We start from the raw sequence: 227,415 nt of genomic DNA, 5'->3' as shown, positions 1-227,415 counted from the left end.
GCGATCACTGGCTCAAGGAGTGGGGCATCGACAAGCAGCTCGGCGAGCGTGGCGGCTTGATGGCCCCGGTGATCGACGCTCCCGAGCGCCAGGTCTGGCTGCTGCAGCGCAAGGAGAGCAAGGTGGGCGACGGCCTTGGCAAGACCACCGGCTGGATCCACCGCACCGTGCTCAAGAACCGCAAGGTGGAGATGCTCTCCGGCGTGCAGTACCTGCGCATCGACGACGAGGGGCTTCACATTCAGGTGGGCGAACAGCAGCAGTGCCTGCCGGTGGATCAGGTGATCATCTGCGCCGGCCAGGAGCCGCTCAAGGAGCTGCAGGCCGGTCTGCAGGCGGCGGGCAAGCCGGTACACATCATCGGCGGCGCCGACGTGGCCGCCGAGCTGGACGCCAAGCGTGCCATCCGCCAGGGGGCCGAACTGGCGGCGGTCATCTAGGCGACGGGCCGCCACGTATTGCGACAAACCCCTGATGCTCAGGGGTTTTCTTCATCCGGTGCTGTGCTAAGGTAGCGCCATCATAGCCCCTGACAAGGAACTGCCCATGGATGCCCTCCACCTGTTACTGCATCGTCACTCCTGTGGTCGTCTGGCCGAGCCCGCCCCGAGCGGCGAGGTACTCGACAATATCCTCAAGGCCGGGCTGCGGGCGCCGGATCATGGCACCCTGACCCCCTGGCAGTTCATCCTGTTCGAAGGGGAGGGGCGCGAACGGCTCGGTACCCTGCTGGCACAGGCCGCTCGCAGCCGCGGCGAGGATGAAGAGAGCATCAAGAAGTGTCAGGAAGCCCCGCTGCGCGCCCCGCTGCTGATCGCGGTGGCAACCCGCTATCAGGAGCATCCCAAGGTGCCGCGGCTGGAGCAGGAGCTCTCCGCCGGCTGCGCCCTGATGGCGATGCAGATGGCGGCCCAGGCCCAGGGCTTCAACGGCATCTGGCGATCCGGCTGGTTCATTTTCGACGAGCAGATCAATGAAGGGTTGGGACTGACACCGGAGGATCAGCTGGTGGGCTTCCTCTACCTCGGTACCCCCATGCTGGAGGCCCGCAAGCTGCGCGAGCTGCCGGTGAGCGAATTCGTACGCCGCTTCTAGTCTGCCTCATTACCGGCAAGGCCCTGACTTGTCAGGGCTTTTTTGTTTCTGGTGACAGGCTGTACTGATATTTGGAGGATTGCCAAGAGGGAGGCAGTGGCTGGCAGGGAATTTTTTAAATAGTGAGATGCCGTTCTCAATCCTGGTTTATTACGCTATGTAAAACGTTTGCGCATCGTTAATATCCCTGTGCCAGTTTAGAAGGTGACCCCTTCTAATTTTCTGCGATGAGAGTCGCAATTCCGTAGCACCTTTTTACAGCCCAACGTCTTGATGACATTGGGCTTCATTTTTATGGGCGTTTTTCAGATGCCAATACCCTTAACCGGCAAACCCACCCTTTTACAGGCCATCATGGTCTTGATGGCGTTGGGCTTCATTTTTGTTGGCGTTTTTTCAGATGCCAATCCCCTTAGCCGGCAAACCCACCTTTTACGGGTGGTTCTCGGTTCGTGCTGCTAGCTCACCTGCGTCTTGCCTTTGACGGGCAGCACGCGGGCCGGGTTGCCCACTACCCGTGCGCCGGCCGGCACGTCTTTGGTGACCACGGCTCCGGCGCCCACGATGGCCTCCCGCCCTATGGTGACACCGGGCAGCAGGATGGCGCCGCCGCCAATCCAGACCCTGTCCTCGATGGTGACCGGCAGCGCGGTCTCGACCCCCAGGATCCGTTCATCCGCGTCCAGCGCGTGAGAGGCGGTGTAGATCTGCACGTTCGGCCCAATCATCACCTCGGCGCCGATGCGAATGGGGGCGTTGTCCAGCAGGGTGGCTCCCATGTTGATGTAGCTGCGCTCGCCAAGGTGGATGTGGCGGCCATAGGTGCAGTAGAGGGGCGGGCAGATGAAGGCCCCCTGGGCCAGCTCGCCGACGATCTGCTGCAGCAGCGCCAGCTGTTCATCCTCCTCGTCGCTGCGATTGAAGCGGCGGTACAGGCGGGCCGTCCCCCGGCGCAACAGATCCAGTTCCGGTGCCATGCAGTTGTAAGGCTGGCTGGCGATCATCTTGTCGTACTCGGTCATGGCTGCTCCTGTGGCTTGCCTTGGTGGCGCATGGGGTTCACATGTTAGCGGTCTGGCCGCCGGATAACCGTGATCAGCGGCCCGCTACGGGCAGCACCAGATTGGTCGGCCTGCCCTCGGCAAAGGCAATCAGATTGTCAAAGGCGGCCTGAAAGTAGAGCTGGTAGCTGTTGCGCTCCACATAACCGAGATGAGGGGTGGCCAGCACATTGGGCAGGCGCAGCAAAGGCTCGCTTTGTACCGTGGCAGGCTCTGCGTCGAACACATCGAGCGCTGCGCGCCGGGTGGGGTTGGTTGACTGCTCCGGTGAAGAGGCGGTCTGATCTAGTGGGCAGAAAACAGACGGGGCTCCCATGTGGGAGCCCCGTTGGCAACGGCTGTGTCGATGACTTAGCCGAGTTTGCGGCCGGAGAGGCGGCACCACTCTTCCTTGACGGCGGTCGGGTCCATCTCGAACCACTGGCCGTAGATGGTCTCCAGCTCTGGCGCCTGGCTTTCCAGTACACCGGAGAGGGCCATCAGGCTGCCCGCTTTGCCGTGGCCGGCGATAAGCGGCGCCAGTTCGCGTAGCGGGCCGGCCAGGATGTTGGCGACCACCACGTCTGCCTCGACATCTTGCGGCTGATCCGCCGGCAGATAGAGCTCGATCTGATCGGCGACGCCATTGCGCATCGCGTTGTCACGGCTGGCCTGGATGGCCTGCGGATCGATGTCGATGCCGATGACTCGGGCGGCACCCAGTTTCAGGGCAGCGATGCCGAGGATGCCGGAGCCGCAACCAAAGTCGACCACGGTTTTACCGGCCAGATCCAGCCCGTCCAGCCACTGCAGGCAGAGCGCCGTGGTGGGGTGGGTACCGGTACCGAAGGCCAGACCCGGGTCCAGCATGACGTTGACCGCATCGGGGTTTGGCACGTCGCGCCAGCTCGGGCAGATCCAGAGCCGCTCGCCGAACTGCATGGGGTGGAAGTGATCCATCCACTCGCGCACCCAGTCCTTGTCCTCCAGTTGCTCCACCTTGTAGCCCACGTCTTCACCGAAGATCTGCTGGAAGAAGGCGATGGTGGGCGCCGGATCGGTTTCGGCGTCGAACAGCCCCATTACTTCGGTCTCGCCCCACAGCGGGGTTTCGCCCGGCATGGGTTCATAGACGGGCACATCCTTGGCATCCATAAAGGTCACCGCCTGGGCACCACGCCCCAGCAGCATGTTGCTCACCTTGTCTGCGGTCTTGGCAGTGGCGTTGATTCGAATTTGTATCCAGGGCATGGCGTCGACTCTTCATAAATGTGAAACCGCGGGATTCTATCATCATGGGCGTGTGCTGTCGTGGTTTGCCCATGCAGTGTGGTGGAGGATGGGGACTTTGCCGAGTTGGCACGGTTCATGTATTCCTCATTGGGTGACGGGAAGCAACCTGTTCCCGCTGAATGCTTTGCTCTAGGAAAGTTCCGTCATCTTTTTCAGCCACCTTCGGGTGGCTTTTTTTTTGCCTGCGGATCTGCTGGGGGCTACAGACCACCGCTGGCAGGGTGCAATGTGGCAAGCAAGCGGGGAGGCGGGCGGGATTGGCACACTAGCTGCAAAGATATAGAGGTCCTGCATAAGGATATGTGTGTGATTGTTACCCCAACGTTCAGGTATTTAGGGCCATCCCGGCGGGATGGCCCCTTTTTTTGACTCTTTTTATGGTGATGCTGCGTGGTGACTGTCTGTTGCCTGATGTGAGCTGTGCTGTGATGGGGCTTGTCACTGGTGAGTTCACCCCATGATGGTGCAGTTTTTACCCATAAGGGATTAGTTGCCGAACTGACTCATGTCGATCACCAGCTTGCCCACCATGCGGCCGGCTTCCACCTCGGCATGGGCCTGAGCCAGGGTAGTCGGGGTCAGCTCGGCCACCACCTTGCTGAGGGTGGTCTTGACCACGCCCTGGTCCACCAGGGCGGCGACCAGCCCCAGCAGGTTGTGCTGCTCGATCATGTCCGGAGTCTGGAACAGGGAGCGGGTAAACATGAACTCCTGGCTGAAGGTGACGCTCTTGCTCTTGAGCAGGGAGAGGTCCCAGGGCACGCTCGATTCGGCGATGGTGCAGATATGGCCGAACGGGCTGATGAGGCTGGCCATGGCATCCCAGTGCTGCTCGGTGGCATTGGTGCAGAAGATGGCGTCCACCTGAGTGATGCCTAGGGCGGTGAGCTCCTCCTGCAACTGGTGATGGCTCACCACCAGGTGGGCCCCCATCTGCAGGCACCAGGCCCGGGTCTCGGGGCGCGAGGCGGTGGCGATCACCTCCATGCCGGTGAGCTGGCGGGCCAGCTGGATGGCGATGGAGCCGACCCCGCCGGCGCCGCCGATGATCAGCAGCTTGCCGCTGCTCTCGCGGGTGAGGCGCATGCGCTCGAACAGGGTCTCCCAGGCGGTGATGGCGGTGAGCGGCAGGGCGGCCGCTTCCAGGTCACTCAGGCTGGTGGGGGCGAGGGCGGCGATACGTTCATCCACCAGTTGCAGGGCGCTGTTGCTGCCAGGGCGGCTGATGTCGCCGGCATACCAGACCCGGTCGCCCGCCTTGAACAGGGTCACCTCAGGGCCGACGGCGATCACTTCGCCTACGGCGTCCCAGCCCAGTACCCGCGGGCTGTTCTCGACCTTGGCCTTGGGGGCACGCACCTTGGTGTCCACCGGGTTGATGGAGGTGGCCTTGACCCGCACCAGCAGGTCGCGCGGGCCCGATGTCGGGTCGGTCAGATTGGCTTCGATGAAGCAGTGGGGGTGATCGCTCGGCAGATAGTGGGTCAGGGCGATGGCTTTCATGGCAGTTCCTTTCAAATCGGTTGGATGGGGATTGCCAGCCACTCTAGTCTGGTTGATTATTCAGATTAAGATGGGTAATTGGTAAAGACTGTTTGAATATATGAACAATGTCGAACTGGAGCTGATGGGGCTGTTCGCCACCGTGGTGGAGCAGGGCAGTTTCACCGGCGCGGCCGAGCTGCTCGGCATGCCCAAATCCTCGGTCAGCCAGAAGATCTCGCGGCTTGAATCCCAGCTCGGGGTGCGCCTGTTGCAGCGCACCACCCGCCGGCTGAGCCTGACCCCGCAGGGGGAGGTCTATGTGGAGCAGTGCCGGGCGCTGCTGGCACTGGCCCGCAGCGCCAATCTGGCGATGGCGCGGCTGCGCGCGGCCCCGGCCGGCCGGGTGCGGATCACCGCGCCGGAGGCGACCGGCACTCTGCTGCTCGGCCGGATCCTGGCCGAGTTTCGGGCTCTCTACCCCGAGGTGGTGCTGGAGCTGACCCTCTGCGATGAGCAGCTCGATCTGGTGGGGGAGGGTTACGATCTGGCGCTGCGGGCGGCGCCGTTGAAAGATTCCAGCCTGATCTGCCGGCGCATCGGGCAGGTACCTCGCCATCTGGTGGCGGCCCCCGCCTATCTGGCGGCCCACGGCACGCCGCAACAGCTGAGCGAGCTGGGCCGATACGCCTGCCTGGTGCACACGTCGCTGCCGGTGTGGCCGCTGCAGGAGGGGGGCTGGCGGCCGCAGGGGGCCTGCATCAGCAACAGCCTGCTGGCGCTGCGGGAGCTGGCCATCAATGAGGGGGGAATCGCTCTGCTGCCCCATCACGTCTGCGAGGGGGATCTAGCGGCGGGGCGCTTGCAGAAGGTGCTGCCGAGTCACCCCATTCCGGCCAACCCCTTCTACCTCATCTATCCGAGCCGGGAGCACCTGGCGCCCGCCCTGCGCAGCCTGATGGACTTCGTCGCCGAGCGGTTGCCGTTTGCCTGAGACTACCAGCCGCTCTGGCCGGCGGACTCCTGATTGGGTTTGAGGCCGAGCGGCACCGACTGACGCTCCGCCAGCATGCGGATCTGCCCCTCGATCAGGCTGGCGTTGGGGCCCAGCACCAGTACCAGCTGATGGTCATTGAGCTGGATCCAGGAGAGGCAGCCCAGCCCAAGCAGGCGGGATTGATCCACCAGCGAGATATCGCGTACCCGCAGGCTGAGACGGGTGAGGCAGACGCTCATCGCCTGCAGGTTGTCCATGCCGCCCAGCACCTTGAGGTACTGGATCGCCAGCATCTGGGGGTCAGAGGGGGCGACGCTGGCCAGGCGCGGGTGCTCCGGCGCGATGGGCTTGCTCGGCAGGCTGAGGGGCGTGCGCTCCAGCAGCTGATAGAACAGCAATGTGTAGGCGACGAAGAACAGGATGCCGACCGGAATGAGCCAGAAACTGTGCTCGCCGGCGTGGTAGCTCAGCACCAGATCCAGCAGGCCGGCGGAGAAGTAGCTGCCCACCTTGATGCCGAGCGCGCTGCAGGTGGCGAGCGACAGGCCGGTCAGCAGGGCGTGGGCCAGAAACAGCCAGGGGGCGGTGAAAGCGAACAGGAACTCGATGGGTTCGGTGATGCCCACCAGCGCCGAGGTGAGCGCCAGGGTGAGCAGCAACCCCCCCTGCGGCAATCGCTGCATGCGCTGGCGGTGCAGCCAGATGGCGAAGCAGGCGCCCGGCAGGCCGAACATGATGATGGGGTAGAGCCCGGCCACATAGCCTTCGTGCAGCGGCTGGGCGCTGGCCAGCGCCTGCAGGTTGCTCTCCCCCAGCCCGATGAGACTGCCCAGCACCTGATGCAGGCCGAGCGGGATCAGCAGCCGGTTCAACACGCCGTAGCAGAAGGCGCCGAACGGGGTGGTGAGCAGTTCGGAGGCGAGCAGGGTGATGCCCTGTTCCAGCAGCGGCCAGAGCAGCGCGAGGGGGAAGGCCAGCAGCAGACAGGTGAGCGCCGAGGCGAGCAGGCTGGTGAAATCACCGTTGACCAGCCGCAGCCAGTGGGGCATGGGGTGGCGCTTGAGCCAGGGGTAGACGATGGCGGTGGTCAATCCCGCCAGCAGGCCGCAGATCATGTCGCTGTGCAGGCCGGGGGCCAGGGTGCCGAGCGCCGAGCTCAGCAGCAGAAAGTTGACCGCGCCGGCCAGCGCCTGGGTGCCTTCACCCTGGCGGCTCAGCCCGAAGGCGATGGCCACCGCATAGATGAGCGGCATTTGGCTGAACAGGGCGCGGCCGGTAAGGGAGAGCACCGCCAGATCCAGCACGTCCGGCTGGCCGAGCCGATAGAGCAGCGCGGCCAGCGGCAGGATGGAGACCGGCAGCAACAGGGCGTAACCGAGTCGCTGCAGGGCTTGGGTCAGGATCTGTCTGGCGTTCTGTACGGGCATAAGGGCACGGCATTTTGTGACATGGCGCACAGTTTACCCGTAAAACACCCATTTTGGGATAGTTTCGGAACCCTTTATTAATCCATCGATGATTGCGGCTCAAACAAGCGCCGCACATGCTGGCTCGGAGCCGGGGTGAGCAGGCTGACCAGCACGAAGGCAATCAGCCCCAGCACCAGGCTCGGCACGATGGCGTGCAGGCCGGCCGGCTTGATCTCCCACTGGCTCAGGATGGCGTAGCAGAGGATGCCGCACACCATGCTGGCCAGGGCCCCCGGGCCGTTGGCCCGCGACCAGTAGAGGCCAAGCACCAGTGGCCACAGGAACACCGCTTGCAGGCCGCCGAAGGCGAGCAGATTGAGCCAGATGATCATCTCGGGGGGCTGCAGCGCCGCCAGCAGTACCAGGGTGCCCAGGCTCAGGGTGCAGAGCAGGGAGAGGCGCGGCACCCGCACCTCCAGCTTCTCCTGGCCGGCCTTCTCCGGGCTCAGGTAGTTGAGGTAGAGATCCTTCACCAGGGTGGCGGAGGCCTGGATCAGCTGGGAGTCGATGGTGGACATGATGGCCGCCATGGGCGCCGCCAGGAAGACCCCCGCCAGCCAGGGGGGCAGCACCTCCATCATCAGGGAGGGCATGATCTTGTCCGGGCTGTCCATGCCGGGCAGGATGGCGCGGCCCAGCGCGCCGGCCAGGTGCATGCCGAACATCAGCAAGGCGCTGACGATGGTACCGATGAGGATGCCGCGATGGAGCGCCTTGCTGTCGCGATAGCCGAAACAGCGCAGCGCCGAGTGGGGCAGCCCCACCACCCCGATGCAGACCAGCACCCAGAAGCTCAGCATGAAGGGCTGGGTCAGCAGGTCGCCGGCCCCCTGCGGGCTCACCAGCTTGGGATCGATCACCTTGAGCTGGTGGATGAGATTGGGCAGGCCGTCACCGGCCACCAGAATGCCCGCCAGCAGGGCGCCGGTGCCGATCAGCATGATGATCCCCTGCAGCGCATCGGTCATCACCACGGCGCGAAAGCCGCCGATCACCGTGTAGAGCAGCACGCAGCTGGCAAACAGCAGGAGCCCCTGCTGGTAGCTGAGGCCGGTGGCGGTCTCCAGCAGACGGGCGCCACCGATGAACTGCACCACCATGGTGGCGATGAAGGCGAGGATGATGGTGACCGAGCCCAGCACCACCACCGCCTTGCTCTGGTAGCGGGCCCACAGCATGTCGTTGATGGTCACCGCATTGACCCGGCGGGCGATGATGGCGAACTTCTTGCCAAGCACCCCCAGGGTGAGCCAGACGGTGGGCAGCTGGATCATCGCCAGCAGCACCCAGCCCAGCCCGATCTTGTAGGCCGCCCCCGGCCCGCCGATGAAGGAGGAGGCAGAGGTGTAGGTGGCCACCAGGGTCATGGCCAGCACCAGCCCGCCCATGCTGCGGTTGCCGATGAAGTACTCCTGCACGAAGTCGCCGCCCACTCGGTGGCGGCTGGCCCAGAAGCCGACTCCCAGCACCAGCACCAGATAGATGATGAGCGGCAGCATCAGCTCAAGATTCATGGGAAGGCTCCTTGGCATCGAGGGGAGGGGAGTCGAGGGGGATGTCCACGAACAGACGATCCACCATCAGGCCGCACAGCACGATGAACAGCAGCGGCATCAGGATGCAGCTGAGCAGGAACCAGAGCGGCATGTCCCAGCATTCGATCTCTGCGGGGATGAAATAGGCCGTGCCATACCAGGCAAGGAAGTAGAGCAGGGTCAGCAGCAGGCAGAGGGCTGCTTCCCGGCGAGCGAGCGCGAAACGATTCACCTTGGCCTCCGACAATTTTGAGGGGCGCAAGGATAACAAAAAAGGGCCATGTCGCCATGGCCCTTTTTCAACAGAGGCTCCTTGCGGAGCCGACGTTCACCGACATGGCGGTCTTCGTCAAGGATCCTTACAGACCGAGCTTCTTGTGCAGGTAGTGGATGTTGGTCCCACCGTGCTGGAAGTTTTCGTCCTTCATGATCTCTTTTTGCAGGGAGACGTTGGTCTTGATCCCTTCCACCACCAGCTCGTCCAGCGCCTGACGCATGCGGGCGATGGCGACGTCGCGGTTTTCACCGTAACAGATCAGCTTGCCGATCATGGAGTCGTAGTAGGGCGGTACCTTGTAGCCGGCGTAGATGTGGGAATCCCAACGGACGCCCAGACCGCCCGGCGCGTGGAAGCGCTGGATCAGGCCCGGAGACGGCATGAAGGTGGCCGGGTCTTCGGCGTTGATCCGGCATTCGATGGCATGGCCACGGATGCGGATGTCCTGCTGGGTGATCGACAGGGGCTGACCGGCGGCAATGCGCAGCTGCTCCTTGATCAGATCCACGCTGGTGACCAGCTCGGTGACCGGGTGCTCAACCTGGATACGGGTGTTCATCTCGATGAAATAGAACTCGCCGTTCTCGTACAGGAACTCGAAGGTGCCCGCACCGCGGTAGCCGATCTCAATACAGGCGCGCACGCAGCGCTCACCGATGAACTTGCGCATCTCTTCGGTGATGCCGGGTGCCGGCGCCTCTTCGACCACCTTCTGGTGACGACGCTGCATGGAGCAGTCGCGCTCGCCCAGGTAGAGAGCGTTGCCCTGGCCGTCTGCCAACACCTGAATCTCGATGTGGCGCGGGTTCTCCAGGTACTTCTCCATGTAGACCATGTCGTTCTTGAAGAACTGGCCTGCTTCAGATTTGGTCAGCGCGATGGCGGCAGACAGCTCGGCTTCACTGCGCACCACGCGCATGCCGCGACCACCACCGCCGCCGGCGGCCTTGATGATCACCGGGTAGCCAATGCGCTTGGCGATGGCGGCGTTGTGCTTGGCATCGCTGTCGACCGGACCGTCGGAGCCCGGTACGCAGGGCACGCCTGCTTTCTTCATCGCCTCGATGGCGGAAACCTTGTCACCCATCAGGCGAATGGTCTCGGCGCGCGGGCCGATGAAGATGAAGCCGGATTTCTCGACCACTTCCGCGAAGTCGGCGTTCTCGGAGAGGAAACCGTAACCCGGGTGGATGGCGACGGCACCGGTCACCTCGGCGGCGGCGATGATGGCCGGCACATTGAGGTAGGAGTCGGTACTGGCCGGCTTGCCGATACAGATGGTTTCGTCGGCCAGCAGCACATGCTTGAGCTCCCGGTCGGCGGTGGAGTGAACGGCCACTGTCTTGATCCCGAGCTCTTTACAGGCGCGCAGGATCCGCAGGGCAATTTCACCGCGGTTGGCGATGACTACTTTGTCCAACATGGGTGGCGACTTCCCTTATTCGATGATGAACAGCGGCTCGTCGAATTCGACGGCCTGACCATTTTCAACCAGGATCGCTTTGATCACACCGGCCTTGTCAGACTCGATTTGGTTCATCATTTTCATGGCTTCGACGATGCACAGGGTATCGCCGACATTGACGTGTTGACCGACTTCCACGAACGGCTTGGCTTCCGGGCTGGAGGAGCGGTAGAAGGAGCCAACCATCGGGGAGCGCATCAGGTGACCGCTCGGGATGGCGTCGGCAGCCGGGGCTGCGGCAGCCGGTGCGGCGGCAGGAGCGGCAACCGGGGCGGCAGCTTGTTGCATGATCATCTGCGGAGCAGCGGTCACCTGACCGGAGAAGTTGCGGCTGATGCGAACGGACTCTTCACCTTCGGAGATCTCCAGTTCGGCGATGCCGGACTCTTCAACCAGTTCAATCAGCTTCTTGATTTTGCGGATATCCATTAGCATTCTCTTTCTTCTTTATCTGATCAGTGATTATCAAGCCGCGCGCAACTGGTGCACGGCCGCGGTTAAAGCGAATTGGTAGCCATCGGCCCCCAGCCCACAAATGACCCCCTTGGCGACATCAGACAGATAGGAGTGATGACGGAAGGGTTCCCTGGCATGGACGTTGGACAGGTGAACCTCGATAAAGGGGATGGCCACACCCAGCAGCGCATCGCGGATGGCGACGCTGGTGTGGGTGAAGGCGGCCGGGTTGATGATGATGAAATCCACCTGACCCATGGCCTGGTGGATGCGGCCGACCAACTCATGTTCGGCATTGGATTGCAGGTGTTCCAGTGTGACCCCGAGTTCGCCGGCGTTGTGCGTCAGATCGGCGACGATCTCATCGAGCGTCTTGCTGCCGTAGATGCCCGGTTCCCGTTTGCCCAGCAGGTTCAGGTTTGGCCCGTTGAGCAGGAGAATTCGGTGTTTTTGCGACATATTGAGTACATCCTCGATGATAATGCTGCTATCTGTCAGCCATCTTGTGGACTATCAGAAATCTAGTCATTTTCTGCGCAAATCGGTGTGCACTGGCACACAGATTTCGCAATTATATTGATTTCGTGAAAATTAGCAGCATTTTACTGGTCTAATCTCTACATCTGTCTATTTTTTGCACTAACTGGTGCATTGTTGAAACTCTCAGTAGCAAAGACGACAAAGCCGGCTCGAGGCCGGCTTTGGAGGCGGGAACGCAGTCAGGATCAGGCGGCTTCCGACTTCTCGCGGATCAGCTTGTCCACCACGCCCGGATCCGCCAGGGTGGAGATATCCCCCAGGCTGTCGGTCTCGCCGGTGGCAATCTTGCGCGGAAATATGGTGCGCATGATCAAGCCGCTTCTGACTTCTCGCGGATAAGCTTGTCCACGACCCCGGGATCCGCCAGGGTGGAGATATCCCCCAGGCTGTCGGTCTCGCCGGTGGCGATCTTGCGCAATATACGGCGCATGATCTTGCCGGAGCGGGTCTTGGGCAGCCCCTCGGCCCAGTGGATCACGTCCGGGGTGGCGATGGCGCCGATCTCCTTGCGGACCCACTCCTTCACCTCTTTATGCAGCTCCCGGCTCGGCTCCTCGCCGGCGATCAGGGTGACATAGGCATAGATGCCCTGACCCTTGATCTCGTGTGGCACGCCCACCACCGCCGCTTCGGCGATCTTGGGATGGGAGACCAGCGCGGATTCGATCTCGGCGGTGCCCATGCGGTGACCGGAGACGTTCAGTACATCATCCACCCGCCCGGTGATCCAGTAGTAGCCATCCTCGTCGCGACGGGCACCGTCGCCGGTGAAGTAGCGGCCGGGGAAGGTGGAGAAGTAGGTCTGCTCGAAGCGTTCGTGATCGCCGAACACGGTGCGCATCTGGCCCGGCCAGGAGTCGGTGATCACCAGGTTGCCCTCGGTGGCCCCCTCCAGCGGCTCGCCCATGTTGTCCACCAGCGCCGGCTGCACGCCGAAGAAGGGACGGGTAGCCGAGCCTGGCTTGAGATCGGTGACGCCGGGCAGCGGGCTGATGAGGATGCCGCCGGTCTCGGTCTGCCACCAGGTATCGACGATGGGGCAGCGCTCCTCGCCGATGGTGCGGTAGTACCACTCCCAGGCTTCCGGGTTGATGGGCTCGCCCACCGAGCCCATGATGCGCAGGCTCGAACGGGAGGTGCCGGCTACCGCCTCGTTGCCCTTGGCCATCAGCGCGCGGATGGCGGTAGGGGCGGTATACAGAATGCTGACCTGGTGCTTGTCCACCACCTGGCTCATGCGGTTGGTGGCCGGGTAGTTGGGCACCCCTTCGAACATGATGGTGGTGGCGCCGTTGGCAAGCGGCCCGTAGACCAGATAGGAGTGGCCGGTGACCCAACCCACGTCGGCGGTACACCAGTAGATGTCCTCTTCGTGGTAGTCGAAGATGTACTTGAAGGTGAGGGTGGCATAGACCAGATAGCCGCCGGTGGTGTGCAGCACTCCCTTGGGTTTGCCGGTGGAGCCGGAGGTGTAGAGGATGAAGAGCGGATCTTCGGCCCCCATCGCCTCGGGCGGGCAGTCGGTGCTGACGGTGGCGACGGCGTCGTGCCACCAGATGTCCCTGTGGTTGTGCCAGGCGATGTTGCCGCCGGTACGCTTGAGCACGATCACCTTGTTGACCTTGGTCTCCGGGTTGGTGAGCGCTTCATCCACGTTCTTCTTGAGCGGCACCGGGCGGCCGCCGCGCAGCCCTTCATCGGCGGTGATGACGATGGAAGAGCCGGAGTCGATGATGCGACCGGCCAGGGCTTCCGGCGAGAAACCGCCGAACACGATGCTGTGCACCGCACCGATGCGGGTACAGGCCAGCATGGCGATGGCGGCTTCCGGCACCATGGGCATGTAGAGGCAGACCACGTCGCCGCGATGCACTCCCTGCGCCTTCAAGACGTTGGCAAACTTGCACACCTCGGTGTGCAGCTCGCGGTAGGTGAGCTTGCGATCTTCGGCCGGGTTGTCCCCTTCCCAGATGATGGCGACCTTGTCGCCGCGCTGGGCCAGATGGCGGTCCAGACAGTTGGCAGAGACGTTGAGCAGGCCGTCTTCATACCATTTGATGGAGACGTGGCCCGGATCATAGGAGGTGTTCTTGACCCTGGTGTAGGGCTTCATCCAGTCGAGGATCTTGCCCTGCTCGCCCCAGAAGGCATCCGGATCCTGCACCGAGGCCCGGTACATGGCTTCATAGCCTGCCTTGTCCAGCAGGGCGCCGTTGCTGATGTGGGCTTTGACCGGGTAGACCTTGCTCTCGCTCATGTGTCACTCCTTTGAATACATTCTTGTAATGATTAGGTAACAACTTATACCTTTGGCGGGGGAGGGCAATTAGACTTTTGGATAGATGGCAACATCCGCTTACAGTCGAGTCGATGACAATTCATCGCTGATTGGGTAAAACGTCGTTTTATCGACGGAGATAGTCCCATGTTGACCCTGCTATTGTGCTCCTCCCTCTGGCAGTTCGAGGCCCCGCAGGCCGCCGATGAGGCTGCATTGGCCGCCCCCCATGCCAACGGCCTTGCGCTGACACCGGCACAGCCCGCTTCGCCATCCCTGCGGGACCACATCAGCGGTCAGTTGAGCGAGGCCTGGTTGGCGCGCAAGCCGTCGGTGTCCGTCACCCTCGAAGAGAAAAAATCCTCCTATCCGCAGGACTCGTTGCTGGAAGAGTCACGCCGGCAGCAGGACGAAGGGTGGGATGCTAGGCTGACTTTCAACTGATGAGCGTCACCTGCGCCGCTGGCGCGGTGCGGATCCCGGCGCACCGCTAGCACCAGGCGCCCTTGCGCGAGCCCAGTTGCTCCGCCAGATGGGGCTCGGCCAGCGGATGGCTGAACAGATAGCCCTGCCCCTCCTGGCAGTGCAGGGATTGCAAAAACTGGCGCTGGGCCTGGGTCTCAATCCCTTCGGCGGTGACCACCATGCCCAGGCTGTCAGCCAGATTGATGATGGTGCGGCACAGCTCCCGGCTGTGCTTGTCATCGGGTAGTGCCTGCACGAAGGTGCGGTCAATCTTGATGCGATCGATGGGCAGGCTCTTGAGCAGGCTCAGGGAGGAGAAGCCGGTACCGAAGTCGTCGATGGCGATCTGTACCCCCAGCGCTTTCAGGCGTCTGAACAGCTGCAGGCTCTGATCGACCCGCTGGATGATGCTCTCGGTGACCTCTATCTCCAGCTTCTCTGGCGGAAAGCCGGTCTCGGCCAGGATGGCGGCGACCCGCTCCACGTAACCTGCCGAGCGCATCTCCCGCACCGACACATTGATCGACAGCCTGGGGACCGCCAGCCCGGCGGCCAGCCACGCCTGTCCCTGCCGGCAGGCGGTACGCATGACCCATTCGCCGATCTGTTCGATGAGCCCGCACTCCTCGGCCACCGGGATGAAGCGGGTGGGCCCTATCATCCCCTCGCTGGGGTGCTGCCAGCGCAGCAGGGCCTCCAGCCCGCTCATGCGGTTGCTGGCGAGCTCCGTCATGGGTTGATAGAGGACGCAGAGCTGATGCTGCTCGATGGCCTTGAACAGCCCCTGCTCCATGCTCATTCGCTCCCGGGTCTGCTCGGTCATGTCCGGGGTATAGAACAGATAGCCGTTGCGGCCCCGGTTCTTGGCCTCGTACATGGCACTGTCGGCGGCGCTGACCAGGGTATCCGGACTGGTGGCGTGTTCCGGATAGAGGGCGATGCCGATGCTGGCGGAGACGGACACCCGCTCGTGATCGAGTTCGACCGGCTCGCGCAGGCAGGCCAGCAGTTGCTCGGCGAGTCGCTCCAGCTCCTGTGGCCGTTCAAAGAAGGGGATCAGCACCAGGAATTCATCGCCACCGAGCCGGGCGGCCACGTCGTTGTGGCGCAGGACGCGGCGGATCCGCTCGGCCAGCAGCTTGAGCAGCTCATCGCCGGCGCGATGGCCCAGGGTGTCGTTGATCAGCTTGAAACCGTCCAGATCGATGAACAGCAGGGCCAGTTGCTGGTGGTTGAGCTGGGCGGTCTTGAGTTCTAGCTCCAGCCGCTCCTGCAGCAGGTTGCGGTTGCCGAGCTCGGTCAGGGGATCGTGATAGGCGAGGTGGTTGAGCTGTGCTTCGGCCTTGCGAATGGCGCTGATGTCGGAGAAGGCGATGACGTAGTTGGTGGTGTTGTGGCGGCTGTCGTGCACGGCGCTGACATGCTGCCAGGAGGTAAAGTAGCCGCCATCCTTGCGCAGACACATCATCTCGCCATGCCAAGCGTGACTGCCGGGCAGCAGGGTATGCCAGGGATAATCGATGTCGGTGTGGCGGCGCGGGTGCATGATGGCCTCCGGCGACTTGCCCACGATCTCCGCCTCTTCATATTGAGTCATGCTGGAAAAGGCCGGATTGACCGAGATGATCTGGCGCTGGCCATCCATGATGATGATGCCTTCGGCGGCGGTCTCGAACACCACGTTGGCCTGGCGCAGCTTGTCCTCCTGGTTGCAGCGACTGGTGGCATCGTGGATCACCCCGGTGATGCGCCGCCCCTGATGGTCGGTGGCCGCCACGTGATCGGCGTGAATGTCGACCCAGCCCCGCAACTGATCCGGCCCGAGATAGCCGAGGGTGAGGTGAATGGGGGCCGTGCCGTTGATCGCCGCCCTGAACTGCTCGCCAGAGAGCGGATCGAAGCGCTTGATGAACTGCTCCATCCCCCCCTGAAACTGGCTGGCTGTGGTGCCGAGCAGGCGCTCGACCTGGCCGTCAAACTGCAGCCTGTCCTCCGTTACATGCCACTCCCACACCCCGATCTGGCCGGCACTCATGGCCAGTTGCAGCCGCTGCTGCGCTTCGACCTGCTCGGTGACGTCCCGCACTATGGTGAGGATGCGGTCGGGCACCCCCTGTTCGTCCAGCATGGGGCTGTAAATGGCCTGCCAGTGGCGCTGCCGACCCTGATGGGCTGCGGTATGGCCGCTCAGGTTCAGCTCGACCCGGGGAACGCCGCTGCTGATGATCTGCTGGAACAGGGGTTCCAGCACCGGAGCCAGCGTGGGGACGATTTCACGCAGGTATCTGCCGTAGTGCTCTTCTCGGGAGAGGCCGTTGAGATCGGCCAGGGTCTGGTTGACGCTGCGGCAGCGAAAGTGGCGGTCAAACACGCCTATGCCAAACGGGGCCAGTTCGAACAGCTGCTGCAGCTCGTTCATGTTCAATTGCCCCGCCAGCGGTGGATCCGGCATGGCATTGAAAGTCTCTTCGCCCATCGCGCGCTCCTGAATTGACTTCTTTGTCATTTAAGCTGCTGTCAGTATGGCATGAAGCATTCTGGAGGGAAGAGAGGGGGCGTCATTCGCCCCCTTTTTACGGTGTTACCAGCTGAAGTGATAACTCAGGGTCAGGTTGATCATCGGTTGCCAGTCGTGCTCCTTGATGAGCCACTGCTTGGCGCCGAACTCGGTGCCAAGGCGCCACTGCTGCCAGCGCCAGCTGCGTTCCAGCGTGACTCCCCAGTCCCGCAGGCCCTCGTCTGCCCCATAGGCGGCCATGTGGGCCTGACTGCCCCGGGTCAGCCAGAGGTTGAGGGAGATCTCGGCCGGCAGCGGCAGGCTGTGCTCCATGTACCAGAGCTGGCCATAACGGCCGCTGACGTCATAGAGCTGGCCCAGGGTGAGCTGGTGATCGTCGTCCAGTTGCCAGCCGAGGCGCCAGAAGGCGCTGAAGCGGTTGCGATCGACCACCTGCATGGGCGCGACGCCGACGGCGAAGAAGCTCTTTTTGTAGAGCGGCAAGGCCAGCCCGGCGCTCTGGCCATCGGCGAAGAGCAGACCGACCTGGGTTTCCCGCTCATAGGCGAGCCAGAACTGCATGCTGGCATCGGCGCGGACCCCCGCCTGATTGCTGCCGAGCTGCCACTGACCGCCCAGCTGCCACTGGTTGTCCGGCTCTTTGGCCGACAGGGGCAGGGTCAGGAACAGCAGCAGTGGCAGCCAGCACTTATTTGCCATAGAGCCGCGCCCAGTCCCGGTCCTGATGCATGCCCATCAGGTGGCAGATGATGCCGGAGCGCTGGAAGGCGTAGATGAGCAGCACGCTGGTGGCGCTGAGCGCCATGATGAGGCCGAAGTTGTTGGGCAAGATGGTGCCCTGACGGGCGGTCCACCACAGCAAGAGCGGGCCCCACAGGTGCACGAAGATGCTCTTGTGGAAGATGAAGACGGTCAGCGAGTACATGCCTATCCAGTTGAGCGGGCGCCAGCACAGCCGGATGTTGCGCTGATGCAGCCAGAGCACGGCCCCGATCACCAGAAACTCCATGCCCCAGATGCCGGCGCGGCCGACCATGTCCATCGCCAGTTCGTGTTCGTTGGCGTAGATGTCGCTGAGCTCGACCGTGCTGGTCTCGCCGAACATGAGATAGACGGCCAGCGCCACCAACGAGAGCGTCAGCACCAGGGCGTTGAGGCGATCCCGCCATTGGGGCCGCTGATGCCAGCACCAGCCATAGAGGAAGCCGAAGCAGCCGCTGGCCATGAAGAGGTCGAGGCGGGCATCCAGCTCGTAGTCGGGGTGCACGTGCAGCTTCATCCAGCCATCGATGTGACCGAGCAGATCCTGCACGCCGAGCTGATCCAGCTGCAGGCTGAGCAGGGTCAGCAGCAGCATGCCGCGAATGCCGAACCAGGCGTAGACCAGCGAGAAGAGCGCCAGCAGGCACATCCACAGCATCACCGGGTAGAACGAGATGGCCTCGCCGAAGTTGGGGGCGATCACCAGCCCTTCCACATAGAGCACCAGAATGATGCTGGCGAACAGCACCAGCTTGCCGCCCAGCTGCGGTCTGAAACTGGCCTGATCGCGGCGACTGAGATTGAAGGCGGCCAGTGCCAGGTAGATCTGGCTGACCCAGGGAATGAGCCAGGCCGAGACCTGGGCCGTGGTGTGATCCATGGGCAGCAGCTGGCCGGCCATCGCCTTGTGCGACAGATAGAAGCTGTCCCACAGGGCGTGTTCCCGGTTGAAGAAGTCGATGTACCAGTAGTTGAGGTAGCCGGTGTAGTGCTCGAAGACGGCCATGAAGATGACGAGCCCTCGCAACAGGTCGAGACCCGTGATGCGTGCATCCTGTGGAGGCATGCTGATGCTCCTGCATTGGTTGGAAAAGGAGCGGCACTATAACGGTTGTGGCGAAACTGAACGGGAGCTGAATGTAAGCGAATGTTACCAGCAATTGAGGGTCTGCCCTTGTGACAAGGGCGGATGGGCGGATCGGGCTGTCATGATTTGTAATAGTTTTGGCGGTTTATCAGCCTTTCTGGCGGCCGAAGGCCTGGATGCCGCGCACCAGCACCAGCAGGCCGAGCCCGTGAAACGGCAGCGCCAGGGCAAGCAGCAGCAGCCAGTGGGCCTCGCTGCCGCTGCTGTTGATGAAGTCGACCCAGGCGGCCAGCAGGGCCAGCATGCCCGCTATCTGGAAGCGGCGGCGCAGCACTACCTCCACCCCGAGATTGGCGAGGTAGAGGGTCAGCAGGATGCCGGCGAAACCGGTGAGCTGGGCAGTGCCGTAGAGGACGCGGTCCGGGTTGAACAGCAGGGTCACGAGGGGGGTAAGGCCCTGATCCTGCGGGATCAGGGCCAGCAGCCAGCAGGCGATCAGCAGCAGGGCCGTCTTCATGTCGAACTCAGTCGGCGGCTGGCGCCGGTTTGACCAGGCTGAGGTAGTTGGCATCCATGGTGAGGAAGACCCCCAGCAGGCGGGCGCTGGCGCCGTAGAAGCCAAACGGATCGGCGGCGCGGCAGGCGCGCTCGAAATGCGGGAACCAGGCCAGCAGATGGCCGTGCAGCAAGGCCTCCTGCTCGCCGAGCCACTGTTCGCGCAGATCGGCGCTGGCGGCTTCGGCGGCGCGAATGATGAGATTGCCCATCAGATCCAGTTCAACCCCCAGATGATCGACCGGTTGTTGGTATTTGGCGCTGACATCGATATTGAGCCGGCTCAGCCGCGCCTGCATGCGCTCTAGCGCAGCGGCGTCCTGGTGGGCGGATTCATGGGGAGAGACGGCGTCGTTGGCCAGGAACAGCTCATGGAAGTCGCCGGCCAGCGCGTTGGCCCGCTCGGGGCGCACCAGCAGGCGGGCGATGGCGTCATTGAGCTCGGCCACGGCCGGGCGCATCGGATCGAGCGTGGAGAGGCTCTTCAGGAAGCTTCGCACATCATAGCTGTCGTATTCGGCGATCTGTTCGTCGCTGAGCTGGGCGGTAAACAGGGTGGCAAACCACCAGTAAAGTTCGGCCCGACGTTCGCTAGTGGCCAGAAATTCCTGCATTTTTCCTCCGTGGATGGCAAGCGGGAAGCAGACTGAGCCCGATTCTAACGGCTTTGGCAGAAAAGTTAACCCATAGGTGACAATCCGCCGAACAAGTCGGGAAAAACGCCGCCAGAGGCGGCCTTTTCAGGGCATGTCGGCGACGGTGTCAGGCGGTGGGGCGAGTCTCGAACTGCGGCAGCTCATCGGAGATCTCGTGCCAGGGAGCCTTGGATCCGACGAAAATGTGAAAGCCGGGTCGCTGGCTCGGCGCCGTATCGAGAATGCCGAGGCGCAGATTCAGCTTGCCGCTGCTGCGCTTCTCGCTGAACAGGCTGGAGCCGCAGTGGCGGCAGAAGGCGAGGCTGGTCTCGGGGGATTTCTGGAAGCGGCTGATGGCCTCCTCTCCTCGGGTGATGGTGACGAGTGCACCATCCAGGCCGCCCACCGGGGCGTAATCGGCGCCGGAAAATTTGCGGCACTCGGAACAGTGGCAGTTGCCCAGATAGTCGAAGCGGTCGGGCAGGCTCAGGGCGACGGCGCCGCACAGGCAGCTGGCGGTCAATGATGTCATCTTGCGGATCCTTGGCTGATGGGTCAGAGCTCCTCGCGATAGAGCGTCTTCTTGCAGCGGGTGCAGATATGCTGGCGCCGGAAATCGGTCTGGTGCACCAGGCCCACATCCAGTTGTTGATGGTGGCCGCAATGAATGCAGAAGATGATGTCGCCATCGATGGCTTCCGGGTGCGCTGCCAGATACTGCTCGCGGGTGGGCAGTTGATCCCACTGCGTGACAAAGGGACTCTTGCGAGTGCCGGTATAGTAGATCCAATAGAACAGCGCGAATACCGAAATAATCAGAAACAGCATCAGGTTATCCAGCATGGCTTACTCCCGTGTGGTCTGCGGTGCAAAGAGGCAAGGGGGTGACGTGAGCAGCAGTTGACCGGATGCGATGAGAGGGCCCTTCTGTTGCCAGTCGCGTCGTTGTTGCGCATGCCGGACAACCGCTGTGCCAGCTAAAGATGTTATCTGTTAGTAAATGCTATATCCATGATCTGGCTCTGGTTTTGGCAGTTAGGCCAGTCCGGGCCAGGTCATGATGCCCGAGAGGTGACAGGGGATGGCACGGCTGGCGTGGGTGTCGGGCGATGACGGGCCAGCCGATTGGGGGCCATGGTCATTGTGAATTTCGCGACACATTTTACATTTTTTAAACAAATTTTTGGGTGGTTGGACTGTCTCTTTGATCCAGCTCACGTTACAATGCGCCTGCCCACTTCACCTATCGCGCAAACGATTTTCAGGAGAGAAACGGATGTTGAAACGTGACATGACCATTGCCGGCTATGATCCAGAGCTGTGGCAGGCCATCACAGACGAGACCCGTCGTCAGGAAGAGCATATCGAGCTGATTGCGTCCGAGAACTACACCAGCCCCCGTGTCATGGAAGCCCAGGGCTCCCAGCTGACCAACAAGTACGCCGAGGGTTACCCCTCCAAGCGTTACTACGGTGGTTGCGAGTATGTGGATGTGGTTGAAACCCTGGCTATCGAGCGCGCCAAAGAGCTGTTCGGTGCCACCTACGCCAACGTGCAGCCGCACTCCGGCTCCCAGGCCAACAGCGCTGTCTACATGGCCCTGCTGCAGCCGGGCGACACCGTGCTGGGCATGAACCTGGCCCACGGCGGTCACCTGACCCACGGCTCCCCGGTCAACTTCTCCGGCAAGCTGTACAACATCATCCCCTACGGCATCGACGAGTCCGGCAAGATCGACTACGACGACATGGAACGTCAGGCGGTCGAACACAAGCCGAAGATGATGATCGGTGGTTTCTCCGCCTACTCCGGCATCGTCGACTGGGCTCGCATGCGCGAAATCGCCGACAAGGTCGGTGCCTGGCTGTTCGTCGACATGGCTCACGTGGCAGGCCTCATCGCCGCTGGCGTCTACCCGAACCCGGTGCCCCACGCTCACGTGGTTACCTCCACTACCCACAAGACTCTGGCTGGTCCGCGCGGTGGTCTGATCCTCTCCGCCGCCGACGACGAGGAGCTCTACAAGAAGCTCAACTCCGCCGTCTTCCCGGGTGGTCAGGGTGGTCCGCTGATGCACGTCATCGCCGGTAAAGCGGTGGCTTTCAAAGAGGCGCTGGAACCCGAGTTCAAGACCTATCAGGCTCAGGTCGTGAAAAACGCCAAGGCGATGGCTGCGACCTTCATCGAGCGCGGCTACAAGATCGTCTCCGGCGGTACCGACAACCACCTGATGCTGGTTGACCTGATCGGCCGTGAGCTGACCGGCAAAGAGGCCGATGCGGCCCTTGGCAAAGCCAACATCACCGTCAACAAGAACTCCGTGCCCAACGACCCGCGCTCCCCGTTCGTCACCTCCGGTGTGCGGATCGGTACCCCGGCCATCACCCGCCGTGGTTTCAAGGAAGCCGAGTCTATCCAGCTGACCAACTGGATCTGTGACGTGCTGGACAACCACGACAACGATGCCGTGCTGGCCACCGTACGTGAACAGGTGCTGGACATCTGCCGTCGTTTCCCGGTGTATGCCTGATAAGGGCTCTCACCCGGTTTGAGACCAATGCCACCCACGGGTGGCATTGTTTTTTTGTAGCGTTTGGCAACACAGGAGGGCCTGATGACGCTGAACGGTGAAGAGCATAGCGGGCGAGGCAATCTGACCATGGCCAGCGAACAGCAAGAGCTGGCACTGGAGGCGGCGCTCAGGCAGGCGATCCGCGCCCAGTACCACTTTCGCGCCAGCGAACAGGGGCAGCTGGCCTGGGATGTGCGCCGGCTGGTGCGACTGAGCCGCGATCTGCCGGTGCTGGCGGTGGCGCTCGGCGAGATTGCCGAGCTCGATCAGGTGCACTGGTACGGCCATGACGCCGCCCGCCCCACGGTGCGCAGCGTGGTGGAGCACTGCCAGTTGATGATGGCGGCCGATCTCGCCTATCCCATCCTGCTGGACAGCGCCGGCCGGGTGATGGATGGCATGCACCGGGTGGGCAAGGCGTTGCTGCTGGGTCACAGCCATATCGAGGCGCGTCGCTTTGCTGTGGATCCTGAACCCGATTATCAGGGCTGCGACCCCGATACCCTGCCTTATGACGACTGAGCAAGGGGCCGCCTGGGTGTATGCCATTCCTTGTTTCCACGGGCTTTTACCGGCTCCGGATGGCCGTGCTACACTGGCCGGCCTAGAGCCAGCCCCCGGGGCCGGCGCCCTTTTCCGTCAACGCCGGAGGTCCGATGCATTGCCCTTTCTGTAGTGCGGTAGATACCAAGGTGATCGATTCCCGTCTGGTGGCCGAAGGCCATCAGGTGCGCCGCCGTCGCGAATGCCTGCTCTGCCACGAGCGCTTCACCACCTTCGAGATGGCCGAGCTGGTGATGCCCCGCGTCATCAAATCCAACGGCTCGCGCGAGCCATTCAACGAAGACAAGCTGCGGGCCGGCATCTTGCGGGCGCTGGAGAAGCGGCCGGTGAGCATGGAGGCCATCGAAAAGGCGGTCAACCACATCAAGTCCCGCCTGCGCGCCACCGGCGAGCGCGAAGTCGCCTCCCAGCTGGTGGGCAACCTGGTGATGGACGAGCTCAAGAGCCTGGACAAGGTGGCCTATATCCGCTTTGCCTCCGTTTATCGCAGCTTTGAAGATATTCGCGAGTTCGGCGAAGAGATCGCCAAGCTGGAGAAGTAAGTCTTTCTTCCAAACTCGGTTGCCGCGTTCGATTACGCTGCGCTAATCGAACCGACGATATTGCGTAAGCCTGGATGTGCTGTCAGAGGAGCCCAGATGTTTAGTCAAGACGATTACCAATGGATGAGCCGGGCCCTCGAACTGGCCCGCCGCGGCCGTTACACCACGGCCCCCAACCCTTGCGTCGGCGCCGTGCTGGTGAAGGCCGGCGTGGTGGTGGGAGAGGGCTGGCACCAGCGCGCGGGCGAGCCCCATGCCGAGGTCTATGCCCTGCATGCCGCCGGTGACAACGCCCGCGGCGCCACCGCCTACGTGACCCTGGAACCCTGCTCCCATCACGGTCGCACCCCGCCCTGCGCCGAGGCGCTGATCAAGGCCGGGGTGACCCGTGTGGTCGCCGCCATGGTGGATCCCAACCCTCAGGTGGGCGGACGCGGCCTGCGCATGCTCTCCGAGGCCGGCATCAAAACCGATTTCGGCCTGCTGGCAAGCGAAGCCGAGGCGCTAAACCCGGGCTTTTTCAAGCGGATGCGCACCGCGTTTCCACAGGTGACGGTCAAGCTTGGCGCCAGCCTGGATGGCCGCACCGCCATGGCGAGCGGTGAGAGCCAGTGGATCACCTCCCCGGAGGCGCGTCGCGACGTGCAGCGGCAGCGGGCTCGCCACGATGCGGTGTTCTCCAGCGCCGAGACGGTGCTGGCGGATAACGCCTCCCTTACCGTGCGCTGGGACGAGCTGCCTACCTCGGTCAAGGCCGTCTATCCCAAAGAGACCCTGCGCCAGCCGCTGCGGGTCATCGTCGATTCGCAAAACCGGCTCTCCCCGGATCTGCCGCTGTTCCAGAGCGAGGGCCCGGTGCTGCTGGCTCGCCACAAGGCATCCGGTGAGTGGCCCGCCTGGGTGCAGCAGTTGGAAGTGCCGCTGCTGGACGGCAAGCTGGATCTGGTTAGCCTGTTCATGCTGCTGGCCAAGCAGAACGTCAACTCTGTGCTGGTGGAGGCGGGGCCGCAGCTGTGCGGCGCCCTGCTGGACAAGGGGCTGGTAGACGAGCTGGTGCTCTATCAGGCGCCCAAACTGATGGGGGATGAAGGGCGCGGCCTGTTCCACCTGCCGGGGCTGACCCGGCTGTTCCAGGCGCCCAAGCTCAACATCAAGGATGTGCGCATGGTGGGGCCGGATATCCGCATTACGGCCAGACTGGCCTGATTTATCAATGTTAAAGGGGGCGGTGCCGCCCCCGTCATCAGCAAGGTGATCTGCATGTTTACCGGAATTATCGAAGCGGTGGGAACCCTGGCCGAGCTGCGCCGCCAGGGTGAGGACATGGCCCTCACCGTGCACGCACCGACCCTGGACTTTGGCGACGTCAAGCTGGGCGACTCCATCGCCACCAACGGCGTCTGCCTCACCGTGATTGCGCTGGGCGACAAGAGCTATACCGCCGACGTGTCGCTGGAGACCCTCTCCCGCACCGGTTTCGCCACCGCCAGGGTGGGCGGTCGGGTCAACCTCGAGAAGGCATTGATGCCCACCTCTCGCCTTGGCGGCCATCTGGTCTCCGGCCATGTGGACGGCATCGGCGAGGTGAAGAGCAAGTCCGCCAGCGGCCGCGCCATCGAGTACTGGATCAAGGCGCCGGGCGAGCTCTCCCGCTATATCGCCGAGAAGGGCTCGATTGCGGTGGACGGCATCAGCCTCACCGTCAACGCCGTGCAGGGGGATCTGTTCCGGCTGACCATAGTGCCCCACACAGCCCAGGAGACCACCATCGCCCAGTGGAAACCTGGCTACAGGGTCAATCTCGAGGTGGATCAGATTGCCCGCTATCTGGAGCGGCTGATGACGGGCAAGCGCGAGGAGAGCAACGCCTCCACCCTGACCCTGGAAAAGCTGGCCCAGTCCGGCTTCCTGTGATGGCCCCTCGGCGGGAAAAACGCTTTTCTGTGATCCAGCGCCGATTGAAATGGGGCCCCCTGTGCCCCATCTAGAGCACAATAGGCAGTATCAAGCCGAGCCGACTGGCTCAATCCCCGCAGCATGTTGATGGAGTAGCCCATGGCGCTAAGCACGACCCAGGAAATCATTGCCGATATCAAGGCTGGCAAGATGGTGATCCTGATGGATGACGAAGACAGGGAGAACGAAGGGGACCTCATCATGGCCGCCTCCTGTGTCCGCCCGGAAGATATCAACTTCATGGCCCGTTACGGCCGGGGGCTCATCTGTCTGACCCTGACCCGGGATCGCTGCAAGCAGCTGGCGCTGCCGCTGATGGTCGATCGCAACAATGCCCAGTTCTCCACCGCCTTTACCGTGACCATCGAAGCGGCCGAAGGGGTAACCACCGGCATCTCCGCCGCCGACCGCGCCGTCACCGTGCAGGCGGCTGTTGCACCGAACGCCAAGGCCGCCGATCTGGTGCAGCCCGGCCACATCTTCCCGCTGATGGCGCAGGACGGTGGCGTGCTGACCCGTGCCGGCCACACCGAGGCCGGTTGCGATCTGGCCCGGCTGGCCGGTTACGAGCCGGCGTCCGTCATCGTCGAGATCCTCAACGAAGATGGCACCATGGCGCGCCGCCCTGATCTGGAGCTGTTCGCCGAGCAGCACGGCATCAAGCTCGGCACCATCGCCGACCTCATCGAATACCGCAACCAGCACGAGACCACGGTCGAGAAAGTGGCCGAGTGCAAGCTGCCCACCGAGTTTGGCGAGTTCGACCTCATCACCTTCCGCGACACCATCGACAACCAGGTGCACTTCGCCCTGAAAAAGGGTGAGGTACAGGCCGAGCAGCCGACCCTGGTGCGGGTCCATCTGCACGACGTGCTGAGCGATCTGCTGTTGACCGACCGTCACAGCGCCCGCAGCTGGCCGCTGCCCAAATCCATGGCCCGCATCGCCGATGAAGGCGGGGTGCTGGTGATCCTGGGGGCGGAAGCCCATGGCGCCGAGCTGCTGGCCCGGGTCAAGGGATTCGAGGCGGCGGACAAGGGGCTGGCACCGGAAGGGGCCAAGTGGCAGGGTACCTCGCGCCGGGTCGGCGTCGGTTCCCAGATCCTCAAGGCGCTGGGTGTGGGCAAGATGCGCCTGTTGAGCTCACCGAAGAAGTACCACGCCCTCGGCGGTTTCGGCCTGGAAGTGGTGGAGTACGTCGGCGAATAAGCCTGATGCGATGAAACGGAGATGAAACAAGGGATGACCTCGGTCATCCCTTGTTGTTTTGCCTCAGCGGCGCCGGCGCAACCAGGCCAGCGGCAGCAGCAACAGGGCTGCGAATCCGGTGGCGCCACCACCGCCACTGCCACCACCATTGGAAGTGTTGGTGGTAGTCGTTGTCGGAGTCGTTGGCGTGACAGTGGTATCCGGGGTCTTGGTGGGCTCCTTGGTGAGGCTCATCAGGACGCTCTGAAAACGCTGGCTTGCGCCTTGGTCATTGGTGGCGGTGAGTTCAACGCTCTGCACGCGCAGGGTTCCGACTGTGTCGTTACCATCGGCGCGAAGCCGCAGGGTGCAGGTTTGACCCGCTTCCAGACGGCCGGGGCAGTCGTTGTTCATGGCGGGGGCATCGCTGTAGATGCCGCTCAGGGTGACCGCCTGGTTGCTGCGGTTGGCCAGCAGGTAGTCGGCCCAGCCACTGGTGCCTGAAGGCAGGATCAGGCCGCGGATTGTGGTCAGGGTGACGCCTTGCTGCTGCCCGGCGATCCAGTCACTGAAGGCAGGTGCGTAGGTATAGCCACCGGCGCTGCCGGTAGCGCAGGGGAAGGCCCCGTAGCTGGTCACGCCGACCAGTTTTCCACCATAAGTGAGCGGACCACCGCTGTCGCCTTTGCAGGTGTCCTGACCGGCCAGCTTGCCGGCGAAAATATGGGTCGTGGTCGGGTCACCGTACCAGTAATCCCGCTCACCCCGATAGGCGAGATCTACCGCCAGCAATTGTGGACTGGATTTGGTTGCGTCAGGATTGATGCCGCCATAGCCAATGGCGTGCAGCATAGTGGTATTCCATTGCCAAGTATCCTTGGTTGTTATATCGGCCATGACGATGGGAGCCTGCGTAACAGGAGTAGCCAGGTGCAGCAGAGCAACATCGGAAGAATATGGTGTCTCGCGATAACCCAGATTGCTCAACAGATTGACATAATATTCCGGGTGCATCAGCACCTGATCGACCTTGCTGCGGGTGTGAGGACGGCTGAGATCACTCACCCCGATGGCGACTTCCATGGGACCTGACTGGGCATTTGCTACGCAGTGCGCTGCGGTGAGTACCCACTGCTTGTCGATGAGGGTGCCACCGCAGAAATTGCTCCAATTGCCGTTGACGACTTCGCCGACGGCCACCATCCAGCTGGGGGCTGTGACGGCGCTGCCGCCGATGATGCGTTGGCTACCAGCATCGGCCTGAACAGCCAGCGGCAGCAGGCAGGCGAGTGCGACGCCGCTGCGTTTTAAATCCAACATACTGAACTCCTTGATGTTATTATTTTTACCCCGTGCCGGGGCGACGTATTATTAACAGGTCGGAGCAGTTAAGCAAAAGGTCAATAGAGGTCTCGTTGCCAGAATTGTGATGCATGTTTTTGTCCGATTCCCCTTTGTGCTAGAATGTGCGCACTTTTGACTCCGGCCCCTTTTGATTGCACAGAGACAGGATTTCCCATGAAGGTTATCGAAGGAAATATCGCCGCTCCTGAGGCGCGCGTTGCTATTGTCGTTGCCCGTTTCAACAGCTTCATCAACGAAAGCCTGGTGGACGGTGCGGTAGACGTACTGAAGCGTCAAGGTCAAGTCCAGGACAGCAACCTGACCCTGGTGCGAGTGCCGGGCGCAGTCGAAATCCCCCTGGCCATCAAGAAGCTGGCCAAGAGTGGTCAATATGACGCCATCGTGGCGCTGGGCACCGTCATCCGTGGCGGCACCTATCACTTCGATCTGGTAGCAAACGAGAACAGCAAGGGCATGGCCCAGGTAATGATGGAATATGAAATTCCGGTTGCCTTCGGCGTACTGACCACTGAAAACATTGAACAAGCCATCGAGCGTGCCGGTACCAAGGCGGGTAACAAGGGTGCAGAGGCAGCATTGAGCGCGCTCGAAATGATCAACGTCCTGAAACAGCTGGACGTGTAACGAGGAGAAATGCATTGAAACCGTCCGAGCGCCGCAAGGCCCGCCATTGTGCCACCCAGGCCATCTACCAGTGGCAGATGACCAAGGCCAACGTGGGCGACATCGAAGAGCAGTTCAAGATCGATCAGGACACCAAGGGTGTGGACCTGAACTACTTCCGCGATCTGCTGTTCGGGGTAGCCCTCCACTGCAACGAGCTGGACAAGGTCTTCGCACCTTTCCTCTCCCGTCCGCTGGAAGAAGTGGACATGGTGGACAAGGCGATCCTGCGTCTGGCGACCTATGAGCTGACCCGTCGTGATGATGTGCCGCCGCGCGTGGCCATCAACGAAGCGATCGAGCTGGCTAAATCCTTTGCTGCCGATGACAGCCACAAGTTTGTCAACGGTGTACTGGACAAGGTGATCAAGTCGCTGAACAAGCGTTGATCCTGCTGTCTGTCAACAGCATCTAAGAGAGGAGCCAGCTTATTGCTGGCTTTTTACTGTATGGGTGAATTCGAGCTGATTGATAAGTACTTCAAGGTCCCCCACGCCCGCAAGGACGTGGTGATGGGCCCTGGAGATGATTGTGCCCTGCTGACCCTGCCCCCCGACACCCAGCTGGCGGTGAGCACGGATACCCTGGTGAGCGGCGTCCACTTCTTTCCCGACATGGATCCGGTGGATCTCGGCTACAAGGCGCTGGCGGTCAATCTCTCCGATCTGGCCGCCATGGGCGCCGAGCCACGCTGGGTGTCGCTGGCGTTGACCCTGCCCACCATCAACGAGGCCTGGGTAGCCGGTTTTGCCGAAGGGTTCCTGGAGCTTGCCGAATACTACAACGTGGCGCTGGTGGGCGGCGACATGACCCGCGGCCCGCTCTCTATCACGGTATCGGTGAAAGGGTCGGTGCCGGCTGGACGTGCCCTGCTGCGCAGCGGCGCCAAGGCAGGGGACGGGGTCTATGTGACCGGCACCCTGGGCGATGCCGCCCTGGCGCTCTCCCATCTGCTGGCCAAGCGAACCCTCAACGAGAACCAGCTGGCGGCCGTGCTGCCGCGCCTCGACCATCCTCATCCCCGCATTCTGGCCGGACAGGCCCTGCGCGGGCTGGCCGGCAGTGCGCTGGATCTCTCCGACGGGTTGGCCTCGGATCTCGGCCATATCCTCAAGGCCTCCGGCGTGCGGGCCCAGATCGATCTGGATCTGCTGCCGCTCTCGCCGGTGCTGCAGGATGCGGTGAGCGAACAGGATGGCTGGCAGCTGGCACTGGCCGGTGGCGATGACTACGAGCTCTGCTTCACCGTGCCGGAGGAGCATCGCGGCGCGCTGGACACGGCGCTGGCCAACTGCGGCGTCAAGTTTACCCGCATCGGCCGCATTGTTGCCGGCGAACCGGGCATCGACTACCTGCGGGGTGAACAAACGGTGGCGCTGGAGCTGAAAGGGTGGGACCACTTCGCATGAGTCTGTTCGCGATAAAGCCCGAGCTGAAGCGGCTGAACTTGAAGCATCCACTGCACTTTCTGGCGGTGGGCTTTGGATCCGGCCTCTCGCCCAAAGCGCCGGGTACCATGGGGACGCTCGCCGCCATCCCCCTTTACCTGCTGGTGAGTGGTCTGTCGACGCCCTGGTTCATCGCACTGCTGATAGTGGGCTTCGTGGCGGGTATTCGCATCTGCCAGAGCGCCACCGATGCCATCGGCATGCCGGATCACGGCGCCATCGTCTGGGACGAGGTGATCGGTTTTGGGGTCACCATGATAGCGGCCCCGGCCGGCTGGGAGTGGGTGCTGGCCGGCTTCGTGCTGTTCCGGTTGTTCGACATCCTCAAGCCCTGGCCCATCTCCTGGTTTGACCGCCGCATTCATGGCGGCCTCGGCATCATGCTGGACGATCTCATCGCCGGCCTGTTCGCCCTGTTTTGTATGCAATCACTGGCATACTGGCTGGGTTGAGGGTGACAGCAAGGGGGAGCGCCATGCTGGCATCCCCCTATATATCTCTGTTTAGTTTTCATTCATCGGCATATGCTGCCGTTAAAAAATCATTTCACATAAATATTCACTACTCATTCGAAGCTTAAGACTATTGTGTCAATAGTGAATATTCCCGCCTGTTACGCCATTGTTGAAAGTAAAAGCACTAGTCAGGCATTTTATCGGTAATATAGTCTGTATATGTGATGGAAGTCATGATTTATGACTGCTGGCTTGGCTGCTAACTGAGCAAAGTATTGCGAAATTGTATAACCCGATCATTTACACTCGCCGCCAAACCGTCTAAGTTACTCGCGGGTTATTCCAAAAAAATGCAAAAAACCCGCCCGGATCGCTGGTTTCGTTGTCTCATGGATTGAGCGTTTTGCAGTCATATCAAGCACTCAAGATCACCCCAAGGCACGACCGGCATCTGCGGCCGATTTACGGACGAATTATTTGGGACGGATGTCCCCCGCAGAGGTAAACATGTCCTTGCTCGAAGTGAAAAACTTGCGGATCGAGTACCCCTCCCGCTACGGGGTGCTGGCCGCAGTGAAGGATCTCTCTTTTTCCGTGGAAAAGGGGGAGATAGTCGGTGTGGTAGGCGAGTCCGGTGCCGGCAAGTCCACCATAGGCAACGCCGTCATCGACCTGCTGAGCCCCCCTGGCCGTATCGCCCGTGGCGACATCTATCTCAATGGCGAACTCATCTCCGGCAAGAGCCAGAACGAGATGCGGGCCATTCGAGGGTCGCGCATCGGCTTCATCTTCCAGGACCCCATGACCTCCCTCAACCCGCTGTTCACCGTCGAACGGCAGCTGGTTGAAACCATTCTGGCCAATACCGACCTCACCCGTGAGGCTGCGTTTGCCAAGGCGCTTTCCCTGATGGCTGCGGTGGGCATCCCGCAGCCTGAGCTGCGCATCAAGCAGTATCCCCATCAGTTCTCCGGCGGCATGCGCCAGCGGGTGGTCATTGCCATCGCCCTCTCCGGCGACCCCGAGCTCATCATCGCCGACGAGCCGACCACGGCGCTGGACGTCTCCATTCAGGATCAGATCCTCCAGCTCATCCGCAACCTCTGTAAAGAGCGGCAGGTGGGCTGCATGCTGGTGACTCACGACATGGGTGTGGTGTCCAACGTCACCGACAAGGTGGCGGTGATGTATCGCGGCGATCTGGTGGAGTTCGGTACCACCGAACAGGTGCTGGGTCGCCCCAATCACCCCTATACCCGCAGCCTCATCTCGGCGGTGCCCCGCTCGGATGTGAAGCTGGTGCGTTTCCCGCTGGTCTCCTATATCGAGGACGCCGGTGCGGTGGATACCAGCATCGATCTCAAGACCCACTGGCTCGGCCAGAGTCAGGACGAGCGCGCCTATGAAGGGGCGTTGCTGCGGGTGGAGAACGTGGATCTGAAGTTCGTCACCAAGGATTCCCTCTTCCCGAGCCGCCGTCAGTACGTGCGGGCCTGCAACAACATCAGCTTCGAGATCTTCGAGGGTGAAACCTTCGGCCTGGTGGGGGAGTCTGGCTCCGGCAAGTCGACCATCGCCCGTGCCATCACCGGCCTCTATCCGCCCGATACCGGCAAGATCTTCTTCGAGGGGATCGATCTGACCGCGCTCAAGGGCGAGCATGAGCGCCGCCCGCTGCGTCGCCAGATGCAGATGGTGTTCCAGAACCCCTACTCCTCGATGAACCCGCGCATGAAGGTGCGTGACATCATCGCCGAGCCGATCCGCTTTCATAAGCTGGCCGGCAGCGAGAGCCAGATCGAGGGGATCGTGGGGGATCTGCTGGATCACGTCGGCCTTGGCCGTGGTGCCGGGGTCAAGTATCCCCACGAATTCTCCGGCGGCCAGCGTCAGCGCATCTCCATTGCCCGCGCCCTGGCGACCCGGCCACGCTTCCTCATCTGCGACGAGCCCACCTCGGCGCTGGATGTGTCGGTGCAGGCCCAGATCCTCAACCTGCTCAAGGATCTGCAGCAGGAGCTTGGCCTCACCATGCTGTTCATCAGTCACGATCTGCCGGTCATCCGCCAGATGTGCGATCGCATCGGGGTGATGCAGCACGGTCATCTGGTGGAAGTGGCGGAGACCGAGAAACTCTTTACCAATGCCGAGCATGAGTACAGCCGCAAGCTGATCTCCCTCATGCCGGAGTTCAAGGGAATGTCCCGCGAGGGGCTGGAAATCGCAAGCTAGGAAAGGGGCGGCCCGCCGCTCTGCTTGTCAAAAAAAGTGTCAATAAAAAGCCAAAAGCATGGAGAAAGACATGAAGAAAGGATTATCCAAGATTGCCCTGGCGCTGTTTGCCGCCGGTTTCGCTTTTAACGTTTCCGCCGTCGACATCAAGGTTGCCGTCGCCTCCGATGCCACCTCGCTGGATCCGCAGGAGCAGCTCTCCGGTCAGACCCTGGAGATGTCCCACCTGGTGTTCGACCCGCTGATGCGTTACACCCAGGACCTGAAATTCGAGCCGCGTCTGGCCGAGAAGTATGAGCGCATCGACGACAAGACCGTGCGCTTCTTCCTGCGCAAGGGCGTCAAGTTCCACTCCGGCAACGACTTCACCGCCGATGACGTGGTGTGGACCGTCAACCGTCTGAAGTCCTCCGTCGACTTCAAGGCCATCTTCGACCCCATCGCCGAAGTGAAGAAGGTCGATGAGTACACCGTCGATCTCGTCACCGCCAAGCCGTTCCCGCTGGTGCTGCAGACCGTCACCTATATCTTCCCGATGGACTCCAAGTTCTATACCGGCAAGACCGAGGCTGGCAAAGACAAGGCCGAGATCGTCAAGAACGGCGACTCCTACGCCTCCACCCACGTCTCCGGTACCGGCCCGTTCAGCGTCAAGTTCCGCGAGCAGGGCGTGAAGCTGGAGTACACCCGCAACGCCAACTACTGGGACAAGGCCTCCAAGGGCAACGTCGACAACCTGACCGTGGTGCCCATCAAGGAAGACGCCACCCGCGTGGCGGCCCTGCTGGGTGGCGACGTGGACGTGATCTACCCGGTTGCGCCGAACGATCTGGAGCGCGTGAAGAACGGCAAGGACACCCAGCTGGTGACCCTGTCCGGTACTCGCGCCATCATCATCGAGCTGAACCAGAACACCAACCCGGCGCTGAAAGACAAGCGCGTGCGTCAGGCGATCAACTACGCCATCAACCAGGTGGGCATCGTCGAGAAGATCAACAAAGGCTTCGGCACCCCTGCCGGCCAGCTGAGCCCGAAAGGCTATGCCGGTCACAACGAGGCGCTCAAGCCCCAGTATGATCTGGCCAAGGCCAAGCAGCTGATGAAGGAAGCCGGCTATGAGCAGGGCTTCAAGATGAGCTTCATCTCCCCGGCTGCCCGCTACGTCAACGACGTCAAGATTGCCCAGGCCGTCTCCGCCATGCTGGCCAAGATCAACATCAAGGTGGATCTGAAGACCATGCCGGTGGCCCAGTACTGGCCTGAGTTTGACAAGTGCGCCGCGGACATGCAGCTGATCGGCTGGCACTCCGACACCGAAGACAGTGCGAACTTCTTCGAGTTCCTGACCTTCACCAAGGATGCCAAGACCGGCATGGGCCAGTACAACTGCGCCGGTTATGCCAATGCCGAGGCTGACAAGCTGGTCGAGCAGGCCAACGCCGAGACCGATCCGGCCAAGCGTGCCGAGATGCTGAAGAAGGTCGAAGCCATGCTGATCGATGACGCTGCCTACGTGCCGCTGCACTGGGAAGATCTGGCCTACGGCGCCAAGAAGAACGCCGACATCAAGCCGGTGGTCAACGTGATGAACTTCCCTTACTTCGGCGACCTGGTGGTCGGCAAGTAAGCGAAGGTTGCAAGGAAGGACGGGGCGGGGTGGTCAGCCGGCCACCCCGCCTGCTAACAGAAGCCTGTGCCATGACACAGGCCACGTAGAAGGACAAGCATGTTTACATTCCTGCTGAAACGGTTCTATCAGGCCGTGATAGTGATGTTCGTCATCAGCCTGGTCGCCTTCTCCATCCAGGACAACCTGGGGGATCCGTTGCGCGAGCTGGTGGGACAATCGGTCTCCGAAGCCCAGCGCCACGAATTGCGCGAGAAGATGGGCCTCAACGATCCTTTCCTCGTCAAATACAGCCGCTTCTTGAAGAACGCGGTACACGGGGATCTGGGTACTTCCTACTTCTTCAAGCGACCAGCCCTCGAGGTTATCCTCGACAAGCTGGTGGCTACTCTTGAGCTGGTGTTTGGCGCTGCGCTGATCATCGTGGTGGTCTCCATTCCGCTTGGGGTCTACTCGGCGATCCGCCCGCACAGCATACCGACCAAGATCATCATGGCGGGGAGCAGCATCGGCATCTCGATCCCGGTGTTCCTGACCGCCATCATGCTGATGTACCTCTTCTCCATCCAGCTGGGCTGGCTGCCGGCCTATGGCCGCGGCGAGACCTACAACCTGCTGGGCTGGGAGTCTGGCTTCTTCACCTGGGACGGCATCAAGCATTTGATCCTGCCCTGCGTGGCGCTCTCCTCCATCATGCTGCCGCTGTTCATCCGGCTGGTGCGCTCCGAGATGCTGGAGCAGCTCTCCTCCGAGTACGTCAAGTTCGCCCGTGCCAAGGGGCTGGACAACAACAAGGTCTACTATCAGCACGCTCTGAAGAACACCATGCTGCCGGTCATTACCGTCGGCGGTGTGCAGATCGGTACCATGGTGGCCTACACCATCCTGACCGAGAGCGTGTTCCAGTGGCCGGGGACCGGCTTCCTGTTTCTCGAGGCGATCCACCGGGTCGATACGCCCCTCATCACCGCCTACGTCATCTTCGTCGGGCTCATTTTCGTGGTGACCAATACCCTGGTCGACCTGCTTTACGGGTTGATCAACCCGACCGTCAACCTGACCGCCAAGGGGTAACAGATGACTAATGCTGTAACTGCAAGCCCAAGCCGTTGGGCACGTTTTAAAAATTCCGACATCGTCTACTACTTCCTGCGGGACAAGGTAGCCATGTTCAGCTTTGCGGTGTTCGTGGTGTTCGTACTGGCGGCGCTGCTGGCACCCTGGCTGGCCCCGTACAACGTCTACGACCAGACCAGCTTCGATCTGATGGATGCCGAATTGCCGCCCTCCTGGCTGGAAGGGGGCGAAGAGCGCTTCTGGCTCGGTACCGACAACCAGGGTCGTGATATCTGGAGCACCATTCTCTATGGCGCCCGTATCTCGCTGACCATAGGTCTGTTCGCGGTGGCGCTGCAGCTGGTGCTTGGCATCGTCATCGGGCTGATGGCCGGTTACTTCGGTGGCCGCATCGACAGCCTGCTGATGCGCTTTGCCGACGTGCAGCTGTCGTTCTCCACCATGATGGTGGCGATCATCATCTCCGCCATCTTCCAGGCTACGTTTGGTTCCGAGTTCTACTCGAAGTTCGCCATCCTGATGCTGGTGGTGATCATCGGTATCGCCGAGTGGCCGCAGTACGCCCGAACCGTGCGCGCTTCTGTGCTGGCGGAGAAGAAGAAGGAGTATGTGGAAGCGGCCAAGGTGATGGGCTTTCGCGCCCCGCGCATCATGTTCCGCCACATTCTGCCCAACTGCCTGTCGCCGATCCTGGTCATCTCCACGGTGCAGGTAGCCAACGCCATCATGAGCGAGGCGGCGCTCTCCTTCCTTGGTCTGGGGATGCCGGTGGATCAGCCGTCGCTGGGCTCGCTCATCAGCGTGGGCTTCAACTACATCTTCTCCGGTTCCTGGTGGATCACCGCCTTCCCGGGCATCTGCCTGGTGGTGCTGGTGCTGGTCATCAACCTGCTGGGTGACTGGCTGCGGGATGTGTTCAATCCCAAGCTCTACAAGGGCTGATGGCCACAGATAAACAAACGAGACAAACAAAAAGGGCGCCATAACGGCGCCCTTTTACTGTGTGTGCTGAGGGGGTCAAGCCTGCAGCCACTGTTCGATGCTGCGCTGGATGCCGGCGCCATCGAGCCCCAGCAGAGCATAGATCTCCTCCTGGGTACCCTGTTCGACGAAGCGATCCGGCAGGCCGAGGTTGAGCACCGGCTTGCACTGTTTGCTGCGCATCAACAGCTCGTTCACCGCGGAGCCGGCACCGCCCATGATGGCGTTGTCCTCGAGGGTGACGAACTGATCGTGGGTCGCGGCCAGGGAGCGCACCAGCGCCTCGTCCATCGGTTTGACGAAGCGCATGTCCACCAGGGTGGCATCGAGCGCCTCGGCTGCCGCTTTGGCCTGTTGCAGCAGGGTGCCGAACGCCAGGATGGCGGTGCCCTTGCCCTGACGCACGATCCGGCCCTTGCCGAGCGCCAGCGCCTGCATCTCGCTCTCGACCTGGATGCCGGTGCCGCTGCCGCGGGGGTAGCGTACCGCCGCCGGCCCGTTGCACTGGTAGCCGGTGTAGAGCATCTGACGGCATTCGTTCTCGTCGGACGGGGTCATGATCACCATGTTGGGCACGGTGCGCAGGAAGCTGATGTCGAACGCCCCCTGATGAGTGGGGCCGTCGGCGCCCACCAGACCGGCCCGGTCGATGGCGAACAGCACCGGCAGCTCTTGCAGCGCCACATCGTGGATCAGCTGGTCGTAGGCCCGCTGCAGGAAGCTCGAGTAGATGGCGACCACCGGCTTCTGGTCGGCGATGGCGAGACCGGCGGCGAAGGTGACCGCATGCTGCTCGGCGATGGCCACGTCGAAGTAGCGATCCGGATACTGCTGGCTGAACTTCACCAGGCCGGAGCCTTCTCGCATGGCCGGGGTGATGCCGACCAGCCGCTCATCCTTGGCCGCCATGTCGCACAGCCACTGACCGAAGATGGCGGAGAAGCTCGGCTTGCCGCCGCTCGCCTTGGGCAGGGTGCACTCGTCCGGATTGAACTTGGGCACGCCGTGATAACCGATGGGGTCCTTCTCGGCGGGCTCGTAGCCCTTGCCCTTCTTGGTCTTGACGTGCAGCAGCTGCGGCCCCTTGAGGTTGCGCATGTTGCGCAGGGTCTCGACCAGGGCGTTGATGTCGTGGCCGTCGATGGGGCCGATGTAGTTGAAGCCAAACTCCTCGAACAGGGTGCCGGGCACCACCATTCCCTTGAGGTGTTCCTCGGCCCGCTTGGCCAGCTCCTTGACCGGCGGCAGACCGGCCAGCACCTTCTTGCCACCCTCGCGGATGGTGGTGTAGAGCTTGCCAGACATGATGCGGGCCAGGTGGTTGTTCAGTGCCCCGACATTTTCTGAGATGGACATCTCGTTGTCGTTGAGCACCACCAGCATGTCCTTGTGGACATCGCCGGCGTGATTGAGTGCCTCGAACGCCATGCCGGCGGTGATGGCACCGTCGCCGATCACCGCTACCACCTTGCGCCCCAGCCCCTCGCTCTCGGCAGCAACTGCCATGCCGAGCGCCGCACCGATGGAGGTGCTGGAGTGGCCGACCGAAAGCACGTCATATTCGCTCTCGCCGCGCCAGGGGAAGGGGTGCAGACCGTCTTTCTGGCGGATGCTTTGCATCCGATCACGGCGACCGGTGAGGATCTTGTGGGGATAAGCCTGGTGGCCCACGTCCCACACCAGCCGATCGAACGGGGTGTTGTAGACGTAGTGCAGCGCCACCGTCAGTTCGACGGTGCCGAGCCCGGAGGCAAGATGGCCACTGGAGCGACTCACCGAACGCAGCAGATATTCACGCAGTTCGTTGCACAGTACGGGCAGTCGCTCGAAGGGCAGGGATCGCAACTCGACCGGCGTATCCGCGAGGGCCAGGTTGGGGAAATTGCTTATATCAACGCTCATATTGTTACTGTTATCCAGCGTTTAGTGGGTTCGCTCGATGATGTAATCGGCAAACGCTTCCAGAATGTCGGTATTGTAGGGCAAAGATTGCAAGGCTGTTAAGGCTTTACCATGCAGTTCGCGAGCCAGCTCACGGGCATTGTCGAGCCCCAGCAGCGCCGGATAGGTACTCTTTTCCAGCGCCAGATCGGAACCTTGCCGCTTGCCGAGGGTGGCGGTATCGCCCGTGATGTCGAGGATGTCATCCTGCACCTGGAAGGCGAGACCGATGGCGGCGGCATAGGTTTGCAGCGCGCTCAGGGTGGCGTCATCCACGTCCGCCTTGCACAGGGCGCCAAGCGCCACGGCGCACTCAATGAGAGCCCCGGTCTTGTGGCGGTGTACCTGTTCCAGCTCGGCGAGGGAAATCTGGCGCCCTTCCGCCTGCAGGTCCAGCGCCTGACCGCCGCACATGCCGAGATAACCCGAGGCGCGGGCTAGCCGGCTAAGCATCCGTACCCGGTTGGCCAGCAGCGAGTCTGGCATCGGGTGATCGGCCAGAATGGTGAAGGCCAGGGTTTGCAGGGCGTCGCCGGCCAAAATGGCGGTGCCTTCATCGAATGCCTTGTGCACCGTCGGCTGACCGCGACGCAGATCGTCGTTGTCCATGGCGGGCAGATCGTCGTGCAGCAGGGAGTAGGCGTGGATGCACTCCACCGCGGCGGCCGGGCCATCCAGCAGTTCGTTCTTTACGCCCAGCATCTCGCCGACGGCGTAGACCAGGAAGGGGCGTACCCGTTTGCCGCCCAGCAGCAGGCCGTAACGCATGGCATCGCGCAGGCGAGGGGCCATTGCGGGCAAGGATTCAAGTTGTGCAGACAGACAGTCGTCAATACGTTGCCGGTGCAGGCGGGAAAAATCGTCCAGCGTCACTCACTCCTCTCCTTGCTCTGGCTGGAAGGGGACGGCTTGCTCGCTGCCATCGGCCTGAGTCAGCAGGATCTGGATCTTCTGCTCGGCCTGCTCCAGCTTCTGCTGGCCGGCCCGCACCAGATGAATGCCCTGCTCAAACTGCTTGAGGGCCTCTTCCAGCGGCAGGGAGCCCTGTTCCAGTTGATGAACTATGGTTTCCAGCTCTTCCAGAGTGGCATCAAAACTCAGGCGGTCGATTTTTTTACTGGCCATGTCCATCCTCGGGGATTGAAAAAAACGGCTTATCTTAACATCGACGACGGGCAGGGGGGAGGCAGAAAAATGCCGTCGGCTTAAACTCTCGGAAAAGTGGCCGATAATAAGCCATCTTCCGAACGGGGAAAATTGTGGCAAGCCTTGCCGCTGATGAGCCAATAGCAGAAAATTCAACAAACTGCAGATACAACAAATTTCAGCTGACAGGAGTAGGGATGTGGATTTAGGCAGTCTGATAGGCATAGTGCTGGGGTTCGGGGTGGTGGTGTACGGCATGCTGCTGGGTGGCCCCATGAGCATGTATGTGGATATGCCCTCGGTCTATATCACCATTTTGGGTTCTCTGTTCATCTGCATGATGAAGTTCAACCTCGGCCAGTTTCTGATGGCGTTCAAGGTGGCCGGCAAGGCCTTCATGTACAAGGGGGACAAGCTCGATGACCTGATTGCCAAGGCGGTGGAACTGGCGGACGCGGCCCGCAAGGGGGGCTTCCTGGCCCTGGAGGCGGCTGAGATCCCCAATACCTTCATGAAGAAGGGCATCGACATGCTGGTGGATGGCCATGACGCCGACGTGGTGCGGGCGGTGATGGAGAAGGACATCGAGCTGACCTCGGAGCGCCACGTCATCGCCGTCAAGGTGTTCCGCTCCCTGGGGGATCTTGGCCCCGCCATGGGGATGATAGGTACCCTGGTGGGGCTGGTGGCCATGCTGGCCAACATGAGCGATCCCAAATCCATCGGCCCGGCCATGGCGGTGGCCTTGCTCACCACCCTGTACGGCGCGATCGAGGCCAACATGATCGCCATCCCCATCGCCGACAAGCTGGAGCTGCGCAGCGGTGAGGAGCAGCTGAGCCGTACCCTGATCCTCGACGCCATCATGGGCATTCAGGACGGCCAGAACCCGCGGGTGATCCAGGCCATGCTGCAGAACTACCTGAACCAGTCCAAACGCAACAACGGGACCGAATAGGAGCGCGCATGGCAAAGTGCAAGTGCCCACCTCCCGGTCTGCCCGGCTATATGGGAACCTTCGCCGACCTGATGTCGCTGTTGATGTGCTTCTTCGTGCTGCTGCTCTCGTTTGCCGAGATGGACGTGCAGAAGTTCAAGCAGATCGCCGGCTCCATGGAGAAGGCATTCGGGGTGCAGAACATTCTCGAGGTGAAGGACATCCCCAAGGGAACCTCCGTCATCGCCCAGGAGTTCAGACCGGGTCGCCCGGAGCCGACCCCCATCGATACCATCATGCAGCAGACCATGGACATGACCCAAACCGAGCTGGATTTTCAGCCCGGCGATGCCGATCAGGCCGGCGGTCATGACAAGAGTGAAGAGAAGCTGGTGGGGGGCGACACCCAGCAGGAGGCGCAGAAACAACAGCAGCAGGAGCAGTCCAACGCACTGGCCAAGGCGCTGGCGGATCAGATGAAGGCGCAGATCCAGGATGGCGCCATCGAAGTGGAGGCGCTGGGCCAGCAGATCATCATCCGGATCCGGGAAAAAGCGGCCTTTCCGGCGGGGTCCGCCTTCCTGCAGCCCCAGTTCTGGCCGGTGGTGCGCAAGGTGGCAGCCCTGCTCAAGGATGTGCCCGGCGAGATCACCGTCTCGGGCCACACCGATGATGCAGCCACCGAGGATGAGCTGTTCCAGTCCAACTGGGAGCTATCCTCCCAGCGGGCGGTGGCGGTCGCCCACCAGATGATCAAGGTGCCGGGCTTCGATGGCGGCCGGCTGGTGGTACAGGGCATGGCCGATTCCCAGCCGCTGGTGCCCAATACCAGTCCGGAAAACCGGCGCATGAACCGGCGGGTGGAGATCTCCATCATGCAGGGAAAACCGACGGTGTCAGCCCCGATCAGCGCGCAGGAGCAGAAATAGTTCCGGCAAATTCTGATGAGAAAGCGCGATCCCGCTCGCAGGGACTGACATGGATTTTGTGCCGGCTTCATATTAAGATGCCTCATCCGAACCGACAGCTGCGGCTCTCTCTGATAGCCGCAGCTTCTCTTTTCAAGCAACCCAGGTTTCGACTATGAATCATACTCCGATGACTGTTCGCGGCGCTGAAAAGCTGCGTGAAGAGCTCGAATATCTCAAGACCGAGCTGCGTCCGCAGATTATCGAAGCGATTGCAGATGCCCGTGAACATGGTGATCTGAAAGAAAACGCCGAATACCATGCTGCCCGCGAGCAGCAAGGCTTCTGTGAAGGCCGTATCCAGGAAATCGAGAGCAAGCTCTCCAACGCCCAGGTGATCGACATCACCAAGATGACCAACAATGGCCGCGTCATCTTCGGGGCAACCGTGACTCTGCTCAAGAGCGAGACGGAAGAAGAGGTGGTCTACCGTATCGTGGGCGACGACGAGGCGGACATCAAACAGAACATGATCTCCGTGAATTCGCCCATCGCCCGTGCTCTGATCGGCAAGGAAGTGGACGATGTGGCCATCGTCAAGACGCCGGCAGGCGATGTGGAGTACGAGATCCTGGAAGTTGCCTACCTCTGAGGTAGGTGGATGCCAGAACAGGGGAGCCCCGGCTCCCCTGTTTGTATTTAGCGGGGCTGGTAAGCCTGGGTGAAGGCGTCCTGATGACGTTGAAACATCCAGTTGCGCAGCAGTTCAAGGTCCGCTTTGGCCATCTGGAAATGCAGTGCCCAGCCCTGAATGCCGTTGCGACGATGAATGTGCCTGACCAGCTCTGCGCTGAGCGGCAGGGGGGCGAGATCCTCAATGAGCAGGCTGCCCGTCAAGGTGGCACCGACGGCCAGTCCGGGCGGCAGGCCCTCGACGACCAGACCATCGAGCGACAGGCTGTGCACCAGATACTCGTGCTCACCCATCCTGAAACTGGCCTGCTCGTCCAGCCGCCAGGTGCGCGGATGGGGATAACCCAGCTCCTTGATGACGGGGGCGGCGATGCGTGGCTCGACAAAGCCATCATCTCCTTGAGTGAAGCGCAGCGGAAAACGGAGCTGATGCCCGGCAAAACGGGCTTCCAGCACCAGCTGGTCGGCGCGTTGCAGCAGGCCTAGCAGGGGAGTGGCGAGATAACCGCTCAGGGATTGACCGGCGGCCGTCTCCTGATCGCTTCCCAAGTCCCGTAGCATGGCCAGTTCATCTTCGGTGAGAATCTGATGGTGATCCATAGCGGGTATCCACGAGTATTCATCGCAGGTTAAGGGCCTGGCGACTACTTTGGCAAGCGACTTGGGAAGAAGGGAAATGAAGGAAAGAGCGATGCTCTTTCCTGTTACTTGCGGGGCAGTTGGATTTTCGGCTCGTTGGCTTGACGATAGATGGTCAGCACGTGGCCGATGCTCTGTACTTTCACCGCGCCGGTTTCACGGACGATGGCATCCATAACCAGCTGTTTCATCTCACGATCTTCAGACGCAACCTTAACCTTGATCAGCTCGTGGTGGTTGAGCGCCAGATCGATCTCGGCCAGCACACCTTCGGTCAGACCGTGTTGTCCCAGCAGGACGACCGGCTTCAGACTGTGGGCAAGGCCCTTGAGGTACTGTTTCTGTTTATTGTTGAGAATCATGGCAATTTCTTCATAAGTCAGGGTTGAAAGGGGCGTATTCTACCCCCACTTAGCCCTTAATACTAATAACCCTTGTGGTTTTTTAAAGTCGACGATCATGACCCAGAAAAAACATTCCCCCAGTTCAACCCGCTGGTTAAAAGAGCATTTTGACGATCAATACGTCAAAAAAGCCCAGAAGTTGGGACTGAGATCCCGTGCCGTGTTCAAGATCGACGAGATCCAGGGCAAGGACAAACTGCTCAAGCCGGGCATGACGGTCGTGGATCTGGGGGCGGCCCCCGGTGGCTGGTCCCAGTTTGCCATCGATCAGGTTGGTGACAAGGGCCGGGTGATCGCCTGCGATATTCTGCCGATGGATTCCATCGCCGGTGTCGATTTCCTTCAGGGCGACTTTCGGGAGGAAACTGTGCTGGGCGCTCTGCTTGAACGGGTAGGTCCGGACAAGGTTGACGTCGTCATGTCGGACATGGCACCCAACATGAGCGGTACCCAGCAGGTGGATCAGGCCCGTTCCATGTATCTGGTCGAACTGGCGCTGGACATGTGCAATCAAGTCCTGAGGGCCAACGGCAGCTTCGTGGTCAAGGTGTTCCAGGGGGAGGGGTTTGATATCTATCTCAATGAAATCCGTAAACTTTTCACTGCCGTCAAGATTCGTAAACCAGACTCGTCTCGTGCCCGTTCACGAGAAGTCTACATTGTGGCTACCGGTTTTAAACTGTAGTACCCTAACCTTCATCGTTAACTGTCAGTCTGCGAGGTTACTGATTTGAGTGACATGGCGAAAAACCTAATCCTGTGGCTGGTCATCGCCGTCGTGTTGATGTCGGTGTTCAATAGCTTCAGCCCCAGCGATACCACCAGTCGCCAGCTGGACTATTCCAGCTTCGTTAAAGAAGTGACCCAAGAGCAGATCCGTGAAGTGCGGATGGATGGCAAGGTCATTAATGGCGTCAAGCGCACCGGTGAACGCTTCACCACCATCATCCCGGCGCCGGATCCCCAGCTGCTCAACGACATGCTCAATCACAATGTCAAAGTGATGGGCGAGAAGCCGGAAGAGCCGTCTCTGCTGACGTCCATCTTCATCTCCTGGTTCCCGATGCTGTTGCTGATCGGTGTCTGGGTCTTCTTCATGCGTCAAATGCAGGGCGGTGGTGGCAAGGGTGCCATGTCGTTCGGCAAGAGCAAGGCTCGCCTGATGAGTGAAGATCAGATCAAGACCACCTTTGCCGACGTGGCTGGCTGTGACGAGGCCAAGGAAGAGGTGAAGGAGCTGGTCGACTATCTGCGCGATCCGAGCAAGTTCCAGAAACTGGGCGGCAAGATCCCGACCGGCGTGCTGCTGGTTGGTCCTCCCGGTACCGGTAAGACCCTGCTGGCCAAGGCCATTGCGGGCGAGGCCAAGGTGCCCTTCTTTACCATTTCGGGTTCTGATTTCGTCGAAATGTTCGTGGGTGTCGGTGCCTCCCGGGTACGCGACATGTTCGAGCAGGCCAAGAAGTCTTCTCCCTGCATCATCTTCATCGACGAGATCGATGCGGTCGGCCGCCAGCGTGGCGCCGGTCTGGGCGGTGGTCATGACGAGCGTGAGCAGACCCTGAACCAGATGCTGGTCGAAATGGATGGTTTTGAAGGCAATGAAGGCATCATCGTCATCGCCGCCACCAACCGTCCTGACGTACTGGACCCGGCCTTGCTGCGTCCGGGTCGTTTTGACCGCCAGGTTGTGGTCGGTCTGCCGGATGTGCGTGGTCGCGAACAGATCCTGAAAGTGCACATGCGCAAGGTGCCGCTGGCGGATGACGTCAATCCGGCGCTGATTGCCCGTGGCACCCCCGGTTTCTCCGGTGCTGACCTGGCCAACCTGGTCAACGAAGCTGCTCTGTTCTCGGCCCGCGAGAGCCGTCGCGTGGTCTCCATGGCCGAGTTTGAAAAGGCCAAGGACAAGATCATGATGGGTGCGGAACGTCGTTCCATGGTGATGAAAGAGTCCGAGAAAGAGATGACGGCCTATCACGAAGCCGGTCACGCCATCATTGGTCGTCTGGTGCCGGATCATGACCCCGTTTACAAGGTCTCCATCATTCCGCGCGGTCGTGCGCTGGGTGTGACCATGTACCTGCCGGAGCAGGATCGCTGGAGCCATTCCAAGCAGCATCTGGAGTCCATGATCTCCAGCCTGTACGGCGGCCGTCTGGCGGAAGAGCTGATCTACGGTGCCGAGAAGGTATCGACCGGTGCGTCCAACGACATCGAGCGTGCTACCGACATCGCCCGAAAGATGGTGACCCAGTGGGGCATGTCCGAGCGTCTCGGCCCCATGCTCTACGCGGAAGAAGATGGCGAGGTGTTCCTCGGTCGCAGCATGGCCAAGGCCAAGCACATGTCCGATGATACTGCGCGCGTCATCGATGCCGAGGTCAAGCAGGTCATCGATCGCAACTACGCCCGCTCCAAGCAGATCCTGCTGGACAACATGGACGTGCTGCACAGCATGAAAGATGCGCTGATGAAGTACGAGACCATCGATGCCAAGCAGATCGACGATCTGATGGCTCGCCGCGAAGTGCGTGCCCCCAGCAACTGGCATGATGAGCACGGTGATACCCCGCAAGGCGGTGCCACGGTTGCAGCAGAAGCCAAGCCGGCGGTAGCCGAGACCGAGCAGGTGGCTGATGTCGATATCGACAAGGCCAACGATCTGCCGGCCAAATAAATCGTGATGATACAAACCCCGGGCTGGCCCCGGGGTTTTTCTTTATGTCAACGGAAGTAACGATGCAGCTAACCAGCAAGGGGCTCAGCCTCTCCCTCGAACGTCCCCACGTCATGGGGATCCTCAATGTGACACCGGACTCCTTCTCCGACGGTGGTCATTTCAATCAGCTGGAGCGGGCGATGACCCATGCGCGCCAGATGGTGGCGGAGGGGGCGACCCTCATCGACATCGGTGGCGAGTCGACCCGTCCCGGTGCTCCCGATGTGAGCGAGCAGGAGGAGCTGGACCGAGTCATTCCCGTGGTGGAGCGCATGGTCGCCGAGCTGGAGGTGATGATCTCCCTGGATACCTCCAAGGCGGCGGTGATGCGGGAAGGCTGCGCGGCGGGTGCCCATCTTATCAACGACGTACGAGCCCTGCTCGAGCCGGGGGCCCTGGCCGCGGCCGCCGTTGCCGACGTTCCGGTGTGCCTGATGCACATGCAGGGGCAGCCGAGAACCATGCAGGCAGAGCCGCATTATGACGACCTGCTGGAGGAGGTGAGGGCTTTCTTCGACGAGCGGATCGCCGCCTGCCTGGCAGCGGGAATAGAGAGGGGGCAGTTGTTGCTGGACCCCGGTTACGGTTTTGGCAAGACACTCGCACACAACTATCAGCTGCTTGCGCAGCAGGAGAAGTTGCTCGATTACCAGCTTCCGCTCTTGGTCGGTATGTCGCGAAAGTCTATGATAGGCAACCTGCTTGGCTGCCCGGTTGATGAACGGCTGGCCGGCAGTCTGGCCTGTGCGCTCATCGGGATGCAGCGCGGTGCCCGCATCATTCGGGTGCACGATGTGCGAGCGACCATGGATGCCTTGCGTACCGGCTGGATGGTCATGACGGGACAAGATTTCATATCCAAATAAAAAAACGAGAACAGAAAATGGCAAGAAAGTATTTTGGCACCGACGGTGTACGCGGCAAGGTGGGTGAATACCCGATCACCCCGGATTTCGTGATGAAACTGGGCTGGGCTGCGGGCAAGGTGCTCTCCAAGAAGGGTACTCGCAAGGTGCTGATCGGCAAGGATACCCGCATCTCCGGCTACATGCTGGAGTCCGCACTGGAGGCGGGTCTGTCCGCCGCGGGTCTCAAGGCCATTCTGATGGGCCCCATGCCCACCCCGGCCGTCGCCTACCTGACCCGCACCTTCCGGGCCGAAGCCGGCATCGTCATCAGCGCTTCCCACAATCCCTATTACGACAACGGCATCAAGTTCTTCTCCGCCGACGGTACCAAGCTGCCTGACGAAGTCGAGATGGCCATCGAAGCCGAGCTGGACCACGAGCTCAAGTGCGTGGAGTCCGCCGAGCTGGGCAAGGCACTGCGCATCGACGATGCCGCCGGTCGTTACATCGAATTCTGCAAGAGCACTTTTCCTTCCAATCTGAGCCTGGAAGGGCTGAAGATGGTGGTGGACTGTGGTCATGGTGCGACCTACCACATTGCGCCTTCCGTGTTCCGCGAGCTGGGGGCTGAAGTGATCGCCATCGGCTGCAGCCCGGATGGTCTCAACATCAACGACGGTGTCGGTTCGACCGCCCCGGAAGCCCTGGCGGCCAAGGTGCTGGAGTGCAAGGCAGATCTGGGGGTGGCCTTCGATGGTGATGGCGACCGTCTGGTGATGGTGGACAACACCGGCTATATCATCGACGGCGACGAAATCCTCTACATCATTGCCCGCGATGCATTGCGCAATGGTCGCCTCAAGGGCGGCGTGGTGGGCACCCTGATGGCCAACATGGGTCTGGAACTGGCGCTGCAGACTCTCGGCATCCCGTTCGCCCGCGCCAAGGTGGGTGACCGCTACGTGCTGGAGATGATGAACGAGAAGGGCTGGCGCATCGGCGGCGAGAACTCCGGCCACATCATCTGCCTGGATCAGACCACTACCGGGGATGGCATCGTCGCCGCCCTGCAGGTACTGACCGCCATCTGCACTGCCGAGATGCCGCTGGCCAAGCTGCGCTCCGGCATGAACAAGTTCCCGCAGGTGCTGGTCAATGTACGTTTTGCCGAAGGCAAGGATCCGCTGGCGGCTGACGCCGTGCAGCAGGAAGTGGCCAAGGTGGAACAGGAGCTGGCCGGTCGTGGCCGTGTGCTGCTGCGCAAATCCGGCACCGAACCTCTGATCCGCGTGATGGTGGAAGGGGAACATGAACAGCAGGTGCGTGATATGGCCCAACGCATCGCACAACAGGTCGAATCGGCGTTTTAATGAACAAAAAGGGCGGCCTTTAAGCCGCCCTGGTTGTATCTTGTTCAAACGATTCGAAAATTTGAAAATAGCGCTTGTCAGCTGACAATCCTCTGGATATTATCAGCCCCGCTTTCGCAAGGGAGTTGCCGATGGGACATCGCAAGCCGTTTGTAGCAGCCAACTGGAAGTTACACGGTAGTAGGTCGCAGTTAGAGCAGTTTACTGGTCAATGCCTGAAGGGCATTGATGAACGAGTAGACGTGGTCTTGTGTCCATCCCATGTGCATCTCGACTTCACGGCCGCATTGCTCGGTGAGCAACGGACAATGAAGTTGGGGGCTCAGAATGTGAGCCAGCACAGACAGGGCGCTTACACGGGGGAAATCTCGTGTCAGATGCTGGTCGAGGCAGGGTGTCGATACGTACTGGTAGGGCACTCCGAGCGCAGGCGTCTCTTTGGTGAGACCAGTTTTATCGTCGCAGAGAAGTTTGCGGCAGCCAGAGCGGCAGGTCTGATTCCCATCCTCTGTTTGGGTGAATCAGGGGCGGCGAGGCAGGCGAGAAGAACCTTCGAGGTGATCGCCGAAGAGCTGGACATCGTCATAGAGAAAAATGGCGCGATGGCTTTCGATAATGCTATCATCGCCTACGAGCCGATTTGGGCTGTAGGTACAGGTAAATGCGCCACACCCGAGCAGGCACAAGAGGTTCATTCCTTTATACGTGGTCGCTTGGCGGAGGATACTCCGGTCATAGGTGAGAAAGTCAGAATCATCTATGGTGGGAGCGTGACGCCGGCCAATGCGAGAGAGTTGTTTGCCCAGCCCGACGTTGACGGCGGCCTGATTGGTGGAGCAAGTCTCGATGACCAGACGTTTTTAGGAATTGTTGAAGCGGCAAAGGGTGCAAGTTAAATGTACGAGATTCTTTTGGTCGTTTATCTGCTGGTGTCACTGGCTCTGATTGGTCTGGTGATGATTCAGCAAGGTAAAGGGGCTGACATGGGCGCCTCCTTCGGCGCAGGGGCATCGAATACCGTATTCGGCTCCGGTGGTTCAGGCAGCTTCCTGACCCGCACAACAGCGATTTTGGCTACTCTGTTCTTCTTGATTAGCTTGGTGCTTGGCTCTATGTCCAGCAACAAGGTCAAACAGGGTAGTGAATGGGAAAATCTGCAACAAACCCAACAGGTTGAGCAGAGCAAAGCGCCAGTCAAGAAAGACACTGACGTTCCCGAGTAAGAGTTTTGCCGTGGTGGTGGAATTGGTAGACACGCTATCTTGAGGGGGTAGTGCTCTAGGGTGTGCGGGTTCGAGTCCCGCCCACGGCACCAATTAAGCAGTGAGCCCGGGTAACCGGGTGTATTATAGCCAGTCAGTCTTGTGTGACGAGGGTGAAGTGGCTATAATCTCGCACGATTTCGGACGCGGGGTGGAGCAGCATGGTAGCTCGTCGGGCTCATAACCCGAAGGTCGTCGGTTCAAATCCGGCCCCCGCAACCAAATTTCACGCATTTCCTACGCTCAGGAAGGCGGTCGCTGCGAGGCGACAATCAGGGTAAAGCGCCAAGCCCCGATTTGACATCGGGGCTTTTTGTTATGTGCAATTTACTCTGAACCAATTTCTATCTGGGCTTTATGCCCTTTTTTTGTTTTTTCGGAGGGTGACTTTGGCTACGTTGGAACAACGTTTGACCGATCTGCTCGAGGCTCCTGTCGTTGCCTTGGGCTTTGAACTGTGGGGTATTGAGTTTATCCGTGCGGGTAAACACTCCACCTTGCGCGTCTATATCGACGGCGAGCATGGCGTGAGCGTCGAGAACTGTGCTGAGGTCAGCCATCAGGTTGGCGCCATCATGGATGTCGAAGATCCCATCACCGAGGAGTATTACCTCGAGGTGTCTTCCCCGGGTCTGGATCGTCCCCTGTTCAAGGTTGCCCAGTTCGAAAAATACGTTGGCCAAGAGGCGGCGGTAACGCTTCGGATGGCAACAAACAACCGCCGCAAGTTCAAAGGCGTAATCAAAGCCGTGCAGGGCGACATGATCACCCTGACGGTAGATGGTAAGGACGAAGTGTTGGCTTTCACCAATATCCAAAAAGCGAACATAGTGCCGAACTTTGGTTAACGAGGCTATCGGATATGAATAAAGAGATTTTGCTGGTCGTTGACGCAGTTTCCAACGAGAAGGCGGTACCCCGCGAGAAGATTTTCCAGGCTCTGGAAACCGCGTTGGCGACAGCGACCAAGAAAAAATACGAAGGCGAGATTGAAGTTCGGGTCGAGATCGATCGCAAGACCGGTGACTACGACACTTATCGCCGCTGGGTAGTCATTGCAGATCAAGCTGCGATGGAAAACCCCTACGCCGAGATTACCCTGGAAGCTGCCCAGATCGAGCAGCCAGAAATCCAGATCGGTGAATACGTTGAAGATCAGATCGACTCTGTCACCTTCGACCGCATCACCACCCAGACTGCCAAGCAGGTCATCGTGCAGAAAGTGCGCGAAGCCGAGCGTTCCCAGGTCGTTGACCAGTTCAAGGACAAGGAAGGCACCATCATCAGCGGCGTGGTCAAGAAGAGCAACCGCGACAACGTGATCCTGGATCTGGGCAGCAACGCCGAAGCCGTGATCTTCCGCGACGACATGCTGCCGCGCGAGACCTTCCGCCCGGGCGACCGCATCCGTGGTCTGCTCTACGCCGTGCGTCCGGAGGCCCGTGGTTCCCAGCTGTTCGTCAGCCGTTCCAGCCCGGACTTCCTGAAAGAGCTGTTCCGCATCGAAGTACCGGAAATCGGTGAAGAGATGATCGAAATCATGGGTGCAGCCCGTGACCCGGGTTCCCGCGCCAAGATCGCGGTGAAGACCAACGATCGTCGTATCGATCCGATCGGTGCCTGTATCGGCATGCGTGGCGCCCGCGTTCAGGCGGTCTCCGCCGAGCTGAGCGGCGAGCGCGCCGACATCGTCTTGTACGATGACAACCCGGCCCAGTACGTGATCAATGCCATGGCGCCTGCCGATGTGGCCTCCATCATCGTTGATGAAGACAACCACACCATGGACATCGCCGTGGAGGCCGCCAACCTGGCCCAGGCCATCGGTCGCAACGGTCAGAACGTGCGTCTGGCTTCCCAGCTGACCGGTTGGGAGCTGAACGTGATGACCGTCGAGGACATGCGTGCCAAGCACCAGGCCGAGAACGACCGCATCCTGACGCTGTTCACCAGCACTCTGGACATCGATGACGATTTCGCCAGCCTGTTGATGGAAGAGGGTTTCTCCACTCTGGAAGAGATCGCCTTCGTGCCGGTCAACGAGCTGCTGGCCATCGATGGCCTGGACGAAGACATGGTGGAAGAGCTGCGCAAACGCGCCAAGGATGCTCTGACCACCAAGGCTTTGGCCAAAGAAGAATCCTTTGAAGGTGTAGAACCTTCCGAAGAACTGCTCAATCTGAACGGCCTTGGCCGTGAAATGGCGTACGCACTGGCCGCTCGCGGCATCGGTACCCTGGAAGATTTGGCAGAGCAAGGCATCGATGACCTTGCTGATATTGAAGGGCTGACGGCAGAGAAAGCCGGTGAGCTGATTATGGCTGCTCGTAATATCTGTTGGTTCGGAGAAGAGCAGTCTGAGTAAGATCAAACGGAGGAAAATGAATGGCAGAAGTATCAGTCAAACAACTTGCCACTGACATCGACACACCGGTTGATCGTCTTCTCCAGCAGTTTGTCGATGCCGGTATCAGCAAGAGCAAGGCCGACGACATGGTCAGCGAGTCTGAGAAACAGACACTGCTGGCCCATCTGAAGAAACAGCATGGAGGTGACGAGGTCGCCGCACCTGCCCGCATGACCTTGCAGCGCAAGACCAAGAGCACCATCAGTGTTCAGGGGACTGGCGGCAAGAACAAGGAAGTGCAGGTAGAAGTGCGCAAGTCTCGCACCTATGTAAGACGTTCGGCGCTGGAAGATGAACAGCGCCAGGCGGAAGCCGAGGAAACAGCGCGTTTGGAAGCAGAAGAAAAAGCTCGTCGCGAGGCCGAAGAGAAGGCCCGTCTCGACGCTGAAGAGAAGGCTCGCCGTGAGGCTGAGCAAGCTCGTCGTGAAGCTGAGGAAAAGGCGCGGATCGAGGCACAACAAAAGGCTCGACAGGCTCAACAGCCCGCCAAAGCAGCCGGTAGCACAGCTCAGCAAGAGGCAGAAAAGATGGCCAAGCGCGAAGCAGAAGAACTGAAGCGCCAACAAGAACAAGCAGCCTTGACCAAGGCTGAGGAACTCGCCGCGAAGAAAGCCGAAGAGGCTCGTGTCATGGCGGAACAGAACGCAGCCCGCTGGGCTGAAGAAGAAGCCGCTCGCGCCAAAGAGAGCAGCGATTACCATCTGACCACCAACAAGCACGCTCAGGCGGCTGAAGATGAGTTGGATCGTAAGGAAGAGACCAGCCGCCGCACTGCCGCTGCTGCCAAGGGCCCGAAAAAGGCCGGTCGTCGTGAAGACGATCGCGATGCGCGCAACCCGCGTGCTCGCAAGGGCAAGCGTGGCAAGGTTGCCACTCCGAACGCCATGAAGCACGGCTTCAACAAGCCGGCTGCCGCGGTGAACCGCGACGTGGTGATCGGCGAGACCATCACTGTGGCCGACCTGGCCAACAAGATGGCCGTCAAGGGCGTTGAAGTCATCAAGGTGATGATGAAGATGGGGGCCATGGCCACCATCAACCAGGTGATCGACCAGGAGACCGCTCAGCTGGTCGCCGAGGAAATGGGTCACAAGGTGGTGCTGCGCCGCGAGAACGAGCTGGAAGAGGCGGTACTGTCCGATCGTGACGAGACCTCCGAAGCCAAGCCGCGCGCGCCGGTCGTGACCATCATGGGTCACGTTGACCACGGCAAGACCTCGCTGCTGGACTACATCCGTAAAGCCAAGGTTGCCGCGGGCGAAGCCGGTGGTATTACCCAGCATATCGGTGCTTACCACGTCGAAACCGACAGTGGCATGATCACCTTCCTGGATACCCCGGGTCACGCGGCGTTTACCTCCATGCGTGCTCGTGGTGCCAAGGCGACCGATATCGTGGTGCTGGTCGTTGCTGCCGATGATGGCGTGATGCCGCAAACCATCGAAGCCATCCAGCACGCCAAGGCCGCTGAAGTGCCCTTGGTGGTGGCGGTCAACAAGATCGACAAGCCGGAAGCGGATCCGGATCGCGTCAAGACCGAGCTGGCCCGTTACAACGTCATGTCCGAAGACTGGGGTGGCGATTGCCAGTTCGTCCATGTCTCCGCCAAATCCGGCCAGGGCATTGATGACCTGCTGGAAGCCATCCTGATCCAGTCCGAAGTACTGGAGCTGAAAGCCGTGGTTGACGGCATGGCCAACGGCGTCGTGATCGAGTCCTTCCTGGACAAGGGGCGTGGCCCGGTTGCTACCGTGCTGGTACAAGAAGGTACCCTGCGTCAGGGCGATATCGTGCTGTGCGGCCTGGAATATGGTCGTGTCCGTGCCATGCGTGACGAGCTGGGTCGCGAGATCAAGGAAGCGGGTCCGTCCCTGCCGGTGGAAATCCTCGGCCTGTCCGGCGTTCCCTCTGCCGGTGACGAAGCCACCGTCGTGCGTGACGAGAAGAAAGCCCGTGAAGTGGCGCTCTACCGTCAAGGCAAGTTCCGCGAAGTCAAGCTGGCTCGCCAGCAGAAGGCCAAGCTGGAAAACATGTTCGCCAACATGACCGAGGGCGAAGTGTCCGAAGTGAACGTGGTGATCAAGGCCGACGTACAGGGTTCCGTGGAAGCGATTTGCGATGCCCTGGTCAAGCTCTCCACCGACGAAGTGAAGGTGAAGATCGTGGGTTCCGGCGTGGGTGGTATCACCGAGACCGACGCTACCCTGGCTGCCGCGTCCAGCGCCATCCTGGTGGGCTTCAACGTCCGTGCCGATGCCTCTGCACGCAAGGTCATCGAGGCCGAGAGCCTGGATCTGCGTTACTACTCCGTCATCTATGACCTGATCGACGAAGTGAAGCAGGCCATGAGCGGCATGCTGGCCCCCGAGTACCGTCAGGAAATCATCGGTCTGGCCGAAGTGCGCAGCGTGTTCAAGTCACCGAAGTTTGGTGCCGTGGCCGGCTGTATGGTCACCGAGGGTGTGGTCAAGCGTTCCAACCGTATTCGCGTTCTGCGCGACAACGTGGTTATCTATGAAGGCGAGCTGGAATCCCTGCGTCGCTTCAAAGATGACGTCAACGAAGTCAAGAACGGCTACGAGTGTGGTATCGCGGTCAAGAACTACAACGACGTACGCGAAGGCGACCAGATCGAAGTTTACGAGACCGTTGAAATTCAACGGACTCTGTAAGGCTGGAGTCAGATTAAATAGGGGGCCGCGGCCCCCTTTTATCGCAGGATAGAATATGGCCAGAGAATTTAGCCGGACCCGTCGGGTCGGACAGCAGATCCAGCGTGAAATCGCGCTCATTCTGCAGCGCGAGGTCAAGGATCCGCGCATCGGCATGGTGACCGTTTCCGATGTGGAAGTGTCCCGTGACCTCAATTACGCCAAGGTGTATGTCACCTTCTTGCAGCTGGAAAATGATGCCGAGCGCATCAAGGAAGGGCTCAAGGCGCTGACGGAAGCCGCTGGCTACATCCGCAGCCTGCTGGGCAGCGCCATGCGCCTGCGCGTGGTGCCCGAGCTGCGTTTCTTCTACGACCAGACCCTGGTCGAGGGGATGCGTCTCTCCAACCTGGTGACCAACACCATCCGTGAAGACAAGCGTCGCATGGCCGAATCCGGTCGTGAAGAAGACGATGCCGCGCCGGATGAAACTACTGAGGATAACGCCTGAGATGTCTCGTAGACGTCGTTTCAAGGGCCGTGACGTGCACGGTATCCTGCTGCTGGACAAGCCGACCGGGCTGACCTCCAACGATGTGTTGCAGAAGGTCAAGCGGATCTACAACGCCGCCAAGGCCGGCCACACCGGCGCCCTGGACCCGCTGGCAACCGGCATGCTGCCGATCTGCCTCGGCGAAGCCACCAAGTTCTCCCAGTATCTGCTGGAAGCGGACAAGCGCTACGAGGTGACCGCCAAGCTGGGTGAGCGCACCAATACCAGCGACTCCGATGGCGAGGTGGTCTCCACCCGGCCGGTGAACGTGGCCGTGGGTACCCTGATCGAGTCGCTGGACCAGTTCCGCGGCCCCATCATGCAGGTGCCGTCCATGTACTCCGCCCTCAAGCACAACGGTCGCCCGCTCTACGAGTACGCCCGTGAAGGCATAGAGATCGAGCGGGAAGCCCGCCCCATCACTGTGTTCGAGCTCAAGCTCATCAGCTTTGAAGGGGACGAGGTCAAGCTGGAGGTGCACTGCAGCAAGGGCACCTACATCCGCTCCCTGGTGGACGATCTGGGGGAGGTGCTGGGCTGCGGCGCGCACGTCACCCAGTTGCGCCGTACCCAGGTGGCCAGCTACCCCTATGAGCGGATGCTGACCCTGGAACAGCTCGAGTGCATCTTCGAGCAGGCCAAGGCCGAAAGCATTCCGCCGCGCGAGCAGCTGGATCCGCTGCTGCTGCCGATGGACACCGCCGTGGCAAGCCTGCCCGAGGTGAACATGCTGGCCGCCGTAGCCGCCTATGTGAACCAGGGCCAGGCCGTGCAGGTCGCCGGAGCGCCGCAGAGCGGTCAGGTGCGCATGACGGTCGGCCCGGAGCGCGAGTTCATCGGCGTGGGCGAGATCGACGACGAGGGGCGCGTGGCGCCCAAGCGTCTGGTGCGTTATCACGACGAACACGACGAGGAGTGATCCTCAGGCGGTATCGTCGCGTGTTGGCCGTTGTGGCTCTTTCCCGTTGCGAAAAGTGACGGGGACGATTATGATACCGCCCTCATTTCACGGCTGAATTAGAGATTGGCTGTGAACCTTTAAACACTCTACTGGAGTAATACCATGTCTCTAAATGCTGAGATCAAAGCTCAAATCGTTGCTGACAACGCTCGTTGCGCCAACGACACTGGCTCCCCCGAAGTGCAAGTTGCCCTGCTGACTGCCCAGATCAACCATCTGCAAGGTCACTTCAAGGAGCACTCCAAGGATCACCACGGTCGTCGCGGTCTGCTGCGCATGGTTTCCCAGCGTCGTAAGCTGCTGGACTACCTGAAGCGTAAAGACGTTCAGCGTTACGCTGCTCTGATCGCCAAGCTGGGTCTGCGTCGTTAATCGACCATCAGATTTCGCGAAAAAGGGGAACCTCCGGGTTCCCCTTTTTTATTGCGCGTCAGGCTGTTGCCGCCCTCACAGAATTTGTGTCGCTGCTTACCTTTTGCATCGAATCAAGTATACTTGCACGCGAATTTAAAGCGCCAAATTGTAAAAAGGAAATTCACGTGAATCCTATTGTAAAGTCATTCCAGTACGGTCAACACACCGTCACTCTGGAAACCGGAGTGATGGCCCGTCAAGCCACTGCGGCCGTCATGGTCAGCATGGACGATACCTGCGTATTTGTGACCGTAGTTGGCAAGAAAGAGGCCGATCACGGCCGTGATTTCTTCCCGCTGACCGTCAACTACCAGGAGCGTACCTATGCTGCTGGTCGTATCCCGGGTGGTTTCTTCCGTCGTGAAGGCCGTCCGAGCGAAGGCGAGACCCTGATCTCCCGTCTGATCGACCGTCCTATTCGTCCGCTGTTCCCGGAAGGCTTCCTCAATGAGGTTCAGGTGGTTGCCACCGTCATGTCCGTGAACCCGGCCGTTTCTCCCGACATCGTTGCCATGATCGGTGCCTCCGCGGCGCTGGCCATCTCCGGTATCCCGTTTGGCGGCCCGATCGGTGCAGCCCGCGTGGGTTACATGAACGGTCAGTACGTGCTGAACCCGACCACTACCGAACTGCCGCAGAGCGATCTGGACCTGGTAGTTGCCGGTACCGCCAACGCCGTGCTGATGGTTGAATCCGAAGCGGCCATCCTCTCCGAAGAGGTGATGCTGGGTGCCGTGGTATTCGGTCACGAGCAGATGCAGGCCGTTATCAACGCCATCAACGAATTCGCTGCCGACGTCGGCACCAAGCCGTGGAACTGGACTGCTCCTGCCGTCAACGAAGCGCTGAAAGCCAAGGTTGCCGAGCTGGCGACAGCCGAGCTGGGTGAAGCCTACCGCATCACCGAGAAAGCCGTGCGTTACGAAACCATCGGTGCCATCAAGGCTCGCGTGGTTGAGCAGGTGATTGCTTCCGGCGTGGAAGAAGATGCCAAGAAGATCGGCGAAGAGTTCCACAGCCTGGAAAGCCGCATCGTCCGTGGCCGCGTCGTCCGTGGCGAGCCGCGCATCGATGGTCGCGATCCGGAGATGATCCGCGCCCTGTCCGTCGCCACCGGCGTACTGCCGCGTGCCCACGGCTCCGCCCTGTTCACCCGTGGTGAGACTCAGGCCATGGTCGTTGCCACCCTGGGTACCGAGCGTGACGCCCAGAACATCGACGAGCTGACCGGCAACCGCGCCGATCGCTTCATGCTGCACTACAACTTCCCGCCATACTGCGTCGGTGAGACCGGCATGATGGGTAGCCCGAAGCGTCGTGAAATCGGTCACGGTCGTTTGGCCAAGCGCGGCGTTGCTGCCGTGATGCCGAGCGCCGACGAGTTCCCGTACGTGGTACGCGTGGTGTCTGAAATCACCGAATCCAACGGCTCCTCCTCCATGGCCTCCGTCTGTGGTTCCTCCCTGGCGCTGATGGACGCCGGTGTGCCGATCAAGGCCTCCGTTGCCGGTATCGCCATGGGTCTGGTGAAGGAAGAAGAAGGTTTCGTCGTGCTGTCCGACATCCTGGGTGACGAAGATCACCTGGGCGACATGGACTTCAAGGTTGCCGGTACCACCGAAGGTGTGACCGCACTGCAGATGGACATCAAGATCGAAGGCATCACCAAAGAGATCATGGAGATTGCCCTGAAGCAAGCTCGTGGTGCTCGCCTGCACATCCTGAAAGTGATGGACGAAGCCATCCAGGCACCGCGTGCCGAGATCTCCGATTTCGCCCCGCGCATCCACACCATCAAGATCAACCCGGAGAAGATCAAGGACGTCATCGGTAAAGGTGGCTCCGTGATCCGCGCCCTGACCGAGGAGACCGGCACCAACATCGAGCTGGATGATGACGGTACCGTCCGCATCGCCGCCGTTGACGGTGATGCCGCCAAGGAAGCGATCCGCCGTATCGAGGCCATCACCGCTGAGATCGAAGTGAACCGCATCTACGAAGGCAAGGTTGTACGTCTGGCTGACTTCGGTGCCTTCGTCAACATCCTGCCGGGCAAAGATGGTCTGGTGCACATCTCCCAGATCACCGATGCACGCGTGCAGAACGTGGCCGACTATCTGAAGATCGGTGACGTGGTGAAGGTGAAGGTACTGGAAGTGGACCGTCAGGGCCGCGTGCGTCTCTCCATCAAGGAAGCGAACGCCCCGACCGAAGCCGCAGCCGAGCCGGCTGTTGCCGCCGTCGAAGAGCCGGCCGCCGAATAAGCCGCCGAGCCGTGAAAAAGCCGACCTCAGGGTCGGCTTTTTTTATATTTGCGGCTTGATGTTGTCTCTTTTGAGACCTCTTGTTATAACGAAAGGCTTCCCGCGCGACGGGTAACAAGGAGCAGTATAATGTCGTGGGCCCTCCTCAGGCAGTTTCCTCCCCTGGTCTGGACCGTGATCCTGGGCACCTTCATGGTGCGCACCAGCTATTACATGGTTTGGCCGTTTCTCTCCATCTTGCTCTATCGGGAGTATGGCCTCTCGGCGACCGCCATCGGCGCCATGCTGGGGGCGACTGCGGCCATCTCCACCCTGGTCAGCTTCTATGGCGGCTGGTTGTCCGACAAGCTGGGGCGGCGCAACATCCTGCTGGCGGGTTGTCTGGTCTCGGTGCTCTGCTACGGCCTGCTCGGCTTCTCCCATTCGGTGTTCTGGCTCGGACTCGGGGTACTCGGCAGCGGCCTCTCCTCCGGGCTCATCGATGCGCCCGGCAAGGCGCTGATGGCCGACAGCCTGGCCTCGGCCAAGGCCCGCGAGCTGGCGCTGCACCTGCGTTATTTCCTGCTCAACCTGGGGGCGGCTCTCGGTCCCCTGCTGGGGGTGACCCTCGGTATCAGTGCCCAGCAGCAGACCTTCCTGCTGCTCAGTGGCAGCTACCTGCTGCTGGGGGCTGCCTTCCTCTGGGGATTTGCGCAAAGCAGGGTAGTGGCGACCCACGGCAGCGAGTTGGGCTTGCGTGCGGCCATCAAGGTGCTGTGGCTGGACCGTGGCTTCTTGCTGCTGGTACTGGCCAACCTGCTGATGAACCTGGTCTATTCCCAGTTCCACTCACCGCTGGTGCAGTATCTGACTAGGGCCGGGACGCCAGAGGTAGCGAGCCTCATCGCCCTTCTGGTGGCCACCAACGCCCTGACCGTGGTCTTGCTGCAATTCCCGCTGCTGCATCTGCTCGCCCGCTGGCCCGGCAAGGTGCGCCTGCAGGTCGGCATCACCCTGTTTCTGGGGGCTCAGGTGCTGTTTGCGCTGGGGGATCCGCAGCAGTGGTCGCACTGGGTCGGGGCAGTACTGATGCTGAGCGTGGGGGAGACCATACTGTTTCCGCTGCTCAACGTGCTGATCGATCAGATGTCGCCCCCGCATCTGAAGGGGAGCTACTTCGGTGCCGGTGCGCTGGCCGGGCTGGGTGGTGCCCTCGGTGCTCTACTGGGGGGCTGGATCCTTGCCGTGTGGGGCGGTCAGGCGCTCTACATGCTGATGGCGGTGCTCTGCCTGTTTACCTTCCTGCTCTATGAGTGGGGCGCCCGCATTGCGCGCCCGGAACGGATTCGGGTCAGGCAGGATTGAACCTCAGTGGGTACTGTTCTGGTTGACCTGCTTCATCGCTTTCTTGGCGGCGTACATGCGCTCGTCGGCCAGCCGGATCAGGCTGTTGCCCTCGTCGAACTGGACCGGCCCGGTCTGTACCAGACCGATGCTGAGGGTGACGTCACTGATCTGCTCGGCCAGCGCGTTGGTCAGCCGCTGCAGGTAGACGTCTCTGGCCTGCTCCTCGTTGCAGTTGGGCAGGATCAGGCAGAACTCGTCCCCGCCATAACGGAAACAGCAATCCTCTGCTCGTGAGACCTTGCGAATGCAGTCGCCGACGATGCGCAGGATCTCGTCCCCGCGCTGATGGCCCTGGCTGTCGTTGATCTGCTTGAAGTCGTCGATGTCGAGATAGGCGATGACCACCGGCTCTGAGCGGCGCTGGCAGGTACGCAGAGTGCGGGTCAGGTTCTCCTGCAGATGGCGCACGCTGAGCAGGCCGGTGAGGGCATCGGTCCGGCTCATCTCCTCCAGCTGCTGGGTGCGCTCGCGCACCTTCTCCTCCAGTGACTTGGCGTAGATCTCCGATTTCTCCTTGGAGGACTCGATCTCCGACACCAGGCTGCGAATATAGGTCTCGAACACCAGGGTGATGTCGAACAGGAACAGCTTGTCGAGGGCGGTCAGCATGGTGATGCGGTCCGGCTCATGGTCTATCTGGGTGAAGATATCCTCGATGAGCAGCCCCTTGAGGGTGTTGATGGCAGCCAGATAGAGCTTGGGCTCCACTCCAATCCGCTTGTGCACCAGCCCGATCCGCAGCCGGTTGTTGACGTATTCCAGGTCGTACAGGCCGCTGAACAGGTCGAGAATGTAGCGGCGCTGGGCGGCCCGCAGCCGGGTGAGGGTGTCGGCGTCACCGATCAGCAGGGCAATTTCGGTGATCCCGGTCTGCAGGGTGTAAAACTTGTCGACCAGGGCGTCGATGTGGGGCTCGATTTTGGGACGGTAGCTGGCGAGCAGGGCGAAATCCCGTTCATCCAGCAGCAACAGCTCCTTGCGATGAGCGATTTCGAACTCGGTGATCCGCATTTGTTCCAGCAGAGTCTGTTCGGTTGGATTCATGGCAGTTCCCTGAACGAAAATGAAAGCGCGCACGTTGTTATCTAACTGACAGTGTAGACATTAACAGCTGTGAACAGGTTTTCAAATGGCGCAGGATTGTTGCAGATCAATGCCTGCGCCCGGTTCTCGCACCGCTAGAAGGTCAACACCTTGTCGGCCGCCAGTGTCCACTGGGCCAGCAGCGGCAGGGTGCCGATCTCGATCCCCTCGATGAGCGGCAGCGTCGTGATGCCACGGGCATCGGTACAGGTCTTGCAAAGGCGGATGCTGATCCCCTGAGCCAGCAGGATCTCCAGCATCTGGCGCAGATTGTAGCCCTCGGCCGGGGCCTGGCCCGCCAGTGCGGCGCTGACCGCATCTGACATCAGAAACAGTTTCAGGTTGGCACCGCCCTGTTCGCGCAGGGCGATGGCCAGGCGCAGGGCATTGAACAGGGATTCGCTGCCATAGGGGGCGCCGTTGGCGATGATGACAATCTCTTGATTCATAACAGACTCCTTGATGAAAGTAGCCATTGTAGGCCCATCGGTACCCCGTTGGCGTGATGTCGCACAAACTCTGTCGTAGCGGTTTGCCCGCGCCTTGACCCGGCCGGCCGAGTACGGTCTGATAGGCGGCCATCAAACATGACAGGGGAACGAGGTCGTTATGTGGAAGGTTATCGGAATGAGCATGCTGCTGTTGGCCGGCCAGGCCTATGGCAGTGAGGCCGTTGGCTGCAAGGCGCGCCAGCAGGCCGTCAAGGATCAGCTGGTGTTTGCCAAGGCACACGACAATGCGGATCAGGTCGCCGGGCTGGAGCGGGCCCTGCGCAATATCGAGACTCACTGCACCGACGCCGGCCTGTTCAAGGAGCAGCAGCAGCGGGTGGCCGAGCTCAAGGAGCAGGTCAACGAACGGTTGGTCGAACTGCAAAACGCCAGGGTAACGGGCAAGCCCGACAAGATCGCCAAGAAGCAGGCCAAGCTGGAAGAGGCCCAGACCAAGCTGCTGGCCGCCCAGCGCGAGCTGGATGCCCTGAGCAAGTTGATCAAACCCTGACTCATTGATGAAAAAAGAAGCCGGCGCAGTCCGGCTTCTTTTTTATCTCATGTTTCACTCCGGGCTGGCTCAGCCGCCACGCCGACCCACCATGTCGGCTGGCACCACCCAGGCATCGAACTGCTGCGCCGTCAGGTGGCCGGAGGCGATGGCCGCCTCCCGCAGGCTGAGCCCTTCATGGTGGGCCCGCTTGGCGATCTCTGCCGCCTTGTCATAGCCGATATGGGGGTTGAGCGCCGTCACCAGCATCAGGGAGCGGGCCAGCAGCTCGTCGATTCGGGGCTGGTTCGGGGTGATGCCGACGGCGCAGTGGTCGTGGAAGCTCTGCATGCCGTCCGCCAGCAGCCGCACGCTCTGCAGGAAGTTGTGGGCGATCATCGGCCTGAACACGTTGAGCTCGAAATTGCCGCTGGCACCGCCGATGTTGATGGCCACGTCGTTGCCCATCACCTGGGCGCACAGCATGGTGAGTGCCTCGCACTGGGTCGGATTGACCTTGCCGGGCATGATGGAGGAGCCTGGCTCGTTTTCCGGGATGAGCAGCTCCCCCAGCCCGCTGCGGGGGCCGCTCGCCAGCCAGCGCACGTCGTTGGCGATCTTCATGAGGGAGGCGGCCAGCGTCTTGAGGGCGCCGTGGCCATGCACCAGGGCATCGCTCGCTGCCAGCGCCTCGAACTTGTTGGGGGCGCTTATCAGCGGCAGGCCGGTCTGCTCGGCCAGGGTGGCGGCCACCGCGTCGGCGAAGCCGGGCGGGGTGTTGAGGCCGGTGCCGACGGCGGTGCCTCCCAGCGCCAGCTCACACAGATGGGGCAGGGCGGCCCGGATATGGCGCTCCCCCTGCTCGAGCTGGGCGACCCAGCCGGAGAACTCCTGCCCCAGGGTGAGCGGGGTGGCATCCTGCAGATGGGTGCGGCCTATCTTGACGATGTCGTCGAAGGCCGCCGCCTTGCCGGCCAGGGTGGTGCGCAGGGTCGCCAGGGCGGGCAGCAGGTGCTGGGTGAGGGTGGTGACTGCGGCCAGGTTCATGGCGCTCGGGAAGACGTCGTTGCTCGACTGGCTCTTGTTCACCTCGTCGTTGGGGTGCACCAGTCGCCCCTCGCCACGGGTGCCGCCGAGCAGCTCGCTGGCCCGGTTGGCCAGCACCTCGTTGAGGTTCATGTTGGTCTGGGTGCCGGAGCCGGTCTGCCATACCCGCAGCGGGAACTCCTCATCATGCTGGCCGCACAGGATCTCGTCGGCGGCGCTCATGATGGCCTGCGCCGTGCGGGCGGGCAGCAGCCCGTTGGCGTGGTTGACCCGGGCACAGGCTGACTTGATGCGGGCCAGGGCGTGGATCAGCGCCATCGGCTGGCGTTCGCCGGAGATGTCGAAGTGTTGCAGGGAGCGCTGGGTCTGGGCCCCCCACAGCCGATCGGCCGGCACGGCGATCGCGCCGAAGCTGTCGTGTTCAGTCCTGCTCTTCATCTCATCCTCCCTTCATTGCGAAAAAAGGGGCGACATCCTGCGCCCCTGTGGGTTTTCAACCGGTCAGCACCATTCAGCCGCGCGGGCGAAACGGCGTCAGCTCGGCCAGCGGTGCGGCCGTGCTGAACTCCTGGGTGGTCTCGGCGTGCTTGAAGATTTTGAAACCTTCGCCGCGGGCGCTCCAGTATTCGATGTGCTCACCACTGACCTGGAGCAGGCTTGCCTCGCGCAGGGCCACCACGTGTTCGCTCGGGTTGATGGAGCAGAACTCGGCCAGGCGCTCGTCGCGGGTCTCCCCCATGTGGCCGCTGATGCTGGCATCCAGATAGTGCGGGTTGATCTGCAGCGGGAACAGCCCCAGCGCAGGCAGCACGGCGGCGCTGCAGACCGGCATGTCGTTGGTGGTGCGGATGCTGGGGGTCGCCACGTTGCAACCTGCGCTCCAGCCCACATAGGGCACGCCCCGCTCGCGCACGGCGCGCTGGATGGGCACCACCAGGCCGTTTTCGTGCAGCAGCTGGTTGAGGCGCCAGGTGTTGCCGCCGCTGATGAAGATGGCGTCGGCATGGTTGATCGCGTCCACCGGGTCATCGAACTGATGGATGCTGATGGCCTCCACCCCCAGGCTCTCGCTGAGCTCCAGGGCGCGGGCATCCCAGTCGCTGCGGATCACCGCGTAGGGGATGAGCAGGATGCGCTTGACCTGTTTGCGGGCGAGCAGGGTCTGCACCCGATCCCGGGCCCAGCCGAGCAGGCCCGGGCATTCGGTGGCTTTGCCGTTGCTGAGAAGAAGCAGTTCCATGAAGCGTGTCCTCGATAAGTGAAAGCGCGAAGAGGTCACCGGCCCCAGGCCGGGTGACGGAAGCCCCCATTCTAGCCCGATCGCTGCTCGGGTTCTGTGATCGATGGCGCCATGTACCCTGATGAGGCCGTTTTTTGACCGCCAGATGCAACAAACCCCGGCATGCCGGGGTTTGTTGTTGCAGCGGATGGGTCAGCTGGCGCTGGCCGGAGCAATCTGGAATTCGGGCTGCTGGCGCAGCTTCCACAGCTCAATCCACTTGCGGATGGCCGACACCAGGATGACGGCGCCCAGCCCCAGCATCAGCAGCGAGATGCCGCCGTTGAGCAGGTTGTAGCCCTTGGCTTCGGGGTTGAAGTAGACGTGGCTGACCATCCAGTAACCGGCGTAGTTGACGGTGACGAACAGGTAGGCCAGCGGGATCAGGCAGGTCAGCATGTAGCGGCGCTTGCTGGCCAGTCGCAATATGATGGTGGCACCTATGATCAGGCCCACCGAGGCCATCAGCTGGTTGGAGACCCCGAACAGCGCCCACACAGATCCGATATCACCGGACATCAGCAGATACCCCCACATCACGCAGGCGAGCACGCTGGCGCCGATGGCACCCGGCATCCAGTCAATGCGCTTGAGGGGCGGGTAGAACTCGCCGAAGAAGTCCTGAATGAGGTAGCGGGAGACCCGGGTGCCGGAGTCGACGGCGGTCAGGATGAACACCGCTTCAAACATCACCACGAACTGGAAGAAGTAGGAGGCGAGGTTACTGAACCAGGGCACCTTGGTGAAGATGTAGGACATGCCCACCGCCAGGGTGACGGCGCCGCCGGTGCGACCGTTCAGATCCATGCCGATCTCCTGGGAGAGGAACGGCAAGTCCACCACCTGCATCCCCAGTTTGGCGAAGGCCTCCGGGGTGGCGTTGATGGCGAAGTAGTCCGCCGGGTGCAGGGCGGTGGCGGCGATCAGCGCCATCACGCCCACCACGCACTCGGCCAGCATGGCACCGAAGGCGACCGGCAGGATGTCGCTCCACTTGTCCACCAGTTTCGGGGTGGTGCCTGAGCCGATGAAGGCGTGGAAGCCGGAGATGGCGCCACAGGCGATGGTGATGGAGATGAAGGGCCAGACCGGGCCACCCAGTACCGGGCCGCCGCCGTGGACGAACTGGGTCATGGCGGGGAACTGGATTTCCGGGTTGATGCAGATGACGCCGATCACCAGGGCGCCAAATACGCCGATTTTCATGAAGCTGGAGATATAACCGCGCGGGGTGAGCAGCAGCCAGACCGGCAGGGCGGTGGCGAAGAAGGCGTAGATGGGCAGCGCCAGACTGATGGTCTCGGCACGCAGGGTCAGCCAGGCACCGAAGGCGCTCTCCTGCACGTAGGGGCCGAAGAAGACGCAGGCCAGCACGGCGATGAAGCCCACCCAGGAGGCGGCTTGCAGGTTGCCGGTGAGCTTGTGCCAGATCCCCACCACCATGGAGATGGGGATGGTCATGAACACAGCGAACACGCCCCAGGCGTTACGCTCCAGCGCGTGTACCACCACCATGGAGAGACCCGCCATTGTGATGGTGATGATGAACAGCATCGCCAGACCCGTGCACCAGCCGGCGATGGGGCCGAGCTCGGCCTTGGCCACCTCGGAGAGGGACTTGCCCTGATGCTTCATGGAGGCGAACAGCACGACTGTGTCGTGCACCGCGCCGCCGATGACGCAGCCGATCAGCAGCCAGAGAAAGCTCGGCAAGTAGCCGTACTGGGCGGCCAGGACCGGGCCCACCAGCGGGCCGGCGGCGGCGATGGCCGCGAAGTGCTGGCCGAAGTTGACCCACTTGTTGGTCGGCACATAGTTTTTGCCATCTTCCAGCTGGTGGGAGGGGGTGACCAGCTTGTCGTCGGCCATCAGCACCTTGCGCACAAAGAACACGCCGTAGAGGCGATAGGCGATGGCGAGGATGCAGAGGGCCGCAATGACGAAGGTGATTGCGTGTTGCATGACGGAGTTTCCTTTTCCTGCGGCCAATCCGGCCGGGCTCAGGCTGCACTTTACGCAGGCGGCAGGGAAAGGGGAGCGCAGAAAAGGTCAGTGGCCGGGTTCTGCCCGCGAGCGGTAGAAAAGCGGCCCCGAGTGGTTTGAAGGGTAAGCCGGCGGGCGTGGCAAGCGGGTGAGCGGTAGCCGGCAGAGCAGGAGCGGGGGGAGTGGCCCTCCCCTCAGGGGATCTCCAGCAGCTCCTTGAGGGGCTTGAGGTAGCGGCGGCTCACCGGCACCTTGTGGCCGCCCTGGGTCACCACTTCCGCCAGCCCGCCGTCCAGCAGCAGGATCTCGCGGATCTGGCCGGGGTTGAGCAGGTATTGGCGGTGACAGCGCACGAAGCCGGTCTTCTCCTCCAGAGTGCGCAGGGTCAGCTCGGTGGTGCCCTGCTGCTGGGCGCTCACCACCTTGTTGCCGGCCAGATCGCTGTGGACGAACTCCACCTCGCCAAGGGGCAGCAGCAGAATGCGGTTGTGGCCGCTGCAGGGGATGCTGCGCAGGGGCTGGGCGATGCGGGTCGGATCCGGCAGCAGCTGGCCTGCCAGCTCACCTTTTGGCGAAAGCAGCCGCTGGATGCGCTCCAGTGCCTTGTTCATCCGCTCTGCCGTGACCGGCTTGAGCAGGTAGTCGAGGGCGTTCTCCTCGAACGCGCGCAGGGCAAACTCGTCGTAGGCGGTGATGAAGACGATGTGGGGGCGCAAGTCCGGGTCCAGCATGCTCACCAGCTCCAGCCCGCTGATGCGCGGCATCTGGATGTCGAGAAACAGCAGGTCGGGTTTGAGGCGGTGAATGGCGGGCAGCGCCTCCATGGCATGGGCACACTCCCCCAGCAGGCGGATGTTGCCCGCCTGCTCCAGCAGCAGCCGCAGCTCCTCGCGGGCGAGGGGTTCATCGTCGACGATAAGGGCGGTCAGCATGGGTTCTCCTGCAGGGGAAGGGTGATCCTCACCCGGGTGGATTGATGGGGCTCGCAGTGAATGGTGACCCCGTACTCGGCGCCGTAACGGGCCTTGATGCGCCGGTCCACTATGTTCATGCCAAGGCCGCTCTCCTCCCGTTTGGCCTGATAGAGGCCGGCGTTGTCACAGACCTCCAGCACCAGCTGCTCGCCCTCCTGCCGCGCCGTCAGGGTGAGCCGGCCGGGCTCGAACATCTGGGAGATGCCGTGCTTGATGGCGTTCTCGACGATGGGCTGCAGGGAGAAGGTGGGCAGCCGGTACTCCAGCAGCGGATCGGGGATGTCGATCTGCACGCTCAGGTGCTCGGCGAAGCGGGCCTGCTCGATGTGCAGGTAGGCGTTCACGTGCTCCAGCTCGTCGGCCAGGGTCACCTCGTCCCCCTGGCGCTTGAGGTTCTTGCGAAAGAAGGTGGAGAGGTGATGCACCAGGGTGCGGGCATCCTCGGGGTCGCGCCGGATCACCGCCGCCAGGGTGTTGAGGGCGTTGAACAGGAAGTGCGGGTTGATCTGCGCCTGCAACAGCTTGATCTCCGACTGGGCCAGCAGCCGCTTCTGCTCGTTGTACTTGCTGGCCAGGATCTGGCCGGAGAGCAGCCGGGCGATCCCTTCCCCCAGGGTGCGGTTGATGGAGGAGAAGAACTTGCGCTTGGGCTCGTAGAGCTTGATGGTGCCCACCACCGACCCCTCTTCCCCCCGCAGCGGAATGACCAGCGAGGAGCCGAGCCGGCACTGGGGATGCAGGTTGCAGCTGTAGGGGATGAGGTTGCCGTCGGCATAGACCACCTCGTTGTGCTGGATCGCCTTGAAGGTGTGGGCCGAGTTGATGGCGGTGCCCGGCAGGTGGTGATCCTCGCCGATGCCGATGAAGGCGAGCAGTTTCTCCCGATCGGTGATGGCCACCGCGCCCACTCCGGTCTCCTCGTAGAGGATGCGCACCATCTGCTGGCACGCTTCCTGGGTGAAGCCCTTGTCCAGCACCCGCATCGCCCGCTCGGCAATCTTGAGGGCGCGGGCGGAGAAGGCGACCGAGTACTTCTCCAGCATGGCGCGGTGATCGAGGATCATCCGCATGAACATGGCGGCCCCCAGCGTATTGGCCACCAGCATGGGAGCGATGATGTTCTCGATGAGGTGGACGGCGTCGTCATACGGGCGGGCCACCAGCAAGATGATCCCCATCTGCATCAGCTCGGCGACGAGGGCCACAGATCCCACCACCCAGGGGCTGAACAGCAGGTCGAGCCGGTGGCGGGCGACGAAGTGGCGGTGCACCAGGCCGCCGAGCAGCCCCTCGGCGATGGTGGAGAAGGTGCAGGCGAGCGCGGTAAAGCCCCCCAGCGAGTAGCGATGGATGCCGCCGGTCAGCCCCACCAGCAGCCCCACCACAGGGCCACCGACGATGCCTCCCAGCACGGCGCCGATGGCGCGGGTGTTGGCGATGGAGTCCTCGACTCTCAGGCCAAAGTAGGTACCCATCACGCAGAAGCCGGAGAAGATGAGGTAGCAGAGGATCTTGTGGGGCCAGCTCAGGGTCACCTGAGTGAGCGGCATGAACAGCGGCGTCTTGGAGAGCAGCCAGGCGATCACCAGATAGACGCACAGCTGCTGGAAGAGAGATATCACGAGCGCGAATTGTTCGAAAGCCACGGCACACTATCTCGAAAGGGGATGCTCATCCAATGGACGCGGAGTATTAGCAAACCCCGATTTGCGCTGCAAGCCGCGGGCGCCGGAATAGCGCGCCTGCGCACAGATTTGCCGGCACCCTGAGCCAAAGGCATCCCCTGTGCGGCCGATGGGGGATGGCCATAGGCCCGGCAAGTGGGTCACTCTCCCGGCCCGGCTCAGGGGCCTGGATTAGTGGCTTGGCTCAGGGGGCTGAATGGACGTTTGCATAGAGCAGCATCAGCTCAGCCAGGGAATCGACCTCGAGGCGTTTCATCAGGCTGGCGCGGCACACCTCGACGGTGCGCACCGAAATGCAGAGATCCTGCGCAATCTGCTGGTTCTTGTGGCCCCGGGCGATGAGTTGCAGCAGCTGGTGCTCGCGCGGGGTGAGCCGCCGGTAGGCGGCCAGCTGGGCGAAACGGGTGGCCGCGCTCAGGGTCGCCTGCTCGGCCCGGCCGATGGCGGCGAGCAAGGGGGCCAGCTGCACCGGCTTTTGCAAGAAATCCACCGCCCCCTGCTTGAGGGACTCCACCGCCAGCGGCACCTCGCCGTGGCCGGTGAGAAACAGGATGGCGATGGGGCTCTGGGCCGCCTTCAGCCGCTGCTGTACCTCGGGGCCCGACAGTCCCGGCATGCGGCAGTCGAGGATGAGGCAGGCGGGCTGGTGCAGGTCGACCTCGGTTAGAAAGCGCTCACCATCGGCAAAGCTGAACAGCGGCCGTTCGTCGCAGCTCTCCAGCATGAAGCGCAGGGAGTCGAGCACGGCCTCGTCGTCGTCGACCAGATAGAGCGGGGGGCGGGAGGGGGACGTCATCTCAGTTCCTCGGGATGTCGGTGGATGAAGGGAGGGGTTCGGGTGGTGGCACGGGCAGGATGACCCGGGCCAGGCAGCCTTGGGGGCTCAGGTTCTCCAGGGTTAACTGGCCGCGATGGCTCTCGACCACCTCCCGGCAGATGGCCAGCCCCAGCCCCATGCCATCCGGCTTGTCGCTGTAAAACGCCTGCTGCAGTTCGGTGGCGGGGACCCTCAGGCCGGCGCCGTTGTCGCGGATCTCCAGCAGCAACCTCTGCGCCTCGAAGGCGATCAGCAGCTCGACCCGGGCAGGCGCCTGTGCCGGTGTCTGCGTAGGGGGGTGAGCAGGAGAGTGAACAGCAGCGTGGGCCCTCTTCACCGCACTCTTCGCTACACTCTGCGCCGCACTCTTCGCTGCACTCTCGGCGCCATTCTTGATGAGGTTGACCAGCAACTGCTCCATCCCGGTGCCATCCAGAGGCAGCCGGCGCGGCTGGCCCCGCCAGTGCAGGGAGAAGGCGACGTCGAGGGGCGCCAGCATCTGCTCCAGCAGGGGGCGCAACTCCGCCACCAGGGTGGGCAGATCGCAAGGATCGAAGCGGGGAGGGCGCTTTTGCAGCCTGGCCCTGAGCCGGTTGACGGTCTGGGTGATGCGCTGGACCTGGAGCCCTATCTGCTCCAGGGCCTGACGCAGGGAGGCCTGGGCGGCAGACTGGGCCGGATCCTGTGCCAATTTGTCCAGTCGCAACAAGGCCCCCTGGCTGTAGTTGGCGATGGCGCTGAGGGGCTGATTGATCTCGTGGGCCACGTTGGCGCCCAGCTCGCCCAGTTCGGCGAGCCGTCTGGCCTGTGCCAGCTGGCGTCCCTTCTGCTCGAGCTGGTGGCGGGCTTTGAGCAGCCGGTGCTGGCTGCGGTTGAACAGGTATTGCAGCAGCAGGTGGTGGCCCCCCAGCAGCAGTACCAGCGCCAGGGCGCCCCAGCCCCACTGCTGATGCTGGCGCAGCCAGTGCCAGGCCGCTTGCCACCAGGGGCCCTGCAGCGGGTGGCGATCCATCGCCTTGAGCAGGCGGTCGATGGCGAGCTCGCTGGTGGGTACGGTCCAGCCCGCCGAATCGGCGGCGATGGCCGCCTCGCTATCAGCGGGCAGACCGTACAGCGCACGGGTCACCGTCAGCGCCAGGGCGGGGGAGGCCCGCTCTGTCTTGGCGAAGGACCAGTTGGGGTAGAGCCGGGTCGAGCTCTGGCAGCCAAAGCCGGCCGGCGCCTGATCGTCCAGCACCCGATATGCCCCCCTGGGGACCTTGCCTTCCCGCTCCATGCGCTCGAGCTGACACACCGGCACGATGGCGGCGGCCACCTCACCTGCCGCCAGCCGCTCGATGAGCCGGTCCAGCGGAAAGCCGGTGAACTGCACGGTGGAGAAGAAGTGCTCCAGCCTGACCCCCTGTTCGCCCGCCTCGAAGCGATAGGCGAGGTAGCCGCCGAAGGCGTTCTCCGAAACGGCGGCGACCGCTTGCCCCTCGAGGTCACGCCAGTGTCGGTAGGGGGCTGGGGCGGGCACCACCAGCGCCGCTCCGATGGCGAGGTTGTCCCCCCCGGCCGGGCTCTTGAGGGTAGCGAGCCAAGCCAGCGGGTACTGGCGCGCCAGACTCACCGACTGGCCAGGGTTGGTGATGACGAAATCGAGGTGCTCGCGGGCGACGGCCTCGGCCAGTTCATCGAGCCCCAGCGGATGCAGCACGAAGCGATGGCCGGGCACGCGCTGTGCCAGCCAGCGCAGCAGCGGTTGCCACTGGGCTCTCGCCAAGGCCGGGCCGCGGGTGGCCAGCACGCCGATGCGTATCGGCTCGGCCAAGGCCTGCACCGGCGTGGCCTGGGATGGGGCGGATTCCTGTCGGGCCGGCGCTGGCAAAGAGGGAGTCAGGGCGGCCTGCACCCGCAGCGGCAGGGCTGACAGGGCGAGCCAGAGCAGCAGGCTGAGCAGGGGCAAGGGAACTGGGGCGTGCAGGGGGCTCTCCTCTCGGTGCAAAGGGGGCAGTCTATCACCGGGGCGCGCGCTTGCACGCGAACGGGGCCGGGAGGGGCGGCAAACGCCGCCCCGGTCACAGTTCAGCAGGGCTGGGGTATTTTTTATTGCGCTGGATCAACCCGGCTCCCGGTATGTGGAAAACCACAATAGAGGCGACTTCCTGCGTTGAGGACAATCGGCCCAACCCCTTTCAAGCCAGCTCAGCAGAAGGAAAGACGCCATGGAGCCCAGCAAGCGCCGATTGTTATCCGGGATCGCCGCCCTCACCGCAGGGGCGGCCCTGATCCCCGTCACCCAGGTTCAGGCGCAGTCCGTTCCCGCTCCCCGCAACGGGCGGGCGGCCATCCACCGGGGGGACGGGCGCAAGCGTTACGGCATGCTGATCGACCTGCGCCGCTGCGTCGGCTGTCAGGCCTGCACCGTGGCCTGTACCATCGAAAATCAGCCTCCCCTCGGCCAGTTTCGCACCACGGTGAGCCAGTACGAGGTGAGCGACGTGGCCGCCCTCGAGGCTCCCGCCTCTCTCTTGATGCTGCCGAGGCTGTGCAACCACTGCGCCGAGCCCGCCTGCCTCGATGTCTGCCCCACCGGCGCTACCTTCCAGCGCGATGACGGCATCGTGGTGGTCAACAACGACTGGTGCGTCGGCTGCGGCTACTGCGTGCAGGCCTGCCCCTACGACGCCCGCTTCATCAACCACGAGACCAACACCGCCGACAAGTGCACCTTTTGCGCCCATCGGCTGGAGGCGGGGCTCTTGCCCGCCTGCGTCGAGAGCTGTGTCGGCGAGGCGCGCATCATAGGCGATTTGAACGACCCCAAGAGCCGGGTAAGCCGCTTGCTGCGCCAACACGAGCCAGCGCTCAAGGTGCTCAAGCCGGAGGCCAATACCCAGCCGCGGGTCTTTTATCTCGGTATGGACGAGGCCTTCGTCAGCAAGGTCGACGGCAACCCGGCCCTGCGCACCCTGCTCACGGACGATGGCAAGGAGATAGCCCATGGTCATTAACGAACTGCTGGCCCCGGCTCAGCCCATCACCTGGCTGCCCTGGGCGGTGCAATATTTCTTCCTCATCGGCCTCGCCTACGGAGCCCTCTGGCTCGGCGCCTTTGAGCTGTGGCGCAAGGCGCCGGACCCGCGGCTGCAGACCCTCGCGGCGGTGCTGATGGTGGCGGCCGGTCTGGTGGCCCCCATCGCCCTGACCGCGGATCTGCACCAGCCGGCCCGGGCCTGGCACTTCTACGCCCAGACGCGCGTTGGCTCCATCATGTGGTATGGCGCCTATCTGCTGCCGCTGTTCAGCCTGCTCTCCATGCTGCTCGGTTGGCTGCTGCTAAGGCCCGCCCTGGCCCGGCGCGGTGCAGAAGGGGACAAGATAGCCCGCCTTGCCAGGCTGCTCTGTCTGGGAAACTGGTCGGGGCACGTCTGGCTGCGGCCCCTCTCTCTGCTGGCCGCCCTGAGCGGGCTCAGCATCGCCCTCTACACCGGGCTCGAGACCATGGCGGTGGCGGCGCGCCCGCTCTGGCATACCCCCTGGTTGCCCTGGCTGCTGACCCTGAGCGCCGTGCTGGGGGCCCAGAGTGCCCTGCTGTTGCTCAACCGCTTGCTGACGGGCTGGGGGGCCGAGACCGAGTCGACCCTGCTGCGCCAGGGTGGCTGGACATTAGGCCTGCTGGCCCTCTCCCTGCTGGGCTGGGCCCTGTTTGGCGGCGCCTCGGCAGCAGAGGCCGCGGCCCTCTATCGGCTCGACCCGAGCTGGCGGCTGGCGGTCCACTGGCTGTTGCTGACCCTGGGGCTGGCCAGCCTGCTGATGCTGATGCGGCGAAGGATCTCTGCCCGCCTGGCACTCTGGGGGCTGGGGCTGCTGGGGCTGCACCTGGTGTGGGGCCTGCGCTGGCTGCTGCTGATCCAGGGGCAGCTCGCGCCCAAGTACGGGGCTGGCGTCTATCTCTATGAAATTGCCTGGGGCCCGGCCGGTGTGCTCGGCATTCTCGGCACCTTCGGTCTGTTGCTGGCCCTGCTGGTGGCCCTCTCGGAGCTGGTGCGCCCCTCTGTTTCCCCCGCCATCAAGGCACCCACTCCTTTTGCACGCGAGGCACTCTGATGGATCACAGCAAACGCAAGTTTCTCAAGGGCGCCGCCATCGCCGGCGGCACCGGATTGTTCGTCGCCGGCTACAGCGACACCCTCAAGCAGGTGGCGACTGGTCTCGCCACCGGCAGCTCGGGCCAGCCAACCCGGGATCCCATCCATGGCAACTCGCTGGCCGTGGAGTACCGGGTTGATGAGCAGGGAGAGTTGCACCCCAACCCGGCCCAGCGGGTTGCCAACACCATGTGCCTCGGCTGCTGGACCCTGTGCGGAGTGCGGGCCCGCATCGACAACGAGCGCGACCAGATAGTGCGGATCCTGGGCAACCCCTATCACCCGCTCTCCGCCCGCCACCACATCGACTTCAAGACCCCGGTCAAGCAGGCGCTGCTCGCTACCAGCGGCTACCAGGAAGGGGGGCTGGACGGGCGTTCCACCGCCTGCGCCCGGGGCAACGCCATGCTGGAGCAGCTCGACAGCCCGCAGCGAGTCACCCGCTGTCTCAAGCGGGTGGGGCCCCGTGGCAGCGGCCGCTGGCAGAGCATCCCCTTCGAGCAGCTGGTGGCCGAGGTGGTGGAGGGGGGCGATCTGTTTGGCGAGGGCCAGGTTGATGGGTTGCGGGCCATTCGCAACCTCGCCGAGCCGCTCGACCCGGCCAACCCGGAGTACGGCCCCAGGGCCAACCAGCTGCTGGTGAGCAACGCCTCGGACGAGGGGCGGGATCACTTCATCAAGCGCTTCACCTTCAACAGCTTTGGCACCCGCAACTTCGCCAACCACGGTGCTTACTGTGGCCTGTCGTTCCGGGTCGGGGCCGGCGCCCTGCTGGACGATCTGGAGAAGAACGCCCACCTCAAGCCGGACTGGGACGAGAGCGACTTCCTGCTGTTCATGGGCACTTCGCCCCAGCAATCGGGCAACCCCTTCAAGCGCCAGTCCCGTCAGCTGGCGGCGAACCGGGCGCGGCCGGGCAAGCCGTTCTCCTACGTGGTGGTGGCCCCCAGCCTGCCCAACACGGTGAACATGCCGTCCGCCCCCGCCAACCGCTGGCTGCCCATCCGCCCTGCCACCGACTCGGCGCTGGCCATGGCCATGCTGCGCTGGATCATCGACAACGACCGCTACGCCGAGTCCTTCCTGACGGCACCCCATGCTGCCGCCGCCGAGCGGGCCGGCTATCGCGGTTTTTGCAACGCCAGCCATCTGGTTGTCTGTGACGAGGGGCATCCGCGCTTCGGCCAGATGCTGCGGGCCAGCGATCTTGGCTTGCCCTTTGATGGGGAAGCCTATGGGGAGGGGGACGCCATGCTGGTAGAGGAGGCGGGTAGCGGCGAGCCGAGACCCGCCGACCAGTGTGAGCGGGCCAACCTCTGGGTGGATCGCACCATTCAGGGCCCCAAGGGGGCGCTGATGGTGAAGAGCAGCTTCCAGCTGCTGGCCGAGGCGTGCCGGGAGCACACTCTCGCGCAATACAGCGCCGAGTGCGCCGTGCCAGTGAGCGATATCGAGGCGCTGGCGCGGGAATTCACCAGCCATGGTACCCGGGCGGCGGTGGTTTCCCATGGCGGCACCATGAGCGCCAACGGCTTCTACTCGGCCTGGGCCATCATGATGCTCAACGTCATGGTAGGGAACTTGAACGCAAGGGGCGGCGCCGTGGCGAGCGGCGGCAAGTTCGATCCCTTCGGGGCGGGGCCGCGCTACGATCTGGCGAGCTTCCCCGGCATGGTCAAACCCACCGGCGTCTTCCTGTCGCGATCCAAGTTCCCCTACGAGAAGACCTCTGAGTATCGGCGCAAGCGCGAAGCGGGCCAGAATCCCTATCCGGCGCAAGAGCCCTGGTTTCCGATCTCGGGCCCACTGCTCGGCGAACACCTGACTGCGGCGGTGAACGGCTACCCCTACCGGCTCAAGGCCTGGATCAACCACATGGGCAACCCTCTATACGGCCAGGCCGGGCTCGCCAAGGCCATCGGTGAGCAACTGAAAGACCCCAAGGTGCTGCCGCTCTTTATCAGCATCGACAGCTTCATCAACGAGTCGTCGGCGCTGTCGGACTACCTGGTGCCGGACACCCTGACCTACGAATCCTGGGGTTGGGCCACCGCCTGGCACGGGGTGATGACCAAGGTCTCCACCGGTCGCTGGCCCATCGTGGAGCCCCGTGTTGCCAATACTGCCGAGGGGGAGCCGGTCTGCATGGAGTCCTTCTTTATCGCGGTGGCCAAACGGCTGGGACTGCCGGGCTTTGGCGAGGGGGCGCTCAAAGGGGCGGATGGCAAGGTGCACGGCTTGAACCGGGCGGCGGACTTCTCCCTCTACGGCGCGGCCAACGTCGCCTATCTCGGCGAGCCGGTGCCTGCCATAGATCCTGAGGATCTCGCCTGGTCCGGGGTGGAGCGGATCCTGCCAGTGCTGAACGCCACCCTGAGTGCGGAGGAGGCGGGCCGCGCCGCTTATCTCTTCGCTCGCGGCGGGCGCTTCGAGCCGGCGGCCAAGGGGCGCGACGAAGCGGGTCAACCGAGCAAGCGCTGGCCAAAGCCGCTGATGGTGTGGAACCCCGAGGTGGGCAGCCGTCGTCACAGCCAGAGCGGCCAGTTCTTGAGCGGCACCCCGCGCTTCTTCCGCCCCCAGCTGGCGGACGGCACGCCGCTCAATGAGGCGTTCAAGCCGGCCCAGTGGCCGCTGCTGCTCACCAGCTACAAGTCCCACACCATGAGCTCCATGAGCATCGGCTCGGATCGCCTGCGCCAGGTGAACCCCAGCAACCGGGTGCGGCTCAATGCGCAGACGGCGGCGCAGCTGGGGATCGAGAGCGGGGACAGGGTACGGGTCAGCACCCCGGATGGCAGCGTGATCGGGGTGGCCGAGTGCGTGGCCGGGGTGCAGGCCGATGCCATCGCCATCGAACACGGCTTCGGCCACAAGGAGCTGGGGGCGCGGGAACACTGGATAGACGGTCAGAAAGTGGTTGCCAATCCGCTGCGCGGAGCCGGGGTCAACCTCAACGATCTGGCGGTGCTGGATCCCAGCCGCCATGGCCGCTACCCCCTGGTGGACTGGGCCATCGGCTCGTCGGCCCGCCAGGGGCTGCCGGCCCGGGTGGAGAAGCTGGTATGACGATCCAATGAAAACGGGGCCTGCGGGCCCCGTTGCTTATCTGCTCTGCGTCACTGTCACAGTTTGAAGTCGACCCACACCAGGCGGTGATCCGAGCTGACGCCCTTGGCGATGCCCAGCTTGGCGTCATACACCAGGTGGTAGCCCGGCTCGAAGCTGGCCGGCCAGAACACGCCGGAGGCGACCGCGTTCAGGTTGGCGGAGGGCAGCACGTGGTCGAGCTGCAGGCCGCTGCTGCTGGTGATGCGCTCCGGGGTGGGGCGGTTGTTGTTGCGCTTGCACTGATCCGGCTGGCTGGCGAGGCACTCGGGGCCGCCCTGGCTGACCGGGATCAGGGCGCCGTTGGTGACCGCCTGATTGACCAGCACATGGTTGTGCAGATCCTGAATGGCGGTGAGATCCCCATCGCCAATCTGGGGATCGGCATTGAGATCACCGGCGATGACGAACTTGGCACCCTCGGCCAAGCCACCCGCCTTGCCGGCGTCATCCACCATGTAGCTGGCGGTCTCCACGTAATCCTGCCAGAAGGCGACTTCGGCCCGGTTGTGCTTGACGTTGTGGCGCGCCGCGTTGCCGAAGATGGGCGGAGTCGGGTGGGAGATGAGGAAGTGGATCACCTCCTCCTTGTTGCCGCGCTTGATGCGCACCGGCACGTCGGCGTGGTTCTTGGACGAGAGCGGGAAGGCCTGCCAGGCGGCATCGTCATACCAGGCATCGCCGCACTGGCGGCCGGCCGGGATCGGCGCCTTGGCATTGTTGCAGTCGTCGATGACGGGGTTCACTTCGCCCGGCATGTCCTTCCACTTGAATTTCTGGAAGGTGCGGATCTGCTTGGTATCGATGGGGTACTGGGACATCACGGCGAAGGCGTACTGGCCGTGGTAGTTGCCAAAGCCCCAGGCGTCGTCCGGCCCGTTGTTGACCTTGCCGTCCAGGTTGAGGTCATGGCCGCTCATCAGACCGGTGTTGGTGGCAAAGTTCTGCAGCACCGGGTAGCTGATGGCCTTCACCTCGTCGTGCTGGGCGTGGGCCAGGTAGTTGTCGTTGAAGGCTTTGAGGTCCGTAGTGTCGGCGCCCTTGCCGTCATTGTCGAATTCGTTGAGCAGGAACACATCCGGCCGGGTGCGCTGGATGATTTCGGCGATGTTGCGGATCTGCTGCACGTCGAGGGCCTTGGTCTTCTCGGCGCCGCTCAAGGTGCCATCGGCGAGGCGGGCCAGCAGGGCATCCTGCTCGGTGCGACTGAGGGCCAGTTCACCGGCGAGCATGCCGGCGGCGGTGCGATCGAAGGAGAGGTTGAAGGTAGCGAAGCGAACCATGGGGGTCGGGGTCTCGGAGTCATTTTGGCTGTTACAGCCTGCCATCAATCCGAGGGAAATGGCAGCGGCCAGTAGGGATTTGCTGATATTTTTCATTGTAATATTCCGTAGCATCAATAAGTTATACCTTGCTCATGGGGAGCGAAGGCGTGCCCATTATAGGGATCCCGGCCGACAGTCGGGCTCTGAATGGGCCAAAGTGTGAGACCATTCACAGAGCAAAACGGGGAGGCGAGATGAGTCGGCGACAGACGGCCCTGGTGGTCGAGGGGGGCGCCATGCGCGGCATTTTCGCCGCCGGGGTGCTGGATGCGTTTCTGGCCAAAGGCCGCACGGCGTTTGATCACTGCATCGGGGTATCGGCCGGGGCGGTCAATCTGGCGGCCTTTCTGGCCGGTCAGCAGGGGCGCAACCACAACGTCATCACCGACTACTCCTGCCGTCCCGAGTTCATCAACCTGGCCAAGTTCTTGCGCGGCGGACACTGGCTTGATCTCGACTGGCTGTGGGCGATCACCATCCGCGAGTGCCGGCTCGATCTGGCACGCTTTGCCGCCAACCCGGTGCCGCTGACCGTGGTGGCCACCCGGGTAGCGGACGGCCAGGCCGCCTACCTCAAGGCCAACGCCGCCGAGCTGGAGCAGCAGATCAAGGCCTCCTGCTCGGTGCCGCTGGTCTACCGGGATTTCGTGCGCATCGACGGGGAGGCCATGACGGACGGCGGGGTGGCCGACTCCATTCCGGTGCGCCACGCCTATGAGCAGGGGGCGCGCGACATCACTGTGGTGCTCTCCCGCCCGTTGGGCTATCGCAAGCGGGCGCCGCGCCTGCCAGCCCTGCATCGCTATCTGCTGCGCGAGACGCCGGCCCTGGCTCGGGCTAGCCTGTCGCGTCATCAAAGCTACAACGATGCCATCGACTTCATCCGCCAGCCGCCGGCCGATTGCCGCATCCGGGTCATAGTGCCGCCGGCGGGTTTTCGGGTCGGCCGCATGACCACCGACCGGGGGCGGCTGGAGCAGGGTTACCAGATGGGCTGGCAGGCGGCCCTCGACTACCTAGGGAGCGCTTAGGCGCTCTTTGCACACCGTTGCGGCCCCGATCGGGGTCGCCACCATGAAAGCGCATGGCGATGGTGCAGCAGATCTGCGACGCGTCATTTCGCCCGCTCATTCCCCTTTTGCGCGGCGGTGGCTGCACTCGGTTGGTCTGCTTAATATGTAGCTGGATAATTATTTGCGATATTTACAGCGAAATGGTCAGGATTGCCGCCATGAAAAAATATCACTATTAAGTTGTGCTAAATAATCCACGAGTCAAATTGTGACCGAATAATAAAGCGGTTGGGGAACTTTTCTGATTGGTGATATTTGATACGCATCAATTTAAATAAAATCTGTTTTTATTCATATGTATAGTTCAACTTAACTTATGCGAAATAGATTATTCGCTGCGGGTTGAATCTGTTTACATCAATGGCGAATTGATAGCCTGACTTCATCTCGGCTACTGTCCCCTCTCGATTCGTTTGGGTAGCAAACGGATACAAAAATAATAACAACAGAGACTGGACGCATTGATAAAGAGTCATCTTTATTGATTTTAATCCTGCCAAAGGAGCCGGAATAATGAGTGGTTTATCTTCCCATCATATTGCCCAAAATATATTTGCCGAGCTGTTGCCTTATCGCCGCCGCTTCCCCGATCCCATTCTGGATCGGCAGCAGGAGGAAGCAGAGGTGGCCGCCATCCAGATCCCCCGTCTGCAGGCCTTCATCGAGCGGGGCGAGACCATCACCTGCGTGCTGCCCGCCTTCCCCACCAAGTCGCCCAATCCGAACAAGGTGCTGGGTACCCTGCCGGACATGGCGGAGCGGCTCTCCCTCAGCTTTCTTAACCACCTCTGCCAGCGTATCCAGCTGCACTACGCGCCCGGCATGCGGATCCTCATCTGCTCGGACGGCCACGTGTTCGGTGACCTCATCCGGGTGGCGGACCCGGCCATCGACGCCTATCAAGCCCACATCGAGCAGCTGATCCTGGAGCTGGGGGCGACCCACCTCGGGGTCTTCCACCTGGGCATGGTGGCGGGCATGGCCGAGTTTTGCGCCAGCCGCGACTTCGACACTCTGCGCGAACAGCTGGTAGAGCGCTATGCCGAGCCGCTGGCACAGATAACGGAAGAGGTAAGAAGCACCGAGGAGGGCATTCGCCTCTATCGCGCCATGACCCGCTTCCTCTATGAAGACAGCCAACTGCCGGACACCCCGCTCTCCAACACGGCGTTGCAGCGGGATGCCAAGGCGCGCACCCATGCGGTGATCCAGCGCAGCCGCGCCTGGGGCAACCTGCTGGCGGAGCGCTTCCCCGAGGCGATCCGTCTCTCCATCCACCCCCAGGCGAGCCACAGCCTCAAGATGGGCATCCACATGCTGCCGACCCGGGATGACTGGCTCACCCCCTGGCACGGGGTGGCGGCCAACCTGGATGGCCAGTTCGTGCTGATGAAGCGGCGCGACGTGCTGGCGATGGAGCATGAGCTGGTCCATATCCACGGCCGTCCGAGCCACTACCTGATCAACGGCAAGCAGGCCGCCGCCTGAGGAGTTTCCCATGACTGCATCCATCGTTACCCTCGGTGGCGAGCGCTGCCGCATCCTGCCACAGGCCCCGTTCGGCCTGCTGATTGAACCGGCCCGTAACGCCCAGCCGGTGCAGAGCCTGGCTATCGAGGCGCTGCGCGAACTGGCCCGCCGTCACGGCGTGCTGATCCTGCGCGGGTTCGAGTCCGGCTTCACCGATCCCGAGCGGCTGACCCGCTACGGCGAGGGGTGGGGCGAGATCATGATGTGGCCCTTCGGCGCCGTGCTGGACGTGAAAGAGCACGAGAACGCCACCGACCACATCTTCGACTCCAGCTATGTGCCGCTGCACTGGGACGGCATGTACAAGCCGACCCTGCCCGAGTTCCAGCTGTTTCACTGCGTGCACGCCCCGGCGGCGGACGAAGGGGGGCGCACCACCTTCATCAATACCCGTCAGCTGCTCACCGAACTCGACGGCGAGCGGCTGGCCCGCTGGGAGCGGGTGCACATCACCTATCGCATCAAGCAGGTGGTGCACTACGGCGGCCAGGTGCGCTCGCCGCTGCTGGTGCCCCACCCGGTGAGCGGCGAAACGGTACTGCGCTACAACGAGCCGCCGCGGGAGGGGGTGCGTTTTCTCAATCAGCATGCCCTCGAGATTGAGGGGGTGGCACCGGCCGAGCAGGCCGCCTTCCTGCAGGATCTGCACCAGCGGCTCTACGATCCGCGCTACTTCTATGCCCACCAGTGGCAAGGGGGAGACGTGGTGATCGCCGACAACCTCGGTCTGCTGCACGGCCGCGAGGGGTTCACCGCCCGTTCCGCTCGCCATATCCAGCGGGTCCACATCCAGGCCAGCCCGGTCTGTCTCAACCCGGCGCTGGCGCCGCAAGGGGCGGCGTGATGGCGACCATTTTGCTGGCGGCCACCGCCACCCCGGGCCACGTCAATCCCATGCTGGCGGCGGCCCGTCTGCTGGTGGAGGAAGGGCACAGGGTGCTGATGCTGTGCGGCGCCCTGTTCGAGCAGCGCATCCGTGCAGCCGGCGCCGAATTCGTGCCCTTCGCCCCCGAGGTGGACTTTGACTACCGGGCGCTGGAGCGGCATTTTCCCGAGCGGGCCAGCCTGAGCGGCGCCACCCAGATGGCGCTGGCACTCAAGCGCTTCTTCGCCGCCCCCATGGCGCAGCACGATAGCCATTTGCGGGCGCTGCTCGCGACGGAGGGGGTGGATCTGCTGCTGGTGGAGAACGGCTTCTACGGCGTGCTGCCGCTGTTGCAGCAGAGGGACGGGCGGCGCCTTCCCATCCTGATGCTGGGGGTGAACCCGGTCTCCTTCTCGAGCCCGGATGCCATCTTCTACGGCCCGCGCATTCCTCCCGAGTTGCGCCGCTCCCTTGGCGAGCTGCCCTGGCTCGATGAGCCGACCCGGCAACTGCAAAGGGAGGTACAGCAGAGCTTCGATGCCGCGCTGGCCGAGGCGGGGGCGCCGCCGCTGACGGCTCCCTTCACCGATGTGATGGTGACGGCCCCCGATGCCTTTTTGCAGCTCTCCTGCGCCGGCTTTGAATACGAGCGGCCGGAGCTGGAGGGGCTGATCCGTTATGTCGGCCCGCTGCTGCCACCCCGGATTGAGCTGACGCCACCGCCCTGGTGGGAGCGGCTCGATGAGCGGCCGCTGGTCATCGTCAGCCAGGGCACCCTGGCCAACGTGGATCTGGGGCAACTGCTGATCCCGGCCATGCAGGGGCTGGCCGGCGACGAACTGCAACTGCTGCTGACCACCGGCGGGCGGGATCCGGCGCGGCTGGGCGCCGCCGTCCCGGCCAATGCCATCGTCACCGAACACGTGCCGTTCGAGCTGGCGCTGCCCCGCGCCGCCGTGCTGGTGACCAACGGCGGTTATGGCTCGGTGCAGGCCGCGCTGGCCCATGGAGTGCCGCTGGTGGTGGCGGGCACCGGGGAGGACAAGGCGGAGGTGGCCACCCGGGTGGCGTGGAGCGGTGCCGGCATCAATCTGCACAGCAACGAGCCGACGGCGGACGCGGTGGCGGCGGCGGTGCGCAAGCTGGTGCACGAGCCGCGCTATCGGGCCAGGGCCCGGCTGCTGGCCGACGAGATGGCTGCGCTCGATGCCCGCGCCGCCATCGTCGGGACGGTAGCGGCCCTGCTCGGCGGGCAAGGGTGATCCCGTGATGAAACAGGGAGGCTCGATGGCCTCCCTGTTGTTCAGCTTGCGCTCAGTTTGTGGCTGCTAGGGTGGCCAGGGTGACAAGAGGCGGCGTCAGCGGCGCCGGATGCGCTTTTTCATGCAAAAAGAGCGATCCCGACGTTGAATTTTTGGCCGACTCAGGAAAGAATGCGCGCTCGGTAATCGACCTCGGACGCAAGGTGACTCGTCACGGGCCAGACCGAGGATGAAATGGCCGTCGGCCAACTTGGTACAGGAAACCACACAGGAATTTTATGAATCCCCTTCGCACTGCCGCTTCGGCTCTTTTATGTACTCTGGCGCTGGTCAGCCAGCAGGCCGCCGCCGTTGAATACCAGCTGCCTGCAGCCAACAGCCGTCTGATCGGTGAGAACCAGGAGTACGTGGTACCCGCGGACAATCGTCCGTTGGAGCAGATCGCCTCCGACTTCCAGTTGGGTCTGACCAACATCATGGAAGCCAACCCGGGTGTCGACCCCTACCTGCCCAAGGCGGGCAGCAAACTGGTCATCCCCCATCAGCTGATCCTGCCCAACGCTCCCCGCGAAGGGATCGTCATCAACGTGGCGGAGATGCGTCTCTACTACTACCCGAAAGGCAAGAACGTGGTGCAGGTGCTGCCCATCGGCATCGGCCAGCTGGGGGTCAACACCCCGGAGAACTGGATCACCAAGGTGGAGCGCAAGCGCGCCAACCCGACCTGGACCCCGACTGAGAACATCCGTCGCCGCTACGCCGCCCAGGGCAAGACCCTGCCTGCAGTCTGGCCGGCCGGTCCGGACAACCCCATGGGTCTGCACGCGCTCTACATCGGCAACCTGTACGCCATTCACGGCACCAACGCCACCTTCGGCATCGGTCTGCGAGTGAGCAGCGGTTGCGTGCGTCTGCGCGCCGACGACATCAAGTACCTGTTCGACAACGTGCCGGTCGGCACTCGTGTCCAGTTCGTCAACCAGCCGGTCAAGACCACGGTCGAGCCGGATGGCGGTCGCTACATGGAAGTGCACGAGCCGCTGTCACGCAACGAGGAGGAGTTCAACTCCACCGCCTCCGTGCCGCTGCCCATGACCCAGGCCACCACCCGCTTCATCGCCCACATGGACAGTGACTCCAATGTGGTCAAGCAGGTGCTGGAACAGCGTACCGGCATGCCGACCCGTCTCAACCCGCAGGTCTGATGACCGGGGAGACTGGCTAATGCACAACGGCGACCATGAGGTCGCCGTTGTTGTTTCTGGCACAGCCATCGGTTATCAGCTGGCAGGAGGGGCATAGAGGGCCAGCCAGTTGCCCTCGGTATCTTCGATGATGACCCGGGAGCCATGGCCGCTGCCGATGCTGTGCAAGGGTTCGAGCACCCGTCCGCCGATCTTGGGCACCAGCTGTTCAGCCTCCTGCAGGCGCTGGCCAAGGGCGAGGTAGATGAGGGGGCCCGTGTGCCCCGGCTGGTGGTACTTGTCCATGGGGCCGAGACAGGCCGCCGCGTTGTTGCCATCGTGGCGCAGCATGGCGAAGCGGATCTCCTCCTGTATCGGCGTGACCGGCACGTCGAGCAGGGCCGAGTAGAAGGCCATGGCGCGATCCAGATCCCGTGTCGGAATGTCGGCCCAGACCAGGGTATTGTCCATCTTGGTGATCTCCAGCATGTTCCGGCCGATGCGACCGGCGGCGCTGTTCCTTGCTGGCGGCCTCTGGCGGCAGCTCGCAGGCAGCTTCCTAGAGGTTAGGAGCGGCCCATGCGGGGCGCCAGAGCTAAAAAAGCGGCGCCTGATGGCGCCGCTTTCGGGTGGGGAACGGGAGGTTTTTTCCCTCGATATACAGTTACTTGCCGGCGATGCTCAGCCCGCCGAAGCGGACGAATGGAGAAGCATGATGCTCCTGGTCATCCATAGATGGCTACTTGCCTGCAATGCTCAGCCCGCCGAAGCGAATGAGCGGGGCATAGAAGCTCTTGCCATCGTCGTGGTGCAGCACGTTGGCGACCGCTTCCAGCTCACCCAGCAGGCGATAGAAGTTGCCCGCCACCGTGATGCCGCGCACCGGCGCCACCCGCACGCCATCCCGGCACAGGAAGCCGGAGGCGCCGAACGAGAAGTCGCCGCTCACCGCATCGGCGCCGGAGTGCAGGCCGTCCAGCTTGACCAGCTCCAGGTACTCGCCGCCTTGCGCCTCGGCCTCGCTGTGGGGGCCGAGCCCGAACACCAGGTGGCGCGGGCTGACATCCAGCGCACTGCGGGCGCTGCGCGCCGCCGAGCCGTTGCTGGCTAGGCCGAAGTGGTGGGCGGTGGCGCTGTTGTGCAGCAGGGTTTTGAGCTCCCCTTCGCCGATCAGCAGCAGATCCCGGGTGGGGGCACCCTCGCCATCGAAGGCCTTGATGTGCATGCCGCCCGGCATATAGGCCCGGCTCTCCAGGGTGAGCCAGCGGGAGGCCACCGACTGGCCCAGCTTGTCGCGCCAGGGGTTGATCCCCTGCTGGGCCCATTTGCCCGACAGCGCTGACTGGAAGCAGCCGAACAGGCTGGCCAGGGCATTGGTGTCGAAGATGGCGCTGTAGTGGCCGCTCGGCACCGCTTCTCCCGCCAGCAGGCCGTCGGCCACGGCGTGGATCTGGCGGATGAGGGTCTGGCTGTCCAGCGCATCGAAGCGGCGCTCATACTGCCCCTGGGAGAACATGGACTGACGGCCGTCGCGCTCGATGAGGGCGGAGCTGTAGCAGCCGACGCTGAACGCCTGATGCTGGCAGAGGCTGCCCTGGCTGTTGGCGAGCCACAGCCGGCCTTCTCCCTCGAAGAAGCTGTTGTAGGGGGCGCCGGTCACGTCCGGCAGCGCCAGCATGTCCGACTCGAGGCGCAGGGCCAGGGCAATCTTCTCCTCCACGGGAGTGGTGTCGGGTTGATTGATCTCGGCGCAGTCGGTGGTGAGCCGGCTCTGCTGCACGGTGATGGTCTGATCCGGGTCCACCTTGGCGAAGCGGCTGGCATCCAGCGCATCCTGCAGCATGGCGGCTAGCGCCGACTCGTCGAGGGACTCCGAATAGGCGATGCCGACCCGGCCCTCTTTTATCAGCCGAATGCCGATCTGCTGGCTGCTGGTGACCTTGTATTCGCTGAGCTCGCCCTTGTCGGCCTTGAGGGAGAAGGCCTTGTCCTGGTTGGCGATGATGTCCGCCTCGGCACCGAGATCGGCGACCTGGTCCAGCAAACGGGTCAGTAGTTGGTTCATGTCGAGTTGGCTCATCAGGCGTTCCCTCCGACCAGGATATTGTCGACCTTGAGCGGCGGCTGGCCGACGGATGCCGGGATTGAGCCGGAGACCGAGCCGCACATGCCGGCGGAGAGGGCCAGATCGCGCCCCACCATGGAGATCTCCTTGAGCACCTGCGGGCCGGTGCCAATCAGGGTGGCCGACTTGAGTGGCCGGGTGATCTTGCCCCCCTCGATGAGGTAGGCCTCCTGCACGTTGAAGTTGAACTCGCCGGTGCCGGGCTGCACCGAGCCCCCTCCCATCCGCTTGGCATAGATGCCGTGCTCCACGGTTGCCAGCATCTCGTCCAGGCTGTGATTGCCCGGCTCTATGTAGGTGTTGCGCATGCGCGAGGCCGGCGCGAACTTGTAGGATTCGCGGCGCCCGGAACCGGTACGGGCGTAGCCGGTGCGCAGGGCCCCCATCCGGTCCACCAGAAAGCCGGTGAGCACGCCATCCTTGATGAGCTGGGTGTGCTGGGTCGCCATTCCCTCGTCATCGACGTTGATGGAACCCCAGGCGTTGCCCTGCAGCCCCTCGTCCACCGCGCTGACCGCCGGATTGGCGATGAGCTGGCCCATCTTGTCGTGGAACACCGAGGCCTTCTTGGCCACCGAGGTGGTCTCCAGCAGGTGGCCGCACGCCTCGTGGAAGATGACGCCGCCAAAGCCGCTCTCCATGATGACCGGCAGCTTGCCGCTCGGGCAGGGGGCGGCGCCCAGTTTCACCAGTGCCTGGCGGGTGGCGGTGAGGGCCAGCTCGCGGGGATCCACGCCGGCGGCGTGCTCCCAGCCCATCATGGCGCCGGGGGCTTCGTAACCCACGCTCTGTTCGCTGCCAAGGGCGGCGATGGTCTGGGCCATGATGCGGTTGTAGTGACGGCGATCGCTCACCTGCACCCCTTCGCTGTTGAAGATCTCCACCTCCTGCTCCCAGCCCAGCACGTTGCCGGCAAACTGGCTCACCTTGGTGCTCTCGGCGCGGGCCGCGGCATCCATGGCGTGCAGGTAGGCGATCTTCTGTTCCAGCAGCTTGTCGGCCGACAGCGGCAAGGCCACCGGGTTGCGATCGCTCAGGCGACTGAAATCGAAGGCGGTGGCGGTCACCACGGGGTCACGCCGGTCCTTGGCCGCCAGCAGGCTGACGATGCGCAAGAGCTCATCGCGGCTGGCCAGGTTGGTGTAGCCATAGAGCACCTTGTGGCCGTAGCACAGGCGCACGCCGATGCCGAAATCGAGGCCACCGCTGATGTTTTCTATCTGGCTGGAGAGCAGGCTGAGCTGGCTGCGGCGCTTGCGCTCCACAAACAGCTCGGCGAAGTCGGCACCCAGCGCCAGCGCGTGATCGAGCACGTCGCGGGCGATGGCGGGGGCCAACAGGGAGAATGGGGTCATAGAATTTCCTTATTCTGGTCTGTCCGTTTGCTTCCGATACCCGGCTGTGATTGTTATGGGGTACCGTTTCCATTGTTGCAGACCAGCACAAAAAAGTCGCTATAGCGTCATGCGATGATACCGATTGAGAAAATCGGAGCGATTTATGCGCCCGGCAGCCCGAAACCCGGCCGCCGGTAGTCAGGGAGGCGTCGCCGTTGACGTTTGTTCAAGGGGGCCTTTCCAGGTCTTTTTCGTCATGCCATGCGGGGAGAGGGCGATGGCTGGGGGCCATCGCCAGTTGTATCAGGCAACCCTGTGTGGTTGCTGGCTCACAGCAGCTCGTGGATCTCGCTCAGGATCTGGTCAACCCACTGTTCGATGCGGGATTCGGTCTGGTCGTACTGATTGGCGTCGTCGAGCGCTAGGCCGACGAAGTGACGGCCATCGTCGATCAGCGCCTTGGAGGCATCGAACTCGTACCCCTCGTTGGGCCAGTAGCCCACCAGCTTGACTCCCTTGGGGACCAGCTGATCGTGCAGCAGGCCGAGGGCATCCTGATACCATTCGCCGTAACCCAGCTGATCACCCATGCCGAACAGGGCGATGATGCGGCCTTCCAGCTCGACATCCTGGATGTCTTCCCAGCGGGATTCCCAGTCCTCCTGCAGCTCGCCAAAGTCCCAGGTAGAGATGCCCAGGATCAGGATGTCGTACTCCTGCATGAGGGTGAGGGGCACATCCTTGATGTTGTGGAGATCGACCAGCTCGGGGCCAATGAGGGCGCGGATCTTCTCGGCGGCCATCTCGGTGTAGCAGGTGGTAGAGCCGTAAAACAAACCTATCTTCATCGCTCTTCTCTTGATCGCAGTCGGCAATGGGGGCGGGCAACCGCAGGGTGGCGCCCGGGGGAGGGCGTCAGTCTAGCAGATTGGCCGGCGCGCTTCACCGCCTGGCGGGCGATGGACAACGGCAACTTGCGGCCGCGGTGGGTCGGCACGTTACAATGGGCCATGTTTCCCCTGAGCGCGGCGCACCATGAGCAAGTCTGAATCCCATCCCCTGATCGAGCCGTTTCTGGACGCCCTCTGGCTGGAGCGGGGTCTCTCCGACAATACGGTCAGCTCCTATCGCACCGATCTGGAAAAATTCTCCCTCTGGCTCGACGAGCAGGGTGGCTCCCTGCTGCTGGCGGGGCTGGACGATATCCAGCACTATCTCGCCTGGCGGGTGGACCAGCAGTTCGCGGCCAGCAGTACGGCCCGCTTCCTGTCGGCCCTGCGCCGTTTCTATCAGTATCTCAACCGGGAGAAGCTGCGCAGCGACGACCCCACCGTGCTGCTGGAGGGGCCCAAGCTGCCCAAAAAGTTGCCATCGGATCTCAGCGAAGCCGAGGTGGAGGCGCTGCTGCAAGCGCCGCTGGTGGACGAGCCGCTGGAGCTGCGGGACAAGGCGATGCTTGAGCTGCTCTACGCCACCGGGCTGCGGGTCTCCGAGCTGGTGGGGCTGACTGCCGAGCATGTCAGCCTGCGCCAGGGGCTGGTGCGGGTGGTCGGCAAGGGTAACAAGGAGCGACTGGTGCCCATGGGAGAGGAGGCGGTGCACTGGCTGGAGCGCTACTACCGGGAGGCGCGTACCCTGCTGCTCGGCGGCACCAGCTCGGACGTGGTGTTCCCCTCCAAGCAGGCGCGCATGATGACCCGTCAGACCTTCTGGCACCGCATCAAGCTCTATGCCCAGCGCGCCGGCATCCAGGGCGAGCTCTCCCCCCACACCCTGCGCCACGCCTTCGCCACCCATCTGCTCAACCACGGCGCCGATCTGCGAGTAGTGCAGATGCTGCTGGGCCACGCGGATCTCTCCACCACCCAGATCTACACCCACGTGGCCAACGAGCGGCTCAAGGCGCTGCACGGCCAGCACCATCCGCGCGCCTAAGCGAGAGAGAGGCGGTCCTTCCCTTCCTGTTTGGCGCGATAGAGGGCGGCGTCTGCCTGGGCAAGCACCTGGGCGGGGGGCGCGTCCAGCGCCTCGGCCAGCCCGCCGCTGAAGGTGACGGTCAGGCCGGGCTCGCGCCAGTTCTGCTTGCCCATGGCGCGGCGCCACTGCTCCATCTGCTGATGGGCCTCCTTCAGCCGACCCTGTTCGAAGATGGCGACCAGCTCCTCGCCGCCAAAGCGGCAGAGAGTAGCCTTGCCATCCAGCAGCTTGCTGCCGAGGGAGGCGGTGCGCCTGAGCACGCTGTCGCCGGCGGGGTGGCCATATTGGTCGTTGATTTGCTTGAAGTTGTCGATGTCGATGATGGCCAGCACATAGGGAGTATGCTGCTGGTGCAGCTCGGCCAGCAGGGTGTCCATGTAGCGGCGGTTGTAGAGCCCGGTCAGGGCATCGCGCTGGGCTTTTTCGCTCTCGGCCAGCATCTGGTCGGAAATCATGGTGATCTCCTCTTCCAGCTCTTCGATACCCGGAATGCGAGGGATGATGAGGGGCTGGCCCGGCGGGGTTATCCGCAGCTGGCGCACCACCTGCACCAGCATGCCGATGGTGTTTTCCAGTCGCTGATGGAAGATGACGGCCACCAGTATGTACATGGTGAGCGAGAGGAGCAGCCCGACCATCATGGTGGGTAGCAACTCCTTGATGACGAAGGAGTTGCTGAACGGGTAGATGATGATGACCCGCCAGTTGGGGTTGTTGGTCAGGGTGTAGTAGGCGATCAGCTCGTCATTGTCGCTCAGCAGGGAGCCGCTGCGCCCCTTGAGTTCGGCCAGCCGCTCGTCATCAAGCGGGGCGCCGTTCTTGAGGGGATCGCTGTGGGCCACCACGCTGTGGTTTTTCATGTCGTACAGCAGATAGCTTATCTGGCGCCCTCCCTGCAGTAACCGGCCAATCCGTTGCGATATCTCCGACAGGTCGATATCGATGCCGATCACCGCCAGCAGCTCTCCCTGCCGGTTCAGTACCGCCCGTGACAGGGTGATGACGGGGACGTGCTGAATGGCGTCGAGGTAGGGGGCACTCCAGACGTTGATACCGGGGGTCTTGATCGCCGCCTGATACCAGTTGCGCCGGCTTGCATCGAACGAACCGGGAATGGGCAGATGGGCGAAGTTGACCAGCTTGTTGTCCCGCTGCACATAGTAAAGCCCCTTGAGCATGCTGCCGGTGCGGCTCAGTTGCTGCCACACCTGGTGATGGCGCTGGCTGAGCACGGAGGGCAGGATGCCGTCATTGAGCTCGAGATCCGCCGCCAGAATGTTGATCTGTGCATCGACGGAGGCCAGTGCGCCATCCCACTGCTGGGCGGAGCTGTTGCTGAAAAACTCGAACCGGTTGCGCATCGTCTCCTGCTGCTTGGTGACGAACAGATAGCCGCTGCCGGCGGTCAACAGCAGCAGGGGCAGGGCGAGCAGCAGCAGATATCGCAGGATGAAGCTGTGATGGGGCCTGGCTGTCACTGTGAGGGGGGGCATGATGGCGACTCCGGTAGCGAATGCGGTTCGGTTAGGCTCGATATTACGCCCGTTCTGTCGGGCGGGGAGGGTGGGCGGCTCATTTCGTGATGGCAGGGGCCTTCATGCGCCTTGCTGGTTGCCCTCAGTCTAACTTCTGGTATCAAAAAAACCGCCAGAAGGCGGTTTTTTTCGAATACACGACAGGAGCTGGCGCTTATTTTCCCTGCTGGGATTTGAGCAGATCGCGGATCTCGGTCAGCAGCTCCTGATCCTTGGTCGGGCCGGCCGGGGCCGCTTCCTCTTCCTGCTTGCGCTTGAGGGTGTTGATGGCTTTCAACCCCATGAAGATGGCGAAGGAGATGATCAGGAAGTCGATGATGGTCTGGATGAACTTGCCGTAGGCGATGACCACGGCCGGGGTGCTCCCCTCGGCGGCCTTCAGGGTCACGGCGAGGTCGCTGAAGTCCACGCCCCCCAGGATCAGGCCGATGGGCGGCATGATCACGTCCCCGACGAAGGAGGAGACTATCTTGCCGAAGGCGGCACCAATGATGATACCGACCGCCATGTCGATGACGTTGCCTCTGGACGCAAAGGCCTTGAACTCTTGAATCAGACTCATTTTCCCCTCCAAAAATGGGCAGGGTACGGCCAGCGCCGCACCGGTATTTGAATAATTAAAGCTTCAGGAAAACAGAGGATGACCGTCGTGTTTCCTGTCGTCCCGGTTAGCTTGCTGGGCCTTTGCCCGATTGGCAACCTGTCAGATCGGGATTTTTTTGCGGCCCTCGCTATTAATCAATCGGTAATTAAGCGGTTGAGGAGAGAATATTCACTGAGTTACCTTGTGAGTCCATTCGTTCATGCCAAGTGAGTAAAAGAGTGAAGTATTTACTGCTGGGAATGATGCTGCTGGGCTCTTTTGCCGCCAGCGCGGGGATGGATCCCCAACTGTTGAAGCAGACCATAGAGCAACGGCTCGGGGTACAGGTCTATCTGGTGGACGAGACCCCCATGCCCGGTCTCTACATGCTGGGCACCGCCCAGGGGCTGCTCTATACCGATGCCAGGGGCGACTATGTGCTGCAGGGCACCATGCTGGATCTGGCCCACGACATGAAAAACCTCACCATGCTGGGGCTGCGTCAGCAGCGGCAACTGGCTCTGGCCCAGATCGGCGAGCGGCGGGTACAGCTGCGGGCCGAGCAGGAACGCCATCGCGTCACCCTGTTTACCGATCTCGCTTGCAGCAGCTGTCGCACCACCCTGGCAGAGCTGCCGGTCCTGCAGGCGAGGGGGGTCAGCGTGCAGCTGCTGCCGGTGCTCGGCACCTTTGCCGATCTGGCCGAGGCGCAGGCGCGTTGGTGCGATCCCCGGCAGTTCGGCGCACTGGATCTCAGTGATCGTTTGCCTGAGACCGGCTGTAATGAGATCCTTGCCCATCATATCGGCCTGAGCCAGTGGCTCGGGATCAAGGCGCTGCCGAGCTGGGTCCTGCCAAATGGCGACCTGGTGCGCGGTTATCAGAGCCCTGAACAACTGCTCAAGATACTGGATCACATCAATGCCCCTGCTAATCCGTCGTCGTCCGCGAGTTGATGATTCCCATCTGCCCGCTACCCTGCACCCGCTGCTTCGTCAAATCTTCGCCAGCCGCGGGGTCGAAGATCCCGCTCTGCTGGAACGCAGCGCCAGCCAGCTGCTGCCGCCCCAGCGCCTGTTCGGCATGGCGCAGGCGGTGCCGCTGCTGGCCGAGGCACTGACGGCGCAAAAACGCATTCTCATCGTTGGTGACTTTGACTGCGACGGCGCCACCAGTTCGGCGCTGTGCGTGCTGGCGCTGCGCGCCATGGGTGGTCGCCACATCGATTTTCTGGTGCCCAACCGCTTCGAGTTCGGTTATGGCCTCACCCCCGAGATCGTCGAGCTGGCGGTGGCCCGCGGCGCCGAGTTCCTGATCACGGTGGACAACGGCATCTCCAGCATCGCCGGGGTGGCGGCGGCCAAGGCGGCTGGTATGCAGGTACTGGTTACCGATCACCATTTGCCGGGCCAGGAGCTGCCTGACGCCGATGCGATAGTGAACCCCAACCAGCATGGCTGCGACTTCCCCTCCAAGTCGCTGGCCGGGGTCGGGGTTGCCTTCTATCTGATGGCGGCCCTCAACACCCAGCTGCGCCAGAGTGGCTGGTATGAGCGCCAGGGGCTGCGCGCCCCCAACGTGGCGGATTACCTCGATCTGGTGGCGCTCGGTACGGTCGCCGACGTGGTGGCGCTCGATGGCAACAACCGCATCCTGGTCCATCAGGGCTTGCAGCGGATCCGGGCCGGCCGTTGCCGTCCCGGCATCCAGGCGCTGGTGGACGTGTCGGGTCGCGACGGTCGTCGTCTGTGCGCCGCCGATCTCGGCTTTGCGTTGGGGCCGCGCCTCAACGCGGTGGGCCGGCTCGACGACATGTCGCTTGGGGTCGCCTGCCTGCTGAGCGAGGACATCAACCTGGCGCGCCAGCTCGCATCCGAAATGGACAGCCTCAACCAGGAGCGCAAGGAGATCGAGCAGGGGATGCAGCAGGAGGCGCTCGCCACCCTGGAGCAGATCCGTTTTCGTGACGGCGAGGTGCCGTCGGGTATCGTGCTGCATCGGGACGAGTGGCATCAGGGGGTGGTGGGGCTGGTGGCCTCCAAGGTGAAGGAGAAGTACTACCGCCCGGTCATCGCCTTTGCCGAGAGCAGCGAGACCGAGCTCAAGGGCTCCGGGCGCTCCATTCCCGGGGTGCACCTGCGCGATGCGCTGGAACTGCTCGACACCCGCCACCCCGGCTTGATGGGCAAGTTTGGCGGCCACGCCATGGCGGCCGGGCTGACCTTGCCCAAGGCCAATATCGAGGCCTTCGGTCGGGCCTTTGAGGCGGTCATCGGCGAGCTGGTGACGCCTGAGCTGTTGACCGGGGTACTGCTCACCGATGGCGAGCTGCTGCCCGATGAACTGAGTCTGGAGCTGGCGGAGCTGATCCGCGCCTCAGGCCCCTGGGGCCAGGCCTTCCCCGAGCCGCTGTTTGACGGCGAATTCGTGCTGGTGCAGCAGCGGCTGGTGGGGGAGAAGCACCTCAAGATGATGCTGACCACGGATTCCGGCCACGCGGTGGATGCCATCGCCTTTGGCGTCGACTTGCAGCGCTGGCCCGATGCCTCGGTGAAGCGGGTGCGGCTGGTCTACCGGCTCGACGTCAACGAGTGGCGCGGCAACCGCAGCGTGCAGCTGCTGGTGGAGCATCTGGAGGCCGCCGGCCTCTGATCCCGTGAGTCTGTTTGACTGCCGATGACGGCCACCTCAGGGTGGCCGTTTTTTTATGGGGTGAACCCGGATTTTGCCGTTGACCCGTCTATTGCTTCACAGTTTAAGCTTCCCTGCATCGGGTCACAGACCCCTCAGCGAGTGGTTGTCATGAAAATATCCGAACTGGCCCGGCGCTGCGGCCTAGCCCGCTCCACCCTGCTCTATTACGAAAAGCTGGGGGTGATTGCGGGCACGAGGGCCGCCAACGGCTATCGCCACTACGACGATGAAGATCTGCAGCGGTTGCGGATGGTACAGGCCCTGCAGGCTGGCGGCCTTAGCCTCAAGCAGTGCCTCGCCTGTCTGGCGGGCGAGCTGGAGCAGGCGACACTGGCAGCCCGGGTCAGGGAGCTGGATGAAGAGCTGGCGCAGATGCAGCGCGCCAGGGATCTGCTGGCGGATCTCGCCGGTTTGCGTGCGCACTCCGGCGACGAGTTCAAGGGCTGGCAGCGGCAACTGCAGCATCAAGCCCCGCAGGCCTACTTTGCCTGGGTGATGAAGCAGGGATTCAGTGAAAAAGAGCGTTACCACCTGCAATGGCTCAGCAAAGACATGAACGAACATGAGCGCTACATAAGGGATTTCAAGCTGCTGCTGGATGGAATGAGTTATTGGGGGCCGGGGGATAGCCTCTTCACCCAGCAGCAGTTTGCCGCGCTGCCCAGCCAGCCTCGCCGGATCCTCGACATGGGTTGCGGGCGCGGCGCCGCCACCCTGGCGCTGGCACAGGTGACGGACGCCACCATGGTGGCCATCGATCTGGACGAGGAGGCGCTGGCCGCCGTGGCCCGCAGCGCCAGTGCGGCGGGGCTGAGTCAGGTCACCACCCTGTGCGCCAATATGGCGGACTTGCCCATGGAACTTGCCCCCGCCGATCTCATCTGGGCCGAGGGGAGCGCCTACACCATAGGGGTGGCCAACGCCTTGCAAGCATGGCGGCCGTACCTTGCCGGCCCTGCTGCCTGCCTGGTGCTGAGCGACCTGGTGTGGCTGACGGACACGCCGCCAGAGGAGGCACTGGCGTTCTGGCAGCGGGATTATCCCGCCATGCAGACGCTGGCGGGTTTGCTGAAGACGGTGCAAGAGGCGGGTTATCGCTGTCTGTCGCACACCCTGTTGCCACAAAGGGCCTGGCACAACTATCTGGATCCCATCGAGCGCAATCTGGCGCGCCATCGCGCCGAGCTGGGGGATAGCCCCGCCTGGCAGGATCTGAGTCGGGAAGTGGCCATCCACCGCCAATACCTGGGCAGCTACGGCTATGTGATCTGCTGCCTGCAGGCAGCCTGATCAGGTCATCCATTGCAAGAGAACAAACGGAGAATCCCTATGAACATCATCATTCGGCCCGAAACGGGCGCCGATCACGACGCCATTGAAGCGGTGACCGTGGGCGCGTTCCTCAATGCCCCCCATACCGATCACAACGAGCAGCTGATCGTGCGTGACCTGCGCCAGGCCGGGGCACTCAGCCTGTCGCTGGTGGCGGAGCTGGAGGGGCGGGTGGTCGGCCACCTCTGCTTCTCGCCGGTGACCATCAGCGATGGCAGCCCGCACTGGTATGGTCTTGGTCCTATTTCCGTCTCTCCCGAGCTGCAAGGCAAGGGGCTGGGTTCACGGCTGATGGACGCGGGTCTGGCACAGCTCAAGGGGATAGGAGCGGCTGGCTGCGTGGTGCTGGGGGATCCCGGCTTCTACGGTCGTTTCGGCTTCGTGTCCGAGCCGGGGTTGACGCTGCCCGGCGTGCCGGCGGAGTACTTCATGGCCCGCTCGTTCGGCGCCGCCATGCCCCGTGGCGAAGTGTGCTACCACCCGGCCTTTGTGCAGGCGTGAGGGTCACCGTGAGGGCAAAGAGGGTGCTCCTTGCGCTCATTGTGGTTTTTAATTGCCGGCTTTATTGATAACGAGGGTTTTTAGTATCAATTCGTGGGTGTTTGCAGGGTTTCAAATTCAATAAAAAGATGAATTGTGATATATTCGGCCTCGCTGAATCCTCTTTTAAAGAAGGGACTTCCCGCTTGTCACCCTCTGGCCGACGCTCGACCTGGCCGATGGCCCTCGCCATCGCCTGCCTTCTGTGGCTTGCCGCCTTCGCCGCGGCAGAGGTCGGTGCAGCCGTACGTCAGGCTGCGGTCGGCCAGGGCGCCTCGATGCAGTTGCATGAGCCAGCCGATCCCGGGCTGGTCAACAGCGTCAGCCTGCCGCCGGGCGGCCAGTGGCGGCTCAGCTTCGAGCAGGGGCGACGGCTTGAAGGGGCCGCTCAAGCCGAGCTCTATCAGGTGCTGCTGGCCTGGTTCCAGCACGATATCCTCGGCCTGCTCTGCGGCCTGCTGTTTTTCCTGCCCCTCATCTACCTCAGACAACTGAGCGACTACTTCGGTTATCTGCACCGGTGGCGCTTGAGCTGCCATCACCTGCAATTTCGTTTCTGCCACAGCGACTCGTGTCCAGCTGCTTGCTGAGCGCCCGTCCGCCCAAGGCTTGCTCCCTCGCTGATTGATGTCAGCCGCGAAGGCATGCCCGTGCGGTCCGGTGCCTCCTTGCACCGTCTTCATGCCTGCCCGCCGGCGAGCACGAAGGCGGCTCCCGCCCCGTACACGTTGTGAGCCGACCCGATGGATTATTATGTAAACCTGTTTATTCACTCGATTTTTGTCGAAAACCTGGCGCTGGCCTTCTTCCTTGGCATGTGCACCTTCCTGGCCGTTTCCAAGAACATCAACACCGCCTTTGGCCTTGGCATGACGGTGCTGGTGGTCATGGTGATCGCCATTCCCCTCAACAACCTGATCTACCGCCATATCCTGCGTCCCGAGAGTACCTTCCTCGGCGAGTTTGATCTGAGCTTTCTCGATTTCATCGTCTATATCGGGGTGCTGGCGGCGCTGGTGCAGGTGATGGAGATGGTGCTCGACAAACATTTCCCGGCGCTCTATCACGCGCTCGGTATCTATCTGCCGCTGCTGACGGTGCATTGCGCCATCTTCGGCGGGGTGATGTTCATGGCCCAGCGGGATTACGACTTCATCGAATCCGTGGTGTACGGGGCGGGCTCAGGGCTGGGCTGGCTGCTGGCCATCGTCGCCATCGCCGGTCTGCGCCAGAAGATGAAGTATTCGGATGTGCCAGAGGGGCTGCGCGGCATCGGCATCACCTTCATCGTGGCCGGGCTGATGTCGCTCGGCTTCATGTCTTTTTCCGGCATCTCGCTCTAGCCGGCGGAGTGTTGCAACGGCCACGCAAGTGGCCGTTTTGCCATTTATTGGTCCTCGATCATCCCCAGCAGCCGGTCGTGTACCAGCGGCAGCTCCAGAAAACCGTCCCGATCGAGAAAGTGACCGCCATGCTCCAGGCTGTAGAGCGGCGCGGCCAGCTGTTCGCTCAGGTGCTGGCAGTAGCGATAGGGCACGATGGCATCGTCGCGGGAGGCGACCACGACCCGCCGGGGCGCCAGCGCCATGATGTGGGCCGGCTCGTAACCCTGGGTCATGAAGGGATCCAGCTCAGGCAGGGTGTGCAGCGGCTGATCGAAGCCGGATACCAGCAGGATCCCGCCCACCCGGCGGGAGGCGGGCAGGCGGCTCAGCTGGCGCAAGATGGTGATGCAGCCGAGGCTGTGGCCCAGCAGAAAGGTCCGCTCATCGTGATCGCGCACCAGGCTGTCCATGGCGGCGTCCCAGGCGGCGGGTTGCGGATGGTGGGGGTCAGGCATGGCCAGCACCTCGACCCGGATATCGCGGGCTTCAAGCTGCGCCTTGAGCCAGGGGAACCAGTGGGAGTGGGGGGAGGCGGTATAGCCGTGCACGATGAAGACGCGGGTGTGTGACATAAGCAGGATCCTGAAACGGGGCGACAGGGAACAAACAGGGCGTGCGCAGCGACGCAGGCCGGGGCGGCCTCATCATATCAGCGCCAGCCGGGTGGTGGCACGCCCCTGTCCGGGTAGAACAAGGGTGGGACAAGGCGTTCAACCCAGCCGTTTGGCCATGTTGTAGCCGGTGATGGCGAAGCCCGCCTCCTGGTAAAGCGCCAGGGCGCGCGGGTTGTCGTGGGCGACCCGCAGGGTGATCTGGCGGATGCCGCTGCTTGTGAGCTCGGCTTCCAGCAGCGCCATGGCGGCCTTGCCGATCCCCCGGCTGCGGTGAGCCGGCGCGACATAGAAGTCATAGATAAAGGTGGCGGCGCCGTCGCTGTCGATGGCGTGCCAGAGATAACCCAGTGGCTCCTTCTCGGCTGGGGCAACCGCGCTCTCTGCATCTTCGGGCAGGATGCAGAGCAGGCTGTGACCGGCGCTGGCCACCCCTTGCGGCAGATAGCGCTGCAGAGAGGCCTCGGCCTTGTGGCGGGCGGTGGCGAGGTCGTGGCCCTGGTTGCTGGCGAGATCCTGCGCGTACTCCTCGATGAAGCAGGCGCAATAGGCGGGGTAGTGCTGCTCGCTCATGGGCAGCAAGCGGATAAGCGGTGTCGGCATCCTGCAGATCACTCAAGGGGAGAAGGGAGGCTCACGTTAACCCGGCGGCGAAGTGAGTGCAAACGGCGCTGGTCGTGGTCGGCAACCGGAGCTGCGGCCGGCCCATAAAAAAGAGCGCCCAAGGGCGCTCTTTTTTGACCAGGGGGAGCGAGGTTATTTCACCTCTTCGCCCTTGGCTTGCAGGTCCGCATGGTAGGAGGAGCGGACGAAGGGACCGCAGGCGGCGTGGGAGAAGCCCAGCCCCATGGCCACGTCTTTGAGCTCGTCGAACTCTGCGGGCGGCACGTAGCGCTTCACCGGCAGGTGGTGGCGGCTCGGCTGCAGATACTGGCCCAGGGTCAGCATGTTGACGCCGTGCTCGCGCAAGTCCTTGAGTACCTGCACGATTTCTTCGTTGGTTTCGCCCAGACCCATCATGACGCCGGATTTGGTCGGCACATGGGGGTGCATCTCCTTGATGCGGCGCAGCAGCTCCAGCGACCACTTGTAGTCGGCACCCGGACGGGCGACCCGGTACATGCGCGGGGCGGTTTCCAGGTTGTGGTTGAACACGTCCGGCGGGGTCTCGCGGAACACTTCCAGCGCCTGCTCCATCCGGCCGCGGAAGTCCGGGGTCAGGATCTCGATGCGGGTCTGCGGGCTGTGCTCGCGGATCTGCTTGATGCAGTCGGCGAAGTGCTGGGCACCGCCGTCGCGCAGATCGTCGCGGTCCACCGAGGTGATCACCACGTATTTGAGCCCCATCTCCTTGATGGTCAGCGCCAGCTTCTTCGGCTCGTCCGGATCGAGCGCCAGCGGGCGGCCGTGGGCCACGTCGCAGAAGGGGCAGCGACGGGTGCAGATGGCGCCCATGATCATGAAGGTGGCGGTGCCGTGGTTGAAGCACTCCGCCAGGTTGGGGCAGGAGGCCTCCTCACACACTGAGTGCAGCTTGTTCTTGCGCAGGGTGCTCTTGATGTGCTCGATCTTCTGGCTCGACGGCGGCAGCTTGATCCGCATCCAGTCCGGCTTGCGCAGCACTTCCTCGTTGGGATCCGGCATGAATTTCACCGGGATCAGGGCCATCTTGTCGCCATCGCGCAGCTTGACGCCCGGCTCCATACGAACGGGTTTGCTCATGATTCACTCTCGGTGTTTGTTATTGTCTGGTTGATAGCCACCAGGGTCATCTCGGTGCCCTCATGGCCAGGCAGCATGGGCTCGCTCATGCCGCCTCTTCGGTATTCGTGATTGTCTCATAGCCGATCAGGCTGGCCAGTTCGGCCACCAGCATCGCTTGCGCCTCGGCCACACTCTGCGGGCCGCCCAGGGCGCTGGTCTGGGTCATGGCCATGCCCGCATAGCCGCACGGATTGATGCGCAGGAAGGGGGTCATGTCCATGTTGACGTTGAGGGCCAGGCCGTGGAACGAGCAGCCCTTGCGGATGCGCAGGCCGAGCGAGGCCAGTTTGGCTTCTGTCTGCAGCGCGGCGCCGAGCTCGTTTTTCACGTAGACGCCGGGGGCGTCGGGTTTGGCATAAGCTTCAATCCCGCTCTTGGCCAGGGTGTTGATGATGGCGGTCTCGAGGCAGGTCACCAGCTCGCGCACCGTCAGCTTGCTGCGGCGCACATCCACCAGCACGTAGAGCACCAGCTGGCCGGGGCCGTGATAGGTCACCTGGCCACCGCGATCGCTCTGCACCACCGGGATGTCGCCGGGGGCGAGCAGGTGTTCGGCCTTGCCGGCCTGACCCTGGGTGTAGACGGGATCGTGCTCCACCACCCAGAACTCGTCCGGGGTGTCGGGGGTACGGCTGTCGGTGAAGGCCTTCATGGCATCCCATACCGGCTGGTAGGGACGGCGGCCCAGCTGTCTGACCAGCAGCCGGGGGGCTGACGATGGTGATTCGGCGGGGTTTTGGAGTGACATCTTTCCTCACTGACAGGCGCTGGGGTCGGCCAGCGCGGCCAAGACAGCCGGCTGGCAAATAATCAGTCGCCCCGGTGGCGGGGCGAGAGAGGCGACTTACAGGACGTAGCGAACCAGCTCTATGTTACCGAGTGCGGTATACATGGCTTCGATATGTTCCTTGCTCTGGGCGGTCACAGTGACCCGGACCGAGTGGTAGTTGCCCTTGGAGCTGGGCTGCACGGTCGGGCTGTAGGTACCGGGGGCGTGCTGCTGCAGCACTTCCACCACCATGTCCGGCAGCGCCGGGTCGGCTACGCCGAGCACCTTGAACGGGAACTTGCAGGGGAACTCCAGCAGTTCATCAAACTTGGTATTCATTTACTCACCTTTTGGTGTCGTCACGGGACGACTTCATCGCTTGTGGCTAGTGGCCGATGGCCCATCAGGGCCGCCATCTACCCGTCTGTGGCGGGCACTGCTCAAGTGTATATGGGCATTGCCCAGGCCGGGATCAAGGTCCGGTCTGGCAGACGAGGCATGGAGGTGCTGCTTTTTACCACAAATCGTCAGTCGGCGGAACCTGCAGATTGCAGGGTTATTGACTGGCCCGACCGCAAAAGACAGCAGCGGCGCCTGTTGGCGCCGCTGTTTGGTCAGGTTTGTGCGCAGGTTACTTGAACCAGCTGGAGACCAGCATCACCAGGTAATCCCACAGACGGCTCATCAGGCCACCCTCTTGCACCTCTTCTAGGGCGACCAGCGGAACCTGCTTGATCTCCTTGTCGCCTTGCTTGAGGAACACGGTACCGACCCGTTGGCCCTTGGCCAGCGGGGCTTTCAGCTCGCTCTCTAGCTGGAAGTCGGCCTTGAGGTTGTTGCCCTGGCCACGGGTGACCAGCACGGAGACGTCCTTGTCGACGCCCAGTTTCACTTCAGACTTGTCACCCATCCAGATCTTCTGGGTCACCAGCTCGGTGCCAGCCTTGTACGGGGTCAGGCTCTGGAAGAAACGGAAACCGTAGGTGAGCAGTTTCTTGCTCTCGGCGGCGCGGGAGGCTTCGCTGCTGGCGCCCAGCACCACGGCGATCAGGCGCATGCCTTCGTTGTTGGTGGCGGAGGAGACCAGGTTGTAGCCGACCTGGCTGACGTGGCCGGTCTTGATGCCGTCAACTTGCAGGGATTGATCCCACAGCAGACGGTTGCGGTTGTGCTGGGTGATACCGTTGAACACGAAGGACTTCTGGGCGTATATCTTGTACTCGTCCGGCAGGTCGCGGATCAGGGCCTGGCCCAGACGCGCCATGTCGTGGGCGGTACTGTAGTGACCTTCCGCATCCAGCCCGTGCGGGTTCATGAAGTGGCTGTCGTTCATGCCGAGCTTGGCGGCCCAGCTGTTCATCAGGCTGGCGAAGGAGTCGGTGCTGCCGGCCAGGAATTCGGCCATGGCGACGCAGGCGTCGTTGCCGGACTGGATGATGATGCCCTTGTTGAGATCATCGACCGAGACCTGCTTGCCCACCTCGATAAACATCTTGGAGGAGTCGGAGTAGTTCTTGGACCAGGCGTTCTGGCTGATGGTCACCATGTCGGTGCGCTTGATGTTCCCCTTCAGCAGCTCCTGGCCGATGATGTAGGAGGTCATCATCTTGGTCAGACTGGCGGGCGGCAGACGCTCTTCGGCGTTCTGCTCGGCCAGCACCTGACCCGAGTAGTAGTCGATCAGAATATGGGCCTTGGCGGAGATCTCCGGCGCGGCGGGAACGACCACGGGGTTGGCGTTCGGGGTCGGTACAGGCGTGTTGGCCTGAGCGGTGGCGCTTATCAGGGAGGCCAGAATAACTGAACGGGCAAATTTGGACATCTTGAAATTCCTGGAGCCTGGTTGGGGTAACCCAAGTTAAAAATGCGGGCTTCACTATACCAGAAGCGACCGTCGGTCAAAGCCCGACGTGCCATCTGGCCTGGTTTTTTATCCATCCGTTGCCGCCATCACGCCGGGAAACGACGTGATGGCGGGCGGTTGGCGGTGGTTCATGCTGGCTGAGCCACTCCCTATCAGGGGACGATGAAGGCTTGCTCCAGCCCCCCCTGACGGATCTGTTCGAGCAGGGCGGTCTGCTGAGCGGCGGGGACCGGTCCCAGCAGGACCCGGAAGATGGCGCCGTGGGCCGCCACCTGGTAGGGCACCCCATGGCGCTGGGTCATCACCTTGCCCATCGCCTCGGCCCGCGCCTGCGAGCCGCTGGCCAGCACCTGGATCATCTTGCCCTCGCCGCTGCTAGCGGGCGCGGTCGGCTTGGCCGCTGCCGGTTTGGCAGGTTTGGCAACCGGAGCCTTGGCGGGGGCGGGTTCGGCGGCAGCCGGTGTGGCCATGGCCAGTTCGGTGGGCTGACCGACAAAGCCATCCTGAGCGGCGGGGGCCGCGGCAGCCGGCCTGGTCGGTGTCATCTCGATGGGCTTCATGGGGGCCATTATCACCATCTGGTCCGGGGTGTCGTTGATGAGCTCGACCCGCACCCGTGCCTCGCCCCCTTCCACCATCTTCAGCTGCTTGGCCGCCGCATGGGAGAGATCGATCAGCCGGTCGCTGCCGAAGGGGCCGCGATCGTTGACGCGCACTATGGTCTCCAGCCCGTTGTCCAAGTTGGTGACCCGCACATAGCTTGGCAGCGGCAGGTTGCGGTGGGCTGCGCTGAACAGCTTGCTGTCCTGCACGTCGCCATTGGCGGTCTTCTGGCCGTCCAGATCCTGCGCCAGCCAGCTGGCAGTGCCCTCTTCGCTGTAGTGTTTGATGTCGCGCCACACCTCGTTCTTCTGCTTGCCTATCCAGTAATCCCGGTTGCCGCTGGCGCTCAGGGGCTCGGGGCGCGGGATGGCGCCGGTGGCCTGCGGGATCTCGATGACCTGGGGTTTTTCCGGCTGGATCGGTTCGGGAGGCGGGGGAAGCTGCTCCGGCTGGCTGCTACAGGCGGCCAGCAACAAGGTCAGGCTGAGGGGGAGAAGTTTGTGGCTGTAATGCATACGCGTCCTGGATTGCTTGACTGAGTTGATGCACCGCCATCGCATAGAGCGGGCTGCGGTTATAGCGGGTGATCACATAAAAATTGTGGCGCGCGACCCAGTATTCCGGTCCATCGGCCTGTTCCAATGCCAGCAGTTTCACCGGCGTGTCGGGTGCCAGCGGGGCGGCGAGTTCAATGCCTGCGGTGGCCAGCTCGGCCCAGGTCTGGGTCAGCTCGGGGGCAGGCCCCAGCAGGGTACCCACTGGCGCCAGCCCAATCAAGGCGGGTTCGACCGGCGACTCCCCCCAGCGCCACTGGTGCTCGGCAAAATAGTGGGCAACGCTGCCGATGGCATCCACCGGGTTGGCGAACAGATCGCGCTTGCCGTCGCCGTCGAAGTCGACTGCGTAGTGGCGATAGCTGGAGGGCATGAACTGACCCATGCCCATGGCGCCGGCATAGGAGCCCTTCAGGCGGGTGAGTGGCCACTTCTCTTCCCGGGCAAGCAGCACCAGCTGGGCAAACTCCTTGGCGAAGAAGTCTGCCCGTTCGGGGTAGTGGAAGCCCAGGGTATAGAGGCTGTCGAGCACCGGATGGCGGCCCATCTGGCGGCCGTAGAAGGTCTCGATGCCGATGATGGCGACGATGAGGGAGGCCGGCACCTGGTAGGTCTGCTCGGCCCGTGCCAGGGTGGCGGCGTGGCGTTGCCAGAACGCGACCCCGTCCCGGATCCGCTCCGGGGTGATGAACAGCGGCCGGTAGCGGTGCCAGGGTTTGGCCTCCCAGGGGCGGCTGATGGTGTCGAGCACCTCCTGGCGCAAGCTGGCCTGGGCCGCGGCGGCCTGCAGTTCGGCCAGCGGCACCTGTTGCTGCTCGGCGAGCCGGGCGAGCCCCGGGGGCTCGACGGCCGCCGTTGCAGTGAGTGCAACGAGAGAGAGCAGCAAACCGGCCAGTCGCATCAGGCGAGCAGCCTTCTGTGGGTCTGAATGGACATCAGTATTCCGAAGCCGGCCATCAGGGTCACCATGGAGGTGCCGCCGTAGCTCACCAGCGGCAGGGGGCCCCTACCACCGGCAGAATATATCCACCTCATCATGCCAGCAGCCTTCTGTGGGTCTGGATGGACATCAGGATGCCGAAGCCGGCCATCAGGGTCACCATGGAGGTGCCGCCATAGCTCACCAGCGGTAGGGGAACCCCTACCACCGGAAGGATGCCGCTTACCATGCCCATGTTGACGAACACGTAGACGAAGAAGGTGAGGGTCAGGGCACCGCCCAGCAGGCGCTCGAAGCTGTTCTGGGCCTGCATGGAGATGAACAGACAGCGGCTGATGATGTAGAGGTAGATCACCAGCAGGAGGGCCACGCCCACCAGGCCGAACTCCTCGCTGAACACCGCGAAGATGAAGTCGGTGTGGCGCTCGGGCAGGAACTCGAGCTGGGACTGGGTGCCCTGCAGCCAGCCCTTGCCGAACACGCCGCCGGAGCCGATCGCTATCTTGGACTGGATGATGTGATAGCCGCGACCGAGCGGGTCCTTCTCCGGGTCCAGCAGCATCAGCACCCGCTGGCGCTGGTAGTCGTGCATCAGGAAGAACCAGAGCACCGGCATGAAGGCGCAGATGAGCAGCACCGCCAGCCCGATCAGCCACCAGCTGATCCCCGCCAGGAAGATCACGAAGAAGCCGGAGGCGGCCACCAGGATGGAGGTGCCGAGGTCGGGCTGGGCCGCGATCAGCAGGGTGGGCAGCAGCACCATGATGAGACTCAGCACCAGGTGGCTGAACTTGGGCGGCAGCGAGTGGCGGCTGAGCCAGGCGGCCACCATGATGGGCATGGAGAGCTTCATCACCTCGGAGGGCTGAAACTTCATGAAGCCGAGGTCCAGCCAGCGCTGGGCACCCTTGCCGATATGGCCGAACACGTCCACCGCAACCAGCAGCAGCACCACCACCACGAACAGCGGCACCGACCAGCGGGCATAGAGGGAGGGGGGCAGCTGGGCCATGCCGATCATCAGGGCGAACGCCAGCCCGCCGCGCACCAGCTGGCGCACGATGGAGTCGACGTCCTGGCCGGAGGCGGAGTAGAGCACCACCATGGAGAGGGACATCAGGGTCAGCAGGCCGAGCAGCAGCGGCAGGTCGATGTGCAGCTTGTACCAGATGCTCTGCTGGCGAGCGGAATTACTCATGAGGAGCGACCTCTTCAGATTGGGGCTTCTTGGCCGGCGCCGGCGGCAGTTGCGGCTCCGGCGGCAGCAGGTAGGCGTCCAGCATGTTGCGGGCGATGGGCGATGCGGCCCGGCCGCCGCCGCCGCCAATTGAGTTCTCCAGCACCAGTGCAACGACCGCTTTAGGTGCCTCGAAGGGGGCATAGGCGACGAACAGGGCATTATCGCGATGCTCTGCCTTGACGGTTTTGATGTTGTAAACCTGATTTTCCTTCAGGCCGACAACCTGGGCGGTGCCTGACTTGCCGCCTGAGGAGTAAGGGGCCTTGGCAAATGAGTGGCGACCACTCCCTTCATTGCCATGGTTGACTCGCCACATCCCGTCCTGCGCTACTTTCCAGTAGCTGTCGTTCTTGAGTTTGAGGGCGATATTGGGGTTGACGGGAGCATCGACGATTCCTTCCTGAGAGGCGGTACTCTTGAGCAGGTGCGGTGTCACGTCGTGGCCGTTCTGGGTCAGAATGCTGATCGCTTTGGCCAGTTGGAGCGGGGTGGCGCTCCAGTAGCCTTGGCCGATGCCGATGGAGATGGTGTCACCCTGATACCAGGGCTGGCGCCAGCGGGCCATCTTCCAGTCGCGCGACGGCATCACCCCCTTGGTCTCCTCGTACAGATCGACGCCGGTGTACTGACCGAAGCCGAACTTGGTCATGTAGCTGTTGATCTTGTCGATACCGACCCGGTAGGCGAGATCGTAGAAGTAGGTGTCCGCCGATACTTCGATGGCGCGGTAGACGTCGAGCCAGCCGTGACCCCAGCGGCGCCAGTCGCGAAACTTCTTGGTGGTGCCGGGAATGGAGAAGCTGGGCCCGCCGAAGTAGCGGTAGTTGGGGGTGATGGCCCCCTCATTGAGCCCCATCACCGCCATCATGGGCTTGACGGTGGAGGCGGGGGCATAGATGCCCTGGGTGGTGCGGTTCACCAGCGGCCTTGCCGGATCGTTGAGCAGCGCCGAGTAGTTGGCGCCGGAGATGCCGGTCACGAACAGGTTGGGGTCATAGCTCGGGCTCGACTCCAGAGCCAGGATGGCGCCAGTCTTGGGATCCATCATCACGATGGCGCCCCGCTGTCCAGCCAGTAACTCCTGCGCTTTGAGCTGCAGGCGGATGTCGATGTTGAGGTAGATGTCCTTGCCGGGTTCGGGCGGCTGGAACTTGAGGGTACGTACCACCCGGCCGCGGTTGTTGACCTCGACCTCCTGGTAGCCGGCCACGCCGTGCAACTGATCCTCGTAGTACTTCTCCACCCCCTGTTTGCCGATGTCCTTGGTGGCGGCATAGTTGGCGAGCTTGTCCTCCTTGTCGAGGCGCTCCACGTCGCGGGTGTTGATCTTGGCCACATAGCCCAGCGCATGGGTGAGGGTGTCGCCAAACGGGTAGTAGCGCTTGAGGTAGGCCTCGATGCTGGCGCCCGGGTAGAGGTGCTGGTTGACCGAGAAGAGGGCGACCTGATACTCGGTCAGCTTCTCGAACAGGGCCACCGGCTTGAAGCGGCGCTGGCGCTTGACCTCGGCCAGGAACTTCTCCTTGGTGCCTTCCGGCAGCTTCAGCAGGGCGATCAGCTCGTCGGCGGTCTTCTCCAGATCCTTGGTCTCTTCCGGCACTATCTCCAGGCTGTAGACCGGGCGGTTCTCCGCCAGCAGCACGCCGTTGGCGTCATAGATGAGGCCGCGCGGCGGCGCCACCGGCACCACCCGGATGCGGTTGTCGTTGGAGCGGGTCTGGTAGGTGTCGTAAGACTCGACCTGCAGGTAATAGAGGTTGCCCAGCAACACCAGCATCAGCACTATCATGCCGATGTAGGCGACCAGGGTACGTCGGAAGAAGAGGCGACCCTCGGCGCTGTGGTCGCGCATCTCGATGCGATTCTTCAGCATGCCGCTACCTTATGACTGTCGAGCAGGTGAGAAACGGGGTGCAGATGTGCATGCTCACGCTCTGTGATTCTGGTTTGAGAGGGGGATGCTGGAATAGTGCATGGCTCACTCTCTGTGATACGGATGATTGGTTGTGATGCTCCAGGCGCGATAGAGGCTCTCGGCCACCAGCACTCGCACCAGCGGGTGGGGCAGGGTCAGCGGCGACAGCGACCAGCTCTGTTCGGCCGCAGCCTTGCACTCGGGCGACAGCCCTTCAGGGCCGCCCACCAGCAGGGCCACGTCGCGGCCATCCAGCTTCCAGGCTTCCAGCTGCACGGCGAGCTGCTCGGTGGTCCAGGGTTTGCCGGGAATATCCAGGGTCACGATACGCGAACGACCGGCCGCCGCCAGCATGGCTTCCCCCTCTTTTTGCAGAATGCGGGGGATGTCGGCATTTTTGCCACGTTTGCCGGCGCCGATCTCGACCAGCTCGAACGGCATGTCTTTGGGGAAACGACGACGATACTCTTCGAAGCCATGCTCTACCCAGGCGGGCATCTTGGTGCCCACCGCAATCAACTGGATCTTCATCGTTTATTACACTTGTACTCGGTTATTGCGCGTTCACTTGAGCGGTGCCGCTCCAGAGTTTTTCCAGCTGGTAGAAGTCGCGATGCTCATCCTGCATCACGTGCACGATCACCGACCCCAGATCCACCAGTACCCACTCGCCGGTGAGCTGGCCTTCCACGCTCAGCAGATCGAGCCCAGCATGACGGGCTTCGCTGGCTAGATGGTGGGCGATGGCGCTGACGTGACGGCTGGAGTTGCCGGAACAGACGATCATGGTGTCGGTGATGCTGGATTTGCCGCGTACATCGAGGGTGATGATGTCGCGGCCTTTCATGTCATCGATCTTGTCGACGATAAAGGCATGCAATTCTTGACCTTGCAATGAGTCTCTCCTGTATTCCGGCGCGCTTTCACGGCGTGAGGGCGGCGGATTATATCATGGTCACTCCCGTTTCCCAGTGCGGCGAAGGGGAGTGGAACAGGGGCTGTGCTCTCTTGGCAAACTCGCCCCCTGTTGATCACTATAGTGCGCGATCCGTGCCGGACAACCGCCCGGCCGCGATCGGGTTCATGCCGGTCGGTACAGTCCCTGCTGGCGGATGTATTGTGCCACCGACGGCGGCAGCAGATAGCGGGGATCCGCGCCCGTTGCCAGCAGCGCCCGCAGGCGGGTGGCCGACAGCTCGACCGGAAGATTGTCCGCCAGCCAGATGCTGCCATGGCGCAGCCGATGCAGATCTGCCACCTGCTGGCTCTGGTGGCGGGCCAGCAGCTCGGCCACTTCGGCCGGGTAGTCCGGCTGCCAGCCGGGGCGGGTACTCACCACCAGATGGGCGTAATCGAGCAGCTCCTGCCAGCGGTGCCAGCTCGGCAGGCCGAGCAAGGAGTCCATCCCCATCAAAAAGCAGAGCGGGGTGTCCGGCAGTTCATGACGCAGCTCGATGAGGGTATCGATGGTCCAGGAGGGGGTGTCCCGCTTGAGCTCCCGCTCATCCACCACGAAGCCCGGGTTTTCCGCCGCTGCCAGGGCGACCATGGCCAGACGCTGCTCGCTCGAGCAGAAGGGGCTGGCCCGGTGGGGCGGAATATGGTTCGGCAGCAGGCGCACTTCGGCCAGGCCCAGGGCGTCACGGGCCTCGATGGCCGGGCGCAGGTGACCGATGTGGATGGGATCGAACGTCCCCCCCAGAATGCCGATGGGTGGTTTCAACATGGGCTCCCTCCGGTGACGACCGGGATGTCGACGGGCTGGATCATACGTCAGATCCCGCCAGCGGCAAGGGGGTGCCATCGCGAAAACCGAGGGCGAGGGTCTGCAGCATCAGCCAGGCCTGTTCGGTATCGAAGCGACGCTGAGCGTCGTCGAGCCGGGCCATCAGTTGCCACAACTGCTGCAGCTTGGCAAAGGGCAGCCGGGTCAGCGCCTGTTGAATGAGCTGCTGGCGGCTTTGCCAGATGCGCAGGCGGGAGAAGTGCTCCACCAGCGGCTGACCGGCCCTGGCCGCCAGCGCCAGCTCGGTGAGCTGCTCCAGCTCGCGGCACAGGGCCCAGGCCAGCATGCCGGGTTCGGTGCCCTCGGCGCGCAGGGCCAGCAGGATGCGCTGGGCCCGGTTCACCTTTCCTTCCAGCAGAGTGTCGATGAGCTGGAACGGGGTGAAGTGGGCGTGGCGGATGATGGTCTCCTGCAGATAGGCGACGCTGATGGGCTGGGGCGGCGAGAGCAGGGTCAGTTTCTCTATCTCCTGGCTGGCGGCCAGCAGGTTACCTTCGTAGGAGTGGCACATGAAGTTGACCGCATCCGGCAGCGCCTTGAGGCCGAAGCGCTGGAAGCGGGCGCTCATCCAGCGCGGAAAGAAGCGGGGCTCGGGGTGGTTGACCGGAACATAGGTGCCGCTCTGGCTCAGCTTGTCGAACCAGGCTGCCTTCATCTGGGTCTGGTTGAGGCGATTACCGCTCAGCACCAGCAGCAGATCGGGGTGCAGCTGCTTGCCGATCTCGCTGATGCGGGCGGCCAACTCCTTGTCGACCTTGGCCGGCAGCTCCAGCTCGATGATCTGGCGGGCCGAGAACAGGCTCATGGCCTGGCAGGCATCGTAGACCTGATTCCAGTCCAGCCCCTGCTCCACCACGAAGCTGTGACGCTCATCGAAGCCCTGTTTGCGCGCCACCTGGCGCACGGCGTCGATAGTTTCCAGCTTGAGCAGGGGCTCGTCCCCAAAAATGAGATAGCAGGGCTTGAGCCCTGCTTTGAGGTGATCCGCAAACTGCTCGGGATAGACTCTCATCAACGAACTCTCATCAAGATACGTGCATCAGAACTTGACCTGGCTGAGCTGGCGGATCACCAGGTTGGCGGCCTGCTCCTGCATCTCCTTGCCAAGCTGCTCCTGCTCGCGGGAGGAGGCGAGCGCCGCGTCCGGCTTGTTCAGGAAACTGCGGTTGAAGGCGATGGGAAAGACCTGGGTCGGTTTGCCCGGCATGGAGACGGTGAACTGGGTGTTGTAGCCCAGCACGTATTCACGGGCCTGGCCGATGGAGTCGACGGAGGCGACCTGGCTGGTGCTGCCGACGCCGGACAGGGTCAGCACCGGGATGCCCTCCTTGTCGGCAAGCTGCACGCCGGCCGCCTTGAGGCGGGTGGTGACCAGTCGATAGAAGTCGCTCTTGTTGTCACCGACCACCTTCATGGTCATCAACTCGGGCGGGATGGCGGTGCCGCGCATCTGAAAACCGCAGGCCTGCAGCAGCAGACCGGTCAGCAGTATGGTCAGCCAGCGAGTGAGGGTGGTGCCCATAGAAAATCCTCTTTGCATGAAGTGAAGAGCGGCGGGCGCAGGGCCCGCCGTTATCATCCGTTTGCTGTTACCGCCTGGCAACCAGACGGTCAGTCTGCATGGCCAGGCGGTATGGCATCAGTTGGCCACGATGTTGAGCAGTTTGCCCGGCACGTAGATCACCTTGCGCACGGTCAGGCCGTCGGTGAACTTCTGTACCGAGGCATCGGCCATCGCCAGCTTCTCGACGTCGGCCTGGCTGATCTCGGCCGGCACGGTCAGCTTGCCGCGCATCTTGCCGTTGATCTGCACCACCACCAGCTTCTCGGTCTCGACCATGGCCGCTTCGTCGGCCACCGGCCAGGTGGCGTGATCCACGTCGTCGCCCTTGCCCAGCATCTTCCACAGCTCGAAGCCGATGTGCGGGGTGATGGGGTAGAGCATGACCACCACCGCTTCCAGCGCTTCCTGCATCAGGGCGCGATCCTGCTCGTCGCTGCCCAGCTTGGCCAGGTTGTTCATCAGCTCCATGATGGCGGCGATGGCGGTGTTGAAGGTCTGACGGCGACCCACGTCGTCGCTCACCTTGGCGATGGTCTTGTGCAGCTCGCGGCGCACGGCCTTCTGGTCGCCGCTGAGTGCCGCCACATTCAGTGCGGGAGCTACGCCGGCACTGACGTGCTCGAAGGTGATGCGCCACAGACGGCGCAGGAAGCGCTGGGCACCCTCGACGCCGGAGTCGGACCACTCCAGGGTCATCTCGGCCGGTGAGGCGAACATCATGAACAGACGCACGGTATCGGCGCCGTAACGCTCCACCATCAGCTGCGGGTCGATGCCGTTGTTCTTGGACTTGGACATCTTGGTCATGCCGGAGTGGATCACTTCACGACCTTCATTGTCGACGGCCTTGGTGATGCGACCCTTCTCGTCACGCTCAACCTTGACGTCAGTCGGGCTGACCCAGACGTTGCCGCCCTTCTCGTCTTTGTAGTAGAAGGCGTCGGCCAACACCATGCCCTGGCAGAGCAGGCGCTTGAACGGCTCGTCGCTGTTCACGAGGCCTGCGTCACGCAGCAGCTTGTGGAAGAAGCGGGCGTAGAGCAGGTGCATACAGGCGTGCTCGATGCCGCCGATGTACTGATCCACCGGCAGCCAGTGGTTGGCCGCCGCCGGATCCAGCATGCCCTTGTCGTAGTCCGGGGAGCAGTAGCGGGCGTAGTACCAGGAGGACTCCATGAAGGTGTCGAAGGTATCGGTCTCGCGGAACGCTTCCTGACCGTTGTAGGTGGTCTTGGCCCACTCGGCGTCGGCCTTGATCGGGCTCTGGATGCCGTCCATCACCACGTCTTCCGGCAGCAGTACCGGCAGTTGATCTTCCGGAGTCGGCACGACGGTGCCGTCGGCCAGGGTCAGCATCGGGATGGGGGCACCCCAGTAGCGCTGACGGGAGACACCCCAGTCGCGCAGACGGAAGTTGACGGTGCGCTTGCCGCAGCCAAGGCTCTCCAGCTTGCTGGCGATGGCATCGAAAGCCGGCTGGAACTCGAGGCCGTCGAACTCGCCAGAGTTGAACAGCACGCCCTTGTCGGTGTAGGCGGCGTCGATCACGTTCGGCAGCTCGCCATCGATCGGCTTGATGACCGGTTTGATCTCGAGACCGTACTTGGTGGCGAACTCATGGTCACGCAGGTCGTGGCCCGGTACCGCCATCACGGCGCCGGTGCCGTAGTTCATCAGCACGAAGTTGGCGACCCAGACCGGCACCTTGCGGCCATCCAGCGGGTGAATGGCGTAGAGGCCGGTGGCCATGCCCTTCTTCTCCATGGTGGCGAGCTCGGCTTCGGCCACCTTGGTGTTCTTGCACTCTTCGATAAAGGCGGCGAGCTCGGGGTTACTCTCGGCTGCCTGTAGCGCCAGCGGGTGGCCGGCGGCGATACCGACATAGGTCACGCCCATGAAGGTGTCCGGACGGGTGGTGTAGACCTCCAGATGCTCAGCCTGACCCTCGATGGCGAAGCTGATGTTGACCCCTTCGGAGCGGCCAATCCAGTTGCGCTGCATGGTCTTGACCATCTCCGGCCAGCCTTCCAGATTGTCGATATCGTTCAGCAGCTCTTCGGCGTAGTCGGTGATCTTGATGAACCACTGGGGGATCTCTTTCTGCTCCACCGGGGTGTCACAGCGCCAGCAGCAGTTGTCGACAACCTGCTCGTTGGCCAGTACGGTCATGTCGTTCGGGCACCAGTTGACGGAGGAGGTCTTCTTGTAGACCAGCCCCTTCTCGTAGAGCTTGGTGAAGAACCACTGCTCCCAGCGGTAGTAATCCGGCTTGCAGGTGGCCAGCTCGCGATCCCAGTCATAACCCAGACCCAGCATCTTCAGCTGGTTCTTCATGTATTCGATGTTTTCGTAGGTCCAGGGCGCCGGTGCCGTGTTGTTCTTGATGGCGGCGTTTTCCGCCGGCAGGCCGAATGCGTCCCAACCGATGGGTTGCAGCACGTTCTTGCCATTGAGGCGTTGATAACGGGAGATCACATCACCTATGGTGTAGTTGCGAACGTGCCCCATGTGTAGACGACCAGACGGATAGGGGAACATGGAGAGGCAGTAGAACTTTTCCTTGTCTACTTTCTCCACCGCCTTGAAGGTTTTCTTGGCATCCCAGTGCTTTTGCACTGCTGGTTCTATGGATTGGGGAACGTATTGCTCTTGCATTGGTGACATCCGGATCTGTGAAATGGATAGATAAATCAGCTGGGAAATCGCAATAGAATACCCATATCCTGCGGCGGCAACAACCGCCAGCGTCCCTCGGGCCTTAAGCCGGGCCTGATCAGGGTTCAGTAGAGGAGTAACGGCCATGGACAAACGTCAAAAAGGGTACGAAGCCTTCATTGCCGAGCTGCAAAAGCAGTGGCAAGAGACAGAACAGTTCCAGGGGGAGCGCCTCAACCGGATGATCGCCAAGGTGCAGGCTTATCTGGAGGCGGCCGGGGATCTGACCCAGGACGAGCTGGCGCTGATCGCCGAGTATGTGAAGCGGGATCTGGGCAACTATGACGAGGGGCGCAAGGATGAGCAGGTGGAGGAGTCCGCCTTCATGCTGGCGCTCAAAGACACTGCCTGGTCATGGCTGGCGGATGTGACCGACCGCACCCAGGTGGAGTGGCAGGAGCTGGCGGACGAGCTGGAGCACAAGGGGGTCTACCGGGCCGGCGACTGGGTGGGGCTCGGGGTCTTGGTGTGCGATCACTGCGAGTGGCGCCATACCGTGCTGCACCCCCAGCAGCTCGGCACTTGTCCCGAGTGCGGGGCCGATGAGTATCACCGTGAGCCGCTCTCCCCCTGAGAACCTGCCCACGCTCTTGCTGCGAGGCCGTGATCAAGGCTCATGTGCTGCTCGGAATCCTCACGTATATCTATACGCTCCGGTTCCTGCGCTGCTCTTCACCTTGCTGACGACCTCTCGTTACAGAGCCTGAACAGGTTCTGATCGGGTATCAGACTGAACAGAAGAGAGGCGCCCTTGGGCGCCTCTCTTATTTATCGGGTTGAACGACCGGGTCAGCCCTTGCGCGCCCAGGGGTGGGCGCGGGGGCGCAGCCCCAGTCCCAGCGCCAGCAGCAGGGCGGCGATGCCATACATGGGCCAGCTGCCAAAGCGCAGGTAGGGGGTCTCGCCGTGGGCGGGACGCACCTCGGTGCGCAGCACGCCGGCCTCGAACTGCGGGATCTGGGCGATGATGCTGCCGTCGATCTCGGTGACGATGGTGATGCCGGTGTTGGTGTCGCGCAGCAGCGGGCGGGCCAGCTCGAGGGCACGCATGCGGGCGATCTCCATGTGCTGCCAGGGACCGATGCTGGTGCCGAACCAGGCGTCGTTGGAGACGGTCAGCAGGAAGTCGGTATTCGGCTGCACGTTGCGGCGCACCTCGTCCGGGAAGATGATCTCGTAGCAGATGGCGGCGGCAAACTTGAGCCCCTTGGCGATCAGGTTCGGTTGCACCTCGTCGCCACGGCTGAAGGAGGACATGGGCAGGTTGAAGAAGGGCGCGATGGGACGCAGCAGATCTTCAAGGGGCACGAACTCGCCGATGGGCAGCAGGTGGTATTTGTAGTAACGGTTCTTGTGCTGGTAGTAGTAGGACTCCTTGCCTTCCGCATCCTGCACCCCCATGCCGAGCACGGTATTGAAGAAGCGCTGCTGCTCGAGATCGTAGTGGATGATCCCCGCCAGCAGGCCGGTATCGTTCACCTTCATCGCCTTGTCCAGGCTCTCCAGGTAGTTGCCCATCTCCTTTTCGATGGCCGGGATGGCTGATTCCGGCCAGACGATGATGTCGGCGTCCTGGTTCTCGCGGCTGAGATCCTGATACTTGCGCACGGTCGGCACCAGCGCCTCCGGATCCCACTTGAGGGACTGTTCGATGTTGCCCTGCACCAGCGCCACCTTGACCGGTTCACCGCGGGTCACCCAGTTGAGCTGCATCAGCCCCTGGGCGGCGCCCACCAGGGCCACCGGCACCAGCAGCCAGGCCGGCTTGCGGCTCTGCCAGAGCAGCCAGAGGGCGGAGGCGGTCAACAGCAATGCCAGGGTGATGCCCTGCACGCCGAGGATGGGAGCAAAGCCCTTGAGCGGCCCGTCAATCTGGCTGTAGCCGAACCAGAGCCAGGGAAAGCCGGTCATCACCCAGCCGCGCAGCCAGTCGGCCATCAGCCAGAGCGCCGGGAAGGCGAGCAGCCAGCGACTCCAGTGGCGACCGCTGAAGAAGCGGGCGAAGGCCCAGCAGGCCAGGGTCGGGTAGAGCGCCAGATAGGCCGACAGCCCGGCCAGCAGCACGAAGGCCACCGGCAGTGGAATGCCGCCGAACATGGTCATGCTGACGTGGATCCACCACAGCCCCGGCAAAAACAGCCCCATGGCGTAGCCAAAGCCGCGCCAGGCCGCCTGCTTGGGGTTGGCCTTGTCCAGCAGGGCGTAGAGACCGAGCAGGGAGGGGATCACCAGCGGCCAGTAGTTGAAGGGCGAGAAGGCGAGCACGGCGATGGCGCCAGAGGCCATGGCGAACAGGCTGGTCAGGAATTTTGATTTCACGGGCTGTAATTTCACGGGCTATAAGGCTCGGATTGAACTGCAATGGGTTGAGTGGCCGGTATCTTAACCTGTAAAGGCGGTCAACGGCGAGCCTCCTGGCCGACGGCCCGAAGCGAGGGAATAAAAGGCGATGACGGGCCCTTTGAACGGTGGAAAGCAGGGGCGTGCGGCCAAACGAACAGCGCCCCGACGGGCGGGGCGCTGTTGGCACGGGTCAAGGCTTATTGGGCCTCGGACTGGGCCGCGACATGGTTGTCGGGGATCTTCACCTGCAACTGCTGCAGGCGGCGCTTGTCGGCGTGCATCACCTTGAACAGGTAGCCTTCCAGCTCGATCTCCTCGCCCTTCTTGGGCAGGTGGCTGAAGGCGTGCATCACCAGACCGCCCACCGTATCCACCTCTTCATCGCTGAACTGGGTGCCGAAGAAGTCGTTGAAATCTTCGATCTCGGTGAGAGCGCTGACGGCGAACACCCGCTTGCTGATGCGGCGGATCTCGTCCGGCTCATCCTCGATGTCGTCGAATTCGTCGTCGATCTCGCCGACGATGAGCTCGAGGATGTCCTCGATGGTCACCAGACCTGAGACGCCGCCGAACTCGTCCACCACGATGGCCATGTGGTAGCGCTCTTCACGAAACTCTTTGAGCAGACGGTCGACCCGCTTGCTCTCGGGGACGATCACCGTGGGACGCAGGATCTTCTCCAGCTGCAGCGGCTCGCTGGCGTGGTGGCCGCCAAACCCGAACGGCAGCAGATCCTTGGCGAGCAAGATGCCCTCCACGTGATCCTTGTCTTCGTTGATCACCGGGAAGCGGGAGTGACCCGACTCGATGATCACCGGCAGGATCTCGTCCACTGGCTGGGATTTCTCGATGGTCACCATCTGGGAGCGGGGGATCATGATGTCGCGCACGCGCAGCTCGGCAATTTCGAGCACGCCCTCGATCATGTCCTTGGTGTCCTGATCGATGAGATCGCGCTCTTCGGCGTCGGCTATCACTTCCACCAAATCGTTGCGGTCTTTTGGCTCGCCCTGGAAGAGTTGGCTGAGTTTGTCGAGCCAGGTTTTCTTCGGCGAGCCGGTACTAGGGTGATCGTCGGTCATTTTCTCTCTTGGTTACTCGTATGAACACACTTGAAATCGTTGTGGCTATATGAGGATAGGCATCGGCTGTTTCAAGACGATGACCATCCGGTTCTTTACTCTTCGTCGTTCAGATAAGGATCGGCGAAACCGAGCTCCTGCATGATGTCGCGCTCGAGCGCTTCCATCTCTTCGGCCTCGTCATCCTCAATATGGTCATAACCTAGCAGATGCAGACTGCCGTGCACAACCATGTGGGCCCAGTGGGCCATCAGCGGCTTGCCCTGTTCGGTGGCTTCGTGCTCCACCACCTGGCGGCAGATCACCAGATCGCCGAGCAGCGGCAGCTCCAGGCCGGGTGGGGCCTCGAACGGGAAGGAGAGCACGTTGGTGGGCTTGTCCTTGCCGCGATAGGTAAGGTTGAGCTCGTTGCTCTCCGCCTCGTCGACGATACGCACCGTCACTTCGGCCTCCTGCTGGAAGCCGAGAATGGTGCCGTCGAGCCAGCCCTGCAGCTGGGCCTCGCTCGGCAGGCCGTCGGTGCTGGCGCTGGCCAGTTGCAGATCCAGGGTCACGCTCATTGGGCACTCTCTTTACTGGTGTGGGGGGCGGCTTTGTCGGCCGCCTGTTTGGCATCGAACGCCTCGTAGGCCTGCACGATGCGGGCCACCACCGGGTGGCGCACCACGTCCTTGGATTCGAAGAAGTTGAACGACAGGCCGTCGACGTCCTGCAGCACTTCCAGCGCGTGGCGCAGGCCCGATTTCTGGTTGCGGGGCAGGTCTATCTGGGTGATGTCGCCGGTGACCACCGCCTTGGAGTTGAAGCCGATGCGGGTCAGGAACATCTTCATCTGCTCGGTGGTGGTGTTCTGGGCCTCGTCCAGGATGATGAAGGCGTCATTCAAGGTTCTGCCTCGCATGTAGGCGAGCGGCGCCACTTCGATGATGTTGCGCTCCATCAGCTTCTCCACCCGCTCAAAGCCCAGCATCTCGAACAGGGCGTCGTAGAGCGGGCGCAGGTAGGGATCCACCTTCTGGGAGAGATCGCCGGGCAGGAAGCCGAGCTTCTCGCCCGCTTCCACCGCCGGACGGGTCAGCAGAATGCGGCGAATTTCCTGACGCTCCAGCGCGTCCACCGCCGCCGCTACCGCCAGATAGGTCTTGCCGGTCCCGGCGGGGCCGATGCCGAAGCAGATGTCGTGGCGCACGATGTTGGCGATGTACTGGGCCTGGTTGGGGCTGCGCGGCTTGATGAGGCCACGCTTGGTCTTGACCGTCACCTCCTTGCCGTAAGGGATGCTCGGCGCCGGCTCGTCATCCTGCTCCAGCACCCGCGACTCCTGAATGGCCAGATGGACCATGTCGGGGGTGATGTCGGTCACCTTGCCACCCTTGAGCGGCTGGGTTTCCACATAGAGGTGCTTGATGATGACGGCGGCCGCCTCCACCTGGGCCTGCTTGCCCAGCAGCTGGAAGTGGTTGTCGCGGTAGCTGATCTCGACGCCGAGGCGGCGTTCCAGCTGTTTGACGTTGTCATCGAACGGACCGCACAGACTGGCGAGACGCTGGTTGTCGGCGGGTTCCAGATGCAGATTCAGGGTCGAGATGTGTCGGCTCAAAGTGTCCTCGTCTTGACGCGACCCCACCCGGCCGGTGCCGGATGGGGTGAACAGATTAGTGGGGAGTGAAGGCGGCCACGCCCAGCTGGTCCGGTACGTTGTCCGGGCGACGGGCGAGGATCTCGCTCGGGGCGGTGGCGATGCGCAGGTTCATCTCGTTCTCGCCGCGCAGGAATCTGCCGCGCAGGGAGTTGGGACGCACCTCGGTGATCTCCACGTCGGCAAAGCCGCCGATCAGGGTATGCGGGCCTTCGAAGTTGACCACCCGGTTGTTCTCGGTGCGACCGCACAGCTGCATGGGATCGAGCTTGGAGGGCCCTTCCACCAGGATGCGCTGGGTGGAGCCCAGCATGGCGCGGCCAATCTGCATCGACTGGTTGTTGATGACGTGCTGCAGGCGGGTCAGGCGGGCTTTCTTCACCTCCATGTCGACATCATCGGGCAGATCGGCGGCCGGGGTACCGGGGCGCGGGCTGTAGATGAAGCTGAAGCTCATGTCGAAGTTGATCTCTTCGATGAGTTTCATGGTGGCCTCGAAATCCTCGTCCGTCTCGTTCGGGAAGCCGACGATGAAGTCGGAACTGATGGTGATGTCGGGACGGGCGGCGCGCAGGCGACGGATCTTGGACTTGTACTCCAGCACGGTGTGCGGGCGCTTCATCATGGTCAGGATGCGGTCGGAGCCGCTCTGCACCGGCAGGTGCAGGAAGCTGACCACTTCCGGGGTGTCCTTGTAGACCTCGATGATGTCGTCGGTGAACTCGATGGGGTGGCTGGTGGTGTAGCGAATGCGATCGATGCCGTCGATGGCGGCCACCAGCCGTAGCAGCTCGGCGAAGGTGCAGATGCCGCCGTCGAAGGTCGGGCCCCGATAGGCGTTGACGTTCTGGCCGAGCAGGTTCACTTCGCGCACGCCCTGCTGGGCGAGCTGGGCGATTTCATAGAGCACGTCGTCGAGCGGACGGCTCACCTCCTCGCCGCGGGTGTAGGGCACCACGCAGAAGGAGCAGTATTTGGAACAGCCTTCCATGATGGACACGAAGGCGGTCGCCCCCTCGGCGCGCGGCTCGGGCAGGCTGTCGAACTTCTCGATTTCCGGGAAGGCGACGTCCACCTGGGCACCGCGCCCTTCCTGCACCTGCTTGATCATGGTGGGCAGGCGATGCAGGGTCTGCGGGCCGAAGACGATGTCCACATAGGGGGCGCGAGTGCGGATGTTGTCCCCCTCCTGGGAGGCGACGCAGCCGCCCACGCCGATCACCAGACCGGGTTTGTTTGCCTTGAGCTTCTTCCAGCGTCCCAGCTGGTGAAACACCTTCTCCTGCGCTTTTTCGCGGATGGAGCAGGTGTTGAGCAGCAAAACGTCTGCCTCTTCGGGCTCTTCGGTAAGCGTGTAGCCATTGCTGGCATCCAACAGGTCGGCCATCTTGGACGAGTCGTACTCGTTCATCTGGCAACCCCAGGTTTTGATGTGAAGTTTTTTGCTCATTGCTTCTCTTGACTTGTTTTGAATGCGGCATGGTCAAAGGACCGGGCATTTTACTCCGCAATCCGGAGACTGCCTAGCGAATATCCAGCCGGCCACGGCCGGAGCGCCGCTGGCGGGCTTCCTGTCGGCATCGGCTTTCTCCTTGATTTGGCGCACTAATTCTCCACACCCTTCACTGTTTCCCGGCGCCCCTTGCGGTATCATGTGGTCATTCGGTCCGGCTGCGTTTTCCCCTTGCCCGGGCTCACCCCTTGCAGGAATCAAGTTATGGAACAGTGTGATATCGCCATCGTCGGGGCCGGCATGGTCGGCGCCGCCACCGCCTGTCTGCTGGCGGCGCAGGGTCTCTCGGTGCGGGTCATCGAGACCCGGCTGCCGGAGCAATACGCCCCCGAGCAGCCGCTGGATCTGCGGGTCTCCGCCATCAGCCAGGCTTCGGTGGCGCTGCTGGAGCAGGCCGGCGCCTGGCCGCACCTGCAACAGATGCGGCTGTGCCCCTATCGCCGGCTGGAAACCTGGGAGCTGGACGGCTTCGCCACCCGCTTCAATGCCGCCGACCTCGGTCTGCCCCAGCTTGGCTACATCATCGAGAACCGGCTGGTGCAGCTGGCGTTGCTCAGACGCATGGAAGATTTCCCCAACATCCAGACCCACACCCCGGCGGCGGTGACGAGCCTGCGCCAGAGTGCGGACGAGGCGGTGCTGACCCTGGATGATGGCAGCGAGCTGGCCGCCCGCTGGGTGCTGGCGTGCGACGGCGCCGAATCCCACACCCGCAAGCTGGCTGGCATCGGGGTGTCGCGCTTTGAGTACCGCCAGCACTGCATGTTGATCAACATCGACACCGACTTCGAACAGGAAGACATCACCTGGCAGCAGTTTACCCCGAGCGGCCCGCGCGCCTTCCTGCCGCTGCCGGGCCGGCACGGCTCCCTGGTGTGGTATGACAGCCCGGCCCGCATCCGGGCGCTGGCCGCCATGAGCAACGAGGGGCTGGCCGCCGAGGTGCGCCGCCACTTCCCGAGCCGGCTCGGCGGGTTTGCCGTGACGGCCAAGGGGAGCTTCCCGCTGGTGCGCCGCCACGCCAACGACTACCACGCCGGCCGGGTGGTGCTGCTGGGCGATGCTGCCCACACCATCAACCCGCTGGCGGGGCAGGGGGTCAACCTCGGCTTCAAGGACGTGGCCTGCTGGCGCGATCTGCTGCAGGGGGCTGGCGCCGACTGGCATCAGCTGGCGCTGGCCGGGCGCTATGAGCGGCGCCGCCGCCCCGACAACCTGTTGATGCAGTCGGGGATGGATCTCTTCTACGGGGTGTTCAGCAACGAGATAGGCCCGCTCAAGCTGGCTCGCAACCTGGCCCTCAATCTGGCGGACAAGGCGGGCCCGCTCAAGGAGATGGCGCTACGCTATGCGCTGGGGCTGGTTTAAGGCGCGCGGCGCCATCATGAGGGAGCAGACAGCATGAACAAGGCATTGCTGGTGATCGATTTCATCAACGACATCGCCCACCCGGACGGGCGCATCGCCGCCTCGGCGGCCCATGTGCTGGAACAGGCCGCCATCGTGCACGCCAATCAGGCGCTGGCCCATGCCCGCGCCCACGGCTGGCTGGTGGTGCTGATCAAGGTGGGTTTTGACCCGCATTATCTGCTGCAACCCAAGGGCTCGCCCATGTTTGGCCGGGCTCACCAGTTCGGGGCGCTGTCGCTTGGCGATAGCGGCACCGACTTTCACCCCGACCTCGACGTGCAGCCGGGGGAGCTGGTGCTGACCAAGCCCAGAGTCAGCCCCTTCTACGGCACCGCGCTGGAGCCGGCGCTGCGGGCCAACCACATCGACCACCTCTATCTGTGCGGGGTGAGTACCAGCTGGGCCATTCAGGCGGCGGCGCGGGAGGGGCATGATCGCGACTACGCCATCACCATCCTGGAGGATGCCTGCGCGGCGGCGGATGCCAATGAGCACCATGCTGCGCTGCGAATGCTCGGCCGCATCGCCGAGATCTGCAAGGTGGCCCAGCTGGCCTGATCCCGGCGGCAGGCGGAGCTTGCTCACTGTTTTGACATTTTGTCTGCGGCCCCCTGTCGGGCCGCAGCCATTTTGGGCAACATGAAGTGAGCATCGATTGCCACAAGGATGAGGGCATGCGTTATCAGGGACGGATCGTGCGCTGGAACGAGGCGCGCGGCTTTGGTTTTATCGCCCCCGAGCAGGGGGATGGCGAGCCAAAAGGAGCCGAGCTGTTCGTGCATATCTCGGCGCTGCAGTCAGATGGCTCGCTGCCCAAGATTGGCGAGCGGGTCTCCTATCTGCTTGGCAGCGGCCAGGACGGCAAACCCAGGGCCGAGCAGGTGTTCTTTTTGGCTCGGCCGCTGTCGCTGGCAGGCGCCCAACCAGCGCCCTCTGTGGTCAGACAGGCTGTGACCGGGGAGCGGCCTATGCCAACCAGGGCACGCCCGCGCCCCGTCTATCGGCGCCGCAGCAACTGGCGCGGCAAGCTGATCCCGCTGCTGGTGCTGGCCGGGATCTTCTCCATTTACTCCCGCTTCTCGGCCGAGTCGGTCTCGCCTTCGCCAAGCTCTTCTTTCAGTCAGCAGACAGCGGACAGCACAGACAGCCCGCAGGCGGCGCCCACCTTCGTCCGCCAGTGCGACGGTCGGCAGTACTGCTCCCAGATGACCTCCTGCGAGGAGGCGACCTGGTTTTTGCAAAACTGCCCCAATACCAAGATGGACGGCGAAGGTGACGGCATTCCATGTGAAAACCAGTGGTGTAGTTACTAGCGAGGGGTGGGGCGGGTGCAAGTGGTTGATCATCTATCTTTATCTTGCAGGCCGGGGGCGGGCCATGGCCGCCGATGCCCCTTCGTCATGGACGGAACGCCGGCATTACGCTGGTGGTGGCGGCAGGTGCGGTGCGTCGTTGTTGGGTGAGGAGCAGGGTCATGGCGGACTATTTTCAGGGATCACTGTTTCACTTCTCCGATCGGGCGCAATACCTGTCTGCACTGCTCAATTCGCTGGAGGAGCAGATCTCGGTGATCGATCGGGATGGCGTCATCCATTACACCAACCTCGCCTGGAATAGCTTCGCCGAACAGAACGGCATGCCGGAGGGGTACGACTGGCTGGGCGTCAACTATCTGAGGGTGTGCGACAATTCGGTGGAGCCGCTGGCCCAGATGGCAGCCGAGGGGATCCGGCGGGTACTGCGCCACGAGCAGCAGCACTTTCATCTGGAGTACCCCTGTCACAGCCCGGATACCCAGCGCTGGTTCATGATGCGGGTCTCCGCCATCCCCGGCATCGAGGTCGAGTTCTACACCATCAGCCACATCAACGTCACCGAACGCAAGCTGCAGGAGCTGGACATGGCCTACCTCTCCCTGCACGACCCGCTGACCGGGCTGGCAAACCGGCGGCTGTTCAACAGCTTTCTGCACAACGAATGGCGGCGCAGCATGCGCGAACAGACCCCCATCTCCTTCATCATGCTGGATCTGGACAACTTCAAGCTGTGCAACGACCACTTCGGCCATCAGGTCGGGGACGGTTTCTTGCAGCAGGTGGGTCAGCTGCTGAGCACCTTCTGCCAGCGGGCCACCGATCTGCCGTGCCGCTTCGGCGGCGACGAATTTGCCCTGATCCTCGGCAACACCGGGGACGAGGCCGCCTCCCGCATGGGGGAGGCCATTCGCGTCGGCATCGGCGAGCTGCTGATCCCGGGGGCGGATGGGCTTAGACTCAGCGCCAGCGTCGGCATCGCCACCCTGTTGCCGCAGCAGGCCCGCGTCTCGGAAGAGGAGCTGCTGACCGCCGCCGACATGGCGCTCTATCTGGCCAAGCAGGGGGGCAAGAATCGCTGCCACTGCGTCAGCTGCAGCGCGCTGCCGGCCGCCTGATACTGACCGAGATTGCCACACTCCCCATGGCGATACCTCGCCTGTCCCCTGATATCGACTCCCTGAACCTATCGCATCAGCGATCCGGCAGGGCTGGCTGCGGCGCCGGGTGGGCATCGATGACCAGCTGCACGAAGCGATCGCGGATGGGATCGGCGAATTCCGGGTTCCACACCAGGCTTATCTCCCACTCGGAGCAGGGGCCGGACAAGGGGTAGAGGGTGACGTCCGGGCCGGCGATGAAGCTGACGCTGCGCGGCAGGATGGCGTTGCCGATGCCGGCGGCCACCAGTGCCACCAGGGTCTGGATATCCTCCGCCTCCTGGATCATACCGGTCAGCCGGTTGGCGCCGAGGAAGCCGGCGATCTGCTGGCTGAGGCCGGGGCAGCGGTGGCCGACCATCTGCAGCAAGGGCTGGCTGGCCAGCGCCTGCTCCACATCGAAGGTGGCCGGATCCGGCCGGGTCATCAGAGTTGGCACCGCCAGCACCAGCCGATCGGTCAGCAGTTTGTGCTCCTGCAACTGCGGCGCCTGGGGCCGGCGCATGAAGCCGAGCTGCAGCTGGCCCGACAGCAGCCGCTCCTGCTGGATGGCGGAGGTCATGTCCTGCAGATGCACCATCACCTCGGGCACCTGCTGCTTGAAGCTGGCCACCAGTGCCGGTGCCAGCGCGAAGCTCGACAGGCCGAAACCAATCTTGAGGCGCCCGGCGATGCCGCTGGCCAACGCCATGGCATGGCGCTCAAAGCCCTTGCCATGCTCAACCAGAGCGCTTGCCTGGGTGAGCAGCTGGGCGCCGATGGCGGTCAGCTCGGCGCCGTGGCGACCCCGGTTGAACAGGGTACTGCCGAGGGTCTGCTCCAGCCCCTGGATCTGCTTGGTGAGCGCCGGCTGGGTGATGAACAGCCGGCTGGCGGCCTCCCGGTAGTTGGCGGTGTCGGCCAGGGTGACGAATGCCTGCAGTTGCTTCAGATCGAATTTCATTCCATGTGGTTATCTAAAGTGGCCATTTTGTGATTATAAATTATCTAACTGCCTTGTTCTAATGGTCTGGTAGCGGGCCCCATTGGCCCCATCCGATCCGTCACAAGGAGTCATCTCATGCCTGCCGAACGCTATCTGTTTTTGATCAAGGGAACCCTGGTACTGGCCCAGCCGCTGGCTGCGCCGGAGACGGGAGAGCTGCTTACCAGCCTGCTGCAGCAGGGCTTTGCGGTCGGCCCCTTGCAAGTCTGGGCGAGCAATGCCGAACAGGCGCTGGCCTGCTATGAGCAGGCGGCTCAGCGGCGGGCCTTCGGCGATATTCTGGCGGGGAGCGAACCAGGCCTCGTGGGAGTCGGCGCATGAGCCGGCTTGTGCTGCGGGCCAGCGCCCTGCTGCTGGACATGGATGGCACCCTGGTGCACTCCACCGGCGAAGTGGAGACGGTATGGCGGCTCTGGTGCCGCCGCCATCAGCTGGCGCCCGAGCCGGTGCTGGCCATGTGCCACGGGGTGCGTTCGCGAGAGGTGCTCCGTGCACTGGCCCCGCAACTGGACATGGCGCAGGAGGTGGCCCTGCTCGACGAGCTGGAGATCAACCACACCGGTCAGGCGGAGGCCATCGCCGGAGCCCGGGCTCTGCTGGCAGGTTTGCCAAGCGAGCGCTGGGCGCTGGTGACTTCCGCCAGCCAGCGGGTGGCCCGTCATCGGCTGCGCAGTGCCGCTCTGCCGTTGCCCACCCTGCTGGTGGGTGCTGAGGATGTGGTGCATGGCAAGCCGGATCCCGAGCCCTACCTGCTGGCGGCCGAGCGTCTGGGGCTGGCGGCGGCCGATTGCCTGGTGTTCGAGGATGCGCCGGCCGGCATCACCAGTGCCCTGCGGGCGGGTTGCCGCGTGGTGCAGGTGGGAGGCAGGCAGCGGCTGGATCCGGACATCAGCGCCCTGATCCAGGACTGGCGCCAGGTGAGCGTGGTGGAGGAGGCGTCGGGTCTGCAGCTGACGCTGCTGGCCTGACAACAAAAAGCCCCCGTCGAGCGGGGGCTTGGATGGTGGACGACGCGCTTATTTGAACACGCGAAAACGCGCGGCGTCGTCCATGAAGGTCTTGTCACCGGCCGGTTGCTTGATGCTGCCAAAGGGCATCTGGGCGCGCAGCAGCCAGCTGGTAGGCAGGTTCCACTCCTTGTGTACCGCCTGGTCGATGAGCGGGTTGTAGTGCTGCAGGGAGGCGCCGATCTTCTCCTGGGCCAGGGTGGTCCAGACCGCAAACTGGGCGATGCCGGTGGCATGTTCCGACCAGATGGGGAAGTTGTCGGCGTAGAGGGCGAATTTTTGCTGCAGATCCTTGATGACGTCGGTGTCCTCGAAGAAGAGCACGGTGCCGAAACCTGCGCGGAAACTGCCGTCCACCTTGGCTTCACTCTGGGGATAGGCTTCCGGCGGCACTATCTTCTTCAGCTCCGCCTTGACGATGTCCCACAGCTTGTGGTGCTGGGCGCCAAACAGGATGACGGCGCGGGAGCTCTGGGAGTTGAACGAGGAGGGGCTGTGCTTGATGGCATCCTGGATGAGAGTGGTCAGCTGCTCCGGCGTATGGGAAACCTGGTCACCCAGGGCATAGATGGTACGACGTACTTTGATCTGTTCGATAAACGGACTGCTCATAACATCTCCTTTGTTTGACAGGGAATCGTCTTCGGTGGTCCTTGGCAAGGCCATCCGGCTCCGATTGTTCAAGCTATAGACTATAACACCCCCTTCCTGGTTAGCCGTCAACGCACAGTGGTCACTGTTTTTACTTTTTGTTGATATACATATCCACGGCATGGATGAGCAGTATCACGTTTATATGTTTTTTGTCAGTTAGCCGGAGGGCGGCTGATTTTAATCAATGAATGATTCTGTTCGGCCGCCATAGAATCCTCGCATTACAGAATTTTTTGCGGGGTGTTGATGATCCAATGGTTGATTAGTCGGCGTTACTACCTGTTGACCTCGCTGACCCTGCTGCTGGGTACCCTGGTGCTGGTGGTGACCCTGGCCCTGGCGACGGCCAGCTATTTGCGCAGCATCGACAAGACGGTGGCCGGCTACGGCCACATGCTCTCCTCCCTCGATGCGGCCCTGATCCACGAGCTGGTGCTGGCCAACCAGCGTCAGCTGGCGGTGCTGGAGGCGTCGCTGGACAAGGTTGCCATCGCCCGCGGCGAGCCGGCCGACAACCCGCTCTGGGCCATTGCCCACCAGATCAAGCGCGACAGCCACTACATCTATTTCTACAACCCGCAAACGGACCGCATCAGCAGCTACCCGGCCTGGCAGCAGCCGGCCGAGTATCGCGCCGCCAGCCGGCCCTGGTATCGGGCGCTGTCGATGCCGGGCGATGACCTCATCTGGCTGGGTCCCTACCAGGAGTTCGGCTCGGACAAGCAGATCCTGACCCTGATCAAGCGGGTAAAGGGGCTGGATGGTCAGCTGCTCGGCCTGCTGATGGTCGACATGTCGTTCAACGCCATCCAGCAGGCACTGCAGCGGGCCATGGGTCGCAACCAGGCGGCCATCTACATCAGCTCGCGGGGGGGAGATCAGCTGGTGGTGGGCTGCAACATGACGCTCTATCAGCCGCCAGTGACCACGGCGGGCGTGGTGGGCAGCGGACTGGAGGTGATCTGGCATGGCCGCCATCTGCGCCGGGAGCTGGAGGGGATCGACTGGGATCTCAACATCTATCTGCCGCCCGAGCTGTTTCACGACGGCCTCGAGGAGGCCCTGCTGATGGTGGTGCTGCCGCTGCTCTCGCTGTTTGCCATCTGGTTTTGCAGCATCAACTTTCTGGTGCGGGTGTTCAATCAGGAGCAGGCGCTGGTGGCCGGCTCGCTGACCGGCATAGTGCGGGATCCGACCCAGACTCCCTGCCAGCTGAAGACCTGGTTCGTGCACAGCAGCCTGAGCGAGATAGACCAGGTGCGGGCCAGCTTTCTGCAGGGGCAGGATGCCCTGCTGCACGACCCCCTCACCGGCATCATGAACCGGCGTGCCTTCACCCAGCGCCGCAGCGAGCTGGAGGAGAGCGCCACTCCCCACTGGCTGCTGCTGTTCGACGTCGACAACTTCAAGCGCATCAATGACAACTGGGGACACACGGTGGGGGACGGCGTGCTCTGCCGGGTGGCCGAGCTGCTGGTGGCGGAGCTGGGCAGTGGCTGCGTCTACCGGATCGGGGGAGACGAGTTCGCCGCCCTGCTGCCCTGGCCGCGCAGCGAGCTGGAGTCCGGGTTGAGCCGGCTGCTGGCGCGGGTGCGCAATCAGCAGTGGCGCGAGTTTCGCGAGGCGGTGACCCTGAGCGTGGGCGGAGCCCATAGCCCGGATGACGGTGTGCTGCTGTTCGAGCGGGCCGACGAGTGTCTCTATCGGAGCAAGCGGCGGGGGCGCGATGGCTGGTCTTTGACGGAGCGGACCCGGCAGGAGCAGGGTGCTGACAGATCCTGTCATATGGATAACGGCTAAGCGACCCCTGCCGCTGGGTGGGCCCCGGCACCGTTCGCTGTCCAATTTCCATGCGATGTCATTTACGTATTTAGATTCAATATCTTATGAGCTAATTGACCGACATCGAAGGCGGTGCGGGAGGCGGTGTCGCTCTCCTGCGACAGTGGCGCCCTTTGGCGGGAATCGTATAGTTCGGGGAAATTAATCAGGTTTGACAGGAGTACCCCATGGAGATGAACAAGCGTGGCATGAGCGCCCTGGCCCTGCTGGGCTCACTGCTGCTGGTCAGCGGCGTAGCGCAGGCCTCGGAGACACTCAATACCATCCTCGGTGGCGGTGCGGGTGGCGTGGCCGGCACCATGATCGGCAAGGAGCTGGGCGGTGATACCGGCGCCCTGGTGGGGGCGGCGCTGGGCGGTGCGGCCGGTGGCGCCGCCACGGCCAACAAGGGCAACAAGAATGAAGCGGCGCTCGGTGGCGCGGTCGGGGCGCTCGGTGGTGCGGCCATCGGCAAGAGCGTGGGTGGCAGCACGGGTCAGCTGATCGGGGCTGGGGTCGGCGGGGCCAGCGGCTCCGCCATCGGCGCCAAGACGGGCGATGGCCACAAGAGCAACAACGATCGTTACTACGACGATGAGCACCGGCACCACAAGAAACACAAGAAGCACAAGAAACACAGATGGCACGACGATGATTGATCGCAGCCAGCAATGAGAGAGGGGCCGACAGGCCCCTCTCTTGTTTGGCCCGACCGCCGCTCACACCAGCCGGTGTTGGCGGCGCCCCTCGGCGAAGGCGTTAATGTTGTCGATCAGCTGATCGGCGAGGCGCTGCATCGACTCCTCGCTGGCCCAGGCCACGTGGGGGGTGAGGATAAAGTGGGGGTACTGCAGTGCCTGCATCAGCGGATGGTCGGGAGGGGGCGGCTCGACGCTCGCCACGTCGAAACCGGCGCCGCCGAGGCGGCCGTTGGCCAGTGCCCGCAGCAGGGCCTCCTCGTCCACCAGACCGCCGCGGCCGACGTTGATCAGCAGGGCGCCCGGCTTCATCAGCTCGAGCTCCCGCTCGCCAATCAGGTTGCGGGTGTAGGGGGTGAGCGGGCAGTGCAGGCTGATGACGTCGGCGCTTTGCAGCAGCTCGTCCAGCGGCAGCCGATCCTCGTCGCGGCTGGCGCCGACCTGGCTCTGGGCGTAGCGCACCTCCATGCCGATCCCCCTGGCCCGCTCGCCGAGGGCCTGACCGAGCGTCCCCTTGCCGATGATGCCGAGCCGCTTGCCGTGCAGATCCGTGATGTGGTGATCGAAGAAGCAGAACTGGCCGCTCTGCTGCCAGCGCCCCTCCAGCAGCGACTGGCGCCAGCAGAAGAGGTTGCGCGCCAGGGCCAGCATCAGCGCCATGGCGTGTTCCGGCACCGAGGGGCCCGAGTAGTTGCGGATGTTGCAGACGCCGACGTTGGCGGCGCGGCACGCCTCCAGATCCACGTTGTCGCTGCCGGTGGCGGCCAGGGCGATGAGTTTCAGGTCCGGCAGGCGGGCCAGCTCGGCGGCGCCGATGCGTACCTTGTTGATGATGGCGATGCTGGCGTCTTTGAGTCGCTCCACCACCTGCTCGGGGGCCGTGCTCGGGTAGCTCTGCCAGTGATGGGGAAAGTCGGGGTGGCGCAGGGTGATGCCGGTATCCAGGGTATCGCTGTCGAGAAACACAATTTGCTGCATGGAGCCTCCTGCCGTTGAGGCGTTCATGATGCCAAACATCGGCGACCGAGGGCCAGTTTGCTGCGCATCAATGGCTTGGCAATCACGCCGGATGTGAGGCAGGCGGCATTTTTCGGGTCAGAGCCAGCCGAGGTGGGTGAGCCAGCCCTGGATCCGGGTCGGCGTTTCGTCCAGCTCCAGCAGGGCGTAGGGGCGGTAGTTGAGCTTGTGGCTGCGGCGGCTCTCGCTGCGGCGAGCTTCGGCGGCCAGCAGCGGCCAGCGTCCGCCATCCTCCTGATAGAGGTCGAGGGTGGGCATGGTGGCCTGAGCGATCTCCTTGGCGAAGATCTGGTTGCTCTGCTGGTCGGGGAAGAAGCCGTCGAGCAGCACCAGCGCATCGGGGGCGGGCAGCTGTTCGCTGGCGATGAGGTTGGTGGCCCAGGCGGCGCCGGTGCCCTGCGCCAGTATCAGCTTGAAGCCCCCCTCCTGCAGCTTGGCATCCCCCAGCTTGCTGATGCGGGTGGCGAACTGCTTGCGAAAGTCGTCGATGGCCTGCTGCTTTTTCTCGGCGGCAGGGTCCAGTTCGGTCTGTTGGGGCGAGGGGAGCAGCAGCAAAGTATCGAAGCCGAGCCGGCCGAGGGCCCGGGTCAGATGCCACAGCTGGCCGCTGCGCTGCCAGTCGGGCAAGAGGATGGCCAGCCCCACATAGCTGTCGCTGTCGTGCTTGGCGAACAGCACTGTCTGCTTGTCGATCTGGGTGCTGTTGGGCAGCCCCTGCCAGTCGTTGTTCTGCCAGTAGTCGAGCGGCGTGAGCTGTGTGCCCTCGCTGGCCTGCAAAGGGTTGCTTGCCAGCAGGGTCAGTAACAGCAGTGATAAGAACAATCTGGCCATAGTGCGCTCCCCCGGTTACTCGGGTTAGCGGCACCAGGCCGGTTTTCTGAAGGGAGAAGTGGCAGCGCTACGGTGACGGCCGCTCGGTGCTGGCGAGTCCGGCCAGCTGGCGGTCGTGCAGGGGCGAGAGCAGCAGCAGGGCAGTGACGGCGCCAATCAGGGCGAAGAACATGTCGGACTGGGTATCCCAGGGGTCGCCCTGGGTGCCGAGAAACTCATCCGCCCCCTGACCGAGCGCGAGGGCGGCCCCCCACTCGATGAACTCGTAGGTGGCGCTGATGGCGAGCACCACGCAGACCACCAGAAACGCCAGTATGCGCCGGCCCTGCACATAGCCTCCGCGCAGCAGGATCTCCCGACACACCAGGGCGGGCACGAAGCCTTGGAAGAAGTGGCCAATCTTGTCATAGGGGTTGCGACTGAGCTCGAGCCACTGCTGCAGCTCGAATCCCAGCGGGACGCGGGCGTAGGTATAGGCGCCGCCCAGCATCAGCACCATGGCATGCAGGGCGATGCACAGATAGAGCAGGCTGGTGAGCGGAAAACGGCGGTGCGTCAGGGCAAGCAGCGGCATGGCGATGAGCACGGGGGCGACCTCCATCAGCCAGGTCGCCCGGTCATAGGGTTGCCAGCCGGAGAGGATCAGCAGTACCAGGGTCAACAGCAGCAACAGACCTTTATGCAGAGATGTCATGGGGCGCTCCGGGGGATGGCACAAACCAGCTTGCCCATTTAGCCATGTTTGCTCTGCGAATACAGCCGGGGGGCGCCGTGCACCCATAAAAAAAGCGAGCCAAAGGCTCGCTTTTTCACCATGGATTCAAGGGGTCAACTTAGTTGACGCGACGCTTGAATTCACCGGTGCGGGTATCGATTTCGATCTTGTCGCCGATCTCTACGAAGGCGGCAACGGCCAGCTCGTAGGTGGTGCCCTTCAGGCGGGCCGGCTTGGTCACTTTACCGGAGGTGTCGCCACGGGCGGCCGGCTCGGTGTACTCGACTTCGCGAACGATGGTGGTCGGCAGTTCTACGGAGATGGCTTTCTCGTTGTAGAAAGTCACTTCGCAGATGTCTTCCATGCCGTCAACCATGTAGTTCAGGGCATCACCCAGGTTGTCTTTCTCGACGTCGTACTGGTTGTACTCGGTGTCCATGAAGACATACAGGGGGTCGGAGAAGTAGGAGTAGGTGCACTCTTTACGTTCCAGCTGAACAACTTCCAGCTTGTCGTCGGCCTTGAATACGGTCTCGGTGGCGCTGCCGTTCAGCAGGCCTTTCAGCTTCATCTTGACCACGGCGGAGTTACGGCCGGATTTGTTGAATTCGGCTTTCTGGACCACCATCGGCTCGGTACCGATCATGACGACGTTACCAGCGCGGATTTCCTGTGCGGTTTTCATGTAAAAATTCCTGTTCGTATACGGGCAGATAAAAACTGCCAGATTATATACGGCTTTCTAAAAATTTCACCAGCCGAGTGACGAGATCCCCATCCCTGAGCTGCTTCTGTGACCAAGGTCGCCCATGTTGCCGCCATATCGCGGCGTGTTCCGGCCATTGCGCCCACCAATCGCGACAGTTTTCCCCCTGATTGAGGGCGTGGCTGAAACCGCGCAGCCACTGGCCGGTGGCGGTGGGCAGCTCTGCCAGATAGTGGTCGAGAAAGCCGTCCAGCTTGACCATGTGGGCCTGCTCTTCCTGCGGATAGATATGCCACAGGAAGGGGCGAGCGGCCCACTGGGCCCGCACGAAGGAGTCCTCCCCGCGCACCAGATTGAGATCGCAGCTCCACAGCAGCCGATCGTAACCGGCCTGATCGGTCATCGGCAGCAGCTTGATGGTGAGGTTGCCCGCCTGCAGCAGTTCCCCTGCCTTGGCCATCGGAATGGCCGCTGCCAGCCCGGCGCCGGTGAGCACGTCGTTGAGGGAGCGCCCGAGCGGCAGCAGCAGGGTGACGGGCGTGGCGCTCTGGCACCAGCTCTCGACCAGGCTGGTCAGGGCGGGGCTCTCGTAGGTGAAGAGGCTGACCCGCAGCTCGTGCTCTTGCTTGGGCGGCAGGCCGAGGCTGGCCCAGTAGGCGGCAAGCCCGGCTTCATCCTGTTGCCAGCGCTCGCGCTCGACGATGAGGCCGCGCTCGCACAGGAGGCCGCCGGTTTTAGCGGTAAAGCCCGGGAAGAAGAAGTATTTGTTGAGGCTCTGGTTGCCGACCCGTTGGGGCGAGGCGAGGGCGTGGCAATCCTCGACCCAGCTCTCGGCCGAGAGGTACTCGAGGTTGATCCAGCAGGGGGGCCTGGGCTGGCTCGCCATCTGCTCGGCCATTCGTTCAATGAAGGGGGCGGGCAGCTGGCAGGCAAAGGCCTCGATCACCACCCTGGCCGGGAGGGTGTCGGCCGGCAGGGTATCGTGCCAGTGCTGGATATGGATGCCATCGACCCACTGGCTATCCAGCTCGGGGTCGAGCCCCGGACAGATACGGGCAAAGCTTGCCAGATCGTCCACCCAGAGCCGCACCTGCACCTCATTGCCGTGGGTCGGGAGTGCGCCTTCCTGTTTCAGCTGGCGGGCCAGCCGCCAGGTGACGCCAATGTCGCCGAAGTTGTCCACTACGCAGCAGAAGATATCCCAGTCAAACGGGGGGAGGGGCTGGTCATGTCAGGGCATCCAGATACAAAAAAACCGGTGCGCAGGGTAGCACACCGGTTGGCTGGCTTCTAACCGTCAGCGCGTGACGGTGGCTGTGGCAGGTTACTCCTTGCCGTAGACATTGTTCTCTTGCTCACGCACCCGGATAAAGGTGGTGCGTTTGGTGAGTTCTTTCAGCTGGCTGGCACCCACATAAGTGCAGGTGGAGCGCACCCCGCCCAGGATGTCGCGCACCGTGTTTTCGACCGGGCCGCGATAGGGCAGCAACACGGTTTTGCCCTCGGAGGCGCGGTACTCGGCGACACCGCCGGCGTGCTTGTCCATGGCGCTTGAGGAGCTCATGCCGTAGAACTTCATGAAGGGGTCGCCATCCACATCGACGATTTCGCCGCCACACTCCTCGTGGGCCGCCAGCATGCCGCCCAGCATCACGAAGTCGGCGCCGCCGCCAAACGCCTTGGCCACATCCCCCGGGCAGGTGCAGCCGCCGTCACCGACGATCTGGCCGCCGAGACCATGGGCCGCATCGGCACACTCGATGATGGCGGAGAGCTGCGGGTAGCCGACCCCGGTCTTGACCCGGGTGGTGCAGACCGAGCCCGGGCCTATGCCCACCTTGACGATGTCGGCGCCGGAGAGGATCAGCTCCTCCACCATCTCGCCGGTGACCACGTTGCCCGCCAGAATGACATGGTTCGGGCAGGCCTCGCGGATCTTGCGCAGAAACTCGACGAAGTGCTGGGAGTAGCCGTTGGCCACGTCGACGCAGATGAAGCGCAGGGCGCTGGACATGGCCAGGATCTGGCGGGTCTTGGTGAAGTCATCCTCGGAGGTGCCGGTAGAGACCATTACGTGACCTAGCAGCGCCGGGTCGGTCTCGTTGACGAAGGTTTGCCACTGAGCAAGGCTGTAGTGCTTGTGTACTGCGGTCATCATCTCGAAGCTGGCCAGGGTACGCGCCATGGCGAAGCTGCCGACGGTATCCATGTTGGCGGCGATGACGGGCACCCCTTGCCATTGGGTCTGGGTGTGCTTGAAGGTGAACTGACGGGTCAGGCTGACTTGGGAACGACTCTTGAGAGTAGAGCGCTTGGGGCGGAACAGGACATCCTTGAAACCGAGCTTCAAGTCTTCTTCGATACGCATTACGAATTCCTTATTGAGCCTTGTTTGATAGGTCACTTTGCAGTGGCAACTTTTCGGCAGGCGCAAAAAAACCGGTGGTTTTCAGGCCCTCCGGTTTACAACAGTGTAGGCAAAAATCCCGTCGGAACAAGACTGATAATTCACTCAGCGTTGTGGTAGCCTTTGGCGTCACAACCTGAGCGCAGCCTTGGGTTTCATCCAGCCCCGCTCATGTCTCCCCGTTCGTCTACTTGAAAGATCCTGATTGAATCCTGTTTGGCAAGCTGCTGCGTGATCCTGACGTTACGCGCGCTGGCCGCGCTGGTGGCGGCGAGGCGGCCACGTTCACCAGTTGACAGCTGCCTTTTCCATCCCCACTCTGGGCTGCTCGGGCCAGCGTCGGCCCTACCCTGACAAGGAGTGAAGATGTTCGGATTGCGAATGATGCCGCTGCTGTTGCTGGTCGGTCTCGCCCTGCCGGGAGCGGCTCGGGCTGCCTCCAATCCCGCCGTTTATGGCTGGATTGAGAAGGGACTCATCATGCCGGGCGGGGTGGCGGTGAAGATGAAGCTCGATACCGGGGCGCTCACCTCCTCGCTTGATGCGCGGGATCTGCGCCACTTCAAGCGTGACGGCAAGTCCTGGGTGCGCTTTACCCTGCAGGTGACCGATGCCAACACCGACCGGCAGGTGAGCCAGACCCTGGAGCGACCGGTGGAGCACATGGTGACGGTGCGTGGCGCCGGTGGTATGGAGCAGCGCCCCACGGTCACCATGTCCATCTGCCTGGGTGACAAGGTGTATGAGGAGTGGTTCACCCTGCGCGATCGCAGCAAGATGATCTATCCGGTGCTGTTGGGGCGCCGCCTGCTGGCGGATCTCGGCGCAGTGGATTCGAGTCGCACCTTCACGGTGCAGCCGAGCTGTCGTTAGTGTAATTTCGGCGCAGATCTAAAAAACGGCGTTTCACAGCTAAATCACACTGTCTCTGCTAGAGGTAGCATTTGCACCATACCCTCGATGCGGGCGAGTCCATTCGCCCGCAAGGGATGGAGCATGGAGTGGAGCATAGTGAAAGCCTACCAACAAACTGTATCTGAATGGCTATCGCTCGCAGGTGAGCAGCAAGGTGTTGCCTTGAGCCTGGGAAGTGATGGTCACTGCCGTGTGCCGTTCGGCCAGGATGGCGAGTGTCTGGTCGAAGTGCCAGACAACGACGAACTGCAGGTATGTTACCTCTATATCCCGTTACTGCGTCTACCTGATGATACTGCCAGCCAGTTGCAGCTGACCCGCTCCGCCCTCGAACTGAACATGTTCGGTCTGGCCACCGGGGGCAGCCAGATCAGCCTGGACAGTCGCAGCAACCACCTGGTGCTGACCTTTTCTTCTCTCATCGAAATGCTCGACAGCACTCTCTTTATGCAGACCCTGGGCGAGTTTCTCGATCTCGGCGTTACGTTGCAGGCGCAGTTGCAAAACGTGCTCGCGCAGCAGAAGAGCCCTTCACAACCATCCCCGTTGTCCGGCGTCATCATTCCATGTTGACGGGTGTCCATCTGTCTTAATCAGGAACAGAATATGTCTATCCAAAGCATTGGCCAGCCTATGCATGCTACTGCGGTTACCTCTCATGCTCATGGCGAGGTACAGAGCTCGTCTGGTCAAAACAAGGTTCATCACAATCTGGCATCCCATTACACCAGCCTCGGATTGGGGTCCCGTGTACAGCCTGGTAAGGTATTGAATACCTCGCTCAAATGGCTGACCCTCAGTGCCCCGGCTCGCAAGATTGGCATCGCCATTCAGGGCGGCCATGATTCCCATGCCCAGAGTGTCAAAGGCAAGGCGCGTTACTGGACCGGTGCCCTCATCAAGGGCCTGGCCAATATCACCGGGGGCGTCAGCAGTGTCGCCAGCGGCGCGGTGGCCGCTGGCGCTGCCGGGGTGAAAAACCTGGGTGAGTCGGCCGCCCGTCTGGTTGCCTTCTCTTCATTGGGATTGGCCGGTGCCGTGATGAAAGGAGCCTCCCATCTGCCCCTGGGAATGTCGGAGCGACTGCAGCAAGGGTCACAGCAGGCGTTGAGTGCAGCCAAAGAGGTGCTCAAGCCTGCCTTCGTGGCCAAGGCGGAACAGGAACCGCTCACTGCCGAAGGGGCTCGTGCCGTCATGGATGCCGCCCAGCTGGCAAGAGTCAGTTGTTCCAGCAGTTATCGTGAGATGCCGGCAGGCTACCATCACGCTACGCTGGCGGACATTCCACCCTCTATTCTGGCACGGCGTGAAGATGGGACCGGTGGTAGCGGGAGTGCGCTGGCCCTGCATGTCGTTGCGAAAAAGGGTGAGAACGATCCCTTCATCTTGGCTGGGGATGCCTGGTCTGCGCTCAAGGTCGCTGTCTACAAGCGTGACGACACCCTGGTGCTCTCGTTTGTTGGTACCCAGCCAACCAAGCGGCCGGGGACGCTAAAGAGCGATGCCGGTGCAGCACTCGGGATCAAGGACAGTGCGTTTCAGGATGCAGACCGTCTGGTCAAGGCGTTTGCCGAGCAGCATGGGGGCAAGGTCGAGGTGCTGGGCCACTCTCTGGGAGGCGGCCTGGCGCAATATGCCGGCATCAAACACGGGTTGAAGGTCACCGCCTTTAACAGCATGGGACTGCATGTCGGGTTGCGGGATCGGCTCGCCCACAAGCTTGATCAAGCCAACGTTACCCATATCAACACCAGTGGCGATCCGCTGAGCCAGAAGGTTGAGCACGGGATTTTCGGGCTGGATGCCTCTGCTCAGGTGGGCAAGCGGTATGTCATAGAACATTCCGGTGGTCACCGAATGGAGGCCGTGACGGCCGGTTTGGACGAGCTGCTTGCGTGATCTACCGACCGCAGCCTGGCTCCTTTTGCGTAACCAACCTGTGTGAACAACGCCTCCGATGGGAGGCGTTGTCGTTTCTGGGTCATGGCTGGGATGAGTTGCGAGCGGGCAGCAGCACGCTCACCTCCAGCCCCCCTTCCGGCCGGTTGTGGATGTCGAGATCGGCGCCGTGCAGCTGGGCGATGCGCGAGACGATGGCCATGCCGAGGCCGACCCCGTCCCCCTGCTGGGGATTGACCCGAAAGAAGCGCTCGCACAGGCGTGACAGGGCGGCGGTGGGGATGCCGGGGCCGTTGTCGCGAATGTCGACCCTGACCCTGTGCCCCTCCGGGCGCGCCTCGACCGCGATCTCGCCCTGCGCCTGGGTGTAGCGCAGGGCGTTGTCGATGAGGTTGCTGAACATCAGCTCCAGCAGGGTGGCCTGCCCCATTACCGTCAGCTGTTCGGTGCCTTCCAGCGACAGCTGCTGATCCTTTTTCAGGGCGATGGGGGCCAGGGTGGCCAGGGTGCCCTGCAGCAGCTGGTTCAGGTTGAGCTCGGTCAGCTCCAGCCCCTGCTGGTTGTCGATGCGGGCCTGGGTCAGCAGCTGGCGCAGCAGCCGATCGCTGCGATCGAGCGCCAGCAGCATCTTTTGCAGGGAGTGCTGACGGCTCTCTGCATCCTCGGCGGCCAGCGCGTTTTCGCTGTGGATGCGCAGCACCGCCAGCGGGGTACGCAGCTCGTGGGCCGCCTCGTTGGTGAACTGCTTCTCCCGCTCTATGGTGTCGGCCAGCGCGTGCATCAACCGGTTGATCTCGTTGGTGAGCGGGGTCAGCTCCTGGGCCCGGATCTTCAGGGTGAGCGGGCTCAGGTTGGCCGGGTGGCGCTCACCGATGGCCTGGGCCAGCTGTCGCAGCGGTGCCAGCCCGCGGGAGATGAGCCACCACAGCAGGCCGAGCAGGAAAGGCAGGGTGATGAGCAGCGGCAGCATGGCCAGGGTGGCCATCTTGCTGGCCAGCTCGCTGCGCTCGTCATCCCGCTCCGCCACAATGAGCCAGGTGTGCTCGTCCTGGTTGTAGAGGGTGAAGGTGCGCCACTCGTGGTTGTCCTTGGTGACGTTGTTGAAGCCGGGAGCCAGGGCGCCGAGGGGCTGGCTCGGGGCGCTGGGGGAGCGCAGCAATATGTGGCCCTGCTCGCTCAGCAGCTGGAAGTAGAGGTTGCGCTCGAATTCGTGGCCGAAGGGGGTGAGTTCCCTGTCTTCCCCCCGCAGGTTGAAGCTGGTGTCCTTCTGCCACTGATCCGGGTTGTGCTGCTCCCAGTCCTGATAGACGGTGCCGTTGGCGGGCAGTTCGCCATTTTGCTCCAGATAACGGCTGAGCAGCTGGTTGGTGATGCGGGAGGACTGGGCGAGACGGGCATCGAACAGCTCCTCCATCTCGTGGTTGGCCTCCAGATAACCGATGAGGGCGCTGATGGCCAGGCTGGCGCTGACCAACGCCAGGATGCCGGAGAGCAGGAAGCGGCGGATGGAGCGGGGACGCGTCATGCCCGGTGATCCCGGCGCTGGGCCTGTTCAAGCTGGGGGACTATGTAGCCGACCCCGCGGATATTGCGGATGAGGTCGCTGTAGAACTTCTTGCGCAGGTGGTGAATGTGCACCTCCACCGCGTTGCTCTCGGCCCCCTCGTCCCAGCCGTAGAGGCTCTGCTGCAGCTGATCCTTGCTCAGTACCCGGCCGCTCTGGGTGATGAGCTCCTGCAGCAGCTTGTATTCGTGGGGGGTGAGCTTGACCGGCTCGCCGCGATAGGTGACCTGCTGAGACTCGGGATAGAGCTGCAGCTCGCCGTATTCCAGTACCGCCTGGGCCTGGCCCTTGCTGCGCCGCACCAGGGCGCGCAGGCGGGCGTTGAGCTCCTGCAGGGCAAACGGCTTGACCATGTAGTCGTCGGAGCCGGCATCCAGCCCCAGCACCCGGTCGTCCAGGGCATCGCGGGCGGTGAGGATCAGCACCGGCAGCGTCTGGCCTTCCCGGCGCAGTTTGCGCAGCAGGCTGATGCCGTCGATGTCCGGCAGGTTGAGATCCAGAATGAGCGCGGCAAACTCCTCGCTCTTGAGCACCGACAGGGCGGGCAGCCCCTGCTGCAGCCAGTCCACCGTGTAGCCACTGCTGCGCAGGGCATCCACCATGCCGTCACCCAGCATCACATCATCTTCCACCAACAGGATCCGCATTGTTATTCCTCTCAAAAGACGCTGCCCACCAGTATGCAAGCTGGTGGGCAGAGTTTAAATAGCGCTCTGATCCGACTTGGGTTTACAGCTTGTCGAGGCGATCGCGGATCTCGATGCGTCGGCCCTGATCCGCCAGCTCGCGACCCGGCCGGGGCGGGGCGCTCAGCGCCTTCTCCAGATAGCTCTTGGCCTCGGCCTTGCGGCCCTGATCCAGCAGGAAGTCGCCGTAGAAGAAGTTGGGGTCGATGCCGGTCGGGTTGATGGCCAGCGCCTGCTTGAGCAGCTGTTCGGCCTTCTCGTCATCGCCAAAGCCCACCGGCCAGCCCGGCACCTGATAGTAGAGCGAGCCCAGGCTGGTGTAGGCGGAGCCGTCCAGTGCCTTGGGGTCCTGCTTGAGGGCGATCTCCAGCTTGGCCTTGGCCTCCTTGACCAGGCCCAGCGCCCCCAGCCCGCCCTTGGCACCGGCCCAGGTGCTCTTGACGATGGCCGACCAGATCAGCAGGTCGGTGCGAAAGGCCTCCTTGGCGCTGGCCTGATCGGCCTGGCTGCTCAGCTGTTCGAGACAGCTCTCCTTGGCCTTGCCGGTCTGCTGATACTGACAGACGGCCCACTGCTGCTGGATGACGGGCAGGGCGTCGGCGGCCTGGGCCATCCCCGAGCCCAGCATGAGCAGCAGGAGGGCGCCATGGGTGAAACAGGGGCGGAAAGTGGCGTGCTTCATCTTAACGTTCCTTCTCTGTCATGACGGAAGTGGTGTGCCCCGCATTGCCGGCAGCGGGCGCCGCGTGGCGGGCATAGCGCTCTATGATGGGTTTTTGCTTGGCCAGCGCCCGGTCGACCAGGCCGGGCAGCAGGCCGTTCAGTCGCACGAACAGCTTCTCCGGCCAGCCGAGCCAGCTGCGGCGGGTTTCGTTGCACAGGGCGATGACGGCCTCCTCGGCCACGTCCTGGGGGCTGTCGGTGTGGGTGCCGAGCTCGGCATTCATCTCGTAGGCCGCCTCCGAGTTGAGGCGGGTACGGGTGGCGCGGGGGGCAAAGTGCAGCACCTGGATGCCGGTGCCCTCCAGCTCGCGGCCGAGCGCCTCGCTGAAGCCGCGCAGGGCGAACTTGCTGGCGCAATAGACGCTGTAGCCGGCGTAGCCGATGGCACCAAAGCTGGAGCCGACGTTCATGATCACCGCCGGTTTGCGCAGGCGGGGCAGCAGCATGCGGGTGAGCTGGATCGGCGCCTCGACGTTGAGCAGCAGCTGGCGCTCCACCTGCTCGCTGCTCTGATCCTCCAGCCAGGCAAACTGGTTGCAGCCAGCGTTGTTGATCAGCACGTCCAGCCCCTCGTCCAGTGCCGGGTGCTGCAACAGTTTGGCCCGCTCCTGGGGCGAGCCCAGATCGGCGATCACCGTCTGGTGGCGCTCCGGGTGCGGCAGCTCCTTGCGAAGCCGCTCCAGCGCACTGGCCCTGCGTCCGTGCAGCAACAGGTGTGCCCCCTGGACCGCCAGCTCCTGGGCCAGCGCTTCGCCGATCCCGCCGCTGGCGCCCGTGAGCAGCACGAGTTTTCCTTCAAGCTTCATGATGTCTGGTTTTCCGTCAGTTGATAGAGCATGTCGGCGTAGAGGCGGTAGACCACCTTGGCCGAGTGAATGATGGCTGCCTGATCGGCCGGGGCTTCTACCCGGTTCATCAGGGACTCGAAGAACTTGAGGTGCTCCTGATCCAGCGCGCCGTGGGAGCTCAGGTAGCTCATGGCCTGAGGGGGCAGGCCGAGACCTGCCTTGAGCTGATCGGCCACGGTCAGGGCGATGGCGACGCTGGTGCCTTCCAGCACCTGGACCATGCCGAAGAACCCCATGGGGTTGCCGCGTTGCACCTGGTCGTAGAGGAAGGCCACCATCAGTTCGATGGGCAGCTCGGGCTGGCCGTGACGCACCGCCTCGGCATCGCCGCCACAGGCGCGGATGTCGCTCAGGATCCACTCCTGATGGCCGTACTCCTCATCGATGTACTCGGCGATGGCGCCGCGCACCCACTCATACTCCTGACCCAGCTTGCCGCCGGTGGCCATGAGCAGCGGCACCGTGTGGCGCACGTGATAGAAAGCCTGGGCGAGAAAGCGCAGGTAGATGTCGCGGGAGATCTCCCCCTTGCGGCACGCCTCTATGATGGGGGCGTTGAACAGATGCTCCCGGGCCGGGGCGGTGGCTTGTTGCAGCACTTGATAGAAGCTCATGAGGTCTCTCCTGTAAGGCATTGGCTGATCTGCCGGGAAAAGTGGTGATAAATCCGTTCGCGACGGGGGCGACCGTTGGCGGTCAGCAGTTCCGGATGCTGATCCAGTGCCACCGGCAGCCAGTGATGGATGCGGGCATAGTCGGGCAGGCGGTGATTGAGCTGCTCGATCTGCTGGGCCAGCTGGGCGTCGGCGCCGGGCAGTGGCTGGATCAGGGCGACGTTGGCCGGCTGGCCGTCGCCGAAGATCACGATGCGGGCGATGGCCGGACAGAGCTGGGCTTCCGCCTCGACCCACTCGGGGGAGAAGTTGCGGCCAAAGGCGGTGATCTGGACGTTTTTCTTGCGCCCGGTGATATGCAGATAGCCCTCATCATCCAGATGGCCCAGATCGCCGGTGGCGACCCGTGCTGGCGTCGGCTCGTCGCTGCCCAGATAGCCGAGCATGGCGGCTCCCTCCACCAGGATCTCGCCGTCGGCGGCGATCGATACCCGGCAGTGGGGCAGTGGCTGGCCGACGCTGCCCAGGCTGTGGCCGTCGGGGCCGTTGAGGGCCACGACGGAGCCGCACTCCGACAGACCGTATCCCTCGTAGACCGGCAGCCCCAGCTTGCGGGCCCGGCTGATGAGCTCGGGCGAGACTTTGCCGCCGCCCACCGCGACGAAGCGCAGGCCGGCCAGCTGCTCGGCCAGCGCCGGGTTGGCGCTGCACAGGGCCAGCAGCAGGCGTAGCAGCTCGGGCACCAGCACCAGACTGTGGGTGGGCCAGCGCAGTAGGGCCTGGGCCAGGGTGGCCGGGTCCAGCTTGCTGGAGCCGGCAAAGCCGAGCTCAGCCAGCGAAGGGATGCAGCTGCAGGCGCCGGTGAGCAGCGGTACGTAGAGGCCGGTCAGGTTTTCCAGCAGGGTGGTGAGCGGCAGCAGGGTCAGGTGCTTCTCGACGTTGGCCGGGGCGACCCGCTCAGCCAGCGACGCGCAGACCGCCATCATCTGGGTCAGCGACAGGCAGACACCTTTGGGCTGCCCTGTGGTGCCGGAGGTGTAGGTGATCTTGGCGGTGCCGGCCGGCAGAGGTGGCAGCCGGGCAGGTGTGCGGCGCCACAGCGGCAGCTCGCCGACCGTCAGTTGCAGCGGATCGCTGGCCTGCCAGCCGGGATGGTGGGGGCCGATCAGGGCGTCAGCGCCGCTGCTCTCCAGCAGCCACTCCTGCTGCTCCAGGCTGAAGAAGTGGGGGATCGGGATCGCCACGATGCCGGCCATGGTGCAGGCGAGATCGATGAGCGCCCAGGGCAGGCCGTTGTCCAGCTGCAGCGCCAGCCGGCTGATCCCGGCCATTTGCAGGCGGTCGGCCAGCGCTGGCAGCTGCTGCCACAGCGCCTCGTAACTGAGGCTGTGCTGGCTGCTGGCAAGAGCCGGGCTGTGGGGCATCTGGCGGGCGAAGTAGGCGATTTGGTCAAACAGCATCATAAGGCGCTCCGGTGCGGGCAGTTGAACAGGGACGGCATGGGTGCCAGCAGGAAGAGCAGCAGGCTGCCCTGGGCCAGTGCCTGCCGTCCGAGGCCGAGATCGCCGACCATCACCTTGGGCTGGCAGTGGTAATAGGCGCCCCAGGCGCTGGCGTCGTCCCCCACCTTGTCGGCCTGGGCGGGGGCCAGCTCGACCGGGGTGAGGTGGAGGCGGTGAAAGCTGTTGCGTAGCTTGGCGGTGCCGGTGAATACCACGTAGTCGAGGTCGTTGTCGCACAGCAGGCGGCATAGCGCCGCAAACATCAGGCGGGCGTTGCCGGGCTCGCTGCAGGCGAAGTTGCCCACCTCGACGATGCGATCACGCCGGGCGGGGGCGCCGAGCCGGGTTTCGATGGCAGCCTCGATGGGCTGCTCCAGGTACTGCTCCAGATAGAGGCGCTCGCTGCCGGCCAGCTTGAGACCGCAGGCGCCGACCAGCAGGCCGTCGGCCCGGTAGAGGCCGAGCAGGCAGGGCAGAAAATGGGGAATGCGGGCGTTGAACTCCTGGCTGTAGGCGGCCTGGATGTAGCCCTGCAGTGCCATGACCTGTTGCGGGGTATCGGCCAGCGTCAGCCGATAGGGGGCTTGAATGTCGGTGGTCATGGATGGCTCCTTCTTGTCGATTGTCATCAGACTAAAGGGGCAAACTTAAGAAACCCTTAAGAGGTAAAAAATCTGTTTCACACAGAGGCAACTGGTTGAAAAGAGAGGTAAAGCTGCGACCCGAACGCGGGGCAGCCGGACAAAATCCTTGTCAGCCATCAGGCGGGCAGGCAAGCTGCGGTCACTTTTGACCGCCCCGCTTTCGAGAGGAGATGCCATGACCCCCTTATCCTGCCCGCTCTGTTGCGCCGCCGATGCCTATGAGCTGCCGGTGGCCGGCAAGCTGTATCATCGCTGCCGGGCCTGCGAGCTGGTCTGGCTGGATACGGCCGAGCACCTGGATCCCGCGCGCGAGAAGGCAGTCTATGACGGCCACGACAATCAGGTGGATGATCCCCGTTATCGCCAGTTTCTGCAGCGGGCCTTCGGCGAGGTGCAGCGCCGCCTGCCTCCGCCAGCCAGCGGCCTCGATTTTGGCTGCGGCCCGGGCCCGGCGCTCATCGCCATGGGCCGCGAGGCGGGCTACCAGATGGCGGGCTACGACAAGTTCTATGCCGACAAGCCCGAGTTGCTGGCGCAGCAGTATGACTTCATCACCAGCACCGAGGTGATCGAGCACATCGCCACCCCGCGCGCCGTGCTGGACGGGCTGTGGGGCTGCCTCAAGCCCGGCGGCCTGCTGGTGCTGCAGACCCAGCGGGTGCTGGGGGACGAGCGCTTTCGGCAGTGGCGCTACCGCCACGATCCGACCCACATCGTCTTCTTCGCCGAAGCCTCGTTTCGTGCCCTGGCAGCCCGCTGGCAGGCGCAGGTCGAGTTTCCCCACGCGGATGTGGCGGTCATCACCAAACCCTGAACGGGGCATTTTCATTTGATGGCGGCTTGGGCATGCTGATGGCCTGATTGGCGGGGCCCGCTTGCCTGTTTCCCTGCATTGAGCCCCAGGCGCCGCCAGCCGCCCGTCCCCCGATACCAAGGAGTGGTTCCTCATGTCGATTCCCCATCTTTCACTGCAGGATGCCCGTCATCTGCAACTGGCGGCCCAGGGCCTGCTGACGCCGCGCCGCGGCAAGGCGCGCGCGGCAGAGCTGCTGGCGACTATCCGCCGCATGGCGTTGCTGCAGATAGACACCATCTCGGTGGTGGCCCGCAGCCCCTATCTGGTGCTGTTCAGCAGGCTGGGGCAGTACGATCCGCGCTGGCTGGAGCAGTTGCTGGCCGATGGCGAGATCTTCGAATACTGGGCGCACGAGGCCTGCTTCGTGCCACGCGAGGATTACCGCCTGCTGCGCCATCGCATGCTGGATCCCGCCGCCATGGGCTGGAAGTTTTCGGCCAACTGGCTCGCCACCCATCAGCAGGAGATTGGCGAGATCATCGAGCGCATTCGCCAGCACGGCCCGGTGCGGGCGGCGGATTTTGAACGCAAGGAGGGGAAGGGCAACGGCTGGTGGGACTGGAAGCCGGAGAAGCGCCACCTGGAGGTGTTGTTTACCGCAGGTCAGCTGATGGTGCGTGAGCGGCGCAACTTCCAGCGGGTTTACGACCTGGCCGAGCGGGTGATGCCCGAGTGGCGCGATGAGCGGGATCTGCCGAGCCAGGAACAGGCACAAAGGGACATGGTGCGAGCCAGTTGCCGGGCGCTGGGGCTGGTCAAGACCGGCTGGGTGGCCGACTACTATCGGTTGCGGCGCGGCAAATACGATGCACTGCTCCACCAACTGGCGGACGAGGGAGAGCTGCTGCCGGTGCGGGTGGAGGGGTGGCAGCACGGCGCCTTCGTGCACGCTTCGCTGGTAGAGGAGCTGGCCCAGGCCCAGTCCGGCACTCTCAAGGCCAGCCACACCACGGCGCTGTCGCCGTTTGATCCGCTGGTCTGGGATCGCAAACGGGCCAGCGAGCTGTTCCAGTTCGACTATCGCATCGAGTGCTACACCCCGGCGCCCAAGCGCCAGTACGGCTACTTCGTGCTGCCGCTGCTGCATCGCGGCAAGCTGGTGGGCAGGATGGACGCCAAGGCCCATCGCCAGCAGGGGATCTTCGAGGTAAAGAGCCTCTATCTGGAGGCGGGTGTCAGGGTGACCCGGACTCTGGCGCAGGATCTGGCCAAAGCGCTGCAGCGGCTGGCCGATTGGCACCAGACCCCGACCTTGCACTACGGCGCCATCCCCGCGCCCCTGCTGGCCCTGTGGCAGGAGGGGACACCCTGACGGGGAGCGTCACGCCCACCTGAACTAAGCTGCAAGGGAAGCGAAGGAGGGAGACGATGACGCGATCCATGTTGTTGCTGCTGGGATGGGGTTTGGCCGGGCTGGTGGAGGCGGCCCAGCCCGAGGTGCAGATCTGTCTGGGGGAGGGCAACGAGTGGGCCCCCTTTACCTACTGGGAGCGCAAGGATGGCGTGCCCGACACCCGCCGTCTCACCGGCTCCGCCACGACCCAGGTGCTGGAGGCCCTGAAAAAGCTCGGGTTGCCCTACAAGATCCGTTATCTGCCCTGGGCGCGAGTGCAGCAGGAGCTGGCCGATTATCGCCAGAACCGCTTGTGCGAGCTGACCTGGGATGCCAGCTACAAGCCGGAGCGGGCGGAATATGCCTTCTACAGCGTGCCGCTCTACTACACTCACCTCGGATTTTTCTACCTCAAGCGGCGCTTCCCCGAGGCGCCCGATCTGCAGACGGTCAATCGCTCCCGGGTGTGCGGGGTGATCGGCTACAACTATGCCCCTTACGGACTGGCGCTGGAGCCGCGCCGGGTCAAGCAGCTGCAGCAGGCGCTCGACATGCTGGGGCGCGATCGCTGCGACTTCCTGCCCAGCGAGATTGAACCGCTGATGAGCGGCATCGGCCTTGGTATCTACCAGAGCGAGAGCGGCCTGCTCAACCTCGCCCTGCCCAGCCGCAAGGGCTTCTATCTGCTGGTGAGCAAGGGGTCGCCACGGGCCTATGAGCTGGTGACCCGCCTCAACCAGGTGTTCATCGAGTTTCAGGACAGCGGTTACAGCGACGAGGTGATGCGCCGCTTTTTGCCGCCGACAGAGTGAGCACCATCAACAACCGGGCCTGGCGCCCGGTTTTTTATGGCGGTGATGGGGGGGCTGGCGGCTTTTGGGCAGGTTCCGCGCTCGGATGTCATCTCCCCCGTTGCCCTGGCGCAGCTTCCTTGCCGAGGGGGCTTTACTCTCGCACCAGACCGGGCAACACCAGGGCTACGGCGGCGGTGATGCGCGTGTGGATGTCGCTGCCCGGCGCCAGCAAGCCGAGCGCCATCTGGCGCAGCGGCTCCGCCATGGTCATTGCCAGCAGCAGATCGCTGGTCTGGGCGGTGTCCAGCTCGCGCAGCCAGCCCAGTTGTTGCTGGCGCTGTAGCCACGCCGCCAGCGTCGCCCTGCCGCGCGCAATGCCGTTCTCCTGATAGGCCGCCAGCAGGGCATCGCGCCCCGCGAACTCATGCTGCAGTAGCCGGAACATGCCGACTGCCTGCGTACTCAACACCTGGCTGGCAATGGCTTGCAAGCCCTGCTCCAGCATCTTCCCCAGCTCCTCGGGGTGGGTTGCATCCTGCTCGAAGGCCGGCTGAAAGGCATCGGTCCAGCTGCGCACCGCCTGCGCCACCAGCTCGTCGCGGTTGGCGGCGAAGCGGTAGAGGGTCTTCTTGGCAACTCCTGCCTGTTTGGCCACTGCATCCACGGTCGCGGCGCCGTACCCTCCCTTGAGCAACAAGGTCAGCGTCGCCTCGGCCAGGGCGGCGCGCAGGTCGGCTTCCGGGGTGAGCGGGCGGCCCCGTGAGCGTGTCTCTTCATCGGTTTGCTGTGACATGATTGACTCCTGGAAAGCATTGACAGACCCAGCATACAGGCATAGCTTAAATTAGGAAACGAAATTCGTTTCCTAATTTATTGGAGTCTCATCATGGATACTTCCCCGTTGTTTGCCCCCTGGGGCGTCAATGACATCAATGAGTTGCTCAGGCCGCAGCCGCTGCGCCTGGAAATGGGCCTGACCCGCAGCACCGACGGCCTGCTGACGGTCGCCATCCGCACCGATCTGCACGGCTGCAAGGGGCGCATGCTGGATTGGTGGTTCACCTTCTTCGAAACGACCCAGCACATCAGGTGGTGGCACCCGCACGACCACGTCGAGCACCGGGGCTGGGATCATCACTGGAAAAAAGGGGAGCGCTACGTGGGGGCCAGCATAGCGGCGGTGGAGTGGCTTGCCGAGCTGCCACCGGTGGCGGCCCGCCTCAAGTTTCATGACGCCGAAGAGGTGTTCGCGTCGCAACCGCTGCAGGAGGCGCGGGAGACGCAGGCACTCTCTGCCGCCATCTGCGCCCGTATCGGCTTTGGCGACGAGGTAGCCCTGGATGAACAGGGGGCGCCGCTGGATGGCGAGATGCTGCACCTGGCGCGCGATACTTCCTATGGCTGTGTGCTGCGCAGCCGCTTCCTGCTGGGCAAGGCCTGCGCCAATCCGTTTGACGAGGTGCCGGACGAGGTAGGCTTCAACCTGATGCGCCACTGCTACAGCGAGTTCAGCTATCTGGCGCAGTTTCTGCCGTCGCTCTACTACGCGGAAAATGGCCGTGAATCGGCGCCGACGCTCTGGTGACGGGGCTGACAGTTGGCATTGAACGTTGCTGAGTGTCTTGGCACACCCAGGGATCATGCCCGCTATCGGGCTGCGGTCTGAGCTGCCGAGGAGCCATAAAAAAACCGGGCGCTTGGCCCGGTTTGTCATTGCGTCAGGATGCGTTTACTGGAATACCAGTACCATCAGCAGACCCAGAGTGATGGCGGACACCAGGAAGGCGAAGCCATAGAACACATAGTGGTGCAGCTTGGTGGTGTGGATCCCCAGATCATGCAGACCGTGGTAGATGCGGTGCATGCCGTGCCAGATGGGCAGGGCGATGATCACCAGCAGGATGCAGGCACCCCACCAGGAGCTGGCGAACTCGAGTGCGCGTTCGTAGCTCATGGTCTCCACGTCCATGATGCCCATGGGCACCAGCAGACCGGTGATGAGGACAATGACCGGCAGCAGCATGGCAACCACCATGCCGCCGGCACCAAACAGTCCCCAATATATAGGCTCGTCAGAACGTCTCATATTTTTTCCTCAAATCATGATTGAGAGATCGTGGCCAACGTTTCTGAGTGACAGCCCGGCACCAAACAGGCACCAATAACTGGGTTCGTCAGAACGTCTCATGGTTTTCTCCTTAGGCCACGATGATCAGGACAAGCAGGGATACCACCGCCAGCGCCACATACTGGGCGATGACGATCGGCTTCTCCGGCACCAGGTCTTCGCCACGGAAGATGCGCATGGCTTTCGGGGCAAGTGCGAACCAGGTCTTGGCGTGGAACAGGCAGGCTGCCAGGGCGATGACATGGAACAGGATGGCGATCGGGCTTTGCAGGGATTCCAGCCAGCCGTTGAACGCCTCCTGACCCTGTACCAGCCGCAACAGACCCCACATCAGCACGACGGCGTAGATGGAGACGAAGATGCTGGTGCCTTCGCGGATCATGTAACCGGTGTAGAAGGCATTCTTCAGCCACCAGTCTTTCTTCATTTCGCGGACGTAAGGCTTACGTTTGCTATTGGTGTTGTTCATGGTCTCATTCCTGATCTCAATCTGGCTTGAACATGGCGATCATGTAGTCCTTGGCGCTCTCGACCTTGCCAAGCTGGATGGCCGCCGCCGGATCCACGCCTTTCGGGCACACTTCGGAGCAGTAGCCCACGAAGGTACAACCCCAGACGCCCTCGTCCTGGCTGATGATCTTCATCCGCTCTCTGGACGCGCTGTCGCGGTTGTCGGCGTTGTAGCGATAGGCCAGCGCCAGTGCTGCCGGACCGGTGAACTTCTTGTTGATGCCATATTGCGGGCAGGCCGCATAGCACAGACCGCAGTTGATGCACATGGAGAACTGGTGATACTTCGCCATGTCAGCCGGGGTCTGGGTGTACTCGCCGTCGCACAGGCTGCGCGGCTCGGCCGGGATGATGTACGGCTTGATGCTCTCCAGCTTCTCGATGAAGTCGGACATGTCGACCACCAGATCGCGCTCGATCGGGAAGTTGTTGAGCGGCTCTATGGTCATCTTGCCCGGCAGGTAGTCGCGCAGGAAGGTTTTGCAACCCAGCTTGGGAATACCGTTGACCATCATGCCGCAGGAGCCGCAGATCGCCATCCGGCAGGACCAGCGGAAGCTCAGGGTAGAGTCCAGATGATCCTTGATGTATTGCAGCGCATCCAGCAGGGACATCTCTTTGAGGTAGGGCACCTGGAAGGTCTGCATCCAGGGCTCGTTATCCTGCTCGGGACGGTAGCGCAGGATTTCAATTTCGATCATCTCAGCCATTCTTCTTAGCCTCGTCTTGTTTCTCACCCTCGGAACCGTATACGCGTTTCGCCGGTTGGGATTTAGTGATCTTCACATCGGAGTAATCGATGGTCGGGGCCCCTTCACCGTTGTAGAAGGAGAGAGTGTGCTTGAGGAAGTTCACGTCATCACGCTCTTCGTAACCGTCCAGACGCTGGTGGGAACCACGGGACTCTTTCCGGTTGAGGGCGGAATGCGCCATGGCTTCGGCCACGTCCAGCATGTAGCCCAGTTCGATGGCGTACAGCAGGTCGGTGTTGAAGACCGAGGACTTGTCGTTGATCTTGACCTTCTTGTAACGGGCTTTCAGCTCGTTGATCTTGTCGATGGTGCCCTGCATCAGCTCTTCGGTACGGTAGATACCGACCCCGGCTTCCATGGACATGCCCAACTCGTTGCGAATATCGGCCGGGTTTTCGGTGCCGTCGATATCGAGCAGGGAGAGGTGCTGCTTGATCAGCGCCTCGGCCTTGGCGGCCAGCGCCTGGGTGTTGCCGTGTTGCTGGGTCTTGGCAAACTCACCGGCGTGCTCACCGGCTACCTTGCCGAATACCACGATCTCGGACAGGGAGTTGGAACCCAGACGGTTGGCGCCGTGCAGACCGACGGAGGCACACTCGCCCAGGGCGTACAGACCCGGCATGCGGGTGGCGCACTGACCGTTGGTCTCGATGCCGCCCATGGTGTAGTGGGCAGTCGGACGGACCGGGATCGGCTCTTTCACCGGATCCACACCCACGTAGGCCTTGGCCAGTTCGCAGATGAAGGGCAGACGCTCTTTCAGGTACTTCTCGCCGAGGTGGCGCAGGTCGAGGTGAACCACATCGCCCATCGGGCCCTGGATCACGCGGCCTTTTTGCTGCTCCTGCCAGAAGGCCTGGGAGAGGCGGTCACGCGGACCCAGCTCCATGTGCTTGTTCTTCGGCTGGCCGACCGGGGTTTCCGGGCCCAGACCGTAGTCTTGCAGGTAGCGGTAGCCATCCTTGTTGAGCAGGATGCCGCCTTCACCACGACAACCTTCGGTCATCAGGATGCCGGTACCCGGCAGGCCGGTCGGGTGGTACTGCACGAACTCCATGTCGCGCAGCGGCACGCCGTGGCGGTAGGCCAGCGCCATGCCGTCACCGGTGACGATGCCGCCGTTGGTGTTGTAGCGGTAGACACGGCCGGCGCCACCGGTGGCCAGAATGACGGATTTGGCCTGGATGAAGCGGGTGATGCCGTTCTGGATGTCGAAGGTCAATACGCCCTGGACGCGGCCATCTTCCACGATGAGATCCATGCAGAAGTGCTCGTCAAAGCGCTTGATAGTCGGGTACTTGATGGAGGTCTGGAACAGGGTGTGCAGAATGTGGAAACCGGATTTGTCTGCCGCGAACCAGGTGCGGGGGATCTTCATCCCGCCGAAACGACGCACGTTGGCCTTGCCGTCCGGCTTGCGGCTCCAAGGGCAACCCCAGTGCTCCAGCTGGATCATCTCGTTGGTGGCATTGTTGACGAAGTAGTCGACCACGTCCTGCTCACACAACCAGTCGCCACCGGATACGGTGTCGTTGAAGTGGTTTTCGAGGGAGTCATCATCACGGACGACACCGGCGGCACCGCCCTCTGCGGCCACGGTGTGGCTGCGCATCGGGTAGACCTTGGAGATCAGGGCGATCTCCAGCTCCGGGTGGGCTTCTGCTATGGCGATTGCGGCACGCAGGCCACCGCCACCAGCACCGATGATGGCGACATCGGTCTTGATAATATCCACATCTGCCTCCTTAGGGATAGATTTGCTGGGCACGATTTTGCTCTATGAAAAAAATTCAGGCTTGATGCAAGTCAAACTGGTTTGTTTTAGTGCTTGGCAATGGTGACTTTTATCAAAATCACCCCATTCCTTGGATGAAAACGCCGTAATTATCGCCATCCTTCAGTTATCGGTATCAGCCGCTGTCATTGCTATGGTTATTTTAAGCTCAGGATTATACGTAGTTTTCTTTCAAAAAAATGAGAAACACCTCTCTTTTTAGGTATTACCCATAAAGTTTTTAAGTTTTTTATCAAAAATATTTAATAAGAATTATTCACGGATAGAACAATACTGTGCTTGAGTTCAAAAAACTAATCCGAATGTCGGCCTTGATGCGTTGATTTATGACGAGATACCGTTTCGTATGGGGATTTCCATCCCCATAGTCCTGATGGTTGATGTGGTAATAACTATTGAAACAAAAGCATTTTTTCATAAAAAAAGGGGCCTGAGTGGCCCCTTTGATTTCGGTTGATCAGATCCGGAACATGCCGACCTGATTGCTCAGTTCACCTGAAATATTTTTAAGTTGTTCAGACAGATGGCGCGAACTGTCGGCATCGACCGCCAGCTCGTCCGAGACATCCTTGACCGCCTGGATGTTGCGGCTGACCTCGTCGGTCACCGCCCGCTGCTCCTCGGCGGCGCTGGAGATCTGGGTGGCCATGTCGGAGATCTGGTTGATGGAGGCGGTGATCTGCTCCAGTGCCTGGGTGGCATCGTTGGCATCTTCCACGCTGTTCTGGGCCAGCAACTGACCCTCGTGCATGGTGCTGACGGCGCCCTGGGTGTTGCGCTGCAGGGTTTCGATCATGCTACGGATCTCGACGGTGGAGCTGTGGGTACGCTGGGACAGTACCCGCACCTCGTCGGCCACCACCGCAAAGCCGCGGCCCTGTTCACCAGCCCGGGCCGCTTCGATGGCGGCGTTCAGCGCCAGCAGGTTGGTCTGCTCGGCGATGCCCTGAATGGTGGAGAGGATGGTGTTGATCTCCTGGGCGTTCTTTTCCAGTTCCTGAATGATGCCGGAAGCCTGCTTGACCTGGGTGGCCAGATCCGTGATGGAGCGCTGGTTGCGGGCGATCACCTGCTTGCCGTGCTCGCAGCTGCTGGAAGAGCTGCGGGCCGCATCGGCGGTCTGCTCGGCGTTGCTGGCCACTTCCACCGCGGTGGCGGACATCTCGTGTACTGCGGTGGCGATCTGGGAGATCTCGTTTTGCTGGCGAGCCAGACCCTGGCTCGATTTTTCCGCCATGTTGTGGGACGACTTGGCTTGCTGGTTCAGTTGCCCTGAGGAGTTGGAGATGTCCTGCACCATCACGTGGATCCGGTCGATGAAGGTGTTCACGTGCTTGGCGACGATACCCACTTCGTCTTCACGCTCGATCTTGACGCGGCGGGTCAGGTCGCCGTTGCCACGGGAGAGATCGGCAATCGCTTCGCCCAGGGTTTTCAGCGGGGCCAGCGAGCCGTTGATGGCGACATAGGAGAAGCCGGCGACGATGAGGATGGTGAGCAGACCTTGCAGCAGGGCGGAGGTCACCATGCGGGAGACGGACTGATAGGCGACTGCTTCATCCACCACTATGCCGAAATACCAGTTGGTGTTGGGGATCTCGGTCAGGTCGAACACGCTGGGTTTGCCGCTGATATCCATCTCGGAGATGGTGTTGTCATGGGCCAGCTCGTTGACCTTGGCGGCAGTCAGCTCGGGGGAGATGGCGGTCGCCTGTTTGAGGGTCAGATCCTTGTCCGGGTGGGCAATGATGGTGCCATTGCTGTCCACCAGGATGGCGTAGGTCCCTTCCGAGTTGATGGCCAGTACGTCGCGTACCAGGGCATCGATGGAGACGTCACCGGCGATGACCCCCTGGGTATTGCCCCGGGTGAAGGGCTCGGCGATGGTGATGATCAGCTGGCCGGTGGTGATGTCGGCATAGGGGGCCGTGATGGCCAGCTTGCCGGCGGCCATGGCGTCCTTGTACCAGGGGCGCTGACGAGGGTCATAGCCGGCCGGCAGATCGGTCGGCTTGCTCTGGATCATCTTGCCATCCTTGGTGCCCACGTAGACCAGGTCAAAGTTGCCGGCATTCATGGATTGGGCCAGATGGCTGATGGGTTCGTCCTCCTTGGCGAAGGCCTCCTTGGTGGAGGTGACCATGCTGATGCGGGCGTCCAGCCAGCGGGAGATGCCTTTCACATTGGATGCCGAGCTGTCGTCGATGAAGCTCCAGATCAGGCGCTGGGTTTCGCTTCTCAGCTGGGTGGTGTTGTACCAGACCTGCAGGCCGGTGATGACCAGGATAATGACCCCGATGGCGAGGACAAGTTTGTTCTTGATGGATAAGTTCATGTTTACATCCTTGTGAGCGTCAGTCTGCGATGTGTGGTTTTATTGTTATGGGCCAACACTGTATCGGCCAAAGTAGAACTTTTTGTATCCCGGTGCGCCTTTAAATTTATAGCTTAAATCAGCGGTTATCGAACTCCCCCTGGCACAATGAGTCCGTTTTTGGCCGGCGGCAGGAAGCGGTCCGGCCGGTTGGTAAAGATGCCATCGACGCCGATGGCGGCCAGCATCGCCTGATCGGCGGGTTCATCGACCGTATAGACCAGCACCTTGAGCCCGCGGTCGTGGGCATCCTGCACCAGCGACTGATCGACAAAATCCACGTCGCAGTTGAGCGACCAGGCCCCCAGCTCGGCTGCAAACTTGGCGAGGGTGAGGGGAATGGTGGAAGTCAGTGCCCCCAACCGGATGTCGGGGCGCAGGGCGGCAAAGCGGGCGAGCTCCGGGTGGTGGAAGGAGGAGACGACCCACTGCGTGGGTGCAAAGCCAAGCTCTGCCTCGGCACGTCGGGTCAGTCGGGCCACCTCGTCGGCTGTTTGTGCTCCTTTCAGCTCGATATGCAGCTCGGCCTGGCCGGCAATCGCCTCCATCACCTGCCACAGGGTCGGGATCCCTTCTCCCTCACCGGCATTCAGGCTCGCCAGATAGGTGCGCGACTGGGCCGTCAGCACGCCGTCGCCGTCGGTGCAGCGCTCCAGCCGCCGGTCATGGAACACCCACAGCTCGCCGTCGGCCAGCTGCACGTCGATCTCGATGGCCCCTGCGCCCAGCGCCAGTGCCAGCCGGATGGCCTTGAGGGTGTTTTCCGGCGCCAGTCCGCTGGCACCGCGATGGGCAATGATCTGCATGATGTACTCCTGTGGTGCCTGCTCAGGCCCGGCTCAGACGAATGTCGATCTGCTGGTGCGGCAGCCCCAGCCCCTGTTGCTGCAATTTCTCCAGCACCAGCGAGTGAACCTCGTGGGTGATGGGCATGCGGTGATCCATGCTGTTCACATAGAGCCGGATCTCGTAGATCAGTGCCGAGTCGGTGAATTCGATCAGGAACACCTCGGGGAGGGGGTCTCCAGCACCAGGGTGGAGGCCCGGATCGACTCTTCCAGAATGGTCTGTATCTTTCTGGGCTCCTGGGTCAGGCCGATGCGGATGCGCAGCCGTACCCGGGTGATGGCGTCTGACAGCGACCAGTTGATGAACTGTTCGGTGATGAAGGCCTTGTTGGGGACGATGATCTCCTTCCTGTCCCAGTCCACTATGGTGGTGGCGCGGGTCTTGATCTTGGTGACGGTGCCGGTCAGCTCGCGAATGGTGACGGTGTCGCCGAGCCGGATCGGTTTTTCGAACAGGATGATGAGGCCCGACACGAAGTTGGCGAAGATCTCCTGCAGCCCGAAACCCAGACCCAGGGAGAGGGCCGCCACCATCCACTGCGCCTTGGACCAGTCGATGCCGAGGATGGAGAAGCCGGTCAGGGCCCCCACCACCAGCACTATGTACTTGGTCACCGTGGTGATGGCAAAGCCGGTGCCGGGGGAGAGGCTCAGGTGCTGGAGCAGGGTCAGCTCCATCAGGCCAGGCAGGTTGCGGGCGGTGACCACGGTCAGGATGAAGGTGAACACCGTCAGCATCAGATCCTGCAAGGTGATGGCGGAGAGCTGTTCGATGCCGCCAATCTTGCTGCTCACCTGCCACACCTCGATGCTGCGCAGGAAGCTGAACGCCGAGTTGAGTTCGGACCACTGCACCACCACCAGCATGGTGAAGCCCAGCATCAGCAGGGTGCGCACCAGTCCGAGCGACTGGGCGCTGATGGTATCCAGATCCAGCTCGGTGTCTTCCACCACGTCCGGGATCTCGGAGCTGAGCTCGTCATGCCCCTCTTCCCGGCCGCGCTGGGCCAGGATCTCGGCCCGTTTGCTCTTGGCCCGCTCGAAGGCGAGGCGACGGCGCTGGATCAGCATCCAGCGGTGCGCCAGATAGTAGACGAGCAGGCAGCCCAGCCCCATCAGCAGGCTCAGCTCCAGCTGGCGCAGCAGGATGCGGGAGGTGTAGAAGTAGCCGAGCAATGAGCCGATCACCGCCAGCAAGGGGGCCAGCATCAGGCTGTTCCAGATGAAGTGGTGCAGCAGGTGCGGCTTGGTCATGTCGGCCTGGCCCCAGGTGAGCGGCAGCCGCTCCCGGTTGAGGCGGGCGAAGAACAGCAGCAGCCAGAGGGCGCCGACGATGAAGGCCAGCCGGCCGAGGGAGTCGTAGAAGGCGTGCTCCTGATAGCTGTTGGCCATGCCCTGCACGAAGAAGCTCGGGATGATCACCAGCAAGAGGGTGCGAAACTGGCTCCACACCTTCTGCACCCGCTCCTTCTGCCAGCGGAAATGGAGGATCAGGATCCCCTTCTCCAGCGTCAGGTGACGGGCCATCAAGAGTGCCAGCAGCAGGAACCAGATCTCGCCGAGGCCACGGGCCACCGCCACCGCGAACGGATATTGCCAGGCGCCGTCGAGCAGGCCGCGCACCATCAGCACCATGGCGGGCAGCGGCAGGGAGGCGAGCAGGGAGCGCATCAGCAGCCGGCTGGTGAGGCTGAACTTGTCCTGGGTCACCTTGCCGATGCGGGGCGCTATGTGCTGGCTGTAGTGGGTCAGGTGGCGAGCCAGTTTGAACCAGCACCAGGCCAGCACCAGGATGCCGATGCCGGCGAAGGTGAGGGTGATGGGGTTGTTCTCGGCGATGGCCTGGGGCAGTTGCAGCCAGTTGACCGGGTTGAGGGCGAGGCCGAGGGCTGCCGGCACCCCGAGCAGCACGGCCGGGGTGAGCGGGCGCACGTCCGGCATCCAGAACAGGTGGCTGGCGCTGAGCTCGCGGATCTCGTCGATCTTGCTGTTCTGGCGGCTGTAGAGCAGCTTGAGCCGGGTTTGCTCCTGAATGAGGCTGTCGGAGGCGTCGTTGAGCCGGGTCAGCAGCTGGCGACGGGCCTTGAGCAGGTTGTCGAGCACCGCCTGCTGGGCGCGATCGAGGGCCACTTCGTCGGTGGCCAGCAACTGATCGCGCATCTGGCGCGGATCCTTGAGCGCGTCCTGCTCGGTCTCGTACTGGTACTTGGCCATGCGGGCGTTGACGATGGCCGACTCCAGCTTGTCGAGGGGGAAGTAGGCGGGCAGATCCGAGAGCTTGCTGCGCAGGTTCTCGCCGTAGGCGTTGCTGATCTGCAGCCACTCCAGTTGCTCGCGCACCGAGTTGACCAGGTCGTTCAGGCTCGACAGGTTCTTGTCGATCACCCGCTGCTCATCCTGCACCCGCTCTATCTGATCCTCCAGCGCGCCGAGCTGGATGGAGAGCGCCTGGTTCTGCTGTTGCTGCTCCAGCAGCAGCGGCATGTCGGAGGTGAGCTGCTTGCGCAGCCGCTCGCTCTCCGCCAGCGCCTGTTCGGTCTTGTCGCGGCGCAGCTGGTTCTGCTGGTTGAGCAGGCTGGTTTGCCACTCATCCTCATCGGTGATGGCGAGGTTGAGCTCCTGCAGCCTGAGCTTGCCGAGATCGTTGCGCTGCTGGGCGGAGAGCTGCTCCAGCTCCAGCATCTGGATCCGGTCCGACAGGCTCTGCTCCTTGAGGCGGGTGACCAGCTGCTGGGCATCCTGCAGGCGATCCGATTCGCTGCTGAAGCTGAGCCGGTCGAGCAGGGCGCGGGTCTGCTGCAACTGTTTGCGCAGCTCGTCGACCCGCATGTGATACTCCTGGCCGGTGCTCTCCAGCTGGTTGAGGCTGTCCATCACCCCCTGGCGCTCCTTGCGCAGGTTGAGCTGGCGGTTGCTGCTCAGGCCGATGGCCTGGCGCAGGGCCTCCTCCTTCAGGGAGGAGAGGGCCGGGCGAGGCTGGGGCTGGTAGTTGTGCAGGCTCTCCTTGAGGCGGGCCGACTCCTTGGGATAGTCGATGAGGATCTGCTGATAGGCCTTGCCCTGCTCGCGATAACGCTGGGCCTCCCGGGCAAACTGCAGCGCCTGCTGGTAACTTTCCCGCAACTTCTGGTTTTCCGGGGTGTCGGTCTTGGGCACGCTCTGCAGCAGCTCTTCCACCTGGGTGATGGCGTCATCGGCATGGGCAAGGGGAGCAAGAAGAGTGAGAGAGAGCAGCAGGCAGAGCAGGCGTTGCAACATGGCGCACGTTTCCGTTCAGGTGAGGTCGCCCTAGCCTAAAGCAGGGGCCGGGGCGGGTAAAGTTTTCCATATTAATGATTTGTAACATAAATAACGGGCGTTCCCGGCCCGCTTTGGCTATTATTCTGGCCGTTTTTCCCTCCGTTGAGCGTTTTATGTCCGCAGTCGATCTGGGCACGGCCCCTCTTTCCCGCCTGTTCTGGCGTTACGTCACCCCGACCGTGGCCGCCATGCTGGTCACCGGCATCTATGTCACCATAGACGGCATCTTCGTCGGCCATATTCTGGGTCAGGACGGGCTGGCCGGCATGATGCTGGCGTACCCCATCTGCGCCGTGCTCTATGCGGTGGGGGCGCTGATCGGCATGGGCTCCTCGGCGCTCGCCTCGTTTTATCTGGGCAAGGGGGAGCAGGCGAGGGCACGCCACATCGTCGGCAATGCGCTGGTGATGGTGCTCATCGCCTCTGGGCTGCTCGCCTTCATCGGCATCCGTTACGGCGAGGCCATGCTGATCTGGATGGGGGCGGAGGGGGTCATCTTTGACGCAGGTTTCGCCTATTTGCAGTGGTATGCCTGGCTCGGGGTCTTTGCGGTGCTCTCCATGGCGTTTACTGCCCTGCTGCGTAACGACGGGCGACCCGGCCTCACCACCTGGATCCTGGTGGGGGGTGGCGTGCTCAACGTGCTGCTCGATTACCTGCTGATGGCGGTGATCCCCTGGGGGCTGGCGGGTGCCGCCATTGCGACCATGCTCTCCCAGGCGGTGACCGGCGGCCTCTGCCTGTGGCACTTCTTCACCCCGCGCAGCCAGCTGCGCATTGGCTGGGACACCCTGCGACCCGACTGGCGGTTGATGGGGGAGACGCTGCGACTCGGGGTGTCGAGTTTTCTGATGTACCTCTACCTGTCGGTGGTGCTGGCGCTGCACAACAAGGCGCTGCTGGCGGTGGGCACCTCGCTGCACGTGGCGGCCTACGGCGTCATCAGCTACAGCGAGGCCTTCTTCTATCTCATCTTCGAGGGGATCGCCATGGGCATCCAGCCCATCGCCAGCTTCAACGCCGGGGCGGGCAACTGGGCGCGGGTGCTGCGGGTGCGCAACCTGGCGCTCGGGGTGACCCTGTTGGTGGCCCTGTGCGGCATGTTGCCGCTCTATCTGTGGCCGGAGGGGGTGGTTTACCTGTTTGCCGGGGACAACGCGGCCCTCTTGCCGGTGGCCAGCCTCGGCATCTGGCTCTACTTCTGGGGCTTGCCGATGGAAGGGCTGCTGCTGGTGGGGGCCACCTACTTCCAGGCGATCAACCGGGCCCGTATCGCCTCCCTGCTCACCGGCGGCAAGCTGGTGCTGATCGGCGGCTTCCTGTGGGGCTTCTCCTCCCTGTGGGGGGTATCCGGCGTCTGGCTGGCGCTGCCCACCTGCAGCACCCTGCTGGTGCTGGTGATGTGGCGAGCCATGGGCAAGGAGGCGCGTCAGCACGCCGCCTGACATGTCGTCATTCGGCCATGAAAAAGGCAGCCCAGGCTGCCTTTTTCGTTTTGAGCGCCCCTGACAGGTCACCCGCTCAGGGCTTGAAGGCGCCGATGAAGATGGCGGGGTCGACCCGGGCGTCGTTGAGGCTGACATTCCAGTGCATGTGGGGACCGGTGGCGCGGCCGGTGGCGCCGACCCGGCCGACGATGCCGCCGCGGGGCAGGCTCTGGCCCAGCTTCACGTCGACCTTCGACATGTGGCAGAACATGCTGATGAGGCCCTGACCGTGATCGACGAACACCGTATTGCCGTTGAAGAAGTAGTTGCCGATCAGGATCACCTTGCCCGCCGCCGGCGACTTGATGGGGGTGCCGGCACCGACCGCGAAGTCGAGGCCGGAGTGGGGGTTGCGCTCCTCGCCGTTGAAGAAGCGGCGCAGTCCGAACGGGCTGGAGAGCGGGCCCTCTACCGGCTTGTCGAACAGCAGGTTGCTCGGTTGAGCCGGGCTGAAGGTCTGGTAGGCGCGGGTCTGCTCCGCCAGTTCGCGGTTGATGCGGGTCATGTCTTCGGCCAGCGGGTTGACCTGACGGCTGTTCTTGAGCTTGATGTGCTGCTCCCGGTAGTGCTTGGTGCCGACCGTGAAGCCGAGGGTGCGGCCATCGCTCACCTGCAGCTGGTGGGGGCCGGGCTGGCTCTTGAGGGGGATGCCGACGATGGCAATCCAGTGCTTGCCCTCTTCACGCACCACCAGCACCGGCTTGCCCTGATAGCGGGCGGTCGGGGCCTGCGCCTCGCTGCCGAGCGCCACCACGGCGACGCCCCCCGGCACCGGGTGGCTGAGCAGGCGACTGATGAAGCCCTCGGCGAGGGCGGACTGGCTGGCCAGCAGCAACAATAGACAACAAACGACTCTCATGATGATTCCAGGCTGGGTTGACTAAAACGAAACGGTAACGAAATCAGGATGCTGGCTGGAAGCGCTGGTAGATGGCCTCCATCTGGACCGACACCTCCTGGCGCACCAGGTCCAGCTCCAGCATGTCTTGTACCACCTTGAGCTGATCCGGATTGAGGAAGCTGCGACTGCTCTCCAGTACCCGCTGGGTATAGGCGCGCTGGTTCTCCAGATAGGTGCCGGCATCGCCGCTCTCCTGCTGGGCCAGCTGCTGGTTCGCCTCGCTCAGCAGACGCGTCAGGGATTGGCGCTGGGCCGGTGCCAGCAGCTCGCCGTGCTCCGCCAGGCGACCCTGGATCTCCAGCAGGCGGTTGGTATCGCCCGAGTAGATCTCCTGTTCGAGCCGGGTGCGGGTATCCTCCCCCAGCAGGTTGCTGAGGTTGCCCCAGATGCGCTGGCTCTCCTGCTCATAGGCATCGGGATGGTCGAAACCGAGGCGATAGAGCTCGCGCAGTTGCTCCTGGACCTGGCCGCGCACGTCTTCCACTATGTCGAGCCGGTCGAAGACGGTGGTGAGCTGGCTGCCCTGTTCGGCGTCATAGAGCCGCTCGATCAGCACGGAGCCTTCGCTCGACTGGCTCCACTGACTGATGGCGGCCTCCAGCTCGGGGTTGGGAGGCAGCACCTCCTGGGTGGGGGCGGGCTCGCTCTGGCTGCCCTTGCCGGGCAGCTTGGCCAGCAGGCTCTGCCCGGTACTCTGGCCGCTGCTCTGACTGGTGGATGAATCGCATTGCGACGGGCTGTTGGTGGGGCTGGCGGTGTTGGTTCCCGGCTGAGGTTCGACAGGGTCGGCCTGCCACTGCCAGAGGTTGAGCAACAGGGAGGCCAGCAGAATTGGCGCCAGGTGAGATGTACGCATCTTGGATTCTCTTGAATAAGTGAATGCCCCTTGCAAAGGGGTCTCTTATGATAACCGTAACGTCTGATACAAGCAGCCATGACGTGCAAAACCGGCCTCGGCGGTGACCCGCCATTGAGTCGGTCGGCCCATGGCTCTAGAATCGGCAACCAGCCGTTTTGAACCGAGGAAATGTTATGAATGGATTGTCCCCCCTGCGCGCAGAACCTGCTCGTCACCCCATCGGGCGTGGCTGGGTCTGGGTGCGATCCGGTTTCGATGTCTTCAACAAGGGAATGGGGGTCAGTGTCGCCATGGTCCTCATCTGGTTTGCGGTCGGCCTGCTGCTGGAGCGTCTGCCAGCGGGCAGCCTCATCTCCCAGCTGCTCTACATGGTCTGGGGTGCCGGCTGGGTGGCGGTGGCCCGTCACGGTTATGAAGGCAATCCGCTGCGCTTCGCCGATTTCTTCTCCGGTTTTCGCCACAAGCTGACTCCGCTGATGCTGGGGGGACTGCTGGTGCTGGCCCTGTTCAGCCTGATCGGTCTCATCTGCCTGGGGCTGCTCTCCATGTGGGGGCTCACCTCCCTGCTGACCCAGGACCCGGAATCCCTGGTGGTCACTGCCGCCCAGGCCCAGGGGCTGCTGCTCTGTCTGCTGCTGGGGCTGGCACTGCTGATCCCGGTGCTGATGGCCATCACCTTCGCCCCCGCCCTCATCTTTTTCCACGATGTGGGGATCCTGCAGGCCGCCAAACTGAGTTTCAAAGGCTGCCTGACCAACATGTGGCCCTTCCTCTGGTGGGGGGTGATCGCCGCCATCCTGATGCTGTTCGGCGCGGCGCTGATGCTGGTGGGTCTGCTGGTGGTGATCCCGGCGCTCAACTACTCCATCTATGTGGCCTACCGGGATATCTATCTGGACGTGACGCAGGAGACGCCTGCCGAAGCTCCGCTGACCGGCTTCGAAGCCTGACGCCAGCAGACTGGTGTGACATATGCGCGAAAGGGGTCTGCTGGCCCCTTTCGCATGTTTGCGTTGTCTCTTGTTCCCGCCACTACTCTCGCCACATGGGGTCGATGGCCATGCGTTCCACCAGAAAGTCGAGGAAGCTGCGCAGCAGCGGTGACATCTGCTTGCGGGTGCCGTAGACGGCGTAGACGCCGAGTCGCTTGGGTTGCCACTGCGCCAGCAGAGGCACCAGGGTGCCGGTGTCGAGGTGGGGCTGGACCGAGTAGCGGGGCTGCAGGCTGATGCCGGCGCCCTCCAGCGTCGCCTCCAGCAGCAGGTTGGAGATGTTGGCGCTGAGGTTGCCGCTCACCGGCACCGATTCGGGTCCGTCCGGTCCCTGGAATTCCCACAGGCTCTTGCCGAAATAGGTGTAGGTGAGGCAGTTGTGCAGGGCGAGATCCTGCACCTTGTGCGGGGTCGGGTGTCTGGCTAGATAGGCCGGGCTGGCGCAGACCACGGAGTGACAGGTGCCGAGCCGGCGGGCTACCAGGTTGGGGTCGAGGTCATTGGTGATGCGCACGGCGAGATCGATCCGCTCCTCCACCAGATTGACGGTGCGGTCCAGCAGCAGGATGTCGATGGCGGTGCCCGCATAGCGCGCCAGGTAGTCGTTGGCGGCGCCCACCAGCAGGGCTTCCGAGAGTGAATAGCTGCTGGTGATGCGCAGTTGCCCCTTGGGGGCCTCGTCGCCGCGCACGGCGATCTGCTCCATCTCTTCCCCCAGTGCCAGCATGGCGCGGGCCCGGTTCAGCGCCTCTTCCCCAGGGCCGGTCAGACTGAGCCGGCGGGTGGTGCGGTGCAGCAGCCGTGCCCCCATCCACTGCTCCAGCTCCGCCAGGTAGCGCGTCACCATGGCGCGCGACATCTCCAGTTTCTCCCCGGCGCCGCTTAGGCTGCCCTGTTCGACTACGCTGACAAAGACCCGCAATGCGGTCAGTCGATCCATCTTAGGCTCTCTATATGCTCGATTAATGCAACAGTGATGCGCTTATTATGCTGTATTTGTACCGGAATCGATCCAATAAACTGTGTCCATCTGATGAACCCCTGATGACTTGATGAGGAATACCCGATGAACAACACCCTGATCCGCAACCTGACCCTGGCCACCACCCTGCTGAGCGGTGCCGCCATGGCCGCCCCGCTCACCGTGACCGTCTACAACCCGGGCGAGAAGGCTATCTTCCCGGTCTCCTCCTCCCTGGTGACCGGCGACAAAGAAGCGATCCTGATCGATGCCCAGTTCGACGTACAAAACGGCCAGGCGTTGGTGGACATGATCAAGAAGAGCGGCAAGAAGCTGACCACCGTCTATATCAGTGCCGGTGACCCCGACTTCTACTTCGGTCTGGAGCCCATCAAGGCAGCCTTCCCGGATGTCAAGGTACTGGCGGACCAGCATGTGGTCGACCATATCAACCAGACCAAGGACGCCAAGCTGAGCTACTGGAGCCCCATCCTCGGCAAGGGTGCACCGAAGAGCCTGACCGTGCCGCAAGTGATGACGGCCAGCCATCTGACACTGGATGGTGAGAAGATCGAGATCAAAGAGATGAACACCCCGAATGCCTACCTGTGGGCACCGTCCATCAAGACGGCGTTTGGTGGCGTACCGGTCTACAGCGGCGTGCACGTGTGGATGGCTGACAGCCAGACCAAGGCTGCTCGCAGCAACTGGGTCAAGGCACTGAACAATCTGCTGGCGCTGAAGCCCGAGCGCGTGGTGCCGGGTCACTTCCTGGGGACTGCTCCCAAAGGCAGCGCTGCTGTGACCTTCACCCGTGACTACGTAGAGCGCTTTGAGCAGGAGCTGGCCAAAGCCAAGAACTCCGGCCAGCTGATTGAAGCACTGAAGAAGGCTTACCCGTCCCTGCCGGTCGACGACGGTCTGGCCATCGGTGCCAAGGTCAACACCGGCGAGATGAAGTGGTAAACCCCTGACGCCTACTTCCCTGTGTTTTTGTACCGGGCCCGAGGGCCCGGTTTTTTTAGCCGAATGAACGAGTGAATCACATGAACGAAACGACTCTGCATTATGTATACGACCCCCTCTGCGGCTGGTGCTACGGCGCTGCCCCGCTGTTGAAGGCTGCGGCTGCCATCCCGGAACTGCGCATCGAGCTGCACGCCGGTGGTCTCTGGCTTGGCGGGCGCAGGCAGGCGATGGGCCAGGCCCTGCGCGATTACGTCCGTCCCCATGATGAGCGGATCCAGGCGCTGACCGGCCAGCCTTTCGGCGAGCGCTATTTCAACGAGCTGCTGCTGCGCGATGGTCTGCTGCTCGATTCGGAGCAGCCCATCCGCGCCATCCTGGCGGTGACGGCCCTGGGTGGCAACGGTCTGAGCCTGCTGCACCGCATCCAGCAATCCCACTATCGCGATGGCATCTGGACTGGTTCGCTCGAGCATCTGACCAGCCTGGCGGCGGAGCAGAACATTGGCGGGGATGATTTTGTGAAGGCCTATCAGCAGGCCGACCTGGCGAATCATCTGGCCGACAGCCAGCGCTGGATGCGCCGTCTCGGCGGACAGGGCTATCCGACCCTGGGGCTGGTGCAGGGCGACAATGTCACCCCCTTGTCCGCCTCCTCCTTCCTGGGTGAGCCAGAGGCGTTTGCTCGCCAGATCCAGCTCATGATGAGTCGTTGAGCGAACAGCAGGCAGTATCCGGTGGCGGATGTGCAGCGCCCGAGGTGCTCGTTGCAGATTTTTCCTACCTGTCCGGCACTCATGCTATCCCTAGGCGAGACGATATATTCAGTAGCGGACAGTTTGAAAATCATCCGCTTGCGATCATCGCGCTATGCTCTATGGGGATAGCCCGGGCGTTTGAGGCCACGGGCTTGCGTCTAGCCGCCAAGGATACCAATCATGTTCAAAAATATGTCTATAGGTCAGAAGTTGAGCGCCGGTTTTGCCGTATTGGCCCTGCTAGTGGTGGGGCTGGCGTGGTTCTCCATCACTCAGCTGTCCCATCTTTATGCCGATACCGCCACCATCTCGGGCAACCTGTTGCCATCGACCCGTTATGCCAGCCAGATGCACGTGGCCATTCTCGATGCCCGTCGCTCCGAACTGGCGCAGGTGATTGGCGGCCTCAACAAGGATGCCCAGGAGGTGAGCGAACGTACCGTCACCTTCAACAAGGCCAAGCAGGAGTTTGACGCGGCGGCGCAGAAGTATGGCTCCTTGCCCTTCAGCACCGATGAGGAGAAGCAGACTTACGAGGCGTTGTTGGCCGCTGGTGCCAAGTACTTCTCGGTACACGAGCAGCTGATTGCGGCTTTTGCCAGCGGCGATCTGGAAAAAGTGAAGAGCCTGCGCAAGAACGAGACTCGCGCCGCACTGGAAGAGGCGGGGGCCAAATCCTACCGTCTACGCGAGATCAACAACGAGCTGGCTGACAGCATGGTGAAGTCGGTGGCCGACCTCTACAGCAGCTCGCGTACCATGAGCATCATCGTCAGCCTCATCACCGTCTTGTTCGTGGTGGTGGTGGCCTGGCTGCTGACCGGTCAGATCCGCAATCCGGTGATGGCGATGCTGGAACAGACCCGCAAGGTAGCAGCCGGCGATCTGGCGGCTCATCTTGACGCCAGCCAGTTCAACAACGACGAGCTTGGGCAACTGGCCAAGGGCTTTGGCGAGATGCAGAAGAACCTGCGTACCCTGGTCAGTGAAGTCTCCGGCTCCGTAGTGCAACTGAGCTCGGCAGCCGAAGAGATCAGTGCGGTGGCGCGCCAGTCCGCCAACAACATGAACAGCCAGCAGCACGAGCTGAATCAGCTGGCCACCGCCATGAACGAGATGCAGGCGACGGTGCAGGAGGTGTCCCGCAACACCAGCGACGCCGCCAGCGCCGCCAGCGCCGCCAGCAGCACCGCCGAACTGGGGGCCCGCACCGTCAACGACTCCATCAAGCGTATTGAACAGGTTGCCGGCGCCATCGAGAGCACTGCCGTGGTGATCCGCCAGCTCGGCGACGACAGCCGCAACATCGGCATGGTGCTGGAGGTGATCCGCGGGATCGCCGAGCAGACCAACCTGCTGGCGCTCAACGCCGCTATTGAGGCGGCTCGGGCTGGCGAGCAGGGCCGCGGCTTTGCGGTGGTGGCCGACGAGGTGCGTACCCTGGCGAAGCGGACTCAGGATTCCACCTCCCAGATCAACACCATCATCGCTGAACTGCAGCAGCGGGCCGAGCAGGCCGGCACCACCATGCAGCAAAGCCAGGACATGATGAATTCCACCGTGAGCACGGCGCGGGAGGCGGGGGCATCCATCTCCGAGATCAGCGGCTCGGTGGAGAGCATCTCCCACATGAATATCCAGATCGCGACCGCCACCGAAGAGCAGGGGGCGGTGAGTGAAGAGCTCAACCGCAATGTGGTCAATATCAGTCATGCCTCCGAGGAAGTGGCCGCCGGTGCAACCCAGATGGCACAGGCTTGTAACGACCTCAATCACCTGGCGACCCAGTTGCAGGAGATGGTGCGCCGCTTCCGGGTGTAAGGCGGGTTGGATGCTCGCTGTTGCGGGCCCGGATCCTGGATCCGGGCCCGCCTTGTTTTATCGGCCTGCCGACTTTCCCTCTTGCACCATCCCTTGTTCGCTCCGCCGTTCTTGGGCATGCTAATGGCCCCATTGGTTGGCAGGATTCTGGATGTATGAACCTTCGCGATCTCGAGTATTTGGTGGCGCTAGAAGAGGAGAAGCACTTTCGCAAGGCGGCGGAGCGCTGCTTCGTCAGTCAGCCGACCCTGAGCGGCCAGCTGCGCAAGCTGGAGGATGAACTCGGGGTGATCCTGATCGAGCGTACCTCGCGCAAGGTGCTGTTTACCCCGGCTGGCGATGCCATGGCCCAGCAGGCCCGCAAGGTGCTCAAAGAGGTGCGCGAGCTCAAGAGCATCGGCCAGCACTTTGCCGAGCCCATGTCTGGCGAAATCCACATCGGCTTCATTCCTACCGTCGGCCCCTATCTGCTACCTCACATCATTCAGGATCTGCGCGAGCACTTTCCCAAGCTGGAGTTCTACCTCTATGAAGAGCAGACCCAGGTGTTGCTCAAGCGGCTGGAAGAGGGGGAGCTGGATTGCCTGATCCTGGCCGAGCTGGAGGGCATGGACGGGTTTGGTTCGATCCCGCTCTACCAGGAGCCCATGTGGCTGGCGGTGCCCCAGCAGCACCCGGAGGCCAAGGCCAAGGCCAAGGCGGTGCCGCTCAGCAATCTCAAGGGCAAGAAGTTGCTGATGCTGGCCGATGGTCACTGTCTGCGGGATCAGGCGATGGGATTCTGCTTCGCCGCCGGTATCGGCGAGGATCAGCGCTTCAAGGGCACCAGTTTGGAGACGTTGCGCAACATGGTGGCTGCCGGCAGCGGCATGACGCTGGTACCCAGGCTCGCCGTGCCCGCCAACGCCGAAGAGGGCGGCGTCAGCTATCGACCGGTGATAGACCCGGTGCCTGGGCGCACCATAGCGCTGCTCTATCGCCACTACTCGGTGCGCCGTCCCTGCTTCAACGAGCTGGCCGCTCGTATCTCGCGCTTGATGCAGAGCCTGCTCGGCTAACTGCGCATCGCTACTACAAGGCCACAAAAAAGAAAACCGGCGCATTGCGCCGGTTTTTTTATCTTCTGCGGTGGTTTAGAAGATATCGTCGGTAGAGACGGGGCCATCGGTGGGCGAGCCCTCACCGCCGTACACCTGATTGCCATCCGAGCTCTGTGTCGCGTAGCGGGTCGGCTCGGTGCCTTCCTTGAAGAACTCTTCCGTGCTGCTGCTGTCGGTCCGATTGGTCAGCAGGCCGGTCTCACGATCGATCCGCACCGTGATGATCCCTTCCGGTACCGGCATCTTGCGCTCAGGCACCTGCTTGAGCGCCGTCTTCATGAAGTCGATCCAGATGGGCTGTGCGGCACCGCCGCCAAATTCGGCCCGGCCCAGACCACGCTGGTGGTTGTCAAAACCGATCCAAGAGGTGGCGACCAGATTCGGGGTATAGCCGGAGAACCAGGCATCACGGGATTCGTTGGTGGTCCCGGTCTTGCCGGAGATATCGTGGCGCTTGAGGTCGCGCGCCGCCCGCCAACCGGTACCGCGCCAGCCATTGCCCCCCAGATAGCGGTGGTCAGGGTGTCGGTCACCAGGAAGGTGCTCTGGGCACTGATGGTCTGTGGAGCCATGTTGCCGGGAACGACCGGATCGATGGGGCACTGGGCTTTCCAGTCCGGCGCCGTATTGGCATAGGCATCCGCACTGTCGAGGCCGGCAGCGGCCAGCACGCCACAATCACGGCAGGCGGCTGCCGGGTTGGCCTGATAGAGAGGCGCGCCGAAGCTGTCGGTTACTTCGGTGATAAAGTAAGGGGTGACCTGGAAGCCGCCGTTGGCCATGACCGAGTAGCCGCGCACCACTTCCAGGGGGGTGAACTCGGCAGCACCCAGGGCCAGCGACTCGTTGGGCGAGATGGTATCGCGAGCAAAGCCGAAGCGGGTCAGGCCGTCGATGTAGGTATCCAGCCCGATGGCGCGCATCAGGCGCACCGACATCACGTTCTTCGACTTGGCGAGGCCGAGGCGCAGGGAAGTGGGGCCTTCATAGATGGCCGGGGAGTTTTTGGGCTGCCACATGGGGCCCTTGGAGGGATCCCACTGGTTGATCGGCGCATCGTTGATGAGGGAGGCCAGGGTGTAGCCCTGTTCCAGCGCGGTGGCGTAGAGGAAGGGCTTGATGTTGGAGCCTATCTGGCGGCGCGCCTGATCGACCCGGTTGAACTTGGAGAGCTCGAAGCTGAAACCGCCGACCAGCGCCTCGATGGCACCATCCTGCGGGTTCATGGCCACCAGAGCGGCGTTGACCTCGGGGATCTGGGAGAGCAGCAGCTCTTCACCCTTTTCCCGTACCCAGATCTGGGCGCCCACTTTCAGCATGTCGCGGGCCGAGCGGGGAGCAAAGCCCTGACGATCGTCGGTGATGAAGGCGCGCGCCCACTTGATGCCGTTCCAGCCAAGCTCAGCCTGCTTGCCGTTCTTCAGCACTATGGTTGCACTCTTGTCAGCCAGCTTGGTGACGACGGCGGCCATCAGCGGCTCATAGGTGGGCTGCTTGGCCAGATGGGCCATGATCTTGTCATAATCCCAATCGGCTTCGCCCGCTTTCCACAGCTGGGCGGTCACGCCCTTGTAGCCATGGCGAGTGTCATAGTCGAACACGCCGTCGAGCAAGGCCAGACGGGCGGCGCGCTGGCGCTTGGCGGTGACTGTGGTGTAGACGTGCAGACCCATGGTGTAGGCATCTTCACCAAACTGCTCCACCATCTTCTGGCGCACCATCTCCCCCAGATAAGGGGCATTCAAGGTGATCTCGGCACCGTGATAGCGGGCCTTGACCGGCATCTTGGACGCTTCGTCGAATTGGGCCTGGGTGATCTTGCCGGTTTCCAGCATGCGGCCAAGTACCACGTTGCGACGGGCAAAGGCACGCTCCGGCGAGCGGATCGGGTTCAGCATGGACGGCGCCTTGGGCAGACCGGCGATGATGGCGATCTCGTCCAGCGTCAGGTCCTTGACCTCCTTGCCAAAGTAAACCTGGGCGGCGGCACCGACCCCGAATGCCCGATAGCCGAGCGGGATCTTGTTGAGATAGAGCTGCAGGATCTCGTCCTTGGAGAGATTCTGTTCGATGCGCCAGGCCAGGAAGACCTCTTTTATCTTGCGCACCAGCGTCTTTTCATTGCTCAGGAAGAAGTTGCGGGCGACCTGCTGGGTGATGGTGCTGGCGCCCTGGCGGGCCTGACCGGAGACGGCCCAGACGGTGGCTGCACGAATGATGCCGATGGGGTCAATCCCCGGGTGCTCATAGAAACGGGCATCTTCGGTCGCCAATACTGCATCGATCATGGACTGGGGAATTTCATCCAGATGCAGCGGGATGCGACGAATTTCGCCAAATTGGGAGATCAATTCCCCATCCCGGCTGTACACCTTCATCGGGGTGGCCAGCTTGACGTCGCGCAGCGCGGTCACATCCGGCAACTGGGGCTTGATGTAGAAGTAGATACCGATGAGGCTGGCAACACCCAGCACAGCACCCAGCATCATGACAATAAACAGGCGTACGAGCCATTTCAGCATGGAAGAACTACCAATCGTCTTAAAATTAGCCAACGGGCGCAGAGTATAGCCCTTTTGCCTCCGGAAATTCGAGGTTTTCCTGACGGCTGCCCGGCTCCTCGAGAAGAGGCGGGAGGTTAGCATTCTGTGGCTCAATAACCAAGGGGAGGCGAGGGGCGGCCGGAAAGCGAGTTGTATCACTTTTCGGCATAAACTTTATGACATTGATAGATAGAGCATTTAGGATGAGTTAAGTCATCATCTTCTGATTAGCTGTCCTACAATCAATCCTAAAACCCAATAACGCATGGATGTGTATATGTTTGGGCTATTCAACAAAGGTTCTCTGCTTCCTCTGGCGGGTATTGATTTTGGCAGCCAGACCATCAAGGCCGTGACCATTACCGGTCGTCCCGGCAAGCTGCATCTCGAATCGGTGGCCGAAGTTGCCACTCCCAAAGGCACTCTGGTCGATTATCAGCTGCAGGATATCGAACGGGTCAGCCAGTCTCTGAAGGCCCTCAAGCGCCTCATCTCGGGCAGCAGCCAGTACGTTGCGACTGCCGTCACCGGTTCCAACGTGATCACCAAAGTCATTCAGGTGGATGCCGCGCTGGGTGAAAACGAGCTGGAGAATCAGGTTCAGCTCGAGGCCGAGCAACTCATCCCCTTTCCCCTAGATGAAGTGAGCCTGGATTTTGAGATTCTGGGCAAGGTCAATGATCAGGAGCGCCGCGAAGTGTTGCTGAGTGCGGCCCGCACCGAGAGCGTGAGCGGGCGGGTGACCGCGCTGGCGGAAGCCGACATGACCACCAAGGTGGTGGATGTGGGCGCCCACGCACTGGGCCGCGCCGTGCTTGCCTGCCTGCCGGAGCTGCAGGAGTGGGAGAAACCGGTCGGCGTTATCGATATCGGAGCGAGCGCCATGACCTTTGCCGCACTGGTAAAGGGAGAGGTTATCTACTCACGCCTGCAAAACTTCGGTGGCGATCAATATAGTCAGGCGCTGGCCTCTTTCTACAACCTGTCGCTGGACGATGCCGAGCAGGCCAAGTTGCAAGGCAAGCTGCCGGTTGATCACGAATTGGATGTGTTGCTGCCCCATATGAATGCTCTGCTGCAGCAAGTCAGGCGGAACGTGCAGCTGTTTTGCAGCTCTTCCGGGCACAGGGAGCTTTCCAGACTGGTGCTCACCGGTGGTGGCAGCCTGCTGCCCGGGCTGGCGGCCCAGGTCGGCAGCGAGTTGAACTGTGAGGTATTGCATCCTGATCCTTTTGCTCTGTTCGGCAAGCCGAAAGGGGAGGGCGCGGTCCACGGTGCCAAGTTCATGACGGCGCTGGGTCTGGCATTGAGGAGCTTCACGCCATGTCAAATATAAACCTCCTGCCCTGGCGTGAGGCCAGGGCCCAGCGGCAGAAGAAGCAATTCGGGGTCATGCTGGGCATCTTCATGGCCATCACGGCTTCACTCGGCTTTGCCGCCGACTGGCTGGTAGAGCAGCAGATAGGCCATCAGCAGCAGCGCAACCAGCGTTTGCAGCAGGAGATGACCATCCTTGATGCCCAGCTTGGCGAGATCCGCCTGCTCAAGGAGCGACGCAAGGAGCTGATCGATCGCATGCAATTGATCGAGCACCTGCAGATGCGCCGCAATCTGCCGGTTCGCCTGTTCAACCAGTTGCCTTCGCTGGTTCCCAACGGGGTTTACCTCAATACGCTTGCCTTGCAGAACAATCAAATAGATGTGAATGGCAAGACCGAGGCCTATGGCAGGGTAGCCAGCATGATGCGTCGCATCGATGGCTCCGGCTGGTTGGGGCAGTCGCAGATCAGCACGATTTTTGCGGCCGATGTGGCGCCCGTTTCGCTCAGCCAGTTCTCCATGATGTTCCAGGTCGCGGGTGCGGCAGGTGCCACGGTCGATGTGGCTAAGGGGCAGCAATGAATCTACAACAGTTCAACGAACTGGATCTCAACAACATTGCCAGCTGGCCCAAGCTGGCCAAGGGGATTTTCATCCTGTTCTTCTGTGCCTTGCTGGGGGGAGCCATCTATTACTACGTGATTGCCAACTCACTGACCCTGTTGACCCAGGAGACCAACAAGGAGGCCGAGCTCAAGGCGCAGTTCGAGAGCAAGGCGATGCTGGCTGCCAACCTCGGTGCCTACAAGACGCAGATGGTGCAGCTCGAACAGCTGGTGGATACCCAGCTCAAGCAGTTGCCGAATACTCACGAAGTGGCCGGATTGCTGGATGACATCAGTTTCATTGCTACCGACAATGGGCTCAAATTGAATCGCATCAATTGGGAACCCGAGATAAAACACGAGTTCTCCACCGAGCTGCCCATGCGAATCGAAGTGGTGGGTACTTATCATGAGATAGGCAAGTTCACGGCCGACATGGCGGCCTTGCCGCGTATCGTCATCCTGGAATCGTTCACGCTGGGACAGGGCAAGGAGCAGGGTGACATGATTGCCATGTCGATGCTGGCCAAAACCTACAAATACAATGGCAAAACCGTGGGGCAGACCAAATGAAGCTACTCTGCGTGCTGTTGCCTGCTCTGTTGTTGACCGCCTGCGGTGGGCAGGACGACATGGACAACTATGTGGCCGCAACCAAGGCCAGAAAACCAGTACCCATCGAGCCTCTTCCCGAAATCAAGCCCTTTTCCCCTATGGCTTATCACCTCAGCGATCAGCGCAGCCCCTTCATCGCCCCCCAGCCTGAAACCAGCAGTGCCAAGGTGGATGCCAAGGTGAAGCCGGATTGCGCCCAGATCGTGGCCAACAGGGAGAAAGAAGTACTGGAGCGCTATTCATTGGCCAGCCTGAGCATGCAGGGCTCACTTGGCAAGCAGGGACAGTTGTGGGCCTTGATCAGGACTCCTGATGGTCAATCCATCCGGGTGGGTCTCAATCAACACATGGGACTGGATCAGGGACGGGTGATCAGGATCACTGACACCTATGTGGATTTGATTGAGACTATACCGGATGGCAAAGGATGCTGGGTGACCCGAGAAACTCAGCTGGGCATGGCCAATCTTGAAGCAAAACGATAATCAGGGATGATGCGATGAAAACAACAATAGGTATGGTAGCCCGAGTTACCCTGCTGTTTTGCGCCGGAGCATGGAGCCAGGCCTGGGCCGTGGCAACCCTGCAGGAGGTCAAGGTCAATCCGCTGATGGCGGACCAGCTGTTGCTGGAGTTGAGTTTCAGTGAACCGGTCAGCGGATTTACCGATCGTCTCTCCTATGAACCCAACCAACTGCTGCTGCATGTGCCGGGGGCGGTGGGTGCGCTCAACGTGAACCCGTTGCCCATCAAGCAGCAAGGGGTGGACAACCTCAAGGTTGAGGGCAAGGGAGCAGGTCTCGATATCAAGATCGCCCTCGATCAACTGACCCCCTATCAGGTGCATCAGCAGGGCAACAAGTTGTTGGTGGCACTGGGAGAAAAAGCAGCCATGCCGCTGCCAGCCACCACAGCATCCTCCGGGCTGGTGGCCCCCCAGCCGACCTCGTCTGCACTTATCAATACCCAGCCGACCTCGTCTGCACTTATCAATACCCAGCCGGCAGCCTCGTCCGCCCTGATCAACAGTCAGCTGCTTGCTCGCCAGAGCGCTCCAGTGGCAGCGCCCGTGGCCAGCAAGCCTGTCTTGCCATCACCACAGACGGCGGCCAGCGGTGCCTACTTCAATTCCGTGAAGGGGGTCGACTTCAGGCGTGGCAAGGACGGGCAGGGAGAATTTCTGGTGACGCTGGACAACAGCTCCGCCGCCGTTGACGTCAGCAGCCGTGGTCAGACGGTGCTTGCCAAGTTTCACGGTACCCGGGTACCGGACGATTTGCTTAATCTGATCAACGTGCAGGATTTTGCTACCCCTGTCTCTCAGGTTGAGGTGTTCCGCCAGGGTAACGACACCCTGTTCGAACTCTCGGTCAACGGCCAGTTTGACTACCGTTATGATCAGGCGGACAAGATGTTCATCGTCGAGGTGAAAAAGCGCACCGCGGCGACTGCCGGCAAGCAGTATCAGGGCAAACCCATCTCTCTCAACTTCCAGGATATTCCGGTGAGAACCGTGCTGCAGCTCATCGCGGATTTCAACAACCTCAATCTGGTGACCACGGATTCGGTGTCGGGCAACATCACCCTGCGGCTGGACGGGGTGCCCTGGGAGCAGGCACTCGACATCATCTTGAAGGTGCGGGGGCTCGACAAGCGGCTGGATAACAACATCCTGCTGGTCGCACCGGCCGAAGAGATTGCCGCTCGCGAGAAACAGCAGCTGGAGAGCCGCAACCAGGTCGCCGATCTGGCACCGCTTTATACCGAGTATCTGCAGATCAACTATGCCAAGGCATCCGAAGTGGCGGCGCTGCTCTCGTCCGAGAGTACCAAGCTGCTCTCTTCCAAGGGGGCGGTGAGTGTCGATGAGCGGACCAACGTGCTGGTGGTCAAGGACACTGCCGACGTCATCAGCAACATCAAGCGCATGCTGGATATCCTGGATATTCCGGTCAAGCAGGTGGTGATCGAGGCGCGCATGGTGACCATTGATGACGGCTTTGACGAGGCGCTCGGGGTGCGTTGGGGGGTAACCAAGAATGACGGTCACGGCAACAGTACCTCGGGCACCATCGAGGGCAATGACGGTTCCGGCAACAACAATGGCGGCTCGACCATCACCCGACCAGGGGTGGACGATCGGCTTAACGTCAATCTGCCAGTGACCAATGCGGCCGGTACCCTGGCCTTCCAGGTGGCGCGGCTGGCGGATGGTACCTTGCTGGATCTCGAGCTGTCGGCTCTGGAGAAAGAGAGCAAGGCCGAGATCATCGCCAGTCCCCGGGTCACCACGGCCAACCAGAAACCGGCGCTGATTGAACAGGGTACCGAGATCCCCTATGTGGAGTCCTCTTCCAGCGGGGCAACCTCGGTCACCTTCAAGAAGGCGGTGCTGAGCCTCAAGGTGACGCCGCAGATCACTCCCGACAACAGGGTGATCCTGGATTTGACCGTGACTCAGGATACCAAGGGTGAAACCGTGCCGACCGGTACCGGTGATGCCGTCTCCATCAACGCCCAGTCCATCACCACCCAGGTGCTGGTCAACAATGGCGAGACCCTGGTGCTTGGTGGCATCTATCAACAGACCATCAAGAGCGACGTCAGCAAGGTACCCTTGCTGGGGGACATCCCGGGTCTGGGCGTGTTGTTTCGCAAGACAACCAGCGAGAACAAAAAGCGCGAGCTGCTGATTTTCGTGACGCCGAAGATAGTCACCGACGCCTTCTGAAGACTTTACATGTGAAGGTAAAACACATATAACCTTACGCCCCAATGAGGCTGGGGCGTAAGGGCTGCGGTTGCCAGTCCTGATTTCTATTGAGATAATCCCCCTCCTGATCCATCGCAAGATAAGGTTCATAGGTACCCCGATCGAGAGTTTGTCGGGGTCGTACAGTTTGTAATTACTAACGAAAAGACATGGCTGAGAAACGCAATATTTTCCTGATAGGTCCCATGGGTGCGGGCAAGAGCACCATAGGTAGACATCTGGCAGAACAACTGCATATGGAGTTTTTCGACTCAGATCATGAGATTGAGCGCCGCAGTGGTGCCGATATCGGCTGGGTGTTCGATGTTGAAGGCGAAGAGGGTTTCCGGATCCGCGAAGAGAAGGTCATCGGTGACCTTTCCGAACAGCAGGGTATCGTGCTGGCGACGGGTGGCGGTGCCATCAAGAGCCGTGAAACACGCAACAAGCTCTCTGCTCGCGGCATCGTGGTGTACCTCGAAACCACCATTGAGAAGCAACTGGCACGTACGCAAAGAGACAAGCGTCGCCCCTTGCTGCAAACCGAAGAGCCGCCGCGCGAAGTACTCGAGCGTCTGGCACAAGAACGCAACGCCCTGTATGAAGAAGTGGCTGACTTTGTCATCCAGACTGATGACCAGAGCGCTAAAGTTGTTGCCAATCAAATCGTTAAGTTGATCGGCATGTAATATAGAGGACGTCCATGGAAAGGTTGAAGGTCGAACTGGGTGAACGCAGCTATCCCATCGAGATAGCCGCAGGTCTGTTGCAGCACGCAGAGGTGCTGACGCAAACCATCAAGGGCAAGCGGGTCATGATTGTGACCAACACAGTGGTTGCGCCCTTGTATCTTGAGCGGATTGTCCAGTTGCTGTCGGGCTATCAGGTTGAACACCTGATCCTGCCGGATGGCGAGGCCTACAAGACCCTGGCTACCTTTGAGCGGATCATGTCCGCTCTGCTGGAAACCAACCATGGTCGTGATACCACTCTGATTGCCCTGGGTGGCGGTGTGATAGGGGACGTTGTCGGCTTCGCTGCTGCAAGCTATCAACGTGGCATTCCGTTCATTCAAGTGCCTACCACACTGCTCTCCCAGGTTGATTCCTCCGTTGGTGGCAAGACCGCCGTCAACCACCCCCTCGGCAAGAACATGATCGGGGCCTTCTATCAGCCCAGACACGTCGTGATCGATACCGAGTGCCTCCAGACCCTGCCTGCCCGCGAATTTGCCGCCGGCATGGCCGAGGTGATCAAATACGGCATCATCTGGGATGTCGAATTCTTCTGCTGGCTCGAAGCCAACATGTCCCGTCTGCAGGCGCAGGAGCCGGCCGCGCTGGCCTATGCCATCCGCCGCTGCTGCGAGATCAAGGCCGATGTGGTTGGCCAGGACGAGACCGAACACGGTGTGCGTGCCCTGCTTAATCTGGGCCACACCTTTGGCCATGCCATTGAAGCCGAGAAGGGCTATGGCAACTGGCTGCACGGCGAAGCCGTGGCGGCAGGCACCATGCTGGCCGCCAATACCGCCCTGGCCCGTGGGGACGTGACCGAGCAACAGGTAGACCGTATCCGGGCCTTGCTGCTGGCAGCCAATCTGCCGGTGACGGCGCCGCCAGAGATGGATTTTGCGGCCTTCATTCGCCACATGCGCCGCGACAAGAAGGTGCTGGAAGGCAAACTGCGTCTGGTGCTGCCGGTCGGCATTGGTCATGCCCAGGTGGTTGCCGATGTCTCCGATGCTGAACTGCTGGCGGTGATCGAGTCTGGTCGTGACGAATAAACTGCTGAAATTTCCCTCCCAGCGGCAGCTGGTTGACCGGCTGCTGCATCTGATTGAATTCAATCATCCTTTTATCTTTCTTTCCGGCAAACCCGGCAGTGGTCGCGGCACGTTGTGCGAATCCCTGCTGGGAGCGCTGCCGGAAAAAGTGCGGGTCGTCAGCCTGATTGGCAGCCCCGCCATGAAGATGGTGGACGTGCGCCAGCTGTTGCTTCCCCAGGTGGTGGCCCGGCCGTTGTTCAACCCGCAGGATGCGCTGGCAGACAGCTTTTTCCGCATGCTGGAAGGCAAACCCGCCACCCTGCTGCTGCTGATCGAGCGGGCGGATGAGCTGCCTGCCGAGCTGGTCGGCGAACTGTGGAGCCTGTGTCGTCACAACGATACCCTGAAGATCCCCCATCAGTTGGCCATCGTGCTCTCCGGCAGTGACGTCTGGTGTCGCAATCAGAAGGCGCAGCTGAAAGGGCGGGCCATGCCCGCGCTGGAGCTGGAAGTTGCGCCGCTTGGCGCGCCCGAACAACGCATCTTCTTGTATGAGAAGGCCAAAGAGCTCAAGATCCCGACAGCCCTCTTGCCCAAGCCGAAAGTGGAAGAGATCCTGAAAGTGGCAAATGGACATCCGTCCACCATCATGCAGTTACTGGAGGATATCATGACCGACAGAAGGCCCAAGAAACGTCAGGCCGAGTTGCCCGTCAAGAAGATTGCGACCCTGCTGGCCCTGTTGGCCGGCGGTCTGCTGGCGCTGAGTTATCTGCTGCCCGCCCTGTTTGGCGGCGACAGCAAGAGCACCGCCCCCGAGCCCACCCAAACCACGGCGTTGCCCATCCCCGTCTCGGGTGGCGATCCGCTGACCATCGGCGGCAGCAACACCAGCCAGAACGGCAGCCAGAGTGCGTCCAGTGATAGCGCCGCCAGCAACCCCGGCGGCGTGGTACGCGACTGGCAGCCGGATGCCAAGGTATTGCCCAAGGCGGTGGAGAGCGACACCGTGACCACCGAATCGACCAACTACGAAGGACGCCGGGTGGTGATCTCCGACGAGGTGGTCGAGAAGCTGATGAAGCAGCCCAACGTCAGTGGCGCCCTGCCCACTGCGGTGGTGGATGAGCTGACCGGCGCCGATTCGCAAGCGGCGGCCACTCAAGTTGCTCCTGCCGAGCAGGCTGTTACACCCAATGCTACTGCTCAGACTGCCCAGCCGGCAAACATCGCCAAGGCCCAAGCCACGCCAGCGGCCAGCAAGCCGGTGGCCAAGCCAGTCGCAGTTGAACCGGTGGCGGCACCTGCTCCCAAGGTGGCGCTGACCCCCGCTGCCACTCTGAACAAGAAGCCCAGAAACCACTACAGCATCCAGCTGATGGGGGCGAGCAACACCAAGGCGGTCGACAAGTTCGTGGCCGAAAATGGTCTGGCCGGCAAGATCTGGGTCTATCAGACCAAGTTCCGCGGCAGCCCCTGGTACGTGGTGCTGCAGGGGGACTACGCCAGCAGCAACCAGGCCAAGGCCGCCATTCGCAAGCTGTCGCCCGCCTTGCTGAAGGGTCAACCCTGGCCCAAGTCGTTTGCGCAGGTACAAAAAGAGTTGAAGCAATAGCCATTTTGACCGGGAAGGGGGTAGAATCGTCCCCCTTTTTTGGTCGATGCCTTCTTAACACCGGATTTCCATGAAAAAAACACGCGCTTTTTTAAAATGGGCCGGGGGAAAATACTCCCTGGTTGAAGAGATTGCCGAGCGTTTGCCGGCCGGGCGTGTGTTGCTGGAGCCCTTCGTCGGGGCTGGGTCCGTGTTTCTCAACACCGACTACGACGCCTATGTGCTCAACGACATCAATCCGGATCTGATCGGTCTTTACAATCATCTCAAGTTGACGCCGGATCGGTTCATCGCTGAGTCGCGCAAGCTGTTCGTGACCGAGCACAACCACAAGGCGGCCTACTACCGGCTGCGCACCCAGTTCAACCAGACCGACACCAGCTTCGAGCGTGCCCTGCTGTTCCTGTTTCTGAATCGGCACGGTTTCAACGGCCTGTGCCGGTACAACAAGAAGGGGGGCTTCAACGTCCCGTTCGGTTCCTACAAGAAGCCCTATTTCCCGGAAAAAGAGCTGTGGGCCTTCGCCGAGAAGGCGCAGAAGGCGACCTTCATCTGTGAAAGCTATGCCGATGCCATCCAGCGCGCCGAAGAGGATTGGGTGATCTATTGCGATCCTCCCTATGCCCCGCTCTCCACTACGGCGAGTTTCACCACCTATTCGGCCGGCGGTTTCACCCTGGACGATCAGGCCGTGCTGGCCAGGCTGGCTCGCCACACCGCGGCTCGTAAAGGAGTGCCCGTGCTCATCAGCAACCACGATATCGAGCTGACCCGCGAGCTCTATCGCGGTGCCCGCCTCGACGAGATCCTGGTCAAGCGCACCATCAGCCGCAACGGCGGCACCCGCAACAAGGTAGCCGAGTTGCTGGCGCTCTATCCGCCTGGCATCGAGCCGGAGCAGGGCTACTACCCGAGCGACGCCGACCTGGCGCCACTCGGCTGACGCAGACGGCACCTCGGGGTGCCGTTTTTTATGTCTGCTGTGGCCGATGACGGCGTTCGCTTTCTCCGTACCCTGTGCGGGTCGTTTTCAGCATCCATTTGCGGTGATGATGGCGTTCGCTTTTTCCGTACCCTGTGCGAGTCGTTTTCAGCATCCGTTTGCGGTGATGATGGCGTTCGCTTTTTCCGTATCGTGTGCAGGTCGTTTTCAGCGTCCGTTTGCGGTGATGATGGTGTTCGCTTTTTCCGTACCGTGTGCGGGGCATTTTCAGCGTCCATTTGCGGTGATGATGGCGTTCGCTTTTTCCGTACCGTGTGCGGGTCGTTTTCAGCGTCCGTTTGCGGTAAAATTGCGCCGCTTTTTCTGCCACGCTGCCAATGGATGACGCTGATGAAAGACTTTCTGATTGCCCCCTCGATCCTCTCCGCCGACTTTGCCCGTCTGGGGGACGATGTCGCCAAGGTGCTGGCCGCCGGTGCCGACGTGGTCCATTTCGACGTGATGGACAACCATTATGTGCCCAACCTGACCATAGGCCCCATGGTCTGCCAGGCCCTGCGTGACTACGGTATCGAAGCCCCCATCGACGTGCACCTGATGGTCAAGCCGGTGGATCGCATCATTCCCGACTTTGCCAAGGCGGGTGCTTCCCTCATCACCTTCCACCCGGAAGCGTCCGACCACGTCGACCGCTCCCTGGGCCTCATCAAGGAGCAGGGCTGCCAGGCCGGCCTGGTACTGAACCCGGCCACGCCGCTCACCTGCCTGGAGTACGTGATGGACAAGCTGGATGTGATCCTGCTGATGTCGGTCAACCCGGGCTTTGGTGGCCAAAGCTTTATTCCAGGCACCCTCGACAAGCTGCGCCAGGTGCGTCGCCTCATCGACGAGAGCGGCCGCGACATTCGCCTCGAGATCGACGGTGGGGTCAAGGTCGACAACATTCGTGAAATTGCCCAGGCTGGCGCCGACATGTTCGTGGCCGGCTCGGCCATCTTCAGTCGTCCGGACTACAAGGCGGTGATCGACGAGATGCGGGCGGAGCTCTCTCATGTCAAACGCTGAACGTGATTTTGACTTGGTGCTGTTCGATCTGGACGGCACCCTGATCGACAGCGCCCCGCAACTGGCGCTGGCGGTCAACCGTACGCTGACCGAACTCGGGCTGACCGAGGCCGACGAGGCCGTGGTGCGGACCTGGGTCGGCAACGGTGCCGACAAGCTGATCCAGCGCGCGCTGGACTATCGCGCAGCGCCCGAGCTGTTTGCCAGCGCCCGTCCGCTGTTTGACCGTCACTATCAGGCTTGCCTGCTGGAAGGGCTGGCCATGTATGACGGGGTCGAGCAGAGCCTGCGCCGCCTACAGGCGCTGGGTTACCAGCAGGCGATCGTGACCAACAAGCCGAGTCACTTCGTGCAGCCGATCCTCGATGCCCTCGGCATCGCCGATTGCTTTGCGCTCTGGCTGGGGGGCAACTGCGTGCCCGTCAAGAAACCGAGCCCGGAGCCGCTGCTGCTGGCCTGCCACGAGCTGGGTGTCAGCCCGTCGCGCACCCTGATGGTGGGCGACTCCGAAAATGACGTGCTGGCCGCTCAGGCTGCCGGCATGAAGGTGGTGGGACTGACCTATGGCTACAACTACGGCCGTCCCATCGCAGATTCCCGCCCGGACTGGGTATGCGAACAGTTTGCCCAGCTCGACGCGCTGCTGGCCGAATAAGCTGGCCAGGCAGGCCGAATAACAAGGATCAACACTCTGATGACTAAACCTATCGTATTGAGCGGGGCCCAACCGTCGGGCCAGCTGACCATCGGCAACTACATGGGGGCCCTGCGTCAGTGGGTCAACATGCAGGATGACTTCGACTGCCTCTACTGCATCGTCGATCTGCACGCCATCACCACCCGCCAGGATCCGGCTGCCCTGCGCAAGGCCTGCCTGGACGCCGCCGCCCTCTATCTGGCGGTCGGCATCGATCCGGCCAAGAGCACCGTGTTCATCCAGTCCCACGTGCCGCAGCACGCCGAGCTTGGCTGGATCCTGAACTGCTACACCCAGATGGGCGAGCTGTCGCGCATGACCCAGTTCAAGGACAAGTCCGCCCGTTTCGAGAACAACGTCAACGTCGGCCTGTTCGGTTATCCGGTGCTGATGGCGGCCGACATCCTGCTCTATCAGGCCAATCAGGTGCCGGTGGGCAACGATCAGAAGCAGCACCTGGAGCTGACCCGCGACATCTGCACCCGCTTCAACAACCTCTACGGCGAGGTGTTCACCCTGCCGGAGCCCTTCATTCCGACCGAAGGCGCCCGGGTGATGAGCCTGCAGGATCCGACCAAGAAGATGTCCAAGTCGGACGATAACGAGGCCAACTTCATCGGCCTGCTGGAAGATCCCAAGCAGATCGTCAAGAAGATCAAGCGCGCGGTGACCGACTCCGACGAGCCGGCGGTGGTGCGTTTCGATCCGGAGAACAAGCCGGGGGTCTCCAACCTGCTGACCCTGATGTCCGGGGTGACCGGCCGCTCCATCCCCGAACTGGAGCAGCATTTCGAAGGCAAGATGTACGGTCACCTCAAGACCGAAACCGCCGAGGCCGTAGTCGCCCTGCTGGAGCCGATTCAGGCCCGCTTCCACGAGCTGCGTCAGGATGAGGCTCATCTGCAGGCCATTTTGGCGGCAGGTGCACAAAAGGCGCGGGAAAGGGCTGAAAAAACCCTGGCCAGCGTATATGATGTAGTCGGCTTCGTTCCTCGAGCCTGACATACTGGGAAGGTGTAGTAGAAGAGAGCTGGGTATTTGCCTGGCTTTCTTTGTTTTACCCGACCTGCTATTCGTTATTTCATCTTCCAATTTCAAACGCGGGCGTCTGCCCCAAGAGTTAGCATGTCTGTCGAATCAAATACCACGATTGAAGAGTTGGGTGACAAGGGTCACTGGCTGCGCAAGTTTCGCAAGGCCAAAAACCTCAATACCCTGCAACTGATGGTCTCCAATGCCATCGACAAGCACCACAAAACCCCTGCCATCGCCGCCGCCATCTATCTGGCCGAGTGCCAGCGCGAGCGTGAAATGGAACAGGGTCGCTATCTGGATCGTTAATTCTCTGCCCTGGTTGACCCATGCTGTTGTTGATCGATAACTACGACTCCTTTACCTGGAATCTGGTGCAATATTTTGGCGCTCTGGGACAGGAGGTAGTGGTGAAGCGCAATGACGAGCTGACGCTGGACGCCATTGCCCGGCTCTCTCCCCGTTATCTGGTGATTTCTCCTGGTCCCTGCACCCCCAATGAGGCGGGTATTTCGCTGGCGGCCATCGCCCGTTTTGCCGGCCAGCTCCCCATTCTTGGCGTCTGTCTCGGCCACCAGTCGCTGGCACAGGCCTTCGGTGCCAGTGTGGTGCGCGCCCGTCAGGTGATGCACGGCAAGACCTCGCTCATTCGCCATCGCGGCGAGGGGGTATTCAAGGGGCTCAACGACCCGCTGCGGGTCACTCGCTACCATTCGCTCATCGTGGAGCGCGACACCTTGCCCGATTGTCTCGAGATCACCGCCTGGAGCGAACATGCCGATGGCAGCCCGGACGAGATCATGGGACTGCGCCATAAGCAGTTGAATATAGAGGGTGTTCAGTTCCATCCGGAGAGCATTCTGAGCGAGCAGGGTCATCAGTTGCTGGCCAATTTTTTGGCCAATCCCTGAATAGTTGTGATCGGCCTCCCAGAATTGAAAGGAGGCCAAAAATATTTTCCCTGACACTTTATTCACCTCCCTCCCTGTCCAAATTATCTCTTGCCAACACCCCCTGAGCCGTTATGCAATGCGGTTGCCTAAAATCTCACGGGCAGTCGAACATTGTTCCCTGTAACGCGCTTTGTTGCAGACTTTTAGCTTTTTTTCTGTGACAATGCCGATGTGTTTACATGGATTTAACTTTTGGGCGGTGGATTATTCTGTCGCCAGATCGAAGGAGAGCAATATGTCAGAGTTGTTGGCAGTGACACGTGAAGTGTTTGATGAAGTGATGGTTCCCAACTATGCGCCCGCCAAGATCATCCCGGTGCGTGGTGAAGGGTCACGTGTCTGGGATCAGGAAGGCCGTGAGTATGTGGATTTCGCCGGCGGGATCGCCGTCAATGGCCTGGGCCATTGCCATCCCAAGCTGGTCGAGGCCCTGAAAACCCAGGGCGAGAAGCTGTGGCACCTCTCCAACGTGATGACCAACGAGCCGGCCCTGCGCCTGGCCAAGAAGCTGGTCGCCGCGACCTTCGCCGACAAGGTCTATTTCTGCAACTCAGGTGCCGAAGCCAACGAAGCCGCTCTCAAGCTGGCCCGTCGCTACACCATCGAGAAGTTCGGTGCCCACAAGACCCAGATCATCGCCTTCCACCAGGGCTTCCACGGTCGTACCTTCTTTACCGTCAGCGTCGGCGGCCAGGCTGCCTACTCCGATGGTTTCGGTCCCAAGCCCGCGGACATCACCCATGTGGCCTACAACGATCTGGCGGAGCTGGCTGCCGTCATCTCCGACAATACCTGCGCCGTGGTGATGGAACCGCTGCAGGGCGAGGGCGGCATCATTCGTCCCACCGACGAGTTTGCCAAAGGGGTGCGCGAGCTGTGCGACCAGCACAACGCCCTGCTGATCTATGACGAAGTGCAATCCGGCGTCGGTCGTACCGGCGATCTGTTTGCCTACATGGGTCTGGGCGTCACGCCGGATATCCTCACCAGCGCCAAGGCACTGGGCGGCGGCTTCCCCATCGGCGCCATGCTGACCACCACCGAAATCGCCTCCCACTTGAAAGTGGGCACTCACGGCTCCACCTACGGCGGCAACCCGCTGGCCTGCGCGGTGGCCGAGGCGGTGATCGACGTGGTCAACACCCCGGAAGTGCTCAATGGCATCAAGCAGCGCGAACAGCTGTTCCGCGAAGGGATCGAGGCCATCAACGCCAAGTACCACTGCTTCAGCGAAGTGCGCGGCAAGGGTCTGCTGCTGGGCGCCGTGCTGAACGACGACTACAAGGGCCGCTCCCGCGACTTCCTGCTGGCCTCCATCGACCAGGGTCTGATGGCGCTGGTAGCCGGCACCAACGTGGTGCGTTTTGCGCCGTCCCTGGTTATTCCGGAAGCGGACATCAAGGAAGGGCTGGTACGGTTCGAGAAAGCGGTTGCCCAGGTGGTTAACGCCTGATCCAAATTGAGGTGGGGAGCCCTCCCGGCAGGAGCCGGGACCCCACCTGTCGTCAATGAAAGGGAGTTGTCATTTATGTTGGTTATCCGTCCCATCGAGCAAAAAGATTTTGCCGGTCTCAAGACCTGTGCCATCGAATCCGGCACCGGCATGACTTCGTTGCCCGTCAACGATGAACTGCTGCAGCGCAAGATAGACGCTTCCACCCAGACCTTTTCGGACAAGCCTGCGGGCAAGGGTGACTGCCTCTATTTCTTCGTCGCCGAGGATCTGGAGACCGGCGAAATGGTCGGTACCTGCGCCATCGATGCGGCCGTGGGCCTGTCCCAGCCGTTCTACAACTATCACATCGGCAAGGTGGTGCACTCTTCCCCCAAGCTCGGCATCTACAACGTCGTGGAAACACTCACCCTCTCCAACGACTACACCGGTAATTCCGAGCTCTGCACCCTGTTTCTGCGCGAATGCGCTCGCGAGGGGCTCAACGGCCGTCTGCTCTCCAAGCACCGCTTTCTGTTCATGGCCGAACACCCCGAGCTGTTTGACGAGACCGTCTTCGCCGAGATGCGTGGCGTCTCCGATGCCGATGGTCACAGCCCCTTCTACGAGTGGCTGCAAAAGCATTTCTTCTCGATGGATTTTCCCACCGTCGACTATCTCACCGGCATCGGCAAGAAGCGCTTCATCGCCGAGCTGATGCCCAAGTACCCCATCTACGTCAATCTGCTGAGCAACGAGGCGCGCGCCGTCATCGGTCAGACCCACGAGAAGACCCGTCCGGCCATCAAGATGCTGCAGGACGAAGGATTCGTGAATCGCGGCTATGTCGACATCTTCGATGCCGGCCCCACCGTCGAGTGCGACGTGAAGAATATTCGCAGCGTGCGCCGCAGCCAGAAGCTGCGGGTGCTGGTGGGTGAGCCCATCGGCGGCAAGACCCATCTGGTCTGCAATACCCGCTACGAGCACTACCGTGCCTGCTACGGCAACATCCGGGTGGATCTGGACAAGCACGAAGCCATCATCCCGCCCAAGATGGCGGCCGCACTCAAGGTGCAGGATGGCGACATGGTGCGCGCAGTCGATCTCGATTGAGCCATATCAGCAGCAAAACCGCATATGAAACAGGCAGCCAAGGCTGCCTGCGAACCACAGGGAGTGAAGGATGAGCCAGTTAGTTCAGTTTATTGACGGTCAGTGGCTGGCCGGTGCAGGCAAGCCGTTCGAGTCAAAGGACCCGGCCAAGAATCAGGTGATCTGGCAAGGGGAGGCCGCCAGCGCCGCCCAGGTAGAGACTGCCGTCAAGGCTGCCCGCCATGCCTTCTATCATTGGTCCGATCTGGCCCTCGACGATCGTCTGACCATCGTGCGCCGCTATGCCGACCTGCTCGGCGAGCACAAGGAGGCGCTGGCGCTGACCATCGCCCGCGAAACCGGCAAGCCGCTGTGGGAGACCCGCACCGAAGTGGCCGCCATGCAGGGCAAGATCGCCATCTCCATCCGCGCCCATGACGAGCGTACCGGCACGGTGGAAAACCCCATGCCGGGCGCCAAGGCGTTCGTGCGCCACAAGCCCCACGGCGTCGTGGCCGTGTTCGGCCCCTACAACTTCCCGGGCCACCTGCCCAACGGCCATATCGTACCGGCGCTGATCGCCGGCAATACCGTGGTGTTCAAGCCTTCCGAGCTGACCCCCATGGTGGCCGAGGCCATGCTGAAGATCTGGCAGGAGGCGGGGCTGCCCAAGGGCGTGCTCAACCTGGTGCAGGGCGAGGTCGACACCGGCAAGGCGCTGGCCGGCAATCCGGACATCGACGGCCTCTTTTTCACCGGTTCGTCCCGTACCGGCCACTTCCTGCATCAGCAGTTTGCCGGCCAGCCGGGCAAGATCCTGGCCCTGGAGATGGGCGGCAACAACCCGCTGATAGTGAAAGACGTGAGCGACATCGACGGCGCCGTCCATGCCATCGTGCAGTCCGCCTTCATTACCTCTGGCCAGCGTTGCACCTGCTCGCGCCGCCTGTTTGTCGAGCGCGGCGCGCGGGGCGATGCCCTGGTCAAGCGCCTGGTAGAGGTGGTTGGCCAGATCAAGGTCGGCCTCTATGACGCCGCCGAGCAGCCGTTCATGGGCGCCATGATAAGCGAGAAGGCAGCGCTTGGCATGGTCGAGGCGCAAGCCAACCTGCAGCGCCTCGGTGGCGAGAGTCTGCTTACCCTCACGCACCTGGAAGCGGGCACCGGCTTCGTCTCCCCGGGCATCATAGACGTGACCGCGGTCAGCGCGCTGCCGGATGAAGAGTACTTCGGCCCGCTGCTGCAACTCATTCGCTACGACGACTTCGATGCCGCCATCGAGAAGGCGAATGCCACCAGCTTCGGCCTCTCGGCCGGCCTGCTCGGCGACAGCGAGGCGGACTGGCAGCACTTCTTCAAGCGCATTCGCGCCGGCATCGTCAACTGGAACAAGCCCATCACCGGTGCCTCCAGTGCCGCGCCGTTCGGTGGCATCGGCGCCTCCGGCAACCACAGGGCGAGCGCCTACTACGCCGCCGACTACTGTGCGTACCCGGTGGCTTCCGTCGAAGACAGCAAGGCCGCCATGCCGGATCAGCTGTCTCCCGGCCTGACGTTCTAAGCAAGACAAAGGCGGGCGCTCTCTGCGTTGGAGCCAGCGCCCGACCACGACAATAAAAGGGGCACTGAACTGGTGCCCTTATCTGTACCCGCAATCAAAGGAAAGAGAGATGCAAAAGGATATCGACACCCTGTTCGGTCATTTGTGGGATAACTACATTCAAGTCACCCCGAGTGCCCACAAGGTCCATCAACTGCTGGGTGGCGGCGAGCCCATCGTCAACGACCACGTGGCGTTTCGCACCTACAACCTGCCCAAGCTGGGGCTGGAGAAGCTGGCCGCCCACTTCCTGGCGCTCGGCTACGAGCAGAAGGGCGAGTACGTGTTCAAGGCCAAGAAGCTCTACGCCAAGCACTTCGAGCATAAAGACCCGGACGCTCCCAAGGTGTTCATCAGCGAGCTGAAGGTGGAAGAGCTCTCCGACGCGGCCCAGGCCATCATCCACAAGCTGGCGGCTCAGGTGCCCGATCACCTGACCGACACCCAGGCCTTCCTCTATGCCGGCGCCCCCTGGCAGGTCTCCTGGGCCGATTACCAGACCCTGCTGGCGGAGAGCGAGTATGCGGCCTGGATGGCGGCCTGGGGCTATCGCGCCAACCACTTCACCGTCAACATCAACCGCCTGAAGGACTTCGACACCATCCAGCAGGTCAACGCCGCCCTCAAGGCCGCGGGCTTCGTGCTCAATGGCGTGGGTGGCGAGGTGAAAGGGGACCCGCAGGTGATGCTGGAGCAATCGTCCACCATGGCCGACAAGGCGGACGTGGCCTTCACCGACGGCGTGCGCACCATCCCCAGCTGCTTCTACGAATTCGCCCTGCGCTACCCGCAGGCCGACGGCGTGCTCTACCCGGGCTTCGTCGAAGCCTCGGCCGACAAGATCTTCGAATCCACCAACGCCATGTAAGCCGGGGCCGGGTCATTCCGGCACTGCTGCATGCAAAACGCCTCCCTTGCGGAGGCGTTTTCATTGGTGGCAGGAGAGGGGGAGTGGCCTAGCGCTGGTAGAGCTCGCCCTCCAGCGCCAGTACCGTCTCCATCCCGGCGGCGCGGCCCGCCTGCAGGCCGATCTGGGTATCTTCGAACACCAGGCAGTTGGCGGGATTGGCGCCGAGCAGCTCGGCCACTTTCAGGAAGGTGTCGGGGTGAGGCTTGTGGTTGTCGATGTCATCGGCACTGACCAGCACGGGAATATAGGCATCCAGACCGGTGTTTTTCAGGATGTGCAGGGCGTGCTCGCGCGATGAGCCCGTGCCTATGCCCATCGGGACCTTGCCGTGGCAGCGCTTGACCAGCTCCCACATGGCGGGAAACACGCTGACCTTGTCGATATGCTCCAGATAGAGCGCCACCTTGCGCCGGGTGAAGGCGTCCACATCGATATCCAGCCCATGCTGTTCGGCCAGGATGGCGACTATCTTGCGGGTGGGAATGCCGCCGAATTCATTGAGCTGGGCGCGATCGAAGGGCAGGCCGAACTCGGCGCTGGTCTCCTCCCAGGCATCCAGATGCAGGGGCATGGAGTCGACCAGGGTGCCGTCCATATCGAAAATCAGGGCATCGTATTGCTCAAACCGGAACTGCTCGGACATGGGGCTGCTTCCTCTTGGGGGGTGAACAGCCAGCCTATCAGAATGCAGCAGGCAATGCCGCGACCGGGGTCATGGTTGCGGGTCGGCGGCGCCATGGCAGTGGTTTTGGCCATCGACTGGTGATTTATGAGACAATAATAAGTTCTGCGCCGCAGATCCTGGCATTTCAAATTAGCGAGCCCCTATATGTCCCCAAAAACCATCTTCTCGAGCGTGGCCCTGGTGATCGCCCTGGGTTCACTGGAAAAGAGCATAGTCACCACCCCCTTGCCCATCATAGGTGCCGAGCTGAACGCCGGCGCCGCCCTCACCTGGGTGGTCACCGCCTACCTGCTGGCGGCCACCGCCGCCCTGCCCATTTATGGCAAGCTGAGTGACATGTTTGGCCGGGTGCGCATGCTCAACATCGGCATCGGCCTGTTTCTGGCCGGATCCGTGGCCTGCGGTCTGGCCCAGGATCTACCGACCTTGCTGGCGGCCCGCGTGCTGCAAGGTCTGGGCGGCGGCGGCCTGATCGCGCTCGCCTTCACCGTCATCGCCGACAGCATACCGCCGCGGGAGGTGGGCAAGTATCAGGGCTACATCTCGGCGGTCTATGCGGTCTCCAGCATTGCCGGGCCCCTGCTCGGCGGCTACTTCACCGAGCAGCTCAGCTGGCGCTGGATCTTCTGGATCAACCTGCCGCTCGGGGCGCTCGCGCTCTGGCTGGTGAACCGCAACCTGGGTCACCTCAATGTGCGCCGTCACAGCCGCTTCGACTGGAAAGGGGCGGCACTGCTGATCACCGTCACTACCCTGAGCCTGCTGTTGCTCTCGCCGGAGACAACCCTGCCCGCCATCTGGCTGGCGGCGGGACTGGCGCTGGCCTTGCTGCTGCTGATCCTGGTGGAGCGGCGGGCCCACGACCCTATTCTGCCGGCCCATCTGGCCCGGCTGCCCGGCTATCTGGTGAGCGTGCTGCTGGCGCTGGCTTCACAACTGCTGATGTTCGCCGTGCTGGTCTATCTGCCGCTGCAGATGCAGTGGCAGAAGGGGATGGGGGCCAGCGAGAGTGGGCTCTACATGGTGATCTTCATGGTCTGCATCACGGCGGGGGCCTTCGTCGGCGGCAAGCTGATCGGCCGCACCGGTTACTACCGGCGCTTCGTGGTGGTGGGCTTCGCCCTGTCGGCGCTGGCGCTCTGGCAGATCCACTTCGACCTCTGGGCCAGACTGGGACTGGGGTTTGCCGGATTGGGGCTGGGCCTGGTGCTGCCAGCGCTGTCGGTGGTGGTGCAAAACGCCCTGCCACGTGAAGATCGCGGCATCGGCATGTCGCTGTTCAACTTCGGCCGCGAGCTGGGGGGCGCGGTCGGGGTGGCCATCTGCTCCGTGCTGTTTCACTCCGCTCTGCCGGCGGGCAGCAGCCACAACCTGGCCAGCCTGAGCCCGGCCGAGCTGGCACCCGGTTTCAGCGCCACCTATATCGGCATGGCGCTGATCGCCACCGCCGCGCTGCTCATCACCCTGCTGGCGTTGAAACGCCACGAGCTGGCCAGCATCCACGCCTGATGGCGTCACCGCGACATGGCAACAGGGCTCCCCATGGGGAGCCCTGTTTGTTGGTGGGTCTGCGTTTCTACTCCTGGGCTGGCGCCTCCTTGCCCGCCAGCTGGCTCAGCCAGGCGAAGCGGCGGTTGGCGTCCAGCTCCGCCTCCCGATAGAGCTGGCTGGCAATCTCCGGCAACTGGCGTTCCAGCCGCTTGAAGCGGGGCTCCTGCTGCAGGGTCTCGGCCAGCGATGCGCTGGGGGCCCGGGAGTCCAGTGCCAGCGGCGCCTTGCCCTCCTCGCTGCGGCGCGGGTCGTAGCGGTAGAGCGGCCAGAAGCCGGTGGCGGTCAGCTGCTTCATCTGCTCGTGGCTCTGGGCCAGATCGTAGCCGTGCTCCTCGCAGGGGCTGTAGGCGATGATGAGCGACGGGCCCGGGTAGGCTTCCGCCTCCTGAATGGCCTTCACCGTCTGGTTCATCTGGGCGCCGAGAGAGATCTGCGCCACGTAGACATGACCGTACATCATGACGTTGGCGCCAAGATCCTTGCGCCCCTTGCGCTTGCCCTGCTCGCCAAACTTGGTGATGGCGCCGAGCGGGGTGGCCTTGGACTGCTGGCCGCCGGTGTTGGAGTAGCACTGGGTGTCGAGCACCAGCACATTGATGTTCTCCCCCAGGCTCAGCACGTGATCGAGCCCGCCGTAGCCGATGTCGTAGGCCCAGCCGTCGCCGCCGATGAGCCAGACCGATTTCTCCACCAGGTAGTCTGCATCACGGGCCAGCTCCTGGGCCGCGGCGTCGGCGCGCCCCTGCAGCAGTGCGCGCAGATGCTCGATATGGGCGCGCTGCTCGGAGACCGGCAGGCTGGCATCTTGCAGCCCTTGTTGCAGTTCGGCCGGGACGGCGTCCCCCAGGCTCGCCAGCAGGCGGCGTACCCGCTCGCGATGCTGATCCACGGTGAGCCGGAAGCCCAAGCCAAATTCGGCGTTGTCCTCGAACAAGGAGTTGGCCCAGGCCGGCCCGCGCCCGTCGGCGTTGGTGGTGTAGGGGGTGCTGGGCAGGTTGCCGCCATAAATCGACGAACATCCGGTGGCGTTGGCGATGAGCAATCTGTCCCCGTAGAGCTGGGTCAGCAGCTTGATGTAAGGGGTCTCGCCGCAGCCGGAGCAGGCACCCGAGTATTCAAACAGCGGCGAGATGAGCTGGGAGGTGCGGATGTCGATGCGCTCCAGCTGCTCGGCGCTGCGCTCGGGCAAGTCCAGGAAGAAGTCGTAGTTGGCCTTCTGGGCCTCGAGGTGATCCAGCCTGGACTCCATGTTGATCGCCTTGCGGCTCGGCTCGGTACGATCCTTGGCCGGGCACACCTCGACGCAGAGGTTGCAGCCGGTGCAATCCTCAGGCGCCACCTGCAGCACGTATTGCTGGCCGCGCATGTCGCGGGCCTTCACATCGAGGGCATCCAGGGTGGCGGGGGCCCTTTCCAGCGACGCTTTGTCCACCACCTTGGCACGGATGGCCGAGTGCGGGCAGGCGGCCACGCAGTAGTTGCACTGGGTGCAGAGGTCTGCCTGCCAGATGGGCACCTCCTTGGCGATGTTGCGCTTCTCCCAGCGGGTGGTGCCCACCGGCCAGGTGCCGTCCGGCGGGAAGGCGGAGACCGGCAGGCTGTCACCCAGCCCCGCCAGCATGGCGGCGGTGACGGTCTGCACGAAGTCGGGGGCCTTGGCCGATACCACGGGCGGGCGCTGGGGGCTGGCGGGGTCAAGCGCCTGCAGCGGCACCTGCACGAGGGCCTCGCAGGTGGCGGCCAGGGCCTGCCAGTTGCGCTCGACCAGCGCCTGCCCCTTGCTGCCATAGCTCGATGCGATGGTCTGGCGCAGCAGCTCGGTCGCCTCTGCCGGCGGTATGATGGCGGTCAGCTGGAAGAAGGCCATCTGCATCACGGTATTGATGCGGTTGCCGAGCTGGCACTCGCGGGCAATTTTGGCGGCGTTGATGGTGTAGAGGCGCGCACGCTTCTGGAGCAGGGCCTGTTGCACCTCCTGGGGCAGTCGCTGCCAGATCTGCCCGGCGTCGTAGGGACTGTTGAGCAGGAAGATGCCGTCGGGCCTCAGCCGCTCCGCCATCTGGTACATGTCGATGAACTGCCACTGGTGGCAGCCGATGAAGTCCGCCTCGTCCACCAGGTAGGCCGACTGCAGCGCCCGTTCGCCGACCCGCAGGTGGGAGACGGTGAGGCCGCCCGCCTTCTTGGAGTCGTAGACGAAGTAGCCCTGGGGGTAGAGGTCGGTGTGGTTGCCGAGGATCTTGATGCTGTTCTTGGCCGCCGACACTGTGCCGTCGCTGCCAAGGCCGTAGAACAGTGCCTCCAGCTTGTGCCGGTTGCCAAGGCCTGGGCTCGAATAATCGAGGGCCGGCAGCGGCAGGGAGAGGCCGGTGACGTCGTCGAAGATGCCGACGGTGAAGCGCGGCCTTGGGTTATCCAGCGCCAGCTCGTCGAAGATGGCCTGCACGCAGGCCGGGTTGAACTCCTTGGAGGAGAGGCCGTAGCGCCCGCCAATGACCCGCGGCAGGCTGGCACGCTCCCCCCGGCTGACCGCCTCGGCCAGCGCACTCATCACGTCCAGATAGAGCGGCTCGGCCAGGGCGCCCGGCTCCTTGGTGCGATCCAGTACCGCAATCTTGCGGGCGCTCTGCGGAATGACCGCCAGCAGGTGCGCGGCCGAGAAGGGGCGGTAGAGCCGCACCTTCACCAGCCCCACCTTCTCGCCCTGTGCGATCAGCCGCGTGATCACCTCCTCGCAGGTGCCGATGGCGGAACCCATCAGCACCAGCACCCGCTCGGCCTCTGGGTGACCCAGGTATTCGAACGGCCGGTAGTGGCGGCCGGTGCGCTCACCGAAAGCGTCCATCGCCTTGCTCACATGGCGATACGCATCGTCATACCAGGGGTTGGTGGCCTCCCGGCACTGGAAATAGGTGTCCGGGTTGGCGGCGGTGCCGCGAATGACCGGTTTGTCGGGGGTCAGCGCTCGCTCCCGATGGGCACGGATCGCCTCGGCGGGCAGCAGGGCGCGCAGGGTGTCGTCATCGAGCGGCACTATCTTGGTAATTTCGTGGGAGGTGCGAAAGCCGTCGAAGAAGTGGATGAAGGGCAGTCGGCTATTGAGGCTGGCTACCTGAGCGATCAGGGCAAAGTCCTGGGCTTCTTGCACATTGCTGGCGCAGAGCAGGGCGCAACCGGTCTGGCGCACTGCCATCACGTCCGAGTGATCGCCGAAAATCGACAGGGCATGGGTCGCCACCGTGCGCGCCGCCACGTGCAGTACGAAGGGGATGAGCTGACCCGCCAACTTGTAGAGGTTGGGGATCATCAGCAGCAGGCCCTGGGACGAGGTAAACGAGGTCGCCAGCGCGCCGGTCTGCAACGCGCCGTGGACGGCGGCGATGGCGCCCCCTTCTGACTGCATCTCGACCACGCGTGGCACGTCGCCCCACAGGTTCAGGCCCCGCTCGCTCGACCAGGCCGACGCCTGCTCCGCCATGCTGGAGCTGGGGGTGATGGGATAGATGGCGATGACTTCGCTGGTGCGGTAGGCCACCGAGGCGACCGCGTTGTTTCCGTCTGTGGTGATCATGAATTGCCCACTTGCTATGCCAGTTTGAATGACGGCTGCGATCAGCCGGCCATGGATAGGTCGTCGTCATAGTAAGAGTGGAAATTAACGCGGAACAAACGGGATAAATAATCAGGCCGAAGGCAGTGGCGGCGCGGGATGGCGGCTCACGGCCGATGACGAGGGCAAGCCGAAAGAGGGGCGGGCGGGATGGTTGTTGAGGGTAATTCGATTAACTGGATCGGCCGCAAAACGGGTCGAGTCGGCCCCGTCAATAAATAATCAAGCAGCAAATAAATTTGCGCCGTCGAGCGATGCGAGAGTGTTTCATGGCCAGGATGACAGGGTCATGGTACGGGAGGGCCTTTCACATCAGCCATAAAAAGGGCTCCCAAAGGAGCCCTTTTGAATCGCCTTGGCGGCTCTCTGCCACCATTATTTCCCTTGCACCTGGCGGCGGGGAACGGACCAGCCTGATGTGATGCCGGCCCGTGCGAGGGGGTTGCCCTACTCGTGGTGCAGGGTGATGCAATCCAGCCCGCCGCTGCCGCGCAGCAGGGCTTCCGCCTGGTTGAACTCCTCCCGTTTGTTGCTGGCAGCCTGACCCACGAAATAGGGGGTGAGCCCGGCCACTTCGCGTTGCAGCCAGGCGGCGAATGCCTGATTGAGGGGGGAGATGCTGGCGGCATTGGTGATGTAGAAGGGCTGCTGGCGGGTGCCCATGATGCCGTTCATCCAGTTCACCGGCCGCTTGCCCACGCTGAACACGCCGGGGGTGGCGATGGGGGTCAGGCCGGCATCGCTCAACTGCTGGCGGATGAGGGCGTGGATCTTGTGCCAGCGCTCGCTCTGCTGGCGCAGGTCGGTCACGCTCTGGCGAAGTGCTTGCCGCTCGTTCTCGCTCAGGCTGCCGCCCTCGGCCAGCACCTGTTCGATCAGTGCTGCACTGGCACCGTGATCGTTGAGCAAGATACGACCGTCGGCCAGCGGGCGCATGGCCATGTCGAGGTGAAAGCCGGGCTGGGCTAGGATCACCAGATCCCGCTCGGCCACCTTGAGCTCCTGCGCCATCAGGCGCTGGCTGATGGCCATCATGGCGAGGAAGCGGCGGGTCTGATGATCTTGCTCGGCGTCAGCCAGCCCTGTTCGTTGGTAGCCGCCGGCCTGCAACATGCGGCCCAGCCGGGCCAGAGTGGCGGCATCGGCCGCCAGCGTCGGCAGTGCCTGGGCTATCTGCTCATCATTGAACTCGGAGTGAAGCTCGGCGGTCACCACCAGGCTGGCGTACTCCTGCTTGAGGCGGGTCAGCAGATCGAAGGAGGCCGGTAGCGGTTGGCCATGGATGGCGCGATAGCGCTCGGCAATCCGCTCCCCTTGCTGCGGGCTCAGAAACATCCGCTGCTCCGCGGCTTCCCGGGTTGGCCCATCCACTTCGTACTTGGCGAGCTCGGCCTTGGCACGCGCGGTTCTGGCAAAGGCGTGGCGCTGCGGCTCATCCAGCCCCTGCGGCAGCAGGTTGGCCGCTTCCAGCAGGATGAGGTCCACCTCGGTGTCATGGCCCTTCTGGAAGGTATAGGGGCTGCCCAGCCACTCCTCTTCGCTGAGTTTCAGCCGAAACTCGCCGTCGCGCTCCATCTTCTCCTGCAGAGTGGCGATGCGCTCACTGTCCAGCCGGCTGTGGTGCAGGGTGGTCTGCAGCAGAGCGTCGCGGCCGATCAGGGCATAGGGGGTGCCGTCTGCTCGCTGGCCGGTCAGCATGTTGCCGCCATCGATGATGGAGAAGGTGGGGATGAGCTCGCGCCCCTGCGCCTCGGCGAAGGTGTTGGCCTGGGAGAGCATGCTCTCGTTGAGCCCCTGGGAGGCCTGGCTGCCGAGGCTGTGATGGCCCTCCTGCTCGGCCTCCGGGCTCTGCCCGGTCAGGGCGGTGACGAAGGCGTGGTAGCTATCCTTGTCGGCCAGCGGTGCCCGGGGACGGAAGATGAGGGCACCATCGCGCGACAGCCACATGTTGTCCTCGGTCCAGGTGTACATGTCAGCGTGGGTGCTGACCGAAAAGCCCTGCTCCCTGCCGATCTGCTCCAGCTCCGCCACCAGTTCCGGTTCGGTCTGGAGGGGCAGGTGGAGCTGGTGGATCCGGTTGCCCAGATCGTCCTGGGCCAGCTGGAAGGTGGGAGCGAGGGCGGGCATCTCTGCTCCAGAACCGGCCAGTGGGTCGTCCGGGAATATGATGGGGGTTGCCATGGCCGAGTGGAACCAGAAGAGGGTGGAGATGGCGAGTGCCACGCCGGTTTTGCGCATGATGATTTCCTGTTGTTATGGCGGGAGAGTGCCCGCGAGCCTGAACGTCGGCGTGCGGCGCCGTGCCGCACGCTTCGGATGGAAACCATAAGGAGCCGGGGAAGAACCACAAGGGCGCAAATCTGAATTGACTTTTAACCCTGACTAAACAGCGTTTAATATCGCCAGTTGATGATAAAAACGTCGTTTTTGATGGCGATTATTGCCAATAAAAACAGGGTGTTGAACTATTTCAATTGTCGATAGCGAGCAGTGACTGGATATTGCCTGGCAAGGCGGTGCGGGCCTGAGAACGCGAAGTTTTTAAGTGAATAAATCGCCGGGGCGTATCGACCGCCCAGGGGAGGGAAATTATCAATGGGCAGGAGCCACCCTCCATGGCGGAGGATGGCACGGGGATAGAGCTGCCCGTTACTCCCTTGCTCGCAGCAGCCAGGCGGCCGCCTGATAGGGGGCAAAGGTGGCGGCGGGTTGCCCCGGGTAGTTGCTCATCAGCAGGGTGGCACCTGGTTCCACCTGATCAAGGTGTGGCATGACCAGAGGGTGCTCGGTGAGGTTGGCGAGCAGCAGCAGGGTATGCCGCTCTGCGCTTGCCGGATCCTGCCAGTGGCGGCGATAGCTGATGCGCTCCGGGTCGTCCCCATCCAGTAGCTCGAAACCGCCGTGGCGAACGACAGGGTGAGCCTTGCGCAGGGCGATGAGCTGGCGATAGCAGTGAAACGGCGAGTCGGGGTGGGCCAGCTGCTCGGCGGCGTTTATCTCGACGTGGTTGGCGTTGAGGGCAATCCAGGGCGTGGTGGTGCTGAATCCGGCGTGGGGGCCGGCGTCCCACTGCATCGGGGTGCGGGCGTTGTCGCGGCCGATGGCATCGAGCCGCCGACTCAGCTCGGCAGGCGCCAGTCCCGCCTGGCTGGCGCGGTAGTTGATCGCCTCCACATCGCGCAGTTCGTCCGGCTGCCAGTGGCGGTTGGTCATGGCCAGCTCCTCCCCCTGATAGATGAAGGGAGTGCCCTGCATCAGCTGCAGCACCATGGCCCACAGCTTGGCGCTGGTTTCACGCCACTTAGGGCTGTCATCGCCAAAGCGGGAGACGGCGCGGGGCAGGTCGTGGTTGTTCAAAAACAGGCTGTTCCAGCCCCGCCCGTGCAGTCCCTGCTGGTGGCGGGCCATGGCCCGTTTGAAGGCGAGGGGATCGAAGCGGGATGACCACTTGTCACTGCCGAGCCCCAGATGCTCGAAGTTGAACACCATGCTGAATTCGCTGCCATCGGGGTTCGAATAGTTCTGCATATGGGCAAGATCGGCCCCCCAGGTCTCCCCCACCGTGATGATCCCCTGGCCGCCGAAGCTCGCGGCATTGAGCTCGCGAATATAATCGTGCAGGCGCGGGCCGTTGCTCATGGCAAGCCGGTGCCACTCCTTGCTCACCATGTCGATCACATCGAAGCGAAATCCCTTGATTCCCTTGCCCAGCCAGAAGTTGATCACCTCTGCCATTTCGGCCCGCACCGCCGGGTTGTCCCAGTCCAGATCGGCCTGACTCGCATCGAAGTTGTGCAGGTAGTAGCGATCAAGCGCTGGCACGTACTGCCAGCCGCTGCCGCCAAAGATCGAGGTGACCGGGTGGGCATCGACGAAGGCTTGATCCCGAAATACGTAATAGTCCTGATAGCGGGGATCGCCGGCCAGCGCCTGCACAAACCACTCATGCTCGGTGGAGGTGTGGTTGGCGACGATATCCATCATGATGCCTATGCCGTGAGCCGCCGCGTCGGCGATCAGTTGCTCCATCTCGGCCAGGGTGCCGAAGGCGGGGTCGATGGCACGGTAGTCTGCCACGTCGTAACCGTTGTCCCGCTTGGGGGAGCGATAGAGAGGGGTGAGCCACAGCATGTCGACCCCCAGGGTAGCCAGATAACCGAGGCGCTGACGAATGCCGTTGATGTCGCCCATGCCGTCGCCATCGCTGTCCTGAAAGCTCATGGGGTAGATCTGGTAGATAACGCAACTATCGAGGTCGATGTCGGGTGTGTGGAGAGGTCGCGGGTTCATCAGCTGGGCCGGTTGGGGGAAGCGATGGTTTATCTTACGCAGATGCGCGGGCCCTCGACAGGGCGGGGGAAGGTTTGAAAAGGGTTCCATAGTTGGCTGATTGCCAAAAGTGAGGGGAGGGTCACAACTGGGCCATCCCGAGCCATAGTTGTGGTCGGGATGGCGGGTACTTATTGCTGATACTGTGCAAGGAAGTGGGCTACTGGACCGCCTTGGCCTGCTCGCTGCGCTGTTCCTGCTGGCGCTCTGCCTTGTCTTGCTGGCGTTCCGCTTGGGCTTCCAGCTCCTTGCCGAGGAAGTAGTTCAGGAAGGTGCGGATCACCGCGATGATGGCGAGGCGGATCAGCTCCTCCTTGCTCGGCGCCACCGTGGTGGCCAGGATGTCGGCGGCGAGCTGGAACTCCAGCGCCAGAATGAGCCAGCTGCCGAAACAGAGCCGGATATGGGGAAAGCCGGGCTCGTGATCCCGCACCCGCGCCGCCAGCCAGAGGGTCTTGCCCAGCCCTATCACCACACAGGCGATGGAGATGATCTCCAGCAGCAGCTGGAACAGCTCGACCCCGTGCATCATGCCCTCTCGCAGGCTCGCTATCTCAAACACTCGGGTCACCTCCCTGATTCAAAAGAGGACACTATTAACACATCGCTCGGCAAAGACCAAATTGAAGCCACTTACGGCCTGTGGGTGAGATGAGCGGATGATTCAAAGTTGGGCTCCACTTGACCACTTTTTGTATGCACCGCACAATCCTTGCTCTTTCATGTGGTTAAACAGTAACGAGGCATTTGATGATGCAGACGCGGAACTCAGCGATTGGTATTGACCTGGGCACAACCAACAGTGCTATCGCCGTATGGCAAGATGGCAAAGCTTGCCTCATTCCCAATGCCCATGGTGAAGATCTTACTCCGTCGATCGTCTGCATTGGTGAGGACAATACCCTGCTGGTAGGCCAGGCGGCGGCCACACGCTTGCTGAGCGATCCGGCTAATACCGCCTCCCACTTCAAGCGTTTTCTCGGTAGCGAGCGGCGTTACCGGCTGGGCAAGGATAAGTACACCCCGACCGAGCTGTGCGCGCTTGTGCTTGGCAGTCTGAAGTCAGATGCAGAAGCATGGCTTGGTCACCCGGTGCGTGAGGTGGTTATCTCTGTGCCTGCCTACTTTGGCGATCAGCAGCGTAAACAAGTGCGGCTGGCTGCCGAGCTGGCCGGGCTTGATGCGGTGCGCCTGATCAATGAACCTACCGCTGCAGCCATGGCCTACAGCCTGCACGAGCAGCATAGTCGCCGTTTCCTGGTGTTTGATCTGGGGGGGGGACCTTCGATGTAACCGTGGTGGAGTATCAGGACAGCATCATGGAGGTGCGCGCCTCGGCCGGCGACAATCGACTCGGTGGCGAGGATTTTACTCAGGATCTGGTTGATGCGGTACTGGAGCAGTTGGGAACCGACCGTAGTGACATGCCACAGGCGCAGCTCGGCCAAGTCTATCTGGCGTGTGAGCGAGCCAAGCGTCATCGCAGTGGTACTGGTCTGGTCGTTGAACTTGGTGGTGAGTTGAACCGCACCCTGACTTTCTCCGAGTTCGACTTGGCCGACATCTGGCGTGAGACACTCAGTCGCCTGCGTAAACCGCTCAGCCAGGCACTCTCAGATGCGCGTTTGCATCCAGAGGAGGTGGATGAGCTTATTTTTGTCGGTGGAGCGAGCCGCCAGAGCGAAGTGCAGCAGACAGCAGTGCGTCTGCTGGGCCGATTCGGCCGTCACGAGTTGGATCCGGATCGGGTAGTGGCCATGGGGGCCGCCATTCAGGCTGCCTGTCGTCTGCGCGACAGCGCGGTAGACGAGCTTATCATGACCGATGTTTGCCCCTTTACCCTCGGGATTGCAGTCACTCAGGGCGAGCAGGGTGGTGTGTTCAGTCCAATTCTCGAGCGTAATACAGTGGTGCCTGCTTCGCGAGTTGAGCGCTATCACAGCGCCCATGAGCAGCAAAAAGCGGTATGCATTAGCATTTATCAGGGTGAGCGCTTCTGGGTGCGGGAAAACCTGCACATAGATGATCTCGAGATCCCACTGCCGACCGGGAAGGGGATTCAGCAGGTGGACGTGCGTTTTAGTTACGACATCAACGGCATGTTGGAGGTGGATGTAACCCTCGTTGGTACCGGAGAACAGTTCCAAAAGGTGATCGACAGAAGTCCGGCCGGTGTGACCGAGGAGGGAAAGCGCGAGAGCCGCGAGCGGTTGGCTCGCCTCAAGCATCATCCACGCGATGCACTGCCTAATTTGACCTTGAGCGAGCGGCTGGCGCAGCTCTACGAAGAGAGCCTTGGTGACGAGCGGCAGCAGGTAGAACAGTGGTTGCTGCAGTTTGAACGGGTCCTGGCCAGCCAGGACCCGCAGCTCATCCGTTCATTTCGAGAGGAGATGAATGGCCTGCTCAAGCAGTGGCACTAGTGTGCTAGTCGAGGATGTCGCCAAGCGGCATCCTGCCCTGCTGGTAGAATTCCCTTGGCCATCCCCGGCGTAGCGCACCAGGCCTTATGCGAATGCTCATATAGAGGTGGCCGAGCCATAGCGGAACGGCCAGCCAGGCGCTGTTGATGTAGAACGCGAGGGCTATCCAGATCAGACTCCAGCTCAGGTAATTTCGAGTGGTACGCTGACGTGTCTGGGCCCGACAGATGTGCCACATCAGATAGAGGTTCAGGAACAGCATTCCTATCATATCTTGGCCGAGCGAATAATAATCGGCCCAGTATGGAGAACCGGAAGTGAGAACCTCGCTCACGGACGGTGCCAGTGGAAACACGAAGTAGGGCAGGATGGCGGTTAGCAGGCTGACAAACAGCAGTTGCGCTCCGCTGTGCATCCGAAAGCGTTGCTTCGCGTGGTGCCGATCGTGCTCCAGCTGATCGTTCAGCTTGTCCTCCAGATACACCAACAGCAGAGATACTGCCTCCTGTTGTGGCTGGGTGAGATCGGCCTGCTGCTTGTAGATGGGGTCTAGTTGTCTGGCCTGAAACCCCTGCTCGCTGAAGTCGTGTGCCAGCATGCCGAGCCCGTAACAGATCGGATAGACAAACTTGGCTGATGCGGTGTCTGGAGTGCTGCGCTCCAGTGAATCCAGCGTGGGGAAGTGTTCGCGGCTCTGCCACAAATAGGCATAAATCAGCGACTCCTCGGTATAAGGGTAAAAGTCTAAGTCGAACCCCTGCGCGCTGCGCAGAGCCATCAGCCGCTCGTGCAGGGGGGTGAGCAGATAGCTGTAGGCGTCATTGCTCTCCTTGTGGCAAAGCAGCAGGTTCCACAACACTATGGTGCTGGCGAGATCCGGATCGTTATCAAGACGTCGGCCGATCAGAGCCGCGAGAGCCGGTAATTCACTCTCTTTGGCTCGCTCTAGCAGCGACTGATCGCTCACTTCGGATCTACGTAGCAGATCGGTCTGGTTGCGAAGCTCTTGCGACAGCACATATTGCTCTGGCCAGCGAGCACATGCAGTAACGATGGCAGCCTGATAGACGGTGGGCTGAGCTGAGAGGTGCAGGACGGTGGAAAGCGGAGTGTCATCCTGATTGGGCGGCAGTCTGCCCATGGCGCAACGTACTGCGTCAAGGTGTTGTCTCGGCGTCCAGGCATAGGCGTAATAGAATTGTGCCCAGCGAAAACAGCCGCTCCATCCCTCACCATGCCAAGCATCGCCAAGACGTGTGTTGCAGTGAATGCGTTGGTGGGAGAGACGAGCTCCAAGATGCAGCCCTTGGATGATTTGCTCTTGCCACCCTTCGTCATTGGCGCGCTGGACTACTGCATTGAACCACTCATCCGGCATCAACGGATAGCGGCGCAGGCAGGAGATCCACTGCTCCGGAGATGCACAGGCAATCTGTGCAGCAGTGGGTGGCGTGATGTTCAGCCAGTCATCATTGCCATATTGATCGAACAGCGCGTCCAGTAGTGGTAACTCGGGGCGCTCGGCCAGCTTGCGGCGAGCATGGCGTTGCAAGAGACGGGAAACAAATTGCCAGCCGCCTTCGGCGTCGGCTAGTTCGGGTTGGGCAAGCGCAGCTTCCAATGATGACCAAGTACCAAATTCACTGCTCCACCAGAGGCGTGCCAGCGCACCGCGAACGCCAGGCATCGACTCAAGCGCCAGCGTGGTGAGTGGTACCTCGCCAATGTCCAGCATCTGATCATGCAACCACTCCTCCATTGGGTTGGATTGTTGCCATGGCAGCATCAGCCACTGCGGCTCCCAAAACGCGCTGCGTGTCGTGGGCCAGTGACTGGAACGGGCCAGGGCTTGTAGCCAGCGTGCCAGCTCATAGTCGCTGTTGAGGTACCAGTGGATGAGGTGGTTGGCGAGCAACGCTTCGTGTTCTCGCTCTTCCAAGGCCTTGGCTACCTGCATCACCAGTTGTTCCTTGCCACAGCGCAGGGCTGAGTCGGAGAGCAAATCCCAGTCATCCTCATCTAGTTGCTCTTGTTCGAGCAGGGAGAGGGTGAGTGAGAGGCGGTGGGTGATATCGCCGTCGTCACCGGCTGCACGTAGGGCTCGCAGTTGCAGGCGTAATAGAGCCGGGTGATCGCCGGCGATCGGTATGGCGTAGTGATAGATGAGCCCGAGCACACTGTTGCGGTCGCCAGCCTCCAGCGAAAGCAGCAGTGGTTGATAAAAGGACATTACTGCACGCTGGCGAGCGTGGTCGAGAGTGGCGAGCCACTCCAGCGGTGCCGGGACAGGCGCCTTGCGCCACCAATCGAGAAATTCTCCTTTTTTCTGGATATCGCCGCTGCGGCGCAGGAGTGCTGCCCAGTCAAGTGCTTGCCATAGCCGCTCGATTAAGGGAGAGGGCAACCATTGCCATTCGAAGATATGTTGTAGTACTTCGTCCGACAGCTGGCTTTGCTGTACTAGCGAGAGCGATTGCAGTGACGCCAGCCACTTGCCCCACTCGTCGGACACAAATCGTCGGCTGGCATCGCCCAGCAGCGCAAGCAGATTCGTCAGTTCAGGGGCTGTGGCTGGACGTACCAGCTCGACCGGTAGCTTGGTGGAGTCCTTCATAGCCGGGCGTGGGCGGCTGGCTTCTTCATAGGCTTCGCGCAGCAGGCGGAATCCCTCCGGGTCATCCTCCGGATGGCAGTCACGTAGCTTGATGTGGTAGGCACGCTTGATTGCGGCCAGATCGTCGGTCTCTTTGATCCCGAGTCGTTGCCAGATATCCATGATTTATTCCTGCGGCTCGCTATTTAAGAGGTCAATGAGGCTCTGGGGTTGTTCGATATCCGGCAACGGTACGTCATACCAGCTCTGTCCGTGGATTGGGTTTTCGGGATCCTGAAGCGCATCGGCCAGCATTGAACGCATCTGCTTGGCTATCCAGCCGTACAGCAGCTCATGTGCTGCCTGTTCCGGCTCGCCGTCCTCGTGGCTGTACCGCCAGAGACAGCGACCGGCATACCATGCCTGAGTGTATTGCAGCCAAGACTTGTAGCGCCGCCGCGCCTGATAGGCGAGCTGATTGTGGATGAAGCCAAACTCCTCTTCGCTGACCCAGCCATAACGCAGTCCTTCACGGGTGAGGTAAGAGGCGCGACCATAGTCCCAGGCCTGTATACCGTGGGCGCCAATATAAGGCGCAGTGCGGGCTACGAAATCGAGCGAGGCTCGCCTGTGTGTGGTCGACGCATTATCGCGTTGTGTCTGCCACTGGCTCCGCTGCATGCAATGAAAGGAGGCGTACTCTTCCAGCATGAGGTGCCCGTGGCACTCGCCATATGCCAGCTCGCGGATCTGTCGGTGCAGATCGAGGCGGTTCTCGATATTCCAGTCTTCTGCGAGAGTGGAGGGATCGACAAGACCTTCCCGCAGCGAGGTGGGTTTGAGGTATTCGCGCCACTCTTTCTGAAAAGCGATTTGGGGCGAAGTGAGGGTCAGCCACCACTTCTCGTGGGGGGCAAGGGCCGCATTGTCTAGCATAGTCTTGGAAAAGCTGCGATTGGAACAGGCTGTAGACTATAAGGTTGCAAGAGAAAGGATGCAATTGCGGCTGGTTTGCAGTTCACGAGTCAGCAAGGTAGGCACAGTGAGCACTAAGGCGGCAATCCTACTTCCTGGGCGTTACATAAAGGCATATTGATATAGGTGAATTTAGATATCTTCGCGGACACAGTTATTTCTGCCACTAACGTATGAGCCATGACTGTTAGTTGGTATTTATATCCCAACGAATTTGAATTCAATGACATAGAGCGGCGGCAGCGTGGGGTAGATGTCGCGGATCACCTGTTTGAGCTCGGGGAGGGTCATGTTCTCCTGGCGGGCGTGTTCGTCATTGAGCTCATCGAAAGCGACTGCCTTGACCGAGAGCACCTCTATGGTGCCAAAGGGCTGGTGCTCCGGGTTGGTGAACAGGGCCAGCCGCTGGCCGGGCTGCCAGTTGGCCTCGCTCTCGTCACGGATGGTGATGGTCTTGCGGCCGGCCTGGATGTCGGCGACGAAGCGGCTGAAGAAGGTGAACTCGGGATAGGTAGACATGGCACTCTCCTGACAGGGTGAATCGAAATGAGATGAATGGAAATCAAAGGTCGAGATAGGCGCGCAGCCTGGCCAGATCGGCGATGACCGGGCCGTCGCTGCCATCGGCGACTATGCCCTGTTCGATCAGCTCCTTGAGGGCGCGCCGATAGACCCGCTCGGTGGTACCGAAGCGCGCCGCCTCGTGGGCCCGCTTGCGCGAGCCGAGCATGGGGGTGCGCTGGCGCTCGCGCCACAGCTCGAAGGCGATGTTGTAGGCGATGGGGTGGAGAAGCCGGCTGGTGGTGATGTCCAGGGTATCCAGATAGTCGCTGGCGAGCGCCGCAGCGAAGAAGAGGGTCAGCTCGGGCTCGGCCAGCAGCCGTTTGGCCAGCTGGTCGGCGCAGATGACGGCGGCGTCCAGCTCGGTCTCGGCCACCACGCTCCACTGCACCGGGGTGGCGCTGAAGAACTCCATCTCGCCGAAGATCTGGCTATGGCACTCGATTTCGCCGAGTTGAAACAACCGCCCTGAGTGCACCGCGCTGTTGAGGGAAATCCGGCCCTGTGCCACCAGATAGAGCTGCTCGCACAACTCACCTTGGCGCATGATGGGTTCACCGGGCAGGTAGCGGCGCGAAAACAGGGTGCAGTCTGCCAGCGCCGCGGCAAAGCGCGGTTCGAGTGCGGCAAGCTCGGCGTGAAAGCGACCGAGCGGATAGGGTTGTTGCTGCATGGTGAAGGCCCGGCTTGATGAGGGCCATGAGGCTAGCAAGAGCGCAGGCGGGATGCCAGCCCCGGCGCCTCTGAATGTGCCGGGCTTAACGTTTTGCCGGGGCCGCTGCGGCCCCGGCAGACCCTGTCTATTGCGTCAGAGCGTGGAGGGCTGCAGCGATGGCCAGCCGCTCGCCGCTCATCATGGCGGCTTCGCTGGCTGCGTAGTCGCTCACTCCCGCTTGCACGTCCTGCTCGAAGGCCACCACGTTGCAAAGCACGGCGGCCACCCGCACCTTGCGCAGGCGCCCCACGGCGAGCAGGGAGGCGGTCTCCATGTCCGCCCCGAGCACGCCACGGGCGTGCCAATAGCGGCAGACGTCCTGCTCGTCATCCCGGTAGAAGCTGTCGTGGGAGCGCACCAGACCGTGCCAGTGAGGCTGGCTGCTGGCGCCGAGATGGGCGAGCAGGGCGGCCTGCAGGCGGATGTCGGCGCAGGCGGGGTACTCGGGGGGCAGGTAGGCCTGCGAGGCGCCTTCGCTGCGCACCGCTCCCTCCACCACGATGAGATCCCCCAGCGCGATCTCATGCTGCAGGGCGCCGGCAGAGCCGACCCGGATGAGCGCGCGGGCGCCCGCCTGCACCAGCTCCTCCAGCGCGATGACGGCGGAGGCGCCGCCAATGCCGGTGCTGCACACCGTGACGGGCAGCCCCCGGTAGTGGCCGTTGATCAGGCGAAACTCCCGGTGCTGGCCCAGCACGTCACACTCATCGAGCTGGCCGGCGATGCGGTCGACCCGGGCCGGGTCACCGCACAGCACCACCCGTTCGGCGATCTGGTCCGGGCGGCATTGCAGATGGGGCAGCAGGCTCATGCGATCGCTTCCTGTTGCGGGCGCTTGGCGCTGACCATCCACAGGCGAGTGCCGTTGGCGGCAATGAACAGCAGGATCAGGTACTCAAGGGACATGGCATAGACCCCCTGAGCGGCATAGACGCCGATGCTGATGATGTTGATGACCACCCAGAGGATCCAGTTCTCCACGTACTTGCGAGTCATCAGGATCTGGGCCACCACGGAGAGCACCGTCATGCTGGCATCCCAGAAGGGGAAGGCATCGGGGGAGGGCTCAGGGGTAGCTAGATTGGCGCCAAACAGGTTGAGCAGGGCGACCGAGGTGCGGGCCAGGGTGGCGAACACCGGGTCGATGTAGAGGGTCAGCAGGGCGATGGCCAGCACGCTCACGGCGGCGGTGGCGATGAGCTTGGACTTGCTGAGCCAGCGGATCTGCAGGGTATCCCCCTGGGCGTTGGCCGGCCGGGTCCAGGCGTACCAGCCATAGAGGTTGGCGCAGAAGAAGAAAAGCTGCAGCAGCAACAGGCCGTAGAGCTGGATCTGGAAGAAGATGATGGCGAACAGGCTGACGTTGATGAGCCCGAACAGGTAGTTGATGGTCTTCTCTTGGCTGGCGCACCAGATGCAGGCCAGCCCGAACAGGGTGCCGACGGCTTCAATCCACGACATGGCGTAACCACCGCCCAGCGGTATGGTCACCAGGGTGTGATTGATGCTGAACCACTCGAATATGCTCATTTTCGTTTCCTTTGAAAATTGGGGGCGTGAACCGGGCCTATTCTAGGGGCGATGGGGGGAGGCTGGCAGGACTTTTGTCCGACCCGGGCCGAGCCACCTCAAAGAATGGACAAACAGCAGGGGCAACTTTAGGCCCCCGATGGCGCCCTGATATGCGATGATGCCCTGCCCCTTTATTGATATGTAACAAATCGGGGAGAAATGAGCTGTGGTCTGATGGAATCCGCTCCGGCCGGGGTGGAGCTGAATGAAAGGAGCAAGTGTGAATTCCGAGTTGGTCTGGGTCCTCTGCATGCTGGTGGGCGCCATTTATCTGTTTGTGAGCAACAAGGTCCGCATGGACGTGGTTGCCTTGCTGATCATCATATTGTTCGTGCTGAGCGGCACCCTGACCCTGCCGGAGGCGCTGGCGGGGTTCAGCGATCCCAACGTCATCCTGATTGCCGCCCTGTTCGTGGTGGGGGAGGGGCTGGTGCGCACCGGCATCGCCTATCAGGTGGGGGATGCGTTGGTGAAGGTGGCCGGCAGCAGCGAGACTCGCCTGCTGGTGCTGCTGATGGTGGCGGTCGCCCTGCTCGGGGCCGTGATGAGCAGCACCGGGGTGGTGGCCATCTTCATTCCGGTGGTGCTGAGCGTGGCGAACCGGATGGGGATCCCGGCCGGCCGGCTGATGATGCCGCTCGGTTTTGCCGGCCTCATCAGCGGCATGATGACGCTGGTGGCGACGCCGCCCAACATGGTGGTCAACAGCGAGCTGATGCGCCACAACATCCACGGCTTCGGCTTCTTCGGCTTCACCCCCATGGGGGTCATCATTCTGGGGATGGGGATCCTCTACATGCTGCTGATGCGCACTTCCCTGGTGCGTGACGGGGAGGAGGGCAAGAGCAAGCAGATCGGGCGCAGCACCATGCGCGATCTCATTCGCGACTACCGGCTGGCCGGCCGGGCGCGCCGGCTGGCGATCCGGCCCGATTCACCGCTGATCGGCCAGACTCTGGACGAACTGCAACTGCGGGCCCGCTACGGTGCCAACGTCATCGGGGTGGAGCGCTGGCGCAAGTTCCGGCGGGTGATGGTGACCGTCTCCGGGGTGACCGAGTTCCAGGCCAAGGATGTGCTGCTCATCGACATGTCCGACCCCGAGGTGGACGTGCGCGAGTTCTGCAGCGAGGCGCGGCTCGAGCCCATGATCCTGCGCGGCGAATACTTCTCCGATCAGGCGCGCGAGGTGGGCATGGCGGAGGTGTCGCTCATCCCCGAATCCCGCCTGCTCGGCAAGAGCATCCGTGAGGTGGCGTTTCGCTCCCACTATGGCCTCAACGTGGTGGGCATTCGCCGCGCCGGTGAGGCGCTTGGTGGCAAGCTGGTGGACGAGGCGCTGCAATTGGGGGATACCCTGCTGGTGGTGGGCAACTGGAGCCTGATCCGCCTGCTGCAGACCCACAGCCGCGACTTCCTGCTGCTGGGGCTGCCGGCCGAGGTGGACGAGATGGCGCCAGCCCGCAGCCAGGCCATTCACGCCCTCATCTGCCTCGGGGTGATGATCGCCCTGATGGTGACCGATCCGGTGCCCAACGTGATCGCGGCGCTGATCGCCTGCCTGCTGATGGGCAAATTCCGCTGTATTGACATGGAGAGCGCCTACAAGTCCATCCACTGGCCGACCCTGATCCTCATCGTCGGCATGCTGCCCTTCGCGCTGGCGCTGCAAAAGACCGGCGGGGTGGATCTCATCGTCGGCGCGCTGATCTCGGCGGTAGGGGAGATGGGGCCGCGAGTGATGCTGGCCAGTCTGTTCGCCCTGTGCGCCATCATAGGGCTGTTCATCTCCAACACCGCGACGGCGGTGCTGATGGCGCCGATTGCGCTGGGCACGGCGCAGCAGATGGGGATCTCTCCCTATCCGTTCGCCATGACCATCGCCATCGCCGCCTCGGCGGCCTTCATGACGCCCGTTTCCTCGCCGGTCAACACCCTGGTGCTGGGCCCAGGCAACTACCGGTTCGTGGATTTCGTGCGCATCGGCGTGCCCTTCACCCTGCTGGTGATGGTGGTGAGCGTCATCGCCATTCCCTGGTTCTTCCCGTTCTGACGACAGCGAACGACATGGCGGCCTGTGGGCCGCCTTTTTATTGCCCGCAGTGCTCTGACATGAAAAGGGATGAATAAAGCGGGAGCCCAGCATCAGCGCCGTCGCAGAGGAGAGCACAAGGCGCAGCCGTTGATACATGGGCGGTATTGCAGACGTGCGACGGCATGGAGAGGGGGAGGAAAACGGCAAACGCCGGGTACAAAAAAACCAGCCTGAGCTGGTCTGTTTGATACTGCTTTTGATGGTGCGGAAGGAGAGACTCGAACTCTCACGCCTAGGGCGCCAGAACCTAAATCTGGTGCGTCTACCAATTTCGCCACTTCCGCAGGAGTAATGGTGGCTATGACGGGATTCGAACCTGTGACCCCCGCATTATGAGTGCGATGCTCTAACCAACTGAGCTACATAGCCGTCTTGTGCACGACTCGCGTCGAATACAAGCAAAAATGGCTGGGGCACTAGGATTCGAACCTAGGTATGGCGAGATCAAAACCCGCTGCCTTACCGCTTGGCGATGCCCCAACAGTGTTCTTTGCAATCAGATGATTGAAGGAACGTTTTCAAAAATGGTGGCTATGACGGGATTCGAACCTGTGACCCCCGCATTATGAGTGCGATGCTCTAACCAACTGAGCTACATAGCCGTTTGTTGTCAACCACGGTGTGGAAGAGAACAGAATAATGGCTGGGGTACTAGGATTCGAACCTAGGGATGGCGAGATCAAAACCCGCTGCCTTACCGCTTGGCGATACCCCAACAGCGATGCCTGACAGATACTATCAAACATCTTTTAAAAATGGCTGGGGCACTAGGATTCGAACCTAGGTATGGCGAGATCAAAACCCGCTGCCTTACCGCTTGGCGATGCCCCAACAGCGATGCCTGACAGATTCTATCAAACATCTTTGAAAAATGGCTGGGGTACTAGGATTCGAACCTAGGGATGGCGAGATCAAAACCCGCTGCCTTACCGCTTGGCGATACCCCAACTAGAGATGGTGGCTATGACGGGATTCGAACCTGTGACCCCCGCATTATGAGTGCGATGCTCTAACCAACTGAGCTACATAGCCAACCTTGCTTCCAGTGCCTCGTTGCCTCGTCACTGTGCGGGCCGAATTATGCGTATCTGGCTCTGGGGCGTCAACCCTTTTTTTGTTTGAAAAACCGAATTTGGGTGCGTTTGGCGAGTTATTGGTCGCTGTCGTGCAAAAGCCCAACAATCTGGTTTTTTTTACGACATTTGCCAGCAGATACGAGCCTTGGCCAGTTAAAAAAGAGGCCAGCAAATGCTGGCCTCTCATGGGATTAGACGTTGAACAGGAAGTTCATGATATCGCCGTCTTTGACGATGTACTCTTTCCCTTCGGCGCGCATCTTGCCCGCTTCCTTGGCACCTTGCTCACCCTTGTAGGTGATAAAGTCTTCGAAGGCGATGGTTTGGGCACGAATAAAGCCTTTTTCGAAGTCGGTGTGGATCTTGCCGGCCGCCTGCGGAGCGGTGGCGCCGACCGGGATGGTCCAGGCACGGACCTCTTTCACGCCGGCGGTGAAGTAGGTCTGCAGCTTGAGCAGCTCGTAACCGGAGCGGATCACCCGGTTCAGGCCCGGCTCTTCGATGCCAAGGTCAGCCATGAACTCGGCGCGGTCGGCATCGTCCAGCTCGGCGATGTCAGCCTCGATGGCGCAGCAGACGACCACCACAACCGCGTTCTCGGCGGCGGCGATTTCGCGCACCTTGTCGAGGTAGGGGTTGTTCTCGAAGCCATCTTCCGCCACGTTGGCGATGTACATGGTGGGTTTCAGGGTCAAGAAGTTGAGGTGGCTGACGGCGGCCAGCTCATCCTTGTCCAGCTTCATGCCGCGGATCATCTGGCCGTTTTCCAGCGCCACCTTGATCTTCTCCAGCACTTCCACTTCCAGCTTGGCATCCTTGTCGCCGCCCTTGGCGCGCTTGGACTGGCGGTTGATGGCACGCTCGCAGGCATCCAGGTCGGAGAGGGCCAGCTCGGTGTTGATCACCTCGATGTCGTCGGCCGGGGAGACCTTGCCGGCGACGTGGACGATGTTCTCGTCATCAAAGCAGCGCACCACGTGACCGATAGCCTCGGTTTCACGGATGTTGGCCAGGAACTGGTTGCCCAGACCTTCACCCTTGGAGGCACCGGCCACCAGGCCGGCGATGTCCACGAATTCCATGGTGGTCGGCACAACGCGCTGCGGATTGATGATGGCCGCCAGCTGATCGAGGCGGGGATCCGGCATCGGTACCACGCCGGTGTTCGGCTCGATGGTACAGAACGGGAAGTTGGCGGCTTCGATGCCGGCCTTGGTCAGCGCGTTGAACAGGGTGGATTTGCCTACATTGGGCAGGCCCACGATACCGCATTTAAAACCCATGGATTGTTACCTTACTTGATGGATGCTGTGTGAGGGCCGCGCGGGCAGCCCTGTCATATTGTGCGAGCCTGACCCTGGTCAGGCATCTGTATTCAGACTTTCTCGGCCTTGAAGCTGTGTAAACGATTCATGGCCTTGGTCATGTCCTGCTTGAACAGAATGTCGGTGGCGCGCAGGGACTCGTCCAGTGCGGCGTCGATCAGGCTCTGTTCGCTGCTGGGGGCCTTGGTCAGCACGAAACCGGCGACCAGCTCCTTGGCGCCCGGGTGACCTATCCCCAGCCGCAGCCGGAAGAAATTATTGTTGTTGCCCATCCTGGCAATGATGTCCTTGAGGCCGTTGTGGCCACCGTGGCCGCCGCCCTGCTTGAATTTGGCGATGCCGGGGGGCAGGTCCAGCTCATCGTGGGCCACCAGCATGGCTTCCGGTTCGATCTGGTAGAAGCGGGCCAGCGCGGCCACCGCCTTGCCGGAGAGGTTCATGTAGGTGCTCGGGATGAGCAGGCGCACATCCTGGCCATCCACCTGGATGCGGGCGGTGTGGCCGAAGAACTTGGGCTCTTCGCGCAGGCTGACGTTGTGCCAGCGTGCCAGTTGCTCCACATACCAGGCCCCGGCGTTGTGGCGGGTCTTGGCATATTCCGGGCCGGGATTGCCCAGACCCACGATCAGTTTGATTTGGCTTGTCACGCTTGATTTCTTCACTCGCTGCTTGCAATGGGCCGACTGCCCAGGGCAATGGGACGCAATATTCTAGCCGCCGACTGGCGATCACTCAACCAAAGCTCGGCCAGCACCGGGGAAAAGCGGGAGACCCGGCGGCCAACGGCAGCAAAACGGGCCCCAGCGTGGGGCCCGTGGAGTGGCTTGCCGGTGGCAGAGCCGGCTTACTGGGCGGCCCGCACCAGGGTGACGGTCTCTTCCGCTAGCGCCGTCAGGGTCGGGCGCTGCTCGCGCACATACTGCACGAAGGAGGCGGCGTCGGTGCCGCAATCCATGCCGCTAGCCTTGCAGTCAAGCTGATGGCCGGCGGTGTAGCGGGCGCTGAGCTGATCGCCGCTCTGCTCCACCCGCTCGACCGGGAACGCCGTCAATTTGCCATCCTGCCAGGCGAGATCCTGGCGCTCGGCATGCTGAGCCTGGGCGCGGGCCAGCGCCTGCCAGCCGTCGTTGCCGTTGGCGCTGTAGGCATTCATCACCACCCGGTAGCGCGTCGCATCCACCAGATCCTGCCACTGGCCGTCAGCGTCCTGCCACTGTAGCTGGGTCAGCGTGCCGCGCTTGCCCGGCGTGGTCTCGGTGAAGGTGTAGCGCAGGTGACCACCGTAGGGGAACTTGCCGGCGTGGGCGCTGGCGGGCAGGGTGGCGGTGATGGTCTCGGTCAAGAGGGCGCGCACGTCGGCGCCGGTCAGGGTGAGCACCGAGAGCTGGTTCTTGAACGGCAGCAGGGTGAGCGCCGCATCCCCTTCGCGCAGCTCGCCGGCCGGCAGATCGGCGCGCACGCCGCCCACCGCCAGCAGGGCGAAGTGGACCGGGCCGCCGGTCAGCGCCTGCACCGTCGGGGTATTGGCCCAGTAGTACTGACCCTCGGCCACCAGCGGGGCGACGTCGGAGCCGTGGCTGTCGCTGCCGTTGTCGCCGGGGCGACGGGCATTTTGCAGGGCGGTCGGCAGGGTGGCGATGACGGGGCCGAAGGCCTGCTCGAGGGCGGGCTTGTAGTGGCTGTCGATGATGCCGCGCAGGCGGGGATCCTCATCCACTGTCACCAGGTTGGGCTGGGCGTCGATGAACTTGGCTGCCTGCTTGCTGCGGGCTTCGTCCAGTGCCTGCTTGCGAGCGGGATCGGCGAAGAAATCGCGACTGGCCAGCAGCTGGTTCTGGCCCTTGCAGGCGATGACCCGGCCCTGGGCATCGAAGCTCACCTGGGCCAGTCCGATGGCCTGGGCATAGGAGCCGGCCTGTACCACGCAGGTCATGCCGACCCCGTCCGGGTTGGTGACAAGCGCCGCGTACTCGCCGGTGTTGCCCCAGCCGATGTTGCGAAAATCGCCGAGCAGGCTGTGGGAGTGGCCGCCGACGATGGCGTCGATGCCGTTCACCTTGGCCGCCAGCGCCAGATCCCGCTGGTTGCCGATGTGGGTGAGCGCCACGATCTGGTTAATGCCGTGCTGGCGCAGCAGGTCCACCGTCGCCTGGGCGGAGGTGATTTCGTTGCCAAAGCGCAGCTTGCCGACGTTGGGGGAGATGTTGGCCATGTCCTCCAGCACCAGCCCCATCACGGCGACCAGCTGTTTGCCCTGGGGCAGGTTGTTGAGATCGCTGACCGGGCTCTTCTGGTTGCCGTCGAAGGCGTAGATGACGAACGGCTTGAGATTGGCTGCGTGGCGCAGATCCGGATCGTCGCGGGTATCCAGGTTGGCGGCCAGCACCGGGAAGTTGACCCCCTGGATGAAGCGGGCAAGCTTCTGGTTGTCGAGATCGAATTCGTGGTTGCCAAGGGCCATGGCGTCGAGGCCGAACTGGCTCAGCAGCTCGGCGTTGGCCATCCCCTCGTTGAGCTTGAAGTAGCCGCTGCCCTGCCAGGCATCGCCGCCATGCAGCAGCAGGATCGGCTGGTTCTTGGCCAGTGCATCGGCCTGGAAGGATTTCGCCATGGTGAGCAGGCGCGGATAGCCGCCGAAGCGGGTGTAGAGGGTGTCGGTCTCCCCCTGCTTGCCAAAGATGGGCCCCTTCAGCTCGGCGTTGACCGGGTCAAACTGGGAGTGAGTGTCGTTCATGTGAGCCAGGGTCAGCACGAAGGGCTGGCCTTCATTGCCGGGCTGACAGGCGAACAGGAAGCTGCAGAAGGCAAGGAGCAGCAGCGGGCGCAAGCGATTCATGGAACAATCCTTAACCTGCGACGGGGCAGGGCAGTACCGGGTGTAACTGGGACTAAAAAGACAAAAACCGCCAGCTGGCGGTTTTTGTCACAACAGGGTCTATCAATGCTCAAACATGGCAGAGATGGACTCTTCGTTGCTGATGCGGCGAATGGCTTCGGCCAGCACGGAAGAGAGCGTCAGCTGCTTGACCTTGTCGACCGCCTTCATCTCCGCGGTGAGCGGGATGGAGTCGGTGATGATCAGTTCGTCGATCACGGAGTTCTTGATGTTCTCCACGGCGGAACCGGAGAAGACCGGGTGAGTGGCGTAGGCGAATACACGCTTGGCGCCGCGCTCCTTGAGGGCTTCTGCGGCTTTGCACAGGGTGCCACCGGTGTCGATCATGTCGTCGACGATGATGCAGTCGCGGCCGGCCACGTCACCGATCAGGTGCATGACCTGGGAGACGTTCGGGCGGGGACGACGCTTGTCGATGATGGCGATGTCGGTATCGTCCAGCAGCTTGGCGATGGCACGGGCACGTACCACGCCGCCGATGTCCGGCGACACGACCACGGGGGATTCGAGGTTCTTGGACTTCATGTCTTCCAGCAGCACCGGGCTGCCGAACACGTTGTCGACCGGGACGTCGAAGAAGCCCTGGATTTGTTCGGCATGCAGGTCAACGGTCAGCACGCGATCCACACCGACGCTGGAGAGGAAGTCGGCGACGACCTTGGCGGTGATGGGAACACGGGCGGAGCGGACGCGGCGGTCCTGACGGGCATAACCAAAGTAGGGGATAACGGCAGTAATACGGCCAGCTGAAGCACGACGCAGAGCATCCACCATCACGATCAATTCCATCAAATTGTCGTTGGTCGGGGCACAGGTGGATTGAATGATGAAGATATCGCCACCACGTACATTCTCGTTGATCTGTACGCTGATCTCGCCGTCGCTAAAGCGACCTACGGCAGCATTGCCGAGTTTGATAAACAGGCGATCTGCGATCTTCTGGGCTAGTTCCGGCGTTGCGTTACCAGCAAACAGCTTCATGTCAGGCACGGTTTGAAACCTCGGGGTTGCATCCAGTATGTGGGGAGTCTTATTCAGACCCTTATCGTTTTGGGGCAAACGATTTATCAAGTTGACGGGTCAGACCACTATAGGCTGCTTTCAGGCCAGGTGCCCACGTTGCATGCGGCAAGTCGGTTGAGCGTCGTGCTGGTCGACGCCCCGTCATCCATGATGACCAGTGACCTCCCGACAACGAGAGGGTAACGATGGGTGCTGCAACCGCGAGGGGGAGTGTGCACTCCCGGCAAGACTGCTGCGGCAGGTGAATCGATATACCCTGTTCGATGTTCAGGAGATGGCTGGGGTACTAGGATTCGAACCTAGGAATGGCGAGATCAAAACCCGCTGCCTTACCGCTTGGCGATACCCCAATCACTGACTTGTTGCAATGCAGCGAAGAGTGGTGATATGTTCTCGCCCTTGGCGACAAACCCATCCCATCCTTTCGGCACTTTTGCCAACACTTCCCGAGCAGCCACTTCGTCTTCAAACTGAGCAAAGACGCAGGCTCCTGTGCCCGTCATTCTTGACGGCGCGTATTCTAGCAACCAGCCGAGCGCATTGGCAACCTCGGGGTGGCGCTTTTTCACCAGCAATTCGCAATCGTTTTTCCACTCCCCTTCCAGCAGATTGTGCAATGCCATTTTCGGGGTATCTCTGGGCAGGTCCGGATCCTGGAACACGGCGGCGGTCGCCACATGGCAATTGGGCTTGAGCACCAGATACCAGGCACTCGGCAGCTCGACCGGCTGCAACCGCTCACCGACCCCCTCGGCAAAGGCCGCCTTGCCGCGCACGAACACCGGCACGTCGGCGCCCAGCTGCACGCCGAGTTCGGCCAGCGCGTCTTCACTCAAGCCAGCCTGCCACAGGTGGTTGAGGGCGACCAGGGTGGTGGCGGCGTCCGACGAACCGCCGCCGATGCCGCCGCCCATGGGCAGCACCTTCTCCAGCCGGATATGGGCTCCCTGCGGGCTTGGCAGTTTTGCCTGCAGCAGACGGGCGGCCCGGATGATCAGGTTCTGCTCGTCGGGCACGCCGGGAATGGCCGGGCTCAACGTGAGCTTGTCGCTTCCTGGGATCACATCGAACTCGAGCCAGTCGCCGTGGTTGAGGAAGATGAACAGGGTCTGCAGCTCGTGGTAGCCGTCCGGGCGACGGCCGTTGACGTGCAAAAAGAGATTCAGTTTGGCCGGAGCCGGCCAGCGCATGGCGCTCATGGGGGAGTCCTTGTCGATGGCCGCCATCAGCGGGTTATGGTCCACTGGTTGATCTGCAGCTTGAGGCGACTGCCCTGGCCGGTCATGGTGAGCAGGTGCGGCAGGCGGTAGCCGTCCTGATCCCGGTAGTCGCCATAGACGATCTGCCACTGACCGTCCCGCACGCTGGCCAGACTGCGGTCGGGGTTGAGCTCGAATTCGGCCTGACCCGGCAAGCCTTTGATCCATTCCGGCAGCCCGGCCACCGGAATGTTCCAGCCGGTGAGCTGATAGATGAGCGCCTCGGCATCCTGGCTCTGGTGCGGGTTGCCCTCGTTGTCGATCAGGGTGATCTCGCCCTTGCTGCGGGAGAGCTCGAGGATGTGAGTGCCGATCAGGCTGGTGAGGTTGAGGCGGTAGTCGTCGCCATCCTGCTGCCAGTTGACCCGGGCGCTGCCCTTCTGCTGGGCGGTGATGATGGCCATCTTGCCCGACAGCTGCCAGTGGCTGAGCTGCTCGAGGCGGGTACGTTCCTGCTGCCAGTTGACCTGATCGCGCTGGGGTTGGGTAGTGGCGCAACCGGCCAGCAACAGCAGGCAGCCAAGGGTGAAAAGACGCAACAACAAGGTCATGCTCCGGAAAAGGTGATTTGCCACAGTATACGGGGCGGCCGTATTGCTTTTAAAGACTTACCCTTTCTCGTACAATTGGCAGCCTTTACTCCCAGCGCACAGATACGATCCACGCCCACTCATGAGTTTGCTTGCCCTCGGAATCAACCACAACACCGCCAGTGTCGCCTTGCGGGAGCGGGTCGCCTTCGGCCCGGACTGCATCGATCGCGCCTTGCGTGAGCTGGTCGCCCAACCCGGTGTAAGCGAGGCGGTGATCGTCTCGACCTGCAACCGCACCGAGCTTTACTGCAGCCTGGCGCAGGGGCAGGGCGAGCAGGTGTTGCAGTGGCTGCAGCGTTTCCACGGTCTGGATGCGGCCGAGGTGGTCTCCGCCATCTACCAGCATCAGGACGAGGAGGCGGTCCGCCACCTGATGCGGGTGGCCTGCGGGCTCGACTCCCTGGTGCTGGGGGAGCCGCAGATCCTGGGGCAGATCAAGCAATCCTACGCCCATGCCCAGCAGTCCGAGGCGGTGAAGGGATCGCTGGAGCGGCTGTTCCAGAAATCCTTCTCGGTGGCCAAGCGGGTGCGTACCGATACCGAGATCGGCGCCAGCGCCGTGTCGGTAGCCTTTGCCGCGGTGAGCCTGGGGCGGCGGATCTTCTCGGATCTCTCCCAGACCAAGGTGCTGCTGGTCGGTGCCGGCGAGACCATCGAACTGGTGGCCCGCCACCTGCGCGAGCAGAACGTCACCCAGATGATGGTGGCCAACCGCACCCTGCAGCGGGCCCAGCTGCTGGCCGAGGAGTTCGGCGCCCAGGTGATGACGCTCGAAGAGATCCCGGACTACCTGCACGAGGCGGACATCGTCATCAGCTCCACCGCGAGCCCGCTGCCCATTATCGGCAAGGGCATGGTGGAGCGCGCGCTCAAGGCCCGCCGCTTCAAGCCCATGTTCCTGGTGGACATCGCCGTGCCCCGCGACATCGAGGCGGAGGTGGACGAGCTCTCGGACGCCTATCTCTACACGGTGGATGACCTGCAGGGCATCATCGAGCAGAATCTCGAGACCCGCAAACGGGCCGCCGCCGAGGCCGAGCTCATCGTGCAGGAAGAGCGCGACGACTTCATGGGCTGGTATCGCAGCCAGCACTCGGTGGATCTCATCCGCGATTACCGCCACCAGTCCCAACAGGTGGCCGACGAAGAGCTGCAGCGCGCCCTGCTGGCCCTGCAGCAGGGCGAGAATGCCGAACAGGCGCTCAAGGCGCTGGCCCACCGCCTCACCAACAAGTTGATCCACGCACCGACCCAGGCCCTGCGTCATGCCGCGGCCCAGGGGGATCACCACCAGCTGGCCCAGTTGCGCCAGGTGCTGGGGTTGTCACAAGAGTCATAGTTTTGGGGCGACCAGCCGGTCGTCCCGTCCTCCATCGAGAACACAAGATTTATGAACCCGTCACTGATCAGAAAGCTGGAAGGCCTCATCGAGCGCCACGAAGAAGTACAGGCCATGCTCGGCGAGCCGGACGTGGCCGCGGATCAGGATCGCTACCGCGCCCTGACCCGGGAATATGCCCAGCTGGAAGATATCGTTCACGCTTTCCAGCAATTCCGCCAGGCCGAAGAGAACCTGGACGCCACCCGCCAGATGCTGGAAGAGGATGATGCCGACCTGCGTGAAATGGCGCAGGAGGAGCTGCCGCTGGCCAAGGCGACCTTCGAGGAGCAGGAGCAGGCGCTGCAGGTGATGCTGCTGCCGCGCGACCCCAAGGATGACAACAACTGCTATCTGGAGATCCGCGCCGGTGCCGGTGGTGACGAGGCGGCGATCTTTGCGGGCGATCTGTTTCGCATGTATTCGCGCTACGCCGAGCGCCAGGGCTGGCGGGTTTCCATCGTCAGCTGCAACGACGGCGAGCATGGCGGCTACAAGGAGGTGATCGCCAAGGTGGAGGGCGAGCACGTCTACGGCCGCCTCAAATTTGAATCCGGTGGTCACCGGGTGCAGCGGGTGCCGGAAACCGAATCCCAGGGGCGGGTGCACACCTCCGCCTGTACCGTCGCCGTGTTGCCGGAAGTGCCGGAAGCCGAGCAGATCGAGATCAACCCCTCGGAGCTGAAGATCGACACCTTCCGCGCCTCCGGGGCCGGTGGTCAGCACGTCAACAAGACCGACTCCGCCATCCGCATCACCCACCTGCCCACCGGGCTGGTGGTAGAGTGCCAGGATGAGCGCTCCCAGCACAAGAACCGCGCCAAGGCGATGTCGGTGCTCTCCGCCCGTCTGCAGGCGGCCGAGGATGAGCGCCACCGTGCCGCCGAGCAGAGTACCCGTCGCAACCTGGTGGGGTCGGGGGATCGCTCCGAGCGCATCCGCACCTACAACTACCCGCAGGGGCGCCTCTCCGAGCACCGCATCAACCTCACCCTCTATCGCCTCGGCGAGATCATGGAAGGGGACCTGGACTGCGTCATCAGCCCGATGATCCAGGAGTACCAGGCCGATCAGCTCGCCTCCCTGGCCGAGAGCAACTGATGCAGATCCAGCAGGCTCGCGCCCACATCATGGCGACCCTGGCAGGGGGGGAATCCCCCCGCGCCGATGCCGATGCGCTGCTCTGCCATCTGCTGGAGTGCCGGCGCAGCTACCTGATGACCTGGCCGGAGCGCGAGCTCGATGCCGCCCAGCAGGCGACCCTGCTGAGCTGGCTCGAACGCCGTCTCGAGGGCGAACCCATCGCCCACCTGATTGGCGAGCGGGAGTTCTGGTCGCTGCCGCTCAAGGTGAGCCCGGCCACCCTGATCCCGCGCCCCGATACCGAGGTGCTGGTCGAGCAGGCGCTGGCGCGGCTGCCAGCAGGCCCCTGCGCCGTGCTGGATCTGGGCACCGGCACCGGCGCCATTGCACTGGCGCTCAAGTCGGAGCGACCGGATGCCGATGTATGGGCGGTGGACAGGATGCCGGCAGCGGCAGCCCTGGCCCGTGCCAACAGCGCCGCCCTCGGTCTGCCCATCGAGGTGCGCGACGGCAGCTGGTTTGAGTCGCTGGTCGCGCCCTCGTCAAGCAAGGCGCCGCGCTTTGCCATGATCGTCTCCAACCCGCCCTACATCGACGGGGCGGATCCGCACCTCGATGAGGGGGACGTGCGCTTCGAGCCCCGCTCCGCCCTGGTGGCGGACGAGCAGGGTCTGGCGGATATCCGGCTGATCGTGGCGGGCGCGCCGGCCCATCTGCTGCCGGGGGGCTGGCTGCTGCTGGAGCATGGCTGGCAGCAGGGGGAGGCGGTGCGTCAACTCCTGCTGCAACAGGGCTACCTTCAGGTGGAAACCGTGCGCGATTACGGCGATAACGAGCGGGTGACCCTGGGGCGGCTGGCTCAGTGATGATGACGGGCAGGCCGGGCCTGCCTTTGTTCAAGGACACGTTATGTATTTTGCTATCAAACATCTGCACCTGCTGCTGATAGGCTTGGCCGTGCTGATGTTCATGTTGCGCTTCTATTGGCTGCAGACCGGCTCGAGCCGCGCCGCCAGCGCCCGTACCCTCAGGTTGAGCGGCTGGCTCAACGGCCTGGTGGTGCTCTCCGGTGTGCTGCTATGCATGGTGCTGGATCTCAACCCGCTCAACAACGCCACCCCCTGGCTCAGCGAAAAGCTGACCGCCATCCTGGTGGTGGCCTTTCTGGCCATGATGGCACTGCGCCTGGCCCGCAGTAACGGCATCCGCTGGTTTGCGTTTCTGGGAGCCCTCGGCTGGGTCTTCTTCATCGCCAAGCTGGCCGTCTACAAGCAGGCCAGCCTGTTCGGTTAAGGATGATGACGATGATACGCGTAGACGAATGGACCGATTTCGAAGCCCATGACATCGCCGAGCTGGCGCTGTCGGTGAGCGACGAGATCCATGGCATCAGCGGCCGCGGGACGGCGGAGCTGGCCCGGCTCGACGCCTGGCTGGACGAGGCCATCGAGGAAGGGGATTGCGACCAGGTGCGCCGCCAGTTGCTGCAGGGCTTCTATCAGACCTTAGGGTTTCACGGCGACTGGCAGGACTACTTCTCGGTGGCCAACTGCGATCTGGCCGAGGTTCTGGCCCGCAAGCAGGGCATTCCGGTCAGCCTTGGCATCCTCATCATTCAGCTGGGGCGCAAGCTCGGGCTGGACGTGGAGGGGATCTGCTTCCCCGGCCACTTCCTGGTGAGCTTTGCCGGCAGTGAGGGGGAGGTCTATGTGGACCCCTTCACCGGCGACGAGCTGAGCCTGCATCACATCGAGCTGCTGCTGCGCGGGGCCCTCGGCAACCTGGCCACTCTCAGCTCGGATCACCTGCAGCCTGCCGGCCAGTGGGAGATCATCGAGCGGCTGCTCAACGTGAGCAAGGGCGCCCTGCTGCGGGAAGACCGGATGACCGAAGCGCTGCGCTGCAGCGAACTGCTGCTGCGGATGAAGCCCGGCGACCCGCTGGAGACGCGGGATCGCGGCTTCATCTACGAGCAGCTCGATTGCCCGCGCTTTGCCGCCGACGATTTTGAATACTTTATTGAACAGTGCCCGGACGATCCGGTGGCCGACGTGCTCAAGGCCCAGCTGGCCGCGCTGGATCTGAGCCCCAAGCCCCTCCACTGAGGGGCGGGCAACGGCCCCGCTGCATGGCGAGGCCTTGGCCGAATGAAGAGTCCCATGCCGTTGCATGCAAGGCCTGGGAGATGCAACCGACGAGTATCGAGGTCGCGCTGCTTTGGGCAGCGCGGCCGGATGTGGATTCAAGCCCTGCAAGCCCTTTTACCTAAGGAAGCCTGAGATGGAACAGAAGAATATCAAGGTCAATGGCATCGACGTCGCCAACGACAAACCGTTCGTGTTGTTCGGCGGCATGAACGTGCTGGAATCGCGCGACATGGCGATGGCGGTGTGCGAGAAGTACGTGGAAGTGACCTCCAAGCTGGGTATCCCGTTCGTGTTCAAGGCGAGCTGGGACAAGGCCAACCGCTCCTCCATCCACTCCTATCGCGGCCCGGGTCTGGAAGAGGGGATGAAGATCTTCCAGGAGCTGAAAGCGACCTTCGGCATGCCGGTCATCTCCGATCTGCACGAGCCCCATCAGGCCAAACCGGTGGCCGAGGTGGTCGATGTCATCCAGCTGCCCGCCTTCCTGGCGCGCCAGACCGATCTGGTGGAGGCCATGGCCCGCACCGGCAATGTCATCAACATCAAGAAGCCGCAGTTCCTGAGCCCAAGCCAGATGAAGAACATCACCGACAAGTTCGAGGAGTGCGGCAACGACCGTCTGATCCTGTGCGAACGCGGTGCCAACTTCGGTTATGACAACCTGGTGGTGGACATGCTGGGGCTGGGCGTGATGAAGAAGAGCACCGGTGGCTATCCGGTCATCTTCGACGTGACCCACTCCCTGCAGTGCCGCGATCCCATGGGCGCTGCCTCCGGCGGTCGCCGCGAGCAGGTGACCGAGCTGGCCCGTGCCGGCATGGCGGTCGGTCTGGCCGGTCTGTTCATTGAATCTCACCCGGACCCCAAGATTGCCCGCTGCGACGGCCCGAGCGCGCTGCCGCTGGAGAAGCTGGAAAGCTTCCTCAAGCAGATGAAGGCCATCGACGATCTCATCAAGGGCTTCGAGCCGCTCGATACTTCCATCTGAGTCAGGCTTTGCTTGCCCAATAAAAATGCCCCGCACTGCGGGGCATTTTTGTTTGCGGCCTGTTTTTATTTCTCTGGCCAGCATAAATCAATCACAGAATAAATACAGTCAGGTTTCCGTGGCGTTAATGTTGTTAAATCTGTTGTGTGATTGATGTCTATTAATTGTTTTTTTTAACATGGGAAAGTAGCCCCTGTTGTGATGAGGGAACGGCACGAACCGGGCGAAATAACACTATTTCGTCACGGATTGCTGCATGCGTATTTCTGCCATGACATATTTCATTAAATTGACAGGACGTTAAGAATGCAGAAAAGAATAGTCAGCAGCCTGTATTTTCAGGTGTTGTTAGCGATCACCCTCGGGGTCATTCTGGGACATATATATCCCGACCTCGGTGCGGACATGAAACCGCTTGGGGATGGTTTCGTTAAATTAATCAAAATGATCATCGCCCCGGTTATATTCTGCACCGTGGTGACCGGTATTGCCGGCATGGAGAGCATGAAAGCGGTGGGTAAAACCGGCGCCATCGCGCTGCTCTATTTTGAAGTGGTCAGCACCATTGCCCTCATCATCGGGCTGTGCGTGGTCAACCTGCTGCAACCGGGGGCGGGCATGAACGTAGACCCCGCCACGCTGGACGCCAGCGCCATCTCCGCCTACGCCGAGCAGGCCAAGGCACAGGGCATCATCCCCTTCCTGCTGGACGTGATCCCGGGCAGCGTGATCGGCGCCTTCGCCAGCGGTAACATTCTGCAGGTGCTGTTATTTGCGGTGTTGTTCGGCTTCTCCCTGCACCATATCGGCGAGAAGGGAAAAGTGATATTCAATGTCATTGACAGCTTCTCCCAGGTTATTTTCGGGATCATCAACATGATCATGCGGCTGGCACCGGTTGGGGCATTTGGTGCGATGGCCTTTACCATTGGGAAATATGGTATCGGCTCGCTGGTTCAGCTCGGACAATTAATTGCCTGCTTCTACATGACCTGCCTGCTGTTTATTTTCCTGGTGCTGGGCAGTATTGCCAAAGCGAATGGTTTCAGTATCCTTCGTTTTATTTCCTATATCCGGGAAGAGCTGCTGATCGTGCTGGGGACATCCTCTTCTGAATCTGTATTGCCGCGCATGCTGGTGAAGATGGAGGCACTCGGCTGCAAGAAGTCGGTGGTGGGGCTGGTGATCCCGACCGGTTACTCCTTCAACCTGGACGGCACCTCCATCTATCTGACCATGGCGGCCATCTTCATCGCCCAGGCCACCAACACCCCGCTCGATCTGTTCCAGCAGATCACCCTGCTGGTGGTGCTGCTCATCTCCTCGAAGGGAGCCGCCGGGGTGACTGGCAGCGGCTTCATCGTGCTGGCGGCCACCATCTCGGCGGTGGGCCACCTGCCGCTGGCCGGGCTGGCGTTGATCCTCGGCATCGATCGCTTCATGTCGGAGGCCCGCGCCCTGACCAACCTCATCGGCAACGGGGTGGCCACCCTGGTGGTAGCCCGTTACTGCGATCAGCTTGATGAGCAGCAGATGCACGAGGCGCTGAGCAACCCGCCGCAAGCCGTCAAGCTGGATCAGCATTGAGCCGCTGATGCCCGCACCATGTGCCGCCAGCCTGTCGAACAAGGGCTGCGAGCGCGGGTGGGTGAATTCAAGCCATAAAAAAAACGGCCCGTTTGGGCCGTTTTTCATGATACCGGTTGCTGCAGAGCGACTTACAGGCTCTGGGTGAAGGTGCGGGTCACCACGTCACGCTGCTGTTCCGGGGTCAGTGCGTTGAAGCGCACGGCGTAGCCGGAGACACGGATGGTCAGCTGCGGGTACTTTTCCGGGTTGGCGATGGCGTCTTCCAGGGTCTCGCGACGCAGGACGTTGACGTTCAGGTGCTGACCACCTTCGACGGCCGGCTCGGCTTGTACCGGCAGTTCACGGTATTCGAACTGGCCCAGGTCAGAGACGCTGACTTCCTGATCGGCGGCGAAGGTGTCGCCTTTGGCGCAGATGCAACGAGCCTGTTGCTTCTCTTCGTCCAGCAGCCAGAACGAGTTCAGCAGAGCGGCGTTGGCAGACTGGGT

The 227,415-nt window shown here is 62.4% G+C and carries 205 protein-coding genes, 11 tRNA genes and 5 pseudogenes (2 of these 221 cut by a window edge); 104 read left to right on the top strand and 117 right to left on the bottom strand.

Annotated elements, in window-relative coordinates; all coding sequences use genetic code 11:
* Together E5E96_RS02305 and E5E96_RS02300 are read left to right on the top strand one after the other, a co-directional pair.
* Positions 1–440 (top strand): annotated as a pseudogene (locus E5E96_RS02305) (FAD-dependent oxidoreductase); it begins 1,575 nt to the left of the window's first position.
* Positions 441–546: 106 nt separating this feature from the next.
* Entirely contained in the window at positions 547–1,095 is a 549-nt protein-coding gene (locus E5E96_RS02300; RefSeq protein WP_171281474.1) for an NAD(P)H nitroreductase, read from the top strand.
* Positions 1,096–1,553: 458 nt separating this feature from the next.
* Here the strand turns inward: E5E96_RS02300 and E5E96_RS02295 are convergent, their stop codons facing one another.
* The 4 genes and pseudogenes from E5E96_RS02295 to E5E96_RS02280 form a co-directional block, all read right to left on the bottom strand.
* Positions 1,554–2,117 carry a sugar O-acetyltransferase gene (locus E5E96_RS02295; RefSeq protein ID WP_171281473.1) on the bottom strand — a complete coding sequence of 188 codons (564 nt, stop codon included), beginning with the start codon at positions 2,115–2,117 and terminating at the stop codon, positions 1,554–1,556.
* A gap of 73 nt (positions 2,118–2,190) precedes the next feature.
* A pseudogene (locus tag E5E96_RS02290) lies at positions 2,191–2,409 on the bottom strand (NAD(P)-dependent oxidoreductase); the annotation flags it as partial.
* Between the two features lie 98 nt (positions 2,410–2,507).
* Positions 2,508–3,386, bottom strand: coding sequence for a 50S ribosomal protein L11 methyltransferase (prmA, locus tag E5E96_RS02285; RefSeq protein ID WP_005298012.1), 879 nt, complete (start codon positions 3,384–3,386; stop codon positions 2,508–2,510).
* Between the two features lie 528 nt (positions 3,387–3,914).
* Entirely contained in the window at positions 3,915–4,931 is a 1,017-nt protein-coding gene (locus E5E96_RS02280) for a zinc-binding alcohol dehydrogenase family protein (RefSeq protein ID WP_171281472.1), read from the bottom strand.
* A gap of 100 nt (positions 4,932–5,031) precedes the next feature.
* Between E5E96_RS02280 and E5E96_RS02275 the strand changes: the two genes are divergently transcribed.
* Entirely contained in the window at positions 5,032–5,904 is an 873-nt protein-coding gene (locus E5E96_RS02275) for a LysR family transcriptional regulator (protein ID WP_171281471.1), read from the top strand.
* Between the two features lie 2 nt (positions 5,905–5,906).
* Here E5E96_RS02275 and E5E96_RS02270 read toward each other — a convergent pair whose 3' ends face one another.
* From E5E96_RS02270 to acs, 8 genes are all read right to left on the bottom strand, one after another.
* Positions 5,907–7,334 (bottom strand): PTS transporter subunit EIIC, encoded by a 1,428-nt coding sequence (locus E5E96_RS02270; RefSeq protein ID WP_024944285.1) that lies wholly within the window; start codon positions 7,332–7,334, stop codon positions 5,907–5,909.
* A 77-nt stretch (positions 7,335–7,411) separates the two neighbouring features.
* Positions 7,412–8,890, bottom strand: a complete 1,479-nt coding sequence (panF, locus tag E5E96_RS02265; RefSeq protein WP_171281470.1) for a sodium/pantothenate symporter — start codon at positions 8,888–8,890, stop codon at positions 7,412–7,414.
* Complete coding sequence (locus E5E96_RS02260; protein WP_016351749.1) at positions 8,880–9,158, bottom strand: YhdT family protein; 279 nt, start codon at positions 9,156–9,158, stop codon at positions 8,880–8,882. The genes panF and E5E96_RS02260 overlap by 11 nt, the downstream gene beginning before the upstream one ends.
* A 112-nt stretch (positions 9,159–9,270) precedes the next feature.
* Positions 9,271–10,611: an acetyl-CoA carboxylase biotin carboxylase subunit gene (accC, locus tag E5E96_RS02255; protein WP_011707113.1), complete on the bottom strand. Its 1,341-nt coding sequence runs from the start codon at positions 10,609–10,611 to the stop codon at positions 9,271–9,273.
* A gap of 15 nt (positions 10,612–10,626) precedes the next feature.
* Positions 10,627–11,082, bottom strand: coding sequence for an acetyl-CoA carboxylase biotin carboxyl carrier protein (gene accB, locus E5E96_RS02250; RefSeq protein WP_011707112.1), 456 nt, complete (start codon positions 11,080–11,082; stop codon positions 10,627–10,629).
* Positions 11,083–11,118: 36 nt separating this feature from the next.
* On the bottom strand, positions 11,119–11,568 hold the full coding sequence (aroQ, locus tag E5E96_RS02245; protein WP_016351748.1) for a type II 3-dehydroquinate dehydratase: 450 nt from the start codon (positions 11,566–11,568) through the stop codon (positions 11,119–11,121).
* Between the two features lie 266 nt (positions 11,569–11,834).
* On the bottom strand, positions 11,835–11,957 hold the full coding sequence (locus E5E96_RS22730; protein WP_256042660.1) for a hypothetical protein: 123 nt from the start codon (positions 11,955–11,957) through the stop codon (positions 11,835–11,837).
* Positions 11,958–11,959: 2 nt separating this feature from the next.
* A complete protein-coding gene (gene acs, locus E5E96_RS02240; protein WP_029299275.1) occupies positions 11,960–13,906 on the bottom strand; it encodes an acetate--CoA ligase in 1,947 nt (648 codons plus the stop codon).
* A gap of 168 nt (positions 13,907–14,074) precedes the next feature.
* Here acs and E5E96_RS02235 point away from each other — a divergent pair, with 168 nt between their 5' ends.
* On the top strand, positions 14,075–14,371 hold the full coding sequence (locus E5E96_RS02235; protein WP_049048219.1) for a hypothetical protein: 297 nt from the start codon (positions 14,075–14,077) through the stop codon (positions 14,369–14,371).
* Between the two features lie 46 nt (positions 14,372–14,417).
* On the opposite strand, the gene E5E96_RS02230 is transcribed toward E5E96_RS02235, so the two are convergent.
* The 7 genes from E5E96_RS02230 to E5E96_RS02200 all read right to left on the bottom strand — a co-directional run bounded on the left by E5E96_RS02230 (position 14,418) and on the right by E5E96_RS02200 (position 20,792).
* Positions 14,418–16,868, bottom strand: a complete 2,451-nt coding sequence (locus E5E96_RS02230) for an EAL domain-containing protein (protein ID WP_171281469.1) — start codon at positions 16,866–16,868, stop codon at positions 14,418–14,420.
* Between the two features lie 105 nt (positions 16,869–16,973).
* The gene (locus E5E96_RS02225; RefSeq protein WP_171281468.1) at positions 16,974–17,609 is read right to left on the bottom strand and encodes a hypothetical protein; all 636 of its coding nucleotides are present in this window, start codon (positions 17,607–17,609) and stop codon (positions 16,974–16,976) included.
* Positions 17,599–18,738: a hypothetical protein gene (locus tag E5E96_RS02220; RefSeq protein WP_171281467.1), complete on the bottom strand. Its 1,140-nt coding sequence runs from the start codon at positions 18,736–18,738 to the stop codon at positions 17,599–17,601. Before E5E96_RS02220 ends, E5E96_RS02225 begins: the two co-directional genes overlap by 11 nt.
* Positions 18,739–18,907: 169 nt before the next feature.
* Entirely contained in the window at positions 18,908–19,276 is a 369-nt protein-coding gene (locus E5E96_RS02215) for a hypothetical protein (protein ID WP_045528329.1), read from the bottom strand.
* 7 nt (positions 19,277–19,283) lie between these two features.
* The gene (torD, locus tag E5E96_RS02210; RefSeq protein ID WP_017409304.1) at positions 19,284–19,928 is read right to left on the bottom strand and encodes a molecular chaperone TorD; all 645 of its coding nucleotides are present in this window, start codon (positions 19,926–19,928) and stop codon (positions 19,284–19,286) included.
* 148 nt (positions 19,929–20,076) lie between these two features.
* Positions 20,077–20,481, bottom strand: a complete 405-nt coding sequence (locus tag E5E96_RS02205; RefSeq protein WP_171281466.1) for a GFA family protein — start codon at positions 20,479–20,481, stop codon at positions 20,077–20,079.
* A 23-nt stretch (positions 20,482–20,504) separates the two neighbouring features.
* A complete protein-coding gene (locus E5E96_RS02200; RefSeq protein WP_017409302.1) occupies positions 20,505–20,792 on the bottom strand; it encodes a hypothetical protein in 288 nt (95 codons plus the stop codon).
* 433 nt (positions 20,793–21,225) lie between these two features.
* On the opposite strand from E5E96_RS02200, the gene glyA reads away from it, so the two are divergent.
* The 6 genes from glyA (at position 21,226) to ribBA (ending at position 26,792) form a co-directional block, all read left to right on the top strand.
* Positions 21,226–22,479, top strand: a complete 1,254-nt coding sequence (glyA, locus tag E5E96_RS02195) for a serine hydroxymethyltransferase (protein ID WP_011707102.1) — start codon at positions 21,226–21,228, stop codon at positions 22,477–22,479.
* 129 nt (positions 22,480–22,608) lie between these two features.
* Positions 22,609–23,043: a hypothetical protein gene (locus E5E96_RS02190; RefSeq protein WP_253264724.1), complete on the top strand. Its 435-nt coding sequence runs from the start codon at positions 22,609–22,611 to the stop codon at positions 23,041–23,043.
* Between the two features lie 134 nt (positions 23,044–23,177).
* A complete protein-coding gene (nrdR, locus tag E5E96_RS02185) occupies positions 23,178–23,627 on the top strand; it encodes a transcriptional regulator NrdR (protein WP_010675395.1) in 450 nt (149 codons plus the stop codon).
* Between the two features lie 96 nt (positions 23,628–23,723).
* Positions 23,724–24,833, top strand: coding sequence for a bifunctional diaminohydroxyphosphoribosylaminopyrimidine deaminase/5-amino-6-(5-phosphoribosylamino)uracil reductase RibD (gene ribD, locus E5E96_RS02180; RefSeq protein ID WP_171281464.1), 1,110 nt, complete (start codon positions 23,724–23,726; stop codon positions 24,831–24,833).
* Between the two features lie 54 nt (positions 24,834–24,887).
* Positions 24,888–25,541, top strand: coding sequence for a riboflavin synthase (locus tag E5E96_RS02175; protein WP_171281463.1), 654 nt, complete (start codon positions 24,888–24,890; stop codon positions 25,539–25,541).
* Positions 25,542–25,682: 141 nt separating this feature from the next.
* Complete coding sequence (ribBA, locus tag E5E96_RS02170) at positions 25,683–26,792, top strand: bifunctional 3,4-dihydroxy-2-butanone-4-phosphate synthase/GTP cyclohydrolase II (protein WP_016351734.1); 1,110 nt, start codon at positions 25,683–25,685, stop codon at positions 26,790–26,792.
* A 63-nt stretch (positions 26,793–26,855) separates the two neighbouring features.
* Here the strand turns inward: ribBA and E5E96_RS02165 are convergent, their stop codons facing one another.
* Complete coding sequence (locus tag E5E96_RS02165) at positions 26,856–28,091, bottom strand: trypsin-like serine protease (protein ID WP_029304288.1); 1,236 nt, start codon at positions 28,089–28,091, stop codon at positions 26,856–26,858.
* 198 nt (positions 28,092–28,289) lie between these two features.
* Here E5E96_RS02165 and ribE point away from each other — a divergent pair, with 198 nt between their 5' ends.
* The 8 genes from ribE (at position 28,290) to E5E96_RS02125 (ending at position 36,580) form a co-directional block, all read left to right on the top strand.
* Positions 28,290–28,760 carry a 6,7-dimethyl-8-ribityllumazine synthase gene (gene ribE, locus E5E96_RS02160; protein ID WP_016351731.1) on the top strand — a complete coding sequence of 157 codons (471 nt, stop codon included), beginning with the start codon at positions 28,290–28,292 and terminating at the stop codon, positions 28,758–28,760.
* 14 nt (positions 28,761–28,774) lie between these two features.
* Positions 28,775–29,188, top strand: a complete 414-nt coding sequence (nusB, locus tag E5E96_RS02155; RefSeq protein ID WP_011707095.1) for a transcription antitermination factor NusB — start codon at positions 28,775–28,777, stop codon at positions 29,186–29,188.
* A 60-nt stretch (positions 29,189–29,248) separates the two neighbouring features.
* Complete coding sequence (gene thiL / locus E5E96_RS02150; protein ID WP_011707094.1) at positions 29,249–30,208, top strand: thiamine-phosphate kinase; 960 nt, start codon at positions 29,249–29,251, stop codon at positions 30,206–30,208.
* Entirely contained in the window at positions 30,205–30,699 is a 495-nt protein-coding gene (locus E5E96_RS02145) for a phosphatidylglycerophosphatase A (protein ID WP_041216238.1), read from the top strand. Before thiL ends, E5E96_RS02145 begins: the two co-directional genes overlap by 4 nt.
* Before the next feature lie 510 nt (positions 30,700–31,209).
* Positions 31,210–32,934 carry an ABC transporter ATP-binding protein gene (locus E5E96_RS02140; RefSeq protein ID WP_171281462.1) on the top strand — a complete coding sequence of 575 codons (1,725 nt, stop codon included), beginning with the start codon at positions 31,210–31,212 and terminating at the stop codon, positions 32,932–32,934.
* 70 nt (positions 32,935–33,004) lie between these two features.
* Positions 33,005–34,561 carry an ABC transporter substrate-binding protein gene (locus tag E5E96_RS02135; RefSeq protein ID WP_011707091.1) on the top strand — a complete coding sequence of 519 codons (1,557 nt, stop codon included), beginning with the start codon at positions 33,005–33,007 and terminating at the stop codon, positions 34,559–34,561.
* Between the two features lie 99 nt (positions 34,562–34,660).
* Positions 34,661–35,635: an ABC transporter permease gene (locus E5E96_RS02130; protein ID WP_010633104.1), complete on the top strand. Its 975-nt coding sequence runs from the start codon at positions 34,661–34,663 to the stop codon at positions 35,633–35,635.
* 3 nt (positions 35,636–35,638) lie between these two features.
* On the top strand, positions 35,639–36,580 hold the full coding sequence (locus E5E96_RS02125; protein ID WP_011707089.1) for an ABC transporter permease: 942 nt from the start codon (positions 35,639–35,641) through the stop codon (positions 36,578–36,580).
* Between the two features lie 75 nt (positions 36,581–36,655).
* Here the strand turns inward: E5E96_RS02125 and dxs are convergent, their stop codons facing one another.
* The 3 genes from dxs to xseB are packed head-to-tail and all read right to left on the bottom strand — an operon-like array spanning position 36,656 to position 39,685.
* A complete protein-coding gene (dxs, locus tag E5E96_RS02120) occupies positions 36,656–38,521 on the bottom strand; it encodes a 1-deoxy-D-xylulose-5-phosphate synthase (RefSeq protein WP_135319127.1) in 1,866 nt (621 codons plus the stop codon).
* Between the two features lie 21 nt (positions 38,522–38,542).
* Complete coding sequence (ispA, locus tag E5E96_RS02115) at positions 38,543–39,433, bottom strand: (2E,6E)-farnesyl diphosphate synthase (protein ID WP_124252665.1); 891 nt, start codon at positions 39,431–39,433, stop codon at positions 38,543–38,545.
* Positions 39,434–39,685 (bottom strand): exodeoxyribonuclease VII small subunit, encoded by a 252-nt coding sequence (xseB, locus tag E5E96_RS02110; RefSeq protein WP_016351725.1) that lies wholly within the window; start codon positions 39,683–39,685, stop codon positions 39,434–39,436.
* Positions 39,686–39,905: 220 nt separating this feature from the next.
* On the opposite strand from xseB, the gene pomA reads away from it, so the two are divergent.
* The 3 genes from pomA to greA all read left to right on the top strand — a co-directional run bounded on the left by pomA (position 39,906) and on the right by greA (position 42,203).
* Positions 39,906–40,664: a flagellar motor protein PomA gene (pomA, locus tag E5E96_RS02105; protein WP_011707085.1), complete on the top strand. Its 759-nt coding sequence runs from the start codon at positions 39,906–39,908 to the stop codon at positions 40,662–40,664.
* An 8-nt stretch (positions 40,665–40,672) separates the two neighbouring features.
* Complete coding sequence (locus tag E5E96_RS02100) at positions 40,673–41,572, top strand: flagellar motor protein MotB (protein ID WP_017409291.1); 900 nt, start codon at positions 40,673–40,675, stop codon at positions 41,570–41,572.
* A gap of 154 nt (positions 41,573–41,726) precedes the next feature.
* A complete protein-coding gene (gene greA, locus E5E96_RS02095; protein WP_011707083.1) occupies positions 41,727–42,203 on the top strand; it encodes a transcription elongation factor GreA in 477 nt (158 codons plus the stop codon).
* Positions 42,204–42,250: 47 nt separating this feature from the next.
* Here the strand turns inward: greA and E5E96_RS02090 are convergent, their stop codons facing one another.
* Both E5E96_RS02090 and yhbY read right to left on the bottom strand, forming a co-directional pair.
* Positions 42,251–42,844 (bottom strand): hypothetical protein, encoded by a 594-nt coding sequence (locus E5E96_RS02090; RefSeq protein WP_024944268.1) that lies wholly within the window; start codon positions 42,842–42,844, stop codon positions 42,251–42,253.
* A gap of 104 nt (positions 42,845–42,948) precedes the next feature.
* On the bottom strand, positions 42,949–43,245 hold the full coding sequence (yhbY, locus tag E5E96_RS02085) for a ribosome assembly RNA-binding protein YhbY (RefSeq protein WP_005298134.1): 297 nt from the start codon (positions 43,243–43,245) through the stop codon (positions 42,949–42,951).
* 97 nt (positions 43,246–43,342) lie between these two features.
* Here yhbY and rlmE point away from each other — a divergent pair, with 97 nt between their 5' ends.
* From rlmE to E5E96_RS02005, 16 genes are all read left to right on the top strand, one after another.
* Entirely contained in the window at positions 43,343–43,972 is a 630-nt protein-coding gene (gene rlmE / locus E5E96_RS02080) for a 23S rRNA (uridine(2552)-2'-O)-methyltransferase RlmE (RefSeq protein ID WP_011707081.1), read from the top strand.
* A 45-nt stretch (positions 43,973–44,017) separates the two neighbouring features.
* On the top strand, positions 44,018–45,967 hold the full coding sequence (ftsH, locus tag E5E96_RS02075) for an ATP-dependent zinc metalloprotease FtsH (RefSeq protein WP_011707080.1): 1,950 nt from the start codon (positions 44,018–44,020) through the stop codon (positions 45,965–45,967).
* Between the two features lie 62 nt (positions 45,968–46,029).
* Entirely contained in the window at positions 46,030–46,875 is an 846-nt protein-coding gene (folP, locus tag E5E96_RS02070) for a dihydropteroate synthase (RefSeq protein ID WP_171281461.1), read from the top strand.
* A gap of 17 nt (positions 46,876–46,892) precedes the next feature.
* Positions 46,893–48,227, top strand: a complete 1,335-nt coding sequence (glmM, locus tag E5E96_RS02065; RefSeq protein ID WP_016351721.1) for a phosphoglucosamine mutase — start codon at positions 46,893–46,895, stop codon at positions 48,225–48,227.
* Positions 48,228–48,358: 131 nt separating this feature from the next.
* Positions 48,359–49,123 (top strand): triose-phosphate isomerase, encoded by a 765-nt coding sequence (gene tpiA, locus E5E96_RS02060; protein ID WP_106553195.1) that lies wholly within the window; start codon positions 48,359–48,361, stop codon positions 49,121–49,123.
* Positions 49,124–49,450, top strand: coding sequence for a preprotein translocase subunit SecG (secG, locus tag E5E96_RS02055; protein WP_010633113.1), 327 nt, complete (start codon positions 49,124–49,126; stop codon positions 49,448–49,450). It abuts the gene before it with no gap.
* Positions 49,451–49,457: 7 nt separating this feature from the next.
* A tRNA-Leu gene (locus E5E96_RS02050) sits at positions 49,458–49,542 on the top strand.
* Between the two features lie 92 nt (positions 49,543–49,634).
* Positions 49,635–49,711 (top strand) — tRNA-Met (locus tag E5E96_RS02045).
* Between the two features lie 167 nt (positions 49,712–49,878).
* Positions 49,879–50,337 carry a ribosome maturation factor RimP gene (gene rimP, locus E5E96_RS02040; RefSeq protein WP_016351719.1) on the top strand — a complete coding sequence of 153 codons (459 nt, stop codon included), beginning with the start codon at positions 49,879–49,881 and terminating at the stop codon, positions 50,335–50,337.
* 14 nt (positions 50,338–50,351) lie between these two features.
* Positions 50,352–51,854: a transcription termination factor NusA gene (gene nusA / locus E5E96_RS02035; protein ID WP_011707075.1), complete on the top strand. Its 1,503-nt coding sequence runs from the start codon at positions 50,352–50,354 to the stop codon at positions 51,852–51,854.
* Positions 51,855–51,874: 20 nt separating this feature from the next.
* Entirely contained in the window at positions 51,875–54,568 is a 2,694-nt protein-coding gene (gene infB / locus E5E96_RS02030) for a translation initiation factor IF-2 (RefSeq protein WP_016351718.1), read from the top strand.
* A 55-nt stretch (positions 54,569–54,623) separates the two neighbouring features.
* Positions 54,624–55,058, top strand: coding sequence for a 30S ribosome-binding factor RbfA (gene rbfA, locus E5E96_RS02025; protein WP_011707073.1), 435 nt, complete (start codon positions 54,624–54,626; stop codon positions 55,056–55,058).
* 1 nt (position 55,059) lies between these two features.
* Entirely contained in the window at positions 55,060–56,019 is a 960-nt protein-coding gene (gene truB / locus E5E96_RS02020; RefSeq protein WP_016351717.1) for a tRNA pseudouridine(55) synthase TruB, read from the top strand.
* 144 nt (positions 56,020–56,163) lie between these two features.
* On the top strand, positions 56,164–56,433 hold the full coding sequence (rpsO, locus tag E5E96_RS02015; RefSeq protein WP_005298162.1) for a 30S ribosomal protein S15: 270 nt from the start codon (positions 56,164–56,166) through the stop codon (positions 56,431–56,433).
* A gap of 167 nt (positions 56,434–56,600) precedes the next feature.
* Positions 56,601–58,739 carry a polyribonucleotide nucleotidyltransferase gene (gene pnp / locus E5E96_RS02010; RefSeq protein WP_011707071.1) on the top strand — a complete coding sequence of 713 codons (2,139 nt, stop codon included), beginning with the start codon at positions 56,601–56,603 and terminating at the stop codon, positions 58,737–58,739.
* 48 nt (positions 58,740–58,787) lie between these two features.
* A complete protein-coding gene (locus E5E96_RS02005) occupies positions 58,788–60,083 on the top strand; it encodes an MFS transporter (protein ID WP_301271278.1) in 1,296 nt (431 codons plus the stop codon).
* Positions 60,084–60,086: 3 nt separating this feature from the next.
* Here E5E96_RS02005 and E5E96_RS02000 read toward each other — a convergent pair whose 3' ends face one another.
* Positions 60,087–61,169, bottom strand: coding sequence for a protoglobin domain-containing protein (locus E5E96_RS02000; protein WP_016351715.1), 1,083 nt, complete (start codon positions 61,167–61,169; stop codon positions 60,087–60,089).
* A gap of 134 nt (positions 61,170–61,303) precedes the next feature.
* A complete protein-coding gene (locus E5E96_RS01995; protein WP_029304279.1) occupies positions 61,304–61,657 on the bottom strand; it encodes a DsrE/DsrF/TusD sulfur relay family protein in 354 nt (117 codons plus the stop codon).
* A gap of 178 nt (positions 61,658–61,835) precedes the next feature.
* On the opposite strand from E5E96_RS01995, the gene E5E96_RS01990 reads away from it, so the two are divergent.
* Positions 61,836–62,210, top strand: coding sequence for a DUF1090 domain-containing protein (locus E5E96_RS01990; protein ID WP_076360417.1), 375 nt, complete (start codon positions 61,836–61,838; stop codon positions 62,208–62,210).
* Between the two features lie 69 nt (positions 62,211–62,279).
* Here the strand turns inward: E5E96_RS01990 and fumC are convergent, their stop codons facing one another.
* The 7 genes from fumC to E5E96_RS01955 all read right to left on the bottom strand — a co-directional run bounded on the left by fumC (position 62,280) and on the right by E5E96_RS01955 (position 71,922).
* The gene (gene fumC, locus E5E96_RS01985) at positions 62,280–63,674 is read right to left on the bottom strand and encodes a class II fumarate hydratase (RefSeq protein WP_171281460.1); all 1,395 of its coding nucleotides are present in this window, start codon (positions 63,672–63,674) and stop codon (positions 62,280–62,282) included.
* Between the two features lie 73 nt (positions 63,675–63,747).
* A complete protein-coding gene (gene pepE, locus E5E96_RS01980; protein WP_171281459.1) occupies positions 63,748–64,476 on the bottom strand; it encodes a dipeptidase PepE in 729 nt (242 codons plus the stop codon).
* 192 nt (positions 64,477–64,668) lie between these two features.
* Complete coding sequence (locus tag E5E96_RS01975) at positions 64,669–66,477, bottom strand: carbon starvation protein A (protein WP_171281458.1); 1,809 nt, start codon at positions 66,475–66,477, stop codon at positions 64,669–64,671.
* Between the two features lie 215 nt (positions 66,478–66,692).
* Entirely contained in the window at positions 66,693–67,430 is a 738-nt protein-coding gene (gene btsR / locus E5E96_RS01970; protein WP_171281457.1) for a two-component system response regulator BtsR, read from the bottom strand.
* Positions 67,424–69,118 (bottom strand): sensor histidine kinase, encoded by a 1,695-nt coding sequence (locus E5E96_RS01965; RefSeq protein WP_171281456.1) that lies wholly within the window; start codon positions 69,116–69,118, stop codon positions 67,424–67,426. Before E5E96_RS01965 ends, btsR begins: the two co-directional genes overlap by 7 nt.
* Positions 69,119–69,341: 223 nt before the next feature.
* The gene (locus E5E96_RS01960; RefSeq protein WP_171281455.1) at positions 69,342–69,953 is read right to left on the bottom strand and encodes a response regulator transcription factor; all 612 of its coding nucleotides are present in this window, start codon (positions 69,951–69,953) and stop codon (positions 69,342–69,344) included.
* 1 nt (position 69,954) lies between these two features.
* Positions 69,955–71,922, bottom strand: coding sequence for a PhnD/SsuA/transferrin family substrate-binding protein (locus E5E96_RS01955; RefSeq protein ID WP_171281454.1), 1,968 nt, complete (start codon positions 71,920–71,922; stop codon positions 69,955–69,957).
* Between the two features lie 259 nt (positions 71,923–72,181).
* On the opposite strand from E5E96_RS01955, the gene dsrO reads away from it, so the two are divergent.
* From dsrO to E5E96_RS01940, 3 genes are read left to right on the top strand one after another with little or no spacing between them, the layout of a single operon-like run.
* Positions 72,182–72,970 carry a sulfate reduction electron transfer complex DsrMKJOP subunit DsrO gene (gene dsrO / locus E5E96_RS01950; protein ID WP_171281453.1) on the top strand — a complete coding sequence of 263 codons (789 nt, stop codon included), beginning with the start codon at positions 72,182–72,184 and terminating at the stop codon, positions 72,968–72,970.
* Positions 72,960–74,066: an NrfD/PsrC family molybdoenzyme membrane anchor subunit gene (nrfD, locus tag E5E96_RS01945; RefSeq protein WP_171281452.1), complete on the top strand. Its 1,107-nt coding sequence runs from the start codon at positions 72,960–72,962 to the stop codon at positions 74,064–74,066. The genes dsrO and nrfD overlap by 11 nt, the downstream gene beginning before the upstream one ends.
* Positions 74,066–77,173 (top strand): tetrathionate reductase subunit A, encoded by a 3,108-nt coding sequence (locus tag E5E96_RS01940; protein ID WP_171281451.1) that lies wholly within the window; start codon positions 74,066–74,068, stop codon positions 77,171–77,173. The genes nrfD and E5E96_RS01940 overlap by 1 nt, the downstream gene beginning before the upstream one ends.
* Positions 77,174–77,229: 56 nt before the next feature.
* Here E5E96_RS01940 and E5E96_RS01935 read toward each other — a convergent pair whose 3' ends face one another.
* On the bottom strand, positions 77,230–78,591 hold the full coding sequence (locus E5E96_RS01935; protein WP_171281450.1) for an endonuclease/exonuclease/phosphatase family protein: 1,362 nt from the start codon (positions 78,589–78,591) through the stop codon (positions 77,230–77,232).
* Positions 78,592–78,731: 140 nt separating this feature from the next.
* Here E5E96_RS01935 and E5E96_RS01930 point away from each other — a divergent pair, with 140 nt between their 5' ends.
* From E5E96_RS01930 to E5E96_RS01910, 5 genes are all read left to right on the top strand, one after another.
* Positions 78,732–79,568: a patatin family protein gene (locus tag E5E96_RS01930; protein WP_049048193.1), complete on the top strand. Its 837-nt coding sequence runs from the start codon at positions 78,732–78,734 to the stop codon at positions 79,566–79,568.
* 555 nt (positions 79,569–80,123) lie between these two features.
* Entirely contained in the window at positions 80,124–81,098 is a 975-nt protein-coding gene (locus E5E96_RS01925) for an L-tyrosine/L-tryptophan isonitrile synthase family protein (RefSeq protein WP_011707054.1), read from the top strand.
* 10 nt (positions 81,099–81,108) lie between these two features.
* Complete coding sequence (locus E5E96_RS01920; protein ID WP_024944250.1) at positions 81,109–81,984, top strand: TauD/TfdA family dioxygenase; 876 nt, start codon at positions 81,109–81,111, stop codon at positions 81,982–81,984.
* Complete coding sequence (locus tag E5E96_RS01915) at positions 81,984–83,267, top strand: glycosyltransferase (protein WP_171281449.1); 1,284 nt, start codon at positions 81,984–81,986, stop codon at positions 83,265–83,267. Before E5E96_RS01920 ends, E5E96_RS01915 begins: the two co-directional genes overlap by 1 nt.
* Positions 83,268–83,545: 278 nt before the next feature.
* Positions 83,546–84,472 (top strand): L,D-transpeptidase family protein, encoded by a 927-nt coding sequence (locus E5E96_RS01910; protein ID WP_011707051.1) that lies wholly within the window; start codon positions 83,546–83,548, stop codon positions 84,470–84,472.
* Between the two features lie 75 nt (positions 84,473–84,547).
* Here E5E96_RS01910 and E5E96_RS01905 read toward each other — a convergent pair whose 3' ends face one another.
* From E5E96_RS01905 to fldB, 4 genes are all read right to left on the bottom strand, one after another.
* Positions 84,548–84,940: a VOC family protein gene (locus tag E5E96_RS01905; protein ID WP_024944248.1), complete on the bottom strand. Its 393-nt coding sequence runs from the start codon at positions 84,938–84,940 to the stop codon at positions 84,548–84,550.
* 250 nt (positions 84,941–85,190) lie between these two features.
* Positions 85,191–86,531, bottom strand: a complete 1,341-nt coding sequence (locus E5E96_RS01900; protein ID WP_043159830.1) for a TldD/PmbA family protein — start codon at positions 86,529–86,531, stop codon at positions 85,191–85,193.
* Positions 86,531–87,931: a TldD/PmbA family protein gene (locus E5E96_RS01895; RefSeq protein WP_011707048.1), complete on the bottom strand. Its 1,401-nt coding sequence runs from the start codon at positions 87,929–87,931 to the stop codon at positions 86,531–86,533. The genes E5E96_RS01900 and E5E96_RS01895 overlap by 1 nt, the downstream gene beginning before the upstream one ends.
* A 311-nt stretch (positions 87,932–88,242) precedes the next feature.
* On the bottom strand, positions 88,243–88,761 hold the full coding sequence (fldB, locus tag E5E96_RS01890; protein ID WP_011707047.1) for a flavodoxin FldB: 519 nt from the start codon (positions 88,759–88,761) through the stop codon (positions 88,243–88,245).
* Positions 88,762–88,948: 187 nt separating this feature from the next.
* Here fldB and xerD point away from each other — a divergent pair, with 187 nt between their 5' ends.
* Positions 88,949–89,848 carry a site-specific tyrosine recombinase XerD gene (gene xerD / locus E5E96_RS01885; protein ID WP_039215876.1) on the top strand — a complete coding sequence of 300 codons (900 nt, stop codon included), beginning with the start codon at positions 88,949–88,951 and terminating at the stop codon, positions 89,846–89,848.
* Here xerD and E5E96_RS01880 read toward each other — a convergent pair.
* Together E5E96_RS01880 and mscL are read right to left on the bottom strand one after the other, a co-directional pair.
* Positions 89,845–91,383, bottom strand: coding sequence for a sensor domain-containing diguanylate cyclase (locus E5E96_RS01880; RefSeq protein ID WP_171281448.1), 1,539 nt, complete (start codon positions 91,381–91,383; stop codon positions 89,845–89,847). The genes xerD and E5E96_RS01880 overlap by 4 nt on opposite strands.
* A gap of 196 nt (positions 91,384–91,579) precedes the next feature.
* Positions 91,580–91,987, bottom strand: coding sequence for a large-conductance mechanosensitive channel protein MscL (mscL, locus tag E5E96_RS01875; RefSeq protein ID WP_017409264.1), 408 nt, complete (start codon positions 91,985–91,987; stop codon positions 91,580–91,582).
* 260 nt (positions 91,988–92,247) lie between these two features.
* Here mscL and E5E96_RS01870 point away from each other — a divergent pair, with 260 nt between their 5' ends.
* The 6 genes from E5E96_RS01870 (at position 92,248) to nqrE (ending at position 97,917) form a co-directional block, all read left to right on the top strand.
* Positions 92,248–92,964, top strand: a complete 717-nt coding sequence (locus tag E5E96_RS01870) for a disulfide isomerase DsbC N-terminal domain-containing protein (protein ID WP_017409263.1) — start codon at positions 92,248–92,250, stop codon at positions 92,962–92,964.
* Complete coding sequence (gene recJ / locus E5E96_RS01865; RefSeq protein WP_043159833.1) at positions 92,930–94,660, top strand: single-stranded-DNA-specific exonuclease RecJ; 1,731 nt, start codon at positions 92,930–92,932, stop codon at positions 94,658–94,660. Before E5E96_RS01870 ends, recJ begins: the two co-directional genes overlap by 35 nt.
* Before the next feature lie 150 nt (positions 94,661–94,810).
* A complete protein-coding gene (locus E5E96_RS01860) occupies positions 94,811–95,992 on the top strand; it encodes a MerR family transcriptional regulator (RefSeq protein WP_171281447.1) in 1,182 nt (393 codons plus the stop codon).
* Positions 95,993–96,031: 39 nt separating this feature from the next.
* Complete coding sequence (locus tag E5E96_RS01855) at positions 96,032–96,535, top strand: GNAT family N-acetyltransferase (RefSeq protein WP_171281446.1); 504 nt, start codon at positions 96,032–96,034, stop codon at positions 96,533–96,535.
* A 218-nt stretch (positions 96,536–96,753) separates the two neighbouring features.
* Positions 96,754–97,164 carry a hypothetical protein gene (locus E5E96_RS01850; RefSeq protein ID WP_253264697.1) on the top strand — a complete coding sequence of 137 codons (411 nt, stop codon included), beginning with the start codon at positions 96,754–96,756 and terminating at the stop codon, positions 97,162–97,164.
* A gap of 153 nt (positions 97,165–97,317) precedes the next feature.
* Positions 97,318–97,917 carry an NADH:ubiquinone reductase (Na(+)-transporting) subunit E gene (nqrE, locus tag E5E96_RS01845; RefSeq protein WP_011707038.1) on the top strand — a complete coding sequence of 200 codons (600 nt, stop codon included), beginning with the start codon at positions 97,318–97,320 and terminating at the stop codon, positions 97,915–97,917.
* A 44-nt stretch (positions 97,918–97,961) separates the two neighbouring features.
* On the opposite strand, the gene E5E96_RS01840 is transcribed toward nqrE, so the two are convergent.
* From E5E96_RS01840 to leuS, 17 genes are all read right to left on the bottom strand, one after another.
* Positions 97,962–98,531 (bottom strand): alpha/beta hydrolase, encoded by a 570-nt coding sequence (locus tag E5E96_RS01840; protein WP_016351685.1) that lies wholly within the window; start codon positions 98,529–98,531, stop codon positions 97,962–97,964.
* Positions 98,532–98,669: 138 nt separating this feature from the next.
* A complete protein-coding gene (locus E5E96_RS01835; protein WP_171281445.1) occupies positions 98,670–99,173 on the bottom strand; it encodes a GNAT family N-acetyltransferase in 504 nt (167 codons plus the stop codon).
* A 153-nt stretch (positions 99,174–99,326) separates the two neighbouring features.
* A complete protein-coding gene (lipA, locus tag E5E96_RS01830) occupies positions 99,327–100,292 on the bottom strand; it encodes a lipoyl synthase (RefSeq protein ID WP_011707035.1) in 966 nt (321 codons plus the stop codon).
* A gap of 85 nt (positions 100,293–100,377) precedes the next feature.
* Complete coding sequence (gene lipB, locus E5E96_RS01825) at positions 100,378–101,082, bottom strand: lipoyl(octanoyl) transferase LipB (protein WP_171281444.1); 705 nt, start codon at positions 101,080–101,082, stop codon at positions 100,378–100,380.
* A 96-nt stretch (positions 101,083–101,178) separates the two neighbouring features.
* Entirely contained in the window at positions 101,179–101,442 is a 264-nt protein-coding gene (gene ybeD / locus E5E96_RS01820) for a DUF493 family protein YbeD (protein WP_005298227.1), read from the bottom strand.
* A 292-nt stretch (positions 101,443–101,734) separates the two neighbouring features.
* Positions 101,735–102,925: a D-alanyl-D-alanine carboxypeptidase family protein gene (locus E5E96_RS01815; protein ID WP_011707032.1), complete on the bottom strand. Its 1,191-nt coding sequence runs from the start codon at positions 102,923–102,925 to the stop codon at positions 101,735–101,737.
* Between the two features lie 194 nt (positions 102,926–103,119).
* Complete coding sequence (locus tag E5E96_RS01810) at positions 103,120–104,085, bottom strand: septal ring lytic transglycosylase RlpA family protein (RefSeq protein WP_171281443.1); 966 nt, start codon at positions 104,083–104,085, stop codon at positions 103,120–103,122.
* Complete coding sequence (gene mltB, locus E5E96_RS01805; RefSeq protein ID WP_171281442.1) at positions 104,027–105,025, bottom strand: lytic murein transglycosylase B; 999 nt, start codon at positions 105,023–105,025, stop codon at positions 104,027–104,029. Before mltB ends, E5E96_RS01810 begins: the two co-directional genes overlap by 59 nt.
* The gene (locus E5E96_RS01800; protein ID WP_011707029.1) at positions 105,025–105,162 is read right to left on the bottom strand and encodes an FtsW/RodA/SpoVE family cell cycle protein; all 138 of its coding nucleotides are present in this window, start codon (positions 105,160–105,162) and stop codon (positions 105,025–105,027) included. The genes mltB and E5E96_RS01800 overlap by 1 nt, the downstream gene beginning before the upstream one ends.
* Complete coding sequence (gene rodA / locus E5E96_RS01795) at positions 105,159–106,262, bottom strand: rod shape-determining protein RodA (RefSeq protein ID WP_016351680.1); 1,104 nt, start codon at positions 106,260–106,262, stop codon at positions 105,159–105,161. Before rodA ends, E5E96_RS01800 begins: the two co-directional genes overlap by 4 nt.
* On the bottom strand, positions 106,255–108,177 hold the full coding sequence (mrdA, locus tag E5E96_RS01790; RefSeq protein WP_044800587.1) for a penicillin-binding protein 2: 1,923 nt from the start codon (positions 108,175–108,177) through the stop codon (positions 106,255–106,257). The genes rodA and mrdA overlap by 8 nt, the downstream gene beginning before the upstream one ends.
* Positions 108,178–108,282: 105 nt before the next feature.
* On the bottom strand, positions 108,283–108,750 hold the full coding sequence (gene rlmH, locus E5E96_RS01785) for a 23S rRNA (pseudouridine(1915)-N(3))-methyltransferase RlmH (protein ID WP_005298242.1): 468 nt from the start codon (positions 108,748–108,750) through the stop codon (positions 108,283–108,285).
* 22 nt (positions 108,751–108,772) lie between these two features.
* A complete protein-coding gene (gene rsfS, locus E5E96_RS01780; protein ID WP_011707026.1) occupies positions 108,773–109,114 on the bottom strand; it encodes a ribosome silencing factor in 342 nt (113 codons plus the stop codon).
* Between the two features lie 186 nt (positions 109,115–109,300).
* The gene (gene nadD, locus E5E96_RS01775) at positions 109,301–109,945 is read right to left on the bottom strand and encodes a nicotinate-nucleotide adenylyltransferase (RefSeq protein WP_171281441.1); all 645 of its coding nucleotides are present in this window, start codon (positions 109,943–109,945) and stop codon (positions 109,301–109,303) included.
* Positions 109,946–109,985: 40 nt separating this feature from the next.
* Positions 109,986–111,017: a DNA polymerase III subunit delta gene (holA, locus tag E5E96_RS01770; RefSeq protein WP_171281440.1), complete on the bottom strand. Its 1,032-nt coding sequence runs from the start codon at positions 111,015–111,017 to the stop codon at positions 109,986–109,988.
* A gap of 27 nt (positions 111,018–111,044) precedes the next feature.
* Positions 111,045–111,527, bottom strand: coding sequence for an LPS assembly lipoprotein LptE (lptE, locus tag E5E96_RS01765; RefSeq protein WP_016351676.1), 483 nt, complete (start codon positions 111,525–111,527; stop codon positions 111,045–111,047).
* 117 nt (positions 111,528–111,644) lie between these two features.
* Positions 111,645–114,224: a leucine--tRNA ligase gene (leuS, locus tag E5E96_RS01760; RefSeq protein WP_171281439.1), complete on the bottom strand. Its 2,580-nt coding sequence runs from the start codon at positions 114,222–114,224 to the stop codon at positions 111,645–111,647.
* Positions 114,225–114,369: 145 nt separating this feature from the next.
* Here leuS and E5E96_RS01755 point away from each other — a divergent pair, with 145 nt between their 5' ends.
* Positions 114,370–114,858, top strand: a complete 489-nt coding sequence (locus tag E5E96_RS01755; protein ID WP_171281438.1) for a zinc ribbon-containing protein — start codon at positions 114,370–114,372, stop codon at positions 114,856–114,858.
* A gap of 215 nt (positions 114,859–115,073) precedes the next feature.
* Here the strand turns inward: E5E96_RS01755 and lnt are convergent, their stop codons facing one another.
* The 5 genes from lnt to miaB form a co-directional block, all read right to left on the bottom strand.
* Positions 115,074–116,618: an apolipoprotein N-acyltransferase gene (gene lnt / locus E5E96_RS01750; protein WP_171281437.1), complete on the bottom strand. Its 1,545-nt coding sequence runs from the start codon at positions 116,616–116,618 to the stop codon at positions 115,074–115,076.
* Between the two features lie 206 nt (positions 116,619–116,824).
* On the bottom strand, positions 116,825–117,709 hold the full coding sequence (gene corC, locus E5E96_RS01745) for a CNNM family magnesium/cobalt transport protein CorC (RefSeq protein WP_011707019.1): 885 nt from the start codon (positions 117,707–117,709) through the stop codon (positions 116,825–116,827).
* 95 nt (positions 117,710–117,804) lie between these two features.
* Complete coding sequence (gene ybeY, locus E5E96_RS01740; RefSeq protein ID WP_076360390.1) at positions 117,805–118,269, bottom strand: rRNA maturation RNase YbeY; 465 nt, start codon at positions 118,267–118,269, stop codon at positions 117,805–117,807.
* Positions 118,266–119,309 carry a PhoH family protein gene (locus tag E5E96_RS01735; protein ID WP_060389953.1) on the bottom strand — a complete coding sequence of 348 codons (1,044 nt, stop codon included), beginning with the start codon at positions 119,307–119,309 and terminating at the stop codon, positions 118,266–118,268. Before E5E96_RS01735 ends, ybeY begins: the two co-directional genes overlap by 4 nt.
* 55 nt (positions 119,310–119,364) lie before the next feature.
* A complete protein-coding gene (miaB, locus tag E5E96_RS01730; protein WP_171281436.1) occupies positions 119,365–120,798 on the bottom strand; it encodes a tRNA (N6-isopentenyl adenosine(37)-C2)-methylthiotransferase MiaB in 1,434 nt (477 codons plus the stop codon).
* Between the two features lie 267 nt (positions 120,799–121,065).
* On the opposite strand from miaB, the gene E5E96_RS01725 reads away from it, so the two are divergent.
* The 4 genes from E5E96_RS01725 (at position 121,066) to E5E96_RS01710 (ending at position 124,702) form a co-directional block, all read left to right on the top strand.
* The gene (locus tag E5E96_RS01725; protein ID WP_102988161.1) at positions 121,066–122,229 is read left to right on the top strand and encodes an FAD-dependent oxidoreductase; all 1,164 of its coding nucleotides are present in this window, start codon (positions 121,066–121,068) and stop codon (positions 122,227–122,229) included.
* 33 nt (positions 122,230–122,262) lie between these two features.
* On the top strand, positions 122,263–122,829 hold the full coding sequence (locus E5E96_RS01720) for an isochorismatase family cysteine hydrolase (RefSeq protein WP_171281435.1): 567 nt from the start codon (positions 122,263–122,265) through the stop codon (positions 122,827–122,829).
* Between the two features lie 116 nt (positions 122,830–122,945).
* Positions 122,946–123,584, top strand: coding sequence for a cold shock domain-containing protein (locus E5E96_RS01715; RefSeq protein ID WP_171281434.1), 639 nt, complete (start codon positions 122,946–122,948; stop codon positions 123,582–123,584).
* A 161-nt stretch (positions 123,585–123,745) separates the two neighbouring features.
* Positions 123,746–124,702 carry a diguanylate cyclase gene (locus E5E96_RS01710; protein WP_011707012.1) on the top strand — a complete coding sequence of 319 codons (957 nt, stop codon included), beginning with the start codon at positions 123,746–123,748 and terminating at the stop codon, positions 124,700–124,702.
* 76 nt (positions 124,703–124,778) lie between these two features.
* On the opposite strand, the gene E5E96_RS01705 is transcribed toward E5E96_RS01710, so the two are convergent.
* Positions 124,779–125,687, bottom strand: a complete 909-nt coding sequence (locus E5E96_RS01705) for a LysR family transcriptional regulator (protein WP_171281433.1) — start codon at positions 125,685–125,687, stop codon at positions 124,779–124,781.
* Positions 125,688–125,804: 117 nt separating this feature from the next.
* On the opposite strand from E5E96_RS01705, the gene E5E96_RS01700 reads away from it, so the two are divergent.
* Together E5E96_RS01700 and E5E96_RS01695 are read left to right on the top strand one after the other, a co-directional pair.
* Complete coding sequence (locus E5E96_RS01700; protein WP_171281432.1) at positions 125,805–126,050, top strand: hypothetical protein; 246 nt, start codon at positions 125,805–125,807, stop codon at positions 126,048–126,050.
* On the top strand, positions 126,047–126,697 hold the full coding sequence (locus E5E96_RS01695; RefSeq protein ID WP_171281431.1) for an HAD-IA family hydrolase: 651 nt from the start codon (positions 126,047–126,049) through the stop codon (positions 126,695–126,697). Before E5E96_RS01700 ends, E5E96_RS01695 begins: the two co-directional genes overlap by 4 nt.
* 48 nt (positions 126,698–126,745) lie before the next feature.
* Here the strand turns inward: E5E96_RS01695 and E5E96_RS01690 are convergent, their stop codons facing one another.
* Positions 126,746–127,348 carry a nitroreductase family protein gene (locus E5E96_RS01690; protein ID WP_077096542.1) on the bottom strand — a complete coding sequence of 201 codons (603 nt, stop codon included), beginning with the start codon at positions 127,346–127,348 and terminating at the stop codon, positions 126,746–126,748.
* A 288-nt stretch (positions 127,349–127,636) separates the two neighbouring features.
* Between E5E96_RS01690 and E5E96_RS01685 the strand changes: the two genes are divergently transcribed.
* Positions 127,637–129,190 (top strand): GGDEF domain-containing protein, encoded by a 1,554-nt coding sequence (locus E5E96_RS01685; protein ID WP_171281430.1) that lies wholly within the window; start codon positions 127,637–127,639, stop codon positions 129,188–129,190.
* A gap of 209 nt (positions 129,191–129,399) precedes the next feature.
* Positions 129,400–129,870: a YMGG-like glycine zipper-containing protein gene (locus E5E96_RS01680; protein WP_017409236.1), complete on the top strand. Its 471-nt coding sequence runs from the start codon at positions 129,400–129,402 to the stop codon at positions 129,868–129,870.
* Positions 129,871–129,930: 60 nt separating this feature from the next.
* Here the strand turns inward: E5E96_RS01680 and E5E96_RS01675 are convergent, their stop codons facing one another.
* The 6 genes from E5E96_RS01675 to E5E96_RS01650 form a co-directional block, all read right to left on the bottom strand.
* Entirely contained in the window at positions 129,931–130,887 is a 957-nt protein-coding gene (locus E5E96_RS01675) for a D-2-hydroxyacid dehydrogenase (RefSeq protein ID WP_171281429.1), read from the bottom strand.
* Between the two features lie 117 nt (positions 130,888–131,004).
* The gene (locus tag E5E96_RS01670) at positions 131,005–131,757 is read right to left on the bottom strand and encodes a DUF3530 family protein (RefSeq protein ID WP_171281428.1); all 753 of its coding nucleotides are present in this window, start codon (positions 131,755–131,757) and stop codon (positions 131,005–131,007) included.
* A 67-nt stretch (positions 131,758–131,824) separates the two neighbouring features.
* Positions 131,825–132,451: a DUF2238 domain-containing protein gene (locus E5E96_RS01665; RefSeq protein WP_171281427.1), complete on the bottom strand. Its 627-nt coding sequence runs from the start codon at positions 132,449–132,451 to the stop codon at positions 131,825–131,827.
* 139 nt (positions 132,452–132,590) lie between these two features.
* The gene (gene efp / locus E5E96_RS01660; protein WP_011707002.1) at positions 132,591–133,157 is read right to left on the bottom strand and encodes an elongation factor P; all 567 of its coding nucleotides are present in this window, start codon (positions 133,155–133,157) and stop codon (positions 132,591–132,593) included.
* Between the two features lie 43 nt (positions 133,158–133,200).
* On the bottom strand, positions 133,201–134,376 hold the full coding sequence (gene earP, locus E5E96_RS01655; RefSeq protein WP_171283193.1) for an elongation factor P maturation arginine rhamnosyltransferase EarP: 1,176 nt from the start codon (positions 134,374–134,376) through the stop codon (positions 133,201–133,203).
* A 126-nt stretch (positions 134,377–134,502) separates the two neighbouring features.
* Positions 134,503–135,546: a GMP reductase gene (locus tag E5E96_RS01650; protein WP_171281426.1), complete on the bottom strand. Its 1,044-nt coding sequence runs from the start codon at positions 135,544–135,546 to the stop codon at positions 134,503–134,505.
* Positions 135,547–135,951: 405 nt separating this feature from the next.
* Between E5E96_RS01650 and E5E96_RS01645 the strand changes: the two genes are divergently transcribed.
* The 3 genes from E5E96_RS01645 to E5E96_RS01635 all read left to right on the top strand — a co-directional run bounded on the left by E5E96_RS01645 (position 135,952) and on the right by E5E96_RS01635 (position 138,399).
* Positions 135,952–136,458 carry an ATP-dependent zinc protease gene (locus tag E5E96_RS01645; protein ID WP_171281425.1) on the top strand — a complete coding sequence of 169 codons (507 nt, stop codon included), beginning with the start codon at positions 135,952–135,954 and terminating at the stop codon, positions 136,456–136,458.
* An 87-nt stretch (positions 136,459–136,545) separates the two neighbouring features.
* Positions 136,546–137,073: a CesT family type III secretion system chaperone gene (locus tag E5E96_RS01640; RefSeq protein ID WP_367396506.1), complete on the top strand. Its 528-nt coding sequence runs from the start codon at positions 136,546–136,548 to the stop codon at positions 137,071–137,073.
* A 195-nt stretch (positions 137,074–137,268) separates the two neighbouring features.
* On the top strand, positions 137,269–138,399 hold the full coding sequence (locus tag E5E96_RS01635) for a phospholipase (protein WP_253264694.1): 1,131 nt from the start codon (positions 137,269–137,271) through the stop codon (positions 138,397–138,399).
* A gap of 82 nt (positions 138,400–138,481) precedes the next feature.
* Here the strand turns inward: E5E96_RS01635 and E5E96_RS01630 are convergent, their stop codons facing one another.
* From E5E96_RS01630 to E5E96_RS01600, 7 genes are all read right to left on the bottom strand, one after another.
* Positions 138,482–139,924: an ATP-binding protein gene (locus E5E96_RS01630; protein WP_171281422.1), complete on the bottom strand. Its 1,443-nt coding sequence runs from the start codon at positions 139,922–139,924 to the stop codon at positions 138,482–138,484.
* Positions 139,921–140,610 carry a response regulator gene (locus E5E96_RS01625; protein ID WP_011706997.1) on the bottom strand — a complete coding sequence of 230 codons (690 nt, stop codon included), beginning with the start codon at positions 140,608–140,610 and terminating at the stop codon, positions 139,921–139,923. The genes E5E96_RS01630 and E5E96_RS01625 overlap by 4 nt, the downstream gene beginning before the upstream one ends.
* A gap of 82 nt (positions 140,611–140,692) precedes the next feature.
* Positions 140,693–141,331 (bottom strand): tetratricopeptide repeat protein, encoded by a 639-nt coding sequence (locus E5E96_RS01620; RefSeq protein ID WP_171281421.1) that lies wholly within the window; start codon positions 141,329–141,331, stop codon positions 140,693–140,695.
* A 1-nt stretch (position 141,332) separates the two neighbouring features.
* Positions 141,333–142,178, bottom strand: a complete 846-nt coding sequence (locus E5E96_RS01615; protein ID WP_171281420.1) for an SDR family oxidoreductase — start codon at positions 142,176–142,178, stop codon at positions 141,333–141,335.
* Entirely contained in the window at positions 142,175–142,834 is a 660-nt protein-coding gene (locus E5E96_RS01610; protein ID WP_060389966.1) for a TenA family transcriptional regulator, read from the bottom strand. The genes E5E96_RS01615 and E5E96_RS01610 overlap by 4 nt, the downstream gene beginning before the upstream one ends.
* A complete protein-coding gene (locus E5E96_RS01605; RefSeq protein ID WP_171281419.1) occupies positions 142,831–144,297 on the bottom strand; it encodes an AMP-dependent synthetase/ligase in 1,467 nt (488 codons plus the stop codon). Before E5E96_RS01605 ends, E5E96_RS01610 begins: the two co-directional genes overlap by 4 nt.
* Positions 144,294–144,938 carry a thermostable hemolysin gene (locus tag E5E96_RS01600; protein ID WP_171281418.1) on the bottom strand — a complete coding sequence of 215 codons (645 nt, stop codon included), beginning with the start codon at positions 144,936–144,938 and terminating at the stop codon, positions 144,294–144,296. Before E5E96_RS01600 ends, E5E96_RS01605 begins: the two co-directional genes overlap by 4 nt.
* 217 nt (positions 144,939–145,155) lie before the next feature.
* On the opposite strand from E5E96_RS01600, the gene E5E96_RS01595 reads away from it, so the two are divergent.
* From E5E96_RS01595 to E5E96_RS01585, 3 genes are all read left to right on the top strand, one after another.
* Positions 145,156–145,794, top strand: coding sequence for a class I SAM-dependent methyltransferase (locus tag E5E96_RS01595; protein WP_171281417.1), 639 nt, complete (start codon positions 145,156–145,158; stop codon positions 145,792–145,794).
* Between the two features lie 133 nt (positions 145,795–145,927).
* Positions 145,928–147,148, top strand: coding sequence for a winged helix-turn-helix domain-containing protein (locus tag E5E96_RS01590; protein WP_171281416.1), 1,221 nt, complete (start codon positions 145,928–145,930; stop codon positions 147,146–147,148).
* A gap of 56 nt (positions 147,149–147,204) precedes the next feature.
* A complete protein-coding gene (locus tag E5E96_RS01585) occupies positions 147,205–147,981 on the top strand; it encodes an ABC transporter substrate-binding protein (RefSeq protein ID WP_017409219.1) in 777 nt (258 codons plus the stop codon).
* Between the two features lie 133 nt (positions 147,982–148,114).
* Here E5E96_RS01585 and E5E96_RS01580 read toward each other — a convergent pair whose 3' ends face one another.
* Positions 148,115–148,756 (bottom strand): TetR/AcrR family transcriptional regulator, encoded by a 642-nt coding sequence (locus E5E96_RS01580; protein WP_171281415.1) that lies wholly within the window; start codon positions 148,754–148,756, stop codon positions 148,115–148,117.
* Positions 148,757–148,849: 93 nt separating this feature from the next.
* On the opposite strand from E5E96_RS01580, the gene E5E96_RS01575 reads away from it, so the two are divergent.
* Positions 148,850–149,548, top strand: a complete 699-nt coding sequence (locus E5E96_RS01575; RefSeq protein ID WP_171281414.1) for a hydrolase — start codon at positions 148,850–148,852, stop codon at positions 149,546–149,548.
* Positions 149,549–149,692: 144 nt separating this feature from the next.
* On the opposite strand, the gene frdD is transcribed toward E5E96_RS01575, so the two are convergent.
* From frdD to mscM, 7 genes and pseudogenes are all read right to left on the bottom strand, one after another.
* Positions 149,693–150,049, bottom strand: coding sequence for a fumarate reductase subunit FrdD (gene frdD, locus E5E96_RS01570; protein ID WP_011706986.1), 357 nt, complete (start codon positions 150,047–150,049; stop codon positions 149,693–149,695).
* Positions 150,050–150,161: 112 nt separating this feature from the next.
* Positions 150,162–150,560: a fumarate reductase subunit C gene (locus tag E5E96_RS01565; protein ID WP_005298336.1), complete on the bottom strand. Its 399-nt coding sequence runs from the start codon at positions 150,558–150,560 to the stop codon at positions 150,162–150,164.
* 16 nt (positions 150,561–150,576) lie between these two features.
* Positions 150,577–151,311, bottom strand: coding sequence for a succinate dehydrogenase/fumarate reductase iron-sulfur subunit (locus E5E96_RS01560; RefSeq protein WP_011706985.1), 735 nt, complete (start codon positions 151,309–151,311; stop codon positions 150,577–150,579).
* Positions 151,304–153,088 carry a fumarate reductase (quinol) flavoprotein subunit gene (gene frdA, locus E5E96_RS01555; protein ID WP_045527862.1) on the bottom strand — a complete coding sequence of 595 codons (1,785 nt, stop codon included), beginning with the start codon at positions 153,086–153,088 and terminating at the stop codon, positions 151,304–151,306. The genes E5E96_RS01560 and frdA overlap by 8 nt, the downstream gene beginning before the upstream one ends.
* 517 nt (positions 153,089–153,605) lie before the next feature.
* Complete coding sequence (locus E5E96_RS01550) at positions 153,606–155,483, bottom strand: methyl-accepting chemotaxis protein (protein ID WP_045789212.1); 1,878 nt, start codon at positions 155,481–155,483, stop codon at positions 153,606–153,608.
* 125 nt (positions 155,484–155,608) lie between these two features.
* Positions 155,609–156,328: a glycerophosphodiester phosphodiesterase gene (locus E5E96_RS01545; RefSeq protein ID WP_171281413.1), complete on the bottom strand. Its 720-nt coding sequence runs from the start codon at positions 156,326–156,328 to the stop codon at positions 155,609–155,611.
* A gap of 22 nt (positions 156,329–156,350) precedes the next feature.
* Positions 156,351–159,628, bottom strand: a pseudogene (mscM, locus tag E5E96_RS01540) (miniconductance mechanosensitive channel MscM).
* 155 nt (positions 159,629–159,783) lie between these two features.
* Between mscM and E5E96_RS01535 the strand changes: the two are divergent.
* Complete coding sequence (locus tag E5E96_RS01535; protein WP_041213679.1) at positions 159,784–161,115, top strand: MATE family efflux transporter; 1,332 nt, start codon at positions 159,784–159,786, stop codon at positions 161,113–161,115.
* Positions 161,116–161,191: 76 nt separating this feature from the next.
* Here the strand turns inward: E5E96_RS01535 and E5E96_RS01530 are convergent, their stop codons facing one another.
* Together E5E96_RS01530 and E5E96_RS01525 are read right to left on the bottom strand one after the other, a co-directional pair.
* Positions 161,192–162,016, bottom strand: a complete 825-nt coding sequence (locus tag E5E96_RS01530) for a peptidoglycan DD-metalloendopeptidase family protein (protein ID WP_171281412.1) — start codon at positions 162,014–162,016, stop codon at positions 161,192–161,194.
* Positions 162,017–162,059: 43 nt separating this feature from the next.
* Entirely contained in the window at positions 162,060–162,914 is an 855-nt protein-coding gene (locus E5E96_RS01525) for a hypothetical protein (protein WP_171281411.1), read from the bottom strand.
* 176 nt (positions 162,915–163,090) lie between these two features.
* Here E5E96_RS01525 and E5E96_RS01520 point away from each other — a divergent pair, with 176 nt between their 5' ends.
* Positions 163,091–163,867, top strand: coding sequence for a BPSS1780 family membrane protein (locus E5E96_RS01520; RefSeq protein WP_060389978.1), 777 nt, complete (start codon positions 163,091–163,093; stop codon positions 163,865–163,867).
* An 82-nt stretch (positions 163,868–163,949) separates the two neighbouring features.
* Here the strand turns inward: E5E96_RS01520 and E5E96_RS01515 are convergent, their stop codons facing one another.
* On the bottom strand, positions 163,950–164,849 hold the full coding sequence (locus tag E5E96_RS01515; protein WP_041218437.1) for a LysR family transcriptional regulator: 900 nt from the start codon (positions 164,847–164,849) through the stop codon (positions 163,950–163,952).
* Between the two features lie 126 nt (positions 164,850–164,975).
* Here E5E96_RS01515 and E5E96_RS01510 point away from each other — a divergent pair, with 126 nt between their 5' ends.
* The 4 genes from E5E96_RS01510 (at position 164,976) to oxyR (ending at position 169,473) form a co-directional block, all read left to right on the top strand.
* Entirely contained in the window at positions 164,976–165,836 is an 861-nt protein-coding gene (locus E5E96_RS01510; protein ID WP_016351638.1) for a Vmh family MBL fold metallo-hydrolase, read from the top strand.
* 80 nt (positions 165,837–165,916) lie between these two features.
* Complete coding sequence (locus E5E96_RS01505; RefSeq protein ID WP_171281410.1) at positions 165,917–166,552, top strand: DsbA family protein; 636 nt, start codon at positions 165,917–165,919, stop codon at positions 166,550–166,552.
* A gap of 222 nt (positions 166,553–166,774) precedes the next feature.
* Entirely contained in the window at positions 166,775–168,415 is a 1,641-nt protein-coding gene (locus E5E96_RS01500) for a methyl-accepting chemotaxis protein (protein WP_011706973.1), read from the top strand.
* 155 nt (positions 168,416–168,570) lie between these two features.
* Positions 168,571–169,473 carry a DNA-binding transcriptional regulator OxyR gene (gene oxyR / locus E5E96_RS01495; protein ID WP_171281409.1) on the top strand — a complete coding sequence of 301 codons (903 nt, stop codon included), beginning with the start codon at positions 168,571–168,573 and terminating at the stop codon, positions 169,471–169,473.
* A 75-nt stretch (positions 169,474–169,548) separates the two neighbouring features.
* Here the strand turns inward: oxyR and E5E96_RS01490 are convergent.
* Positions 169,549–172,037 (bottom strand): annotated as a pseudogene (locus E5E96_RS01490) (penicillin-binding protein 1A).
* A 286-nt stretch (positions 172,038–172,323) separates the two neighbouring features.
* Between E5E96_RS01490 and tapM the strand changes: the two are divergent.
* From tapM to E5E96_RS01395, 19 genes are all read left to right on the top strand, one after another.
* Positions 172,324–173,394, top strand: coding sequence for a PilM family type IVa pilus assembly protein TapM (gene tapM / locus E5E96_RS01485; protein ID WP_024945912.1), 1,071 nt, complete (start codon positions 172,324–172,326; stop codon positions 173,392–173,394).
* Positions 173,382–173,960, top strand: a complete 579-nt coding sequence (tapN, locus tag E5E96_RS01480; protein ID WP_011706969.1) for a PilN family type IV pilus biogenesis protein TapN — start codon at positions 173,382–173,384, stop codon at positions 173,958–173,960. The genes tapM and tapN overlap by 13 nt, the downstream gene beginning before the upstream one ends.
* Positions 173,957–174,556: a PilO family type IV pilus biogenesis protein TapO gene (gene tapO, locus E5E96_RS01475; RefSeq protein ID WP_171281408.1), complete on the top strand. Its 600-nt coding sequence runs from the start codon at positions 173,957–173,959 to the stop codon at positions 174,554–174,556. Before tapN ends, tapO begins: the two co-directional genes overlap by 4 nt.
* A complete protein-coding gene (locus E5E96_RS01470) occupies positions 174,553–175,083 on the top strand; it encodes a pilus assembly protein PilP (RefSeq protein WP_011706967.1) in 531 nt (176 codons plus the stop codon). Before tapO ends, E5E96_RS01470 begins: the two co-directional genes overlap by 4 nt.
* A 14-nt stretch (positions 175,084–175,097) precedes the next feature.
* The gene (gene pilQ / locus E5E96_RS01465) at positions 175,098–177,329 is read left to right on the top strand and encodes a type IV pilus secretin PilQ (protein WP_171281407.1); all 2,232 of its coding nucleotides are present in this window, start codon (positions 175,098–175,100) and stop codon (positions 177,327–177,329) included.
* Positions 177,330–177,520: 191 nt separating this feature from the next.
* Positions 177,521–178,039 (top strand): shikimate kinase AroK, encoded by a 519-nt coding sequence (aroK, locus tag E5E96_RS01460; RefSeq protein ID WP_005298388.1) that lies wholly within the window; start codon positions 177,521–177,523, stop codon positions 178,037–178,039.
* Between the two features lie 14 nt (positions 178,040–178,053).
* The gene (aroB, locus tag E5E96_RS01455) at positions 178,054–179,136 is read left to right on the top strand and encodes a 3-dehydroquinate synthase (RefSeq protein WP_011706965.1); all 1,083 of its coding nucleotides are present in this window, start codon (positions 178,054–178,056) and stop codon (positions 179,134–179,136) included.
* Positions 179,126–180,733, top strand: coding sequence for an SPOR domain-containing protein (locus E5E96_RS01450; RefSeq protein WP_171281406.1), 1,608 nt, complete (start codon positions 179,126–179,128; stop codon positions 180,731–180,733). Before aroB ends, E5E96_RS01450 begins: the two co-directional genes overlap by 11 nt.
* Positions 180,734–180,803: 70 nt before the next feature.
* Positions 180,804–181,676 carry a Dam family site-specific DNA-(adenine-N6)-methyltransferase gene (locus tag E5E96_RS01445; protein ID WP_171281405.1) on the top strand — a complete coding sequence of 291 codons (873 nt, stop codon included), beginning with the start codon at positions 180,804–180,806 and terminating at the stop codon, positions 181,674–181,676.
* A gap of 46 nt (positions 181,677–181,722) precedes the next feature.
* Complete coding sequence (locus tag E5E96_RS01440) at positions 181,723–182,061, top strand: hypothetical protein (protein ID WP_171281404.1); 339 nt, start codon at positions 181,723–181,725, stop codon at positions 182,059–182,061.
* 5 nt (positions 182,062–182,066) lie between these two features.
* Positions 182,067–182,741, top strand: a complete 675-nt coding sequence (rpe, locus tag E5E96_RS01435) for a ribulose-phosphate 3-epimerase (protein WP_016351625.1) — start codon at positions 182,067–182,069, stop codon at positions 182,739–182,741.
* Positions 182,728–183,396: a phosphoglycolate phosphatase gene (locus E5E96_RS01430; RefSeq protein ID WP_171281403.1), complete on the top strand. Its 669-nt coding sequence runs from the start codon at positions 182,728–182,730 to the stop codon at positions 183,394–183,396. The genes rpe and E5E96_RS01430 overlap by 14 nt, the downstream gene beginning before the upstream one ends.
* 39 nt (positions 183,397–183,435) lie before the next feature.
* Positions 183,436–184,440: a tryptophan--tRNA ligase gene (gene trpS / locus E5E96_RS01425; RefSeq protein WP_005298400.1), complete on the top strand. Its 1,005-nt coding sequence runs from the start codon at positions 183,436–183,438 to the stop codon at positions 184,438–184,440.
* Positions 184,441–184,563: 123 nt separating this feature from the next.
* Positions 184,564–184,779 carry a hypothetical protein gene (locus E5E96_RS01420; RefSeq protein ID WP_011706959.1) on the top strand — a complete coding sequence of 72 codons (216 nt, stop codon included), beginning with the start codon at positions 184,564–184,566 and terminating at the stop codon, positions 184,777–184,779.
* Positions 184,780–184,799: 20 nt separating this feature from the next.
* Complete coding sequence (locus E5E96_RS01415; RefSeq protein ID WP_171281402.1) at positions 184,800–185,381, top strand: aminodeoxychorismate synthase component II; 582 nt, start codon at positions 184,800–184,802, stop codon at positions 185,379–185,381.
* 277 nt (positions 185,382–185,658) lie between these two features.
* The gene (locus E5E96_RS01410; protein WP_171281401.1) at positions 185,659–186,876 is read left to right on the top strand and encodes an aspartate aminotransferase family protein; all 1,218 of its coding nucleotides are present in this window, start codon (positions 185,659–185,661) and stop codon (positions 186,874–186,876) included.
* A gap of 75 nt (positions 186,877–186,951) precedes the next feature.
* The gene (gene astA, locus E5E96_RS01405; RefSeq protein WP_011706956.1) at positions 186,952–187,971 is read left to right on the top strand and encodes an arginine N-succinyltransferase; all 1,020 of its coding nucleotides are present in this window, start codon (positions 186,952–186,954) and stop codon (positions 187,969–187,971) included.
* A 70-nt stretch (positions 187,972–188,041) separates the two neighbouring features.
* Positions 188,042–189,511, top strand: coding sequence for a succinylglutamate-semialdehyde dehydrogenase (gene astD / locus E5E96_RS01400; RefSeq protein ID WP_171281400.1), 1,470 nt, complete (start codon positions 188,042–188,044; stop codon positions 189,509–189,511).
* A gap of 109 nt (positions 189,512–189,620) precedes the next feature.
* Positions 189,621–190,418 (top strand): DUF1338 domain-containing protein, encoded by a 798-nt coding sequence (locus tag E5E96_RS01395; protein ID WP_011706954.1) that lies wholly within the window; start codon positions 189,621–189,623, stop codon positions 190,416–190,418.
* A gap of 88 nt (positions 190,419–190,506) precedes the next feature.
* Here E5E96_RS01395 and E5E96_RS01390 read toward each other — a convergent pair whose 3' ends face one another.
* Positions 190,507–191,103, bottom strand: coding sequence for an HAD family phosphatase (locus E5E96_RS01390; RefSeq protein WP_011706953.1), 597 nt, complete (start codon positions 191,101–191,103; stop codon positions 190,507–190,509).
* 186 nt (positions 191,104–191,289) lie between these two features.
* On the opposite strand from E5E96_RS01390, the gene E5E96_RS01385 reads away from it, so the two are divergent.
* Entirely contained in the window at positions 191,290–192,654 is a 1,365-nt protein-coding gene (locus tag E5E96_RS01385) for an MDR family MFS transporter (RefSeq protein WP_171281399.1), read from the top strand.
* Between the two features lie 67 nt (positions 192,655–192,721).
* Here the strand turns inward: E5E96_RS01385 and nifJ are convergent, their stop codons facing one another.
* From nifJ to E5E96_RS01365, 4 genes are all read right to left on the bottom strand, one after another.
* The gene (gene nifJ / locus E5E96_RS01380; RefSeq protein WP_171281398.1) at positions 192,722–196,267 is read right to left on the bottom strand and encodes a pyruvate:ferredoxin (flavodoxin) oxidoreductase; all 3,546 of its coding nucleotides are present in this window, start codon (positions 196,265–196,267) and stop codon (positions 192,722–192,724) included.
* 486 nt (positions 196,268–196,753) lie between these two features.
* Positions 196,754–198,544, bottom strand: a complete 1,791-nt coding sequence (locus tag E5E96_RS01375; protein ID WP_171281397.1) for a hypothetical protein — start codon at positions 198,542–198,544, stop codon at positions 196,754–196,756.
* Between the two features lie 411 nt (positions 198,545–198,955).
* Positions 198,956–200,596: an alpha-glucosidase gene (locus tag E5E96_RS01370; protein ID WP_171281396.1), complete on the bottom strand. Its 1,641-nt coding sequence runs from the start codon at positions 200,594–200,596 to the stop codon at positions 198,956–198,958.
* Positions 200,597–200,795: 199 nt separating this feature from the next.
* On the bottom strand, positions 200,796–201,197 hold the full coding sequence (locus E5E96_RS01365) for a DUF1622 domain-containing protein (RefSeq protein WP_171281395.1): 402 nt from the start codon (positions 201,195–201,197) through the stop codon (positions 200,796–200,798).
* A 188-nt stretch (positions 201,198–201,385) separates the two neighbouring features.
* On the opposite strand from E5E96_RS01365, the pseudogene E5E96_RS01360 reads away from it, so the two are divergent.
* Positions 201,386–203,058: pseudogene (locus E5E96_RS01360) on the top strand (Hsp70 family protein).
* A 4-nt stretch (positions 203,059–203,062) separates the two neighbouring features.
* Here the strand turns inward: E5E96_RS01360 and E5E96_RS01355 are convergent.
* The 6 genes from E5E96_RS01355 to pnuC form a co-directional block, all read right to left on the bottom strand.
* Positions 203,063–205,834 (bottom strand): J domain-containing protein, encoded by a 2,772-nt coding sequence (locus tag E5E96_RS01355; RefSeq protein ID WP_171281394.1) that lies wholly within the window; start codon positions 205,832–205,834, stop codon positions 203,063–203,065.
* 3 nt (positions 205,835–205,837) lie between these two features.
* Positions 205,838–206,587 carry a DUF1266 domain-containing protein gene (locus tag E5E96_RS01350; protein ID WP_171281393.1) on the bottom strand — a complete coding sequence of 250 codons (750 nt, stop codon included), beginning with the start codon at positions 206,585–206,587 and terminating at the stop codon, positions 205,838–205,840.
* Between the two features lie 237 nt (positions 206,588–206,824).
* Positions 206,825–207,145, bottom strand: coding sequence for a N(4)-acetylcytidine aminohydrolase (yqfB, locus tag E5E96_RS01345; RefSeq protein ID WP_171281392.1), 321 nt, complete (start codon positions 207,143–207,145; stop codon positions 206,825–206,827).
* 43 nt (positions 207,146–207,188) lie between these two features.
* Positions 207,189–207,860 carry a Crp/Fnr family transcriptional regulator gene (locus tag E5E96_RS01340; protein WP_060389993.1) on the bottom strand — a complete coding sequence of 224 codons (672 nt, stop codon included), beginning with the start codon at positions 207,858–207,860 and terminating at the stop codon, positions 207,189–207,191.
* 127 nt (positions 207,861–207,987) lie between these two features.
* Positions 207,988–208,713 (bottom strand): nucleoside phosphorylase, encoded by a 726-nt coding sequence (locus E5E96_RS01335; RefSeq protein WP_060389994.1) that lies wholly within the window; start codon positions 208,711–208,713, stop codon positions 207,988–207,990.
* Positions 208,710–209,432, bottom strand: a complete 723-nt coding sequence (gene pnuC, locus E5E96_RS01330; RefSeq protein ID WP_024945930.1) for a nicotinamide riboside transporter PnuC — start codon at positions 209,430–209,432, stop codon at positions 208,710–208,712. The genes E5E96_RS01335 and pnuC overlap by 4 nt, the downstream gene beginning before the upstream one ends.
* Positions 209,433–209,694: 262 nt before the next feature.
* Between pnuC and E5E96_RS01325 the strand changes: the two genes are divergently transcribed.
* Positions 209,695–211,527 carry an SLC13 family permease gene (locus E5E96_RS01325; RefSeq protein WP_011706943.1) on the top strand — a complete coding sequence of 611 codons (1,833 nt, stop codon included), beginning with the start codon at positions 209,695–209,697 and terminating at the stop codon, positions 211,525–211,527.
* Between the two features lie 242 nt (positions 211,528–211,769).
* Here E5E96_RS01325 and E5E96_RS01320 read toward each other — a convergent pair.
* The 15 genes from E5E96_RS01320 to lolB all read right to left on the bottom strand — a co-directional run bounded on the left by E5E96_RS01320 (position 211,770) and on the right by lolB (position 219,699).
* Positions 211,770–211,853 (bottom strand) — tRNA-Leu (locus E5E96_RS01320).
* An 8-nt stretch (positions 211,854–211,861) separates the two neighbouring features.
* A tRNA-Met gene (locus E5E96_RS01315) sits at positions 211,862–211,938 on the bottom strand.
* A gap of 36 nt (positions 211,939–211,974) precedes the next feature.
* A tRNA-Gln gene (locus E5E96_RS01310) sits at positions 211,975–212,049 on the bottom strand.
* Positions 212,050–212,094: 45 nt separating this feature from the next.
* Positions 212,095–212,171: transfer RNA gene (locus E5E96_RS01305), tRNA-Met, on the bottom strand.
* 38 nt (positions 212,172–212,209) lie between these two features.
* A tRNA-Gln gene (locus E5E96_RS01300) sits at positions 212,210–212,284 on the bottom strand.
* A gap of 41 nt (positions 212,285–212,325) precedes the next feature.
* A tRNA-Gln gene (locus E5E96_RS01295) sits at positions 212,326–212,400 on the bottom strand.
* 41 nt (positions 212,401–212,441) lie between these two features.
* Positions 212,442–212,516 (bottom strand) — tRNA-Gln (locus E5E96_RS01290).
* An 8-nt stretch (positions 212,517–212,524) separates the two neighbouring features.
* A tRNA-Met gene (locus E5E96_RS01285) sits at positions 212,525–212,601 on the bottom strand.
* Positions 212,602–212,836: 235 nt separating this feature from the next.
* A complete protein-coding gene (gene ychF / locus E5E96_RS01280) occupies positions 212,837–213,928 on the bottom strand; it encodes a redox-regulated ATPase YchF (protein ID WP_016351608.1) in 1,092 nt (363 codons plus the stop codon).
* 92 nt (positions 213,929–214,020) lie between these two features.
* Positions 214,021–214,617, bottom strand: coding sequence for an aminoacyl-tRNA hydrolase (pth, locus tag E5E96_RS01275; protein WP_039215651.1), 597 nt, complete (start codon positions 214,615–214,617; stop codon positions 214,021–214,023).
* A gap of 197 nt (positions 214,618–214,814) precedes the next feature.
* Positions 214,815–216,806 (bottom strand): bifunctional UDP-sugar hydrolase/5'-nucleotidase, encoded by a 1,992-nt coding sequence (locus E5E96_RS01270; protein WP_171281391.1) that lies wholly within the window; start codon positions 216,804–216,806, stop codon positions 214,815–214,817.
* A 102-nt stretch (positions 216,807–216,908) separates the two neighbouring features.
* Positions 216,909–217,856 (bottom strand): ribose-phosphate pyrophosphokinase, encoded by a 948-nt coding sequence (locus E5E96_RS01265; RefSeq protein WP_005298464.1) that lies wholly within the window; start codon positions 217,854–217,856, stop codon positions 216,909–216,911.
* Positions 217,857–218,164: 308 nt separating this feature from the next.
* Positions 218,165–218,239 (bottom strand) — tRNA-Gln (locus tag E5E96_RS01260).
* A complete protein-coding gene (ispE, locus tag E5E96_RS01255) occupies positions 218,219–219,088 on the bottom strand; it encodes a 4-(cytidine 5'-diphospho)-2-C-methyl-D-erythritol kinase (protein WP_171283192.1) in 870 nt (289 codons plus the stop codon). The genes E5E96_RS01260 and ispE overlap by 21 nt, the downstream gene beginning before the upstream one ends.
* 26 nt (positions 219,089–219,114) lie before the next feature.
* On the bottom strand, positions 219,115–219,699 hold the full coding sequence (gene lolB / locus E5E96_RS01250; RefSeq protein WP_011706937.1) for a lipoprotein insertase outer membrane protein LolB: 585 nt from the start codon (positions 219,697–219,699) through the stop codon (positions 219,115–219,117).
* 121 nt (positions 219,700–219,820) lie between these two features.
* Between lolB and hemA the strand changes: the two genes are divergently transcribed.
* The 7 genes from hemA to E5E96_RS01215 all read left to right on the top strand — a co-directional run bounded on the left by hemA (position 219,821) and on the right by E5E96_RS01215 (position 226,924).
* On the top strand, positions 219,821–221,080 hold the full coding sequence (gene hemA, locus E5E96_RS01245; RefSeq protein WP_016351604.1) for a glutamyl-tRNA reductase: 1,260 nt from the start codon (positions 219,821–219,823) through the stop codon (positions 221,078–221,080).
* 51 nt (positions 221,081–221,131) lie between these two features.
* On the top strand, positions 221,132–222,220 hold the full coding sequence (gene prfA / locus E5E96_RS01240) for a peptide chain release factor 1 (RefSeq protein WP_011706935.1): 1,089 nt from the start codon (positions 221,132–221,134) through the stop codon (positions 222,218–222,220).
* A complete protein-coding gene (gene prmC / locus E5E96_RS01235; protein WP_171281390.1) occupies positions 222,220–223,068 on the top strand; it encodes a peptide chain release factor N(5)-glutamine methyltransferase in 849 nt (282 codons plus the stop codon). The genes prfA and prmC overlap by 1 nt, the downstream gene beginning before the upstream one ends.
* A gap of 43 nt (positions 223,069–223,111) precedes the next feature.
* Positions 223,112–223,495, top strand: coding sequence for a SirB2 family protein (locus E5E96_RS01230; protein ID WP_017409175.1), 384 nt, complete (start codon positions 223,112–223,114; stop codon positions 223,493–223,495).
* Positions 223,496–223,506: 11 nt separating this feature from the next.
* Complete coding sequence (locus E5E96_RS01225; protein WP_011706932.1) at positions 223,507–224,307, top strand: SirB1 family protein; 801 nt, start codon at positions 223,507–223,509, stop codon at positions 224,305–224,307.
* A 175-nt stretch (positions 224,308–224,482) separates the two neighbouring features.
* Complete coding sequence (gene kdsA / locus E5E96_RS01220; RefSeq protein ID WP_139393346.1) at positions 224,483–225,337, top strand: 3-deoxy-8-phosphooctulonate synthase; 855 nt, start codon at positions 224,483–224,485, stop codon at positions 225,335–225,337.
* A 306-nt stretch (positions 225,338–225,643) separates the two neighbouring features.
* Entirely contained in the window at positions 225,644–226,924 is a 1,281-nt protein-coding gene (locus tag E5E96_RS01215; protein ID WP_139393347.1) for a dicarboxylate/amino acid:cation symporter, read from the top strand.
* Between the two features lie 131 nt (positions 226,925–227,055).
* Here E5E96_RS01215 and grcA read toward each other — a convergent pair whose 3' ends face one another.
* A protein-coding gene (gene grcA, locus E5E96_RS01210; RefSeq protein WP_011706929.1) for an autonomous glycyl radical cofactor GrcA crosses the window boundary here: on the bottom strand, positions 227,056–227,415 show its 3' portion. Its footprint extends 21 nt past the window's final position; only the last 360 of its 381 coding nucleotides appear in the window; the start codon falls outside the window, past its right edge; it ends in the stop codon at positions 227,056–227,058.

The sequence above is a fragment of the Aeromonas sp. 1805 genome (assembly GCF_013085525.1).
In the GTDB taxonomy this organism is placed as follows: Bacteria; Pseudomonadota; Gammaproteobacteria; order Enterobacterales; family Aeromonadaceae; genus Aeromonas; species Aeromonas hydrophila.
Note: the sequence above shows the minus strand (reverse complement) of the source record. Positions and strands in the feature narration are given on the sequence as shown.

Excerpts from the sequence above, each read along its gene's own strand:
- E5E96_RS02300 (WP_171281474.1), top strand. The coding sequence starts at position 547 with ATGGATGCCCTCCACCTGTTACTGCATCGTCACTCCTGTGGTCGTCTG.
- E5E96_RS02295 (WP_171281473.1), bottom strand. The coding sequence starts at position 2,117 with ATGACCGAGTACGACAAGATGATCGCCAGCCAGCCTTACAACTGCATG.
- prmA (WP_005298012.1), bottom strand. The coding sequence starts at position 3,386 with ATGCCCTGGATACAAATTCGAATCAACGCCACTGCCAAGACCGCAGAC.
- E5E96_RS02280 (WP_171281472.1), bottom strand. The coding sequence starts at position 4,931 with ATGAAAGCCATCGCCCTGACCCACTATCTGCCGAGCGATCACCCCCAC.
- E5E96_RS02275 (WP_171281471.1), top strand. The coding sequence starts at position 5,032 with ATGAACAATGTCGAACTGGAGCTGATGGGGCTGTTCGCCACCGTGGTG.
- E5E96_RS02270 (WP_024944285.1), bottom strand. The coding sequence starts at position 7,334 with ATGCCCGTACAGAACGCCAGACAGATCCTGACCCAAGCCCTGCAGCGA.
- panF (WP_171281470.1), bottom strand. The coding sequence starts at position 8,890 with ATGAATCTTGAGCTGATGCTGCCGCTCATCATCTATCTGGTGCTGGTG.
- accC (WP_011707113.1), bottom strand. The coding sequence starts at position 10,611 with ATGTTGGACAAAGTAGTCATCGCCAACCGCGGTGAAATTGCCCTGCGG.
- accB (WP_011707112.1), bottom strand. The coding sequence starts at position 11,082 with ATGGATATCCGCAAAATCAAGAAGCTGATTGAACTGGTTGAAGAGTCC.
- aroQ (WP_016351748.1), bottom strand. The coding sequence starts at position 11,568 with ATGTCGCAAAAACACCGAATTCTCCTGCTCAACGGGCCAAACCTGAAC.
- E5E96_RS22730 (WP_256042660.1), bottom strand. The coding sequence starts at position 11,957 with ATGCGCACCATATTTCCGCGCAAGATTGCCACCGGCGAGACCGACAGC.
- acs (WP_029299275.1), bottom strand. The coding sequence starts at position 13,906 with ATGAGCGAGAGCAAGGTCTACCCGGTCAAAGCCCACATCAGCAACGGC.
- E5E96_RS02235 (WP_049048219.1), top strand. The coding sequence starts at position 14,075 with ATGTTGACCCTGCTATTGTGCTCCTCCCTCTGGCAGTTCGAGGCCCCG.
- E5E96_RS02230 (WP_171281469.1), bottom strand. The coding sequence starts at position 16,868 with ATGGGCGAAGAGACTTTCAATGCCATGCCGGATCCACCGCTGGCGGGG.
- E5E96_RS02225 (WP_171281468.1), bottom strand. The coding sequence starts at position 17,609 with ATGGCAAATAAGTGCTGGCTGCCACTGCTGCTGTTCCTGACCCTGCCC.
- E5E96_RS02220 (WP_171281467.1), bottom strand. The coding sequence starts at position 18,738 with ATGCCTCCACAGGATGCACGCATCACGGGTCTCGACCTGTTGCGAGGG.
- E5E96_RS02215 (WP_045528329.1), bottom strand. The coding sequence starts at position 19,276 with ATGAAGACGGCCCTGCTGCTGATCGCCTGCTGGCTGCTGGCCCTGATC.
- torD (WP_017409304.1), bottom strand. The coding sequence starts at position 19,928 with ATGCAGGAATTTCTGGCCACTAGCGAACGTCGGGCCGAACTTTACTGG.
- E5E96_RS02205 (WP_171281466.1), bottom strand. The coding sequence starts at position 20,481 with ATGACATCATTGACCGCCAGCTGCCTGTGCGGCGCCGTCGCCCTGAGC.
- E5E96_RS02200 (WP_017409302.1), bottom strand. The coding sequence starts at position 20,792 with ATGCTGGATAACCTGATGCTGTTTCTGATTATTTCGGTATTCGCGCTG.
- glyA (WP_011707102.1), top strand. The coding sequence starts at position 21,226 with ATGTTGAAACGTGACATGACCATTGCCGGCTATGATCCAGAGCTGTGG.
- E5E96_RS02190 (WP_253264724.1), top strand. The coding sequence starts at position 22,609 with ATGGCCAGCGAACAGCAAGAGCTGGCACTGGAGGCGGCGCTCAGGCAG.
- nrdR (WP_010675395.1), top strand. The coding sequence starts at position 23,178 with ATGCATTGCCCTTTCTGTAGTGCGGTAGATACCAAGGTGATCGATTCC.
- ribD (WP_171281464.1), top strand. The coding sequence starts at position 23,724 with ATGTTTAGTCAAGACGATTACCAATGGATGAGCCGGGCCCTCGAACTG.
- E5E96_RS02175 (WP_171281463.1), top strand. The coding sequence starts at position 24,888 with ATGTTTACCGGAATTATCGAAGCGGTGGGAACCCTGGCCGAGCTGCGC.
- ribBA (WP_016351734.1), top strand. The coding sequence starts at position 25,683 with ATGGCGCTAAGCACGACCCAGGAAATCATTGCCGATATCAAGGCTGGC.
- E5E96_RS02165 (WP_029304288.1), bottom strand. The coding sequence starts at position 28,091 with ATGTTGGATTTAAAACGCAGCGGCGTCGCACTCGCCTGCCTGCTGCCG.
- ribE (WP_016351731.1), top strand. The coding sequence starts at position 28,290 with ATGAAGGTTATCGAAGGAAATATCGCCGCTCCTGAGGCGCGCGTTGCT.
- thiL (WP_011707094.1), top strand. The coding sequence starts at position 29,249 with ATGGGTGAATTCGAGCTGATTGATAAGTACTTCAAGGTCCCCCACGCC.
- E5E96_RS02145 (WP_041216238.1), top strand. The coding sequence starts at position 30,205 with ATGAGTCTGTTCGCGATAAAGCCCGAGCTGAAGCGGCTGAACTTGAAG.
- E5E96_RS02140 (WP_171281462.1), top strand. The coding sequence starts at position 31,210 with ATGTCCTTGCTCGAAGTGAAAAACTTGCGGATCGAGTACCCCTCCCGC.
- E5E96_RS02135 (WP_011707091.1), top strand. The coding sequence starts at position 33,005 with ATGAAGAAAGGATTATCCAAGATTGCCCTGGCGCTGTTTGCCGCCGGT.
- E5E96_RS02130 (WP_010633104.1), top strand. The coding sequence starts at position 34,661 with ATGTTTACATTCCTGCTGAAACGGTTCTATCAGGCCGTGATAGTGATG.
- E5E96_RS02125 (WP_011707089.1), top strand. The coding sequence starts at position 35,639 with ATGACTAATGCTGTAACTGCAAGCCCAAGCCGTTGGGCACGTTTTAAA.
- dxs (WP_135319127.1), bottom strand. The coding sequence starts at position 38,521 with ATGAGCGTTGATATAAGCAATTTCCCCAACCTGGCCCTCGCGGATACG.
- xseB (WP_016351725.1), bottom strand. The coding sequence starts at position 39,685 with ATGGCCAGTAAAAAAATCGACCGCCTGAGTTTTGATGCCACTCTGGAA.
- E5E96_RS02100 (WP_017409291.1), top strand. The coding sequence starts at position 40,673 with ATGGCAAAGTGCAAGTGCCCACCTCCCGGTCTGCCCGGCTATATGGGA.
- greA (WP_011707083.1), top strand. The coding sequence starts at position 41,727 with ATGAATCATACTCCGATGACTGTTCGCGGCGCTGAAAAGCTGCGTGAA.
- E5E96_RS02090 (WP_024944268.1), bottom strand. The coding sequence starts at position 42,844 with ATGGATCACCATCAGATTCTCACCGAAGATGAACTGGCCATGCTACGG.
- yhbY (WP_005298134.1), bottom strand. The coding sequence starts at position 43,245 with ATGATTCTCAACAATAAACAGAAACAGTACCTCAAGGGCCTTGCCCAC.
- rlmE (WP_011707081.1), top strand. The coding sequence starts at position 43,343 with ATGACCCAGAAAAAACATTCCCCCAGTTCAACCCGCTGGTTAAAAGAG.
- folP (WP_171281461.1), top strand. The coding sequence starts at position 46,030 with ATGCAGCTAACCAGCAAGGGGCTCAGCCTCTCCCTCGAACGTCCCCAC.
- glmM (WP_016351721.1), top strand. The coding sequence starts at position 46,893 with ATGGCAAGAAAGTATTTTGGCACCGACGGTGTACGCGGCAAGGTGGGT.
- tpiA (WP_106553195.1), top strand. The coding sequence starts at position 48,359 with ATGGGACATCGCAAGCCGTTTGTAGCAGCCAACTGGAAGTTACACGGT.
- secG (WP_010633113.1), top strand. The coding sequence starts at position 49,124 with ATGTACGAGATTCTTTTGGTCGTTTATCTGCTGGTGTCACTGGCTCTG.
- nusA (WP_011707075.1), top strand. The coding sequence starts at position 50,352 with ATGAATAAAGAGATTTTGCTGGTCGTTGACGCAGTTTCCAACGAGAAG.
- infB (WP_016351718.1), top strand. The coding sequence starts at position 51,875 with ATGGCAGAAGTATCAGTCAAACAACTTGCCACTGACATCGACACACCG.
- rbfA (WP_011707073.1), top strand. The coding sequence starts at position 54,624 with ATGGCCAGAGAATTTAGCCGGACCCGTCGGGTCGGACAGCAGATCCAG.
- truB (WP_016351717.1), top strand. The coding sequence starts at position 55,060 with ATGTCTCGTAGACGTCGTTTCAAGGGCCGTGACGTGCACGGTATCCTG.
- rpsO (WP_005298162.1), top strand. The coding sequence starts at position 56,164 with ATGTCTCTAAATGCTGAGATCAAAGCTCAAATCGTTGCTGACAACGCT.
- E5E96_RS02000 (WP_016351715.1), bottom strand. The coding sequence starts at position 61,169 with ATGAATCCAACCGAACAGACTCTGCTGGAACAAATGCGGATCACCGAG.
- E5E96_RS01995 (WP_029304279.1), bottom strand. The coding sequence starts at position 61,657 with ATGAATCAAGAGATTGTCATCATCGCCAACGGCGCCCCCTATGGCAGC.
- E5E96_RS01990 (WP_076360417.1), top strand. The coding sequence starts at position 61,836 with ATGAGCATGCTGCTGTTGGCCGGCCAGGCCTATGGCAGTGAGGCCGTT.
- fumC (WP_171281460.1), bottom strand. The coding sequence starts at position 63,674 with ATGAAGAGCAGGACTGAACACGACAGCTTCGGCGCGATCGCCGTGCCG.
- pepE (WP_171281459.1), bottom strand. The coding sequence starts at position 64,476 with ATGGAACTGCTTCTTCTCAGCAACGGCAAAGCCACCGAATGCCCGGGC.
- E5E96_RS01975 (WP_171281458.1), bottom strand. The coding sequence starts at position 66,477 with ATGCAACACGCAATCACCTTCGTCATTGCGGCCCTCTGCATCCTCGCC.
- btsR (WP_171281457.1), bottom strand. The coding sequence starts at position 67,430 with ATGCTGACCGCCCTTATCGTCGACGATGAACCCCTCGCCCGCGAGGAG.
- E5E96_RS01960 (WP_171281455.1), bottom strand. The coding sequence starts at position 69,953 with ATGACGTCCCCCTCCCGCCCCCCGCTCTATCTGGTCGACGACGACGAG.
- dsrO (WP_171281453.1), top strand. The coding sequence starts at position 72,182 with ATGGAGCCCAGCAAGCGCCGATTGTTATCCGGGATCGCCGCCCTCACC.
- nrfD (WP_171281452.1), top strand. The coding sequence starts at position 72,960 with ATGGTCATTAACGAACTGCTGGCCCCGGCTCAGCCCATCACCTGGCTG.
- E5E96_RS01940 (WP_171281451.1), top strand. The coding sequence starts at position 74,066 with ATGGATCACAGCAAACGCAAGTTTCTCAAGGGCGCCGCCATCGCCGGC.
- E5E96_RS01935 (WP_171281450.1), bottom strand. The coding sequence starts at position 78,591 with ATGAAAAATATCAGCAAATCCCTACTGGCCGCTGCCATTTCCCTCGGA.
- E5E96_RS01930 (WP_049048193.1), top strand. The coding sequence starts at position 78,732 with ATGAGTCGGCGACAGACGGCCCTGGTGGTCGAGGGGGGCGCCATGCGC.
- E5E96_RS01925 (WP_011707054.1), top strand. The coding sequence starts at position 80,124 with ATGAGTGGTTTATCTTCCCATCATATTGCCCAAAATATATTTGCCGAG.
- E5E96_RS01920 (WP_024944250.1), top strand. The coding sequence starts at position 81,109 with ATGACTGCATCCATCGTTACCCTCGGTGGCGAGCGCTGCCGCATCCTG.
- E5E96_RS01915 (WP_171281449.1), top strand. The coding sequence starts at position 81,984 with ATGGCGACCATTTTGCTGGCGGCCACCGCCACCCCGGGCCACGTCAAT.
- E5E96_RS01910 (WP_011707051.1), top strand. The coding sequence starts at position 83,546 with ATGAATCCCCTTCGCACTGCCGCTTCGGCTCTTTTATGTACTCTGGCG.
- E5E96_RS01905 (WP_024944248.1), bottom strand. The coding sequence starts at position 84,940 with ATGCTGGAGATCACCAAGATGGACAATACCCTGGTCTGGGCCGACATT.
- E5E96_RS01900 (WP_043159830.1), bottom strand. The coding sequence starts at position 86,531 with ATGAGCCAACTCGACATGAACCAACTACTGACCCGTTTGCTGGACCAG.
- E5E96_RS01895 (WP_011707048.1), bottom strand. The coding sequence starts at position 87,931 with ATGACCCCATTCTCCCTGTTGGCCCCCGCCATCGCCCGCGACGTGCTC.
- fldB (WP_011707047.1), bottom strand. The coding sequence starts at position 88,761 with ATGAAGATAGGTTTGTTTTACGGCTCTACCACCTGCTACACCGAGATG.
- xerD (WP_039215876.1), top strand. The coding sequence starts at position 88,949 with ATGAGCAAGTCTGAATCCCATCCCCTGATCGAGCCGTTTCTGGACGCC.
- E5E96_RS01880 (WP_171281448.1), bottom strand. The coding sequence starts at position 91,383 with ATGCCCCCCCTCACAGTGACAGCCAGGCCCCATCACAGCTTCATCCTG.
- mscL (WP_017409264.1), bottom strand. The coding sequence starts at position 91,987 with ATGAGTCTGATTCAAGAGTTCAAGGCCTTTGCGTCCAGAGGCAACGTC.
- recJ (WP_043159833.1), top strand. The coding sequence starts at position 92,930 with ATGCCCCTGCTAATCCGTCGTCGTCCGCGAGTTGATGATTCCCATCTG.
- E5E96_RS01860 (WP_171281447.1), top strand. The coding sequence starts at position 94,811 with ATGAAAATATCCGAACTGGCCCGGCGCTGCGGCCTAGCCCGCTCCACC.
- E5E96_RS01855 (WP_171281446.1), top strand. The coding sequence starts at position 96,032 with ATGAACATCATCATTCGGCCCGAAACGGGCGCCGATCACGACGCCATT.
- E5E96_RS01850 (WP_253264697.1), top strand. The coding sequence starts at position 96,754 with ATGGCCCTCGCCATCGCCTGCCTTCTGTGGCTTGCCGCCTTCGCCGCG.
- nqrE (WP_011707038.1), top strand. The coding sequence starts at position 97,318 with ATGGATTATTATGTAAACCTGTTTATTCACTCGATTTTTGTCGAAAAC.
- E5E96_RS01840 (WP_016351685.1), bottom strand. The coding sequence starts at position 98,531 with ATGTCACACACCCGCGTCTTCATCGTGCACGGCTATACCGCCTCCCCC.
- E5E96_RS01835 (WP_171281445.1), bottom strand. The coding sequence starts at position 99,173 with ATGCCGACACCGCTTATCCGCTTGCTGCCCATGAGCGAGCAGCACTAC.
- lipA (WP_011707035.1), bottom strand. The coding sequence starts at position 100,292 with ATGAGCAAACCCGTTCGTATGGAGCCGGGCGTCAAGCTGCGCGATGGC.
- lipB (WP_171281444.1), bottom strand. The coding sequence starts at position 101,082 with ATGTCACTCCAAAACCCCGCCGAATCACCATCGTCAGCCCCCCGGCTG.
- ybeD (WP_005298227.1), bottom strand. The coding sequence starts at position 101,442 with ATGAATACCAAGTTTGATGAACTGCTGGAGTTCCCCTGCAAGTTCCCG.
- E5E96_RS01815 (WP_011707032.1), bottom strand. The coding sequence starts at position 102,925 with ATGTCCAAATTTGCCCGTTCAGTTATTCTGGCCTCCCTGATAAGCGCC.
- E5E96_RS01810 (WP_171281443.1), bottom strand. The coding sequence starts at position 104,085 with ATGCATTACAGCCACAAACTTCTCCCCCTCAGCCTGACCTTGTTGCTG.
- mltB (WP_171281442.1), bottom strand. The coding sequence starts at position 105,025 with ATGCGACTGGCCGGTTTGCTGCTCTCTCTCGTTGCACTCACTGCAACG.
- E5E96_RS01800 (WP_011707029.1), bottom strand. The coding sequence starts at position 105,162 with ATGATGAGGTGGATATATTCTGCCGGTGGTAGGGGCCCCCTGCCGCTG.
- rodA (WP_016351680.1), bottom strand. The coding sequence starts at position 106,262 with ATGAGTAATTCCGCTCGCCAGCAGAGCATCTGGTACAAGCTGCACATC.
- mrdA (WP_044800587.1), bottom strand. The coding sequence starts at position 108,177 with ATGCTGAAGAATCGCATCGAGATGCGCGACCACAGCGCCGAGGGTCGC.
- rlmH (WP_005298242.1), bottom strand. The coding sequence starts at position 108,750 with ATGAAGATCCAGTTGATTGCGGTGGGCACCAAGATGCCCGCCTGGGTA.
- nadD (WP_171281441.1), bottom strand. The coding sequence starts at position 109,945 with ATGTTGAAACCACCCATCGGCATTCTGGGGGGGACGTTCGATCCCATC.
- holA (WP_171281440.1), bottom strand. The coding sequence starts at position 111,017 with ATGAGAGTCTATCCCGAGCAGTTTGCGGATCACCTCAAAGCAGGGCTC.
- lptE (WP_016351676.1), bottom strand. The coding sequence starts at position 111,527 with ATGGGCACCACCCTCACTCGCTGGCTGACCATACTGCTGACCGGTCTG.
- leuS (WP_171281439.1), bottom strand. The coding sequence starts at position 114,224 with ATGCAAGAGCAATACGTTCCCCAATCCATAGAACCAGCAGTGCAAAAG.
- E5E96_RS01755 (WP_171281438.1), top strand. The coding sequence starts at position 114,370 with ATGGACAAACGTCAAAAAGGGTACGAAGCCTTCATTGCCGAGCTGCAA.
- corC (WP_011707019.1), bottom strand. The coding sequence starts at position 117,709 with ATGACCGACGATCACCCTAGTACCGGCTCGCCGAAGAAAACCTGGCTC.
- ybeY (WP_076360390.1), bottom strand. The coding sequence starts at position 118,269 with ATGAGCGTGACCCTGGATCTGCAACTGGCCAGCGCCAGCACCGACGGC.
- miaB (WP_171281436.1), bottom strand. The coding sequence starts at position 120,798 with ATGAGCAAAAAACTTCACATCAAAACCTGGGGTTGCCAGATGAACGAG.
- E5E96_RS01725 (WP_102988161.1), top strand. The coding sequence starts at position 121,066 with ATGGAACAGTGTGATATCGCCATCGTCGGGGCCGGCATGGTCGGCGCC.
- E5E96_RS01720 (WP_171281435.1), top strand. The coding sequence starts at position 122,263 with ATGAACAAGGCATTGCTGGTGATCGATTTCATCAACGACATCGCCCAC.
- E5E96_RS01715 (WP_171281434.1), top strand. The coding sequence starts at position 122,946 with ATGCGTTATCAGGGACGGATCGTGCGCTGGAACGAGGCGCGCGGCTTT.
- E5E96_RS01710 (WP_011707012.1), top strand. The coding sequence starts at position 123,746 with ATGGCGGACTATTTTCAGGGATCACTGTTTCACTTCTCCGATCGGGCG.
- E5E96_RS01705 (WP_171281433.1), bottom strand. The coding sequence starts at position 125,687 with ATGAAATTCGATCTGAAGCAACTGCAGGCATTCGTCACCCTGGCCGAC.
- E5E96_RS01700 (WP_171281432.1), top strand. The coding sequence starts at position 125,805 with ATGCCTGCCGAACGCTATCTGTTTTTGATCAAGGGAACCCTGGTACTG.
- E5E96_RS01695 (WP_171281431.1), top strand. The coding sequence starts at position 126,047 with ATGAGCCGGCTTGTGCTGCGGGCCAGCGCCCTGCTGCTGGACATGGAT.
- E5E96_RS01690 (WP_077096542.1), bottom strand. The coding sequence starts at position 127,348 with ATGAGCAGTCCGTTTATCGAACAGATCAAAGTACGTCGTACCATCTAT.
- E5E96_RS01685 (WP_171281430.1), top strand. The coding sequence starts at position 127,637 with ATGATCCAATGGTTGATTAGTCGGCGTTACTACCTGTTGACCTCGCTG.
- E5E96_RS01680 (WP_017409236.1), top strand. The coding sequence starts at position 129,400 with ATGGAGATGAACAAGCGTGGCATGAGCGCCCTGGCCCTGCTGGGCTCA.
- E5E96_RS01675 (WP_171281429.1), bottom strand. The coding sequence starts at position 130,887 with ATGCAGCAAATTGTGTTTCTCGACAGCGATACCCTGGATACCGGCATC.
- E5E96_RS01670 (WP_171281428.1), bottom strand. The coding sequence starts at position 131,757 with ATGGCCAGATTGTTCTTATCACTGCTGTTACTGACCCTGCTGGCAAGC.
- E5E96_RS01665 (WP_171281427.1), bottom strand. The coding sequence starts at position 132,451 with ATGACATCTCTGCATAAAGGTCTGTTGCTGCTGTTGACCCTGGTACTG.
- efp (WP_011707002.1), bottom strand. The coding sequence starts at position 133,157 with ATGAAAACCGCACAGGAAATCCGCGCTGGTAACGTCGTCATGATCGGT.
- E5E96_RS01650 (WP_171281426.1), bottom strand. The coding sequence starts at position 135,546 with ATGCGTATCGAAGAAGACTTGAAGCTCGGTTTCAAGGATGTCCTGTTC.
- E5E96_RS01645 (WP_171281425.1), top strand. The coding sequence starts at position 135,952 with ATGTTCGGATTGCGAATGATGCCGCTGCTGTTGCTGGTCGGTCTCGCC.
- E5E96_RS01640 (WP_367396506.1), top strand. The coding sequence starts at position 136,546 with ATGCGGGCGAGTCCATTCGCCCGCAAGGGATGGAGCATGGAGTGGAGC.
- E5E96_RS01630 (WP_171281422.1), bottom strand. The coding sequence starts at position 139,924 with ATGACGCGTCCCCGCTCCATCCGCCGCTTCCTGCTCTCCGGCATCCTG.
- E5E96_RS01625 (WP_011706997.1), bottom strand. The coding sequence starts at position 140,610 with ATGCGGATCCTGTTGGTGGAAGATGATGTGATGCTGGGTGACGGCATG.
- E5E96_RS01620 (WP_171281421.1), bottom strand. The coding sequence starts at position 141,331 with ATGAAGCACGCCACTTTCCGCCCCTGTTTCACCCATGGCGCCCTCCTG.
- E5E96_RS01615 (WP_171281420.1), bottom strand. The coding sequence starts at position 142,178 with ATGAAGCTTGAAGGAAAACTCGTGCTGCTCACGGGCGCCAGCGGCGGG.
- E5E96_RS01610 (WP_060389966.1), bottom strand. The coding sequence starts at position 142,834 with ATGAGCTTCTATCAAGTGCTGCAACAAGCCACCGCCCCGGCCCGGGAG.
- E5E96_RS01605 (WP_171281419.1), bottom strand. The coding sequence starts at position 144,297 with ATGATGCTGTTTGACCAAATCGCCTACTTCGCCCGCCAGATGCCCCAC.
- E5E96_RS01600 (WP_171281418.1), bottom strand. The coding sequence starts at position 144,938 with ATGACCACCGACATTCAAGCCCCCTATCGGCTGACGCTGGCCGATACC.
- E5E96_RS01595 (WP_171281417.1), top strand. The coding sequence starts at position 145,156 with ATGACCCCCTTATCCTGCCCGCTCTGTTGCGCCGCCGATGCCTATGAG.
- E5E96_RS01590 (WP_171281416.1), top strand. The coding sequence starts at position 145,928 with ATGTCGATTCCCCATCTTTCACTGCAGGATGCCCGTCATCTGCAACTG.
- E5E96_RS01585 (WP_017409219.1), top strand. The coding sequence starts at position 147,205 with ATGACGCGATCCATGTTGTTGCTGCTGGGATGGGGTTTGGCCGGGCTG.
- E5E96_RS01580 (WP_171281415.1), bottom strand. The coding sequence starts at position 148,756 with ATGTCACAGCAAACCGATGAAGAGACACGCTCACGGGGCCGCCCGCTC.
- E5E96_RS01575 (WP_171281414.1), top strand. The coding sequence starts at position 148,850 with ATGGATACTTCCCCGTTGTTTGCCCCCTGGGGCGTCAATGACATCAAT.
- frdD (WP_011706986.1), bottom strand. The coding sequence starts at position 150,049 with ATGAGACGTTCTGACGAGCCTATATATTGGGGACTGTTTGGTGCCGGC.
- E5E96_RS01565 (WP_005298336.1), bottom strand. The coding sequence starts at position 150,560 with ATGAACAACACCAATAGCAAACGTAAGCCTTACGTCCGCGAAATGAAG.
- E5E96_RS01560 (WP_011706985.1), bottom strand. The coding sequence starts at position 151,311 with ATGGCTGAGATGATCGAAATTGAAATCCTGCGCTACCGTCCCGAGCAG.
- E5E96_RS01550 (WP_045789212.1), bottom strand. The coding sequence starts at position 155,483 with ATGAACTTATCCATCAAGAACAAACTTGTCCTCGCCATCGGGGTCATT.
- E5E96_RS01545 (WP_171281413.1), bottom strand. The coding sequence starts at position 156,328 with ATGCAGATCATTGCCCATCGCGGTGCCAGCGGACTGGCGCCGGAAAAC.
- E5E96_RS01535 (WP_041213679.1), top strand. The coding sequence starts at position 159,784 with ATGTCCGCAGTCGATCTGGGCACGGCCCCTCTTTCCCGCCTGTTCTGG.
- E5E96_RS01530 (WP_171281412.1), bottom strand. The coding sequence starts at position 162,016 with ATGAGAGTCGTTTGTTGTCTATTGTTGCTGCTGGCCAGCCAGTCCGCC.
- E5E96_RS01525 (WP_171281411.1), bottom strand. The coding sequence starts at position 162,914 with ATGCGTACATCTCACCTGGCGCCAATTCTGCTGGCCTCCCTGTTGCTC.
- E5E96_RS01520 (WP_060389978.1), top strand. The coding sequence starts at position 163,091 with ATGAATGGATTGTCCCCCCTGCGCGCAGAACCTGCTCGTCACCCCATC.
- E5E96_RS01515 (WP_041218437.1), bottom strand. The coding sequence starts at position 164,849 with ATGGATCGACTGACCGCATTGCGGGTCTTTGTCAGCGTAGTCGAACAG.
- E5E96_RS01510 (WP_016351638.1), top strand. The coding sequence starts at position 164,976 with ATGAACAACACCCTGATCCGCAACCTGACCCTGGCCACCACCCTGCTG.
- E5E96_RS01505 (WP_171281410.1), top strand. The coding sequence starts at position 165,917 with ATGAACGAAACGACTCTGCATTATGTATACGACCCCCTCTGCGGCTGG.
- E5E96_RS01500 (WP_011706973.1), top strand. The coding sequence starts at position 166,775 with ATGTTCAAAAATATGTCTATAGGTCAGAAGTTGAGCGCCGGTTTTGCC.
- oxyR (WP_171281409.1), top strand. The coding sequence starts at position 168,571 with ATGAACCTTCGCGATCTCGAGTATTTGGTGGCGCTAGAAGAGGAGAAG.
- tapM (WP_024945912.1), top strand. The coding sequence starts at position 172,324 with ATGGATGTGTATATGTTTGGGCTATTCAACAAAGGTTCTCTGCTTCCT.
- tapN (WP_011706969.1), top strand. The coding sequence starts at position 173,382 with ATGTCAAATATAAACCTCCTGCCCTGGCGTGAGGCCAGGGCCCAGCGG.
- tapO (WP_171281408.1), top strand. The coding sequence starts at position 173,957 with ATGAATCTACAACAGTTCAACGAACTGGATCTCAACAACATTGCCAGC.
- E5E96_RS01470 (WP_011706967.1), top strand. The coding sequence starts at position 174,553 with ATGAAGCTACTCTGCGTGCTGTTGCCTGCTCTGTTGTTGACCGCCTGC.
- pilQ (WP_171281407.1), top strand. The coding sequence starts at position 175,098 with ATGAAAACAACAATAGGTATGGTAGCCCGAGTTACCCTGCTGTTTTGC.
- aroK (WP_005298388.1), top strand. The coding sequence starts at position 177,521 with ATGGCTGAGAAACGCAATATTTTCCTGATAGGTCCCATGGGTGCGGGC.
- aroB (WP_011706965.1), top strand. The coding sequence starts at position 178,054 with ATGGAAAGGTTGAAGGTCGAACTGGGTGAACGCAGCTATCCCATCGAG.
- E5E96_RS01445 (WP_171281405.1), top strand. The coding sequence starts at position 180,804 with ATGAAAAAAACACGCGCTTTTTTAAAATGGGCCGGGGGAAAATACTCC.
- E5E96_RS01440 (WP_171281404.1), top strand. The coding sequence starts at position 181,723 with ATGACGGCGTTCGCTTTCTCCGTACCCTGTGCGGGTCGTTTTCAGCAT.
- rpe (WP_016351625.1), top strand. The coding sequence starts at position 182,067 with ATGAAAGACTTTCTGATTGCCCCCTCGATCCTCTCCGCCGACTTTGCC.
- E5E96_RS01430 (WP_171281403.1), top strand. The coding sequence starts at position 182,728 with ATGTCAAACGCTGAACGTGATTTTGACTTGGTGCTGTTCGATCTGGAC.
- trpS (WP_005298400.1), top strand. The coding sequence starts at position 183,436 with ATGACTAAACCTATCGTATTGAGCGGGGCCCAACCGTCGGGCCAGCTG.
- E5E96_RS01420 (WP_011706959.1), top strand. The coding sequence starts at position 184,564 with ATGTCTGTCGAATCAAATACCACGATTGAAGAGTTGGGTGACAAGGGT.
- E5E96_RS01415 (WP_171281402.1), top strand. The coding sequence starts at position 184,800 with ATGCTGTTGTTGATCGATAACTACGACTCCTTTACCTGGAATCTGGTG.
- E5E96_RS01410 (WP_171281401.1), top strand. The coding sequence starts at position 185,659 with ATGTCAGAGTTGTTGGCAGTGACACGTGAAGTGTTTGATGAAGTGATG.
- astA (WP_011706956.1), top strand. The coding sequence starts at position 186,952 with ATGTTGGTTATCCGTCCCATCGAGCAAAAAGATTTTGCCGGTCTCAAG.
- astD (WP_171281400.1), top strand. The coding sequence starts at position 188,042 with ATGAGCCAGTTAGTTCAGTTTATTGACGGTCAGTGGCTGGCCGGTGCA.
- E5E96_RS01395 (WP_011706954.1), top strand. The coding sequence starts at position 189,621 with ATGCAAAAGGATATCGACACCCTGTTCGGTCATTTGTGGGATAACTAC.
- E5E96_RS01390 (WP_011706953.1), bottom strand. The coding sequence starts at position 191,103 with ATGTCCGAGCAGTTCCGGTTTGAGCAATACGATGCCCTGATTTTCGAT.
- E5E96_RS01385 (WP_171281399.1), top strand. The coding sequence starts at position 191,290 with ATGTCCCCAAAAACCATCTTCTCGAGCGTGGCCCTGGTGATCGCCCTG.
- nifJ (WP_171281398.1), bottom strand. The coding sequence starts at position 196,267 with ATGATCACCACAGACGGAAACAACGCGGTCGCCTCGGTGGCCTACCGC.
- E5E96_RS01375 (WP_171281397.1), bottom strand. The coding sequence starts at position 198,544 with ATGCGCAAAACCGGCGTGGCACTCGCCATCTCCACCCTCTTCTGGTTC.
- E5E96_RS01370 (WP_171281396.1), bottom strand. The coding sequence starts at position 200,596 with ATGAACCCGCGACCTCTCCACACACCCGACATCGACCTCGATAGTTGC.
- E5E96_RS01355 (WP_171281394.1), bottom strand. The coding sequence starts at position 205,834 with ATGGATATCTGGCAACGACTCGGGATCAAAGAGACCGACGATCTGGCC.
- E5E96_RS01350 (WP_171281393.1), bottom strand. The coding sequence starts at position 206,587 with ATGCTAGACAATGCGGCCCTTGCCCCCCACGAGAAGTGGTGGCTGACC.
- yqfB (WP_171281392.1), bottom strand. The coding sequence starts at position 207,145 with ATGTCTACCTATCCCGAGTTCACCTTCTTCAGCCGCTTCGTCGCCGAC.
- E5E96_RS01340 (WP_060389993.1), bottom strand. The coding sequence starts at position 207,860 with ATGCAGCAACAACCCTATCCGCTCGGTCGCTTTCACGCCGAGCTTGCC.
- E5E96_RS01335 (WP_060389994.1), bottom strand. The coding sequence starts at position 208,713 with ATGAGCCTGCTGCCCCATCTGCAATGCCGCCCGGACCAGATCGCCGAA.
- pnuC (WP_024945930.1), bottom strand. The coding sequence starts at position 209,432 with ATGAGCATATTCGAGTGGTTCAGCATCAATCACACCCTGGTGACCATA.
- ychF (WP_016351608.1), bottom strand. The coding sequence starts at position 213,928 with ATGGGTTTTAAATGCGGTATCGTGGGCCTGCCCAATGTAGGCAAATCC.
- E5E96_RS01270 (WP_171281391.1), bottom strand. The coding sequence starts at position 216,806 with ATGAATCGCTTGCGCCCGCTGCTGCTCCTTGCCTTCTGCAGCTTCCTG.
- ispE (WP_171283192.1), bottom strand. The coding sequence starts at position 219,088 with ATGAGCGCCATGCGCTGGCCGGCTCCGGCCAAACTGAATCTCTTTTTG.
- lolB (WP_011706937.1), bottom strand. The coding sequence starts at position 219,699 with ATGACCTTGTTGTTGCGTCTTTTCACCCTTGGCTGCCTGCTGTTGCTG.
- hemA (WP_016351604.1), top strand. The coding sequence starts at position 219,821 with ATGAGTTTGCTTGCCCTCGGAATCAACCACAACACCGCCAGTGTCGCC.
- prfA (WP_011706935.1), top strand. The coding sequence starts at position 221,132 with ATGAACCCGTCACTGATCAGAAAGCTGGAAGGCCTCATCGAGCGCCAC.
- prmC (WP_171281390.1), top strand. The coding sequence starts at position 222,220 with ATGCAGATCCAGCAGGCTCGCGCCCACATCATGGCGACCCTGGCAGGG.
- E5E96_RS01230 (WP_017409175.1), top strand. The coding sequence starts at position 223,112 with ATGTATTTTGCTATCAAACATCTGCACCTGCTGCTGATAGGCTTGGCC.
- E5E96_RS01225 (WP_011706932.1), top strand. The coding sequence starts at position 223,507 with ATGATACGCGTAGACGAATGGACCGATTTCGAAGCCCATGACATCGCC.
- kdsA (WP_139393346.1), top strand. The coding sequence starts at position 224,483 with ATGGAACAGAAGAATATCAAGGTCAATGGCATCGACGTCGCCAACGAC.
- E5E96_RS01215 (WP_139393347.1), top strand. The coding sequence starts at position 225,644 with ATGCAGAAAAGAATAGTCAGCAGCCTGTATTTTCAGGTGTTGTTAGCG.